The sequence below is a fragment of the Sphingomonas sp. BL-S-28 genome, assembly GCF_055521515.1.
The window spans coordinates 1,804,502-2,030,349 of record NZ_CM145484.1 but is presented as its reverse complement, the minus strand read 5'-3'; the positions used below and the strand labels follow the sequence as shown (position 1 = coordinate 2,030,349).

Sequence of the window (225,848 nt, the reverse complement as noted above, 5' to 3'; positions counted from 1 at the left end):
TTCGGCAGGGCAAAGCGCGCGTCGAAATTCCGCTTCAGGAATTCGGGCGCAACTTCCATCGGCACCGGCTTGGCATCGGCAACGGGGTTCACGCCTTCCGGCATCGGATAGCCGGCGATATCCGCCGCGCTGTCAATCTGGCGCATGAACACGAAGCTGGCGCTGAAACCGACGCCCTTCTCATTCGACAGTTCCGCTGCAACCCAAGTGGCATTCCGCCCCTTGCGCACGATCCGCGCCCGCGCTTCGACACGCCCTGCGAGCGGCGCGATCATCGCGAACTGGCCCGAACGCAGCGGCGGCAATTCGGGATCGACGCGCTGCGCCGCTGCCAGCGCCAGAGCCGAAGTCAGCCCGCCGTAAGCGGTGCGGCCCTGAAGCCAATCCTCGGTAATGTCGAAGGCGAAACCGCCCTCGATCTCTTCCGCTGCGGCCAGAAGCGCGGCAAAACCCGTCATCAGAACAACCTTGAACCGTTGGGAACGCGGCTGTCCGGCGCGAAGAGGACCACACGGCCCTCCTCGTCCGCGAAGCCGAGCGTCAATGCCTCGGACAGCGCCTTGCCGATCTGCCGCGCGGGAAAGTTCACGACCGCCGCCACTTGCCGGCCGATCAGTTCCTCCGGCGAATAGAGCGCGGCGACTTGCCCCACGCTCTTTCGCTCGCCGATGCCGGGGCCGAAATCGATCCGCAGCTTCAGGCTTGGCTTGCGCGCTCCCTCGTAGACTTCCGCGGCGACGATGGTGCCGACACGGATGTCCACTTTCAGGAAGTCGTCGAAGGAAATCTGCTCGGCCGCAGGTGCGGCGGGGTCGTGGTCTAAGTGCATTTATTCCATTTCAAGGATCACGGCGTCCACCGCAAGGCTTTCGCCCGCCTTGGCATTGACCGCCTTCACCACGCCCGACTTCTCGGCGCGCAGGATGTTCTCCATCTTCATGGCCTCGACAACGGCAAGCGGCTGACCTGCTTCCACCTTGTCGCCCTCACCCACATGGAGCGCGACGAGCAGGCCCGGCATCGGGCAGATCAGGTACTTCGAAAGATCCGGCGGGATCTTTTCGATCATGTGCTTGTTCAGCGAGGCGATGTGGCTGGGCAGGATCAGCACATCGTGGATCGCGCCGCGCGTGGTCATCTTCAGGCCCGTGCGCGTGGGCGCAACGCGGATGCCGATGGCTTCGCCGTCGATCTCCGCTGCGATCAGGCGGTCGCCCGGCGTGTATTCCATCGCCAGTTCGACCGAGACGCCGTTCACGGTGACGTCCTCATCGTCGATGACGACCTCATACGGCGCCTTGTCGATGGTGACGGTCCATTCGGAAGGCGGAGCCAGACGGCGCGGCGCCAGTTGCCCGTCGACGCGGCGCGCACGGTCGGCCCGCGCGGTGGCGACGAAGGCAGCGACGGCGGCCAGCTTGCCCTTCAGTTCTTCGGACGCAGGCGCGCCGGTGAAGCCTTCGGGATATTCCTCGGCAATGAAGCCCGTGGTCAGCTCGCCCGAGCGGAAGCGCGGGTGCTGCATGATGGCCGAGACGAAATCGATGTTGTGGCCAAGGCCCTCGATCTCGAACAGGTCAAGCGCGGCAACCTGCTTGTCTGCCGCCTCGTCGCGGGTTTCGCCCCAGGTGATCAGCTTGGCGATCATCGGGTCATAGAACATCGAGACTTCGCCGCCTTCGTAGACGCCGTCATCGACGCGAATGCCGTCCACACCGCGGCGGCCATTCTCCGAACCGTCATCGGTCCAGCCATCCACCGGCGGCTGATAGCGCACGAGGCGGCCGGTCGAGGGCAGGAAGCCACGATAGGGGTCTTCGGCATAGACGCGGTTTTCGATGGCCCAGCCGTCGATCTTCACATCGGCCTGCGTCATCTCCAGCTTTTCGCCGGCGGCGACGCGGATCATCTGCTCGACCAGATCGACGCCGGTGATCGCTTCGGTAACCGGGTGCTCCACCTGAAGACGGGTGTTCATTTCGAGGAAGTAGAAGCTCTCTCCCGTCGGATCGGCGCCCGAGACGATCAGCTCCACCGTGCCCGCCGAGTAGTAGCCCACTGCGCGCGACAGGGCGACGCACTGCTCGCCCATGGCCTTGCGCATCTTTTCGGTGACGAAAGGCGACGGCGCTTCCTCCACCACCTTCTGGTGGCGACGCTGGATCGAGCATTCGCGCTCGTTCAGGTAGAGGATGTTGCCGTGCTTATCGCCCAGGATCTGGATCTCGATGTGGCGCGGATTGAGGATGAACTTCTCGATGAAGACGCGGTCGTCGCCGAAGGAGTTCAGGCCTTCGCGCTTCACGCTCTCGAAGCCCTCGCGCACGTCCTTTTCGTCGTAGGCAAGGCGCATGCCCTTGCCGCCGCCGCCAGCCGAGGCCTTCATCATCACCGGATAGCCGATCTCGTTCGAGATGCGCACGGCGTGCTCGGTATCCTCGATCTCGCCGACGAAGCCGGGCACGACATTGACGCCGGCCTGTTTGGCAAGCTTCTTGGATTCGATCTTGTCGCCCATCGCGGCGATGGCGCCGACGGGAGGACCGATGAACTCGATGCCCTCTGCGGCCAGCGCCTCTGCGAAGGAGGTACGTTCGGACAGGAAGCCATAGCCCGGATGGACGGCTTCGGCGCCGGTCTGCTTGCAGGCCTGGATGATCTTGTCGGCAATCAGGTACGACTGCGCGGCGGGCGCGGGGCCGATGTGCACGGCCTCATCGGCCATCTGCACGAAAGGCGCGCGGGCATCGGCGTCCGAATAGACGGCCACCGTCTGGATGCCCATGCGGCGTGCAGTCTTGATCACGCGGCAGGCAATCTCGCCACGGTTTGCAATCAGGATCTTTTTGAACATGTCACCTCGAAGCCCCATTCGGGGTCATGCTTGTTGTCGGTCGGAAACAGGAATTGCAGCGCCTGCGGCGAAAGGACGTGATAGGCAGTCGCGTGCGTCAAATCGGTGCGCGGGGACAGGCAAACGAGCGAGCCCCCCACACCGGCAACGCGCTCTGCTGCCTCGGCGGTCTCGGGCCCCTCATTGGAATAGGTGAGGAACAGGGAACCGCGCTTTGGCTTGGCCGCAAGAAGCCCCGCCGCAGATTTCGAAAGCGCGCCGTCTTCCCACCACAGGCTCGCATCGATGGCGGCGTAGCGGTGGAACAGGCCGGGCTCACGCAACCACGTTTCAACGATGAACAGCCCGGCGAGCGACTCGCCGATCACACCGTCATCGCCATTGGTGCGATAGTCCGCTTCGATAAGGGGCTTGACCCGATCGCGCAGGAAAGCGCGGAACTGAGCCGAATGCCCGGCGGTGGGATACTGTTTGTGCTGCGCGGCGCTACCCGGCGTGCCGATCAGTTCGGCGCGCCGGTCCTTGCTCTCGATTCCCACGACGATGACCGGCAGCGAGCGGCCCCACACGGCGTTGAGCGCGGTGGATCCGGCGACATGCAGGAAATCCTGAGAGAGCCCCCCATCGATCAGATAGAGGACGGGGTAACGCGCGTTTCCTTTCGCATAGCCTTCGGGAAGGTAGACGTTGATCTGTCTCTGATCGCCATCTGCAAAGGTGACGAGATGCGTCTCACCGATCGTGATCGGAGACGCAGCAGGCGTTGCGGCAGCCGCAACGCCCGGCGTAAAAGCAAGGCAGGACAGCGCCAGCAGCATTGATCCTGCCCGGTGTCTCACTCGGCAGCTTCCAGCTTCGCACAGCCCTTGGGCATGCGCTGGGCTTCGACCTGAGCCGGGGTCAGCTCGATGGCCATCGGCTTGATGCCGAGGCGAGCGAACATCGCCGCGTCATTGTCGTCGCCGGAGTTCGGCGCGGTCAGCAGCTTGTCGCCGGTGAAGATCGAATTCGCGCCGGCCATGAAGCACATCGCCTGCGTCATTTCGGACATCGATTCGCGGCCCGCCGAAAGGCGCACCATCGACAGCGGCATGGTGATGCGCGCGACCGCGACGGTGCGCACGAATTCCACATCGTCGATCTTGGCGAGCGGGGTATCGGCCAGCATGTCGCCCAGCACGGTGCCCTTCACGGGAACCAGCGCGTTGACCGGCACCGACTGCGGGTGATCGGGCAGCGTCGCCAGCGTGTGGACGAAGCCCACGCGGTCGGCGCGCGTCTCGCCCATGCCGACGATGCCGCCGGAGCAGACGTTGATGCCCGCCATACGCACGTTCGACAGCGTATCGAGGCGGTCGTCCATCGTGCGCGTGGTGATCACCTGATCGTAACGCTCGGGCGAGGTGTCGATGTTGTGGTTGTAATAATCGAGGCCCGCTTCGGAGAGCATGTCCGCCTGATCGGGCGTCAGCATGCCCAGCGTCATGCAGGTTTCCATGCCCATGGCGCGCACACCCTTCACCATCTCGATGATGGCGGGCATGTCGCGGTCCTTGGGGTTGCGCCATGCGGCGCCCATGCAGAAGCGGGTAGAGCCCTGATCCGCCGCCTGCGCCGCACGCTGGAGAACCTGCTGCACTTCCATCAGCTTGGTCGCCTTGACGCCGCTGTTCGCCGAAACCGACTGCGAGCAATAGCCGCAGTCTTCCACGCACCCGCCGGTCTTGATCGAAAGCAGCGTGGAAAGCTGCACTTCGTTGTGCGGATGGCTGGCGCGATGGACTTCGGCTGCGCGGAACACCAGTTCGGTGAACGGCAGGTCGAACAGCGCCGCGATTTCCTCACGGGTCCAGTCGTTTCGTGCAGTGACGGCGGGGGTTTCGGTCATAGTCATTCCTCAGGCGGTGCGCGCGGGATGACGCGCGGCCAAACCCCGGTCATAGGGGCAAGCGCGGCGTCGATCCAGCATCGCCGTCCTTATTCCGCCGCTTCCAGCGCCGAACCGAGCGGCGGCATGTTGTGGCCGAGCAGGCGCAGCACGTCGGCGGCGCATTCCACCACGTTGGAGCCGGGGCCGTAGATGCCCTGAACGCCCGCGTTACGCAGGTATTCGTAATCCTGCGGCGGGATGACACCGCCGGCGATCACCTTGATGTCGCTGCGGCCGGCTTCGCGCAGTTTCTGGATCAGTTCGGGGATCAGCGTCTTGTGACCGGCCGCAAGGCTGGACGCGCCGACCACGTCGACCGCGCTTTCCAGCGCCAACACCACGGTTTCTTCCGGAGTCTGGAACAGCGGGCCGGAAACGACGTCGAAGCCCATGTCCCCGAAGGCGGAGGCGATCACGTTGGCGCCGCGATCGTGGCCGTCCTGCCCCATCTTGGCGACCAGCACCTTGGGCTTGCGGCCGAGACGGCGCTCCACCGCCTGCACGCCGTCCAGCACCTGCTGCCAGCGGCTGTCACCCTCGTAAGGCGCGGCATAGACGCCCTTCACCGGGGTCGGCTGGGTGCCATAGCGCTGGAAGCTGTCTTCCATGGCCGAGCTGATCTCGCCCAGCGTGGCGCGGGCGCGGGCGCACTCCACGGCGAGCGCGAGCAGGTTGTTCTCGATGCTGGCAGGCGTGGCGGCGCCGTCGCGCAGGGCCTTGAGTGCTGCCTGGCAAGCAGCCTCGTCACGTTCCGCCTTCATCTTGTTGATGCGGGCGATCTGGCCTTCACGGACCTTGGCGTTGTCCACTTCCAGCGTTTCCAGCAGGTCTTCGCTGGCAAGGCGGTACTTGTTGACGCCGACGATCACGTCGTCGCCCCGGTCCACGCGGGCCTGACGGGCAGCGGCGGCGGTCTCGATCATCGCCTTGGGCCAGCCGGCAGCGACGGCCTTGGCCATGCCGCCCTCGGCCTGAACGCGCTCGATGATCTCCCACGCCTGGTCGACCAGTTGCTGCGTCAGCGCCTCGATGTAGTAGGACCCACCCAGCGGATCGACGACATTGCACATGCCGGTCTCTTCCTGGATGATGATCTGCGTGTTGCGGGCGATGCGGGCCGAGAAGTCGGTCGGCAGCGCGATCGCTTCGTCCAGTGCGTTGGTGTGCAGCGACTGAGTGCCGCCCAGCATCGAGGCCATCGCCTCGATCGTGGTGCGGATGACGTTGTTGTAGGGGTCCTGCTCCTGCAGCGAAACACCCGAAGTCTGGCAGTGCGTGCGCAGCATCTTCGAGCGTTCGTCCTTGGCGCCAAGCTCCGTCATCACCCGGTGCCACAGCACGCGCGCGGCGCGCAGCTTGGCCACTTCCATGAAAAAGTTCATGCCGATGGCGAAGAAGAACGACAGGCGGCCTGCGAACTTGTCGATATCGAGGCCCGATGCCACCCCGTACTTCACGTATTCCGCGCCGTCGGCGATGGTGAAGGCCAGTTCCTGCACCTGCGTCGCGCCGGCTTCCTGCATGTGGTAGCCGGAAATCGAGATCGAGTTGAACTTCGGCATCTCGCGGCTGGTGTAGCCGAAGATGTCCGAGATGATCCGCATCGAGGGCTCTGGCGGGTAGATGTAGGTGTTGCGGACCATGAACTCCTTGAGGATGTCGTTCTGGATGGTCCCGTCGAGCAGCTTGCGATCGACGCCCTGCTCTTCGCCGGCCACGATGAAGAAGGCCAGGATCGGGATCACCGCGCCGTTCATCGTCATCGAGACCGACATCTTATCGAGCGGAATGCCGTCGAACAGGATCTTCATGTCCTCGACGGAATCGATGGCGACGCCGGCCTTGCCCACGTCACCCACGACGCGCGGATGGTCGCTGTCGTAACCGCGATGGGTGGCAAGGTCGAAGGCGACCGAAAGGCCCTTCTGGCCCGCCGCAAGGTTGCGGCGATAGAAGGCGTTCGATTCCTCGGCGGTGGAGAAGCCCGCGTACTGGCGGATGGTCCAGGGACGGCCGGCATACATCGAGGCGCGCACGCCGCGCGTGAACGGCGCGAAGCCGGGAAGGCCGGGATCGACGGTCACGTCCTCGGCAGTGTAGAGCGGCTTCACCGCAATACCCTCGGGCGTGTTCCAGGTCAGGTCCTTACCCTTGACCTCCTTGTCGGCGGCTGCCTTCCAGTCGTTGATGTCTGCCATGTTCCGCATCCCTTCCGGCCCACTCTCACTGCCGCGGACCGTAATTTTTCTCAGTGAGCGCCCTTGGGCGTTTCCATGATCTCGGTGAGCTGACCGCCCATGTCCTTGGGGTGGACGAAGAAGATCAGCGTCCCGTGCGCGCCCACGCGCGGCTCACCCAGCACGCGCTTGCCAAGGCCTTCGAACCACGCCTTGGCCGCGTGAATGTCCGGCACTTCGTAGCAGATGTGGTGCTGGCCCCCGAGCGGGTTCTTCTCCAGCCACTTGCCCACGGCCGAGTCCGCCGCAGTGGGCTGGAGCAGTTCGATCTGCGTGCCCGCCGTGCCGTCCTCGCCGGGTGTGTTCACGAAACAAACGCGCACTTGCTGGCTTTCGAGCACGAACGGCTCGGTAATATCGGTGGCGCCCATCACGTCGCGATAGAATGCGATCGAGGCGTCGAGATCGGGCGTAGCGACGCCGATGTGGTTCAGACGACCCAGCTTCACGCCACATTCTCCAGCACGAGGGCGATGCCCTGCCCGCCGCCGATGCACATGGTGACAAGGCCGTACTTCCCGCCGGTGCGCTTCAATTCGTACATGCACTTGATGGCGAGCATCGTGCCGGTCGCGCCGACCGGGTGGCCGATGGAAACGCCCGAACCGTTGGGGTTCACCTTCTCCGGATCGAAGCCCAGCACCTTGGAAACGGCGGCAGCCTGCGCGGCGAAAGCCTCGTTGCTTTCGATCACGTCGATCTGGTCGAGCGAAAGTCCGGCGCGCTTCAGTGCCACCGGCACCGCCTTGATCGGGCCTTCACCCATGTAAGCAGGCTCGACGCCGGCATGGCCCCAGGCGACGATCTTCGCCATCGGCTTCAGGCCCCGCTTCTCGACTTCCGAAGCGGTCGCCAGCACAACGGCGGCAGCGCCGTCGTTGATGCCCGAGGCATTGCCAGCCGTGACCGCGCCGTCCTTTTTGAAGGCCGGCTTCATGCTGCCCAGCGTTTCGACAGTGGTGTCGGCGCGGACATGTTCGTCGGTATCGAAAACGGTGACGCCCTTGCGGGTCTTCACTTCGATGGGAAGGATCTGGTCCTTGAAGCGGCCTTCCGCAATCGCGCGCGAGGCGCGCTGGTGGCTGGTCGCGGCAAGCGTGTCCATGTCCTCACGGGTGACGCAGTGGCGTTCGGCCACGTTCTCTGCCGTGATGCCCATGTGGTAGCCGCCGATGGCGTCCGACAGGCCGACGGTCAGCGCGTCTTCCTGCGTGTTGGCGCCCATCTTCTTGCCCCAGCGCACGCCGTGGTCGTGATAGGGCACGTTCGACATCGATTCCGCGCCGCCCGCGACGGTGATCCCCGCCTCGCCCAGCTTCATCATCTGCGCGGCCGAAACGATCGCCTGCACGCCCGACCCGCAGAGGCGGTTGAGCGTCAGCGAAGGCACTTCGAACGGCACGCCGGCATTGATGCCGATCACGCGGCTGAGCATCTCGTCCTTGGCGCTGGTCGGCATGACCTGGCCGATGACGATATGGCCGACGTCCTCAGGCGAAACGCCCGCGCGGGAGAGCGCCTCGGTCACAACCTTGCCGCCGAGATCGGACGGCATGAACGCCTTCAGCGAGCCGCCGAAATCGCCGACTGCCGTGCGCACGCCGCTGACGATGTAGATGTCTTCCATGATTACAGCCTACCTCTACCCCTGACCGACGTTAATGCGGCCTAATTACAAAAGTGAAGACCCCTTGCCCGGCTAGAAGAACGGCCCAGAGAGACAAAAATCGAAACGCGAATACGTAGAATTTGAATCTCTTGGGCTGTTCCTCTTGCGAGATCACCGCACCCCGCATTGCAAACCGTCCGGATTTCGCGGCCAAGCCAGCCCGGCGCCACATATCGACCGCCATCAAAACGAACCCGACCGCTACGATCAAAGGGATCAACATCGCACTCACAGCGGAATGTTGTCGTGCTTCTTCCAGGGGTTTTCGAGGCTCTTGGTCCGCAGCTTGCGCAGGCCCAGCGCAATGCGCTTGCGTGTGGAGTGCGGGTAGATAACCTCGTCGATATAACCCCGGCTCGCCGCCACGAAGGGGTTGGCGAAGCGGTCTTCGTATTCCTTAGTCTTCTCGGCAATGCCCTCGGGCGAGAGGCCGCGGAAGATGATCTCCACCGCGCCCTTGGCGCCCATCACCGCGATTTCGGCGGTCGGCCAGGCATAGTTGAGATCGCCGCGCAGGTGCTTGGACGCCATAACGTCGTAAGCACCGCCATAGGCCTTGCGGGTGATCACGGTGATCTTCGGCACGGTCGCCTCGGCATAGGCGAACAGCAGCTTTGCGCCGTGCTTGATGATGCCGTTGTGCTCCTGATCGGTGCCCGGCAAGAAGCCCGGCACGTCCACGAAAGTGATGATCGGGATGTTGAAGGCATCGCAGAAGCGCACGAAACGCGCGGCCTTCTTGGACGAGTTGATGTCCAGCACGCCCGCCAGCACCATCGGCTGGTTGGCGACGACGCCCACGGTCTTGCCCTCGATACGGCCGAAACCGACGATGATATTACCGGCGTGCATCGGCTGAACCTCGAAGAAGTCGCCCTCGTCGAGCGTCTTCTTGATGACCTCATGCATGTCGTAAGGCTGATTGGCCGAAGGCGGGATCACGGTGTCGAGGCTTTCCTCGGCACGGTCCCACGGATCGGCGCAGGGACGCTCGGGCACTTCCTCGCGGTTGTTGAGCGGCAGGAAGTCGAAGAAATCGCGCGCCGCCAGCAGCGCCTCGATATCGTTCTCCAGCGCAAGGTCGGACACCGAGGTCTTGCTGGAGTGCGTGACCGCACCCCCCAGCTCTTCCTGCGTGACGACTTCGTTGGTGACGGTCTTCACCACGTCCGGCCCGGTGACAAACATGTAGGAACTGTCCTTCACCATGAAGATGAAGTCCGTCATCGCCGGCGAATAGACCGCGCCGCCCGCGCAGGGGCCCATGATCAGCGAAAGCTGCGGCACCACGCCCGATGCGAGCACGTTGCGCTGGAACACTTCGGCATAACCGCCGAGCGAGGCCACGCCTTCCTGAATGCGCGCGCCGCCGGAATCGTTGAGGCCGATCACCGGCGCGCCGACCTTCATCGCGTTGTCCATCAGCTTGCAGATTTTCTGCGCGTGACGGTGCGACAGAGAGCCACCGAACACGGTGAAATCCTGGCTGAACACATACACAAGGCGGCCATTGATGGTGCCCGACCCCGTGACGACGCCGTCGCCGGGGATGCGCTGGCTTTCCATGCCGAAGTCGGTGCAGTCATGCTCGACGTAGAGGTCGAATTCCTCGAAGCTGCCTTCGTCCAGCAGAATGTCGAGACGCTCCCGCGCGGTCAGCTTGCCCTTGGCGTGCTGCGCGGCAATGCGCTTCTCACCACCACCCAGCTTTGCTGCGGCGCGGCGCTTCTCCATTTCAGCGATATTGGCTGACATCCGTTATCCCTTGCAATGACCCCGGCCTTCGACTGGCCGCTCGGCGCGAATTTGCTGTGACTGCTAAGGCAGGTCGAACGCCTCAGGTCAATAGTTTTAATCGCTCGGTTAAATGGTCGGAGTAATGTTCTGACGGTAAATTCGCCCCAGTGATGGATGAGCAACGCCCTGCCGATGGAATGGCGCAATTTCGCGATATCGACCGCCCAGGACGGCCCGAAAACGAAAAGCCCGGCAGGCCGCCTGGCAAAGGCGGCATCCGGGCTTTCTTCACTCCCGCGCCGAAGCGGTTGCGACATTTGCATTCGGAACGGGGCCTGAGCCCCCGTCTGCACTCACTTCATCAGCACAAGCTCTTCCGACATCGTCGGGTGGACGGCGACGGTGGCGTCGAAATCGGCCTTGGTCAGCCCGGCCTTCACCGCGATGGCGGCGGCCTGGATGATCTCCGGCGAATCCGGCCCGATCATGTGCAGGCCCAGCAGGCGGCCGGTGTGCGCCTCGCAGATCATCTTGTAGAGCGAGCGTTCGTTGCGGTGGGCGACGACGTTCTTCATCGGGCGGAAGTCGCTGGTGTAGACGGCGATGTCGCCATACTTCTGCCGCGCCTGCGCCTCGGTAAGCCCAACCGCGCCGATCGGCGGGTGGCTGAACACGGCCGAGGGGATGCACGCATAGTCCACCGTGGTCGGCTTGCCGCCGAACACGGTATCGGCAAAGGCATGGCCCTCGCGGATCGCCACCGGGGTAAGCTGCACGCGGTTGGTCACGTCGCCGACTGCGTAGATGTGATCGACGCTCGTCTTCGAATATTCGTCGACCTTGATCGCGTTGTGGTCGTCCAGTTCCACGCCGACGTCCTTCAGCCCCAGCCCTTCGACATTGGGCACGCGGCCGGTGGCGAACATCACGCAATCTACCACCAGCGGCTCGTGGTTGGTCATGGTGACGGTCAGCGAGCCGCCGTCGTTCTTCTCGATGCCGCGGAAGTCCGCGTTGAAGCGGAAGTCGATGCCCTTGGCGAGCGAGATCTGCAGCAAACGGTCGCGAAGCTGCTCGTCATAGCCGCGCAGAAGCTGGTCGGACCGGTTGATCAGCGTCACCTTGGCGCCGAATTCGTTGAAGATGCCGGCGAATTCGTTGGCGATATAGCCGGCGCCGGCGATCAGGATGCGGCGTGGAATGGCGTCGAGGTGGAATGCCTCGTTGGACGTGATGCCCAGTTCGTGGCCAGGGCAGCTGGGCACGTGCGGACGCGCGCCGGTGGCGATCAGGATCACCTTGGCGGTCTTCTTCTCGCCGCTGGACAGGGTGATCTCATGCGGGCCGGTGATCACGGCACGCTCGTGGAAGATCTCCACCTTGTTGTTCGAAAGCGTCTGCGTGTAGAGCCCGTTCAGCCGGTCCACATCGCCCAGCACGTTGTCGCGCAGCTTCAGCCAGTCGAACTTCGCTTCCGGAATGTCCCAGCCGAAATGCTTGGCGTCTTCCAGATCCTCGGCGAAATGCGCGCCGTAGACCAGCATCTTCTTGGGCACGCAGCCGCGGATCACGCATGTGCCGCCGACCCGGAACTCCTCCGCCACCGCTACGCGCGCACCGTGCGATGCGGCAATGCGGCTGGCGCGTACGCCGCCCGATCCGGCGCCGATGGTGAAGAGATCATAGTCGAATTCGGACATGCGGCTTGCTCCTGTGCACCCGTCGCCTGAAAGGATGATGGGGGCGTTATCTTTTGCGGGGCGCATATGGGGCATGGGCACGCGGATTGCCAACGGGTCATTTGCGACTGACCTGCTTCCCCCTCGAAACCACTTCAAATCGGATCGTCGAAATCCGCTCTCTGCTGGGCGCAGAGTCATTGTCAACTTTTTTGGTTGAGTTATAGAAAGCCATGTCGCCCGCCGCTTCCCCCGATCCCCTTGCCGGCGGGCGCCCCTTTTGGGAGAAGATTGATGGCACAGACGCAAACCCCTGCAGCGCCTGCCGAAAAGCCTCTCATCCTGCTCATCCCCGGCCTTGACGGGAGCGGCGCCGGCCACTGGCAACGCCGCTGGGCGGACGAGATGGAGGATGCCCAGATGGTCGACCTTGGCCTATGGGAAAAGCCGCATCGCAACACCTGGATCAACCGCCTGAACCTGTCCGTACAGCGCGCCGGACGGCCGGTGGTGCTGGTGGCGCACAGCCTGGGCTGCCTGCTGACGGCATGGTGGGCGAAGTTCGAACAACCCGGCTGGTCCAGCCCGGTGATCGGCGCGCTGCTGGTCGCCCCGCCGGAAGTGGACTTCTTCCCGCGCGACGATCGGCTCAACGGCTTCGCACCGACGCCGGCCGACGCCCTGCCCTTCCCCTCCATTCTGGTCGCTAGCCGCAACGATCCGTGGATCGGCTTTCCCACCGCCAAGCTGCTGGCGCGGCAATGGGGCAGCCAGTTCGAGGATGCGGGCGATGCCGGCCACATCAATGCCGATTCGAAGATCGGCAGCTGGGAAGACGGCAAGCGCCTGCTGCATCGCCTGATGAACACGCGGCCGTCGGAAACCGCGCCGCACGTCCCCACGCATGGAGACTGGTCGGAAGGGCTCGAATACCGCTCCTGATACCTATTCTCGCCGCCGGGGATCACTGCATTCCCGGCGGCTTTGCCTTCAGCGCAGCGTCAGGCGCCAGGTGCCCATCAGGCGCACATCCCCACCATCGGCGCGCGCGGCAGCGGCAAGCCGCAATTGCGACGCCTCCCCACCCTTCTCGAACCCGAAGGTCAGCAGCGGATCGATGCCGCCCGAAAAATCCACCTTGCGCGCGCCGAAGACCAGCGAACGGCTCAGCAGGTCGTAGCCGGTAGCCAGCGTATAAGTCCCCTGCCCGGCGATCACCGTCAAAGGCTGCGCCAGACCGAACCGCAGCACGCCGCCGCCGCGCAAGCGATGGCTGGCAGTGAGGCCAAAGCGCGTGGTCGCCAGGGTACCGGCGTGGGTCAGCAGCATGTCTTGCGCCAGCTTTAGCTGCGTTCCGCCAAGGCTGGCATAGCCGGACAGGCCCCATCCTCCGGCCAGTTCCATTTCGTGCGCCGCCTCTATGAAGGCTGTCGTCGCACCGTCGCCCAAACGCAGCGCGCCATCGCCGGTGGGCGTGCCGAAGACGGCGCCCTGCTCGTCGATCACGCCGGCCTTGAAGCTGGTGCGATGCTTTCGCCAGCTCACCACGGTTCCAGCGGCACGCAGGGAGGCGCGGCCGGAGGTCAGGTTTACCTGCTCGGATCCGCCCACAACGGAGATTCCCAGCCTGCCGCCGGCCAGCGGATGCTCGGCGCCGAAGGCCATGTCCGCCAGCGGCGAATAGGCAAAGGCAGCGTCCGAACTGGGGGCCAGCCCCACGAATTCGGGCGAGACGGCATCGATGGAATGGAGGGACGCGGTCAGCCATGTCGATCCGGTGCGGACGGCCAGTTCACCGCTGGTCAGCAACCCGCGCACCTCCCCCGCGCCCGGCCCTTCGCGCAGCGCCGAAAAGCCCATGCTGGCCTGAAGCCCGTCACTCTCGAAATGGCTGCTGCCAGCGCGGGCCTGCACATCAACCTGCCGCTCCATGCTGCGCGGTGCTTCGCTCAGCTTGCCGACAAGGCCGGAAAGGTCGCCGGTGAAATCGCGTCCGAAAGCGTCCAGCACGGTTACGGACGACAAGGCCTTGGTCTTGATCCCGGTCGTGCCGATCGCGCCGGGCGCCAGCAGCGTCGCAGTGCTCGCGGCCGTCGTCACCGTGCCGTTGGACAGGGTGGGATTGACCGGCGACAGGGCGGCCTGAACATCGACCAGACCGTGCCCGTAGATCGGATCGACACCGGGAGCGCCAATATCACGCGCCGTTGAAAGGATCACCTGCCCGGCCTGCACGCCGGTCAATTGCGGCCACTTCGAAAGGATCAGCGCGGCCAGCCCGGAAACCTGCGGCGCCGCCGCGCTGGTGCCGGAAAACCAGACATAACTGCCGTCCACTGCCTGCGATGCATTGGTGCCCATAGCGGAGACGCAGTGATCCATCACCGTCGCGCCGCACTGGTTCGAATAATCGGTCAGTTCGTAACTGGTCTGCGTGCCTTCCAGCGCCACCACGAAGAGCCAGCCATCCCGGTTGGCACTGTTGACGTCCAGATAATTCGCGGCATTGGCTTCGCTGTCATTGCCGGCCGCATTGACGAACAGCCCGCCCGTGGCGACGTACCGCGCCACCGCCTGTGACCAATAGGCACTGGGCAACGAGGAATCGGCCTTCGCGATCGAGGCATTGACTACTTTGACCCCGTTCTGGCCCGCATAGTCGAGCGCTTCGGCCATGTGGATGCCCAGCGTCTCGGCCTTGTCGACATCGGTTTCGTCAAGGTCCACGGCGCTGATGCGCAAGGCCACGATTTTCGCGTCGGGCGCGATGCCCTGCACGCCGGAACCATCGTTACGCGCGGCGATCACGCTGGCGACCATGGTGCCATGATCGGACCAGTCATCACCCACCACATTGCGGGTGGTAGTGACCCCGTTCTGTGTGACCGTGCCGAAATCCCGGCTGAGCGAGGATATCTGCCCGGACAGTTCGGAGACGGTCTTCACCCCATCGTCCAGCACGCCGACCAGCACGTTCTGGCCGGTATAGCCAGCATCCAGCGCATAGAGCGCGTTCACATACTCGAACGAGACGTAGTTGCGCCGGTACTCCATGTCGTCGTTGGCCGATCGCTTGGATTGCTGCGAGGCCGGCGTGATGACGTAACCCGCCGGCGGCGTGCTGCCGGATGAAGGCGTCGGAGTGGGCGTGGGCGTGGGCGTCGGAGTTGGGGTAGGCGTCGGAGTTGGAGTGGGTGTCGGGGTGGGCGTTGGCGTTGGCGTAGGTGTCGGCGTCGAACTGACCCCACCGCCGCCTCCGCAGCCCGTCACGGCAAGCGCCAGCAGGCTCGCCGCCGCCACGCGGTGCCACGCCCGCATGCTTGGGCGCGCCGGCCTGTCTTGCGTTCCTGCACCCGCGTTTCCGCCCGCCATTGCCCGCCATTCCCCGTGATACATCCGGGGTGGCCATGCCTTGCCGGCACGCCAGCCCGGCGTTGTCCCTATGGGGGCATTATAGCGCAGGAAGCCCTAATCCGGGCTACCGCGCCCCCGCCGTATTCCTGCGGAGGCGCGGTTCGGTTCGAGCCCTCACTTTGGGGCCTTATTTCAGGATTTTACTTGATGCCGGCAAGTTCCAGAAGCGCCTCGGTCGACGGATCGAACGCGGTGTTGCCCTGTTCGATCTGCTTGGCGATTTCCTTGCCCAGTTCGACGCCGAACTGGTCGAAGGGATTGATCCCCAGCAGCACGGCATTGGCGAACGTGCGATGCTCATGGAAAGCGACCAGCGCACCGAAGGTGGCCGGGCTCACTTCGTCCAGCAGGATCGTCGCCGAAGGACGGTCGCCCGGGTAGGCGCGGGCGGGATCCTCGCTAGGCTTGCCCGCCATCAGCGCGGCGCCCTGTGCGAAGCAGTTGGACAGCAGGATGCGGTGGTGCGCGGGGTTCAGGTCGTCGCCCGGCCCGATCGCGGCAATGAAGTCGACGGGTACAAGGTTGGTGCCCTGATGCAGCAGCTGGAACACCGCGTGCTGCGCATCGGTCCCCACGCCGCCCCAGGTGATCGGCGCGGTCGGCCCGTCGACCGGCGAACCGTCCACCTTCACGCTCTTGCCGTTCGATTCCATTTCCAGCTGCTGGAGATAGTCCGGCAGCAGCTTCAGCCGCTCGTCATAGGCGAAGACGGCGCGCGTCTGGCAGCCGCGCAGACGGGTGTAGTACTGGTCGGCAAAAGCGGCGCGCAGCGGCAGGTTCGCAAGCCCATCGGTATCGCGGAAATGCGCGTCCATCGCGGCGGCACCGTCCAGAAACTCGGCGAAGTCCGGCCAGCCCAGAGCCATGGCCACCGGGAACCCGATAGAGGACCACAGCGAATAGCGGCCGCCCACGCTTTCCGAGAACGGCAGGATGCGGGTTTCGTCCACGCCCCATTCGATCGCCTTGTCCGGCGCGGCGGTCAGCGCGACGACGCGGCCGTAAGGATCCTCCACGCCGTTCTCGCGCAGCCAGGCGATGGCGCTTTCGGCGTTGGTCATCGTCTCGATCGTGGTGAAGGTCTTGGAGGCGACCGCCAGCATCGTCGTCGCCGGATCGCACTTGGCAAAGGCCGCTTCCAACGCGCAGCCGTCGATGTTGGAGACGACCTGCACGTTCACCATGGCACCATCGCGCGCCAGCGCATCGATCGCTAGCGCCGGGCCCAGCGCCGAACCGCCGATGCCGATGTGGATCAGGTGCTTCACCTCACCCATGGCGCCGCGATGGATGGCCTCCACGATAGCGGCCATGCGGTGGTGGTATTCGGCGGCGAGAGCGACGCTTTCCTCATTGCCAACGCCGCGCTGGGCGGTGTGCTCTGCGGCGCGGCCTTCGGTGGTGTTCACGATATCGCCGTTGAACAGCGCGGCGCGGCGGCCGTCGAAGTCCATCGCGGCGGCCAGTTCCTCGAACGCGGCAACGTGCTCAGCGTCAAGGTGCGTCTTCGACCAGTCGAAACGCATGCCGCAGTCGGCTTCGATATCGCTAGCCTCGAAATGGGTGGCGAATGTGGCAAGGCGGTCGGGATCGGCGGCAAAAAGCTGCGCCAGCGTGGGCTTGGGAAGGCCTTCCAGCTTGGTCCACAACGCTTTGCTCATGCCTTTGATTCCTTCATTTTGTACCGGCCCGATGTGCGGCCGAAATCGCGCGGCGCGTTATGCATCGCGGGCACGGCTTGGCCAAGGCCCATTGTTGCAGACCAATCCTGCGCGAAAGATGACGATTTTGGTCGATCCGGATGGCATATCCAGCGGGATTGCGCTTGACGGAAGCGTGCGCGCACAACAAGGGTTCGCCTCATGAGCGAAACCGACACTGCGGCTCCGGCCCCGTCATCCGCAACCCCGGCAAACAGCACCGGCCAGTCTCCACCGACCGCGCGCGACAAACACTCCGGCAAGCCCGCCAAGAAGGACGAAAGCTTCATCGCTTTCCTGTTCTGGCTGGTGCTGGGCGTGGTGGTGCTGCGCAGCTTCATCATTTCGCCGTTCAACATTCCCAGCGAATCGATGCTGCCGCGCCTGCTGAACGGGGACTATCTGTTCGCGTCGAAGTGGTCCTACGGCTATTCGAAGTACTCGCTGCCCTTCAGCGTGCCGCTGATCCCGGGCCGCATCTTCGCAAGCCAGCCCGAGCGCGGCGACGTGGCGATCTTCAAGGCGCCGCCGGGCAACGACGTGGACTACATCAAGCGCGTGATCGGCCTGCCGGGTGACGAGATCCAGGTGAAGGGCGGACAGGTCTGGCTGAACGGCAAGCCGGTGCCGCGCGTGAAGCAGCCCGATTTCGTGCTGCCGGTAACGCCCAACACCCATTGCTACGCCCCCGAATTCGAAGGCACCGACGCCAAGGGCGCTCCGGTCTGCAACTATCCGCAGTACCGCGAGACGCTGCCGAACGGTAAGAGCTACAACGTGCTCGACCTGGGCCGCACGCCGCAGGACGATACCGGCGTCTACGTCGTGCCCGAAGGCCACATGTTCATGATGGGCGACAACCGCGACAACTCGCTGGACAGCCGCTTCCCCGCCGTCGAAGGCGCGGGCATCGGCATCGTCCCGCAAGACAACCTCGTCGGCAAGGCGGCGGTGATGATGTTCTCCACCGACGGTTCGGCGAACTGGTTCCTGCCGTGGACGTGGTTCACCGCCGCGCGCTGGAGCCGTATCGGGAGCGTTATCTGAGTGATTGACGCGCAGGATCGCGCCTTCATCGCCGCAGTATCGGGGGCAGAGCCCGCCGATGAAGCCCTGTGGGCCGCCGCACTTACCCACGGCAGCACCGGCGAGAAGCGCAATTACGAACGACTGGAATTCCTCGGCGACCGGGTGCTTGGGCTCTCGGTCGCCGAATGGCTCTATCAGAACAGCGAAGAGGCCGAAGGCCGCCTTTCGCAGCGCCTGAACGCGCTGGTCGCCCGCACCACCTGCGCGCAAGTGGCGCGCGGGATCGACCTTGGCCCGCGCATGCGCCTGGGCAAGCAGGCGCGCGACGATGGCGGGCAGGACAGCGACAATATTCTGGGTGACGTGATGGAAGCGCTGATCGGCGCCTGCTTCATCGAACACGGCTTCGAAGCGGCACGCGCCATGGTGCGCACGCTCTGGGCCGAGGCGATGCAGGGCAAGGCCGGCAAGCGCAAGCATCCCAAGTCCGCCCTTCAGGAATGGGCCGCCGGCAACCGCCGCCGGATGCCCGAATACAAGCTGGTCGAGCGCTCCGGCCCCGACCATGCCTCTCAGTTCACTGTAGAGGTTACCATTCACAACGTCGGCTCGGCGCGGGCAATCGCGAATTCCAAGCAGGATGCCGAAACACGCGCCGCCGAGGAATTCATGAGGAAATTCGGATGACCGAGTCATGCGGTCTCGTCGCCGTGATCGGTGCGCCCAACGCGGGCAAGTCGACACTGGTCAACGCACTGGTCGGCCAGAAGGTCGCCATCACTTCGGCCAAGGCCCAGACCACCCGCGCGCGCCTGCTGGGCATCGCGCTGGAAGGGACCACGCAGATCATCCTGGCGGACACACCGGGCATCTTCGCGCCCCGGCGCCGGCTTGACCGCGCGATGGTCTCCGCCGCCTGGGAAGGCGCGCAGGAGGCCGATGCGGTGCTGCTGGTGGTGGACCCGATCAAGAAGCGCCGGCACGAGCTGGAACCGCTGCTGGAAACGCTGGCCACCCGCCCCGAACGCAAGATCCTGGTGATCAACAAGGTCGATGCCGGCGCCAAGGAACCGCTGCTGGTGCTGGCGCAGGAACTGACCGGCAAAGTCCAGTTCGACGAGGTGTTCTTCGTCTCCGCCCTTTCCGGTGACGGCGTGCCCGAACTGAAGGCGCATCTGGCCAAGCTGATGCCCGAAGGCCCCTGGCATTATCCCGAGGATCAGGTTTCCGACGCCAGCGAGCGTCTGCTGGCCTGCGAAATCACGCGCGAGCAACTCTACCGCCAGCTGCACGAGGAACTGCCCTACGACGCCGCCGTGCGGCCGGAGGCTTACGAGCAGCGCAAGGACGGTTCGGTGGAGATCCGCCAGCAGATCGTCGTCACCCGCGACAACCAGCGCGCCATCGTGCTGGGCAAGGGCGGCGCCAAGATCAAGGCGATCGGCGAGGCTGCACGCAAGGAACTGACCGAAGTGCTGGGCCAGAAGGTGCACTTGTTCCTGCACGTGAAGGTTGAGGAAAACTGGGCCGACGCGCGCGATCTCTACGAAGAAATCGGGCTGGACTGGGTGAAGTAATGCCCAGCATCCGGTTTTCCACGCTCGCCGCGACGGCGATCGCACTCTGCTGCGCGGCGCCTGTCACGCAGGCACGCGCGGATGCGGATGTCGTCTCGTCCGTAGACGATACGCTGGCCGGCCAGCGCTACGTCGCCATCGGTTCGTCGTTCGCGGCGGGGCCGATGCTGCCGCCCGCCAAGCCTGGCGGCCCGGCCCGCTGCGGCCAGAGCATGAGCAACTATCCCACGCTGCTGTCCGAATACTTCGGCATGGTGTTGACGGACCGCTCCTGCTCGGGCGCGACGACGGACAATGTGCTGGGGCCGTGGGGCGACATTCCGCCACAGATCAACGCAGTAACGTCGCAGACGCGCCTCGTCACGCTCACCATCGGCGGCAACGACCTCAACTACGTCGGCAACCTGTTCAACGCCACTTGCGCCTACCGCGCGAAGCAGTCGCTGGCGGCCGGCGGCAAACCGCGCCCCTGCGCGGCGGTGAAGGTGCCGACCGAATACGACTACGCGCGCGACGAGATGCAGCTGATGGAGATCGCGCGGCGCATCCGCACGCAGGCACCGCGCGCCCGCATCGTCTTCGTCCAATACCTGACGCCGCTGCCGGCGCCGGGCAAGCTCTGCGCGGATACCCCGATCAGCGAGGAACACGCCGCGATCATCCGCCAGATCGGCGTGCGCCTTGCCGACATCACCACCCGCGTCGCCTCCGCGAACGGGGCCTTGGTGGTGAGCATGAACCAAAGCTCCGCCACGCATACGCCCTGCGATACCGTGCCGTGGCTGATCGGCTCTCCGGAGGGGTATGACGGCAGGCTGGGCCTGCAGTGGCACCTCAATTTCGCGGGCATGGAAGCGACCGCCAACGACATCGCCTGGTGGCTGACGCGCACCGGGGTCAAACCGGTGAAGCCCAATCTGCCGCAAGTCGTGGCTCCGCCCCCTGCCCCGCTGGTCACGCCGCCGCCGGTTCCGGCGCCGACCGCCAAGCCGGTTGCCAAGCCCGTTCCCACACCGACCGGCACCGGAACGCGTAACCGCCGTTAAGGTGCCTTCGGCGCCTGCTCCGCCAGCCTCCACCGTGCGAGGCTGGCGAGAGCGGCCACGCCGGCCAGCACTGCGCAGGCCAGCATCGGCACCGGCCCCTCTCCCAGCCCCAGCGACAGGGTAACCCCCACCAACGCCGCGCCCAGCGTCTGCCCGAACAGCCGCCCCGTCGCCAGCAGTCCGCCCGCTGCCGCCGCGCGTTCTCGCGGCGAATTGCCCACGATCATGCGCGCGTTGGGGGAGAAGAACAGCGAAAAGCCCAGCGCGGCGACCACCAGCCGCCATGCCACGTCGAATGCACCCGCATGGCTTGGCAGAAAGGCCATGAAACACAGGCCGGCAACCGCGATCGCCATGCCCACCAGCCCCATGATCGAGGGCGATGCATGGTCGGACAGCCAACCGGCGATGGGCGCCACCACCAGCATCGTCAGCGGGAACGGCAGCACCATCAGCCCCACTTCCTGCGGCGTGTAACCCATGCCCTGCTCCAGCCGGAACGGCAGCGCCACGATCAGCGCGGCCGACCCGACAAACGCCGCCACCGCCGCGACCGTGGACAGGCCGATGGCCGGCATCGCCAGCAGGTCCACCGGAAACACCGGGCTGGCCTGTCGCCGCTCCCGCCACGCCAAGGCCAGCGCAGAGCCCAGCCCGGCGAGTGCGATTGCAATGCCCACGGCCACCCTGCCGCCATGTGCGGCCATCTCGATCCCGCCGATGAGCATGGCAAAGCTGGCCGCGCTCCACAGGCCGGAACGCCAGTCGAACGGGGTCTTGCCCGGCTGGGGATCGGGCAGGAAGCGCCCGATCAGCAGCGAGATCGCCGCCAGCGGCACTGCCGCCACGAAGACCCAGCGCCAGTCGGCATCGGCCACGATCAGCCCGCCCAGCACCGGCGCCACGGCGTTGGAACTGGCCACGATCACCGAATTGATGCCCAGCCCGCTGCCCAGACTGGCCTTCGAATAGATCTGGCGGATCAGCGCCGCCGAAACGCTCATCGCCATGCCGGCACCAAACGCCTGCCCGGCGCGGACAATCAGCAGCACGGGTAGCGAATGCGCGAGAAAGGCCAATGCGGACGCGGCCATGAAGATCAGCTGGCCGAACTGGTAGACGCGCCGCAGCCCCAGCCGCTCGCCCAGATTGGCGAAAGGCAGCAGCGCCATGACCATGACCAGTTGGTAGACGGTGACGACATTGACCACCATGCCCTGCTCCACGCCCAAATCGCGGGCGATGGTAGGCAGCGCGACATTGGCGATCGTGCCGTCCAGCACGAACAGCGCGGTGCCGAATGAGATCGCAACGATCGCCCAGAGGCGCCGCGGCATCGGCAGGCCGGGATCGATCTCTGCCGCATGGCCGGTTCCGGCTGAGGTATTGGCCACGGGGGCCGGCTCGTCATCTCGCGCTTGCAACATCAATCGACCAACACCCCTCAGCCGGATTCGTCGCAAGTCCGGCATGGTAAGAAATTGTCGCAGGGCATCGCGTGAAAGCAAGCCGATGATGTGGCGGCCCGGCATGCCGCTGGATACCTGCCTCATGCGCAATCAACGATGAGCAAGGCGGACGCTCGGCCGGGTCGGGCAGACTGGCCGCGAAGGAAGCGGCTGGCCGAGAAGTTATTGCCACGGTGCATGGCGTAACTCTCGGCACTCGCAAATACGGTCTATCGCCTCACGAACTGAGTTCCGTGAGGCGATAGACCGGCGTTTTCAGCGTGCTTTGGCGATGGAGAAGCCGTGCTGGCGCGCGGCATCCTTCGTCGATTCCTCGGTGCGGTTCAGAGCCTTGGCGATCTCCTTCAGACCCTTGCCCTTTCCGGCAAGGGTCTGAAGCTTCTGCAGCTCTTCGGGCTTCCAGGGCTGCTTGTGCTTGGCGATCTTGTCGCTCATTCGGCCGCCTCCTTCTTCGCCGCCTTCTTGGCCGGAGCCTTCTTGGCGGCGGGCTTCTTCTCCACCGTCTTGGCAGCGCCGTCCTTCTTCGCAGCAGCCTTCTTCGGCGCCGCCTTCTTGGCGGGGGCCTTCTTCTTGCCCTTCGCCGGGCCCTTGGCGGCCTTGGCGTCAATCAGGGCAATTGCCTGCTCGGCCGTCAGGTCCTCGGGCTTCTGGTCTCGCGGCAGGGTGGCGTTGGTGGTGCCGTCGGTCACATAGGGGCCATAGCGGCCCGCCATGACCTTAATCTCCCCGGCCGAAGTCGGGTGAGCGCCCAGCACCTTGATCGGTTCCGCCTTGGCCCGCGCGCCGGCACCGCCACGGTTGGCGGCATCGGCCAGCATCGATACGGCGGCATTCATGCCCGTCTCGAACACTTCGGCAGTGTTGCGCAGGCGCGCGTACTTGCCGTCATGCGCCAGATAGGGGCCATAGCGGCCGATGCTGGCGGTAATGTCGTTGCCCGTCTCCGGGTGCGGGCCGATGGTGCGCGGCAAGCTCAGCAGCTTGATGCCCCATTCCAGCGTCAGTTCGTCGATGTCCTTCGGGATGGACGCGCGCTTGGCCTCCTTGCCTTCGCCCAGCTGGATATAGGGACCGAAGCGGCCGGTGCGGCGGACGATCTCCAGCCCGGTTTCCGGATCCTTGCCCAGCGCCTCATCCTCGCCGCCGCCATCGGCGCTGCCGCCGGGCTGCGCGAACTTGCGCGTGTACTTGCACTCCGGATAGTTCGAGCAGGCGACGAAGGCGCCATAACGACCACCGCGCAGCGAGAGACGACCCTCACCGCACTTCGGGCACAGGCGCGGATCGCTGCCGTCGGCCTTGGGCGGGAACAGGTAGTCAGACAGGAACTCGTCCAGCGCCTCGGTCACTTCCGAGGGCTTCTTCTCCATCACTTCGTCCGACTTCGGCTTGAAGTCGCGCCAGAAGGCTTCGAGCAGCGCCTTCCATTCCTGACGGCCACCCGAAACGTCGTCGAGTTCGTCTTCCATGCCCGCCGTGAATTCGTAGGCGACGTAGCGCTGGAAGAAGCGTTCGAGGAACGAGGTCAGCAGACGGCCCGATTCCTCGGCGAAGAAGCGGTTCTTCTCAGTGCGGACGTAGTTGCGGTCCTTGATGACCTGGATCGTCGCGGCGTAAGTCGACGGGCGACCGATGCCGAGTTCTTCCAGACGCTTCACCAGGCTCGCTTCCGAATAGCGCGGCGGCGGCTGGGTGAAGTGCTGTTCGGCGTTCACGTCCTTCTTCGCGGGCATATCGCCCGACTTCATGAAGGGCAGCAGACCCGAATCGTCGTCATCCGATTTGTTGTCCTGACCTTCCTCGTACACCGCGAGGAAGCCCGGGAACTTCACGACCTGGCCAGTCGCGCGCAGTTCGTGCTGGCCGGTGCCGTCGCGCAGGGTGACGGTGGTGCGCTCCAGCGCGGCGGAGGCCATCTGGCTGGCCATCGCGCGCTTGAAGATCAGGTCGTAGAGGCGTGCCTCGTCACCCGAACCGTAACGGTCCTTAGTGAAGTCGGTCGGGCGAATCGCTTCGTGCGCTTCCTGCGCGTTCTTCGCCTTGGTTTCGTAGTGGCGCGACTTTTCGGGCAGATAGTGGCCAGAGAAGCGATCGGTGATCGCCGCGCGTGCCGCCGAGATGGCGCTGGGATCCATCTGCACGCCGTCGGTACGCATGTAAGTGATCGCGCCCGCTTCGTAGAGCGTCTGCGCCACACGCATCGTCTGGCTGGCCGAGAAGCCCAGCTTGCGCGAGGCTTCCTGCTGCAGGGTCGAGGTGGTGAACGGCGGCTGCGGGTTGCGGCGGTGCGGCTTGGTTTCCACCGTCTCGACGCGGAAGGCGCCGTTCTCGACAGCGGCCTTGGCACGCAGGGCCGTGCCTTCGTCGCCGATGCTCAGGCGGTCCAGCTTCTGGCCGTCGAACGTCACCAGACGGGTGGTGAAATCGGTGCCGTCATGCGCCATCTGCGCGGTGACGGACCAGTATTCCTGCGGCGTGAATGCCTCGATCTCGCGCTCGCGGTCGACGATCAGGCGCAGCGCCACCGACTGTACGCGGCCGGCCGACTTGGCGCCCGGCAACTTGCGCCAGAGCACCGGCGAGAGCGTGAAGCCGAACAGATAGTCCAGCGCGCGGCGGGCAAGGTAGGCGTCGATCAGGTCCTGATCCAGCTCACGCGGCTGGGTCATCGCCTTGGTGACGGTTTCCTTGGTGATGGCGTTGAAGGTAACGCGCTGCACGTCCTTCGGCAGCGCCCGGCGCTTGGCCAGCAGTTCCTTCACGTGCCACGAAATCGCCTCACCCTCGCGATCAGGGTCAGTCGCTAGGATCAGGCGGTCGGCTTCCTTGGCCGCGTCGGTGATGGCCTTCACCTGGCGCTGCTTGTCGCCGTAAAGTTCCCAATCCATCTCGAAACCCTCGTCCGGACGGACCGAGCCGTCTTTCGGCGGCAGGTCGCGGACGTGGCCATAGCTGGCGAGGACCTTGTAGTCCTTGCCCAGGTACTTCTCGATGGTCTTCGCCTTGGCCGGCGATTCTACGATGACTAGCTGCATTCGTTACTCTTATAGCCCCTACGCGCGCGCTCCCACGCGGGCGCATGTGTGTACACGCATAGGGTGGGAAGCTTTGGGGGGCTTCGTCAAGCACCCCAATGCGACAAAGGCATGTCAGGGAGGATCGGCCAGCGCAAGGCCGCAACCCGGCACGTAGACAGCCTTCCACATCGGTGGTCAGGCAAAGACGTCCTCTTCAGCCCCGGAATGTTCGAGCACCAGTGCGAAAAGCGCCGCGCTAGTGCAGATTCCCAGGCTCGACGCCAGATACTGGATTGTCGCCTGAAGCAGGAGGATACCGGCGCCCAACAGGCTGAAGTTCCCTGCCACGTCCATCCTGCCGTTGAGACCCAGATTCAGGCTGACAGCCAACATACCCGCCGAAATGGGGATCATGATGGCTGCCAACACAAGGATCCACAGGCAATAGAACCCCACGATAGTCCACTGGCGCGATTTGGTCAGCGCCCAGCTTTCCCGCATCGCATCCACAACGCCGACGCCGCGACCGATGATGAGCTGCGGAGCGACGGACCATCGCGCCATAAGCAGCAGACCCGGCACGATCAGCAGCATCAGGCCGATGACGCCGCACAGCACCATGACAATGCTGCCGAAAATGCTGGCAAAAAGGAGTGCCACCGAGCGAGACACGGTCGCAAGGCCGAGATTTTCGAGCACTTTCCAAAGCATGATATAGTTGGCGACGGTGGCCATCCCACCCGAGATCAGGTTCACCGCCAAGCCCCCGCCGAGCAGCTTGGCAGGATCACCAGCGGTAAGTCCGGCAGCCAGATGCACTCCGTTTGTCGCAAGCGCGAGAACCACGGCGTAAACCGCCAAAATTCGCCAATTTGCCCTGAATATCGAAAAGGTCTCAGCGAAGATGTCGCCTACCGTGAAGGCGCGTCGATAAGTGCTCAAGATTACCCCCTGCTTATTCGATCCTGATGCCTGCTGAACAATGGCCCCTACAGCAAGCCTGCTACTATTTTGTAATCGCCCTCGCCCCGAACCTCAGGCCAGGCTCACCCTGCCGCCCGCATGGCGCAAAAGTCGACCCGCGATCTCCAGTTCGAGTAGTTCCATTTGCACCGCAGACGGACTCGCCCCCGACTGGCGGATCAGTTCATCGACCGCGATGGGCGCAGTGGAGAGCATTTCCGCGATGCCGGAGGATGCCCCCGCTTCTTCCATCAGCGGTGCCCAGCCGGGCGGCTCTTCCCGAAAGGTGGAGCGCGGCACGCCATCGAAATGGGTGATCAGCTCGATCACGTCCTCCACCGACTGCACCAACACCGCCCCGTCGCGGATCAACTGGTTGCAGCCGCGCGAACGCGGATCGAGCGGCGAACCGGGCACGGCCATGACCTCTCGCCCCATCTCCCCCGCAAGCCGCGCGGTGATCAGCGAGCCGGACTTGGGCGCTGCCTCCACCACCACGGTGCCGGCCGAAAGCCCGGCGATGATGCGGTTGCGGGTGGGAAAGTGGCGCGCCAGCGGCTCGGTACCGGGCGGCTGTTCGGCCAGCAGCAGGCCCTCGGCGGCGATGCGTTCCTGCAATTCGCCATGTTCGGGCGGGTATGTCACGTCGATCCCGCTGGCGATCACGCCGATGGTCGCACCTCCGGCCAGCGCGCCCTGATGTGCGGCTCCGTCGATCCCACGGGCAAGGCCCGAGACGACGATGTAGCCAGCCTCGGCCAACTCTTGCGACAGCGTGCGCGCCAGCCGCACCGCCCCTGCAGAGGCATTGCGCGCGCCCACCATGGCGACGCAGGGCTTGGCTAGCAGCGCCGTATCGCCGCGCAGCGTCAGGATGGGTGGAGCGCCCTCGCTCTGCGCGAGCAGGCGCGGATAGTCGGGTGAATCGTGGAACAGATAACTGGCGCCGGCCTTGCGGATGCGGGCCACTTCGGCCTCCACCACCCGCTCCGCCGCGGGCTGGTAACGGCGCCCGGCGCGTCCGGCCAGTTCGGGCAAGGCCTCGATCGCGGCCACCGCGTTGCCGCAGCGGGCCAGCAACTGGCGGTAGGTGACAGGCCCGACATTGGGCGAGCGCAGCAGGCGAATGCGCGCGAAAGCCTCGTCCTGCGAGATTTTGGCTTGGCTGTCCCCCTCCGCCAGACTCACGGTTTCTTGCCGCTCCCGATCCGGGGCTCGGTGCCGGCGCGAAGGCGGCCGATGTTCTCGCGATGCAGGAAGATCACAATCACGGCGATCACGGCCAGTACTGCTGCCGCCTGCGTCTCACCCAACAGGAATGCGGCGATCGGCGCGATCACGGCCGCGGTCATGCCGGCGACCGAGCTGATCCGCACGATCAGCAGCAGCCCGATCCACGTCAGCGCGTAAGCCAGCCCCACCGGCCAGGCGAGGCCGAACGCCACGCCGGCCATCGTGGCAACGCCCTTGCCGCCCTTGAAGCGCAGCCAGATCGGGAAGCAATGGCCAAGGAAAGCGCCCAGCGCGCCGAGCCAGGCGAAACCCGGCCAGAAATGCGCGGCGATCAGCACGGCGGCCAGGCCCTTCAGCAGATCCAGCAGCAGCGTGGCCGCGGCAAGGCCCTTGCGGCCGGTGCGCAGGACGTTGGTGGCGCCGATATTGCCGGAGCCGATCGAGCGCAAATCGCCGCCCCCCGCGATTCGCGTGAGGAGCAGGCCAAAGGGGATGGAACCGAGCGCGTAGCCGATAACGAGGGGAAGAATCCAATTCATGCGCGGTCTCTTAGCCGCTCCGGCGGGCAAGGCGAAGCCACTTGCAGCATTCGACATTGCCCTTCCCGCCCAGACACGGTTAACAGTGTGCAAGGTACAGGGAAAAACGATGCCTTCCGAAAATTCCGCCGTGTTGACCGCCCATCAGGTCGACCCCGCCGCACCGATCCTGGTCTTCGATTCGGGTGTTGGCGGGCTTACCGTGCTTTCCGCCCTGCGCGACGTGCTGCCGCAGGCGCCCGTGATCTATGCGGCGGATACGGCGGGCCTCCCCTATGGCACCAAGACCGAGGCGCAGATCGCCGCACGTGTGGCCGGGTTGCTGGGCCGGATGACCGAACGCTTCGCCCCGCGCCTTGTCTGCATTGCCTGCAACACCGCCTCCACCATCGCGCTGGGCATGGTGCGTGAAGTGCTGGAGGTGCCCATCGTCGGCACGGTTCCCGCGATCAAGCCTGCCGCGGCGATGACGCGCACCGGCACGATCGGCCTCCTGGGCACGGAGGCCACCATCCGGCAGGCCTATGTGGACCGGCTGGAACAGGAATTCGCCGCCGACAAGCGCCTGCTGCGCCACGGCGCACCCGAACTGGTGGAAGCCGCCGAAGCCAAGCTGCGCGGCGAGCGTGTCGATCCCGCCGCCATCCGCCGCGCCGCAGAGACGCTGCGATCGATGCCCGGCGGCGCGGATATCGACACGGTGGTTCTTGCCTGCACCCACTTCCCATTGCTGGAGGAAGAACTGGCCGAGGCATTCGGGCCCGGCGTCTCCTTCGTCCACGGGGCGCAGGGCATCGCCCGTCAGGTCGCTCGGTTGACTGAGGGGCAGCCCTATGCCCGCCTCGTTCCCGACCGCGCGCTGTTCACCGGCCCGGCGGGTCAGGCGGCGGCCTATGAGGCCGCCCTCGCCGATTATGGGCTGGAGCAAGGCGGCCGGTTTTGACGCCGCGCCTCAACGTTTTCCTGCTTTTCCTTCTCGTGCTGTTCGGGCTGCCGCTCTACTGGTTCCAGTTCGATGCCAGCGCGCCCGACGCCCGGCCCAAGCCGCTGGATATCGAGCAACTCCGCACGCTGGCCCATGCGGAAAAGGGGCAGCGCCCGAGCGAAATCCGCCACGAACTGATCGGCACGCGCATTTCGCTGCACAACCGATTGGCCGCAGGCACTGGATTGCGGCCGATGCGCATCGGCGTGCGGGCCTATCAACTGCTTGTTCCGGGTGCGCCGCCCATCCTTATCGACGCCGGCACGACACGCGAACTGGCGGCGGAAGCCGGCGTCCGCGATTTCGACGAGGCCGCGCAAGCCCGTGTCGATCATGAGGTCGCGCAAGCCGCCGTGCGACTGCACTTGCTAAACGGCCCAATCCACAGCGGCAATCCTGCGATCCGGTCGCTTCACGCCATGCCCTTGCCGGACTTTTCCGACGGTCTCCCACACGCAGTCGCGCCTGGCGTCGTTGCGATACCTCAGTCCGGGCTGCCCGACGCACCGATGATGGTCTTCGTGCAACTGGCCGATGGCCGCGAATTCCTGTTCACCGGCGACACTGCGCAAGTACCGGAAAGCTGGCAGTTAATCCGCCCCCCCGCACGCCGTCTTGCCGATATCGGCCATCCGGAGAAACGCACGGAAATCGCGTCGTGGTTGATGACGATCAAGGCGCTGCATGCCGCGACGCCGCATATGGTGATCGTCAGCGGGTACGATCCGGCGGCGCCCCAGGGCATCCCTCGGGGTTTCGTCCGCTCCTGACGATCGGGCCGGCAGGCAGGATGCGAAAAATTCGGCTGGGCGACCGTTTATTTCAAGCTGGTCCCGGGGCGATATCGATCACAGTAACTGATACAAGCGGCTGGTCAGGCTTCCAGCGATGCGGTATTGGCGCGCAACAACAGGTAGAAGCCTCTTACGGCCAGTGCAGGATAGAGCCCAGGTGAACTACGAGCATATTTTCGAACAGGCGATCGAACGCCTGCATTCCGAAGGTCGCTACCGCGTCTTCATCGATATCCTGCGCAACAAGGGCGCCTATCCCAACGCACGCTGCTTTGCCGGCCACAATGGGCCCAAGCCGATCACCGTCTGGTGCTCCAACGATTACCTTTCGATGGGCCAGCACCCCAAGGTGATCGAGGCGATGGAAGAGGCGTTGCACGACGTTGGCGCCGGCTCCGGCGGCACCCGCAACATCGGTGGCAACACGCACTATCACATCGAACTCGAGCAGGAACTGGCGGACCTTCACGGCAAGGAAGGCGCGCTGCTGTTCACGTCGGGCTATGTCTCGAACGACGCCACGCTCTCCACCCTCGCCAAGCTGCTGCCGGGCTGCGTGATCTTCTCGGACGAGCTGAACCACGCATCGATGATCGCCGGCATCCGCAATTCGGGCTGCGAGAAGAAGGTCTGGCGCCACAACGACCTCGAACATCTTGAGGAACTGCTGGCTGCCACCGATCCGAACCTGCCCAAGCTGGTGGCCTTCGAGTCGGTCTATTCGATGGACGGCGATATCGCGCCGATCCACGCGATCTGCGATCTGGCAGAGAAGTACAACGCCCTCACCTACATCGACGAAGTTCACGCCGTTGGCATGTACGGCCCGCGCGGCGGCGGCATTACCGACCGGGACGAGGCGGCGCATCGCATCAACATCATCGAAGGCACGCTGGGCAAGGCGTTCGGCGTGATGGGCGGCTATATCGCGGCCGACCAGAAGGTGATCGACTGCATCCGCAGCTATGCCCCCGGCTTCATCTTCACCACCTCGCTCTCGCCAGTACTGGTGGCGGGCGTGCTGGCCTCGGTAAAGCACCTCAAGAGCTCCAGCGCGGAGCGTGAGGCGCAGCAGCACTCGGCCTCCACGCTAAAGCAGATGTTCCGCGATGCGGGCCTGCCGGTGATGAACTCCACCACGCACATCGTGCCGCTGATGGTGGGCGATCCGGTCAAGGCCAAGAAGATCAGCGACATTCTGCTGGCCGAATATGGCGCCTATGTGCAGCCGATCAATTTCCCCACCGTGCCGCGCGGCACCGAACGCCTGCGCTTCACCCCCGGGCCGACGCATACCGAAGCGATGATGCGCGACCTGACCGACGCGCTCGTCGAGATCTGGGAACGGTTGGAAATGCGACTGGCGGCCTGACGCTTTCGCGCCTGCAATATATTCTTTGCATCGAAGGGCTCCACCGCAAGGTCGGAGCCCTTTTCATTTGGCCAAGGCACCCCAAGTTGCCTGCCGTCGCAGGTGCCGCTCGGCGCGCTCTCTCCCCCCCAACTGCGACGACATGACCGGAAGGACCCGCATGGCCAAGCTTTTCGAACCGACTTCCCTCGGCAAGCTCCCCCTCGCAAACCGCATCGTCATCGCGCCGATGTGCCAATATTCCGCGCAAGACGGCAAGATGACCGACTGGCACGTCCAGCATCTGGGCAACCTGTCCCAGTCGGGCGCGGCCATTCTCACCATCGAGGCGACCGCTGTCAGCCCCGAAGGCCGCATCTCCTACGCCGACGTCGGCCTGTGGGATGACGAGACCGAGGCGGCCATGGCCAAGGTCCTCGAATCCGTGCGCCGCTGGTCGGACATGCCCATCGCCATCCAGCTTGCGCATGCGGGTCGCAAGGCCAGCACCGCCAAGCCCTGGGACGGAGGCGGCCAGATCGCCCCTCAGGACGCGAACGGCTGGCAAACGGTCTCCGCATCGGACATCCCCTTCCTTCCGCATGAGAACGCGCCTGAGGCGCTCGACAAGGCCGGTCTCGCCCGCATCCGCGATGCCTTCGCCGATGCCGCCCGCCGCGCGGCCCGTCTGGGCATCGAGGCCGTGCAGCTTCACGGCGCCCACGGCTACCTGCTGCACCAGTTCCTCTCGCCGCTGTCCAACAAGCGCACGGACGAATACGGCGGCAGCCTTGAAAACCGCATGCGCTTCCCGCTGGAAGTCTACGACGCCGTGCGCGCCGCCTTCCCGGCCGACAAGCCGGTTACCATGCGCGTTTCGGGCACCGACTGGGTAGAGGGCGGCTGGGACGCCGAGCAGACGGTCGCGTTCGCCAAGGCGCTTGAGGCGCGCGGCTGCGACGGCTTCCACGTTTCCAGCGGCGGCCTTCATGCCGACCAGAAGATCCCGGTCGGACCGAACTATCAGGTTCCGCTCGCCCAGAAGGTGAAGCAAGCGGTGGAGACCATGCCGGTGATCGCCGTGGGCCTGATTACCGAGCCGGAGCAGGCCGAAGCGATCCTCGCCAATGGCGAGGCAGACATGATCGCGATTGCCCGCGCCGTGCTCTACGATCCGCGCTGGCCCTGGCACGCTGCCGCCGCTCTGGGCGCGCAGGTCAAAGTATCGCCGCAGTTCCTGCGCTGCCAGCCGCATGGGCTGAAGGATCTGTTCACCGCGAACTAAACAGGCTCGGCACCCAAAGAAAAAGGCCCCCGGTCATCGCGACCGGGGGCCTTTTCTCTTGTCGTCGTTTCGGCGGCTTAGCGCAGCGAGACGACGTTGTCCGAAACGCGCGGATCCTTGCGCTCGCCGGTGTAGAGGCTCGCCATCGGTTCGTCCGAGACGGTCATCACATCGCCGGTGCCGAAGCCGTTGAACGCCGTGCGCATGGCGGCGCCATAGGCACCCAGCATGCCCACTTCGATCCAGTCGCCCGCCTTGATGTCGGCGGGGAGCATGAACGGGCCTTCCATGTAGTCGGCATCGTCGCAGGTCGGGCCGTAGAACGAGAACTCCTGAAGGTCCTCCGAACGCTCACCGTCACGCGCGATGCACTTCACCGGGAAGCGCCATGCCACATGCGCCGCATCGTAGAGCGCGCCATAGGCGCCCTCGTTGATGTAAAGCTCGTCACCGCGACGCTTCTCGACCTTGACGATCATCGAGCTGTATTCGGCGGAGAGCGCACGGCCCGGCTCGCACCACAGTTCGGCGTTGTACGCGATCGGCATCGCTTCGAAGTGGCGGTGGATGACCTGGAAGAAGTCTTCCAGCGGCGGCGGTTCCATGCCCGGATAGACCGAGGGGAAGCCACCACCGACGTCGATCATGTCGATGACAACGCCTGCGTCGGCAATCGCCGCACGCGCACGCTCCAGCGCCTGCACATAGGCAAACGGCGTCATCGCCTGCGAACCGACGTGGAAGCATACGCCCAGCCAGTCGGCCACCTGACGGGTCGCCTGCAGCAGCGGACCGGCGTCGGCCAGATCGATACCGAACTTCGAGGCGAGGCTCAGTTCCGAATATTCCGAGGAAACGCGCAGACGCACGCAGAGGCGCAGGTCGGTCGCTCCGTTGCCATCGGCATCGGTGGTCGCGTCGAGGATCTTTTCGACTTCCTCGATGGTGTCGAGGCTGAAGGTGCGGACGCCATGCTCGAAATAGGCTTCGCGGATCGCGCTCGCGGTCTTGACCGGGTGCATGAAGCACAGGGTCGCGGCCGGCAGGGTCTTGCGAACCATGCGGACTTCACCGATCGAGGCAACGTCGAAATGCGTGATCCCATTGTCCCACAGGATCTGGATGAGATCCGGCGAGGGATTCGCCTTCACGGCATAGAGCGACTTGCCCGGAAACTTCGTGGCGAAGAAACGGGCAGCGCGCGCAGCAGCATGCGGGCGATTGAGAATAACGGGTTCGTCAGGCGCGATGGTGCGCGCTACGACCGATGCATCAAGATGTTCGAGCAACTCAAGGGACCCCCAAACGGAATTGTTAGCGAAAAGCTGCCTTGCGGTTTGGAAGTCCCCATGGGGCAGCGAGGGGCCGGATATAGGGCTGAGCGGATGAATCGCAAGTGAAAAAACACCCCCTTCACGAAAACGTCACATAACAAACATGACGTGCCGGAAGTGGCACCCTGGACCCGAATTTAGGCGTTCAAATACAAGTGGTTAAACGACCTATCGCAGCAACCGGAGCATCACTCCGGCAGGCTGCAATAGGCGTCGCGATTCACGGTTAAAACGCGCCCGGGGATCAAGGGTTCACACGACTCGCCCTTGCAGGGGATCAATCGGTGCCTCGATCGTGGCAGGGACAAGACGGACAGAGCCGCCCTGCCCCATTTCCATTCGGATGCCGTCAGCTGAGACGGCTGCGGAAATCCTCGTAATCGAACCGGCGGATGCATTCGAGCGAGTCCGTTTCCGAATCCCAGAGCCAGATCGACGGCAGCGGCACGCCGTTGAAGGTCGTGGTCTTGACCATCGAATAGTGCGCCTGATCGAGGAACGCGAAGCGCATCCCCGGCTCGGGACGTTCGGGCAGCACATAGTCGCCGATCACGTCACCCGCGAGGCAGGACGGGCCGCCAAGGCGCACGGGCTGGCCATCGCCATCCTCGCGCTCACCCAGCATGGCGGGGCGATAAGGCGCCTCGATCACGTCGGGCATGTGGCAGGTGGCGGAGATGTCGACCACCGCCACCGGCATGCCGTTGTGGCCGATATCGAGCACCGAGCCGACCAGAATGCCGGCATCGAGCGCGACGGCCTCGCCCGGCTCCAGATAGACTTCGGCGCCAGTGTCTTCCTGAAGGTCGATCAGGAATTCCACCAGCTCGTCGCGCTGGTAATCGGCGCGGGTGATGTGGTGGCCGCCGCCGAGGTTGATCCACTTGAACTGGCCGAAGAAGGGTTCGAGATAGTCGAACGCCTTGTCCCACGTGCGGCGCAGTGGCTCGAAGTCCTGCTCGCACAGGGTGTGCATGTGGATGCCGTCGATCATCTCGACATGCTCTTCGGTGAGCTGGTCGATCGGGAAGCCAAGGCGCGAATGCGGCGCGCAAGGATCGTACTTCGGCACTTCGCCTTCGGGGTGCATCGGATTGACGCGCAGGCCGATGTCGAAGTCCTCACCGCGCGCGCGCGCAGCTTCGATCTGCGACCAGAAGCGCTCGATCTGCATCGGCGAATTGAAGATCACATGGTCCGACAGGCGCAGGATCTCATCGAGATCCTCGGCCTTGTAGGCTGCGCAGTAAGTCGCGATCTCGCCATCGTAGAACTCGCTGGCAAGGCGCGCTTCCCACAGGCCAGACGTGCAGACGCCGTCCAGATACTCGCCGACGATCGGCGCGGTGGACCACATCGAGAAGGCCTTGAGCGCGGAGAGCACCTTGACGCCTGCACGCTCGCCGATGTCGCTCAGCACACGCAGGTTATCCCGCAATTTCGCGGCATCGACCACGAAACTGGGGCTGTCGACGCGCGACAGGTCGAAGTGAACGAAGGCTCCCGGATCGCCGGCGCGGGTTTCCATGACGGGTTCAGTCCTTTTCGGTCAAAGGCAGGACATCGCGCAACAAAACGGCGAAGACCTTGCCCGGCTCCTCGATCATTCCGAGGTGGGCCGAATTTTCCAGCCAGATGGTCTTCTTCGACGGCGCCTGCAAGTGGTCCATCCACTCGCTGGCCAATGCAGCGTCGGTGGTATGGTCGTGGCGACCGATCATCATGACCACCGGCACGTTCATGCGGGTGAGCGCGGTATAGCTGACATCGGCCAGTTTCGGCCAGAGCCGGGTAATCGTGTATTCGGAGCCCTGCCCCCAGGCCTTCACGTCTTCCGGCGTGTAGAGCGGGGAAAGGCGCGGTGCCTTCAGATAGAAATCGGCATTCTCACGGCCCCAGGCGAGCGAGCCGTAAGGGATGGCGAACTGGCGCCAGCCATCGGCCTTGTCGATGGTGAAGCCTTGATCGGGATAGGGGCGCAGCGCTTCCACGGCAGCAGCGGCCTTGGCATCGCCGCGCTTCTTCGCCTCGGCAATGGTCCAGGCCATGCCGCGCCGTTCGCTTTCCTTGAAATCGATGATCTGGCCAAGGCCGACATAGGCGTGAAGCAGATCGGGCCGCTTCGCCGCCACTGCCATGCCCACAGCCGATCCCCAGCTATGGCCCAGCACCACGACCTTGCGCTTGCCATAGCGCTTTTGCAGCCACTCGATCAGTTCGATGGCATCGTCGCGATAGCGTTCAAGCGTGAGGGTCGGCGCGAGCGCCTTTGGATCGTTGAGCGGATAGGAACGCCCGGCCCCGCGCTGGTCCCACTGTACCACGGTGAAGTAGTCTTCCCAGGGCCGCTGGAAGGCCCAGGCAATCGGCATTTCCACCGCGCCGGGGCCACCGTGAATGAACAGCAGGATCGGATTGTCGCGATCAGCGCCGCGAATGTTCACGACCTGCTTCGCACAGCCGAGCGTGACGACTTGCGTCTCGTCCACGCCCTTGGCGGTAACGATGCGATCGATATCCGCGATCACCGCGCGGCCGGGTGCATAAACGTCGGCCTGCTGTGCATGAACCGGCGATGTCAGCGCGCAGCAGGCCAGCATGGCCGCCAGTGCGCGCTTCATCCGAACGGCCCCTTGAAGATGAACCAAGCCCCTGCCCCCACCAGTGAAAATCCGATGACTTCGTTAAGCCCCGGTTTCTGGCCGAACAAGGCCCAAGCCACCAGCACGAAAGCGGTGAGGGAGAACGCCTCCTGAAGCACTTTCAGCTGCCCCAGCGAATAGACCTGACTACCGATGCGGTTGGCTGGGACAGCGAGGCAATATTCGAAGAAGGCGATGCCCCAGCTCATCGCGATCGCCACCCACAGCGCCTTGCCCGGCATCTTGAGATGCAGGTACCACGCCGTGTTCATGAACAGGTTGGAGCCCGCCAGCAGAGCAACCGGCGCCACGAAATTCCAGTTCATCAGCGAGTTCTCAGTCTACGCAGATCGCGGCGGGCGCCTTGCCGTCGCGGAGTTCAGCGTAACAGCCATAAAGCTTGTCCTCGGCCTGACATTGTCCGACCGCTGGCTTGTCGGGCGAGACGTCACCGGCGCTGGCCACGCACTTGCCTTCGCATTGCGACTTGTCCGTGCAGGTCTTGCCCGCATCGGCGAAGCGGTGGACGCACTGCTCCATGCCCATCCGGCCGCGCCGCTGCACGGTGCCGCCGGATTGCTCGCACGCCGCGCGGTCGGCCGCGCTCATCTCGCGCGTCAAACTGCCGGGCTGCGAAGTTTCGCCTGTCGGGGTGACAGGCGGTTTGACAGGCGGCTGGGGACCGTCCTGCGGCGCGCAGGCGGCAAGCGCCAATGCGCCCGCAAGAACGGTCCACAGCCCGCGCATCAGAACGCCAGCGGTCCGTCGAGTTCCTCGACCGTCCAGGGCAGGCCGTGCTTGTTCAGCATGTCCATGTAGGGATCGGGATCGAACTGCTCCATGTTGAACACGCCCTCACCCGACCATGCGCCGGTCAGGATCATGGCTGCGCCGATCATCGCCGGAACGCCGGTGGTATAGCTGACGGCCTGGTTGCCGGTTTCGGCATAGGCATCTTCGTGGTCGCAGATGTTCTTGATGTAGAACGTCTTCTCGCCCGAACCATCGAGCGCTTCGCCGGTCGCGATGTCACCGATGTTGGTCTTGCCCTTGGTGGTCGAACCAAGCGAGCTGGGCTCGGGCAGCACGGCCTTCAGGAACTGGAGCGGAATGATTTCCACACCGTTGTAGATCACCGGATCGATGCGGGTCATGCCCACGTTCTGCAGCACGGTGAGGTGCTTGATGTACTCGTCACCGAAGGTCATCCAGAAGCGCGCGCGCTCCATTTCCGGGATGAACTTGGCGAGGCTTTCCAGTTCCTCGTGGTACATCATGTACATGTTCTTGGGGCCGACGGCTTCAAAGTCGAAGCTCTGCTTCACGCCCATCGCCGGGGTTTCGACGAACTCGCCGTTTTCCCAGTGGCGGGCCGGCGCGGTGACTTCGCGGATGTTGATTTCCGGGTTGAAGTTCGTCGCGAAGGCCTGGCCGTGGTCGCCGCCGTTGCAGTCCAGAATGTCCAGCGTGCGGATGGTCTTCAGCTTGTGCTTCTTCAGCCACATCGCGAAAACGGAGGTGACGCCCGGATCGAAGCCCGAACCCAGCAGCGCCATCAGGCCGGCCTGCTTGAAGCGCTCCTGATAGGCCCACTGCCAGTGGTATTCGAACTTGGCCACGTCCTTGGGCTCGTAGTTCGCGGTGTCCATGTAGTGCGTGCCAGTCGCCAGGCACGCGTCCATGATCGCGAGGTCCTGATAGGGCAGCGCCAGATTGACGACCAGCTTCGGACCGATCGAGCGGATCAGCGCCGAGGTCGCCTCAACATCGTCGGCGTCGATCGCATACGTGCTGATCGTCACACCGGTGCGCTGCTTCACCGATTCGGCGATCGCTTCGCACTTGGAAACCGTGCGGCTGGCGAGATGAATGTCGGAAAAGATATCCGGATTCATCGCCATCTTGTGGACCGCGACCGAACCGACGCCGCCTGCGCCGATCACCAGAACCTTGCTCACCAATCTATCTCCTTGAACGCGCAAGCCGCGAAAGGGCCGCATATAGTGCCCCTGTGTGACAACTCAACTCTTGTGCGGGCCAAGCCCCGCACAAGAGGTTTTTGTTGGTGCGCCTTCGACATCCGTCGAAGGCTTGCGGCACCAGCCCACTCCCCCACCCGACCTCCCACAACAGTGTATCCTGGATGGGAGGTCGGGTGGGGGAGTGGGCTGGTGCCGCAGGTGCGGGCGTATGCCCGCACCGCACCGGGCGTGAGCCCGGATAAGGACTGTCATAAACCGCCATCGTCCCGTCATCACGCGGTCACCCTGTGGAGGCATTGCCGCCACGACACGCCGACCTGGCACCGGGGGACCACTACCATGCCGCACGCACGCCCTGCTTCCGATCTGATCGAGGGAGCGGTCGTCCGCTCGGAATCCTCGCGCACCGCGCGCCTGCTGGACAAGGCTTTCGCGCTGGCTTTCAAGGGTCTGGTCTATGCGCAGATCTGGGAAGACCCGGTGGCGGACATGGCGGCGCTGCAGATCGGGCCGGACAGCCGCGTGCTGACGATCGCCAGCGGCAGCTGCAACGCCCTCTCCTACCTCACCGCGAATCCGGCCGCGATCACTTGCGTCGATCTCAACACCGCGCATATCGCGCTGGGCCGCCTGAAGATCGCGGCGATCCGGAGCCTCGATTACGCCGATCTGCGCAGCTTCATCGCCGAAGCCGACAAGCCGGAAAACGCCGCGATCTATCGTGAGAAGCTGGCCCCGCACCTGGACGAAGCGACGCGCCGCTATTGGGAAGGCCGCGATCTCGTCGGCCGCCAGCGCATCCGGGGCTTCACGCGCGGCATCTACAAGCGCGGCCTGCTGGGCCACTTCATCGGCGCGGCGCATGTGCTGGCCAAGCTCTACAAGATCGACCCCAGCGAAATCCTCGGCGCCGAGACGCTGGAAGAACAGCGCCGCGTGTTCGACGAGCGTTTCGCCCCGATCTTCGAACGCAAGCTGGTGCGCTGGCTGACCGACCAGCCCGCATCGCTGTTCGGCCTTGGCATTCCGCCTGCCCAGTACGACGCGCTTGCCGGCGGCCAGCGGATGGCCGATGTGCTGCGCGCGCGCCTCGAAAAGCTGGCCTGTCACTTCCCGCTGAACGACAACTACTTCGCATGGCAGGCCTTCGGGCGCGGCTATGGCCGTCAGGACAAGGCCCCGCTGCCGCCCTACCTGCAGGAAGCCAACGTGGCGAACGTGCGCGAACGGCTCGGCCGCCTGACGCTGCGCCATGCCAGCTTCACGCAAGTCCTTCAGGAAAGCGCGGACGCCTCGCTCGACCGCTACATCCTGCTCGACGCGCAGGACTGGATGAGCGACGCCCAGCTTACGCAGCTGTGGAGCGAGATCACCCGCACCGCCCGCCCCGGATCGCGGGTGCTGTTCCGCACCGCTGCCGAACCCACCCTGCTTCCGGGCCGCGTGCCGGACGAAATCCTGTCCCGCTGGGATTACCGCGAGGAAGAATCGCGCACGGCTACCGAGGCGGATCGCTCCTCGATCTACGGCGGCGTCCACCTCTACGTGCTGAAGGACTGACGGTGAGCGACACCGCCCTTCCCGCCGATCACGCCGCGCTGATGGACCGCGTCTATCGCGGCCAGCGCCATATCTACGACCTGACGCGCAAGTACTACCTGTTCGGCCGAGACCGGCTGATCCGCGAACTCGACGCAGCGCCGGGCATGTACGTGCTGGAAGTGGGATGCGGCACCGGGCGCAATCTGGAATTGGCGGGCAAGGCGTGGCCCGGCGTGGCGCTTCACGGCTTCGACATTTCCAGCGAGATGCTGAAGAACGCCCGCAAGCGGCTAGGCGCGGACGCTCAGCTCATGACCGGCGATGCCACGCGCTTCGATCCCAAGGCGCTGTTCGGGCGCGAGGGATTCGACCGGATTTTCCTCTCTTACACGCTCTCCATGATCCCCGGCTGGCAGGATGCCCTGTCGCGCGCGGTGGCGGCGCTTTCCCCCGGCGGCGTAGTTCACGTCGTCGATTTCGGCGACCTCGCGGGCCTGCCTTCCCCCTTGCGGGCGGGCCTGCGGGGCTGGCTGGCGAAGTTTCATGTCACGCCTCGGCTCGATCTGCCGATCATGGCGGCGCGCATTGCCGGAGATCGCGGGATGTCGGTTGAATTCACGCGCGGCCCATTGGGCTATTACCAGATGGTACGCCTCGTCCGCTAAGGCTATGCCGATAGACATAGTTGCGGCTATGCCGCGGGGCATGAGTACGAATCTTCAGCGCCGCCCGACCCATGAAGGGGTCATCGAAGCCGCCGCCAAAGTCGCCGCGATCCTGCCGCGCACGCCGCTGCTGCCGCTGGAAGTCGATGGCCGCACGATCTGGTGCAAGGCGGAAAGCCTTCAGCCGGTCGGCGCCTTCAAGATTCGCGGCGCGTGGCACCGCCTTACCGCGCTTTCCGAAGACGAACGCCAGCGCGGCGTCGTCGGCGTGTCCAGCGGCAACCATGCGCAGGGCGTCGCCTGGGCCGCGCAGAGGCTGGGCATCACCGCCGCCATCGTCATGCCCACCGATGCGCCGGCAGTGAAGCTGGCCAATACCCGCGCCTTGGGCGCCGAAGTCGTGCTTTATGACCGCCCCGGCGGCGAGGACCGCGACGAGGTTTCGCAGCGCCTCTGCGCAGAGCGCGGCGCAACGCTGGTCCATGCCTTCGGCGATCCGTGGATCATCGAGGGCCAAGGCAGCGTCGCCATCGAAATCGCCGCGCAGATGGCAGAGCTTGGCCTTGGCAGTCCCGACCTGATCATCACGCCCTGCGGTGGTGGCGGACTGACGGCGGGCCTTGCGCTCGCCCTGCCCGATGCCGCCGTAATTCCGGTGGAGCCCGAGGGGTGGGACGATGTCTGCCGCAGCCTTGCCAGCGGAGAGATCCAGCGCGTCGCCGCCGATGCGCCGCCCACCGCCTGCGACGCATTGCAGACACCGGCGACATGGCCGGTCAATTTCGACGTGCTAAAGGCGCGCTGCCCCTTCGGCCTGATCGCCACACCCGCCGAAGTGCGCGCGGCGCAGCGGCTGGCTTTCGCCAAGCTGCGCCTCGTCCTGGAACCCGGCGGCGCGGCAGCACTGGCGGCGGTGCTGGCCGGCAAGGTGGAACTGACCGACCGCACCGCCGTTGTGCTTTCGGGCGGCAATACCGATGCCGAAGCCTTCGCCAAGGTATTGGCCGGAAACGCCTAAGTACTGGATTGACAAGAGGGCCAGCGCGGCGGACGCTCCCTTGGCAAGCAAGGGAGCGTCCAATGACTGGAATGGCAATCCTGCAACCGGTGGTCGCGCTGGCGGCTTGGACCATGGTCATGTGGTTCTGGCTTTACGGCTCGCGCATTTCCTCGTTCGGCAAGGTCGATCCAGAGGAACTGATCGACGATCCCCATGTCTCGCTCGATCATGTCCTGCCCCCGCAGGTGGAGTGGAAAGCCCACAATTACCGCCATCTGCTGCAGGATCCGGTGATATTCTACGCGGTCTCGCTCACTCTGGCGCTGCTTCGACTGGGGGACGGACTGAATACGCAGGTGGCCTGGGCCTACGTCGTATTCCGGGTGCTCCATTCGCTCGTGCAGACCACCTTCAACCAGATGGTTCCGCGCTTCACGCTTTACGCGCTTTCCAGCTTCTGCCTGATGTTCCTGGTGGCCCGCGCAGCCATTGTGATGTTCTAGACGAAGCTCTCCGGCGGGAGTACTCTCCACGTCGGGAGTGCGTAGTTCGGGAGGTGCTGCGTGAAAACAGTGCGTCGGCAATTGGCCAGTCCGCCGGTGTGTTGGGCCGTTCTTGTGATGGAGGTCGGCTTTCTTGTGCTGACGCTGGCCGTGGTGGTCACCAAGGCGCTGGGAACCAGCTGGAACCTCAGTTGGTCGCTGTTCTTCGTTGGCGTGATCGGCAGTGCCTGGGGCGCAGTGATCTACCAACTGCTCTCGTGCAACGCCGAGGATACCGAGAGTGACGGGAACGCGTGACGTTTCGCCCTGATCGCTGCTAAGGCGCCGCCATGGACTTCGACGATCAGCTGCGCCGCTACTTCGGCACCGACGACCTTGCGACCATCGCGCCGACCACGCTGGAAACCGGGCTGGACCGGATGCGCGTGGACCTTGGCATGGAGAAGGACCGCGCGCGGCGTTTCGCGCTGTGGTCCCTGCTCTACATGTTCGGCGCCTCGCCCGATCTGGACGTTGCGTTCGACAACGAGGATGACCGCAACGCCGCGCGGGACTTCATGGACATGATGGCGAAGGCGCAGGAATCCGACTGAGCCTGAGCGACTGAGGCGAAAACCTCAGCCGCGTTCGAAATAGCTCGCCAGTTCCACATGGGTAGACCAGCGGAACTGGCCCACCGGTCGCAGTTCCACCAGCCGGAAGCCCGCCTCCACCAGCCGCGCCGCATCGCGCGACCAGCTGGACGGGTTGCACGAGATATAGACCACCCGGCCCACGCTGGAATCGGCGATGCAGTCCACCTGTTCGCGTGCCCCCGCGCGCGGCGGATCGAGCACGACGGCCTCGAACTTGCTCAGTTCATCGGGCTGCAGCGGATTGCGGAACAGATCGCGGTGGGCGCTGAAAACCGGCAGCTGCGCGCGGTCGGCGGCGGACTTACAGGCCAGATGCGCATCGCGTGCCGCTTCGGCGGCCAGCACGCGGGTCTGCGGCCCGGCAAGCGCCAGCGCAAAGGTGCCAAGGCCGGAGAACAGGTCCGCCACGGTCGCCGCGCCTTCCAGCCACGTCTTCGTCGCATCGACCAGCGCCTCCTCGCCATCGACGGTTGCCTGCAGGAACGAACCCGGCGGCAGCGGTACCTGAACGCCACCCAGCGTGACCGTAACCGGCACCGGCTCCCACACAGTCTCGAAACCGTAGCCGCCGTCCATCGTCAGGCGGGCAAGTTTATGCTCGCGCGAAAAATCGAGCATCGCCTCGGTCGCGGAGAGCCCCTCCGCGGTGAGACCCTTGACGCCCAGATCGACACCCTGATCGGTCAGCGTCATTTCGATATCGGCGGCCATGCGGGTCTGCTGGTGCTTGCCCGGCTTGCCGTGGCGACCTTTCTTCGCAGGCGCCGCCTTGCCCATGGTGATGAGCAGCTTGCGCAGCGGGCCCAGTACCGCGAACAGTTCCGGCGCCATGACCGGGCATTCTTCCAGTTCGACCAGCCGGTGCGACTTCGCCTCGCGGAAACCGATCGCCACGCGCCCGCCCGAGCTTTCGGCGCGCAAGGATACGCGGCGGCGGGCGTGCGGCGGCGAGAGATAGGGCGGCGCGATCGTTTCGGCGCCCAGTTCCTGCGACGCCGAGGCATTGGCCACGCGCCCTTCCACGAAGGCCGCCAAGGTTTCCTCGTCCAGCTGCTGAAGCTGACAACCACCGCAGCGGCCGAAGTGGGTGCAGACCGGCTGGATATGATGCGGGCCCCATTCCAGGGTGCCGTCTTCATGCAGCCGGTCGCCGGGCGCCGCGCCCCAAGCGAAGCGGCCGGATGCGGTTACGCCATCGCCCTTGGCGGCGATGCGGAGAATTTCTTCGATTTCGTCAGTCACAGGCAGGCCGCTAGCGCAGCCGGCACCATTTGTCCAAGCTGACCGGCGGTAAAGGCGGGCGGAGCGAGCCGCGCCGCCTCTCCATGAAGCCAGACGCCTTCGCAAGCGGCCGCGAATCCTTCGGCGCCAGCGGCAAGGCGGCTGGCGATGCAGCCCGCCAGTACATCGCCCGTTCCCGCCGTCGACAGCCAAGAAGTCGCGCGCGGCGCGCAGGCGATCCGTCCGTCCGGCGCGGCGATCACGGTGTCCGGTCCCTTGGCCACGACGATCATGCCGCCCGCCTTCGCCAGCGCGAGCGTACGTTCCGCCTTGCTGCCAGTGCCTTCGCAATCGAAGGCGCGTTCCAGCGTCATCAACTCGCCCTCATGCGGCGTCACCACCGTCGCGCCGCCGCGCTCAGTGAGATGGCGCGGCCCCAGCAGCACCAGCCCATCGGCATCGACCACCGCCGGAACCCGATCCGCCAATGCGATCGTCAGCCGCTCCCGCGCGGTGGTATCGCGGCCGAGGCCGGGCCCGACCAGTACCGCCGTATTGCGGTCATCGGTCAGCACATCGATCAGCGCGCTCTGGTCCACCACCAGATCCGCAGGCACATTGCGGCTGCTGTCGGCAAAGAGCTTCACATAGCCCGCCCCTGCCCCCTGCGCGGCGAGGCTGGCCAACACCGCCGCCCCGGGCATCGCGCCGCCGACCACCGCCAGCAGCCCGCGCCGATACTTGTGCGCGTCCGCCAAAGGCGCGGTGATCCGGGGCTTGGCGAGCGCAACCGCCGCCCCCTCCACTGCCGCGACGCCGATGGGGACCTGCCGCAGCGCGCCCATTGTGGTCGTGGCCGGCATCAGGAAATGGGCAAATTTCCAGGCGCCCAGCGCCAGGGTGGCATCATAGCGCGGCAGCCCCGGATTGAGCAGCATTCCGCTATCCGACTGCACACCGCTCGGCAGGTCCAGCGCGATGCGATGGTGATGCGCCTTTGCCAGCCGCACAAGCAAAGCTAGGTCCTGTTCGGAAAGCGGCCGCGTCAGCCCGCTGCCGTAAAGGCAATCGACGAAGACATCGCCATGCACTTCCGCGTCCGCGCCCAGCACCGCGCCGTGATAGCGCGCGCGGGCATCGCGCGCCGCATCGGTCCGGGGCTCCGCTGAAGCCACCACCGTTACTGGCCCGCCCCGCTCGCGAATGGCCTCGGCAATCACATAGCCGTCGCCGCCGTTGTTGCCGGGGCCGCAGAGCACCGTGACCGGCCGCCCCGCCGAAACCCGCCAAACCCATTCCGCCGCGCCCAGCCCGGCGATCCGCATCAGCGCCTCTACCGAGGAACCCGACGCGATCAGCGCGTCCTCAGCCGCGCGCATCTGCGCAACGGTCAGGATCTGGTCATTGGGGGGGAGCAGCCTGTGGGGCATGGGACTTCCTCGTTGCCGGGAACAGGTAGCGGTCCGGCCCGACCGAAACGTCGAGCTGCCCGCCTTCCAACCTTGTTACCGCCACTTGCGCCCCATCGGCAACCACCAGCCCGCGTCCATCGCTCACCACCGCGAACCGGCGGAAGCCGCCGTCCGGATGACGGACCAGCAAGGTTAGGCCGTCGTCGCCCTGGTGCCGCTCCACCGCGCAGATGGGCTTGAGATCGCCGGAGCCGGAAACCGCGCAGGGAATATGCTCGTCCCCCTCGGCCACCTTGGGCGCCTCCTGATGCGAGGAGCAGGCGCCAAGCGCGAGAGCAGGGATGATGCCGATCAGAAAGCGAGCCATACCCCTTGGCTACAAGGACTTTCCCGCCGCCGACAAGCGCTCGCCTCGCCCAGCCCGAGAATGGGACACACTGGCAAAGGGGATTAACGCCCGGCGGAAAGCTCCAAAAACAATCGCATCCGTTGGCAGAGAGAGCGAACGGGACTAAGCGTGCGCAATGGCTGACAGCGATCATAATTGGCGTGTCTGGGGCGAGCGCGACCCCTACTACGCCGTGCTCACCCAAGCGCAGTTTCGCAGCGAGAGCATCGATGCCAATCGACAGACATTTTTCGAAAGCGGCGAGGCTTTCGTTTCGCACTGGCTCGGGCAAGTCGAGCGGCATTTCGGCGGCCTGCCGCGCGGCCGCGCGCTGGATTTCGGATGCGGCGTGGGGCGGTTGACCATTCCGCTGGTCGATCATTTCCAGAGCGCAGTCGGGCTCGATATCGCGCCCGCCATGCTGGAAGAGGCCCGGCGCAATAGTGAAGGGAGGCAGATCGACTACCTGCTTTCCGATGACACGCTTTCGCGGGTTGAGGGATCGTTCGATTTCGTGATCAGTTGCATCGTGCTGCAACACATCCCGGTGGCGCGCGGAATGGCTATCCTGAAGCAATTGCTGGATCGAGTGCGGCCGGGCGGCGGCACAATCATCCAGCTTTCGACGAAGCGCAACCACAGCCGCTGGAGCAAGCTGGGGTACCATGTTCGCCATGCCCTTCCCGGCGGGCAAGCGGTGATGAACCTGCTGGGCGGCCGCGCGGCCGATACGCCGGTCATGCAAATGAACGAGTATCCGCTCGATCAGGTGCTACGCCTGTTCGACGAAAGCGGCTTTCCCGAAATGCTGGTGCGTTATGAAAACCATGGCGGCACCGATGCCGCCATGATCCTTGCCCGGCGTTCGCACGCCTAATCCGGTGGCAGGGGGCGAGACACCCCCTGCCCCTTCGATCACTTGCGCTTGAGCTGCGTCACGTCGCGCACCGCGCCCTTGGCGGCGCTGGTGGTCATCGCCGCATAGGCCTGCAGTGCGGCCGAAACCTTGCGCGGGCGCGGGTGAACCGGCGACCATGCATCGGCACCGCGCGCCTCCTGCTGGGCGCGGCGATGGGCCAGCACTTCGTCCGAAACCATCAGGTTGATGGTGCGGCCGGGGATGTCGATCTCGATGGTGTCGCCATTCTCGACGAGACCGATGGCGCCGCCCTCGGCCGCCTCCGGCGAGGCGTGGCCGATCGAAAGGCCCGAGGTGCCGCCCGAGAAACGGCCGTCGGTCAGCAGCGCGCACGCTTTGCCCAGGCCCTTCGACTTCAGGTAGCTGGTCGGGTAGAGCATTTCCTGCATGCCCGGCCCGCCACGCGGTCCTTCGTAGCGGATGACCACGACGTCACCGGCGCCGACCTGCCCGCCGAGAATGCCGGCAACGGCAGCGTCCTGCGATTCGTAAACGCGCGCGGTGCCGGTGAACTTCAGGATGGAATCGTCCACGCCCGCCGTCTTCACGATGCAGCCGTCCTGCGCGATATTGCCGTAGAGCACGGCAAGGCCGCCGTCCTGGCTGAACGCATGTTCCTTGCTGCGGATCACGCCGTTCTCACGGTCGAGATCGAGTTCCTCCCAGCGGCGCGACTGGCTGAAGGCGGTCTGCGTCGGCACGCCGCCCGGTGCGGCCTTGAAGAATTCCTGCACGGAGGGCGCGTTGGTGCGCGAGATGTCCCAGTGGTTCAGGGCATCGCCCAGCGTCTTGGCATGGACGGTCGGCAGATCGGTGTGCAGCAGACCGGCACGGTCAAGCTGGCCGAGGATCGCCATGATGCCGCCGGCGCGGTGAACGTCTTCCATGTGGACGTCGTTCTTCGCGGGCGCGACCTTGGAGAGGCACGGCACCTTGCGGCTGAGGCGGTCAATATCCTCCATCGTGAAGTCCACGCTGGCTTCGACGGCGGCGGCCAGCAGGTGGAGCACGGTGTTGGTGGAGCCGCCCATGGCGATGTCCAGGCTCATGGCGTTCTCGAACGCCTTGAAGCTGGCGATATTGCGCGGCAGCGCGGTCTCGTCTTCCTGCTCGTAATAGCGGCGGCAGAGATCGACCGCGAGGCGGCCGGCTTCGAGGAACAGGCGCTGGCGGTCGGAGTGCGTCGCCAAAGTCGAACCGTTGCCCGGCAGCGAGAGGCCCAGCGCTTCGGTCAGGCAGTTCATCGAGTTGGCGGTGAACATGCCAGAGCACGACCCGCAAGTCGGGCAGGCCGAACGCTCGATCGCCTTCACTTCCTCATCGGTGTAGCTCTCATCGGCGGCGGCGACCATGGCGTCGACCAGATCGAGCGCCTGCTCCTTGCCGCGCAGCACGACCTTGCCCGCTTCCATCGGTCCGCCCGAAACGAAGACCACCGGGATATTGATGCGCAGCGCGGCCATCAGCATGCCCGGCGTGATCTTGTCGCAGTTGGAGATGCAGACCATGGCGTCCGCGCAGTGGGCGTTGACCATGTATTCCACGCTATCCGCGATCAGGTCGCGGCTGGGCAGCGAATAGAGCATGCCGTCGTGGCCCATGGCGATACCGTCATCGACCGCGATGGTATTGAATTCCTTGGCAACGCCGCCCGCCGCCTCGATCTCGCGCGCGACCATCTGGCCCAGGTCCTTGAGGTGGACGTGGCCGGGCACGAACTGCGTGAACGAGTTCACCACCGCGATGATCGGCTTGCCGAAGTCCGCATCCTTCATGCCCGTCGCGCGCCAAAGGCCACGCGCGCCCGCCATGTTGCGGCCGTGGGTGGAAGTGCGTGAACGATAGGCGGGCATTGTGCGAACTCCGGGATTGGTCATGGGGGCGGTGCGCGATGGCGACCGTCTTGCCGCGCCCCTACGCGATGTGCCGGGCTTTTGCGAGGCATAAAATTTCCGGAAATGCGCTTTTTGCTTTTCGGATCGTGCGAGATCAATCTTCCGGTGAGGCTCCGTAGCGGTTCTCACCCTTGCTTCCCGAACGGGCGAGCAACAGCACGAGCACGCCAAGAGCGCCGAGATAACAAAGGTTGTTGAGGAACAGCAGGCCGAACAGCCGCATGTCCGGATCAGGCGCCCCCAGGATGCGGGGCATCTTCGCGAACCCGATCAGCAGAAACGGCAGCGGCAGCAATCCCCATGCGCCGGTGCGACCGGTATCGTGAAGTCTGCGGGCGACGGCGGCGGCAAGCAGCACGATGGTTACGGTCATCAGGCCCTCCATCGTCGCGGCGACCCCGTCCATGGCGGGCATGAACTCCGGATGGCTGCCCTGGATGGCGATTTCGTAGTGACCGGGCCCTGACGTGACTGTGGCCTGATCCGGGTGAGCGCGGGCGAATTCCTGCATCCTGACCATCGCGTCGAAGATTTTCGGAAGCATGACGGCGAACGTCGCGAAAAAGTTCAAACCGATCACGATCCCGGCCCACGGCCAGAACTTCGCACGCGCCTCCCGGCCAGAGAATTTCGCCAGTCGTACAAGGTGATAGCCGATCATGATGCCCCCGGATTTAAGGCCGGGAGACTATCCTTGCGGCAATTGCTTCACAAGTCAGGCGAATGCGGCCGCAACCTCGCGGCAGATACGCGCCATGCGTTCGGCCCAGAGCGCCTGCCCTGCGGCGTCGCCGATCTGGTCCTGCCGGATCTCGATGCCGAGGTAGGGGCGGCCATGCGCTTCGGCGTGGCGGTTCATCGTCGCGTTGAGCACTTTGCCCGAATAGGGAAGCTGGTCGCCGACAACGAGACCCTCCGCCTCCAGCAGCGGGATCGCGATGCGCGCGGCACGGTCGTCCTCGTTATAGAGCACGCCGACGTGCCAGGGGCGCGGCTTGTCGCAGGTCGCCAGCGCGGGCGTGAAGCTGTGGAGCGAGAGGATCAGCGCCGGCTCGGTAGCGGTAAGCTGGGCTTCCAGATCGTCGTGATAGGCGTGGAAGTACTGGGCAAGGCGCGTCGAACGCCCTTGCGCGCAGAGCACATTGCCGGGGATTTCGTGGCCGTCCGACACTTCGGGCAGCAGGCCGGGCGCGTCGAGGTCTCGGTTGAAGTCGCAGACGAGGCGGCTGACGTTGGCGAGCCATGCGGCGATGTCCGTATCTACCATGCGCTCCGCAACGCCGGCAACGCCGATGTCGATGGCGATATGGCGGTTCAGCAGTTCGCCGTCGATGCCAAGGTCAACGCCTTCAGGCACGCGGTTGGAGGCGTGGTCGGCGACGATCAGGATGCCGCCGGCTTGCGGTGTGCCAAGCAGTTGATAGGATTCGGTAATCAACGCAGTTTCCCGGACAATTGCCACCAGTCGGGGCGGGTTGCAGCGATCCTTGCCGCCGCTTCGCTTAAGGCTTGCTGACTGTCGTAAAGCGCAAAGCACGTCGCGCCGGAGCCGGACATGCGGGCGAGGAACGGTCCAGTCTCACGCAGTGCCGCCAGAACATCGGCCACGGCCGGGCAGATTTCGATGGCAGGCGCTTCAAGGTCGTTGCGGCCGGTCAGCGCGATTTCGCGCAAGCTTCCGGTGGGCATCGGGCCACGGTCGATGCGGTCCCAAGCCTTGAACACCGGACCGGTCGGTACCGGCAGGCGCGGGTTGACCAGCAGGACCGGACAATCGGCGAGGTCGTTCTCGGCCACTTCGGCAAGATCGGTGCCCGTGCCGGTGCCGATGCAGGGGCGCGACAGCACGCAAGCCGGTACGTCAGCGCCGAGCTTCGCCGCGCGGGCGTGCCAGTCTTCCGGCAGACCGTGCGCGCGCTCTACCATGCGGAACACTGCGCCTGCGTCGGCAGAGCCTCCGCCCAGCCCCGCCGCGACCGGCAGGCGCTTTTCGAGATCGACCGCCCACCCCGCATCCGGGCCTTTGCCATGCGGCAATGCAGTGAGCGCCTTGGCGACGATGTTGCCGAAGGGATCGTCGATCTTCGCGGCGAACGCGCCGTGAGTCGTCAGGCGATCCGCGTGGGCGGGTGTCGCCGTCAGTTCATCCCCCGCGTCGACGAAGGCGAACAGCGTTTCCAGCTCGTGATAGCCATCCTCGCGCCGTTTGCGGACATGGAGCGCGAGATTGATCTTGGCGTAGGCGGTTTCCGAAATCATCGCACCGTCCATGCGATGCCAGAGCGCTTGGCGCAAGTGCCCTCCCCGGCGCGGGGAGGGGGACCATGCGAAGCATGGTGGAGGGGATTCTCGCCACGGCGCTGGCGTCGGTGTTTGCGGAGAATCCCCTCCGTCAGTCCTGCGGACTGCCACCTCCCCGAGTCGGGGAGGACTGGCACATTACATATTCGGGTAGTTCGGGCCGCCGCCGCCTTCCGGCGTAACCCATTCGATGTTCTGCGTCGGATCCTTGATGTCGCAAGTCTTGCAATGGACGCAGTTCTGCGCGTTGATCTGCAGCTTCATGCCCGAACCGTCCGGATCGACGAATTCGTAGACGCCCGCCGGGCAGTAGCGCGCCTCAGGCCCGGCATAGACCGGCAGGTTGACCCGCGTGGGAACCGTCGGATCCTTGAGCCGCAGATGGCAGGGCTGATCTTCCTCGTGATTGGTGAACGAGTAGGACACGCTGGTCAGACGGTCGAAGCTGATCACGCCGTCCGGCTTGGGATAGGCGATCGGCTGGTAGAGATCGGCGCGCTGCGTGCACGAGGCATCGGTGTGATGCTTCATCGGCTTGGCGAGACCGAAGCCGAACAGCGTGCGCAGCCACATGTCCGCGCCGGCCAGGATCGTGCCCAGCTCGCCGCCCCACTTCGCCACCATCGGCTCGGCATTCTGGACGAGCTTCAGTTCCTTGGCGATCCAGCTTTCGCGCACCGCCGTATCGTATTCGGTCAGCGCATCCTGCTCGCGCCCGGCCTTGATCGCGGCGGCAATCGCCTCGGCCGCCAGCATGCCGCTCTTCATCGCGGTATGCGTGCCCTTGATGCGCGGCACGTTGACGAAACCGGCCGAGCAGCCCGCCAGCACGCCGCCCGGGAAGGCCAGCTGCGGCACCGACTGCCAGCCACCCTCGTTGATCGCACGCGCACCGTAAGCGACGCGCTTGCCGCCTTCCAGGATCGCGCGGATTTCCGGGTGCTGCTTCCAGCGCTGGAATTCCTCGAACGGATAGACGTAGGGATTCTTGTAATCGAGCGCGGTGACGAAGCCGAGCGCGACCTGATTGTTCGCCTGATGGTAAAGGAAACCACCACCCCAGGCGTTGTTTTCGCTCAGCGGCCAGCCCTGCGTGTGGATCACGCGGCCGGGAACGTGCTTGGCGGGATCGATGTCCCACAGTTCCTTGATGCCCAGACCGTAGATCTGCGGCTGGCAATTCGCCTCAAGGTCATACTTGTCCTTGAGCCGCTTGGTCAGGTGGCCACGCGCGCCTTCGCAGAACACGGTGTACTTGCCCAGCAGGTTCATGCCCGGCTGGAAGTCACCCTTCGGATTGCCTTCACGGTCGACGCCCATATCGCCGGTCTGCACACCGATCACGGCGCCATTGTCGTCGTAAAGGATTTCGGCAGCCGGGAAGCCGGGGAAGATCTCGATCTCCAGCGCCTCGGCCTGTTCGGCCAGCCAGCGGCAAAGGTTGCCCAGAGACCCGGTGTAGTTGCCGTCGTTCGACATGAAAGGCGGCTGGATGAAGTGCGGCAGCGCGAACTTCTTCTTCTTGGTCAGGTGCCAGTGCAGGTTGTCCGTCACCGGCGTTTCCGCCAGCGGGCAACCGTCTTCGCGCCAGGTGGGCAGCAGTTCGTCAAGCGCCTTGGGATCGATGGTCGCACCCGAAAGGATGTGCGCGCCCACTTCCGAGCCCTTTTCCAGCACGCAGACAGCCAGTTCGGGATCGACCTGCTTGAGCCGGATCGCCGTGGACAGACCCGCAGGTCCACCGCCGACGATCACCACGTCGTAAGGCATCTCTTCACGTTCAATCATGGCAGTCCCGACTCCTGGCCCCTGTCATCGACCCTAATGTGGGCCTTTTTGCCCCAAAAATTGCGATTCACACACTTAAGCGCGCGATTAATTCGTGTTGTGCCTTGATTGGTGGAATGCGACAGGTCAAGACCCACGCGATGGATCAGGCCCCAAATCGGCAATTTCTGGACGATATCAAATCCGATATCACCGCCGCGCTCGACTGGTGGCGCGATGCAGGCGTCGATTGCGACTTCCAGGACGAACCGCGCCAATGGATCGTGCCGGAAGACGAGCAGGACGAAAACGGCGATCGCCTGCCCCCGCGCCGCGTGCCGGTGGTGGTGGAAGCGCCGGTGGTGCCCACGCGCATCGATCCCGCCCTGCTGCCCGCCGATCTCGACGCATTCCGCGCCTGGTGGCTGACCGAGACCTTGCTCGATGATGGCGGCCCGGTCGGCCGCCTCTCGCCCGAAGGCCAAGCCGGCGCGAAGCTGATGGTGGTGGTTGAAACGCCGGAGGCGGGAGATCGCGACCGGCTGCTGAGCGGACCGCAGGGCAAACTGCTGGACGCGATGCTTAAAGCATTCGGCACCACGCGGGAGGATATCTATCTCGCCAGCGCCCTGCCCCGCCCCGATCCGGTGCCCGATTGGCGCGCCGCGGGGGAACGCGGCGTGGGCGATGCCCTCGCCCGGCACGTGAAATTGGTGGCTCCAGAGCGGCTGATTGTGCTCGGCGGCAACGTTCTGTCGCTGATCGGCCACGACGTGCCGCAACGCACTGCCGTTTTAAGACAATTTGATCATGAAGGAGTGAGTATACCTCTGTTGGCCGGATGGGGGCTTGCCGCGCTGCTGCAGAATCCGCGCGCGAAGGCAGGCATCTGGAGGGCTTGGCTGGACTGGACGAACCCCTGACGGGCGCATCCGGACGGCCACCAAAATGCGGGGTTAGGTCGCACGATGCGGGGAATTTTGACGTGAAAAACTTTGCCATGGCAGCGCGCGCCGCGGGGGTGGCAGCGCTTGCTGTAGCCACGCTGGCCACGACGCCGGCATTCGCCAACAGCGCGGCGGTGGAATATTTCCGCACTCGCGCGGACAGCACGGCGGTCCCTTCGCTGCTCAGCCAGGACGACCGATCGTACTACAAGCAGGCCTTCGCCGCGATCGATGCAAAAGACTGGGCCACGGTCCAGAAGATGCTGTCGGACCGGCCAGACGGCCCCCTGCACCAGCAGCTTCGCGCCGAATACTATCTGGCGTCCGGATCGCCGAAGATCGAACTTACCGACCTGCAGACCTGGCTTTCGCAGGGGACGGAGCTTCCCGGCGCGGACCAGATCAGCCGTCTGGCGCTGAAGCGCGGCGCGCTTTCGGTGCCCTCGGTTCCCAGTGAACAGGCCTTTGCCCGGCTGCCGACGATGGCCAAGCGCGTGCGCCCCGCCTCGATCGACGATGGCACGATGCCCGCCGCGATCGCCTCCGGCATCAACGATCGCATCAAGAACGACGATCCGATGGGCGCGCGCCTGCTGCTGGACGGTATCGATTCCGGCCTCAGCGCCTCTTCGCAGGCCGAATGGCGCCAGAAGGTCGCCTGGGCATTCTATATCGAAAACCAGGACGCATCCGCCTACCAGATGGCCCAGTTGGGCGCGATGGGCGGCGGCCCGTGGGTGGGCGAATCGTGGTGGACTGCCGGGCTTGCCGCATGGCGCCTGGGCGACTGCGACGGCGCCGCCGACGCTTTCGACAAGACCGCGAAGAATTCCGAGAACAGCGAACTAACCAGCGCCGCGCATTACTGGCGCAGCCGCGCACTGGTGCGTTGCCGCAAGCCGGAAGCCGCCGCCACCGAACTGCGCCTTGCCGCCGCGCGGGACGAGACGCTTTACGGCATGTTGGCCGCCGAACAGCTGGGCATGCGGCTGCCGGAGCAGCATTCGGGCGCGGACTTCACCTCGTCCGACTGGCAGACGCTGCGCGACACGCCGAACATCCGTGCCGCCGTGGAGCTTTCCGAAATCGGTGAGGACGGGCTGGCCGACGAAGTGCTGCGCCATCAGGCGCGCATCGGCAGCGCATCTCAATATGCCTCCATCAGCCGCCTGGCGCGCGATCTTGGCCTGCCCTCGACCCAGTTGTGGATGGCCTACAACGCGCCTGCGGGCGGGCGGCCGGAACCGGCCAGCCGCTTCCCGACGCCCAAGTGGACCCCGGCCGGCGGCTGGAAGGTCGATCCGGCACTGGTCTATGCGCACACGCTGCAGGAATCGATCTTCCAGACCAGCGTCGTCAGCCCTGCCGGCGCGCGCGGGCTGATGCAGATCATGCCCGCCGCCGCGCGCGACCATGCCTCGCTGCTGGGCGTTTCCGGCACGGCCACCGATCTCAACAAGCCCGAAGTGAACCTGGCATTCGGCCAGCAGCACTTGCAGACGCTGCGCGATTCGTCGGGCACCCAAGGCCTGCTGCTGAAGGTCATGGCCGCTTACAACGCCGGGCTGGTGCCGATCACGCGCTGGAACACCGAAGTGAACTGCGGCGGCGATCCCCTGCTGTGGATGGAATCGCTGCCCTACTGGGAAACGCGCGGCTACGTGAACATAGTGCTGCGCAACTACTGGATGTACGAGCGTCAGGCCGGCGGCCCTTCGGAAAGCCGCATGGCGCTCGCACAGGACATGTGGCCGACCTTCCCGGGCCTCACCGGCTCGCAGGGCGTGCGCATGGCAGCGAATGGAGCAATAGTGCGTGGCCATTGATCGAGAGCGTCAATTCAAGCCCATCAACATTGCCCTGCTGACAGTTTCCGACACCCGCACGGCCGAGAACGATACCTCGGGCGACATTCTCGAAGGCCGCATCCGCAAGGCGGGCCACAACCTTGTCGTCCGCGCGATCGAGAAGGACGATGCGGCGCGCCTCGCCAGCCGCTTCAACAACTGGATCGATGACCGCGAGATCGACGCCATCATCGTCACCGGCGGCACCGGCCTGACCGGCCGCGACGTGACGCCGGAGGCAATCGACCGGGTGAAGGACAAGGACATTCCCGGCTTCGGCGAACTGTTCCGCTGGATCTCCTACAAGACGATCGGCACTTCCACAGTCCAGTCGCGCGCCTGCGCGGCAGTGGCGCGGGGCACTTACATCTTCGCCCTGCCCGGCTCCAACGGCGCGGTGCAGGATGGCTGGGACGGCATCCTTGCCGAACAGCTCGACAGCCGGAATCGGCCCTGCAATTTCGTGGAACTGATGCCGAGGCTGCGCGAGGTCTGAAGCGCCTGCGCGGCGTCAGTCCCCGCGTGCAGCGTTGCCGATAAATCCCAAGTGCAGGCCGCGCGCTTCCAGATCTTCGTCTTGTGCCATCCACGCCGCAAGCAGGCAGATCGCTCTTTCGTCCTGCGGCTCAATGTTGCGGAGAGCCTCCGGTGCTATCGTCCAGTCGCCCGGCGAAAGTTCCTGGAGAGCTGCGCCGGCACGCCAGCCGCAATGTATCTAAACGGCGCGGAAAAACGCGGTGGTATCGTTGAAACTACCCAACTGCGGCAACCCTTCCAGCTTGCCGATATCGGCAAGACTTTTGCGGACGGATGCAATCATCTGCGGGCGTAACGCGGCCTGGCTGTAGGCAGCGTAGCCCTCCTGCAAGCCTAAATCTTCGAACGAAACCTCCTCGTCGGACGTCGCAGCAAAGATGCAGGCAAACTGACTATCGCTGGCGCGCGCTCACCTTTATCCGTACGACATCGGCTTCAAGATCATTGTCATAGGAAACGATGATCCCGCCGCGATCCAGTCCGCAATCCGCCAGAGCGGTGGCGACCTGTTCCTGAGCAGGCTGGGGCGGCGGCAAATCCGGCACTAATGCGTCTCGTCAGCCGAACAACGGCAGACGAGCGGCTTCCGCATCGGACAGCGCAATGCCCATGACGTCACGCAAGGTGCGGGCGTAGTCGGCTGCGTCGGCAATCTCACGCGTTTCGCTGGCGCCGTTGCGGTAGATCGTCAGTTGGCGGCCGGTCATCGCCGCGAAACCGCCATCGAGGGCCACGCTGGCGACGCAAAGCGTGGTGAACCGCGTGTCGGGACGGGTGGACGTCCAATGGTTGCCCATCTCCAGATCGTCCTGCGCCACTTCGGCCAGATCGAAGCAATATTGCGGCTGCCAGTCGCCATGCGGTGCGCTGCGCCCGTCGGTGGCGCTGGCCGGGCCTGCGCGTTCGATGCGCCATTCACCGCCCAGCGATCCGCGTTCGCCGCTGCGCAACAGCCGGTGCCACGCGCCATCCGTCGTCTGCACTTGCGCGCCGTCTTCCAACGGCAGCGGCGGGACGTAACTGCCGCCGAAACCGGCGTCCGCGATCCACGCCGCGCCGGCCATGTTCACCAGCAGCAGTGTATGCGTGCGCGGCGGGGCAGCGTGTTCGGGCAGCCCCAGGAGCACGCGCGCCAGCAGGGGGCGATTGACCAGGCCGAGGGCGCTCAGGGCATCGGAAAACAGGCGGTTCTGCTCGAAGCAGTAGCCCCCGCGCCCGCGCCCGACGAGTTTGTCGAATACGCTGGCGCTGTCGATGCGGATGCCCTCGCCCAGCGGGATCGCAAGATTCTCAAAGCCGATCGCGCGGCGATGCGCCTGCTGCATCGCGGCGAGCCCTTCTGGATCGAGAGCGGGCGCGGCCGTCAGGCCGATGCGGGCGAAGTAGCGCGAGAGGTCCATGTCCGCTCTAGAGCACTCCCGCCCACCCGCGGGCAAGCCTGTTGATAAGATTGTGTGTAATGATGGGATAGGATGTTCGGAAGCTGTCGAAATGGAGTGGGTATTGCTGGATAACTGGCTGCATCCCTGTTGATAAATGGTGTACAGCCGGTGGACCAACTGTGTACTTCCCGTGGGTATCCTGTGGAACCACAGCAGCAGGCAAGGCCGCTTGCCGCTGTGAGTGGCGCAAGAAATCGGGATCCCCGCCTTCGCGGGGATGACGGGAACGGCAATACCCAATCCTCGCCTCACGGCTTATGGCGTATGCTACAAGGTCTCGCCGCTCAGGCTGGCCTTACTGTGCCGCGAGGTCGAGGATATGCGGCACCAGCATTGGCCATGAGCGGAAAAGCGTGTGCCCACTCTGGCCCGAATGAGTCTCGATCGAGCGATCGTTCCACTCGTCGTTGCCCCATGGCGGGTCGATGAAGCGCGATTGCGGGATCAGGCGATGCACCCATTCGGAGGTTGCGCGGGTATGCGAAAGATCGCTGGTGCCCGACCGGAACACTAGCGTTGGCATCGTCAGCCGCGCAAAATCGCGCTGGGCCATACCCGGTACCGGGCTCACCGGCGAGGGAACATAAGCCGCCGCCCATTTCTGCATGACGGCGATGAACCGATCCGGATCCTGCGCCAATATGTAGTCGCGCGCTTGGGGGCTCTTGGCGAGGTTCTCGGCCCAACTGGTCGCCTGCAGCACCGCCTCCATGCCGCCCCGGCTGGCCAAGGTGCCCGCTTCCCCGCAGTAATAGGTGGCAAGTTGCATCAGGCCGATCGGATCGCCCGAAATCCACCACAATGCGAGGTGTGAGCAAATCTCCGGATCGCGCGCTGCCGCCAGCATCGATACGCGACTGCCGCCCGATCCGCCGGCGATCACCGTTGGCCCAAGGTCCAGCTTGCGGATCAGGCCGGCCAGCGCCTCCGCCTGCATTTCGGATTCGCTCTCGCCCAGCAGGCATGCATCGGATGCGCCGCAGTTGGGCCGATCATAGATGAGCACGCGGCGGCCGGCTTTCACAAAGCCTTCCGCCATTTCGCGCAGCCCCGGCACGTCCATCGTGAAACGTCCACCCGGCGTCAGGGCCACCGCCGGATCGCCCTCCTTGCCCAGCAACTCAAAGGCAATGCCGATTCCACCCACGTCGATCCGAGGCATCCGCGTTCTCCCCAAAGCGCCCTTCGGGGCGTCGTGGCGGAGATGCTCGACCGCAAGCGACATTCGCGCAAGGCGGCGGGCAGCGCCGCGAGGGCGATACCGCCCCCGCGTTACGCCGGCACGCCCTGGTGACTACCCTGTGGATATTCTGTGCGAATAGTGCGCAAAACCTGTGAACTGCCGTGGAAAGCCGCGCAAAGAATGACGTTCAGGTAATCACGTCAGGCGAGGTCCGGCCTGTATGGCGGGCGATACCGGCGATGGCATCGACGGCATCGATCTGCGATTGCAGCATCGCTTCCGTATTGGCGAGAATATGCCCGGAAGGCAGCTCGTAACGCTCCAAATAGACCCGCAGCGTCGCCCCTTGCGTGCCCGTGCCGGAAAGGCGGAAGACCACCCGGCTGCCATCCTCGAACAGCACGCGCACACCCTGGTTCTCGCTCACCGAATGGTCGACCGGGTCGGTGTAGGCGAAGTTGTCGGCATGGGCGACAGTCAGCGGGCCGAACGCCTTGCCCGCCAGACCGGGCAGCGATGCCTTGAGTTCGGCCATCAGCGCATCGGCAGCGGACTTGTCGATGGCCTCGTAATCGTGCCGGGCGTAATAGTTGCGGCCGAAACGCGCCCAGTGCGCCTTGGCAAGATCGTCCACGCTGATCCCGCGCACGGCCAGGATGTTCAGCCAGAGCAGCACGGCCCACAGGCCATCCTTTTCCCGCACATGGTCGGATCCGGTGCCCGCGCTTTCCTCTCCGCAGATCGTCACCTGGCCGCTATCCAGCAAGTTGCCGAAGAACTTCCAGCCTGTGGGCGTCTCATAGCAGGGAATGCCGAAAGCCTCGGCCACGCGATCGGCCGCGCCGCTGGTCGGCATCGAACGGGCAATTCCCGTCAGCCGTCCGCGATAGGCGGGCGCGATCTCGATATTGGCCGCCAGCATCGCCAGCGAATCCGACGGTGTGATATAGCGGCCGCGGCCGATGATCAGGTTCCGGTCCCCATCCCCGTCCGACGCGGCGCCGAGATCGGGCGCGTCCGGCCCCATCATCACGTCATAGAGCGCGCGGGCGTGGATCAGGTTGGGATCGGGATGGTGGCCGCCGAAATCCTCCAGCGGCACCCCGTTGATCACCGTGCCGGGCGCGAAGCCAAGCCGGCGCTCCAGAATCTCATGCGCATAAGGGCCCGTTACCGCGCTCATGGCATCGAAACGCATCGTGAAGCCGGAGGAGACGATGCGGCGGATCTCGTCGAAATCGAACAGCGTTTCCATCAGGTCGGCATAGTCTGCCACCGGATCGATCACCTGGACCGCCATATCCCCGACCATGACCTCGCCCAGCGCGTCCAGGTCGATGTCGGGGGTCTCCACCGTAAGCAGACGGTCGATCTCGGTAGTGCGATGGTGGATCGCGGCTGTCACCGTTTCGGGTGCCGGCCCGCCGTTGGCGATGTTGTACTTGATGCCGAAATCCTCGTCCGGCCCGCCGGGATTGTGGCTGGCCGAAAGGATCAGCCCGCCGCTGGCGCCGTACTTGCGGATCACATTGCTGGCCGCTGGAGTCGACAGGATACCGCCCTGCCCCACCAGCACGCGCGCATAGCCATTGGCCGCGGCCATGCGGATCGCCAGCTGGATCACCTCGCGGTTATGGAACCGCCCATCCCCGCCGATCACCAGCACTGCACCCGGCGCGGGCTTCACGGCATCGAACACGGCCTGGATAAAGTTCGCGGCATAGTTCGGCTGCTGGAAAACCCGGACTTTCTTGCGCAGGCCCGAAGTACCGGGCGCCTGGCCTTCATAGGGTGTTGTGGGAACGGTCACGATCCGGATCAAAGCGCGGGTCTCCATAAGCGGTGGGGAAAGAAGGTGTGCAATCGACGAAGTGCCAAGCTGTTCCAGTGATTATGGAATCTCCGGAACGGCTCCCCGTCGCACGAGATATGTGGAAGCGACTGGAAACAGTCTGGTGACACGGCACCCAATGTCAAATGCGCGAACGGGTCAATTCGGTGCAGCTGTGCCCCCTTTAGGACCAGTTACACGATTTTTCGCGTCAAATCAGCCCTCTGTCCCGCATGCTTACCACTGTGCTGGCACCAACGACGACGTGATCGTCCACCGAAAAGTCGAGTGCCGAGGTCACATCGATGAAATGGCGCGTGGCACGAATGTCGAATGCGCTGGGCTCCGGATTGCCGGAGGGGTGGTTGTGCGCGATCACCAACCGCCGCGCATTCAGATCGAACGCGCGGCGCACCGTGCTGCGTAGCGGCAGCGTGACCACGCTGCACTGTGTCCCCGCGTAGAAATCCTCGGCAATGAACAGCCCTTCGGCGGTGAGGAACAGCACCAGCACGCACTCTTCCCGCAAGGCGCTTAGCCGGCGCACAAGGTATCGGCGCAGGCGTGGATTGCCGGGTTCGGTAGGCTCGCCGTAAAGCGCTTCGCGGGCTGCCAGCATGGCGATGTCGCGCGCGACGGCGATTGCGGCGGCCAGGAGGTTCTGGCTGCAGGGTTCTCCACTGATGACTTCGGCCAGGGCATCAGAGGACGCGGTGTAGATGCCGCGCAAGGATCCGAAGGCGCGGATCAGGCGGAGCGCAACCTCTCTGGATTGTTCGCCGGCGTAGGGATGAAGGACGCGCGCCAGGACCGATAGTTGCCCGGCGTCTTCTGCCGCCGCATGTGAGCGATCAGGCCAAGCCCCATCGCGGTGGCCTGTACGTAAGAAGGCATTATGCTCATCGCCAGATAGGCCGGGCCGCGCAGATCCTGCGCCAGCATCGGATAGATATGGCTTGAAAAAGCGATCAACTGTGCCGCCCCTATCCACAGCGGATAGCTCCGGTTCGCGCAGAGCGCCACGGTGAGGAATACACCAAGAGCGATAGTGTCGATCGCAAAGTGGCCAACGTTCACTCCCATGACGATCACGCCCTGCTGGCTGGTGATCAAATGATAGATCCGATCGACGACCAGCATGGCCAGAAGTGTAGTGGTCAGGATGCGTTCGGGCGCCGCACCGCGGCGCAGCGCCTGAACGAACAGCACAATGAGCACGACGTGAAGCAGATAGGCCCGCGCTGCCAGGATGATCAGCATGACAGGCCCCGATCGGCCGGGATCGGCATGGTCACCCCCCGGTACCATGCCGTCCCTTGCGCGGGCGCCGCAGCGCCCGCCGTTCGGTTCAGGCGGAGAGCGCCATCCCCGTTTCCTCGATCAGTGCCGCGGAGGGCGGGCAGGCTTCGGGCTCGTCGATGATCGCGTTCACGTCGCGCCCGGCATCCAGCAGTGCGCGATGCACGCGGATCATGTCGTTCTGGCATTCCAGCAGCGACCGCTGCGATTTGGCAAGGCGCAGCAGCGCGCTCTGGCCAGTGAAGTTGGCAATGCCTTCCACCTGGCGTGCCAGAAGCATCGATTCCATGAGCCGGGCGGAAGCAAGAAGCGCCGAATCCAGCGAGCCTTCGGCCTCGGGAAGCTGGCGGGTGATGCGGGCGGTTGCTGCGGAAATCGTCATCGACATGTAGACCCTCCTTCGACGTCCCCGGCACGAACGGGGAGCCCAAGCATGACCAGGATCGAGGCTGGCTCACGAAAGCCGACCCAACGCCGTGGCAAGATCCAGGCCGAACACCGCCACGAGCAGCAACCCGCCGGCGATCAGGACCATGGCTGCCATGCGGTTTAGACCGGCATCGTTGCCATCGAGCACCTCGGGGACGAGCCGGTCTGCCGGTTCTGCCTGCCAGGGTGCTTCAATCCTGAAGGTCACCCCATCCGACAGTCGCAGCCGATCGCCCGGCTCGTCCTGCTCCCACTCTTCGGTCGCATCGGTGGCTGGAGGAACCTGAGGATTCTTGTCTGGTAGAGGATTATAGGCTGTATCTGCGGGGCGCAGGTAATGCCTGTAAGCGCGTGCAAGTTCGGCACGCGGCGGGGCGCCGGTGCGGTTGCGAACACCTTCGATGCGCTGGTTCACCGCGCTTTCGGAAATGCCCAGTTCCCAGGCGATTTCCTTGCTCGTCCGATTCTCGGCGACGAGGCGAAGCACTTCGTGCTGCTTTTCCGTCAACGATGGCAGAACCTCCAGAACCCGCCGGAACTGCGCCGGTGTCTGTTCATGTGCCCAACAATCGATTTCCATCGGACCCGTTTATCCCCGTTCCGACAGGGTACCCTCCACCCTGCCAGTCGTTATTGCTACATATATGTCGGTAACCAATTCGTGATCAACCCGCGCTCCAGTCATATACTATCGACAGAGCGCTTTCCTCACGCACGAATCGTTCATTTCGGATGGTTGCTCTGCCGATCACCGGCATTTCCTGCAATGGCTTTAACTATCCTTGAAAACCCAATACCTTAGCGGAGCTGGCCTGCTGGGTTGAGGCCGAATTGGGAGCGTCCGCGACAACTCTGCCCGGCTCATTACAATTTCTTACTATTCGAGGATTTCCGCCGGGCGCCCTGCGATCTAGCCGGGAATCATGAGGATGCCCGAACCTGTCGCCCCCCTTTCCGCCTCTCGGCCCAGCCCCCGTTCCGCTGGGGGCCGCCACGGCGTACTGTGCCTGATACTCGCCTCAACGGCGATTACCGCACCGATAGAGGCCCGCGCGCAGCAGGCTTCGCCCGCCGCCACAACCAGCGCAAAGGGCACGGCGGCCAAAACCACCAGCCAGCCCGACACCGCCGAAGACAGCGGCAGTACGGACGAGATCGTCGTCCGTGGGCAAGCCGTGCCGGGTGCGGTGATCGGCGACATCCCGCCCGAGAACCAGATCAATCAGGGCGAAATCGCCTCCTACGGCGTCGATTCGATCAGCGACCTGCTCAGCGAGATCGCCGACCAGACCGCCAGCATCTCGGGCCGCGATTCGTCCAGCGGGCCGGTCGTTCTGGTGAACGGCAAGCGCGTTTCCGGCGTCAACGAAGTGGGCGATCTGCCCGTGGAGTCGGTACTGCGCGTCGATATCCTGCCCGAGGAAGTGGCCATCAAGTACGGCTACGATGCACAGCAGAAGGTGGTGAACATCATCCTGAAGCGTCGCTTCCAGTCGCGCGTGGCCAATCTGGAGGGCGGCATGTCCACCAAGGGCGGCGGCGGCCAAGGCAACGGCGCCTTCGCCTACACCAGGATCCATGACAACGACCGCCTGAACCTGACCGGCAAAGTTTCGGGTCAAGCCTCCATCCTGGAGAGCGACCGCGACATCGTGCCCGATCCGGACAGCGGCATCACGCCGGCAGACGGCATCGCCGACGATCGCGCCTACCGCACGCTGCAGGCATCGACGCGCAATTACGCGCTGGGCGCCAGCCTTGCGCACGATCTGGGCGGATCGGCAAACCTCTCGTTCAACCTCAAAGGCACCTACAAGACCAGCCGCTCGCTGGATGGTCTGGCCACCGGCGACCTGACGGTTCCGGCCGACAATCCCTATTCGGACGGAAGCGAGGCGGCCTTCACCCGCTACCTGTCCACCGATCCGCTCAACAAGTCGGTGAATTCGGCCGACGTTTCGGCGGGATCCACCTTCAACATGGACCTGTCCAGCCGCTGGAAGCTGTCGGTGGTCGGCAGTTACGAGCACAGCGAATCGGACACCCGCACGGAGACCGGCTACGATACCGACGCGCTTCAGGCCGCGCTGGATGCCAACACCCCCTCCGTCGATCCCTACGGCCCGTTTTCGTCGGATCTGCTGGGCCAGATGCTGACCAACCGGGCGAAGTCCAACACCGATACCGGCAGCGCCAGCGCGCTGATCTTCGGCAAGCTTTTGAAGCTGCCGGCGGGCGACATGGGCGTCAGCCTGAAACTGGGCGGCGACTTCACTGCGCAATCGTCCAGCACCACTCGCAATGGATTGGTGACGGACAGCGACGCCAACCGCACCAACGGCAACGCCAAACTCTCCGTCGACATTCCGCTGACCAGCCGCAGCAAGCATTTCCTGGGCGCCATCGGATCGCTGAGCCTGAACCTCAACGGCGGGATCACCCAGGTTTCCGACTACGGCACGCTGGGCACTTTCGGCTATGGCCTGACCTGGACGCCGGTGGACGGGGTGACTGTGATCGCCGCGGTGAACGAGGATCGCAACGCGCCCACCGTATCGCAGCTGAGCGGCCCGGTGATCACCACCACCAACCAGCGCGTCTACGACTATGTGACCGGCCAGTCGGTGCTGGTGACGACGGTGACGGGCGGCAATCCGGACCTGAAGGCGGACGACCGCCACAGTTTCAAGCTGGGTCTGACCGCCAAGATTCTGGACGAGCCGAAGCTGAATTTCAGCGCCAACTACGTCAACAGCCGCAATCGCAACGCGGTGATGAGCATCGGCGGCGTGACCGAGGAAATGGAAGACGCCTTCCCCGATCGCTTCACCCGCGACGCCACGGGCACGCTGGTCGGCGTCGATGCCCGCCCGGTAAACGTCTATATGCAGCGTACCGAGCAAGTGCGCTGGGGCTTCAATTTCTCCGCCCTGCTGCGCAAGCCCAAGCGTCCCGAGCGGCCGCCATGGGCGCGCCCCGGTGAGAATGGGCAGTGGCGCGGTCGCCGTGCAGGAGAGCAAGGCGGCCAACCGGGCGGCCAGCCGTCCGGCGAAGCTGCCGGCCAGATGCCCGGCGCGCAGACGCCGCCCGGCCAGCCCGGCGCGGATGGCGAGATCACCGTCAACGGCCAGCGCGAGCAGGAAGGCCCCGGCGGCTTCGGCCCGCCTCCCGGCGGTTTCCCGCCCGACGGCCCTCCGCCGGAAGGTTTCCGCGACGGCCCGCCGCCCGATGGCTTCGGCCCGCCTCCCAGTGGTGGCCCCGGCGGACCGGGTGGCCCCGGCGGCGGACCTGGTGGCCCGGGCGGCGGCTTCGGCGGCGGACGCGGCGGACGCGGGTTCTCCGGCGGCAGCGACAATGGCGCGCGTCTGCTGGCATCGGTCTATCACACCTGGGTGCTGCGTTCGGACGTGCAGCTTACCGAGGATGGCGATACCATCGACCTGCTTCACGGCGGCACCGTCACCGGCAGCACGACGCCGCAGCACAAGATCACCGCCAGCCTTGGCGTCGTGGACAATGGCGTCGGCATGCGGCTTGAAGGCAACTGGCAGAGCGCGACCAAGGTCACTGGCGATACCATGTCGAGTTCGACCGGAGACCTCCACTTCTCCTCTCTGGCGACGCTGGACTTTCGGCTGTTTGCGAACCTGCAGAACCGGTTCCGCGGCAAGGCATGGGCGCGTGGTACGCGCGTCAGTCTGTCGATCGAGAACCTGTTCGACACGCGTCAGACGGTGACGGATGCCACCGGGGCGACGCCCTATGCCTATCAGAAGGACTATCTGGACCCGATGGGGCGCACAGTGCTGCTTTCGGTGCGGCGGATTTTCTGACGATGCGATTGCCGGGGGAGTGGTTTGCGCTCTTCGGCCGTCGCGCTTGGCTTAAGAACAAGCGGGATCCCCGCCTTCGCGGGGATGACGATGGGGGCGGGGGTGCTCAACACCCGCTAGCAACCTCAATTTTCGTCATCCCCGCGAAGGCGGGGATCCCGCTTCCTGCTTCTCCTTCCTTCTCCCGACGCTTCAGGCAAAGAAAAAGGGCAGGAGAGCCACGGCTCCCCTGCCCTTTTCTCAATCTGCCAGAAAGCAGCGAGGCGAAAACCTCACTCCTCGCCCATGCGGAGCGCGGCGATGAAGGCTTCCTGCGGGATCTGCACGTTGCCGTACTCGCGCATGCGCTTCTTGCCTTCCTTCTGTTTTTCCAGAAGCTTCTTCTTACGCGTGATGTCGCCGCCATAGCACTTGGCGGTAACGTCCTTGCGCATGGCAGAGATCGTCTCGCGCGCGATCACCTTGGCGCCGATTGCCGCCTGGATCGGGATCTTGAACATGTGCCGCGGGATCAAGTCCTTCAAACGCTCCACCAGCGCACGGCCGCGCGGTTCGGCCTGACTGCGGTGGACCACCATCGACAGCGCATCGACCGGCTCGTTGTTCACGAGGATGTTCATCATCACGAGGTCACCCTCCTGAAGCCCGATCTGCTCATAGTCGAAGCTGGCATAGCCGCGGCTGATCGACTTGAGGCGGTCGTAGAAGTCGAACACCACTTCGTTGAGCGGCAGTTCGTACGTCACCTGCGCACGGCCGCCGACGTAAGTAAGGTCCTTCTGGATACCGCGACGATCCTGACAGAGCTTCAGGATCGAACCGAGGTATTCGTCCGGCGTGTAGATCACCGCCTTGATCCACGGCTCTTCCATGAAGTCGATCTTCACCGGATCGGGCATGTCAGCCGGGTTGTGCAGTTCCTTCACGGTGCCGTCGGTCATCGTCAGGCGATAGACCACCGAAGGCGCGGTGGTGATGAGGTCGAGGTCATACTCGCGGCTCAGACGCTCCTGGATGATTTCCAGATGTAGCAGGCCCAGGAAGCCGCAGCGGAAGCCGAAGCCCAGCGCCGCGCTCGATTCCATTTCGAAGCTGAAAGAGGCGTCGTTCAGGCGCAGCTTGCCGATCGATTCGCGCAGCTTCTCGAAGTCGTTGGCGTCGACCGGGAAGAGGCCGCAGAACACCACGGACTGCACTTCCTTGTAGCCCGGCAGCGCCTGCGTGGCGCCCTGCTTCACGGTAGTGATCGTGTCGCCGACCTTGGCCTGCTCCACTTCCTTGATCTGTGCGGTGATGAAGCCGATTTCGCCCGGACCGAGTTCGGGCAGGTCGATGCGCTTGGGGGTGAAGCAGCCGACGCGGTCGACCAGATGGTCGGTGCCGCCCTGCATGAACTTGACGTTCAGGCCCTTCTTGATGACGCCGTCGATCACGCGCACCAGAATGACGACGCCCAGGTACGGATCGTACCAGGAATCGACCAGCATCGCCTTCAGCGGCGCGGTGCGGTCGCCCTTTGGGGCGGGGATCTTGGCGACGACGGCTTCGAGAATCTCGTCGATGCCAATGCCGGACTTGGCGGAGGCCAGCACGGCTTCGGACGCATCGATGCCGATCACTTCCTCGATCTCGTTGCGCACCTTTTCCGGTTCGGCGGCGGGCAAGTCGATCTTGTTGATCACGGGCACGATCTCGTGGTCGTGCTCGATCGACTGATAGACGTTGGCCAGCGTCTGCGCTTCCACGCCCTGCGCGGCGTCGACGACCAGCAGCGCGCCTTCGCATGCGGCAAGGCTGCGGCTGACTTCGTAGGCGAAGTCGACGTGGCCCGGCGTGTCCATCAGGTTCAGCTCGTAGGTGAGCCCGTCGGACGCCGTGTAGTTCAGGCGCACGGTCTGCGCCTTGATGGTGATCCCGCGTTCCTTCTCGATATCCATGTTATCGAGCACCTGCGCGCTCATCTCGCGGTCGGAGAGGCCCCCGGTGCGCTGGATAAGACGGTCGGCAAGCGTCGACTTGCCATGGTCGATGTGGGCAATGATCGAGAAATTACGGATCTGGGCGAGTTCGGTCATGGATGCGCCGTTAGCAGCGCTTGGGCCATTTGAAAATGCGGTGTGCGCGCATTTTCAGGCCCGCCATTCCGGGCGCCCGTCACACGGCTATCAGCCGACCTTGCGCAGCGGCCCGTCCTCGCTCGCCTCGAACAGGGTCCGCGACGGTGTGAACAGCACCGCGCCGTGGGCATCGAGTTCCAGCGGCGTGCCGAATTCCACGCCCATGTGATCGTCCCGGCACCAGCGTGCGGTGGCGAGAACCACGTTATCCTCGGCCAGATGGAGCGCAAAGCAGGTCTCCACCGGCACGTTCCACAGCCCTTCCACCAGCGCCCCGGTCTGCGAAACGTTGCGGATGGTGGCGTGGTAGATGTGGCCATCGTGTTCCAGCACAACCTTGCGCAGCATCGTCTGGCGCGGAGCGCGGGCCGAACGCGGCCCTTGCGCCACGGCGCTCAATCCCTGCGCCAGCCTTGCCGCCGCGCCGACGGCGGTGAGCGGCTTTTCATAGATATAGCCCTGAATGTGGCTGCAGCCCAGCAGGCGCACCAGATCCAGCTCGTCCAGCGTCTCCACGCCTTCAGCCGTGGTTTCCATGTTCAGCGCTTCGGCCAGGCTCACGATCGAAGAGATGATCGCCCCGTTGCGGCTGCCTTCGATCGTAGCGCCGCGCACGAAGCTCTGGTCGATCTTGATCTTGTCGAACGGCGCGCGCTTCAGATAGCCGAGCGAGGAATAGCCGGTGCCGAAATCGTCCAGCGCCAGACGCACACCCACCGACTTCAGTGCCGCGAACATGCCTTCGGTGGACTTGTCTTCGCCCAGGAACACGCTTTCCGTAATTTCCAGCTCCAGACGGCCGGCGGCAATTCCCGCATCGGCGATGGCCCGCGTGACGATCTCCGGCAGCGCCGGGTTGGAGAACTGCAACGGCGAGACATTGACTGCCACGCGCACGTCTTCCGGCCAATCGGCCAGATCGCGGCAGGCGGTGCGCAGTGCCCATTCACCGATCTGGGCAACCAGTCCGGTCTCCTCCGCCACCGGCACGAACTTGGCGGGCGACAGGTAACCGTGGCGCGGATGGTTCCAGCGCAGCAGCGCCTCGAACCCGGTGATACGCTCGGTCGTCGTGTGGATTTGCGGCTGGTAGTGCAGTTCCAGCGTGCCCAGCACGATGGCGTCGCGCAGGTCCTGCTCCAGCTGCTGGCGCTCCTTGGCGTCCGAGTGCAGGTCGTCGTCGTAGAAGTAATGCCGCCCGCGCCCGCTGCCCTTGGCGGCATAGAGCGCAAGGTCGGCGTTGCGGATGATCTCTTCGGCCGTGCTGCCGTTTTCCGGGCAGAGCGATATGCCGATGGAGGCACCGATGGTCACCCGCACGCCGTCGATTTCGTAAGGCTGCGACAGGTTTTCGATAATCCGGCGCGCGATATGGGCAAGGCCCTCGTGCTGGTGATGGCCGGGTAGCAGCACTTTGAACTCGTCCCCGCCCAGGCGCCCCACGCGGCCCATCGCGCCCACCGTGGTGGTCAGGCGTTCGGCCACTTGCTTCAGCAGGGCGTCACCGGCCGGGTGGCCCATCGTGTCATTGACCTGCTTGAAACGGTCGAGATCGAGCAGGAACACCGCGCAGGCCCGGCTTTCCAGCCGCGGAGAGGTCAGGATCTTCTCCAGCCATTCCGCCATCTGGAATCGGTTGGCGAGCGAGGTCAGCGAATCGAACCGCGCCAGCAAGGTAACATGCTGCTGCGACTTGCGGGTTTCGGTCAGATCCGTGCCTGACCCACGAAAACCCAGGAAATTGTGGAACTGGTCCAGCACCGGCCGGCCGGAGATCGACCACCAGCGCTCATCCGCCTCACCCGTGGCCGCCCGCACCGTCAGGTCCTGAAACGAAGACCGTGTGGCGAGATGGAAGGCCAGCGTGCGTTCGCTTTCGGGCTGCCCGTCCGCCTCGACATGGAACAGGCTGGTAAAAGGCCGGCCCGCCACTTCGTCCTGCGTGCAGCCCAGCAGCTGGGCAATGCGCGGGGAGACATACGTGACCATGCCGCGCCGGTCGCTTTCCCAGAACCAGCCCTGCCCGGTATCCTCGTACTCGCCCAGAAGTTCCTCGGCGCGGTGCTGGCGCATGTCCTGCTCGGCCCGGTGTGCCGATTCGGCGGCGGCCTCGCGCACTTGCCGCATGGCCACCACCAGCCCCAAGCCGCAGCCCGCCGCCAGCAGGCCGAACGAATAGACCGAGGCCGAAGGCAGCGACGCCCCGAACCACAGCGCCACCGTGGCCGCCACGATGGAGGTCATCCGGCCGTTCAGCAGCACCGTCGCCAGCAAGACCAGCAGGACGTGCGCCTTGACCGTGTAGCCCGCATCGACCGCCGACGCCCACAGCGAGGTGGCAAGGCCGAACAGTGCCATCGGCACGCCGATCGCCAGCAGCATCAACGGATAGCGCATCGGGCTGTCGTGTCGGCGTCGCTCCTCGATTCGCGCCAGCAAGGGCGCGGCAAGGCAGCCGGCCATCGCCAACAGCGCCAGCAGAATAGTCGCCCGCCCCGGCCGAGTGCCGGAAAGCACCGCGGTCATCGCCAGCACGCATACCATCGCCGGGGCCATCAGCTCCCACCGACGCGCGACGAAGTAAAACAGCGGATCGCTGCTGGGCCCCTTGGGCCGCAACTGCGCAAAATTCCCGGCCATGCCGCGCGATTCGGCGGTGACGGGCAAATCGGCAACGGGATTGTCCGTAACGGGCGAATCCGTATCGGCTGCCGTACGCACCCGAGCACGCACCTGCAAAAGCCCGGATTCGCGCCCGCCCGGCACGCCCTTGCGCACGGTGTGCCGTTTCCTGCGGGAACCTGTCATCGCCATGCCCCGCTCTTGCGGCCCGGCCCATTTCAAAAGGGTTAAATCCGCAGCGGCTCAAAAGGGCAAAAATCCGATTTTGCGGCGCGTTACAGGGGCTAACGCGTAGATTAACGGCTGGTCGCAAGTGGGCGTTTTCGCTTGCCCCGCCCCCTGCCCCATGCTTGCTTGTTTTTTGACGGGGCGCACGCCCGGTGCGCTCTTTCACGGGAGAGCAAGTCCATGCGACATATCGCGATCGTGGGTTCGGGGCCGGCCGGCTACTACACGGCCGAAGCAGCGCTCAGACAATGGGGGGACGGGGTTCGGGTCGACATTTTCGACGCCTTGCCGGTGCCCTTCGGACTCATCCGCAGCGGCGTCGCCCCCGATCACCAGTCGATCAAGGGCGTCTCGCGCCGATACGAGGCAACCGCGCAGACTGACAATGTGCGCTTCATCGGCAATGTCTGGATCGGCCGCGACGTCACCGTGGGCGAACTGCGCGAACTCTATGATGCGGTGGTACTGGCCACCGGCGCGCCGAACGATCGCAAGCTTGGCCTGCCCGGTGAGGATCTGGCCAATGTCTTCGGCTCCGCCGCCTTCGTCGGCTGGTACAACGGCCACCCGCACTTCTCCGGCCTTAACCCGCAGCTTGCGCACGATACGGCGGTGGTGATCGGCAACGGCAATGTCGCTCTGGACGTTGCGCGCATCCTGGCGAAGTCGCAGAAGGAGTTCGAAGGCTCCGACATCGTCACCCATGCGCTGAAGGCGCTGACCGGATCGCGAGTGCGCCGCATCGTCATCCTTGGCCGGCGCGGGCCGTTCCAGATCGCCATGACGCCCAAGGAACTGGGCGAATTGACCCTGCTCAGCCGCGCCCGCCCGCATGTGGACGCGGCAGACCTTCCGGCCGAAACCGGCGATGCCGCGCTCGATCCCGGCCAGCGCAAGGCCGTGGGCCACTTGCGCAGCTTCGCCAAGGCCGCGCCTGCCGAGCCGCAAGTGGACGAAGTCTCCATCGAATTCGACTTCTACGCCGCCCCCCGCGCGATTCTGGGTGACGGCCGCGTCGAAGCGGTGGAAGTGGAGCGCACCCGGCTGGAGGATGGCAAGGCGGTCGGCACCGGGGAGACCTATCGCATTCCCGCCGGGCTGGTCGTCGCCTGCATCGGCTACCAGACCTCCCCGATTCCGGACGTGCCCTATGACGATCAGCACGGCCGCTTCGCCAACGAAGACGGGCGGATCGCACCGGGGCTCTACTGCGTCGGTTGGGCCCGGCGCGGGCCTACCGGCACCATCGGCACCAATCGGCCGGACGGCTTCGCCATCGTCGAACGCATTGCCGAGGATCTGGGCGGCTTCCGCGCCGACGGCGCCGGCAAGCCCGGCCGCCCCGGATTCGACGCGCTCGCGGCCGAACGCGGGATCGACTACGTGAAGTTCACCGATTGGCAGAAGATCGACGAGGCGGAAGTCGCCAATGCCCGCAACGGCGCGCCCCGCGAAAAGTTCGTGGCGGTGGAACAGATGATCGAGGCGGCCGGCAAGCGGTAAGCTTGCCGTCGGGGCCATCCTTTCGGCCCTCATCATTGCGAGCGAAGCGAAGCAATCCAGGGCAGTTTACGCCGCTCTGGATTGCTTCGTCGGCTTCGCCGCCCCAGCCCCACAACCTTACGGCGATTTCATTGGTTCGCCCCCAACCCGCTGCTATGCGCAATGGATTGGCGAACAGGGGGTTACGCGACATGAAGATAATGCACGTTGGCGCTGCTTTGGCGGCGGCGCTGATGCTGGCCGCGCCGTCGGGCATGGTCGATTCCAGGGCCGAGGCCAAGGCCGGCTCCACGCCGATAGTCGGACAACCCGCGCCCGATTTCGAAATCACCCTGATGGACGGCAGCAAAGTAACGCTTGCGCAGCTTCGCGGGCAGGTCGTCGTGCTCAATTTCTGGGCGACCTGGTGTGTGCCCTGCCGGACCGAACTCCCCACGCTGGACAGGTACTATGCGATACAGTCCAAGCACGGGCTGAAGGCCTTCGCCATCACCACGCAGGATTCGCTGCCGCTGTACCAGTTGAAGGCCCTGTTCAAGGCCATGGCGATCCCGGCAGGCCGCAGGATCAAGGGCCCTTATGGACCGCTGACCGGCGTACCGACGAACTTCGTGATCGATAGGGCCGGGGTGGTGCGCTACGCCAAGGCAGGCGCTTTCGATCTGGACGATCTCAACGCGGTATTGATCCCGCTGCTGGCTGAAAAGCCGCCGGCCTGATTGGCTTTAGGCAAGCCAACTTCCAAGAACTGTTTCAAATCCCTTTTTCTTGTTACGGTTTGATGACAGTTCATCGAAATAAATTATTGTTATTCTTATGATTTTTTAGACTTTCCGGTCTAGTTCACCATCCGCAAATCAAGTCCTGGACCGGAGATCGTTCGACTATCTCCGGTCAGACAAAGAATTTCGGGTGCGCTGATGTCATCATGGAAACCGGCCGTCGGCCGACTATTCTCTTCGCTGGAAACGCGCCTTGTCGGCGCCCTGATCCTGATCGTCGTGGCGACCGGCCTGCTGCAAATCGTCACCCAGCGTGAGGCATTCGGGCTGCGCCGCGACGGCGAGGCACTGGTTCATGCATCGGCCATTGCCGAAAATGCGGACCAGTTCGCCGAAGCGGTGGGCAAGCTGCGCATGGCCACCAATCGCGGCCTTGCCGCCAGTGACGAAGACGGCACCGGTAACGAGCTTACCGATGCCGCCATTGCCATCGGCGACAAGCTGGGCCGGCTGCGCAATAGCGGCATGGCGCTCTATGACCTTCCCGAAGCGTCCGATCCCTTTGCCGATCTGGATCGCCACGTTGCCGCGATCCTGGCAGTCCAGTCCGGCGATATCGCCCGGCGCGGGCTGATCAACCGGATCGAAACGCGCAACAATGCCATGGCGGTGCTGGCCACGCGCATCGTCGAGCGCGCCCATGCAGAACGCGAAGCCGCCCAGCGCCGCCTCGTCGCCTCCATCGCGCGCTGGCAGCTGCTGGTGCTGAGCGCCGGGCTGGTCACCATCCTGATCGTTTCGCTGGTGCTGTTCGATATCCTGAAGAACATCCTGCCCGCCGTGCGCCGGATGCACCGATCGCTGCAGAGCCTTGCCAACGGCGATCTCGATATCGAGATCGGCTCTTTCCGCCTCAAGGAACTTCAAGACCTGTCCGGCCCGCTGGAAACCTTCCGCCGCAATGCGAAGGCCGTGAAGAATCTGGCCTTCAGCGATGCCGCCACCGGCCTGCCCAACCGCCGCGCGTTTCAGGAAGACGTCAGCTGGCTGCTCAGCGCCGCGCCGGAGCACCACTTCGCCTGCATGCTGATCGATATCGACCGGTTCAAGCACATCAACGATGATTACGGCCACGCCGCGGGTGACGAACTCGTCCGCCTGATCGGCGGGCGGCTGAAGACCAACCTTGGCGATTCCAGCATCGTCGCGCGCGTGGGCGGTGACGAATTCGCCGTCTGCATCGAGCTTTCGGCCGGCGAATCCGTAACCGGGCTGGCCTCGCGCCTTACCGATTCGATGCGCACGCCGTTCAGTCTGGGCGAATATTCGGTGGCGATCACCGTCTCGATCGGCGTCACCGAAGTGGCGGCATCGCCCGATGCGGATATCGATGAGATCCTGCGCAACGCCGACATGGCGCTCTATGCCTCCAAGAAGACCGGCCGCAACTGCGCGACCGGCTTCGCGCCGCAGATGGCGGAAGAACGCGCCGTGGACCGCGCGCTGGAAAAGGACCTGGAAGCCGCATTCGAAAAGGGCGAACTGCGAATGGTCTACCAGCCGATCCACCCGGTTTCCGACAAGGCACGCGAAGTGGAAGCGCTGGTCCGCTGGAAGCATCCCGCGCTGGGCGAAGTGCCGCCCTCCACCTTCATCCCCGCGGCCGAGCGCAGCGGGCTGATGGTGCGGCTGGGCGAATGGATCATCCGCCGCGCGCTGCAGGACTTTGCTCAGTGGCCGCAGGACATGCTGATGAGCATCAACCTCTCGCCCCTGCAGCTGCAGCACGACGGATTCAGCGCCTTCCTGCTGGATGCCTGCGGCCGCCACGGCATCGCCCCGCACCGGCTGTTTCTGGAAGTGACGGAATCGCTCTCCATCGAACGCAACACCCGCGCGCTGCTGACGCTGAACCTGCTCCGCAACCTGGGCTTCCGCATCGCGCTGGACGATTTCGGCACCGGCTATTCGTCACTGTCGATGGTCAAGAGCTTCAAGTTCGATCGCATGAAGCTGGATCGTAGCCTGGTCATGGACCTTGGGCAGGATCCCGCCTCCGTCGCGGTGCTGGAAGCGGCGGTGACGATGGCGCGCCACGTCGGTGCCGAAGTCGTGGCCGAAGGGATCAGCGAGGAGCATCTGATCGACGCGACCAAAGGCGCCGGCTGCACGCACCTACAAGGCTATTTCTACAGCCGGCCGATCGAGGCGAACGAGGTGCCGAACTATTTCACCGCGTCGATGATACCGCAGAGCGAAGTCGCCTGACGTCACACTGGGCGCATAAGAAAAAGGGCCGGGGTTCGCACCCCGGCCCTTTTCCGTTTCAGCGATAAGGCCTGCGATCAGACGCGCATCGGCATCAGCACGTAGAGCGCCGGGCTCTTTTCGTCCTGACGGATCAGCGTCGGCGCGCCGGCGTCGGCAAGGTGCAGTTCCACCGTGTCGCCGTCGATCTGGCCAAGGATGTCCTTGAGATAGTTGGCATTGAAGCCGATCTCGAAACCATCCGAGGAATAGTCCGCCGGCACTTCTTCGGCCGCCGTGCCGTTGTCCGGCGAGGTGACCGAAAGCGTCACGCGGTCCTGCTCCAGCGCCATCTTCACGGCACGGGTCTTTTCGGTAGCGATGGTCGCAACGCGGTCCACGCCTTCGAAGAAGCTCTTGGGATCGACCTTCAGCAGCTTGTCGTTCCCGGTCGGGATGACGCGCGTGTAGTCCGGGAACGTGCCGTCGATCAGCTTGCTGGTCAGCACCACGCCGTGCTCACCGCCCAGCGTGAAGCGGATCTTGCTGGCAGAAAGGTCAACCAGCACGTTGGTGTCCAGCGCTTCTTCCAGCAGCTTGCGCAATTCGGCCACGCACTTGCGCGGCACGATCACGTCCGGCATCCCCTGCGCGCCTTCGGGGCGGGCCAGGGTGAAGCGAGCGAGGCGGTGGCCGTCGGTGGCGGCGGCCTTCAGCTCGTCATCGGTGACGTGCAGGAAGATGCCGTTGAGGTAATAGCGCGTTTCCTCGGTCGAAATCGCGAAGCGCGTGCGATCGATCAGCTGGCCCAGCGTTGCCGCCGAGATTTCGAAGCTGGTCGGCAGTTCGCCCTCGGCAATCACCGGGAAATCGTCACGCGGCAGCGTCGGCAGCTGGAAGCGGCTGCGCCCGGCCTTGACGACCATGCGGTTGTCCGAAGCGTCGAGGCTGACCTGGCTGCCATCGGGCAGCTTGCGCGCGATGTCGAACAGCAGGTGCGCAGACACGGTGATCGCGCCGGCCTGCTCTACCGAGACCGCACCGAGGGTCTCGACCACTTGCAGGTCAAGGTCGGTCGCCATGATACGCAGGGAGCCGGTGCCCGAAGCCTCGATCAGCACGTTCGAGAGAATGGGAATGGTGTTGCGCCGCTCAACAACGGACTGCACGTGGCTGAGGCAGCGCAGGAGCGTGGAACGTTCGATGGTGGCCTTCATGTCAGCCTCAGGTCCCCCTTGGTCGGGCTTGGGACGCCCGGTTGACACGGACAATCCCGAATTTCAGGACGAATATCTCTAGCGAACGTAAGGCTTGCGGCAAGCGAGTAATGGCCCACTCAAGGCGAAACTGGGGATAAATCGGGGGGTTCTGCCGTGTTTTGAACGGTTCCGGCACATTCCGCCGCACGATCCGGGCCGGACGGCACCTTCCCCTTGCCCTAAACGTTAGCGCAGAGCATGCTGCACTGCACCCCCAATAACCCCGAAATCGTGGGAGCCTAACGACTTGTCTCTAGGTTTGCGCATCGAACGCAAGGACGAAAGCGGCGAAATCAAGCCCATCACCTTGCCCGAATGGAAGGATGCCGTTGGCGGTATCGAAGGGGTTCGCCTTGCCGAAGGCGATGCCAACGCGCTCAATCCCGTTACCCGCGAATGGGTGGTGATGCCGAACCGCGGTGGCGATGTCGAAGTATGGCGCGATGGCTACGACGGCTGGCTGCGCGCACTCTGGTGGTCGCCCAACGGCACCGTAAGCTTCAGCGCGCCCGATCCGGAACCGGACGGGCACTCGATCCTGGCCGTAGCGCGCGATCTGGCAGGCAAGCTGGGTGCCAATATCGTCAACGCAGACGGCGCCATTCACGACTGAGACTTCAGCGCCTTCCCCAGACAGATCGACTGCGGCCGATCCGCATAGCGCCCGTATGGCGGGATCTCTCCGTATCCATGGCGTTCGTAGAACGAGACTGCGCGAGCGTTCACGCGCCGGGTGGAGAGCCACGCCGCGCCGTATCCATCGGCAAGTGCAGCCGCTTCGAGATGGACGAGAATCAGCCCGCCGCAGCCCTGCTCGGCATACATGCGCTTGATTTCAGCCACGTCGGCCTCAAGCGGCCGGTAAGCGCCGCAGCCGATCGCGTTGCCCTGCCCGTCCCGCGCGATCACGAACAGCGCGCGCGGCACGAGTACATCGTCATGATCGAACGATGAGGTGCCTCCGTCGCCGGTAATGGCGGCGAGCGCCCCGGAAAGGCGCGCCATCACCGCAGCAGCATCGGGATCGCGCGGATCGCAGGGCTCCACCCTCACCATCCGCGCCAAACCCGACATCACCTCAGATCATCACCATGCCGCCGTTGACGTGGATCGTCTGGCCGGTGACGTAGCCTGCTTCCTTGGAGGCGAGGAACACGGCGGCAGAGGCGATATCCTCGCCCTCACCCATGCGGCCCATCGGGATGCGGCCGTTCAGCGCGTCCTTCTGCGCGTCGGGCAGAACGTCGGTCATCGCGGTACGGATGAAGCCCGGCGCGATGCAGTTCACGGTGACGTTGCGGCTGGCGAGTTCCTGCGCGAGGCTCTTCGACATGGCGGTGATGCCGCCCTTCGCCGCGCAGTAGTTCATCTGGCCGGGGTTGCCGGTGGTGCCGACGACCGAGGTGACGTTGATGATGCGGCCGAAGCGCGCCTTCATCATCGGCTTGGTCACGGCGCGCATCAGGCGGAAAGTCGATTCGAGGTTGATCTTGATGACCTGATCCCACTCCTCGTCCTTCATGCGCATGGCGAGGTTGTCGCGGGTGATGCCGGCGTTGTTGATCAGGATGTCGATCTTGCCCAGCGATTCGAGCGCGGCGGGAACCAGCTTCTCGACCTGCTCGGGATCACCCAGATTGCAGGCGATGGCGACATGATCGACGTCCTGCACATGCTGCGGGGTGTGCTCGTCCAGCTCATCGCGGAAGGCGCGCAGCTTGTCCGCGTTCGAGCCCGAGATGGCGAGGCGCGCACCCTGCGCGGCCAGCGCGCGGGCAACGGCGGAACCGATGCCGCCCGAGGCGCCGGTGACGAGGGCGGTCATTCCGTTGAGGTTGAACATCTGGGTCACTCCGTGATGGCTTTAGTTGTAACGGGTTCGCGCAAAGGCGCAAAGGCGCGAAGGCCTCAGCGATCGGATCGATGGTTGTTCACCAACCGCCGAATTCCTTCCTTCATCGTTTCACCCGAGAAATTGAGCAGCAGCCCTAGGGGCTGATCGAGCAAACGCAAGTAGGTGAGAACCTGCTTGGCATGGGCGCGGCTGAGATTTTCCACCGACTTGATTTCGATGACGAGACTGTTCTCGATCAGTAGATCCACCCTGAAAGCCGCTGGAAAATGCATATCGTCGAAACGGATATCGACCGGCTTCTGCCGGTCAACCTTGTATCCCCGGCGCTCCAGTTCAGCCCCGAGGACAGTTTCGTACACGCTTTCCAGCAAGCCTGGACCAAGGCCGCGATGTATTCGAACGGCAGCATCAACGACATCTGCGCTGATCGCATCGACATCAACCAAGGCCGCCCCCTTTGCGCCTTCGCGCCTTTGCGCGAACTCTTAAAGGCCCTTCGCCAGTTCCTCGATCTCAGCCATGGTCACGGCGGAGATCACTTCCACCTCACCGGCCGAACGCTTGATCATCGGGCCGAGCACCTTGCCGCCGAGTTCGGCGAACGTCTCGACGCCCGCCTCGCGCATGGCGATCGCGCTTTCACGCCAACGGACGCGGCCGGTGACCTGCTCGACCAGCAGGCGCTGGACTTCGGCGGGATCGGTGACGACCGAGGCGGTGACATTGGCGAACAGCGGCACATGCAGGCTGCCCGGAGGGGTCGTGGCCAGCGCCTCCGCCATGGCATCGGCAGCGGGCTGCATCAGCGGGCAATGGAACGGCGCCGACACCGGCAACAGCACGCCGCGCTTGATGCCGTGGTCCTTCACCAGCGCGATGGCGCGCTCGATGGCTTCCTTGTGGCCGGAGATCACGACCTGCGTGGGGTCGTTGTCGTTGGCGACGGTGCAGACCTGGCCTTCGGCAGCGGCTTCAGCCAGCGCGGTGGCCTTTTCGATATCGGCGCCGAGCAGCGCAGCCATGGCGCCAAGACCGACCGGAACGGCGGCCTGCATCGACTGGCCGCGCAGCTTCAGCAGGCGCGCGGTGTCGGCAAGGCTGAAGGCACCAGCGGCGCAAAGCGCGGTATATTCGCCCAGCGAGTGACCGGCGACGAAGTCCGCCTTGTCGGCGAGCGTGATGCCGCCTTCCTTTTCCAGCACGCGCAGAACGGCGATGGCATTGGCCATGATCGCCGGCTGGGCGTTTTCGGTGAGGGTCAGCTCCTCTTCGGGGCCCTGCGTCATCACGCGGAAGAGGTTCTGGCCGAGCGCCTCGTCCACTTCCTGGAAGACTTCGCGCGCGACGGCGCTGGCTTCGGCGAGTTCGGCGCCCATGCCGACCTTCTGGCTGCCCTGTCCCGGAAAAACGAATGCACGCATCTTGGCGGCTCCTTCTGTCCGGCGGGCCCCACGATTGCGCCCTGCCGGTTTGTGAATCTCTACATGTGGCGCGGCGCGTTATTGACCTTAGGGCCGCTCCGCAAGTCCGAACGGGACTATCCGGTTCATCGCGTCATGCCCGATATCGGCACTGCCGAGGTAGGCGATCGAGTGATGCGCACACCAATGGCGGGCGATTTCCTCCGCCTCGACACCGAACGGACGGTCGTTTTCCGGCACGTCGCTGACCCTGCCGAGGCGCAGGCCTGCCACACCGCCAAGGTGCGCGGTGAGGTGGAAAAACAGCCGATCCACCGCGTAGAGATACTCCGATACCTCCTCCACCAGCACGACATGCTTCGCCAGCCCCGGCATCAGAGGCGTACCGCAGAGCATCGCCAGCGTCATCAGGTTGAAGGCGACGCGCGGATGATCGTCGCCGGTGGGCTCCACGCCCGAGGCATCGCCGGTCAGCCACCGCAATGCGCGGCGCACCGCCTCCGCCCCACCTGCCCGGCGAATATCGGCCAGCATCGGTCCGTGAACCGGCTTGCCAATGCGCGCGCGATAGAGCCCACCCAGCAGATAGCCGGCATCGGAATAGCCGAGGAAGGTCTTCGCCTGCGCATCGTGCGTAAACTTCGCAATGGCCGCTTCCGCCACACGGCATGCACCATAGCCACCGCGCGCGAACCACACCGCATCCACCGAAGGATCGTTCGCGCACTCCACCAGCGCCGCGATCCGCCGCGCGTCGCTGCCCGCGAAATGGCCCTCCACTTCGAAGCACTGATCGTGGATGACAAGCTCCACATCGGGGAACTCGGCAGCCGCCAGAGCGACGACGGCCTCCGCATCCTCGCGGGTGATCGGGGTGGACGGTGCACAAACTGCGATACGGGTCATGGCTCCTTCCTATCGAGGTTGTCAGGACGAACAAGGCCGCATACCGAAGCGTCATGACTTCCGATCACGATCTCACTTCACACCCCTGGTTCTTCTGCGGCATCGGCGGATCGGGCATGTTGCCGCTTGCACTGATCCTTCGGGGCCACGGCGCGCAGATCGCGGGATCGGACCGTAGCCGCGATCAGGGCCGCACCCCGGAAAAGTTCGCCTGGCTGGAAAGCCTTGGTTTCGACCTGCACCCGCAAGATGGCAGCGGCATTACCGGCGCCAAGCAAACGCTAGTCGCCTCGGCGGCGGTTGAAGATACGGTGCCCGAAGTAGTCCGCGCGAAAGAGTTCGGCTGCCCGCGCATGAGCCGTGCGCAGCTTCTGGCCACGCTCTTCAATGCGGCGCCCTTCGGCGTGGCCATCGGCGGCACTTCGGGCAAGTCGACCGTCACCGGAATGACCGGCTGGATCACGACCCATGCCCGCCGCGATCCCACGATCATGAACGGCGCGGTGATGAAGAATTTCGTCAGCCCCGACGCCCCTTTCGCCAGCGCCCGCGTGGGTCAGGGCGAGGTCTTCGTGTCGGAAGTGGACGAGAGCGACGGGTCCATCGCGCTTTATCGCCCGAAAGTCGCGGTGCTGGGCAACGTCAGCCTCGACCACAAGAGCCTTGAGGAACTGCGCCAGCTTTTCGGCGATTTCCTTGCCCGCGCGGACACCTCCGCGATCAATCTGGACGATGCGGAAACCGCCGCCCTCGCCCCGCATGCCAAGGCGCTGGTTACCTTCGGCATTGCATCGCCGGACGCGCAGATCGGCGCGAGCGATGTGGTCGAAGGGCCGACTTCGCTGACCGCCACTGTGCTGGATCGCCGCGACGGAACTTCGCATCCACTGGCACTGAAAGTGCCGGGTCGACACAACCTCTACAATGCGCTCGCCGCCATCGCCGCGGCCAATGCCGCCGGGGTTTCGGTGGCCGAGGCGGTCGAGGCGCTGGGCAGCTTCGTGGGGCTTGCGCGCCGGTTCGATATCGTCGGCACCTCGCCCTCCGGCGTGACGGTGATCGACGATTTCGGCCACAACCCGGACAAGGTTTCGGCCACGCTGGCCACGCTCAAGGCCCATCCGGGCCGCGTGATCGCGTTCTTCCAGCCGCACGGCTATGGCCCGCTGAAGCAGATGGGCCACGAACTGGCCGAAGTGCTGGCCTCCAAGCTGGGGCCGGACGATGTGACGATCCTGTGCGACCCGGTCTACTTCGGCGGCACCGTAGACCGTTCCGAAGGCAGCGAGCGCATCGTGCGACTGATCGAAGCGGACGGCGGAAAGGCTGAATACGTCCCCTCTCGCGAGGACTGCGCCAGCCGCATCGTGGAAATCGCCAAGCCCGGAGACCGCGTGGTCGTGATGGGTGCGCGCGACGATACGCTGACGGTTTTCGCGAAGGACCTGCTCGCGCGCCTGCCCTGATTGGAAAGTCCGGGGCGCGATCAGTGCGCCCCGGCTTCGTCCTTCCCGCCGCGCATGTGGGCGATCACGTGCACGGCAACGGCAATCACCGCGCCCAGCACCAGGCCGACCACCGCAGAAGCCAGCGCATAGCCCAACCAGCCCAGCACGCCCCCGACGGGGCCGCCCAGCACCGCCAGCCAATGTTCGATGCCGTGCGCCAGATGCGCCGGAGCGGGAACGCCCAATTGCTCAAGTCCGTGCAGGATGATCCCGCCGCCGACCCAGAGCATCGCCAGCGTGCCTACCGAGGCCAGCACCGTCAGCACCTTGGGCATGCCGTTGACGAGCATGCGGCCGAAAGCCTGCGTGCCCTTTCCTTCCTTCTTGGCGAGATGCAGGCCGATATCGTCCATCTTCACGATCAGCGCGACGGCGCCGTAAACGCCGGCCGTGATCAGGATGCCCACCAGCGCCAGCGCCACCGCGCGCGTGATCAGCGAACTGTCGGCCACTTCCGAAAGCGCGATAGCCATGATCTCGGCGGAAAGAATGAGGTCGGTACGGATCGCGCCGGAAACGCGAACCTGTTCGAACGTCACCGCGTCCTGCACCGGCTGCTCAAGCGTTTCGCCGTGCTTGGCGCCGCCGAACTTTTCGATAACCTTCTCCGCCCCCTCGAACGCCAGATAGGCGCCGCCGATCATCAGGATCGGCGTGATCAGCCAGGGCAGAAAGGCGCTGAGCAGCAGTGCGATGGGCAGCAGGATGAACAGCTTGTTGCGCAGCGATCCCTTGGTGATCTTCCAGATGATCGGCAGTTCGCGCTCGGGCGTGAAGTCGGTGACATAGCCCGGCGTCACCGCCGCATCGTCGATAACCACGCCGGCCGCCTTGCTGCCGGCCTTGGCGACCCCCAGCCCCACATCGTCCAGCGAAGCGGCAGCGGCGCGGGCGATCACCGCCACGTCATCGAGAAGAGCAACGAGGCCGGAAGCCATCGGAAGAAAAATCCCTCATCATTGAAACACAGACCGCTGCCATGCGGGCGAATTTTTCGCCGATCAAGCAAATCCCGCAAAATCCTTGATTGCAAAGGGACTTGAGCAAGGTCTTGCAACCGGCTCTCCGCGACTTTTCCGCTTTCCTCGCACCCCTGCCCTTAACGCCTTCCCGCCGCGACCGTTCTCTGGACTGTCCGGAGGGAGCCTCCCACGGCACCTTCCAACTTCTTGATACTGGGGAAAAATCATGTCGGTTATCAACACGAACATCAGCGCCATCCGCGCATCCAACGCCTCCATCGCCGCCAACAAGACGCTGAGCACCGCGATGGAACGCCTCTCCACCGGCAAGCGCATCAATTCCGCCAAGGACGATGCCGCCGGCCTTGCCATCTCCACCTCGATGAGCTCGCAAATCCGCGGCATGAGCCAGGGCATCCGCAATGCCAACGACGGCATCTCGCTGGCGCAAACCGCCGATGGCGCGCTGGACGAAGTGGCCAACATGCTGCAGCGGGTCCGCGAACTGGCGATCCAGTCGGCGTCGGGCACCTATCAGGACACCGACCGCGATGCGATGCAGCAGGAAGTGACCGCGCTGACCGACCAGATCGGTGACATCCTGACCACCACCACGTTCAACGGCAACGCACTGTTCTCCACCACCTCGGGCTCCGACGTCACGTTCGATATCCAGACCGGGTCGAACTCGGGAGAAAAGGTCACGCTCACCTCGGTCGCCATCGACGGCACCCACCTGGGCACGGCACTGGACGTTTCGGACAGCACCGCCGCCTCGGCCACGCTGGACCATGTGGACGCCGCGCTGAAGTCCGTGAACGCCAACCGCGCCTCGCTCGGCGCCGGGCAGAACCGGCTGGAATCGGCGATCAACAACCTGACCAGCAATGTGACCAACCTGTCCGACGCCCGCTCGCGGATCGAGGATGCGGACTATTCGGTGGAAACCACGTCCCTCGCCAAGTCGCAGATCCTGAGCCAGGCCTCCACCGCGATGATCGCGCAGGCCAATCAGGCCCAGCAGGACGTGCTTTCGCTCCTGCGCTGATCGGTTCCCCAGCGAAACCTTCGGTTTCATCAAGACCCGGCGGGCAGCGATGTCCGCCGGGTTCGTTTTTTGGTCAGGTGTGACCATTCCCCACACCTCGTCATTGCGAGCGCAGCGAAGCAATCCAGAGCGGTGCTGAACTGCCCTGGATTGCTTCGCTACGCTCGCAATGACGAAGGAGGCAAGGAAAGTGCCCGGTCGGCTGGCCTCAGAACTCGACGTCGAGTTCCTCGATATCCTCCGGCTCCGCCTTGGCGGCCGCCAGCCATTCGGCCATCGGTGCCCACGCCGCGACAGCATCGCAATAGGCGCGCAGGCGATCATCCATCGGCACCGCATAGCTCAGGAAGCGGCGGGTAACCGGGGCATACATCGCATCTGCCACCGTCGGCTTCTTGCCGAACAGGAACGGGCCGCGATAGGTGTCGAGGCACTCGTTCCAGATTGCCTCCACCCGCTCGATATCCGGCCGCGCTCCGGAGAAGATCGGGAAGCTCTCGTGCTCCACCTTCAGGTTCATCGGCAGGGCCGAACGCAAGTTGGTGAAGCCCGAATGGATCTCGCCCGAAACCGACCGGCAGTGCGCCCGCGCGATCGGATCGGCCGGCAACATCCCGGCATCGGGGAACTTCTCGTTGAGATATTCGGCAATCGCCAGCGTATCCCACACACTCGCCCCTTCATGGTCGAGGCGGGGCACCAGCACCGATGGAGTGAGCAGCAAGAGTTCGGCCCGGTTGGCCGCATCGTTGACGACAGTCTTCTCCTCAACCTCCAGCCCGGCCAGACGGCACAGCAGCCAGCCGCGCAGCGACCAGGCCGAATACGTCTTGCTGGAAATCGTCAGCCTCGCCCCGGCGGAACCCTTAACGCCCGACTCGCTCACTGCTGTCTCCGCCTAAGTGTGCTTTTGCTTGCATCAGCTTATGATGCAGCGCAGCATGAATCCAGCGCCGATTGCACGCCAGAGCGAATCGCGCACGTACTGCCCACAGGGAACAGACCGCGCATGCTCTATCAGGCGTATCAGACGTATTCGGACTTGCTCGAACTGCCGCGCTGGGCCGCCCGAAATGCCGTTTCCCTGCGTGACGATTACCTCGGCGGCGCCCATGAAATGCCCTGGATGCGGCGGTTTTTCGCGCTCGCGGAGACGTTCGAGAAGGCGACGATCACCCACCAGCGCCCGTCCTACGGCATTACCTCCGTCATGAGCGGCAATCGTGAGGTTGCGGTGCGTGAGGAAGTCGTGGTGGACCTACCTTTCGGCAACCTGCTGCACTTCGCCAAGCATGATGTTGCAGTGCCGCAGCCCAAGATGCTGGTCGTCGCCCCGCTCTCCGGACACTACTCCACGCTGCTACGCGATACCGTGTTCACACTGCTGCGCGATCACGACGTCTACATCACCGATTGGAAGAACGCCCGCGACATCCCCGTGAGCAAGGGGCAGTTCGGGTTCGACGACTTCGTCGATTACGTGATCCACTTCCTGCAGGAACTGGGCGATCCGGTCGAACGCCGGGGCGCGCATGTGCTCGCCGTCTGCCAGCCCTGCGTTCCGGTGCTGGCTGCCGTGGCACTGATGGCGCAGGACGACGATCCCTGCCAGCCGCGCTCCATGACGCTGATGGGCGGCCCGATCGACACGCGCGAAAGCCCCACCAGCGTCAACGAACTCGCGACCGAGCATCCTTTCAGCTGGTTCGAGGATACGATGATCCAGGAAGTGCCCTGGCGCCACAAGGGCGCGGGGCGCAAGGTCTACCCCGGCTTCATCCAGCTTACCGCCTTCATGTCGATGAACATGGGCCGCCACTTCGGCCAATTCCGCAAACTCTATCAGGCTCTGGCAGACGACCGGCAGGCCGATGTCGAAAAGATCGAGACGTTCTACGAAGAATACCTCGCCGTGCTGGACCTGACGGCCGAGTTCTATCTGGAAACCATCGACAAGGTGTTCCAGCGCGCGCTGCTGGCCAAGGGCGAGCTGGAACACCGTGGCCGCAAGGTGGACTGCGGCGCCATCCGCAAGACCGCGCTGCTCACCGTAGAGGGCGAGCGCGACGATATCTGCGCAGTGGGGCAGACGGCGGCGGCGCACTTCCTGTGCTCCAGCCTGCGCCCGCACCTGAAGCGGCATCACTTGCAGCCCGGCGTCGGCCACTATGGCCTATTCGCCGGTTCGCGCTGGGAAACGCAGGTCTATCCGCAAGTGCGCAATCTGGTGCTGGCGGTAAGCTGAGGCGCCCTACCCTTCGGGAAATTCCTCGTGCCCCAGGTTGGGCCAGAGGAAGTTCGTGCAAGTCATCATTACGCTGAAATCCAGCGAGCGCACCTGATGCCACCAGCCGATCGGGATGTAGAGCATGTCCCCCGGCTCCAGCGTCACGTCATAGCTTGCCACCTGCTTCGCCAGCGGATGCGCGTCCAGACGCGCGGGATCGTCGAGGTCGTGAACCGCGCTGAAGACATGCCGGTGATTATAGAGCAGCCGCGTCTGCGAAGGCGGCACCAGACGCACATGCTTGCGGCCGGTGACCTGGATCAGCAGGTTGTTGGTCAGGTCGAAATGCAGCGGCGTGAAAGTACCTTCCGGCCCCACCCAGAGCATTCCCGGCGCCGCAGTCAGATAGTCCGAAATCGGCGTTACGTCCGCCATCAACGGCGCGAAGGCAGCCGCGTTGGTGCCGCTGTTGTAGGCGGTTATATAGGCGTCGTTGCCCTGCCCGCTGGTGATCATCGCGATGAAGGCGTCGAACGCCATGCGGCGCTTGTGGCGTTCCTTGGCGAGTTCGAAATCGGCGGCGCCGTTGCGGCCGCCCTGATACTCGATCTCGGCAGATCCCACCGCTTTCGCCAGATAGTGGGGCGTCCACTTCGCCAGCGCGGGCCACTGGTCGATGGCGCCCTCGATCACCACCGGGCGACCGGGCGCGTAGAAATGATCGAGGAAGGCGTGCCCCGGCAAGTCGCGGCATCGCATCAGCGCACTGGCGTTCACGGAAAGTCTCCTCTGCCGTTCCTGTACCTGCATGATCCAGTCCCGCCGCGCGGCCGCGATGGAATCGGATACCTCGGCCGCAGCGTTCGCCGCCCCGGCGCGCGCGCCACCCGTATAGGGCCGTGCCGCGTCGAGGCCGCCCAGACCGATGGCCTTCAGCGCCGCATCGAGCCTGTCGTTTCCGCCTGTCATCCGAAGTCTCCTGCCGGCCCATACCGGCCCGATTAAAAGCGCTGTCAACTTGCAGGCCACTATTGCGCGCGAATGGCAATGGCCTACACATTCGCGCCGTCAGAATTGGGGGAAATTCAAGTGTATCTGGGGAAAGTCTCGCGGGCCGTGCTGGCCTGCGCCATCGTCTCTGCCGTTTCGGCGCCGGCTTTCGCGGGGGAGGCGATTCTCTACCAGCCCGCCCCGGCATGGGTGAAGATCGCGGCTCTGCCCGCCACCACTGCCGATGCGCCGCCTTTCACCGTGTTCGATGCGCAGGAAAAAGTCGAAGGCGGCCAGCTTTGGCGTTATTCGGATACCGCCGTGCGCATCGGCTCGGCGGAGATGCTGGCGCAGTTCTCCACCGTAGGCGCGCAGTGGTCGCCGGATCAGGGCGATCTTATCATCCACGAAATCTCCATCATCCGCGATGGCGAGACGATCGACCTGATCAAGAACGGCATGAAGCTGGACGTGCTGCGGCGCGAGGAACTGCTGGAACAGCGCCAGCTCAACGGCGTGCTCAGCGCCACCGCCGCGATCCAGGGCCTGCGCGTGGGCGACATGTTCCGCCTGCGCTATTCGATCACCCAGCGTGACAAAGTGCTCGGCGACCGCGTGCAGAGCACGATCGGCCTGCCCACCCGCCCGCTTCGCATGGGCACGGGCCGCCTGCGCGCGATCTGGCCAGTGGCGGAGAACGCCAAGTGGCAGATCCTTGCGAAAGACTTCGCCGCCACCCCCGTGCGCCATGGCGATACGATGGAACTGGAAGTCGCGCTGCCACTCGCCAAGCAGCCCGAGATGCCGAACGATGCGCCTGCCCGTTTTCGCCCACTGCCGATGTTCGAACTCACCACATTCCGCGACTGGGCTGACGTCTCGCGCACGTTCGCGCCGCTCTATGCCGCCAAGGGCTTGATCGCGGACGGCAGCCCGCTTGCCGCCGAGGCGGACAAGATCGCCGCCACCTCCACCGATCCGCTCACCCGCACGCAGGCCGCGCTGCAACTGGTTCAGGACAAGGTGCGCTATCTGGCCGTGCAGATGAACGGCGGCAACTATACGCCGCAGAAGCCGGACGAGACCTGGCCGCTGCGCTATGGCGACTGCAAGGCCAAGACCCTGCTGCTGCTCGCCCTGCTGGACCGTCTGGGCATCGAGGCGGAGGCCGTGACCGCCAGCGCCACCGGCGGCGCCTATGACCTGCCGCGCCGCCTGCCCAGCGCCGCCGTGTTCGACCACGTGTTGGTCCGCGCCAAAGTGGGCGGGCAAAGCCTCTGGCTGGACGGCACCGGGATCGGATCACGGATTGATGACATCCATGACACGCCGGACTTCGGCTATGTCCTGCCCTTGCGCAGTGCCGGGGCCGAGCCCGAACTGATCGAGACCCATGCCAACGCCCGCCCGACCATGGAGCTGGATGTCGATTATGATGAGAGCACCAGCCTGGACCTGCCCACCGTGGTCACCGCCAAGGTCACGCTGCGCGGGCCGCAGGCGCTGAGCCTTGGCCTCGCCGTGAACTCGCTCGATGCCGAACAGCGCGACGAAATGGTGCGCGGCCAACTCGGCAGCATTTTGGGCGAAGGCCAGTTCACCGATCTTTCGCTGGAAGCTTCCCCCGAAACCGCCACTACCGTGCTGAAGGGGCGCGGTATCATGACCACCGAGTGGAAGCGGCGCGACCGGCAGATGAAGCGCGGCGTGGAAGGTATGCTCAGCAGCTTTACGTTTGCGCCCGACCGCGCCCGCGCCGAATGGCGTGAAATTCCGGTGGCGACTCCCCAGCCGGTGAGCATGGTTTATCACTTGCGGGTCAAGCTGCCCGATGGCGGCACCGGTTATACGATGGAGGGCGCCGGCGATATCGATGCGACGGCGGGCGGATCGCACTTTACCAGCCATGCCGCCATTGCCGACGGCGTCTTCACCTATACCGAACGCAAGGAAGGCACCGGCCGCGAGGTTCCGGCCGATCGTATCGCGGCGGACCGGGCCCAGCTTGCCAAGGCACAGACGCAAGTGCCGCAGCTCGTCGCGCCGGCCAATGCGACGCGGCGCTGGGAACTCGGATCGGCCGCGAAGGGATCGACCCAGCTTGCCGCCATCGAAAGCGTGTTCGGCAAATCGATGGCCGCGAAGGAGCCGGAAGCCCTTCCCTGGGTCGCCCGCGCCAGCCTGCGGCAGGGCACCGGAGACTACAAGGGTGCGCGAGAGGATCTGACCCGCGCCATCGCCCTTTCCGCCGATGCCGCTTCCTACCTCGATCGCGCTTCTGTCAATCGCGCGCTGGGCGACCTGCCTGCCGCCATGGCCGATGCGCGCAAGGCGCAGGAACTCGATCCATCGGACAATGCCGCGGCCGAACTGGTGGCAACGCTGCTAGCACAAGACGGCAAGGCGGCCGAGGCGCGTGAACTGCTGGACGAGAAGATCGCCCTGGGCGGCGAGCAGAAGCGTGGCTGGGAAATGTCGAAGGTGGAAAAGCTGGGCCTCTACGCCGATGCCACCGAAGCGCTGACGATGCTGGACACGATGATGACCCAGCGCCCGCAAAGCCCCGAGTTGCTCAACCTGGCCTGCTGGATCAAGGGTATGCGCGGGATCGACGTGGAAGGCGCGGTGCGGCAGTGTTCCAGCGCCGTGGAACTCGCCGCCAGCCCGGTAGGCCCGCTGGACAGCCGCGCCGTCGTATGGTTCCGGCTTGGCCGGTACGACGATGCGCTCAAGGACCTCGACGCGGTGATCCTTGAGGCACCCACACAGGCGGAAAGCCGCTACATGCGCGGCATCGTCCTGGCCCACCTTGGCCGCGCGGCGGAAAGCAAGACGGAAATTGCGGTCGCTCGCAGGCTGGATCCCGGCGTGGACGCGCTTTACACGAAGCTGGGGATCAAGCCCTGAGCGGGAGCGGCGTCTGATGGCGCCGCGCCCGAAGCTCTTCACCCCGAATCCGCTTGCATTCCCCCGCCGATCCGCATAAGGGCGCGCCTTCCGTCTCCACCCTTGTGAGGCGGAAAGGACGAAAGCCGGAGGGGCCCCGCAATCCCGCGGACAAGCCAGCGATCGGTTAGATTAGAGAAAAGGAAGCTGCCGTGGCTCTTTATGAGCACGTATTCCTGGCGCGCCAGGACCTCAGCCAGGCGCAAGTCGATGCGCTTGCCGCCACCGCTACCGAGATCGTCGAGTCGAACCAGGGCAAGGTCACCAAGACCGAGACCTGGGGCCTCAAGAACCTCGCGTACAAGATCAAGCGCAACCGCAAGGCGCACTTCGTGATGCTGAACATCGAAGCTTCGGGCGACGTCGTCGCCGAGCTCGAGCGTCAGACCCAGATCAACGAAGACATCATCCGTTACGTGACCATCCGCGTCGACGAGCACGAAGCTGGTCCGTCGGTCATGATGCGCAAGACCGACCGCGAGCGTACTCGCCGTCGCGAACGTGAAGGGAACTAATTTCCATGGCACGCGCATTCTTCCGCCGCCGCAAGTCCTGCCCGTTCTCGGGCAAGAACGCTCCGGCCATCGACTATAAGGACGTTCGTCTGCTCCAGGGCTTCATGTCCGAGCGTGGCAAGATCGTTCCCAGCCGCATCACCGCGGTTTCCGCAAAGAAGCAGCGTGAGCTGAGCCAGGCGATCAAGCGCGCCCGGCACATCGGCCTCCTGCCCTTCATCGTCAAGTAAGGGGGACGAACCTCATGGATATCATCCTCCTCGAGCGCATCGAAAAGCTGGGCGCCATTGGTGACGTCGTTTCCGTCAAGGACGGTTACGCACGCAACTACCTGCTGCCCAACAAGAAGGCGCTGCGCGCCAACGAAAAGAACAAGAAGGTCTTCGAAGCCAACCGCGCGAAGATCGAATCGGACAACGCTGAGCGTCGTTCGGCTGCCGAAGCCCACTCGGGCAACGTCGAAGGCAAGCAGGTCGTCCTGATCCGCGCTTCGTCGAACTCGGGCCAGCTGTACGGTTCGGTTTCGGTGCGCGACATCGTCGACGCCCTGAACGCCGAAGGCGCCGAAGTGACCAAGCAGATGATCGTTCTCGAACGCCCGATCAAGACGATCGGCGTGTTCGACGTTCGCGTCAGCCTGCACCCCGAAGTCGCCGTCACCGTCAAGGTGAACGTCGCTCGCTCGCCCGACGAAGCCGATCTGCAGTCGCAGGGCGTCGACGTCATGGCCGCGATGTTCGAACAGGACGTCTCGGGCTTCACCGAAGCTTACGACCCGAACGCCGAACCCGGCGAAATCGCGGTTGAAGAAGCTGCCGTGGAGAGCGAAGAGGAAGCCTGAGCTTCCCCTTCCGCTTGACCACTGTTTCGAAAGGCCCTCGCTCCCTCGCGGAGCGGGGGCTTTTCTCTTATCTGCGAACGAGATGATGACCGAAACTCCCACCGACCTGCGCGCCGATTATGCCGCCGACGCGGAACTGCGCGAAGCACTGCTGGCACTGAACAATGCCCACGCGGTCGAACTCTCGCTGGCCGACGAAGCACGGATGGCAATGCTGGTGGAGCGGGCCTTCGTGGCGGCCCGGATCGGCACGCTCGACGCCGCGCTGATCGCCTTCGATCAGGATGCCGATTACGACAGCGCCAACTTCCAGTGGTTCCGCGAACGCTATCCGCGTTTCGTCTACGTCGACCGCGTTGTCACTGCGCCAGCAGCACGCGGCCGCGGCCATGCCCGCACGCTCTACGCCCATCTGTTCGAACAGGCCCGCGCCGCTGGCCACGAACGTGTCGTCTGCGAGGTCAATTCCGATCCGCCGAACCCGGCCAGCGAGGCATTCCACCTGGCCCTGGGCTTCGAGCCCGTCGGCGAAGCACTGTTGGAGAACGGGAAGACCGTGACCTACCTCGCCCACACACTTCGCCGGTGACTATTGCACTGCAACACGAATCGCGTAAGTGTGGGAGATGGAAACGATAGAAAGCACGATCGCGGAACTGGTCCGCGTCTATGAAACCGCCGTCACCACCCTGAAGGCCGACATTGCCGCCTTCGTAGAGAACGGCACCCTCCCCCCTTCCGATCGTCGCGAGACGCGCGCCTGGTGCTATCCGGAACTGCGCATCACCTATCACGGTGTCGAGCGCGGCTCGTTCTACAGCCGTTCGTTCGGGCGCCTGAACGATGCGGGCACCTACGTCACCACGATCACTCGCCCGCGCCTGTTCGCGGATTACCTCAACGAACAGCTCGGCCTTCTCCACGAAGACTACGAGATCGCGATCGAGGTCGACCGCTCCACGCAGGAAATCCCCTTCCCCTACGTGCTGGACGGCATCGGCATGGGCAGCGTCACCCCGCAGGAACTGGCCGCGCACTTCCCGACCACCGAACTCGCCATGATCGGGGACGAGATTGCCGACGGCATCTTCACCCAGCCGCAGGACGAACCCGTCCCGCTGGCCCTGTTCGATGGCCTACGCACCGATTTCAGCCTGGCGCGCCTGCAGCACTATACCGGCACCAGCGTGGAGCACTGCCAGCGCTTCATCCTCTTCACCAACTACCACCGCTATGTGGACGAGTTCGTGGACTGGGCCGGCCAGCAGATCGGCACCGATGGCTACACCGCGCTTTCGGGCGCCGGCGGCCTTTACCTCGATGCGCCGGTCGACAATGCGCGCGAGCGTTTGTCGGACACCGCATGGCGCCGTCACCAGATGCCGGCCTATCACCTGATCCGGCCGGACAAGTCGGGCATCACGCTGGTCAACATCGGCGTCGGCCCCTCCAACGCCAAGACCATCACCGACCATCTCGCGGTGATCCGCCCCGAAGTCTGGCTGATGATCGGCCACTGCGGCGGCCTGCGCGAAGGGCAGCGCATCGGCGACTACGTGCTCGCCCATGCTTATCTGCGTGACGATCACGTGCTTGACCACGTGCTGCCGCCAGAAATCCCACTGCCCGCCATTGCCGAAGTGCAGCAGGCGCTGGCCAGCGCAGCCGAGACGGTCAGCGGCGAAGGCGGCGCCAATCTCAAAAAGCGCATGCGCACCGGCACCATCGTCACCACCGACGATCGCAATTGGGAACTGCGCTACACCGAATCCGCGCACCGCTTCAGCCTCAGCCGCGCGATCGGCATCGACATGGAGAGCGCGACCATCAGCGCCCAGGGCTATCGCTTCCGCGTACCCTACGGCACCCTGCTCTGCGTTTCGGACAAGCCGATCCACGGTGAGTTGAAGCTGCCCGGTCAGGCGAACCGCTTCTATGAGGAAGCGATCGCCAGCCACCTGAAGATCGGCCTCCAGGCCTGCGACCTGCTGCGCGCCGAAGGTGAGCGCCTGCACAGCCGCAAGCTGCGCGCGTTCAACGAACCGCCGTTCCGCTGATCGACGGCGGCAGCAAGCCGCCCTCCTCGATGAACGCCAGAAGCCGCCGCCTTCCACAATGAAGGCGGCGGCTTTTCGTTGCGCATTCCGCAAGCGTCATTCGCGCATCGACAGGGTAGCCGCGCCCGTTTTGAACTACCCACCGGCATCAGCACGCCCTCCACGCAATGAATACCGCGATGCAGCGCATGCAGGCGGCATCAAATTATAAAGCGAACGTCATTAGGGACATTTTCGAGCTTGATTACGCCACACGCAACAGCTATTTCCTAGAATTGAAGCCGCTGAAAAATAGCTGAAATGATGTTTCAATTGAATTTCTTGTTGTAGCTTTAAATTTTCATATACTTTTCGTATCATGAAATAGTTGTGGCGATTCTACAACTCCGCCAAATTCAATCGAACATTACTATTAATCCTGCATGACAACTGCAGAACTCCCCCGCACACCGGCGGCCTGATTTCGACGCGCACACCCTCTCCCGCGTCGGGATCCGCAATAGGGAGTAATCAATGACATCCGAGATGAAGCGCCTTCTGCTGGCGTCCACGCTCCTCATGGGTCTGCCGGTCGCAGCACAGGCCCAGGACAACACCGCCACCGCATCCGGCGCGGAAGCCGAACCCGACAGCGGCGCAATCGTCGTCACCGGTTCGCGCCTGTCCAACCCCAATCTCGAACAGGCCGCGCCGATCATGGCCGTCTCCGCGCAGGAGATGAAGCTGACCGGCCAGGTGAACGTCGAGAACATCCTGAAGGACCTGCCGCAGATCCTGCCGGGCACGACCGCAGCATCGAACAACCCCGGCGGCGGCGTCGCCACGGCCGACCTGCGCGGCCTGGGCGCGGCGCGCACCCTGGTGCTGGTGAACGGCCACCGCTACGTTTCGTATGACACCAACCAGATCGTCGACCTCAACACGATCCCGACCGCGCTGATCGAGCGCGTGGACGTGATGACCGGCGGCAAGTCCGCCGTTTACGGTTCGGACGCGGTTACCGGCGTCGTCAACTTCGTCACCAAGCAGAACTTCGACGGCGTGCAGGCCAATGCCAACTATCGCCTGACCGGCGAAGGCGACGGCGCGACGTACAATGGCGGCCTTCTGGTCGGCAAGAACTTCGCCGACGGCCGCGGCAACATCACCGTTTACGGCGATTACACGCAGCGCAAATCGATCCTGCAGTCGGGCCGCAGCTATACCTCGGTAGCGCAGACGGACGACGGCGCAGGCGGCCTGACTGCCGGCGGCTCCAGCTCGATCCCGGCCGGCCGCATCGCGCTGGGCGGCAACAACTACAAGTTCGGCGAAGACGGCAGCTATTCGCCCTACACCTCGGCAGACGCTTACAACTACGCTTCCGAAAACTACCTGCAGGTTCCGCAGAAGCGCGTCCTGTTCTCCGGCCAGGGCCATTTCGACTTCAGCGATCACCTGACGCTCTACGGCGAAGGCCAGTTCATCCATAACAAGGTGAAGAACCAGCTGGCCCCGACGCCGCTCACCGGCACCTACTCGCTCGACACGGATTCCTCGTTCCTGTCGCCCGATACCCAGGCGCTGCTCTCCAGCTACGACACCGATGGCGACGGCTACACCTCCGCCTCGGTCTATCGTCGCCTGTCGGAAGTGGGCAACCGCGTCTCGAACATGGACAGCAAGGCCTATCGCGGCCTGATCGGTGCCCGCGGCCAGATCATCGGCAGCTGGAACTACGACGCGTACTTCAGCTATTCCCGCACCAAGCAGGTAGAGCGCCAGTACGGCAACGTCTCGGCCAGCCGCGTGCAGCAGGCCCTGCTGACAAGCTACGATTCGAGCGGCAACCTGGTCTGTTCGGACACCAGCAACGGCTGCGTCCCGCTGAACATCTTCGGTGCCGGCAACATCAGCCAGGAAGCGGCCGACTTCATCTCGATCGACACGGTGAACCGCTCGACCATCACCGAGAAGGTTGCCAGCGGCGCGATCACCAACGACAACCTGTTCGATCTGGGCGCCGGCGCCGCCAGCATCGCCTTCGGCGCGGAATACCGTAACGAACACGGCAGCTTCAACCCGGACGAGGCACTCGCTTCGGGTGACGTGATCGGCTTCAACGCCTCCGAGCCGACCTCGGGCGGGTACAACGTGAAGGAACTCTTCGCGGAAACCTTCGTGCCGCTGCTGGCCGACAAGCCTTTCGTCGATCGCCTTGAATTCAACGGTTCGTATCGTTTCTCGGACTATTCGACGGCGGCCGATCAGGTCAGCACGTTCTCGCTCGGCCTCGTCTGGGCGCCGATCAAGGACATCAGCTTCCGCGGCCAGTTCTCGCGCGCGGTGCGTGCGCCGACGGTGAACGACCTCTACAGCGGCAGCGCGCAGAACTTCGAGACGGCATCCGACCCCTGCACGACCTCGACCGCGCTGACCAACGCCAACCTCAACGCCAGCTGCCTGTCCTCCGGCATCCCGTCGAACCTGATCGGCACCGCATACAATGGTGGTGACGCGCAGATCGACAGCTACAACGGCGGCAATCGCAACTTGCGCGAAGAAACAGCCTACACCTGGACCGTCGGCACCATGATCCAGCCGCGCGCGATCCCGGGCCTGTCGCTCACTGTCGACTACTACCACATCAAGATCGACAACTTCATCACCGCCGCCGGCACGTCGAACATCATCTCGGCCTGCTACGGCACCGCATCGAATGGTTGGACGCCTTACGACACCAGCTACTGTTCGCTGCTGCCGCGTGACAGCAACAGCTACACGATCACCGGCGCGGTCGATAACCTGTCGAACTCGGGCGGCGTGAAGACCGACGGCATCGACTTCGACATGCAGTACGCGATCCCGCTGGCCTTCGGCGTGCACGATTCCAGCAAGTTGACGCTGCGCATGAGCGGCACCCGCCTGCTGAACTGGACGTTCAAGCCGATCGCCGCCCTGTCCGACCTGACAGTGGACTGCGCCGGCAAGTTCGGCCTGCTCTGCGGCAACGTCTATGCCAAGTGGCGCCTCAATGGCCGCATGACCTGGGCGACCGACGGCAAGACCCTGTCGCTCGCCTGGCGCCACCTCTCGCCGGTCAAGGACGACGATTCCTCCACGGAATACAGCGTGGAGAAGATTAAGGCCTACGACTACTTCGACCTCACCGCGAGCATCGACGTGGCCAAGCGCTTCACCTGGAATATCGGCATGAACAACATGTTCAACAAGAAGCCGCCGATCCTGGGCGACAACCAGGAGCAGTCGAACACCTACCCGACGACCTACGACGTCTACGGCCGGACGTTCTTCACCGGCATCACTGTCGATTTCTAAATCGGCGATTATTCGATTTCGTCACGGGAAGGGAGCCGGGTCAAACCGGCTCCCTTTTCTTATGCCCGATCCGAAACTGTGTTTTGGACGGTTCAGACTACCCGGTTGCCAGACGGCAAAAGGCAAGTCATCCTCTCCGAAAAAGACGGCGACAAAAGTCGGCCGTAAGTTGGGAAGAGGACAAGACTGCTTATGAAAGCTGCCCGTGCCGGCGTTTCTCTTGCGAGCCTGCTTCTGCTGACGGCCACCGGCTGTTCGGAACTGAAGCCCGCCGCCGATCTTGGTTCCTGCTGGAACGTCAACTCCTCCACATCCGGCCCCGTGCAGGGTCAGGCCGTGCTGGTTTCCAGCGTGGACGGCTTCTCGCTTCAGGCGCCCGGCTGCGACGATCATACCGGCCGCAACCGCTTCGAACTTTCGCGCGATGCCACCCAGGCGCTTTCCGGCGTGCTGGCCGGGCATCCGCGCTTCGTGACGTTCCGGTTCTCCGGCCACATCCTGCCGCGTTCGGGCCACAAGTCGCTGTGGATCGGCAACCTCACCAATGCCGCCGCCAGCGACAATGGCCCGGCCTGGATGCCGAAGCTGCAGTAGATACGAAAAGGGGCCCTCCACCAATCGGCGGAGAGCCCCCTTCCCTTTAGCGATCAGCCGCCGTTACCAGCCGGCCTTCTCGCCCTTGTTCTGCTCGTCCAACCACTTCTGCAGCGGCGCGAAGTAGGCCAGCATCGGCTTGGCGCTCAGCTTGTCGCTGCCGGTGAAAGCCTTCAGCGCTTCCGGCCAGGGCTTGGACATGCCCATCTTCAGCATGCGGTCGAGGTTCTCGCCCACCTTCTTGTTGCCGTAGAAGCTGCAACGGTGGAGCGGGCCCTTCCAGCCGGCCTGCTTGCACGCGGCTTCATAGAACTGGAACTGGAAGATGCGCGCCAGGAAGTAGCGCGTGTAGGGCGTGTTACCCGGCACGTGGAACTTGGCGCCGGCGTCGAAGCCGTCATCCGGGCGAGCCGACGGCGGCACGATGCCCTGATAGTCCTGGCGCATCTTCGTCCAGGCCTTGTTGTAGTCGGCGGGCTGGATCGAACCGTCGAAGATGCCCCAGCGATAACGGTCGATCAGCAGGCCGAACGGCAGGAACGCCACCTTGTCCATCGCCTGACGCAGCAGCAGGCCGATGTCCTTGTCGGCGCTGGGCACCTTGTCGAGCAGGCCGATCTGGACGAGGTACTGCGGCGTGATCGACAGCGCGATGAAGTCACCGATCGCCTCATGGAAACCGTCGTTGGCGCCGTTGAGGTAGAGGTAGGGCTGCTGGTTGTAGGCGCGCTGGTAGTAGTTGTGGCCCAGCTCGTGGTGAATGGTGACGAAGTCTTCCGAATTCACCTTGGTGCACATCTTGATGCGCACGTCGTCCTTGTTGTCGATATCCCAGGCCGATGCGTGGCAGATCACCTCGCGGTCGGCGGGTTTCACGAACATCGAGCGCTTCCAGAACGTTTCCGGCAGCGGCGCGAAGCCGAGCGAGGAGTAGAAGCCCTCACCATACTTCACCATGTCCAGCGGGGTCTTGCCCTTGGCCTTCAGCAGCGCGCCGATGTCATAGCCAAGATCGCCCGCGCCGGCCGGAGCCACCAGCGGGTAGATGTTGCCCCATTCCTGCGACCACATGTTGCCCAGCAGGTCGGCGCGGATCGGGCCAGTCCTGGGCTGCACGGCATCGCCATACTTCTCGTTCAGCTTGTGGCGCACGTAAGTATGCAGCGCGAGGTAGAGCGGCTTCACTTCTTCCCACAGGCGCTGCGTTTCAGCCGAGAACTGCTCCGGCGTCATGTCGTAGCCCGAACGCCACATGGCACCGACGTCGGCATAGCCGAGTTCCTTGGCGCCCTGGTTGGCGATGCCGACCATCTTGACGTAATCGCCCTTCATCGGCGCGCCGACGTTGTTGTGCCAGCTGGTCCACATCTCGGCGAATTCGGCCGGCGTGTGCGAGAGGTTGCCCATCTCCGCTTCGATGTCCGAACCGTTGATTTCCTTGCCGTCCAGCGTGCCGCGGCCCTTGCCGTAGGCGGAGGCAAGGCGGGTGGAGATCGTGCTCAGCTCATCGGCCGCGCCCGGCTTGGTCGGCGCCGGCAGGACGATGCCCTGACGCAGGATGGAAAGCTTGCGGGCGACATCGGGATTGAGGCCCGGAACGTTCGCGTACTTCGCTGCGGCGACGGCATAGGCCACCTGCTTCTCGGTAATCGCCGCGTTCGACTGCGCCGCCAGCGCGTCGGTATCGTCGGTGATATTGGTATAGTTCACCCAGTTGATGCGCGCATTGTCGACCGAGGCGGGGAAAAGGTCCTTTTCGGCATCGGCGATGAACTGCGCGGCCCCGGCGGCGGTGACGGGATAGTCCGCCTTGGCCTCTTCGGCGAAGGCGGGAACGGCAAGGCCGAAGCAAAGCCCGGCGGCAAGCGCCGCGCGTGCGGTGGATGCGAATTTCATGGGGGTGCCCTCTTGGTATGTTCTGATGGCGCCGGAGACTAGCCGGGCTTCCCGCGAGATCAACCGTGTAGGGTTACGGATGCCGGATAATTCTCAATTCAAGCCGGCCGATGGCAGAAGAAGTGGTTCGCGCAAAGGCGCAAAGACGCGAAGAGCTTATTCCTTCTTTGCGCCTTTGCGCCTTTGCGCGAACTGAAAGGAGTGCAGGCGCATATCCTCGCTCCAACCTTTTCGCCGTCTCCGCCTGCGCGGGGACGACGAGGTTCAGTGGTGATGGAAGTGAGCTTGTCCCTGCTCAATCGAGCAGGAACGCCGCCATGGCCCGGCCCATGTCCTTGAATGTCACCGAGGACATGTGATTGCCCGGCGTCTCCACATAGTGCCCATCGGGCAGCGCCGCCGCCAGTTCGGGCGCGGAACCGTTGTCGTGATCGTCCTTGCCGCAGACGCAGAGCGTGGGCATCGAAACCTGCGCGATGGCATCGGCGGGCGTATCGTCCACCGACTGCAGCAGCAGTCGCGCCGCCACGCGGTCGATCTTCATGGACTTCATGAACGCCTGCGCCACGAAGGCCTTGTCGCCGCGTTCGATGGTGCCGAAACGGTCGATGGCATCCACGAAATGCGCCGAACGCCGCGCCCAGCCGGACAGGCCGGTCAGGCCCATGCCGCCCAGGATCAGTTTGCGCGGCGCCAGCCCCGCCAGCACGCCGCGCACCGATGTCCGCGCACCCAGCGAGAAGCCGCCAAGGTCGAAGTCGCCGAGGCCAAGCTGATCGACCGTCGCCTTCAGATCGCGCACCAGCACGTCGCCCGGATAGGCATCGGCGTCGTGCGGCGCGCCGCTCTGCCCGTGGGCGCGCAAGTCCGGCATGAACACCTCGAACCCGGCATCGGCCAGGATCTTGGCATTGCCGTACTTGATCCAGTTCACGTCCGCGCTGGAGAACAGCCCGTGCAGCAGCAGCAACGGCCGCGCGCCGTGATCGCCCATGACATGCACCGCCAGCCGCGTACCGGCATAACCTTCGAGATATTCGGTCTTCGCTTCGCTCACTGCAAATTCGCCTGCTTTACGGGATGGTCGATCATTCGGGCGATCACTCGGGCGGCTCCATGCCGGCCGCCTTCCAGCGATCGATCACATTGGGATTCTCCGCGCTCGTGTAGCCGGGCAGATGCCTTACGTCAGCCCATGCCGGCAGCATGGATTCGGTGGCATAGTTGTGCTCCGGCCGAAACGGCGTGGGATCGTCGAAACTGCCGACGGTCAGGTCGATGTTCTTCGCACCCTGAAGGAATTCGAACCCCAGCGGCGTGCCGCAGTGCGAACAGAACGGCCGCCGCGCGATGGGGGAGGATTGATACCAGTCCGGCTCGCTGTGCCACGTCACGTTCTCACGCGGCGGGTTGATGAAGGCGATGGAGACGCCCCCGGTCGCCTTGCGGCACATCTTGCAATGGCAGAGGTAGGCCTTTTCCGGCTCGACCTCCGCCGTGTAGCGAATGCGGCCGCACTGGCAGCCGCCACTCATGGAGACGGTCATACCGCCCCCTCAGACGGGAGTCGGCTGGATCGGCCGGATATCGCCGATGACGTGCGCCATGAAGTCCGCCTTGCCGAACTCCAGCCCCTGCATCCTCAGGATCGCGTAAGTGGTGATGAGGTGGAAATAGAGGTTGGGCAGGATCCAGTCGTCGAGATAGCGCTGGCCGGAAAGATCGAGGCACATGCCGATGGCCTCCAGCCGGATATGCCGCTTTTCCGGCATGACCAGCCCCTCGGCCACGCCCGCCTCCACATCGGCCGATGCCGTGGCGAGCATCGCCTTGGCCTCTGCCCAGCCGCTCGGCGCCGTCACCGCGTTCGAGCGATCCTCGCCCCGGCACCAGCCGAGGAACAGTTCCGCCTGCGTCACCGTGGCGGCCACCTGCCAGCTGAGCGGATGCATGTCCGGTGCGACCCGCGCGGCGGCAAGCGCGTCGAGATCCCGGCCCACCCAGAGCCCCTCGGCCTTGTCGAGCATGGCGGACAGCGTCTTCAGGCGGCTGACAATCAGCGTCAGCGCTTGCGTGGCGTCGGTATCGGGCATGAAATCCTCCGTTGATCGGGTGCGCCCTAGATGGAACCCATAGGCGGCCGCGACAAGCGCTCAGAGTCCGTTTGAAAATCCGCCGCGGGCGGATTTTGCGGCACCGGCCCTCTCCCCCACCCGACCACCCACGAGTGTACCCTGATGGGTGGTCGGGTGGGGGAGAGGGCCGGTGCCGCAGCAAAAATGCCCTCATGGGCATTTTTCAAACAAGCGCTCAGGCACCCTTACGCCGCTTGTGCAGGAAATGGCCGACAATCCCGATCAACACTGCCCCCGCGACCACCCCGCCGATCACCGGCTCCAGCGCGTGAATGCGCCCGAACAAAGCCTCCACCGCCTGCCCGCAGAAGTAACCGAGCGAAACGAAGACCAGCCCCCACACCGCCGCCGCCACCGCATTGATGGCAAGGAAAGTCGTCGTCCGCAGCCGCGTAGTGCCGATGGCCATAGGGCTGACGGTGCGCAGTCCGTAAAGGAAGCGGAACGCGAACGTGAAGATCACCGGATGCCGCTCAAACGCCGCCAACGCCTTGGCGAAGGCGGGCTTGGCCTGCGCCTTGCGCACCAGCCCGTGCCCGCGAAAGCGCCGCCCGATCAGGAAGAACAACTGGTCCGCCACGAACGACCCCGCCGACGCGGCCACCACGGCGGGCCAATAGGCCAGCAGCCCGCGATGCGCCATCAGGCCGCCGAGCACGGTGACCGTCTCCCCCTCGAACCCGGCGCCGAGGAACAGGCCGGCAAGGCCGAAGCGAGCGATCAGATGCTCGACCATCAACGCGCGCCGCTCCCGCACTCACTCCAATGGACGATGGGCAACATCACTTGGGCCGTAAACTCATAAACGGCACCATCGAGGCGTCCAAATGGCGAACAGCTCGGGCCAAAGCGACTGCCGGGCGGGCTGGTTGCCCGTCCAAGGTCGCTTTGGTTCGAGATGGAAGCCATTTGGACGTCCCTCCGGGATTTGACCAAAATGGTCCATCGCTGCGTCAGGAAGCCTTGAAATATGGACATATTCCTACGTCTTCCTTCCTTGCGCTGAACCATTTTGCTTCAAACCTCGATGGTGCCGTTTATGAATTTACGGCCCGATGGCCTTCCGCTGGGGGCCGCCCCGTATTGAGGCGGAGCATACGCCTTGGTAGAACCCCAAAACGAACCGCAATCCAGAGAGTTTCGCCATGAAACGACCTCTAAGGACAGCGGCCGTGACGGGGATGGGACTTTCGCTCGCGAGCTTTGCGCCGGATAGCGCGATCTCGCCTGCCTTGCTGGCCATGCTCGATCCCGGCCGGATTGCCGAAAATACCTGCAACGGGCAACGTGATGGCGCGCCGCTGATGCAGCGCCTGCTGATCTCCACCGCCGTCGCCGCTCCCGCCAGCGCAGGTCGGACGATCCCGCTCTATGACGACCTCACCCGATCCGGCTTCACGATTTCCACCCGCGATCCTCAGGCGCAGCGCTATTTCAGTCAGGGGCTGACGCTGGCCTATGGCTTCAACCATGCCGGCGCGGTGCGCTCATTCCGGGAGGCACAGCGGCTCGATCCGGGCTGTGCGATGTGCTGGTGGGGAGAAGCCCTCGCGCTCGGCCCTAACATCAACGCGCCGATGGACGACCGCGACCGAGGCGCGGCGCTGGCGGCGATGGACCGGGCGATGGCGCTGCGCGGAAATGCCACGCCGGTCGAACGCGCGCTGATCGAGGCTGTCGCCCAGCGTTATTCGCGAGATCCGGCCGCCGACCGCGCCGCGCTGGACGGGAATTATGCCGATGCCATGATCGCCGTCGCCAAGCGCTTCCCTGCGCAGGACGACGTGGCCGTGCTGGCCGCCGAAGCCGCGATGGACACGACGCCGTGGAACTATTGGCAGGCAGACAGGAAAACCCCCATCGGCCGCAGCGGAGAAGCCGTGCGGCTGGTAGAGACCGTCATTACCCGCAACCCGCAGCACGCGCAGGCGGCGCACCTCTACATCCACCTGCTCGAAGCCTCCGACCCCAAGCGCGCCGAAGCGGCGGCGGACAGGCTGAACGCACCGCTGGTGCCCAGTGCCGGCCATCTCGTCCACATGCCCGGACACATCTATCAGGTCTTGGGCCGGCAGGCGAACTCGATCCGCGCCAATGTCGCCGCCGCGCGCGCGGATGAGGCGTTCATCCGCGATGCGGGCGACAACGGCCTCGTCCGCTATGGCTACTATCCGCACAACGTCCATTTCATCGTCACTTCAACGCAGATGGCGGGCGACATGGGCACCGCGATCCGTGAGGCAAAGCGGCTGCGCACGCTGCTCGATACCGAGACTTCGGCGCGGATCGCGTGGCTTCAGGCCGTCGATGCCGCGCCTTACTTCGCCATGGCACAATTCGCCGCGCCTGCCGACATCCTCGCCCTGCCCGCGCCCGATGCGCGGCTGGCCTATGCCACGGGGATGCACCACTACGCCCGCGCCGTCGCGCAGGCTGAGCGCAAGGACCGCGCCGGTTTCGAGCGCGAACTGGCGGCCATGGCCGCGCTCAAGGCGTCCCCCGCGATGGCGGACATGGTGGCGCAGGGAATGCCCGCGCCGGACCTGCTGACCTTGGCCGATCACGTCGCGCGCGGCCGTTTTGCCGCCGCATCCGGGCGCTATAATGAGGCAGCGCAGCACTATCGGCAGGCCATCGCGATCGAGCAGCGCATTCCCTATCAGGAGCCGCCTTACTGGTACTTCCCGGTGAACCAGTCGCTGGGCGCTGCGCTCTACATGGACCGCCGCTATGCCGAAGCCGGCGCCGCCTTCCGGGCCGCGCTGGTGCAGACGCCGAACAATGCCTGGGCGCTCTACGGCCTGTCCCAAGCCGAGGAGGCGCAAGGTCATGCGGCCGAGGCGGCAGCGGCAAGGCAGGCCTTCGGCCGCGCATGGTTGGGCGATCCGAGCTGGCTGCGGATGGAGCGGCTTTAGAGCAGTTCTCGACCCAGCTGCACCGGATAAACTGGTCTAAGATTTTGGTTTGGCGCATTTTCCGAGTCATCAGGTGATTCCACCTGATTAGAAAATGCTCTGGCGCCCCCTCCCCAAATCCCGAACTTTACCGCGCGTGGTTGGGCCTGGTTGGCCGCCCCGTCCGTTCAGCCCATTCGACGATCAGATCGTCATAGAGGTTCTGGTCGATCAGATCGTACTTTTCCGGGAAATTGGCGAAGGCGTTCATGGCGCTCTTCACCGATCCGGTTTCCATCAGTTCGCGCGCCATGGCGAGATGCCCCACCGCCGCCGAAACCCAGCCCCATCCGGTGGAAAGCGTGAAGGCCGTGTTCGGCAGGTTGAAGCCCAGCGTGCAGACGGGAATCTTCATCTGCGGAATCACTTCGGCCTGCTGCTCGGGCGGGGCGCTGGCGAAGACGATGGCATCGGCCCCCGCCTCCGCATAGGCATGGCCGCGCCGTACCGCTTCCTCGATCGACCCGGTGCCGCCACCGCCATTGGCGCTGGTGTACAGTTCATCGCAGCGGGCGATGATGACAAGCCCGGAATCGCCCCGCGCCTTCACGCCCGCCTCGATGCGAAGCTGCATGTCCTCGATCGAGCAGAGGCCGTTCACATGCTTGGAATGCTTGGGATTCACCTCGTCCTCTACGTGGTAGCCGGCGATCCCGGCGGCGGCGTAGCGGCGGGTAAAATGGTAGGCATCGGCCACCGTCTCGCCCAAAGTATCGGCATCGACGATCAGCGGAATGTCGATGGCCTGCGCGATCCGCGCGGACTGGTCGATCATCTCCACTTGCGAAAATACGCCATTATCCGGCACGCCGTAGTGAAAGGCAGAGCAGGCATGGCCGCCCATATAGGCCGCCTTGAAGCCGACATGCTGGACAGCGCGGCCGGTCAGTGCCGAATAGGCTTCCGCCGCCACGAAATGATCACCGCTTTCGATCAGCGCACGCAGCTTTTCACCCGGTGTCGGCATCGCATTGATCTCCCGTCATCGCGGCCCTTTGGCCGTCCTCGGGAAGCATGGCTGGCATGATCCGGACATACCGGCAAGCACATCGCGCCGCAGTCGCGGCGTTCATCGCCCCCGCATAAAAGAACACGCGGCGAGGCCGAAGCCGCGCCGCGTGCAGGAATGCAGGCAGGACCTGCTGGCAGGCTCCGAGGGAGAGCCTGCCCGGGTTGGTAAGCGATCAGAAGTTGACGGTGCCTTCCACGCCGAACGTGCGCGGCGGGTTGAAGTTGGCATAGTCCCCCAGCACGCCGGCATAGCTCTTCGCGCCGGTCTGCGGGTTGACCGTGTAGACCGAGTTGGCGGCCGAACGGCGGTAGATGTGGGTTTCGTTGAACAAGTTGCGGCTCCAGAGCGAAACCGTCAGCTTGGTGCCGGCCTCGGTCAGCGGAATATCGGCAAGCGCGATACGGCCGTTGACGATGAAGCTGCTCTGCGTCTTCGTGCTTTCATCCTCGAAGCTGTACTGCGGATCCGCGTAGGCCGCATCGAGGTGGAACTGCACGCTTTCGTCGCCCGCACCCACCGGGATGCTGTAGTCGATGAAGCCCGAAGCCGCGTTCTTCGGCGTGTAGACGATGAAGACGTTCTGATAGACCGGGTTGGTATCGGTGCTGAGGAACGGATTCAGCGTCTTGGGCACCTTGGTGTAGGTGTAGGCGTAGGATGCGCCCAGCGACAGGTGATCAATCGGGTTGATGTTCAGTTCAGCCTCGACACCGCGGATCTTGGTGGTGCCCGGTGCGTTCAGCGTCTCCTGCGTGTGCAGGCCGTTGTAGGGGCTGGTGGGATCGTTGTTCACGTTGTCGAAGTCGACCTGCGTGCCCTTGCGATCCATGATGTAGCCGGCCAGGTTCAGGCGAACCTTGCGATCCAGGAACATCATCTTGGCGCCGGCTTCGTAAGAGTTCACCGTTTCGGGACCGAAGGCAGTGAAGGTCTGCGAACGATCGTTCGCACCGCCGGCGCGGTAGCCGGTCGAATACTTGGCGTAGAGGTTGATGTCCTGCGTCGCATCATAGGCCAGCGTGACCATCGGGTCGAAGCGGTCCTTGCGATAGCGGAAGGTGTAATCGACGACGGCGCCGTTCACCATGTCCAGCGTACCGTCGCGCTTGTCGTGCGTGTAGCGGCCGCCGGCGGTCAGGTGCAGCTGGTCGAGTCCGGCCGGGGTGTAGGTGGCCTGTGCGAAGGCAGCCAGGCTCTGCGCCTTGGCGTGGCTGTCACGCTGCAGGAACAGCGAGCTATCGTCCCAGCCCTGGTTGCCGGAAGTGACCGGGCCGGTCACGATCGGGCTGAGCACGGTGTAGCCGGTTCCGTCCGCGTTCCACAGGTTGGAGCTGGGCGTCGCCGCGTTCTCATTGGCGTGTTCGTTGTAGTAGTAGGCGCCGGCCACGAAATCGACCTGCGGCAGGCTGCCGACAAGCTGCAGTTCCTGGCTGAACTGGTGCTGATCGAGGAACGAGAGCGAATAGCGGCTGAACTTCGTGTTCGGCAGGAACACGGTGCGGGCCGGGCCGCCCGAGTTGTCGTACTGATCGGTATCGACCTGACGCCACGCGGTGATCGAGCGCAGGGTCAGCTGCGAATTCAGGTCATAGCTAAGGTTGCCCATCACGCCCTGCGTGCGGTCGGTGCTGACCTGCTGGGGCACGCCGACATCGGCCGTCTTCACGCGCTTGTCACCGGTAACGTCGACCAGCGGCGAAAGCGGCGAGATCGTGTTGGGTAGCAGCTTGCCGCCGTTGGCCGCGATCTGCGCCAGCGAGGAAACCGCGTAGCCGTTCGGGTTGTAGTTGACCAGTTGGCTGTACATCGGCGTGTTGTCGTCACGCGACTTGTCGAACGAGATGTTCGCAGTGAAGCCGTCGACCGGCTTCCACTGGGCCTGGATGCGGCCGCCCACGCGGTCGTAGTAGTTCCAGCCCTTCTCGCTATCGAGCGGGTTCTTAACCGTGGCATCCTGATGCTGGTAGACGCCGTCCACCTTGATCGAGATGTGGTTGAATTCGGGGAAGTCGATATGCGCTTCGCCGGTGCGCTGGCCGTAGTTGCCGATGCCGGCTTCCACGCGGCCACCGAATTCGCCGGTGGGTGCCTTGGTCACGATCGACAGCGCGCCGCCTTCGGTGTTGCGGCCGAACAGCGTGCCCTGCGGGCCGCGCAGCACTTCGATGCGCTGCACATCGAACAGCGCGGCGTTCAGGCCCTGCTGGCGGCCGAGGTAGACGCCGTCGAGGTAGACGCCCACGCCCTGATCGCGCGCGGTCTGGTTGGCGTCGAACGGAACGATGCCGCGAATGCCGACCGTGAGGGCCGACTGGCGCGCTTCGAACGTAGCGACGCGGAGCGAGGGCACGGTGCCGCTGGCAAGGTCGATCAGGCTCTGGACATGCTGCTTTTCGATGTCAGCGCTGGAAACGACGGCGATGGCGATCGGCGTCTTCTGCAGATCGGTCTCACGCTTGGTGGCGGTAACGATGATGGGCGCGCCTTCACCGGTATCGGCGGCACCGCCAGCATTAGGGGCGGCATCGGGGGCAGCAGCGGCGTCTGCTGCGAACGCGGCAACCGGCATCTGGGCCAGCGCGACGATGCTGCAAGTGGCCGCCAGACGGATGGCGTGGCGAATCATTGTAAACTCCCTGAGACCCTTGGGTTTTCCTCGTGCAATCGCAGCACGGGGTCGCCCGTCGGAGCGACAGGGAGGCTGACTAGGCAGCGGTCAGGTCAGAACTGTGTTGCTTTCTTGGAAAATTCTTGACCGGATTGTGACAGGCCAAACATGAAAAATTTGACACGTGTGTGGCGAGCCTAGTGCCACTATGTGGCCAGATCATTTCTATCGAATTGCAGGATGTAATGATCAAATCCGGCGACATCGTGCTGACTTCGGGCGATTTGACCCATGTTAGCGCCATCCGCGACAACTTCCTGACCTTTGAGGCGGAAGTGACCGACGCAACCGAACTCTGCGCCCGCGCGCTGCGGGGACCCACGTGGGCCTTCGTCGACTGGCTGCTGCCCGAAATGTCGGGGCTGCAGCTGTGCGGGTTGCTGCGTGATCGCATCAACGATCACCCGCTCCACATCACCATGGTGCTGCCGGAACCCGATCCGCGCGCGCAGGCCCGCGCGCTGGAGGCCGGCGCGGACGATTACCTGATCGGCCCGCTGACGCCGAAGGCACTGGTGCAGCGCCTGCGAATCTACCAGCCGGTCTCCGCCGCGCGGAAGGAAGCCCCGGCGATCCAGATCGGCGAACTGGTGATCCAGCCCGATTCGCACCTGACGCGGTACAAGGGCCTCGTGGTGCCACTGCAATCGAACGAGCAGCGCCTGCTGAACCACTTCGCGCGCAATCCCAACCGCGTGTTCACGCGCGGTGAACTGATCGGCGTATTGGGCAAGAGCGTGGAAGTCTGCGACGAGCGCACGGTCGATTCGTGGGTCAGTCGCCTGCGCCGCAAACTGCGCACCATGCAGGTGCCGCACCTGCCGCGCACGGTGCGTTCGTTCGGCTACGTGTTCGACAACATGGAAGCGTGAGATAGGCCCAGACGCTCCAGCGTCGGGATCAGGTCGTCGAAATGATCGATCACCGCCGTGGCGCCCAGCTCATGCGCGGGCCTGTCGTTGAATCCGAAGCTGACCGCGACGCAGGGAATGCCTGCCGCCGCGGCGGCGCCGGTGTCGTAAGTCGTATCGCCCACGAAAGCGGCGCGGATTGGCCTGTCCCTGCCGCCGGCCCGTTCCAGCATCAGTTCGATCAGATCGGGCTTGGGTTTGGCGCGACCGGGGCCGAGCGTATCGCCGCCGATCACAGTGAAGAAGCGGTCCGCAATGCCCAGTTCGGCGAAGATCTCCACCGCCAGCCGCTCCAGCTTGTTGGTGACGATCGCCACTTTCACCCCGCGCGCGGCAAGGCCGTCCAGCATCGCCTCACCGCCGGGGTAGAAACGCGTGGTGTTGGCGATGTTGTCCGCATAGAATTCAAGCAGCGCGGCGTGGAGTTCGTTCAGCCGTTCGTTCGAAACGCCGCCGCCCGTGACTTCCAGCCCCTTGGCGAGCATCTTCTTGGCACCGCCGCCGACGAGGTCGCGCACCGTGTCCACGGGAATGGCGGGCCGCCCCTCGATCGCCAGCGCATGGTTGAGCGCCACGGCGAGATCGCCCAGCGTATCGAGCAGGGTGCCGTCAAGATCGAAGCCGACTACGTCGAAAGGGAACTGCGTCATCCGCCCTTCAGTGGCCTGACCCAATGAAAACCTCAACGTAGAAACCGCAACAATTTGCTGGCAAGTGATGAACATGGTCGAAAATTCCAATCCGCTCGCAATCGTCGTCCTCGCCGCTGGCAAGGGCACCCGCATGAAGAGCGACCTGCACAAGGTCCTTCATCCCATCGCCGGCCGGCCGATGCTGGAACACCTGTTGCAAAGCGCGGCCGCGCTTGCCCCGGCACGGCAGGTCGTGGTGGCCGGGCATGGCCGCGAACAGCTTGAAAAGGCGCTGGGCAGCCGCGCCACCATCGCGGTGCAGGACCCGCAACTGGGCACCGGCCACGCGGTGCAGCAGGCGGAGGCCGCGCTCACCGGATTCTCCGGCGACGTGCTGATTCTCTATGGCGACGTGCCTTTCGTCAGCACCGAAACGATGCGCGCGATGATCGATCGGCTTCACGCTGCCGACGCGCCGGCCGTGGTCGTGCTCGGCTTCAAGCCGGAAGACCCGCTGCAATATGGCCGCGTGCTGGCCCATGATGACGGCCGGATCGTCATGATGGTCGAATACAAGGACGCGAACGAGGAACAGCGCGCCTGCCGCCTGTGCAATTCGGGCCTTATGGCGGTGAAATCGGCCGACCTGTTCGATCTGCTTTCGCGCGTCGGCAACGACAATGCGCAGGGTGAGTACTATCTGGTCGACATCGTCAACGTGGCCACGCTGGATGGCCGCACTTGCGCCGTGATCGTCACTGAGGATCCGCACGAAGTGGGCGGCATCAACAGCCGCGGCGAATTGGCAGAGGCGGAAGCCCGTTGGCAGGCCCGCCGCCGCGTGCAGGCCATGGCCGACGGCGTATCGCTGATCGCGCCTGAAACCGTGTTCTTCGCCTGGGACACGCAGCTTGGCCGCGATGTCACCGTGGAACCCAACGTGGTCTTCGGCCCGGGCGTTTCGGTGGCCGACGGCGTGACCATCCACGCCTTCTCGCACATCGAAGGGGCGACCATCGAAACCGGCGCCACCGTTGGCCCTTATGCCCGCCTGCGCCCCGGCGCGCTGCTGCGCAAGGGTTCCAAGGTCGGCAACTTCGTCGAGATCAAGAACGCCGAACTGGGCGAAGGCGCCAAGGCCAACCACCTTACTTACGTGGGCGATGCCACGGTGGGCGCCAAGGCCAACCTCGGCGCGGGCACGATCACCTGCAATTATGACGGCTACTTCAAGTACCGCACGGTGATCGGCGAGCGGGCCTTCATCGGCTCGAACAGCGCGCTTGTCGCCCCGGTGAAGATCGGTGCCGACGCCATCGTCGCGGCGGGCAGCACGGTGACGCGCGACGTTGCCGATGGCGAGCTTCGCCTTGTGCGCGGCGAACAGCTGGTCAAGCCCGGCTGGGCCGACCGCTTCCACGATGCGATGAAGAAGAAAAAGGCCGAAAAGGCCGCCGAAGGAAAGTAAGGGATGGGAGGGCGGCTTCTGCCGCCCTCACCCTTCAGGTCACGAGCCGATGGCCTGACGCTGGGCGATGAAATCCAGTTCGGTCTTCGCCGCCGAGTTTCCGGAATCGTAAGAGAGTGACTGGGTGAACATTGTCTTGGCCTCGTCCAGACGGCCAAGCTCGATCAGGTTGAAGCCCATGCCCCGCAGCGAGCGCGCTGCGATGCCGGCGTCCGGCCCCTTGGTGTCCTTGTCCACCACCGACCAGGCGCGCGCGAACAGGTCGTAGCTTTCCTGGAACTGCCGGCGGGACTTGAAAAGCTCGGCATATTCATTCGCATAATGCGCATTGTCCGGCGCCAATTCGGTGGCGCGGCGCAGTTCCGCCTCGGCCAGATCGCCGCGGCCCAGATCGACCAGTGCATAACCCTTGCCGAAGTGCGCATCGCAGACGGCGCTGCTGACCATCACCGCATCGCCCGGAACGGCATGGGTGGAGGTCTTTTCCGACATGCAGAGACGCGGACGGGCATCGCCCGCCAGACCCTGCTCATTGGCGGAAATCACCGAATCGAACAGCTTCACCGCCTTGCCCGGCTTGCCCGCGCGGATCATGTCGAAGCCCCGGCTGACCGTGCCGACATATTCGGCATGGGCCGCGCTGCTGATCAGCGCGATCGGCGTGGCTTCTCCGGCCATTGCAAGCCCCGGCATCGCCAAAGCGGCGACGGAAACAAGCAACGAAACCGACTTCATCGTGAAGTTCATCGGCATTGTCCTCTCCCGATCGGACCTTCGCGCGCCAGTCTTCGCCGGGCTGTTTCATCGAACGGTCTTCGTCGAAGCAGGTAGAGTATCGGACGACCGCGGTTTGACAAGATGTTTCGCCGCACCCAGATCACGGCAAACCTTATTTCAACAATCGGAGTTTTTCATGCCCGCCAGCCCCTGGAGCCACAGCCGCGACGCGTCCGTGGCCGATGACGTCGACTTCGAAATCAAGGGGCAGGAACTCCAGTTCGTTGAAATTGAACTCGATCCGGGCGAGAGCGCCGTCGCCGAAGCGGGCGCGATGGTGTGGAAGGACGCACCGATCACCATGTCCACCGTGTTCGGCGACGGGTCCGAACAGCAGGGCGGCGGCTTCATGGGCAAGCTGCTCGGCGCCGGCAAGCGGCTGGTCACGGGCGAAAGCCTGTTCACCACCGTCTTCTCCCATGAAGGACGCGGGAAAGCCCGAGTCGCTTTTGCCGCACCGATTCCCGGGTCCATCGTGCCAATCAAGCTGGACCAGATCGGAGGACGCCTGATCTGCCAGAAAGACGCCTTCCTCTGCGCCGCGCGCGGCGTTTCCATCGGCGTTCATTTCCAGCAGAAGATCATGACCGGAATGTTCGGCGGCGAAGGCTTCATCATGCAGCGGCTGGACGGGGACGGCTGGGTCTTCGTGCAGATGGGCGGCACCGTGATCGAACGCACGCTGGAACCGGGCGAGGAACTCCACATCGATACCGGCTGCGTCGCCGCCTTCACCTCCGGCGTCGATTTCGATGTGGTGCGGGCAGGTTCTGTCAAATCCATGATCTTCGGCGGTGAAGGCGTGTTCTTCGCCCGCCTGCGCGGGCCCGGCAAAGTCTGGATCCAGTCCCTGCCCTTCTCCCGCCTTGCCGGACGGATGATGGCAGCGGCGATACCTTATGGCGGACAGAACCGCGGCGAGAGCACCCTGCTCGGCCTAGGCGCGCTGGGCGGGCTTGCGGGCATGATCGACGGGGACGACTAGAAGGCGATCAAGCCCTCGATCTCCGTTGAAATTCCCTCCGCTTTGCACACATTACCAAGCCTTCATGGTGGCGCCACAAAACGCCAACGATTATCGGCGTAGTGGCAAGGCAAATTCCGTCTCGAACAAGGTACTTCAAGCGCATGTGTGGAATCATCGGCATCGTCGGCAAGGAACAGGTCGCGGATCGGCTCGTCGACGGTCTGCGCCGCATGGAATATCGCGGCTATGACAGCGCGGGCGTCTGCACGGTCGAAAACGGCCAGCTCATCCGCCGCCGCGCGCAGGGCAAGCTGATCAATCTGGTCAACGAACTGGCCCGCGATCCCGCGCCGGGCCTGATCGGCATCGCCCACACCCGCTGGGCCACCCACGGCGCGCCCACCGCCGCCAACGCGCATCCGCACGCGACAGAGCACCTCGCCCTCGTCCACAACGGCATCATCGAGAACTTCAAGCCACTGCGCGAAGCCCTAGAATCGCGCGGCCGCACCTTCGAGAGCCAGACCGATACCGAAGTGGTCGCCCACCTCGTTTCCGAACAGGTCGAGGCCGGGCTTTCGCCGGAAGAGGCGGTGAAGGTCGTCCTTCCGCAGCTGCGCGGCGCCTTTGCGCTGGCCATCGCCTTCCGCCAACACCCGGACCTGCTGATCGGCGCGCGCCTCGGCTCGCCGCTGGTCGTCGGTTATGGCGACGGCGAGACCTACCTCGGCTCGGACGCGCTTGCCCTTGCCCCGCTGACGCAGCGCATTTCCTACCTTGAGGAAGGCGACTGGGTGGTGATCACCCGTGACGGCGCGCGGATCTTCGATGCGGACAACAACCCGGTGGAGCGCGAAATCGTCTCCTCCGGCGCCTCGGCCGTCGCCATCGAGAAGGGCAATTACCGCCACTTCATGCAGAAGGAGATCTTCGAGCAACCGACGGTGGTGGCGCAGACCCTGCGCAGCTATATCCATCAGGTGGATCAGTCGGTCGCCCTGCCGCAGATCGATTTCGACCTTTCGGCGATCAAGCGCATCACCATCGTCGCTTGCGGCACCAGCTTCTACGCGGGCATGGTGGCGAAGTACTGGATCGAGACCTTCGCCCGCCTGCCCGTCGACATCGATGTGGCATCAGAATTCCGCTACCGCGACCCCGTTCTGGAGCCGGGCGGCCTTGCCCTGTTCATCTCGCAATCGGGCGAGACGGCAGACACCCTTGCCGCGCTGAAGCACTGCAAGGCGGCCGGCCAGACCATCGCCGTTGTCGTCAACGTGCCCACCAGCACGATGGCGCGCGAGGCGGACCTGCTGTTGCCCACCCACGCCGGGCCGGAAATCGGCGTCGCCTCCACCAAGGCCTTCACCTGCCAGCTCGCCGTGCTCGCCGCGCTCGCCGCGCACCTTGCCGTCAAACGTGGTCGCATGGACCGCGCGGAAGAGAACGAGGTCGTCCAGCACCTGCTGCAGACCCCGGCCAGCCTCAACGCCGCGCTCGCCTTCGACGAAGAGATCGCCGCCATGGCGCACCTGATCGCACCGGCCCGCGACGTGCTCTACCTTGGGCGCGGTCCGGACTATCCGCTAGCCCTCGAAGGCGCACTGAAGCTGAAGGAAATCAGCTACATCCACGCCGAAGGCTATGCCTCGGGCGAGATGAAGCATGGCCCAATCGCGCTGATCGACGAGGCGGTGCCGGTGATCGTGCTCGCCCCTTCCGGCCCGCTGTTCGAAAAGACCGTCAGCAACATGCAGGAAGTGCGCGCACGCGGCGGCAAGGTCGTGCTGATCTCCGACGCGGAAGGCATTGCCGAGGCGGGCGAAGGCTGCATCGCCACGATCGAGATGCCGCGCGTCCACCCGCTGATCGCGCCGCTGGTCTATGCCGTGCCGGTGCAGCTGCTCGCCTATCATGTCGCCTGCGTGAAAGGCACGGACGTCGACCAGCCCCGCAACCTGGCCAAGAGCGTAACCGTCGAATAATCGCCCGCGGATGCGCGGAATGCGACGGACCGAAAGAGGGTTTACCTGGTAATAACCCTTCCAAGGGTATGCCCCGGTCCGTGGAAAAACGGTCGCAAACCCCTCAAGCGCTCCCGAAAGAGCTGCCCGTCCTCGCCGTGCTCGGCTTTTCCGAGCCGGCCGAGGGCGATTGGGCACGCCTTCGCGGTCTCCAGTACTCCTGCCTCGGTCGCGGAAAGGCGGCACGAATCGCAACGCAAGTGGCGGCCATGGTCGCCACGGTCGCAGTGCTGTTCGGGCACATGCACCCCGCCGCGATCGGCGCCTGGGCTGTGGCCGTCTGCGCCGTGCTGTGGTGGGGCTCCAGCGTGGAAGGCGGCCTTGCCGATGCCGACCGCCGCCGCCTGACCAGCGCCGAGATTCGCCGCCATGGCATGACGGTGGCCGCACGCGCGTTGGTCTGGGCCATTCCGGTCTGCGCCTTCGGCCCCTTCATCGACGTTCAGGCGCAAGTGAAGCTGTGGGCCGTGATGGCCATGCTGATGACCGGCTGCGCGGTGCTGGTGCCGGGTGTGCCGCTGGGCACCCTGATCTTCACCGGCATCGTCGGCGGATCGACGATCGCCTACTTCGTCGTCTTCGGCAGCTACGACATGGCGCTCGTGGGTCTGGCCTTCGTCGGCGTGATCATTGCCGGCGCGGTCGAAAGCGCGCGCCAGTATCTCTCCACCAAAGTCGCCGAAGCCGGCATGCATGAACGCGACGAAGTCGTCTCCATGCTTCTGCGCGAATTCGAGGAGGGCGAGGCAGACTGGCTCTGGCAGATCGATACCGCCCGCCGCGTGCGCGCCGTATCGCCGCGTTTCGCCTATGCGCTGGGCCGCGACGCCGTTGAGATCGAGGGCGTGCCCTTCATCCAGCTGATCGCCGGTTCCGCATGGGACAGCGGCCAGTTCCCGCCCAGCCTTCACGACCTTGCCGAGCGCCTGAAGCGCCGCGAAAGCTTCTCCAATCTGCTGGTGCGTGTCACCATCGACGGCCGCCCGCGCTGGTGGGAGCTTTCCGGCACCCCGAAAATTTCCGACAGCGGCCAGTTCGACGGCTTCCGCGGCGTCGGTTCCGACGTAACCGAAGCGCGTGAGAACAGCGACAAGATCGCCTGGCTCGCCCGCTACGACACGCTGACCGGCCTGCCGAACCGCCTGATGCTGACAGAGGCGCTGGGCGAAGCGCTGGCCTATGCCGAAAAGTGGCGCACCCGCTGCGCCTTCCTGATGATCGACCTCGACCGTTTCAAGGCCGTCAACGATACGCTTGGCCATCTGGTCGGCGACCAGTTGCTGGCGCGCGTGTCCGAACGGTTGAAGGGCCAGATGACCGACAAGGAACTCTGCGGCCGCCTTGGCGGGGACGAGTTCGCCGTCGTCATTCGCGACGCCACCGATCTGGAACACGTCAACCGTGTGGCCCAGCGCGTGATCCAGTCGCTTTCTCAGCCCTATCACGTCGACCATCACACGCTCTACGTCGGCGCTTCGGTCGGCTCGGCCATCGGCCCGCGCGATGGGCAGACGGTCGAAACGCTGATGCGCAACGCCGACCTCGCGCTCTACCGCTCCAAGGACGGCGGCGGCAACGCGCACTTCACGTACGAACCGGCACTCCATGCCCATGCAGAAGAGCGCCGCCAGCTGGAATTCTCGCTGCGCAACGCACTGCAGCGGCAGGAATTCACCCTCAATTACCAGCCGGTGGTCGATGCCGACAGCGAAGCCGTCGTCTCGTTCGAGGCATTGCTGCGCTGGACCAGCAAGGAACACGGTTTCGTCAGCCCGGCGAAGTTCATCCCGCTGGCAGAGGACACGCGCCTGATCGTCCCCATCGGCGAATGGGTGCTGAAGGAAGCATGCCGCGAAGCGATCAATTGGCCCGAACATGTCCGCGTGGCGGTCAACGTCTCGGGCGAGCAGTTGCTGGACCACAACTTCGCGGCCAGCGTCGTCGCCGCCCTCACCCAGAGCGGCCTCACCGCCTCGCGTCTCGAACTGGAAGTCACCGAAAGCATCTTCCTTCGTGACGCCACCCTCGCCCGCTCCGCGCTGGAGCAGGTCATGGCGCTGGGCTGCAAAGTGGCGCTGGACGATTTCGGCACCGGCTATTCCTCGCTCGGCTACCTGCGCAAGCTGCGCTTCTCCACCATCAAGGTGGACCGCTCCTTCGTGCAGGGCGCGGCGACCGGCAATGCCGAAAGCCTCGCCATCATCCGCGCCGTCGTCGCCATGGCGGACAGCCTGGACATGTCCACCACGGCCGAAGGTGCGGAGACCGAGAAGGAAGTGGAAATGATCCGCCAACTCGGCTGCCGGAAGATCCAGGGCTATTACTTCGGCCGCCCGATGGCGGCGAAGGACGCGCTCGGCCTGTTCCACAACCGCAGCTTCGCCCACGACCAGACCGCCGCCTGAGGGCGTGGGTCCGGTCGTTCGGGCCGCGCACGAATAAATTGTGGTTGCCAGTTTCCGCCGGTTTCGCTGACATGATCCCATGTCCGACGAGACCATCGACCTGTCGAAGCTGAGCGAAGCCGAACTCCATATCCTTCGACTTTTCGCGCAAGGTCACACTGCCAAGAGCGTGGCGACGGCGACCGAGCGCAGCGTAGGTGCCGTCAACGAGCGACTGCGCGAGGCGCGGCGCAAAACCGGCATTGCCAGCAGCCGCGAACTCGCCCGCATTCTTGCAGTCCAAGAAAATCGGTACGAAAAAATCGATCTCGATCCGCTAGATGAAGAAGGCAACGACCTCCAGGCCGGCCACGCATCTACGCGATGGCCATGGATGACCGGAGGGCCCTTCATCATGATCGCCATCGCGCTTGTCGGCAGCGTACTCGCCGCAATAATGCTTACACCGTCTGCCCCCGTACCGGGCATCGTACCGGGCGTCGAACCGGCGACGCAGCCTTTGCCGATAGACCCCGCAATCGGGTCCATGGCGTCCAGCATGTCACCGGGAGAACAGTATCGGCAGATCCGGGCGGAGAAGCGTGACGATGCCTGGGCCGCACCGGCAGAACGCGCCATCGCTGCGGAATACGACAAGATTTTGGGCCATCGCGGCGTCAAGGAGAAGGCGCGCGTCTACTGCGCAGCCACCATCTGCGAAGTGACCCTGCGCGCAGCCATCAATAACGCCCAGAGCGCTGCGCTCGCGGAAGACTTCCAGAAACGGTCCTTCTACGACAGACTTGCCGCGCAGAGCTATGTGGGGAAAAGCGCCGGCTTCGGCGGAGATAAAACAGCCGACGGCCCTGTTTTCATCCACTTTTCCTATTGGGCCAAATCCGCATCGGACAACGAAAAACGCCCCCGGTGACGGGGGCGTTCGTTCGATCCGTAATGCCGGAAGGTGGCGTCAGGCGCCGACCATGCCACGGATGGCGCTTTCGAACAGCGCACGGCCGTCAGTGCCGCCGTGCGTTTCCTCGATAGCGCGCTCCGGGTGCGGCATCATGCCCAGCACGTTGCCGGCAGCGTTGAGCACGCCGGCGATCTGGCGGGCCGAGCCGTTGACGTTGTCCACATAGCGGAACGCCACGCGGCCTTCGCCTTCCAGACGGTTCAGCGTTTCCTCGTCGGCGTGGTAGTTGCCGTCGTGGTGGGCCACGGGGATCGAGATCTCCTGCCCGGCCTCATAGCCCGAGGTGAACAGCGACTGCGCGTTTTCCACCTTCAGCGTCACGTCGCGGCAGACGAAGCGGATGCCGGAGTTGCGCAGCAGCGCGCCCGGCAGCAGGCCGCTTTCGGTCAGCACCTGGAAGCCGTTGCACACGCCGAACACCGGCACGCCGCGATTGGCGGCATCGATCACGGCGCGCATCACCGGCGAGCGCGAGGCGATCGCACCGCAGCGCAAGTAGTCGCCGTAGGAGAAGCCGCCGGGCAGGCCGATGAAGTCCAGATTGTCCGGCAGATCGGCATCGCCGTGCCAGACGCGGATGCATTCGTTGCCCGAAATCTTCTCCAGCGCCACCGCCAGATCGCGGTCGCAGTTGGAACCCGGGAACGTGACGACAGCGGAGCGGAACGACATCAGGCGACCTTCTCGATGCGGTAGTTCTCGATCACCATGTTGGCGAGCAGCTTGCGGCACATGTCGTCAAGCGCTTCGTCGGTGACGGTTTCGGCAACGTCCAGCTCGAAAAGGCGGCCCGCACGCACGTCGTTGACGCCGGCAAAGCCGAGGCCTTCGAGCGAGTGATGGATCGCACGGCCCTGCGGGTCGAGAACACCGGGCTTGAGGCTGACGTGGACGCGGACTTTCATCTGGGGACCTTTCGCTTCGCGGAGCGCAGATTCGTTTCACAGCGCCTATGGCCCCGAGAACGCTTCGGGGCAAGGTGTGAGCGGCCGTTGGATGCCACCTTTGCAATTGAAGGCGGTTCGCCAACCTGCCATTTCGGCGCGATGCAAGATCCCATCTCCTTCGCCGGACAAGTCGCCATCGTTACCGGAGCGGGCCACGGCCTGGGCCGGGCCTATGCGCTGGAACTGGCGCGACGCGGCGCAAAAGTGGTGGTGAACGATCTTGGCGCCGCGCGCGACGGATCGGGCCATTCCGATGCCGCGCTTGCCGTTGTCGAGGAAATCCAGTCGCTTGGCGGCGAGGCGATGGCGGACTGCGGGGACGTTTCCGATTTCGCGCAGATGCAGGCGATGGTCGCCCGCGCAAAGGAAGCCTGGGGCGGCATCCATGTACTGATCAACAATGCCGGCATCCTGCGTGACCGCACTTTCGCCAAGATGGACATGGCCGATTTCGAACTGGTGGTGCGCGTCCACCTGCTGGGCAGCGCCTGCGCCACCAAGGCGGTGTGGGACACCATGCGAGAGCAAAACTATGGCCGCGTGCTGATGACCACCAGCTCCAGCGGCCTTGGCGGCAATTTCGGGCAGGCAAATTACGGCGCCGCCAAGGCGGGCGTGCTGGGGCTGGCCCGTACCTTGCGCATGGAAGGCGCCAAGTACGGCATCCGCGTCAATTCGCTGGCGCCCACCGCCGGCACGCGGATGACGGCGGACATCTTCCCCGACGAAGCCTATGCCGCCTTCGAGCCGGAGGCCGTGGTGCCCGCCGCACTCTATCTCGTTTCTAACGATGCCCCTACCGACGCCATCGTCGCCGCCGGTGGCGGAGTCTGCCAGGGCGTGTTCATCACCATGAACGAAGGCGTGTTGCTGGAAGGCGATGCGCTCACCGTCGAAGGCTTTGCCGCCGCGTGGAACCGCGTGCGCGACCGCTCAGGGGACCGGGTACTCGAAACAGGCATGGAACAAGCGCATCACGCCTTGTCGTTGCTGCTGAAATCCAACGATTAAAATTCGTACTGCCGCGTTGACGCCCCTCTCCCCGCACTACAATTCAAAGAACGCGATATTACCGGGGAATACAGGGCAATGCAGGGGCAGATTGCGCCGCGCGACAAGGCGCGACTGAAGACTTATTCCATCGTCACGCAAGTGGCCGCGGCGGGCAGTGCACTGTGCTGCGTGGTGATCGTTCCCGCCATCGCGGTCATGCAGTACTTGCTGCGCCATGGCGCCTACCGCACCGACTCGCAATTCACGATTTGGGCGGGTGTCGCCGGACTTGCGATCATGGCTGCCGCGGCCTTTTACCTAATCGCCGTGGTCGCGTTCCTGCTGTGGTTCCACAAGGCCATCGCCAACTTGCGCAATGTCGGCCTGTCGGGGTTGGTAGCACGCCCGATATGGGCCGTCGCCAGCATGTTCGTGCCGATAGCGCAACTGTCCGTCCCCTACGCAACGATGCGCGAATTGTGGAATCGCAGCCATGGGGAGGACGAATATCAGGCACGCGCCAGCGTCGGCGCGGTGACGACATGGTGGACCTGCCTGCTGGCCGGAACGCTGCTGATGACCATGCAGTTCATCACCGCATTCATCAACGTGTTGACCCCCTTCAAGATCTTGACGCCCACTGCGCTGGCTTTGGGGCTCAGCCTGGCTGGCCTCGTCTTCTGGTGCCTCGCCGCGGGCTATCTGGCGGTGATCGTGCGCCGGATCACCACTGCGCAAGACTCGCTGATGGACGGGAAATCGATCTTCGCCTGAGCGTCAGTCCTCAACCACTTTGAGCAGTTTGCGCTCCAGCGGGCTGAGTACATTCACCAGTTCGTGCCCACGCTTGAGGATTTGCCCGGCCTCGCCAAACAGCGTCCACATGCCCTGCTTGGCGCGCAGGGCCGGACGCTTTTCGATACGGGCCTGGGGGCGTTCCGCCGCACGACGGAAAGCGCTAAACTGCGCCGCATCCTTGTCGAAATCCATCGCGTAGTCGCGCCACATTCCAGCGGCGACCATGCGGCCGTAAAGATCGAGGATGCGCTGGAGTTCCAGCCGGTCGAAACCGATCTGAAGCGGCACGCGCCCCGGAAAGGCGACTACGCCTGCCGGAAGCGGATTTGCGCTGCCCGGATTCCCGCTGCCGTGTGGGCCTGCCGCCATTCCCGCGTCAGGCGCCCTTCACGACCGGTTCGGCGTGTTTCTCTACTTCACGCGCTTTCAGCAACTGATCGACCTGCGCGCGCAGCGCGGCAACCTGCTCTTCCAGCTCGTCCACGCGCTGGCTGCCCACCGGCTCGCACGGTTCCTTGCAGGGCGTGCCGTAGGGCATGAATTCCTTGGCGTAAGTCTCCGCCTTCACCAGCGTGGAGCGGGCCTTGACGCCGATCATCGTCGCGCCTTCGGGCACGTCTTCGGTCACCACCGCGCTGGCACCCACGCGGGCACGCTTGCCCACAGTGACGGGGCCGATGATCTGCGCACCGGAGCCAACGATCACGTTGTCCAGCAGTGTCGGGTGGCGCTTGCCGCCTTTGCCGTTGGTGGGGTTGGAGCCACCCAGCGTCACGCACTGGTAGATCGTCACGTTATCACCGATCTCGGCCGTTTCGCCGATCACCGTGAAGCCATGGTCGATGAAGAAGTTCTTCCCGATCGTCGCGCCCGGATGGATGTCGATCGCGGTCAGGAAGCGGGAAAGGTGATTCACCACGCGCGCCATGAAGAACAGGTCCGCGCGGAACAGGCGATGCGCGATCTTGTGAAAGAACAGCGCCCAGACGCCCGGATAGAGCAGCACTTCCCACCGCGAACGCGGTGCAGGGTCGCGCGCGACGACCGAGTCCAGATAGCGGACGAGATTACCCAGCATCGCGCGAATCTCCCATCAAACGGTCCGCATGGCAATGCCTGCCGAACCGATGGTCAAATACCCTTGGTGTCGCCGCCCTTAACCTCTTCCAGCGCATCGCGCCAGATCGCCAGTGTCGGCGGCTGCTTGCGCTCCAGACTGAGACGGTCGATGGCGGCGACCAGCCGTTCGACGCCCAGATGGCTACGTTCCGCGCGCGGTACAAGGTAGTCGATCGCCGTCGGATCAAGCGCCAGCCCGCGCATTTGCGCGTGAACGTCGATCAGGTCGGCCATCATCGCCTCATCCGGCGCGTCGATTTCCAGTTCCAGCGCAGCACCCAGGCGCGAACGCAGGTCCGGCAGCACCACTTGCCAGCGCCCCTCCCCTTCGCCGCGGCGATGGCTGGCAACGATCAGCAGTGGCCGGTGGCTTTCCTGCGCGCGATTCCAGGCGTGAAACACCGCGTCCTCTTCCATGCGGTCCGCATCGTCCAGCGCGTCGCCCTGCCCGGTCTCCACGAACCAGCGCGCCAGCAGGGACTTGCCCGCCCGGGCCGGCCCGGAAAGAATCGCGGCGTGAAACGGCCACTGGCCCGGTTCCAGCAATGCATCCACCGCATGCGCATTGGCGTTGCCCACGACAATGCGCGGCGGGCTGTCGCTCGCGGTCGACAGCGGAAGTGGTATCTGCCTCATCCCCCGAAACCTTCTAGCGGCTGATTCTCAGCGCGCCGCCCCCTGCCGAAACCTTCCAGCCCTGCGCGCGCAAGGCCGCAGCCAGCCGGTCGGCGCCGCCTTCGGCGCTCACCCGCAACACGGAAATGCCGCCGATCGCCAGACTGACGGTGGCCGCGCCCTTCACGCCGGGCGCACCGCGCACGGCGGCGAGCGCGGCATCGACCGATGCAGCATCGGGGCTGGCGAACTGGACCGAAACCGTCTCCACCGCGGCGGGGGCAGGCGCGCCCGCTGTCGGAGCCGGCGGCACCGGAAGGTTCGGCACGATCGGCGCCACATCCACATCGGGCGGCGGCGCGCCCTGCGGCATCAGCTTCTGGCGCAGTTCGGCGAATGCCCGGTCCAGCGCGGCCTGGCTCATCGTCAGCGTGGGATCGGGCCGCAACTGCCCGCTGGCCAGCGCCGTGCGATAGATGCCGTCGACCCGGTCCACCGCTTTCGCCATCATGGCGGGCAGTTCCTGATCGCTTGCCGCGTCCAGTTCGAAACTGTCGAGGAAAGTATTGTCCGGGCCATAGCGCGCGGTGAACGTGCCGTGGATCGGCCCGCCGGGCCACTGACGCTCAAGCCGGGCGACCGGGATCAGCACGTCGGTCGCGCCGAACTGATCGAGCACGCCGCGCCACCACAGGCGGCTGCGGCGAGTCGCCTGCCCGGCGGTCAGCAGCAGCGAATCGCCGCCTGCGCCCACGGGACGAACGTAATCGACCGGGCTTTGCGAGGCCTGGAACTCGGCCCATGCCTTCTGCCAGGGGCCGCGCACTTCGAAGACTTGCTGCACGCCGCCCGAATAGAGCACCGGCACCAGCAGCAACGGCGCGGACCGCGCGACGGCACCACCGCCGCCCACGAACTGTCCTGCCTTGCCCTTGTCGAAGATCACGCCCAGCGTGGCGATATAACGGCGCGGGCCGACTTGTTCCTGCCCGATCACCACTGATGAGACCATGGCATCGATCGATTCGACCGGCATGTCCGGCCCGCCCAGTTTCTTCCAGGCTTCCTTCTCGGCCTGCTTCCAGCCTTCGAGTCGCGCTTCCGCGCCGGTCTTCGCCGTCACGTCGACCTGGATGCCGTTGACCTGGATGTCTTCGGAATTGGCGAGCGGAGGAATCCCGCGATCACCTTCGACCTGCGCGGCGATTCGCCATGCGCCGAATCCGACCATTCCAAGCGCCGCGCAGCCGCCAAGCAGCACTGCTGCACGTGCCGCAGTCCAGCGCCGACCCTTGTCGCGGCCGGCCAATCGCCGGAAATTCTGGGAGAACGTGATCGCCATCGTCGAAACCGATGCGCCTTTTGCCCAAACGGGAATGGAAATCCAAGCCGGAAAGCGATAGGGGCGCGCAATGTCCGACGATAACTCCCCGAAGAGCTACTCTTACGAGCAGGCCGGCGTCTCGATCGCCGCAGGAAACGCACTGGTGAAGGCCATCGGCCCGCTGGCGAAATCCACCGCACGCCCCGGCGCCGACGCCGAACTGGGTGGCTTCGGTGGATTCTTCGATCCGCGCGCTGCCGGCTATAAAGACCCGCTGCTGGTCGCCGCGAACGACGGCGTGGGCACCAAGGTCAAGCTGGCGATCGATCACGACCGCCACGACCATATCGGCATCGACCTTGTCGCCATGTGCGTGAACGACCTTATCGTCCAGGGCGCTGAACCCCTGTTCTTCCTTGATTATTTCGCCACCGGAAAGCTTGAGAACGGCGTGGCCGAGCGCGTGGTCGCCGGTATCGCCGAAGGCTGCAAGATGTCGGGCTGCGCCCTCATCGGCGGCGAAACTGCCGAAATGCCGGGCATGTATGCCGCCGGCGATTACGATCTTGCCGGCTTCTGCGTCGGCGCCGTGGAACGCGGCGAACAGCTGACCGGCGACAAGGTGGCCGATGGCGACGTGCTGCTGGGCCTCGCGTCCTCCGGCGTGCATTCCAACGGCTATTCGCTGGTTCGCCGTCTGGCCGAAGACAAGGGCTGGAAGCTGGACCGCCCCGCCCTGTTCGATTCGGACGTGCTGCTGATCGACGCGCTGATCGCGCCCACGCGCATCTATGTGAAGAGCCTGCTGCCCTTCATCCGCGCCGGTCGTATCAATGCGCTTGCCCACATCACCGGCGGCGGCCTGCTTGAAAACATCCCGCGCGTTCTCCCCAAGGGCCTGCATGCCCGCATCGACGTTGGCGCCTGGCCGCAACCGCGCCTAATGGCGTTCCTGCAGGCGCAGGGCAATATCGAGCCGGGCGAGATGGCCCGCACCTTCAACTGCGGCATCGGCATGGTTCTGGCAGTCTCGCCGGACGAAGTCGCTTCGCTGAAGGCCGAACTGGAAGCCGCCGGCGAAACCGTCTTCGTGATCGGCGTGATCGAAGAAGGCGACAAGGGCTGCACCGTTCAGGGCAAGGCCGAGGAATGGTCCGCCCGCGAAGACTGGGAAGCCATCCACCTTGCCTGACAAGGCAAAGATCGCGGTCCTCATTTCGGGCAGCGGCACCAACATGGCCGCGCTGCTCTATGCCAGCCGGCTGGACGGCTGCCCGTATGAGATCGTCCTCGTCGCCAGCAACAAGCCGGACGCGTCGGGCCTGGCGCTCGCCGCGACCGAGGGCGTGGCGACCTTCGCGCTCAGCCACAAGGGGCTGAGCCGCGAGGAACACGACGCGGCGATGGATGTGGCGATTCGCGAATCGGGGGCGCAATGGGTGGCGCTGGCCGGCTATATGCGCATCCTCACCGACACCTTCGTTGAGAAGTGGAACGGGCGGATGGTCAACATCCACCCTTCCCTGCTGCCCAAGTACACCGGCCTGCAGACCCACCAGCGGGCCATCGACGCGGGCGACAGCCATGGCGGCGTGACCGTCCACCTCGTCATCCCCGAACTCGACGAAGGCCCGATCCTCGGCCAGCTTCCGGTCGCCATCGTACCCGGCGACACTGCCGAGACGCTGGCCGCGCGCGTGCTGATCGCCGAGCACCAGCTCTATTCGCGCTGCCTGGCCGATCTCGTCTCGCGTGAGGCTTCGCCCGAGTGGCTGCTGGAGCGCGTGCGCGAACGCGCCATGGCGCTGCCGGAAGCGGATGAGATTTCCAGCCACGGCATGCCTTGTTTCGGCATCGTGAAGGGCAAGAAGTTCGCCTACTTCACGTCCGACCATCACGGCGACGGTCGCACCGCGCTGCTGGTGAAGATCAGCGGCCCGGACGAGCAGGCCATGCTGATCGAGCAGGACGAAGACCGCTATTTCCGCCCCGCCTACTTCGGCGACGGCTGGATCGGCATTCGTCTGGACCTTGGCGAGAACGACTGGGACGCGATTGCGGACTGGCTCTCACGCTCATGGCGCGCAGTGGCGCCGAAGAAGCTGACTGCGCTGCTGGATGTGGCGGATCAGTTTTGAGAGAGCGCCGATAACCCGGCGCCAAATTCCCCACCCTCACCCATCAACATAACTCCCGTCCTCCCCGCGAAGGCGGGGATCCCGCTTTTCGTCGCGCGCGTGGAGAAAAGGAAGCGGGGCCCCCGCCTTCGCGGGGGCGACGAAATGTAATGGGTTCGGCGGGCGTGTGCCGGCCACCCAACCTGGCAGCCCCAACACCCCAAACTGCCGCTTGAATCAGGCCCCGACCGCCCTCGCGTCACGGATCATCCGGCCGATCTGGTCGAGCAGGGTCAGACGCTCCTTCTTGAGGTCCTCCAGCCGCGCGTCGGAGGCGACTTCCAGTTGCTCCTCGATCCGGTTTATCTTCCCGTTCACCTCGCCGTAGCGATCGACAAGCGCCGCAAAATGGCCGCGCGTGGCCTTGAGGTGGTGCAGGACTTCGATGTCCTCGGGAAATTCCTCGGCGAGTTCGTGGGGCTTGTAGGTCATCGGCTCTCCTCTGTGCTCGATCGAGCTTCGATTTTAGCCCCTCACCCTCCTCGCGCCTTGCGCGAGATCAAGCGCAAGGCGGGAAATTTCAGATCTGCGAGTAATCCACTTGCGGCCGGCTTTCACGGGTGCCGAGATAGCGCTTGTCTGGCTCACGCGGGTCGCCCGCGATCAGGACGTGATCGTCGTGGACCTCCACCAGAGTGCCGACAAAGGGAAAGCCCTCAAGGCTGCCGTTGACGCGGTAGCTGACGGTATCGCCCACCTTGAAGCTGGCCGCGTCGAAATTGAATTCGAAGGGGCAGGCTTCGCCCGTTTCACCCATGCCTTGCATTTTTCTCTCCTCTTGGCGGGGAAAGTAACCCAGATGCCGGTTGCCCCAAACCGAAAACAGCGCCGCTCAGCCGATTTCCTCGATCTTGCAGGTCTTCTGCGTGCCGCCGGGCAGCGTCAGCATAGCGTCCTCCCCCTTGGTGAAGAGGCTGGCCTTGCCGGCGTAGTTCTGCCCTTCGTAAAGCGCGCCCGATGCACTGACGACATGGGCAAGCCCCACCCCCTGATCCTTCCACGCCAGCCAGACCGCGCCGGGATCGGTGTTCACGAAAGTGACGGAGACGCCGAAGTCCTGACCGTTGCAGGCCAGCGCCAGCGGGCCTTTCGACACCCCCTTGGCATCGTCCGCACGGGCATCGGCATAGCCTTCACGCAGTTCGTGAATGCGCATGGCATATTGATTGCGCACGCAGGCGGGCTTGTCGTCGGCCTTCCAGCAATCGTCGCGCCCCTTGATCCAGCCGCGCTGGGTCGCCTGAAGCTGCGACTTGTTCCTGGCATTGATGTGCGGGCCGGTGAGGGCAAGATCGTAGAGCCGCATCAGTTCGCGGTCCATCGCCGCCAGTTCGGGCGTGGTGCAGATCAGCTTCTGCGTATCGCCATCCGCCTTCGCACAATCGAAGCTGGGCGTTGCCACCGCGACGGGCGCCGCGTCAGTGGCCGCGACAGTTTCGGTGACGAACTCGGTGGCCGTATCCTCTACCTCAGGACTCGCGGACGGACTGGGTTCTGCACCGCCCCCGCCCGAACAGGCTGCGAGGAACAGGAGTATGCTCGGTCCGGCCAATTGCTTCATCGCCTGCCTCCAGTCGCATGAGACGGAAGAACAATTACCAGCGAAACCGAACAGATAAAAACAAAAAGGCCGCCCAAACGGACGGCCCTTTCATTAGGCTTGTTTGATCCGACTTACGTCGGATCGCGGCACCGGCCCTCTCCCCCACCCGACCACCCGACGATAGTACCTTATGGGTGGTCGGGTGGGGGAGAGGGCCGGTGCCGCTTAACGAATGCGCTTTCGCGCATTCGTCAAACAATTGCTTCAGCCGACGATTTCTTCGGGCTTGAAGAAGTAGGCGATTTCGATCGCCGCGTTCTCGTCCGAGTCCGAACCGTGGACCGAGTTGGCTTCGATCGATTCGGCGAAGGTCTTGCGGATGGTGCCTTCAGCGGCGTCGGCCGGGTTGGTGGCGCCCATCACGTCGCGGTTGGTCTTCACGGCGTCTTCGCCTTCGAGAACCTGCACGACCACCGGGCCCGAGATCATGAACGACACCAGATCGTTGAAGAAGGGGCGTTCCTTGTGGACGGCGTAGAAGCCTTCAGCCTGCTCCTGCGAGAGCTGGATGCGCTTCGAAGCGACGACGCGCAGGCCGGCTTCTTCAAGCAGCTTGGTCACGCCGCCGGTCAGGTTGCGGCGGGTCGCGTCGGGCTTGATGATCGAGAAGGTGCGGGTAAACGCCATGGTAGGTTCCTTGCGAGAGGGGTTTTGAATTGTTGCGCGGGCCCGTAGCCGGGAACGCGCCGCTCCGCAAGAATTAGGCGCTGTAATGATGAACCCTCAGAGGGGGAAAATCATCCGGCCTGAACCCATCTCCCGCCATCCTGCTTCCAGTAATAGTGCTCCACGCCCTCACGTTCGCGCAGCGCACGCCACGTATCGCGCGCGTGCTGGAGGGTGGACTGGTCGAACAGGAAGAAGGTGCGCGCGAAAGGCTCCGCGCCCTCGCGCCACTGGCCATCGGCAATGGCCATGAACTTCGCACCGTTGGCAGGTTCCGGCGCGTCGGAAATGAGGATCGGCTGGCGATCCTCTCCGTTCTCGCCCGCGAAACCGTTGGCGAGGAAACTTTCGGGGCCTGTGGACCAGAGCGCCTGACAGATGCGCTGCCGCTGGCCAAGGTCGGCGGAGACGACGAGCAGACGCTCGCCATTCCCCGCCACCTTTCCGGCGATCAGCGCCAAAGCGCTTTCGGCAGGGTCGCGACTGAGCTGATAGAAATCGACGCGCATGTCGCGGCCCTGCCCGTTTTACTTATGCTTCAAGGTTGTCGCGCACGAAGCGGTCGAGCAGGCGCACGCCGAAGCCCGAAGCCCCCTTATCCCAGGTCGCGCCCGGCTTGTCGGTCCACACGGTGCCGGCAATGTCGAGGTGTGCCCAGGGAGTGTCGTTCTCGATGAAGCGCAGCAGGAATTGCGCCGCGGTGATCGATCCGCCGAAACGCGGGCCGACGTTCTTGATGTCCGCGATCGGGCTGTCGATCATCTTGTCGTAGTTCGGGCCCATCGGCATGCGCCACAGGCGATCGCCCGAGGTGTCGCCGGCGGCGGTGAGCTGCGCGGCAAGGTCGTCGTTGTTCGAGAACAGACCCGCATATTCGTGCGCCAGCGACAGGATGATCGCGCCGGTCAGCGTGGCAAGGTCCACCACCTTGGCGGGCTTGTACTCACGCTGCACCCAGGTCAGCGCGTCGCACAGCACCAGACGGCCTTCGGCGTCGGTGTTGATGACTTCGATGGTCTGGCCCGAGAGCGAGGTGACGACGTCACCGGGGCGCTGGGCATTGCCGTCGGGCATGTTTTCCACAAGGCCGCAGACGCCGACCACGTTGGCCTTCGCCTTGCGCAGTGCGAGGGCGAGCATGGTGCCGGCCACCGCGCCGGCGCCGCCCATGTCCCACTTCATGTCTTCCATGCCGGCCGCCGGCTTGATCGAGATGCCGCCGGTGTCGAACGTCACGCCCTTGCCCACGAAGGCAACCGGGGCTTCGCCGGCATTGCCGCCCAGCCATTCCAGCACCAGCAGGCGCGCCGGACGCGCAGAGCCCTGCGCCACGCCCAGCAGCGAGCCCATGCCGAGATCGGCCATTTCCTTCTCGTCCAGCACGCGAACCTTCAGGCCGCTGCCGGCCATCTTAGCCTCGCAGCGCGCGACGAACGATTCCGGATAGATCGCGTTGGCCGGCTCGGTCACCAGTTCACGGGTGAAGGACACGCCCTCGACGATGGCCTGTTCCACAGCCCAGGCCGCCTCGGTGCCTTCCGGCGCGCCGATCACGGCGATGTCGACCAGGCTGGGCTTCGCGTCATCGGCCAGCTTGGTGCGATAGGTGTCGAGACGCCATGCGCGCAGCACTGCGCCGAGGAGAGCGCCAGCCGCTTCGTCGGCCGAAAGGCCGGCGCCGGTCAGGTCCAGCGTCACGGCGGTTTCGCCCGAGGTCAGGTACTTGGCGACAATGCCCGCGCCCGCACGCTCGACAGCGCCCTTGCGGTCCTTACCATCGGCAGCACCGATCCCGGCCAGCGCCACGCGCACGATCTTGCCGTCACGCTCTACGAAGCCCTCGAACACCTGTCCGGCCTTGCCGGTAAAGCGCGAGGCTTTCGCGCCTTCCGCCAGCACCGCTTCCAGATCGGCGGGAATCGCGTCCTGATTCACGAAGCGGGCGACCAGACGCGCCGAGGGGGCGGCAGCGGCGTCAAGGAACTGGATATTCATGGGATCTCCTGAATTCTCGTGGGCGAGCGACGGACTTGTGCGCTTCGCCGCAACAGCGGATTGCAGTTAGGCACAGGCGGTGCGATAGGCAAGCCATGCTCCCGGCCGCTCAGACCCTGCTGCATGTCCGCAAATTGCGCTTGCTTTCCCTCCCGCTGCCCCTGCTGGCCGTGGGAATTGCTTCCATTTCATTGCCTTGCGCTGCATCGGCACAGGACCTGACCCGTCCGGTTGACCCCACACCGATCCAGGGCGCGCCGCCGGCACCTCCTGCAGAAACTGCGGAAGAAGTGCCCGTCGCGTTCGAGGCCGACACTGTCGAGTACGATCAGAACGGCGAAACGGTTACCGCCAAGGGCAATGTCGTGCTGCGCAAGGACAAGCAATCCGTGCGCGCCGATACCGTCACCTGGAATCGCAACACCGGCCAGATCGTCGGCACCGGCAATGTCCGTCTGGTCGATCAGAACGGCAACCAGCTCTATACCGAACAGGTCGAACTGACGGACGAGCTGAAGACCGGCGCGATGGAAAACCTTCTGCTGGTGCTGCGCGAAGGCGCGCGACTGGCGGCGAACAAGGGTGAGCGGCTGGCCAACGGCGATGTCGTGCTGCACCACGCCGCCTACACCGGCTGCGCGGTGTCCGACGACAGCGGATGCCCCAAGAGCCCGACCTGGAGCGTGCTGGCCAAGACGGTGGTCTACAGCGAGGAAAAGAGCCTCGTCCGCTTTTCCGACGCACGGCTGGAACTCTTCGGCAAAGTGCAGATCCCGCTGCTGGGTCTGACGGTGAGCACCAATGGCGGCGCGGTATCGGGCTTCCTGGTGCCGGATATCAAATCGAGCCCGTCCAACGGCATCGAAGTCGCCCAGTCGTACTATTGGAAGATCGCCCCCAACCGCGACCTTACCGGCACACTGCACGTCTTCACCAAGTCGGCGCCGATGGCGTCTTTCGAGTATCGCGCGCTTACCGACAAGGGCGCATATCAGATCACCGGCTATGCCACCTCGTCCAACCGCATCTCGCTGGACGATACCAATCCCGATCCCAACCGCGAACGCGCGTTTCGCGGCTATATCTTCGCCAACGGCAAGTTCCAGCTCGACCCGAACTGGAGCATCACCGCCTCCATCCGCCGCGCGACGGATCGCACGTTCCTGCGCCGCTATGACATCAGCCGCGACGATCGCCTGCGCTCCAGCGTGGAGATCGAGCGGATCGATCAGGACAGCTATTTCTCCTTCGCCGGATATACCACGCAGACCATGCGGTCCGGGCAGGATCAGGGCCTGATGCCCGTCGCGATCCCGGTGATCGACTATCGCCGCCGCATCGACGATCCGCTGCTGGGCGGCAAGTTCGAGATTCAGGCGAACACCATGGGCATCACCCGCAAGGAAGGGCAGGATACGCAGCGCGCCTTCGCCAGCGCCCAGTGGTCGCTGCGCAAGATCACCAGCATGGGCCAGGAACTGGTGCTGACCGGCCTGCTGCGCGGCGACGTCTATCATTCCGACGAGAACGACACGACCACCACCCTGCTCTACCGCGGCGAATCGGGCTGGCAGGGCCGCGCAATCGCGCTGGCCGCAGCCGATGTGAAATGGCCGCTGGTCGGCCAGGTCTTCGGCGGTACGCAGGTCCTCACCCCGCGCGTCCAGCTGGTCGCCACGCCGCATATCCGCAACCTTGAAATCCCGAACGAGGATTCGCGCGCGATCGAACTGGAGGATACCAACCTCTTCTCGCTCAACCGCTTCCCCGGCTATGACCGGTTCGAGGATGGCGTGCGCTTCACGTACGGGTTCGACTGGACGTTCGAACGCCCGCGCTGGCGCGTGAAGAGCACGCTGGGCCAGTCGATCCGGCTCAGCAACGAAGAACAGATCCTACCCGACGGCACCGGCCTTGCCGACAAGACTTCTGACTATGTCGGCCGGACCGAAGTGCGCTACCGCAACTTCGTCAGCGTGATCCACCGCTTCCGGCTGGACAAGGACAGCCTGGCCTTCCGCCGCAACGAATTCGACCTTTCGCTGGGCGGCAACCAGACCTATTTCGAAATGGGTTACGCCAAGCTGGACCGCAACATCTCGAACATGATCGAGGATCTTCAGGATCGCGAGGAAGTGCGCGCCGCCGGCCGCGTGGCCTTTGCGAACTACTGGTCGATGTTCGGTTCGGCGGTGGTCAACCTGACCGACAAGAGCGAGGATCCCACCAACGGGTCGGACGGTTTCCAGCCGCTGCGCACGCGCCTTGGCTTTGCTTACGAGGACGATTGCCTCGAAATCTCGCTGACCTGGCGCCGCGACTACGTATCCAACGGCGACGCGCGCAAGGGCAATTCCTTCCAGCTTCACTTCGCCCTCAAGAACATCGGGGTTCACTGAGGCAAGCCTTCTTGACATCGACAGGCACATCAATTGGTTGACCGGCACGCGTCCGGGGCGTTGGCAGGCCTTGCCAAAGCCGCTATCGGACGCACTCAGTTTCGGTTAAGCCGCAGGCCGACATAGGCCGGAAAACGTGCGCGAGGTGTTTTGCACCCGCGTCCGGGGACCGGGAATGACCGGTCGCAGACGGGATAGAGAACACGGTGACAGCAATCCAAGGTAGCAGGTTCAAGCGCGCGGCACGCAATTGCGCGATCGCCGGTGGCGCAATCGCGTCCGCCCTCTCCCCGCTCGCGACGTCTACGGTCGCGCTTGCACAGGCCGGCGCGCCGGCCGATGCCCCGGTGGCGTCTTCCACGTCCGAACAGGGCGACATCGTCATCCCGGACGACGTCAAGATCTTCGGCAACGACAACCCGAACCTGCGCCGCGCGACGGCCGTGGTTAACGGCGACATCATCACCGGTACCGACGTCGACCAGCGCCTGGCGCTGATCCTGGCCGCCAACCAGGGCAAGATCGACGAGGAAGAGAAGAAGCGTCTGCGTCTGCAGGTGCTACGCAACCTGATCGACGAAACCCTGCAGATCCAGGGCGCCAAGGCTGCCGACGTGACGGTGGACGACGCGGAAGTCGACCAGACTTATGCGCGCGTTGCCTCGCAGAACTTCGGCCAGGATACCAAGGCCATGGACGGCTACCTGAAGCGCGTCGGGTCTTCGCCCGAATCGCTGAAGCGCCAGATCCGCGGTGAGCTTTCGTGGCAGCGCCTGCTGCAGCGTAACGTCCAGCCGTTCATCAACGTCTCCGACGACGAAGTGAACGAAATGCTGGAACGCATGAAGGCCGCCAAGGGTACCGACGAATACCGGCTGGGCGAGATCTATCTGTCCTCGACCCCGGAATCGTCGCAGCAGGTCTACCAGAACGCGATGCAGATCGTGCAGCAGCTCAAGCAGGGCGGCAGCTTCGTCGCCTATGCCCGCCAGTACTCGCAGGCGTCCACCGCCGCGGTCGGCGGCGACCTTGGCTGGATTCGCCTTGGCCAGCTGCCCGCCGAACTGGCCACTGCCGCGCGCGACATGCAGCCCGGCCAGCTGGTCGGCCCGGTGGAAGTGCCCGGCGGCTACGACATCATCTACCTGATCGACAAGCGCCAGGTGCTGACCGCCGATCCGCGCGACGCGGTGCTTTCGCTGAAGCAGATCTCGATGAACTTCCCCAAGGGCATCAGCGAGGCCGACGCCAACAGCCGCGCCGAAGCCTTCGCCAAGAGCATCGCCACCGCCAAGGGCTGTGGTGATGTGGACAAGGTTGCGACCGGCATCGGCGCGCAGGTCGTCACCAACGATCAGGTGAAGGCGCGCGATTTGCCCGGCCCCATCCAGACCTCGATCCTCAACCTCTCGCCCGGCGAGACGCTGCCGCCGTTCGGTTCGCTGACCGAGGGCGTGCGCATCCTGATGCTCTGCGGCCGCGACGATCCGCAGGTCGATTCGGGGCCCAGCTTCGAACAGCTGCAGGCCCAGATCGAGGACGACCGCGTCAACAAGCGTGCGCAGATGTACCTGCGCGATCTGCGGCGTGACGCGATCATCGAATACAACTGATCGCTGCGTGGGCGGCACCGAAGTCACGCCTGCGGCGCCGCTTGCCGTTTCGCTGGGCGATCCCGCCGGGATCGCCCCCGAACTGATCGCGGAAAGCTGGGCCCGCCGGGACGAGGCGGCGCTCACGCCGTTCTTCGTGGTGGGCGGCAGCCGGGTACTGGCCGCCGCCGCCCGCACGCGGGGTATCGACCTGCCGGTGATCCGCATTGCCGATCCGGCCGAAGCCCACGAAGCTTTTGCGCGCGGACTGCCGGTATTGGGCGATGCGGACGCACCCGCCGATTTCGGCCGACCTTCGCGCGAAGGCGCCGAACTGGCACTCCATTCGCTCTCTCAGGCCGCCGCGCTGGCGGTTTCGGGTGCGGCGGGCGCCATCGTCACCGGCCCCATCGCCAAGTCCAGGTTGGCCGAAGTGGGCTTCACCCAGCCCGGCCAGACCGAATTCTGCGCCGATGCCTGCGGTGTGGCACATGACGATGCGGTGATGATGCTGGCCGGGCCGAACCTGCGCACGGTGCCACTAACCGTCCACGTGGCGCTGACTCAGGTGCCAAGGCTGCTTACCCGCGACCTGATCGAACGCAAGGCGCGGATCGTTGCCCGCGCGCTGGCGCGGGACTTCGGCCTTTCGCCCGCCCGCATCGCGATCACCGGCCTCAACCCCCACGCCGGCGAAGACGGCCGCATGGGGCGCGAGGAAATCGACACGATCATCCCCGCCATCGCCGCGCTTGCCGCAGAGGGCCTTGCCGTCACCGGCCCTCATCCCGCCGACGCACTGTTCGCCGCGCATGAGCGCAGCCGCTTCGACGTGGCGCTCTGCATGTATCACGATCAGGCGCTGATCCCGATCAAGACGCTGGATTTCGACGCCGGCGTCAACGTCACGCTCGGCCTGCCGATCGTACGCACATCGCCCGATCACGGCACGGCGTTCGCCATCGCCAGCAAGAACGTGGCCAGCGCGGGCGCGATGATCGCGGCGCTGCGCATGGCCGGCGAATGCGCCGCGCGGCGGCTCTCCACGGAATTGACTGCATGACCACCCTTCCCCCCTTGCGCGAAGTGATCGCGAAGCACGGGCTTTCGGCCAGCAAGGCGCTGGGCCAGAACTTCCTGTTCGACGAACAACTGCTGGACCGCATCGCCGCGATCCCCGGCAGCCTCGACGGCGCGAACGTGCTGGAAGTGGGCCCCGGCCCCGGCGGCCTGACCCGCGCATTGCTGCGCGCCGGCGCGAACGTTACCGCGATCGAGATGGACCGCCGCTGCCTGCCCGCGCTGGCCGAACTGGAAGCCGCCTTCCCCGGCAAGCTGAAGGTGATCGAGGGCGACGCCATGAAGATCGACCCGGCGACACTGTTCGACGGGCCATACCACATCGCCTCCAACCTGCCCTATAACGTCGGCACCGCGCTGTTCACCGGCTGGCTCTCGGGCGCGGCCTGGCCCCCGCAATGGCTATCGCTGACGCTGATGTTCCAGGAGGAAGTGGCTCGCCGCATCGTGGCCGATCCCGATACCTCCGCCTATGGCCGTCTGGCCGTGCTGGCGCAGTGGCGTTCGAAAGCGAAGCTGGCGCTGAAAGTGCACCGCAGCGCCTTCACCCCGCCGCCCAAGGTCATGTCCGCCATCATTCATGTGGTGCCGGGCGACGCGCCCGAAGGCGTGTCCATGCGCGTGCTGGAACGGGTGACGGAAGCCGCCTTCGGCCAGCGCCGCAAGATGCTGCGTCAGAGCCTGAAGGGCGTGCCCGGCGCGCTGGATGCGCTGGAACGGTTGGGCATCGATGCCCAGCGCCGCGCGGAGACGCTGTCGGTTTCCGAATTCGTCAGCGTGGCGCGCGAACTGTCCTGACGCGCATATTGTTTAAATTCAGGGCCTTAGGTCAGCCGGCCATGCCGGCGAGGTGGAGAACCCATGCCGTGCCGCATGTCAGGATCGCCAAAATAACCGCTGCCTGAAACAGGCGCGCCTGTATCGGACCGTCCGAGGCAAGTGCCACCGCCAATGTGCGGCGACGTTCGAAAGCGATCTCCGTCGCAGGCGGCAGAACAAGCGGGACCACGTCGCCCGCCAGCAGGGCGATGACGTTGATCGGCTCGGCCAACCCGATGCCGCAGCGCCGGCCGATCCGCCAACGCACCCAGCCGACCAGCGACTGACGGCCCACCATGATCTCCACGATTTCGCCCCGTGCCGGCGGTGCGCTCATCGATACGCGCAGCGCACGTGTACTGGCCGCCAGCACCTGCGCATCGCCGCCACTCGCAGACCCCCGCACACGCAGCCGCACAGACATGCGCGCGTGCTCCCCCGCGAGAATCTTCTGCTCCTTCATGGAATACGGCCCCCGGCACTCGTCACCCGGGGACCATATCCGCCAAGCTTCAAAAGGAAGTTAATACTGATAAGCAGTGTAAATCAGGCATCAACCATAGTCGGCGCTTCCGCCTTCTTGCGCAGACGCCACGCATGGAGCAGCGGCTCGGTATAGCCGTTGGGCTGTTCCACGCCCCTGAACACCAGATCGCAGGCCGCGCGGAACGCGAAGGACCTGTCCCAATTGCCCGCCATCGGCTCATAGAGCGGATCGCCGGCATTCTGGGCATCAACCTTGGCCGCCATGCGGTGCAGCGCATCCATCACCTGCGCTTCGCTGCAAACGCCGTGCAGCAGCCAGTTGGCCATGTGCTGGCTGGAAATGCGCAAGGTCGCGCGGTCTTCCATCAGGCCGACATCGTTAATGTCCGGCACCTTGGAGCAGCCGACGCCCTGATCGATCCAGCGCACGACATAGCCGAGCAGGCCCTGTGCGTTGTTCTCCAGCTCCTCGCGAATCTCCTCCTCGGACCAGTTCGCGCCATCGGCCAGCGGAACCTGCAGCAGCAGATCGAGCCCCGGAACTTCGCCCTGCCCAATCTCGCCGCGCAAGCCGAACACGTCGACCTGATGGTAATGCATCGCATGGAGCGTCGCCGCCGTGGGTGAAGGCACCCATGCGGTGTTGGCGCCGGTCTTCGGATGGCCGATCTTCTGCTCCAGCATGTCGCGCATCATGTCCGGCGCGGCCCACATGCCCTTGCCGATCTGCGCCACGCCCGAAAGCCCGTGCGCCAGGCCGATGGCGACATTGCGCTTCTCGTAGGCGGCGATCCAGGTCGAGGCCTTGATCGCATTCTTGCGGATCATCGGTCCCGCGCGCATCGAGGTGTGGATCTCATCCCCCGTGCGGTCGAGGAAGCCGGTGTTGATGAAAACGATACGGTCCTTCACCGCATGGATGCAGGCGGCAAGATTGGCCGAAGTCCGCCGTTCCTCGTCCATGACGCCGACCTTGATCGTGTGGCGGGACAGCCCCAGCAGGTCTTCGACGGCATCGAACAGGTCATTGGTGAAGGCGCACTCTTCCGGCCCGTGCATCTTCGGCTTGACGATGTAGATGGACCCTTCGCGGCTATTGCCGAAACGGGTGAGGCCCATGACATCCTGCTTGCCGATGGCGCTGGTGAGCACGGCATCCATCACGCCTTCGGGAATCTCGCTGCCATCGGGCAGCAGGATCGCCGGATTGGTCATCAGATGGCCGACATTGCGGATGAACAGCAGCGAACGCCCCGGCAGATCGACCGACTTGCCGCCGGGCAGGGTGACGGTCTTGTCGCCCTCCAGTTCGCGGGTCAGCGTCTTGCCGCCCTTCTCGAACGTCTCGGTCAGGTCTCCGCGGATCAGGCCCAGCCAGTTGGCATAGGCGGCCAGCTTGTCCTCGGCATCGACCGCGGCGACCGAATCTTCCAGATCGACGATCGTGGTCAGCGCGGATTCGAGGACGATGTCGGCAATGCCCGCCTTGTCGGTCAAGCCAACCGGGCTCGACGGATCGACGACGATCTCGATGCCAAGGCCGTTAGAGCGATAGAGACGGCCTTTCGCGGTCTCCCCGACGTACTGCGACGGATCGGCCAGCGCTGCCTCGGCCGTTTCGGCATCGGCCCAGGACCCGGCCGCCAGCGGCAGCGCCTTGTCCAGAAACGCACGCCCGGCCGCGATCACCGCCGCACCGCGCACCGGGTCATAGCCCTTGCCCTGCGCAGGCGCCGCATCCAGCGCGTCGGTGCCGTAGAACGCGTCATAGAGGCTGCCCCACCGGGCATTGGCGGCATTCAGCAGGAAACGCGCATTGAGCACGGGAACGACCAGTTGCGGCCCGGCCATCGTCGCGATTTCGGGATCGACGCCCTTGGTGCCGATGGTAAAATCGCCCGGCTCGGGGGCCAGATAGCCGATCTGGCGCAGCAAGGCCTGATATTCGCCCTGATCGAAGGGTTTGCCGGCACGGGCCAGATGCCATGCATCGATCTGCGCCTGAAGATCGTCCCGCTTCGCCAGCAAAGCGCGATTGCGCGGGGCGAATTCGCCCAACAGCGCCGCAAAGCCGCTCCAGAAAGCCGCCGCGTCGAGGCCAACGGGGGGCAGGACCTGCTCCTCGACAAAGCGCGCAAGTCCCGCGTCGACCCGCAGGCCCGCTCTTTCCAAATTGTTCGTCATCATTCCTCGCAGTCCATACGCGCGGCTCAAGAGAGCACGGCGCGTCCGTGATAGTAGCCAAGACTGTCCCGGGGAGGAATCGCTGCACCTATGCCCGATCGATCCGCAAATGGCAACAGGGCCTTCGCCGGTGTGCCGCAAAGGGAGTACCTCGTCGGTCCCTCTTACAACGGCGTCGGAAAGGCTTACATTGTAAGGACTCGTCAACCATCAAGTCCGCCTGGAACCCGTGACTGGCATGGACGTTGCTCAGTGGAATGAGAGCAAGGTGGGGGCGAGGCCGAGAAGGAACGTCATGTTTCGCAAGATCGCCCGGCTTTTCGTCATCAAGACGAATTGGGAAGCTTACATGATCATCTATGCCCTAGCGCTGGGCGCGGTGGAGCGCGGCAGCGTCTACCTGACGCGCTTTCCGGGTTTCGGCGGCAAGCTGCTGTTTCTGGCCTGCACCGGCGCGGTGTTCATGGCCGGCGGCAAGATCCTGGACGCGCTGAAGTACGAGAAGGCGCAGCGACTGGCCGCAACTGAAGCGACCCACGGCGCACCGTCGCTTCGGGACCGCGAAGCCGCCTGACCACTCCCGATTCTTCCGCACTCGATTTGCCGTCCGCAGTCCTGATTCTTGCGGGTTCCGCGCGCTTGCTGACACTGTGCCGTCATGTCGGAGCCACGCGTCAATTACACTGTGATCCAGGCATTGCGCGGAGTGGCCTGCCTTTGGGTGCTGCTTTTTCACGCTGCCGAAGGCGGGCAACTCAAGAGCGTGGCCCCGCTTTCACCGTTTCTTTTCGCCGATGGGCATCTGGGTGTGGCGATCTTCTTCACGCTCAGCGGATTCGTGATCGCGCATAGCCTTTTCGGCAAAGCACCTGCCGAAACCCCGATCGCGAATGGCGCTGACTTTGGCCGGTTTCTGTTGCGCCGCTCCATCCGCCTGGCCCCGGCTTATTGGCTATCCATCGCTTTCGTCGTAGCGCTTGCCGGGCTTTCCGCGATGATCCGGCATGAGCCCCATCTGGTGCCCACCGGCGGCCAGATCGCCGCACATGCGCTCTATCTTCAGGACGTTCTGAAGATCGCACCGATCAATCCCGTCTACTGGACGCTGGCGTGCGAGATTCAGTTCTACGTCTTCCTCGCCATGATGCTGCTGATCCGCGCGAAATGGTCGCGTCACGGTTGGCCGCTGGCGCCATGGCCCAGTCTGGCGATGTGGGTACTCGCACTGGCATCCGCCCAGGGATGGTTCGGGCAGAACTGGTCCGGCTGGTTCGTCCAGTTCTGGGGGGTCTTCTATCTGGGCGTGCTGGCACGCAGGGCGCTGGATTCGGAAGTGGCCAAGCTGGCCGCGCTGGTTCTGGGCGCGGCGCTGCTGGCAACGCCCGGCTTCGATCGCACAGCCGCGCTGACGGCGATCTTCCTCTATCTTGCCATGCGCAGCGGCTGGGCGCGGACGGGCCTCAACTGGCGCTGGTTACAGTTCCTGGGTGCGGTTTCCTACAGCCTCTACCTCGTCCACAACCCGCTGACGGGCGCGGCAGGGTTCGTAGGCCACCGGCTCTTCGGCGATGGACCTGCCGCCGATCTGATCTGCCTGGTGCTGATCCTGGCCGCCTGCATCGCCGGTGCCACGCTGTTGTGGCTGGGAGTAGAGCGCCCATCGCACTGGCTGGCGCGCCGCATCCGGCCCGCGCGCGGCGATGCGCCGCTCACGCAGGCGGCCTTGTGATCGCAAAGGAAAGGAAGGTAGGGCGATTCTGTTGCAAGGCTCGCCCCCAGCCCCTGGAATCCGCTTCTGTTACCCGGTGGGTCCAACCGTGTTCTAACTTTGTAACTTCAGGCCGCTAGGCCCTAGAATTACGCCGCGAGAGCAAGTGCTTCGTTGTCGTTGGCACTTATGAGTTTTGAGCCTTGAACGGGTTACTCAGCCCGGAAGAAAACACCGCTTTTCAACACACGTCGATCCTAGTTCGGCCCCATCAACACCCCTGCGACAACAGGGTTGCCCAGCCTGGCTGGACGGGTGATGGTGGAGCCGCCGGGTACCGCCCCCGGGTCCGCTGTGCCTATTGAACGGCGCAGTTTATCCTCATAGCCGGCAAGCCGGCAAAGACGCATATAGGGTGTCCGCCGCAAAAGAAAAGGGGGAGAGCTTGCGCCCTCCCCTCCCTTCGCACCGGGGCTTGCCGGACCGCTTGCCTCGGCTATTTACTTCTTCAGCGCGTCGCGGATTTCGGCCAGCAGTTCCACTTCCGTCGGGCCGGCAGGCGCGGCTTCCTTTGCCGGCATCAGACGATTGGCCTGGCGCACGATCAGGAAGATGACGAAGGCCAGGATCAGGAAGTTGATCACCGCGTTCAGGAACGCGCCATAGCCGAACATGGCCACGCCCGCCGCCTTCAGCCCGGCATAAGTCATCGGCCCGGTATAGCCGGCCGGAACCGAACCCAGCACCACGTACTTGTTGCTGAAATCGATGCCGCCGGTGATCAGGCCAATAAACGGCATGATCACGTCATCGGTTAGCGAGGACACGATCTTGCCGAAAGCGGCGCCGATGATCACGCCGACCGCCAGATCCAGCACGTTGCCGCGGGCGATGAAAGTCTTGAATTCCTGTAGCATAATTAGCTGATCCCCTGAGTTTCTCGGGCAAGTCTGCATGGCCGCACCGCGCAAAATTGCCACAATGGCCCTTTGGTAACAATCGGTTGCGGCCATAAGTTGCAATGGCGCCGGTCCTTGAACCGGCATATACGCCTGCTATCTATGCCAAGAGGACGAGACGCGGCCCTACCGGCCCGTCATGAGCATAGTCCATCAGGAGGATCACCCCCCATGCGCCTTTCCCCTGCATCGCGAATCGGCCGCACTGCCCTTATCGTGGGCGTAACGGCATCGCTGGCCGGCTGCGGCTTCAACTCGGTGCCTACCAAGCAGGAAGCCGCCAAGGCCAAGTGGGCCGATGTGCAGGCCGCGTTCCAGGAACGCGCCAACCTCGTGCCCAACCTTGCCGCCGTGGCAAAGGGCGCGGCCACGCAGGAGAAGGAAATCCTGACCGGCGTGGTGGAAGCGCGCGCAAAGGCCACCTCTATCCAGCTTTCGGCCGACGATCTGAACGATCCGGCCAAGATGCAGCAGTTCCAGGCCGCACAGGGCCAGCTCGGCCAGAGCCTCTCGCGCCTGCTGGTCAGCGTTGAGCAGTATCCCGATCTCAAGTCGATCGTGAACTACCAGATGCTGCAGACCCAGCTTGAAGGGCAGGAAAACCGCATCCGCATCTCCGTGCGCGATTACAATGCGGCGGTTCAGGACTTCAATACGGAGGTCCGCACCTTCCCCACGATGATCGGCGCGAAGCTGCGCGGCGCCAGCCCGATGGTGCCCTATCAGGCGACAACGCCGGGCGCGGAAGTGGCGCCCAGCCTCGAAGGCAAGATGTAACACGGTGACCCGCGTTCGGGCCGTCCTTGCGGTCATTCTACTGGCCTTCGGCGTGTTGCTTGCCCAGCAAGCGGGCGCCGAGCCGACATTTCCGAAGCTGACCGGCCAGGTCGTCGACGATGCCGGCCTGCTGAGCCCTGAACAGGAAGCCCAGCTGACGCAGAAGCTGGAAGCGCTGGAGAAGAACTCCGGCCGCCAGTTGGTGGTCGTCACCCTGCCCAGCCTGCAGGGCTACGAAATCTCCGACTACGGCTACCAACTCGGCCGCGCCTGGGGCATCGGAGAGAAGGACAAGAACACCGGCGCGCTACTGATCGTCGCGCCGAACGAGCGCAAGGTGCGGATCGAGGTAGGCTACGGCCTGGAACCGATCATCACCGACGGCCTCTCGTTCCTGATCATCAACAACGACATTCTCCCCCGTTTCAAGGCGAACGATTATCCCGGCGGCATCAACGCCGGCGCCGATGCGCTGATCAAGCAACTGACCCTGCCGCCCGATCAGGCGCGTCAGGTGGCCGCAAACGCCGATGCCGCGCGCAAGCCGCAGGAAGGCGGCTTCCCGCTTGGCACCGTGATCTTCATCGGCTTCATCGTGCTGTTCGTGGTGCTGCCGATGATCAACGAGGCGCGCGGCGGCGGGCGGCGACGCAGCGGCCTTGGCGGCCCGATCATCTGGATGCCCGGCCCGTTCGGCCGCGACGACGATGACGACCACTGGGGCGGTGGCGGCGGCTGGGGCGGCGGAGGCGGCTTCGGTGGAGGCGGCGGTTTCTCGGGCGGCGGCGGCAGCTTCGGCGGCGGCGGCGCGAGCGGTAGCTGGTAGAGGAGAGACCGGACATGCCCTCACCCATCTACCTCTCGGCCGAGGATCACGCCCGCATCAGCGCCGCCGTGGGCGAGGCGGAGATGCACAGCTCCGGCGAAATCGTCACCGTGCTGGCGGACCGTTCGGACGGCTATACCGACGTGGCGCTGGCGTGGAGCGTCGTCGTGGCGTTCCTCGCCCTCGCCGCGCTGGTGATCGCGCCGCATTTCTACATGGGCCTCTATGACCGGCTGCTGGCCGACTGGGGGCACGAATGGACGCCGCGCATGATCATCGGCCTTGCCGCCGGGGTCGCCGCGATCAAGTTCGCCGCCATGCTGGCGCTGCAACTTTGGCAACCGCTGAAGTTCTGGCTGGTGCCCGGCCCGGTGAAGACCATGCGCGTCCACGCCCACGCCCTGCGCGCCTTCCGCATCGGCGCGGAACAACGCACCACGGGCCGCACCGGCGTGCTGATCTACCTTTCGATGCGTGAGCACCGCGCGGAAATCGTGGCGGACAAGGCCATCGCCGCCAAAGTCGATCCCGAGATCTGGGGCCATGTGATGACCGCGATGCTCGCCCATGTGCGCGAGGACCGCGTGGCGGACGGCATGGTGGTCGCGGTGGGCAAAGTGGGCGAAATCCTCTCCCAGCACTTCCCCCGCGCCGATGACGATATCAACGAACTACCCGACAGGCTGATCGAAGTATGACCGAAGTGACCCAACTGCCCCCCGATGCCGACGCTCCCGATGAGGTGATGTGGCAGGGCCGGTTCATCACCACCCGCAAGCGTGGCCGCTGGGAATACGTCAGCCGCGCGCGCGGCATCCGTGCCGCCGTGATCCTGCCGATCGATGCCGAAGACCACGTGATCCTCGTCGACCAGTACCGCGTGCCGCTGGGCAAGCGCTGCATCGAACTGCCCGCCGGCCTTGTCGGCGACCATGACGATGTGGCGGGCGAAGACGCCAGCGTCGCCGCCGCGCGCGAGTTGGAGGAAGAGACCGGCTACCACGCCGGCCGCATGGAGAACCTGGGCGAATTCTATTCCTCACCCGGCATGGTCAGCGAAAGCTTCACCCTGTTCCGCGCGCACGATCTTGTGAAGGTCGGCGAAGGTGGCGGCGTGGACAGCGAAGACATCGTGGTCCACCGCGTGCCCATGGCCGGAATCGAACGCCAGATCGCCGGATGGCGCGACGCGGGCTACGCGATGGACGTGAAGCTGCTAATGCTGCTGGGCGCTCGGCTGCTGGGCTAAGCGCTGTGCGCACTCGGCTCGGCATCTGTCAGCGCAAGCGGCGCTTCGAAACCGAAGAGGAAGCATTGGCAGTCGCGGCGCAGGCGGACGTCACACTGCGCCCCTATCGCTGCCCGCTGTGCCGGCGCTGGCACCTGACCAGTCGCACCAAAGGCATGCGCCTGCCCCGATTCGAGCGTGAGCGGCGCGAACGGCACTCCGACGCTCCGTAACCTGCGTCACGCACGTCGCATGGCCAAGACGGCGCGGGTCCGCGCTCAACTCGTCGATTTCCCGGCCACTGCACGGCAAAAAGTTGGATCGATGCAACCGATTGAGGTTGCAAGAATCCTACGATTGACCGAGGGCTGAACCTCAGCCCCCTACGGAGTTTCCCTTGGTCGGATCGTTATCCCGGCGCATCGTCGTCCTCTGCGCAATTCTTAGCGTAGTGCTGGCCGTCTTGGCCGGCCTGCTGCTCGATGCGTCGGCACAGATGCGCACGAGTCTTGGCTGGGTAGCGCATTCGTCCGAAGTGCTGGAGACCGGCAGCCGGTCGCTGCGCCACCTGCAGGCCGCAGAGTCCGGCCAGCGCGGCTTCGTGCTGACGCAGAACGCGGAATTCGCCGCCAGCGTCGCTGATGAGATCGCCGCCGCCCGCCGCGATGCCGCCACGCTGGTTGCGCTGACGTCCGACAACCCGCTGCAAAGCACCCGCGCCCGGCAGGTGCAGTCGCTGATCGCCCAGCGCGCGCAGGCGCTTGACGAAACCGGCCGGCTAGCCCGTGACGGCGACTTTGCCGGCGCCCGCAGCCGTGTCGCCACAGGCAAGGGCCGCGACTTGATGATGCTGGTCAACGCCCGCCTGAACGACCTGCTGGATGCGGAACGCGCACTGGCCGCTGAGCGCATGGCGGCCGTCCAGTTCCGCCTCGACAACATTCGCTGGCTGGTCATCTTCGGCACGCCGATTACCGTGATCACCATCACTTTCTTGGCCACCGCGCTGATCAGCCGCGTTCGTCGCCCGGTCGAACAGATGATGGCGGTGATGGGCCAGCTCGGCTCCGGCGACCGCAGCGCCCGCATTACCGCACGTATGGAATCGAGCGAGTTCCAGCGGCTTGCGCGTGGCTACAATGCAATGGCCGACGAGTTGCAGGCCGCCGTTTCCGATCAGGTGGCAAGCTCCGAACAGCTTCACCACGCCAACAGCGAACTCAACCGCAATGCCGAAGTTCTGCGCGAGCGCGGCGAAGTGATCGAACTGCTGGGCGGTATGGCCCACCGGATGCAGGCCGCCCGCACGGACGAGGAACTGGCCTCCATCATCCGCGTCTTCGTGCCGCGCGTGCTGCCGGAAATTCCCGGCGCGCTCTACGCCCACAACAATTCGCGCAATCTGCTGGTGCCGATCGCGGCATGGGGCGGGCTGGAAGTGGAAGCTGCCGGCTTCGCGCCGGACCAGTGCTGGGCCCTGCGCCGCGGCCAGAGCCATTTTGTGATCGAGCCCGGCTCGGACATCGTCTGCGCCCACATCGGCCACGATACCGACCATTACCACTGCGAACCGCTGCTGGCCGGCGGCGAAGTGATCGGCGTGCTCTACCTGAAGGGCGTGGTCGGGGCGGAAAACCGCTTCCGCCTGACGGTGCTGACCGAGAACATCGCCTCCGCCCTCGTCAACCACCGCCTCCAGCGCGGCCTGCGCGAACAGACGATCCGCGATCCACTGACCGGCCTGTTCAACCGCCGCTACATGGAAGAGACGCTGGCGCTGGAAATCGCCCGCGCCACGCGCACGGGCAGCCCGCTCAGCCTGGTCATGTGCGACGTCGACCACTTCAAGCGCTTCAACGACGAGTTCGGGCACGAAGCGGGCGACGCCGTGCTGCACGCGGTGGCGGCGGAAATGCGTTCACGCTTCCGCGACGGTGACGTGGTCTGCCGCTTCGGCGGAGAGGAATTCACCATCATCGCCCCGGGCACCTCCGCCACCGTTCTGGCCGAACGCGTGGAAATCGTCCGTCAGGCGATCAGCGAGCTTTCGGTGCATCAGGGCGGACGGATGCTGGGCCTGACGACCATGTCGTTCGGCATCGCCACCTGGGAAGAGAACATGGAGCGCGATGGCTCCACGCTGATCAAAGCTGCCGACGCCGCGCTCTACCGCGCCAAGCGCGACGGCCGCAACCGCGTGGTGCTGGATGGCCGAGCGGAGATGATGGCGGCGTAAGCGGGGACTAGATCCGCCCCAACAACTCAATTCTCCGTTTTCAAACTCTCTGTTCTCAACATAACACCCCGTCGCCCCCGCGCAGGCGGGGGCCCCGCTTTTCTTCTCCGGCGCCGCGTCTAAACGCGGCCATCGCCAAGGAAGCGGGATCCCCGCCTGCGCGGGGATGACGAGTTAAGTTTGATAAGGCAGCACGCCGATCACAGCGTCGTGAAGATCGCGCCGAAGTCCTTGCCGCCGTTGCCGGCCTCGACGAAAGCCTCGTAGATCTTCGTCGCATGCTCACCCATCGGCACGGTGGCACCGGACGTTTCCGCACCGGCCATCGCCAGACGCAGATCCTTCAGCATCAATGCCGAGGCGAAGCCGCCCGCATAGCCATTGTCCGCCGGGCTGGTCGCCCCCACGCCGGGCATCGGCGTATAGTCGTTGAGTGACCAGCAATAGCCGGTAGCCTTCGAACTGATCTCATAGAAAGTCTGCGGATCGAGGCCCGCCTTCTCCGCCAGCGCCAGCGCCTCGCAGGTGCCGATCATGTGGATCGCCAGCAGCATGTTGTTGCACATCTTGGCGACCTGCCCTGCCCCGGTGTCGCCGGCATGGATCACCGCCTTGGCCATCGGTTCGAGAATCGGCTTGGCCCGATCGAACACCGCATCGCTGCCGCCAACCATGAAGGTCAGCGTACCGCCATTGGCAGCCGCGATTCCGCCCGAGACGGGGGCGTCGGCCATCTCGTAACCCGCCGCCTGCGCCAGTTCGACCACTTCGCGCGCCGTGGCAAGGTCGATGGTTGAGCAGTCGAGGAACAGTGCGCCCTTGGGCGCCTTGCCGAACACTTCCTGGGTATAGACCGCGCGGACGATGCCGCCATTGGGCAGCATGGTGACGACGGCATCGACACCCTCGACCGCATCGGGAACCGTCTCGTAGACCGCGCAGCCCTGTTCGGCCGCGCGGGCCAGAGCATCGCCGGAAAGGTCGAAGGCGTTCACGGAATGCCCGGCCTTCACAAGATTCGCGGCCATGCCGCCGCCCATGTTGCCAAGGCCGATGAAGGCGATTTTCATGATATTCTCTCCCAATCTCTCGGGCGCGCGCCCGTCATCCCAGCGAAAGCTGGGACCGCTATCGATTTACGCGAACCCGCGTGCATGGCCGGGCTGCAACGCGCACGTCGCCGCCCGCCACACAGCGATCCCAGCTTACGCTGGGATGACGCGAGACCTTACTTACCCTTCCAGACCCCGGGCCGCTTCTCGACGAAGGCGGCCATGCCTTCGACCTTGTCCTCGGTGGCGGTCAGCACCTGGAACATGCGGCGCTCCATGATGAGGCCGGTGTCGAGTGTGGTCTCGAACGCGAGGTTGACCATTTCCTTGTTCATCGTCGCGGCCAGCGGCGGCATGCCGGCGATGGTGGCGGCGGTCTTCAGCGCTTCGTCCAGCAGCTGGTCGAGCGGCACCACGCGACTGACAAGGCCCGAACGCTCTGCCTCGGCCGCGTCCATCATGCGGCCGGTCAGGCACATGTCCATCGCCTTCGACTTGCCCACCGCGCGGGCCAGACGCTGCGATCCACCCATGCCGGGGGCAACGCCCAGCTTGATTTCCGGCTGGCCGAACTTGGCGTTTTCGGATGCGATGATGAAGTCCGCCATCATCGCCACTTCGCAGCCGCCCCCGAGCGCGAAACCGTTCACCGCCGCGATCCACGGCTTGCGGGTGGCCTTGACCACGTGGCTGGTCCAGCCAGCGAAGAAGTCCTGCGAATAGAATTCGGCACTCGGCTTGTCCGACATCTCCTTGATGTCGGCGCCGGCGGCAAAGGCCTTCTCGCCCGATCCGGTCAGCACCGCGCAGCCCTGCGAGGCATCGGCTTCGAACGCAGCGAAAGCGTCGATCAGTTCGGCCAGAACCTTCGAGTTCAGCGCGTTCAGCGCCTGCGGCCGGTTCAGCGTGATGAGAGTGACGTTGTCCTTCTTCTCGACCAGAATCGTCTCGTAGCTCATCGCAATTCCTTCAGGTGTTCGCTTCGATGTTGGCGATCAGCGCGGCCAGATGGGCCGGGCTGGCATGTTCGTGCGCCTCTTCGGCAGAGGTCTGCGTATTGTCGTAGGGGATCGGCTCGTCGAACTGATCGGTCGCCAGATCCCAGAACCGGCCGTCGATCCGGTTGTAGAAATGCGTGCCGCCCTTCGTGGCCGTCTTGAAGATGTCGCCACCGAAATAGTGCCGCACCGCCAGCGCCGTCACCGCGCACTGGTTGCGGCACGGATTTGCCGGATCGAACGGATCGGGAATGCTGTCGGGGCCCCAGGATTTCTTGACGACGTGGTAGAGATCGATCGGCGTCGCAAACGTCAAATCGGCCTCCATTCTTCCTCAGGCGGCAGCGGCGCGAAGATCGCGTCGAGCATCTCTTCGGTCACGCCTTCCGGCTCAGCCGGCTTCCAGTGCGGGGCATGGTCCTTGTCGACGATCACCGCGCGCACGCCCTCGGCAAAGTCCGGCAGGACCAGCACGCGGCTGCCGATGCGGTACTCCATCGCCATGTTCTGCGCGAAAGTGTCCAAGGTCAGCGAGGTGGCCAGCTGCCGCAGAGAGACCTTGCAGGCCTGCGGGCTCTTGGTGCGCAAGGTCGCCAGTTCGCGCGCGGCCCATTCGCTGTCGTCGCCTTCCAGCGAGACCAGCACCTGTTCCAGCGTGTCGAACGCGAAGTGCTTGCGGATCTGCGCGTCGTGCGCGGCGATCTTCGGTTCCGGCGGCGTCACGGCAAGCGCGGTGAGCACGGCGCCGATGTCATGCCCGGCGGCGATACGGCGCTTGGCTTCGGGCAGGTCCTCGCTCTGCAGGTAATGCGTGGCGAGCCCGGCCCAGAGGCATTCCGCCCCGTCCAGCCGCGCGCCGGTGAGCGCCAGGAACTGGCCCAGCCGCCCTTCCAGGCGCGAAAGATACCAGCCGCCGCCCACGTCCGGGAACAGGCCGATGCCGGTTTCGGGCATGGCGAAGCGGGTATTCTCGGTCGCCACGCGGTAATGCGCAGGCTGCGAGATGCCGACGCCGCCGCCCATGGTGATGCCGTCCATGAAGGCGACCACGGGCTTGGGATATTCGAACAGCTGATGGTTCAGCCGGTATTCGGCGAAAAAGAAGCGGCGGCCCGAATGGCCGTCATCCTCCAGCGCGGAACGGCGCAGCAGATTGATGTCCCCGCCGGAGCAGAACCCGCGTCCTTCGCTGTGCTCGATCCACACGGCTTTCACCTCGGGATCGTCCGCCCACTGGGTCAGCGAATCGCTCATCGACTCGCACATGCCCAAAGTGAGCGCGTGGATCGCCTTCGGACGGTTCAGCGCAATCACGCCGGCAATGCCTTCGCGGGACGTAAGCAGTTCTTCAGTCAGCAAATCGGTGGTCATGGTCGTCCCCGTTCCGGCTTACTTGAGGAGGTCACGCCCAATGATCATGCGCATGACCTCGTTGGTGCCTTCGAGGATACGATGGACGCGCAGGTCGCGCCAGAACCGCTCGATGGGATAATCCTTCAGATAGCCGTATCCACCGAACATCTGGAGCGCCCGGTCGACAACCGAGGAGCCGGTATCACTGGCCATCATCTTGGCCATGGCGGCAAATCGCGTCTTGTCCGGCGCGCCGGCAGTCACCTTGGCGGCGGCCAGATAAAGCAGCGCGCGGGCCGCTTCCAGTTCGGCAGCCATGTCGGCCAGACGGAACTGGGTGTTCTGGAATTCGGCGATCGGCTGGTCGAACTGCTTGCGGTCCTTCACATAGGCGACCGCTTCGTCGAGGCAGCGCTGCGCGCCGCCCAGCGAGCAGGCACCGATGTTGAGGCGGCCGCCGTCAAGGCCGGCCATCGCGAACTTGAAGCCGTCACCCTCTGCACCCACGCGGTTCTCGGCGGGGATGCGCGCATCCTCGAAGATCACCTGCGCGGTGGGGGAGGCGTTCCAGCCCAGCTTCTTCTCCGGCGCGCCGAAGGAAACGCCGGGCGTATCCTTGTCCACCACGAAGCAGGAAACGCCGCGCGACTTGTGCTCGCCCGTGCGCGCCATCACCACGTAGATGTCGTTGACGCCGCCGCCGGAGATGAACTGCTTGGTGCCGTTGAGGACATAATGATCGCCATCAAGACGCGCGGTGGTCTTCAGCGCCGCCGCGTCGGAGCCGGAGCCGGGCTCGGTCAGGCAATAGGAGCCGATCTTGTCCATCGTCACCAGATCGGGAAGGTAACGGTCTTTCAGCTGCTGATCGCCGAACTTGTCGATCATCCAGGCGACCATGTTGTGGATCGAGATATAGGCGCTGGTGGCCGGGCAGCCGTAGGACATGGCCTCCATGATCAGCGCCGCGTCCAGACGGCCAAGACCGATGCCGCCGTTCTCTTCCGAAACGTAGATCGCGCCGAAGCCCAGTTCGCCCGCGGCCTTCCACACGTCCACCGGATAGTGGTGCTTCTCGTCCCACTCGGCGGCGTATGGCGTGATGCGATCGGCGGTGAACTTGCGCGCCGTTTCCTGGATCGCGAGCTGGTCTTCGGTGAGGCCAAACTGTTCGGTCATCTGAGTCCTGCTGTCTGGTGGGTGCCCTAGGGGCACTTCTTGTATGTAAGCGTTCCGGGCGCGGCGTCCGGCCCGGTGTCCTTGCGGACCAGCGTCTTGCCGCCGTCGGGGCTGGAGAGCGCAACGTCAAGGTTCCAGCTCTGCCCTTCGCCCGAAAAGGCGAAATCGGCCTCGATCGCATTGTCGGCGGCCGACTTGATGGTGCCCAGCGAGGCGACAGCTTCGTAGAACGTCAGCCGCTTGGCATCGACGGTCAGCAGGCCCTTGGCATCGCCGGCGGTGCTGGTGCAGTCCGCATCGACCATGCCCCAGCGCCCACGCAGGCCCTCCGGAATTTCGGTGGGCAGTGGGGCCGGCACGACTTCCGTCGTAGCCTCCCCCACCGGTGTCTCGCTCGTCGCGGTCGCTTCGGGCTGCGGCTGCTTCTGGCAGGCCGACAGACCCAGAACGAGCGCGATGGAGAGGGAAAGTGGGGCGGCTACGGTCCTGATATTCATCACGAAACGTCCTTCTGCACTTCGGGCATTCAACCAAGAACGCCCTCGATGGCCCCGCTGTTCCTTCCCGTCTATCTCACCCCATGGTCGGAATGATGAAAGCGCTGTCACCCGCGCCGCCATCCGGCCAGCGCTGGGTCACCGTCTTCACCTTGGTCCAGAAGCGCACGCCTTCCATGCCGTACTGGTTGTGATCGCCAAAGGCCGAACGCTTCCAGCCGCCGAAGCTGTGGTAGGCGACCGGCACCGGGATCGGCACGTTGACGCCGACCATGCCCACCTGCACGCGGTTCACGAACTCCCGCGCGGCGTGGCCGTTGCGCGTGAAGATGGCGACGCCGTTGCCGTACTGGTGCTTGGTGGGAAGCTCCACCGCTTCCTCGAACGTCTTGGCGCGGACGATCTGCAGCACCGGGCCGAAGATCTCTTCCTTGTAGGCGCTCATCTCGGGCGTCACATGATCGAACAGCGACGGGCCGACGAAGAAGCCTTCCTCGTAACCCTGCAGCGAGAAGCCGCGACCATCGACGACCAGTTCCGCGCCTTCATCGACGCCGGTCTGGATCCAGTTCTCGATCTTCTGCTTGTGCACCGCGGTGACGACCGGGCCATACTGCGCCTCGGGATCGTTGGAGACGCCCACCTTCAGCTTGTCGATCGCGGCGATCAGCTTTTCGCGCAGGATGTCGGCGGTTTCGTCACCCACGGGAACGGCAACCGGCAGCGCCATGCAGCGCTCGCCCGCCGAGCCATAGGCCGCGCCCATGATGTCGTTGACGGCCTGATCCATGTCCGCATCGGGCATGACGATCGCGTGGTTCTTCGCGCCGCCCATCGCCTGCACGCGCTTGCCGGCGGCAACGCCGCGCGAATAGACGTAGTGCGCGATGTCGGACGAGCCGACGAAGCTGACGGCAGCAATGCCCGGATGGTCGAGGATCGCGTCCACCATCACCTTGTCACCATGCACCACCTGCAGCACGCCTTCGGGCGCGCCGGCTTCGATGAACAGTTCGGCAAGGCGGTTCGGCACCGAGGGATCGCGCTCCGACGGCTTGAGGATGAAGGTGTTGCCCACCGCGACGGCCGGGGCGAACATCCACATCGGGATCATCGCCGGGAAGTTGAACGGGGTGATGCCCGCGCCCACGCCCAGCGGCGCGCGCAGCGAATAGACGTCGATGCCCGGACCAGCGCCCTGGGTATATTCGCCCTTCAGCATGTGCGGGATGCCGCAGCAGAATTCCACGACCTCAAGCCCGCGCTGGATGTCGCCCTTGGCGTCGTCCACCACCTTGCCATGCTCGCTCGCCAGCAGTTCGGCGAGGCTCTGCATGTTCTGTTCGATCAGTTCCTTGAACTTGAACAGCACGCGGGCGCGGCGCTGCGGGTTCATGGCCGCCCATTTGGGCTGCACGGCCTGCGCCGTGGCCACCGCGCGGTCGAGCAGAGCGGCGTCGCCCAGCGGCACTTGCGCCTGCACCGCGCCGGTGCTGGGGTTGAAGACATCGCCGAGACGCGCGGACGGACTGCCGGGTCCGCCGACTACGAAGTGGTCAATCAGGCGCATTCCTCATCCTTTCGAAATTCTGTCTTCGGGCACAGGCGCGCCCTTTCAAGGCTAGGTGGTCCCGGCTCGATTTGCAGGCAAGCTGAAAATACGCCATCGATAACTGCACATTTGCAGCCCAGAGAGTGATTTCCCGCAGTGACGATGCCTTACTGATGCCATCGATAGACTGGAGCGACTATCAGGCCTTCCTCGCCATCGCCCGGGCGGGGCAATTGGCCGCCGCCGCGCGCGCACTGGGCGTGGACCCGACCACCATGGGCCGCCGCCTGCGCCGGCTGGAGGCAGCGCTCGGCACCCGCCTGTTCGAGCAGACCCGCAGCGGGCAAGACCTGACCGAAGCGGGCGAGGCGCTGCTCGCCTCGGTGGAATCCATGGCCAGCGCAGCCGGGCGGATCAGCGAGCGGGCGGACCAGAGCGATGGGCTCTCCGGCACCTTGCGCATCAGCACCTCGGAAGGGTTCGGATGCTGGTTCCTCGCCCGCCACCTGCCACAGTTCCAGTCCGCCCACCCTCGCCTAGCCATCGACCTTGTCGCATCCAGCGGCTTCCTCAGCCCCGGCCGGCGCGAGGCGGACGTGGCCGTGATGCTCTCCCGCCCGCGCACCGGGCCTCTGGTGGCGCACAAGCTGGCCGACTATGCGCTGGCGCTCTACGGCAGCCGCGACTACCTGAGCACCCACGGCACCCCTTCCCGCCCGGCAGACCTGCTCGAAGGCCACGCTCTCGTCGGCTATATCCCAGACCTGATCTACGCCCCCGAACTGCGCTATCTGGACGAGATCCACGCCGGGCTGCGCGCCACGGTCCGCTCCCCCAGCATCACCGCGCAGCAGAGCCTGATCGCCAGCGGCACCGGGCTTGGCGTGCTGCCCTGCTTCATGGCCGATGACGACCCCCGGCTGGTGCCGGTGCTGCCCGAAAAGCGCATCCTGCGCAGCTTCTGGTTCGTCACGCACCAAGACATCCGCAAGCTCCCCCGCGTAGTGGCGTTCCGGCAGTGGCTTGACGAAACCGTCAGGCGCATGGAGGGAGTTCTCACGCCATGACTGGCAATATTCAGGGACAGCACGCACAGTGACCACGACGACCATCGATCCGGCCGAATTCCGCAAGGTTCTGGGCAGCTATCCCACCGGAGTCTGCGTGATCACCGCGCTGGACGAAGACCGCCCGGCGGGCATGGTGGTGGGATCGTTCACCTCGGTCTCGCTCGATCCGCCGCTGGTGGGCTTCTTCCCGGACCGCCGCTCCACCTCGTGGCCGCTGATCGAGAAGGCGGGGCACTTCTGCGTGAACGTGCTGGCCAGCGATCAGGCCGCCGTCGCCCGCGCGGTCACCGCCAAGGGTGCGGAAAAGTTCGTGGGCGTTGAATACACCGTATCGGAGCACAACCTGCCGATCATCGCCAACTCGATCGCCGCGATCGAATGCCGCCTCTATTCGGTGACCGAGGCGGGCGACCACTGGTTCGTGCTGGGCGAAGTGCTGCGCATGGAAACGGTGCGTGAGGACGATCCGATGCTGTTCCACAAGGGCCGCTACGGCGGCTTTGCCGAGCGGATGTGATTGCCGGAATGCAGGACTTTCGCGTCGACCTGCCGGGCGGAACGCTCGTCGGCGTGCGGCGTGAAGGTTCTGGCCAAGGTTCAGATGCGCCGCTGGTGCTCGCCCACGGCTTCGGCGGATCGCTTCAGGACTGGGACGCGGTGATCGCCGCGCTTCCTGCCGAACTGCCGCTGATCGCCTACGACGCGCGCGGCTTCGGCAGCTCTCCCGCCGAGCCGGGCGTGCCCTTCTCCCATGCCGACGACCTCCACGCCCTCCTCGATGCGCTGGAGATTGAGCGCGCAGACCTTTGCGGTCTTTCGATGGGCGGCGGCAATGTGCTGCACTTTGCGCTCGACCATCCCCAGCGCGTTCGGCGGCTCATTCTGGTCAGCCCGCTCATGCTCGGCTGGTCATGGACGGAGGGCTGGATCGACCGCTGGAAAGCCATGGGCCGCGCTGCCCGGACCGGGGACATGGCCTCCGCACGCGACCTCTGGTGGAACCATCTGCTGTTCGGCAGCACGCGCGAAATTCCTGAGGCTGCTGCACATCTCAAGGCATCGATAGAGGCGTTCCCCGGCACCCAATGGGTGCAAGACGACCAACGCCCCGAACTGCCTGACGTGGATCGGCTGACCGTCCTTTCCGTGCCGACACTGCTGCTCACCGGAGAACGCGACACCGAGGACTTCCGCCTGATCGCGGAGCTTGTCGCCAGCGCCGGGCAGGACGTCACACGCATCGACCATGCCGGGGCCGGTCATCTGCTCAATCTCGAAATTCCCGAAGTGTTGGCGGGAGAAATTGCGGCGTTTCTGGGCTAATCCCGTGCCCCTTTCCTTGACGCGCCAAAACATCGTGGAACTTATCGATCCCACTATCGTCATCCCCGCGAAGGCGGGGATCCCGCTTTTCTTGGGGCACACGAGAGGTTCCAGAAGAAAAGCGGGGCCCCCGCCTTCGCGGGGGCGACGATGGGGAGGAAGAGATGGCGACTTCCGGCATGGACATTCCATCCCCTTGCGGCCAGGGTCAGCCCCTCGACGTACGGCCCGACTGGTTGGAGATTTCGCGTTGAACGCCTTTGCACATGGCACCGTCCACGAAGCAGGCGAAGACCTGCAAACCGCCCTGCGCGCGGACCCGGACATCCTGCAGCTATGGGAAAACCTGACGCCGCTTGGCCGGAACGAGTTCATCTGCTGGGTGGATGATGCGAAGCAGGCGAAAACCCGTCAGCGCCGGATCGAGCGGACTTGCGAGGAACTGGTCGAGGGCAAGAAGCGCCCCTGCTGTTGGCCCGGCTGCATTCACCGCACCGACAAGGCGCCGAGCAAGTGGCAGCAGGCCGTGTTGATCGAGAAGCAGAAGAAGGCGCGGTGAACTGGCGGTAGCGTGGCGCTAGGCTTCCATCCTTCGACAAGCTCAGGATGAGCGGTGTGTTTGGGGAGGAAGCGATCAAACGATATTCGTCATTGCGAGCGTAGCGAAGCAATCCAGAGCGGCGCAGAACCACCGCTGGATTGCTTCGCTACGCTCGCAATGACGACAGGGGCCGGAGACATCCCCGGCCCCTGCCCTCAAATCAGAACTTGCCCGAAATCGAGGCGCCGATCACGCGCGGTTCGTTGAACACGGCGGCCATGTAGTTCTCGATCACGCCCTTGAGGTTCTTCTCATTGGTGATGTTGCGGGCGAAGGCAGCGATCTCGTACTGGCCGCCGGGGGCCGAGTAGCCGATCTTCAGACCGCCCTCGAAGTCACCCTTCGAGTAGAACTCCTTGGTCTTGTAGAGCACGAAGTTGGTGTAGCCCTGGAACATCCAGTCGGTGGCCGCGAAGATCGAGCCGCCATTGCCCAGCGGCACGTCGTAACGCGCGGTGACGTTGGCGGTGTACTTCGGCGCGTTGGGCAGCGGGTTGCCGTCGATCTGCGCGAAAACGCCCTTTCCGGCGACGGTGATCGTCGGATCTTCCACCGTACAGACCACCACGCCGTTCAGCGCGCAGACCTGTGCGTAGACGTTCTTGTCCTTGATCTCGGTATGCAGCAGGCTGAGGCCGGCGGTCAGCGTCAGGTTCGGAACCGGGCGCGCTTCCAGTTCGGCTTCCATGCCGTAGGCCTGCGCCTTGTCGGCATTGAACAGCACGCCGTTGCCGTCGGCATCGTTGCCGTTCAGCTGGATGTCCTTCACCCGATAGGCGAAGCCCGAGAGGTTGAAGCGTACCTTGTTGTCGAACAGCTGCGTCTTGATGCCGGCTTCGCCCGAAAGGATCGTTTCCGAATCCGCCGTGGTGAAGTCGGTATTGAACACCGCCGAACGGCCCTGAATGGTGGGTCCACGGAAGCCGGTGGCGACGCGGGCATAGACGCTGACGTCCGGGTTCACCTTGTAGTTCAGGCTGACGTCCCAGCTGGGCTTCTCGTCCGACAGGCGCACGTTGTAGCGGCCCTTGTAGGTCACCACGCCGGCGGCGGTATCGGCGGTCTTGATCAGGCGGGTCTTCTTGGTGTCGTTGGTATAGCGCGCACCGGCGGTCAGCGTCAGGCCGTCCACCAGTTCATAGCTGGCCTGGCCGAAGAAGGCCCAGCTGGTGTTGACGTTGCGCAGGCGCACCCAGTTGTTGGGGTTGTTGGCCGGCGGCGTCAGGAAATAGGCGCGCTGGTAGAAATCGGTGATGTCACGCGAATCGAACCACATCGCGCCCACCTGCCACTTGAAGCGGGTGTCGCCATTGCTGGCCAGACGCAGTTCCTCGCTCAGCTGGTCCAGATCGCGCACGTTGCCCTGCGACTGGCCATAGCCGTTGGGCACGCCGTTCACCGGGAAGTCCGCCGCCGCACCGCCATCGGTATCGCCGCGGCTGTAGCCGGAAGTCGTTTCCCATGCGGTGATCGAGGTCAGCGTGACCGGACCGAAGTCCATCGCGATGCGGTTGGACGCGCCGTAAGTGTCATAGGCCTGCGGGTTGTTGTGCGCCTCGTCCAGCGCGATCTTGCTGCGCGGCTCATCCGAAACGTCGTTCGAACCCTTGGTGAAGGCGCCGCGATGGAAGATCGTGGAGGTGCCCTCATACTTGCGGGCGTGGAAGCTGGTCAGCATCGAGAAACCGCTGCCGGTCGGCGCCAGCAAGAGTTGCACGCGGGCGTCGCGCTCCTCGAAACCGCCCATCGCATCCTTCTTGGGCGAGACGGTGCCGTCGGCGCTGGGGCCGTCATAGGTGTTGTCCACCCAGTCGTCACGGCGCTGGTAGAGTGCGGAAACGCGGATCGCCAGCAGGTCCTGAATGATCGGGCCGCCCACGCCGCCGTCGAACGTGGCGGTGTTGTACGAACCGTAGCTGGCGCTGGCGCGGCCGGTCCAGCGGTCGGTCGTCGGCTTGATCGTGTCGAACTTGATGATGCCGGCCGTGGTGTTGCGGCCGAACAGCGAACCCTGCGGGCCGCGCAGCACTTCCACCTGGTCCATGTCGTAGACCGGGTTGGACTTCAGCACCACGTGCTCCAGCACCACGTCGTCCTGGATGATCGACACCGGCTGCGAGGCGCCGAGGTAGAAGTCGATATTGCCAAGGCCGCGAATGTAAAAGCGCGGGAAGATGCGGCCCGTGGTGGTTTCGGCGTAGAGGCCCGGAACGCGGCCCGCCAGCGCCAGCGTGTCGTCACCGGCGGCCTGGAAATTGCGCAGCTGATCGCCGGAGACGACGCCAACCGAAACCGGCACGTCCTGAAGGTTTTCGCGGCGACGCTCGGCCGTGACGACGATCTCGCCCAGACCTTCGCTGGCGGCGGGGGCGGCATCGGCCGCGTCCTGCGCCATGGCGGCATCGGCGAAGCCGAGCGAGGCGAGCGCTGAGCCAAGAAGAAGGGCTGGTCGAAGGCAGGAAATGTGTCGCACGGGGGGATGTCCCTTATGGGTTGAGCCGAACGGGCAGCTAGAAACGGGCTGTTACATTTCCGTTACAAGAACTTCACACGCCAGTCCGGGCAACATTCAGGGCGATGATTTCCAATTCAGCGATGCAATTAAGCAACGCTTTTCACCTCCACCATGGATTGAATGGGCAATTGGCGGGCTTGCGACACGTTCGTCGCAAACCCGCCGGTAATTCAGAACTTGTAGCTGATCTCCAGCCCGTATGTGCGCGGCTCACCCACGGCGGCGGCGTTGTGACCCAGCGCGGCGGCCAAGGTCATGCCGCCGACGAAATAGGCCTTGTCCGTCAGGTTCTTGGCAAACAGCGCCGCCGAGAAATCCGATCCCATGATGCCGTTCCAGTTCAGCCGGCCGTTCACCAGCACATAGCCGGGCAGCTTGGTCCCCGGCGCGATCGAATCCGCTGCGTTGGAGAAATACTGCGCCGTCTGCCCGTAAAGATCGCCGCGCAGGGAAACTTCGCCCGCATCCTCAGCCACCGGCAGGAACACTTGCGCATAGGCGGTGCCGGAGAACTTCGGCGTATCGCCCACCGGGCCGTAGGAATAGGGCGTGCCGAACAGTTCGATCTCGCCGTCCGTGAACGTCGCGTTCGTGTAGGCCGCCGAACCGCCCAGTTCGAGCCATGCGGCGGGTCGGATATTGCCCTGCGCCTCGAAGCCCCAGATGCGTTCCGAAGGCACGTTTGCGGTCACCGCGATCGAGGCGAGGCCGCCGGGGCCGTCCGGATCGGGGAACTCCACGCGCTGCACGTCCTGCACCCATTGGATGAACACGGCGCTGGCGAAATTGGCGGGACGGCCCATGACATCGCCGGCGAACTTCACGCCGCCCTCGATATCCTGCGTATGCTCCGAATTGAACAAGTTGCCGCCATCGGTCGCCGTCGCATTGACCGGCGGGGCCGCGCCGTTGAAGCCGCCCGAACGGAAGCTTCCGCGCGTCTTGAGATAGGCGAACCAGTCCGGCGTGACCTTGTATTCCAGCCCCACTTCCCAGGACGGATGATGGAAGGTCTTCCTCTGGTCCGGCGCGCCGTAAGTGTAGGTTGCGCCGGGCAGCTGGGCGATCGAGACGCGCTCCCAGGTATAACGCAGGCCCCCGGTCAGCTTCAGGTCCGGCACCACTTCATAGGAAACCTGGCCGTAGACCGCATTCGTCCGGTTACGGATGCGGAAGTTGTTGGTGACGTAGCTGGGCGGAATGATCGGCGAGACATCGAAATAGGTCTGCGGCCAGAGCGTGTCGCTGCGCTGGTTCTGGAAGTAGTAGCCGAAGATATAGTCCAGCTTGCCGTCCATCGCATCGCCGACCAGCTGCAATTCCTCGGATACGGAGCGGACCTTAAGCTGGTTGCCATACTCGTTCGCAGCGGCATTGGCGGTCAGGATCGTCACGAAGGGCGCGCCCAGCTGCGGCTGTTCGGAACGGGTCTTGGAATCCGACCAGCCGAAGATGTTGCGCAGCGTCATGCTGTCGCTCAGCTCCGCCTCGGTGGTGTTGGTGACGAACCAGTCCTTGCCGTGGTGGCTGGCTCCGCCGGGATGGCGCGTCTTGTAGGGTCCGATGCGGCGCTGTTCGTTCACGTAGTCGATAAGGCCCGGCGCATAGGCATCGGGGTGTGCGGCCAGATAGGCGTCCCACGATCCGGGCCCGGTGATCGCGTCCAGCCCCGGTCCGAACAGACTTCCCGCCCCGCAGGTCAGCGCGAAGCCGTTGTTGGTCTGGCCGCAGGAATAGACGCTGTAGGTGTAGGACGCACCGGTATTAGTGCCGCGCGTGTTGGTATATTGCAGCATCGTGGTGTTGCTGAGCGTATCGGTGGGCTTCACCGTCAGCGTCACGCGGCCACTATCACGGCGGATGTCGCCCAGCCGCTCGTCGTTCAGCAGGTTGCGAATGTAGCCATCCTTGCGGATCACGTCGAAGGCACCGCGCAGCAGGATCCTGTCCGCCAGCAGGGGCACGTTCAGCATCCCCTCGCCTTCCCACATGTCGTAATTGCCGACCCGGCCGGTCAGCGCCGCCTCCAGCTTGTCGCTGGGCTTGGCCGAATTGTAGAGCACCGCGCCGCCAGTGGCATTGCGGCCGAACAGCGTGCCCTGCGGGCCTTTCAGCACCTGCACGTTCTCCAGATCGTAGAACGAGGAGGCGCTGTTGATCGTCAGCGGCACTTCGTTGAGGTAGGCGATGACGGCCGAGGGCGAGCCCGAGAACGTATCGGCCGATTGCCCGCGGATCGAGTACGTCAGCGAGTTGTTGCCCTGCGTCTGGCGGATGGTCAGGCCCGGCGCGATGCGCTGCAGGTCGGAATCGGTCTTCACGCCGCGCTCGACCAGATCGGTGGCACTCAGCGCAGTGATCGCCGCAGGCACGGTGGACAGGCTCTCGTCACGCCGCCGCGCGGTAACGACGATATCGCCTTCATGGACCGTGACATTGCCTGCTGGGGCTTGCTGCGTTTGTGCATAGGCGCCGTCGACACCCGACAGCACGGTTCCGGCCGCAAGCGCGACCTTCAGCCAGTTCCTCATGTTCCCTCTCCTCCCCAGAAAGCGGCACACCACCGCTTCCAATGCCTTGCCCCGTTTTCGGGATCTCTCAGACTCAGTTTGAAAATCCGGCGCAGCCGGATTTTGCGGCACCGGCCCTCTCCCCCACCCGACCACCCATGAGCATACCCTGTCGGGTGGTCGGGTGGGGGAGAGGGCCGGTGCCGCGCCGAAAATGCCTCAAGGCATTTTCAAACCAACTCTAGCCTTCCACGCGCTCCATCGCTGCGAATGCCGCTGCGCGAGCGTCGAATATCTGCTCCAGATGGTTGACCGGGTCGCCCACGGTCACGCCGCCTTCCACCGGAATCACTGCGCCGGTCATGTGGCGCGAACGGTCGCTGGCAAGGAACAGCGCCACTTGCGCGACGTCGTCCGGCTCGCCCCGCCGCTTGATCAGCTGGTTGGAGAGGTAGACCGCGTTCACCCCCTCCTCGATCCGCGCGGCAAGGCCGCTCTCGGCCCCCTTCTCTCCGAACGAGGACAGTTCAGTGCGCACATGTCCCGGCACGATGCAGTTCACCCGGATGCCGTGCCGCGCCAGATCGATCGCGGAGGACTTGGAAAACTGGATCAGCGCCGCCTTGGACGCGCGATAGGTCATCATCGCATGGCCCGCGAGCGTGCCGGCGATGGAGGCATTGTTGAGGATCACGCCTCCTCTGCCCTGCTTCGCCATGATCCGCGCGGCATTGCGGGTGCCCAACATGGGCCCCAGCACGTTGACGCGCATCACCCGGTCGAAATCCTCCAGCGTATCGTCCAGAAAGCTGGGAAACGCGCCGCAGGACATGCCCGCATTGTTGAACAGCACGTCGATCCCGCCGAAGCGGGTGACGGCAGCCTCGATCATCGCCTCCACTGCCGCCGGGTCGGACACATCGGTGCGCTGATAGATCGCCGAAGCGCCCAGCCTTTCCGCCAGCGCCTCTCCCGCTTCGTCCGCGATATCGGCGATCAGGACTTTCGCCCCCTCCGCCGCGAAGAGTTCCACGGTGGCGCGGCCGATGCCGCTGGCGCCTCCGGTGACAACCGCTACTTTGCCCGCAAGTTCCATCAGCGCGCCTCGAAAGTGATCGGCAGCGACTCGATGGTGCGCGTGGCGACGGTGGGCGTGTAGCGGATCGCGCTTTCGGGAATGGCCAGCTTCAGGTTCTTCATCTGCCGGGCGATCTCCCGCGCAGCCACCTTCACTTCCATGCGTGCCAGCGCCAGCCCGATGCAGCGGTGCGGGCCGCCGCCGAAGGCCACGTGGCGGCCGAGATTGGGGCGGGTCAGGTCAAATTTGCGCGGCTCCGGGAACACCGTTTCGTCATCGTTGCCCGATCCGTAGACCAGCAGCATATGCGCATGGGCGGGGATCGTCGTGCCGTTCACGGTGACTTCGCGCGTGGTCATGCGGCTGAGCGCACGCACCGGCGGTTCGGCCCGCAGATGCTCCTCCACGAAACGGTTGAGTTGGCGATCGTCGTCCGCCACGCTGTCCAGCAATTCGGCCATGCCGGGGCGCGTGGTGAGGACGTAGAACAAGTTACCGATGGCGGTCGCCGTGGTGTCGTTGCCCGCGATCAGCGTGGCGCGCACCAGCGAGACGGCCTCTGCAAAAGTCAGCTTCTCCTTGCCGCCATCCTCATTGGTGACTTCGGCATGGACCAGATCGGAAAGCATGTCTTCCGACGGGTTCGCCTCACGCTGCTTCATCTTGGCGATCAGGTATTGTTGAAGCTCCGCGATCTGCGCGGCATTGGCCAGCATCGTCTCACGGCTCTGCATCGCGCCGATCTGCGCGGTGACCGCGACCGACCAGCGCGAAATCTGCTCCTCCATGCCCTGATCGAGGCCCAGCTGCTCCACGATCACGCGAATGGTCAGCGGGATCGCGATGTCCTTCACGGCATCGCACTGGCCATCCCCGCGCGCCACCACATCGGCGATCACGCCGCGCACCACTTCGGTAATGCGCGGTTCCAGTTCCTTCACGCGGTGCGCGGTGAAGGCCTGCTCCATCAGCTTGCGAATGCGCGTGTGATAGGGCGGGTCGGACATGATCGCATCCGGGAAATAGCCGCCGCCATGTTCCTGGAGGTAGGCCTGAAACTCCTCCCGCATCCCGCGCGCCTGCTGTTCGGAATACCCGTGCTTGACCGAGAAGGTCACCGGGTCCGACTGGATCTGCGCAATATCCTCGTGCCGCGTCACCAGCCAGGAACCGAGCCGCTCGTCATAGTGAATCGGATCGCCATGGCGCATGGCGCGGTAGAACGCGTTGGGCTGCGCCTGGATCGCGGTATCGGCGAGCGAACCGCTGTCGAGCAGCGCCTGTTCCTCGGCGGTCAGTTCCCGCCGCTCGCTGATCCGATCTTCGCTTGCCCCAAGTTGCGTTGACGTCGCCATTAGCCTGTCCCGTATTCTGTGTCTTTGCGATCTTCTATGGACCGGGCAGCGACGGCCAGCCATGCCCGCCCTCGAACCAAGGCTTGCCCCGAGGGGAAGGATCAGTACCCCGACGCAGGCGCCACGGTGACTTCCAAGCCATCCAGATCATCGCTCATCTTGATCTGGCAGCCCAAGCGGCTGGTGTCCTTCATGACGTCCGCCACCATGTCGAGCATGGCGAATTCCACATCGTCCGGCTCGCCCACCTCATTCCACCAGTCTGCCGCGACATAGACGTGACAGGTCGCGCAGGCGCAGCCGCCGCCGCAATCGCCCATGATTCCGGCAACACCGCGCGAACGGCCCAGTTCCATCAGGCTCACGCCTTCATCCACATCGGAAAATTCGTGCTTCACGCCGTCGATGTCGGTCATGGTGACATGAAGGTTGCCCATAAATCCGGCCCGGTCCTCTTCGTTTGATTTTCACACGTGATGCCGCAGCCGGGGGGCCGCGCAAAGCGCTCCCCATGCCTTGCGACTTGCCCCAGCGGGAAAACCGCCACCACGTAGCCGGCGCGCCTTCCCGTACAGGACAAGCCCTCTGCCCGGCCCGTCATTTGCCGCGCCCCTCCCCGCTCCTAACCTGCGCCATACGAGCCACGCACACATCGATGGCCGAAAGGAGAAAAACCGTGGGACGGACACTGATCCAGAACGCCACGATATTCGACGGGACAGGCAAGGCTACTATCAAAGGCGATCTGGTGGTCGAGGGCAACCGCGTGACCTCGGTCGGCACCACGACCGTCGCACAGCCGGACGACATCACGATCGACGCCAGTGGCATGTTCCTGATGCCCGGCATGGTCGAAGGCCACGCGCACCTCTCGTTCGAGAATGTCTGCGCGACCGAGGACCTGATCACCCCCAGCCCCGAAACGCAGGTCTTCACCGCCGCGCGCGGGGCCAAGGCATTGATAGAGGCCGGCTTCACCTCAGCCTACGGCGCGTCCGAAGCGAAGCTGAAACTGGCCGTCGCCGTGCGTGACGAGGTCAATGCCGGCCGCCTTCCCGGCCCGCGCATCCGTGCAGGCGGCCTCGAAATCTCCGTTACCGGCGCGATGGGGGATGAGAGCAAGCTGCACAATCCGCGCATCGGCCCCTCCGCCATCGTCGACGGCGTGGAAGAGATGCGCAAGACCGTGCGCCTCCACTGCCGCGAGGGCATCGACAACGTGAAGCTCGATGTCTCGGGCGACCCGTTCTACCCCGGCACCCCCGGCAACACGACGCCGATGACTTTCGAGGAAGTGCGCGTCGCCGCCGAAACGGCCCATGCCTATGGCCGCAAGATCAACGCGCACACCCGTTCCATTGAAGGTTCCAAGCACTGCGTCCGTGCGGGCGTCGACGGCCTGTTCCACTGCGAATACGTGGACGAGGAACTGCTGGACATGATGGAGGAGGCGCGGGACCGCATCTTCGTCGTCCCCACCGTCGGCCTCTTCGCGCAGATCATGGCGGGTGAGGCTTCGGCGCACGGCCTCTCGCCCGAAGTCGGCGGCTACATGAACATTCCGGACCTGCTGGAAAACTCGCTGAAGACGCATACCGAACTGCGGAGGCGCGGCATCCGTCACCTGATCGGCGGCGACTACGGCTTCGGCTGGAGCCCGCAGGGCACGCAGGGGCGAGACCTCAAATCCTTCGTCGATTTCTACGGCTACACCCCGGCCGAGGCGCTGGTCTGCGCCACCCGCAATGGCGGCCTCGCCATGGGATACGGCGGCGAACTCGGCACGCTGGCGCCGGGCAAGCTGGCCGACCTGATCCTGGTCGACGGCGATCCGCTTGCAGACATTTCCATCCTCGCCGGGCCGGAAAAGGTCGCCTTCGTGATGAAGGACGGCGTTGTCCAGAAAATCAGCCCCGCCCTCGCGGTACGTGCGAGCACGCCGACGCTCGAAGCGGCGGAATAAGGAGCCTCAGAATGAACGTCGCCACCGGAACGCTGCAGCCCGGCGAGGCCCGCTGCCCCGCCGAATCCACGCAGGACATCATCGCCGCGGACCGCAACGCTGCGCCTGCCTGGGCGGCCAGCGAAAGCTACCACTACCTCGGCAGCGAGGACGTTTCCAAGGAACGCTACACCGATCCCGCCTTCGCCAAAGCGGAGTTCGAGCGGATGTGGACGCGCACCTGGCAGATGGCCTGCCGAGAGGATCACATCCCCGAAGTGGGCGACTATTACGTCTACGACATCGGATCGTACTCGTTCGTCGTCACGCGCTGTGATGATGACGAGATCCGCGCCTACTTCAACGCCTGCCTCCATCGCGGCACCAAGCTGAAGCCTTCCGGCACGGCGGGCTTCGCGACGAACCTGAAGTGCCCGTTCCACGGCTGGACCTGGAACCTCGACGGATCGCTGAAGGAAATCCCCGAAAAGTGGGACTTCGCGCATGTCGCCACGCAGAAGATGTGCCTGCCCGAGGCACGGGTGGAGCGGCTGGGCGGCTTCGTCTGGGTCAACATGGACCCCGCCGCGCCCAGCCTTGAAGAGTACCTCGGTGCCGAGGCCCTCGCCCATCTCAAGGCGTGGAAGCTGGAGGATCGCTACATCTACCTCCACGTTCAGAAGAGCTATCCGGCCAACTGGAAGCTGACGATGGAAGCCTTCATGGAGGCCTATCACGTCGGCGACACCCACCCGCAAGTCGCGCCCGCCAATGGCGACGTGAACTCGCAGTACGACGTCTACGGCGATCATGTGGACCGCTTCATCTCCACGCTCGGTGTGGTCAGCCCCAAGCTGCGCGACAAGTACAGCGAGGCGGACATCATCGCCAACTTCACGCTGGGCGACAGTTCCTCGCTGGGCGGCAGCAAGCCCGAACTGAAGGCGGGCGAACGCGCGCGGCAGGTGATGGCAGACATGTTCCGCGACATGTTCGAGACGGCGACGAACACCGATCTCAGCCACGTTTCGGATACCGAACTGCTCGATACCTACAGCTACACGTTCTTCCCGAACCTGTTCCTGTTCCCCGGCATCTCGCTGCCGATGATCTACCGCTTCCGCCCCGACGCGCGCGACCATCGCCGCACGATCTACGAAGTGATGTTCATGCGGCCCAAGCCGAAGGACGGCAGCGAGGTGGAAACGGCCGAGGTGGAGATTCTGCAGGATCACCAGTCCTTTGCAGAGGCGCAGGGCATGGACCCCGGTTTCGGCCATATCCTCGATCAGGATACCGACAATCTCTACGCCCAGCAGGAGGGGCTGGAAGCGAGCGCCAAGCCCGGCATCACCCTGGGCGACTATCAGGAAGTGCGCGTGCGCCACTTCGAACAGACCATCGACAAGTACATGGCACTACCGCCCTATCATCCCGACTTCCGGGCTTTACAGCGCCCGTGAGTTTCTCGCTTTCAGGTCGCACCATTTTCGTGGCCGGCGCCTCCTCCGGGATCGGCGCAGGCTTCGCGCGCGCCATTTCGGCTGCGGGCGGACGCGTCGTATTGGGCGCGCGGCGGGTGGACCGCTGCGCCGAGCTGGCGGCGGAACTGGGCGAAGCGCTAGCCGTCGAACTGGACGTGACGGACGAAGCTTCGGTGCGCGCCGCCTTCGATGCGGCAGAGGCCCGGTTCGGCGTGATCGACGGCGTGATCTGCAATGCCGGCGTGGGCACCGGGGGGCGCTCCACCGATGTGCCGGAAGACGGGCTGCGCCGCGTGCTCGATACCAACCTGCTCGGCGCGATGCTGGTCGCGCGCGAGGCCGGACGGCGGTTGATCGCGGGCGGCAGTCGCGAGCATCAACGCGGGCGCGTAGTGCTGATCGGATCGATCACCGCCCAGCAGAACGGCACCGGCGATGCGATGTATGCCGCCACCAAGGCCGGCCTTGCCCACCTCGGCCGACAACTGGCGCGCGAATGGGTGCGGCAGGGGATCAACGTCAACACCCTGCAACCCGGCTGGATCGCCACCGAGATTAACACGGACTGGTTCGCCAGCGAGCGCGGACAGGCCGATATCGCCGCCCTCCACCGCCGCCGCCTGCTCGATGCCGAGGCGCTGACGCCTATGCTGCTCTACTTGCTTTCCGACGCCTCCGCGCAAGTGACGGGCGCGACATTCACGATCGACGACGGGCAATCGTTATGACCAGCAGAGGTGCCCTGGAAGGGCTGACCGTGATCGAGGTCGCCGAGCGCGTGAGCGGGGAATATACCGGCAAGCTGCTGGCCGATCTCGGCGCCGAAGTCATTAAGGTGGAACGTCCCGGCGGCGCTCCGACGCGCGCGATGGGGCCTTTCGCGGCGGGGGAATCGACGCTGTTCGCCTACCTCAATACCAACAAGAAATCGGTCGTGCTGAACCTTGCCGATGCAGCGGATCGCAAGGTGCTGGACCGCCTGCTGGCGCGCGCGCATGGCATGATCGACGATCACGACGCGGGCTGGTGCCGCGCCATGGGCCTGACGCCCGAAGCCGTCGCCGCTGCGCATCCCGCGCTGGTGCACACGCTGGTCACGCCGTTCGGACAGGACGCGCCGGAAGGCTGGCAATCCGCTCGCCCGATCAACGTCATCGCCGCCGGCGGCTGGGCCTATCACAGCCCCAGCGAAACGCCTGCCGACAAGCCGCCGCTGAAAGGCGCGGGCCGGTTCCTTTCTGACTACGAAGCCGGGATCGACGCCGCGCTGGCCACCATGGTCTCGCTGCTGCGCCTGCGCCGCAAAGGTCAGGGCCAGTTTGTCGATATTTCCGAAGTGGAAGTGCAGATCAACCGCATCGACTGCGTGCTGGACCGCATGCTGGCGGGCGAGGCGGAGCCCAGCGACGCACGCACCGCCTACGACATGGGCGGCCCCGGCACCTCTTTCGCCTGCCGCGACGGGCATGTCTTCCTGCTGATGACCAGCCGCGCGCACTGGAAGGGCCTCTGCGCGCTGATGGGCGATCCGGCCTGGACGCAGGAACTGCGGGAGGACTGGCTGGAGTTCGACTGCACGCCGCCCAATGTCGCCAAATTCCGCGAACACTTCACCGGCTGGATCGCCCGGCAGGACAAGCATCCGATTACCGAGGCCGCGCAAAAGGCGGGCGTCGCCATGGTGCCGGTCCAGACCGCCGATGACCTGCCGCGCCACGAACAGTTCGTCCATCGCGGCTTTTTCCAGCAGGCCCAGCATCCGGCGTTTGGAGAAGTCTCCTATCCCACCGCCGCCTACCGCATGAGCGCCACGCCGGTGCGAATTCGCTCTGCCGCGCCGGAACTGGGCGCCAGCCGACAGGAGGCGGAAGCATGATTGGTTTCACGCGGAGGCGCGGAGACGCGGAGAAGAAAAGAGAAGTAGGAAGGTTGGCTTCACGCAAAGGCGCAAAGGCGCAAAGGAGTCGCGCTGCGCCGCAGGCTTCCTCATCTTCCAAACGCTGCGGCACGCGCCATCGTCGCAACGTAAAGGGCTTCGCCGAAAACACGACATCTTTGCGCCTTTGCGCCTTTGCGCGCATCCCCTTCTCTTCCCTCTTCTTCTCCGCGTCTCCGCGCCTCCGCGTGAACCCAATCCCGGAGCGCCACCATGCCACTCCCTGACCGACAAGGCCCCCTCGCCGGCATCCGCGTCGTCGAACTCGCCAAAGTCTGGGCCGGCCCTTACGCGGGCAAGCTGCTCGCCCACCTCGGCGCGGAAGTCATCAAGATCGAATCCCGCTCCAACCTCGACGAGATGCGCGCCTATGGCGGCGTGGACATCGACGCCGCACCCTATTTCCTGTCGATCAATCAGGAGATCCTCTCGGTTCAGGTCAACATGAAGACCGCCGAGGGGCTGGACCTCGTGAAGCGCATGATCGCCCAGGCCGACATTCTGATCGACAACATCCGCCCCGGCGCGATGGAGCGGTCCGGGCTCGATTACGAAAGCCTGAAGGCGATCAAGCCGGACCTGATCCAGTGCGCGATCAAGATGTGGGGCAGCGATGGACCGCTGGGCTATCAGACCGGCTACGCCCCCTGCTTCGCCGCGCTCTCCGGCCTTACCGCGCTGGTGGGGCATGAGGGCGAGACGCCCAAGGGCATGAACATCCGCTACGGCGATTCCACCGCCGGCGCGCTTGCCGCACTCGCCTGCGTCGCCGCGCTCCACCACCGCGAGAGCACCGGCGAAGGCCAGTTCATCGACCTGTCGGCGGTGGAAGCTATGACCAGCCTCGTCGGCGACAGCCTCTTCGCCGCCAGCGTCACCGGAGACGTGCCCAAGGCCGATGGCAACTGCCACCCGGAGATGGCCCCGCACGGCTTCTACCCCTGCGGCGAGAGCGGCTGGACAAGTATCGCGGTGGCGAACGAGAGGGAATGGCAGGCACTCTGCGACACGCTAAGCGCCCCTGCCCTCGCCTCAGATCCGCGCTTTGCGACGCTGGCGGACCGACTGACCAATCGCGCCGAACTCGATGCCGAACTCTCCACGCTCACCCGCCCGCGCGACGCCGCAGACCTTGCCGAAAAGCTCAGAAATGCAGGCGTTCCGGCGTTCAAGGCGATGAGTTCAATGGACTTGTGCTCGGACGGTTTCCTTTGGGGCCGCGACGCCTTTCGCATGGTCAGCGACCATCGCAACGGCACGCGCCCGATCATCGGCCCGTCATGGCGGGTCAGCCCCGAAGGCCCCTTGGTCGAACGCGGTGCGCCCCTGCTGGGAGAGCACAACGGCTACGTCTACCGCGAGCTTCTGGGCTTGTCGGAAAGCGAAATGGACGATCTGATAGCCCGCAAAGTGATCGACTGAAGGTTGGACCGTGAAAATGCCCATCCGGGCATTTTCATGCGGCACCGGCCCACGCCCCCACCCGACCTCCCACGAGTGTATCCTGATGGGAGGTCGGGTGGGGGCGTGGGCCGGTGCCGCATTCCGACCGTCAGGTCGGACGAGGGAGAAATCAGATGAAACTCGCATTCGCGATGCCGCACATGCTGGAACTCAAGGCGACGATGCAGCCATGGGAACTGGCCGTCACCGGCGCGGACCAGACCGCCCTTGCCAAATGGGCGGAAAAGCTGGGGTTCGAGATGATCGCGGTGCCCGAGCACCACGTCATTCCGAAGCGCCACGTCGACCTCTCCGGCCCGTTCTACTTCAACGCCTATACCGCGATGAGCCACTTCGCCGGCGCCACGGAGCGGGTGCGGGTCAATTCCTGCATCGCCATCCTGCCCGCCCAGCACCCGATAGTCACCGCCAAGGCGCTGGCGACGATGGACTGGCTCTCCTCCGGCCGCGTGACGATCACATTCGCGGTCGGCTGGCTGGAGGACGAATTCGCCCTGCTCGGCATTCCCTTCCACGAACGCGGCGCCATGGCGGAGGAATACATTCAGGCGATCCTTGCGCTCTGGACTCAGGAAAACCCGGAATTCGAGGGCAAATACGTCTCCTTCCGCGATGTCGCTTTCGAGCCGAAACCGGTGCAGAAGCCGCATATCCCGGTGTGGTTCGGCGGCGATGCCGATGCCGTGCTGAAGCGCACCGCGCGCTATGCGCAGGGCTGGTGGCCGTTCCTGACCAAGCCCGAGATGATCCCCGACAGGATCGACTTCATCCGCGCCCAGCCGGACTACAACGGGCAATTGCAGGACGTGTTCTACGGCATCTCCACTGCCCGCGTCGGCGAAGGGCACAAGGTACAACACGATCCCTCCGCCCGGCCCGGCCAGAGCAAGGAAGAACTGATCGACCGCCTCGGCGCACTCGCGCGGATGGGCGTTACCTGGAGTTCGGTGCCGATCCCGCCGCTTTCCGGCGTCGATGCCTACCGCGACTACACCCAGTGGATCGCCGAGGAGATCATGCCGGCCATCGCCTGACCGCCGCATTGAAGCGCTGGCACGATCAATCCCCCGCCCGCCTTGACGCAGGGGCCCCCACACCGGACTTCTCATCCCAACGAATGGGAGAGAGGCGATGAATCCACCGCGGCCACGGCCCAAGCTGGACCAGGAGAATACCGCGTTCTGGACAGGCGGCAGCGAAGGCAAGCTGAACATCGTGAAGTGCGGCGATTGCGGTGAGTTCACCCATCCCCCGCGCCTGCTCTGCCGCCACTGCCAGTCCGAGAATGTGGCAGCCCACGCGGTAGCCGGCACCGGCGTGATCGACAGCTTCACGGTGAACCACCAGCCCTGGGCCAAGGATCTGGAAGTCCCCTATGTGATCGCCCGCGTAAAGCTGGACGGCGCGCCGGGGGTCTACCTGACCACCAACATCGTGAATTGCCCCGTCGATGCGGTCGATTTCGAGGACAAGGTCCGCGTCGTGTTCGAGGAGCAGGACGGCATTTTCTACCCCCTCTTCGAGAGGACCGTCTGATGGCCAGTACGGAAGCCTATATCACCGGCCTCGGCCAGTCCGAAGTCGGCGTGCGCCTGCCGCGCCATCCGCTGCTGCTGACCGTCGATGCCGTGCGTGAGGCGCTGGACGACGCGGGGCTGACGCTCTCGCAGATCGACGGTGTGTTCACCTACCCCGGCAAGATGAATGGCTACACCGCCTTCTCCCCCGTCAGCAGCGACGATCTGATCGAAGTGCTGGGCATCAAGTCCAAGTGGCACCTTGGTGCTGCGGAACAACCCGCCCAGCTTGCCGCCATCGGCGCGGCGGTGATGGCGGTGAAGCAGGGCCTCGTCCGCCACGCGATCTGCTTCCGCACCGTTTACGAGGCGGGCGGCATGGCCGATCCGGGCACCTATATGTCGGGCGCGCGGCAGGATACCGTCACCGGTTCCTCGCAGTGGACCAGCCCGTTCTGGGCCACGTCCGCCGCCTGCTGGACCGCGCAATACGCCGCACGCCACATGCATCGCTATGGCCTTACGCGCGAACAGCTTGGCCAGATCGCCATCAACGGTTCGAAGAACGCCATGCGCAACCCGCGCGCAAGGGCGATCACCAAGGAAGAACTGACGCTGGACAAGTACATGGCCGCGCGGATGATCACCACGCCGCTGTGCCTCTACGATTGCGACCGTTTCTCCGATGCCTCCACCGTAGTGATCGTCTCGGCCGGAGATGCGCTGGGCGACGTTAAATCCACGCCTGTGCGCGTGGCCGCGATGTCCGGATCGGTCGATCGCTACTCGTGGGATCAGGTCGAATGGCCCGCCGCCTATGAAACCGGCGCCGACCTCTGGACGCGCACCGACTATACCGTGAAGGACGTGGACACCGCCCAGTTCTACGACGGTTTCGCGTTCCTGCCGATCACCTGGCTGGAAGGCCTGGGCTTCTGCGAAAAGGGCGAAGGCGGCAAGTTCATCGAAGGCGGCACGCGCATTGCGCTGGACGGCGAACTGCCGATGAACACCTTCGGCGGCCAGCTTGGCGCCGGCCGTCTCCACGGCTTCGGCTTTGCGCATGAGGCAGTGAACCAGCTTCGCGGCACGGCCTCCGGGCGGCAGATCGCAGGCGATCCGAAAGTGGCCGTGGCGACTTCGGGCGGCGGCCCGATGGCGGCGGCGCTGCTGCTGGCACGGGATTGAGAGCTCTGGCCTCGCGGGCTCTCCTCCTGCGAGGCCGGGGATGGAATATTCCGAGTTCAGAGGGTTTCGAGCCCCCTACCCGCGCTCACCCATCCAACTCCGTCATCCCCGCGAAGGCGGGGATCCCGCTTTTCTTTTAGACCACGCGGAGACGCAGAGAGGTCGTGGGTAACCGCGTCTCTGCGTGATCCCAAAAAAAGCGGGGCCCCGGCCTTCGCGGGGGCGACGAGTTCTTGATTGGAATTGTCAGCCTGCGCGAAAGCTACCGTAGCAGAAACGAACGCAGTTTGCCGGCCAAACAGGCCCTCAGGCCACCGCCACCTGCGGCACCTTACGCGGCGCTCGATGCCGCTTCAGCCCGATCAGTGGACGCAGCGGGCCGATCTCGCGGCCGATCAGGTAGAAGATCCAGGATCCCCCCGCCACGGTCACGCAAAGCGTCAGGAATTCCGGCAGGGCGGTCAGCCCCATGTCGCGGATGGCGTAGCTGACGAAGACCATCACCGTCTGGTGCGCGATGTAGATCGGGAACACCGCTTCCACCAGCATCGGCCGCCACTTGCTATCGAAGTTCCAGTAGCGGTCGGCAATGCCGAACAGCGCGACGACCGTGCCCCAGCACTGCACCGACTTGGCGAAGGACAGCGGCTGTTCCCACGCGGCAGGCGTCGGCGTGTTGCCGGGCCAGAGCAGCGTATCGCCGATCACCCAGACATAGCCGAGCACGCCCAGCACCAGCGCGGTCTTCCACTGCTTCGCAATTGCCTGCCGCATCGGTTCGGACCCGCGCAGCAGGAAGCCGTAGAGGAACATGCCGAAGTAATGGAGATGCGCGGCGCGGTCCACGAACAGGCTGTGGATGTCCGTCCAGCCATCGTAGAACATGCGGATGCCGAAAATCAGCACGATGCCCAGCGGCAGCATCAGCGGCCCGGAAAGCAGCATTTCCGCCTTTTCGCGCATCCATGCCCGCCACGAATCCGGCAGGAACATCAGCCCGGCGCAAAGCACAAGCGTGTAGACGAGGAGGTAGATGACGAACCACAGATGCATGGTCGCCGGCAGGTCTTCGTAGCCCACCTTGCGGAAGCTGAAGGCGTCATGGAACAGGAAGTAGCCGTAGCCGTGCTCGTAACCGCTGTTGATCAGGCCCATGTAGGGCTGCGGCGGGACGACGACGGTGAGGCCGAACAGCAGCGGAATGCCAAGGCGCAGCAGCCGGCTTTTCAGGAAGACACGGTTGTTGCCGTCCTTTTTCAGCAGCGCCGCGCTGGCATATCCGGAAATGGCGAAAAGCAGCGCCAGACGCCAGGCGCTGAGGCCAAGCAGCGGGATTTCCGCCCAGCTCACCACACCGCGCGTGGGGGTCTGAAAACCCCACGGCGTGAACGAAAAGCCGACATGATAGAAGATCAGCAGGACGAAGGCGCCAACGCGCAGCCAATCCATTCCATAGTGGCGTTGCGACGGGGCGGGCTTCATCGTTCTCCAACGGGGATGGCGGTTCCACACGGGGGAACGCGGCTCACAACACTCACGCGCCGGCTTATAGCACAGCTTATGACATTGCGGCCCACTTAGGGATTTCTGCGCTTTTCCGCAATGACGGGGTTGTATCATTCCGTCGCGTTTGGCGCGCGGGCCCGCGCGGATTGCGCATCCGGGGGGCGATTCCGCGGTTCATCCGGAATGGATCAAACTGGGCTTGGGGCGGCAACCGGCCCCCGCCATCATGGCGATATGACGCCGACGAACCCACGCCCCACGATGGACGATGTCGCCCGGATCGCCGGCGTATCGAAGAAGACGATCAGCCGCTTCATCAACAATTCGCCCGACGTCAGCGCCGCCATGCGCGCGCGGGTGGAGGCGGCGATTGCCACGCTTGGCTTCGTACCCAACGCGCAGGCTCGGGCTCTGGCGCTGCGGCGCAGTTTCCTGATCGCGCTGGTCCATAACGGATCGGATCGCGGCATCCGGGAAGCGGTGGAAGCCGGCATGGTGCGGGCGATGGAAGGCAGCGAACTGGCGCTGGTGCTCTGCCCCCTACAGCGGGACGAGGCGGCCGGGCTGCGCGCCTTTCTCGATCGCCATTCGCCGGCCGGCGTGGTGCTGCTGCCGCCGCTGGCCGAGCGGGACGATCTTGCCGACGTCTGCCGGGCCGCCGGAACCCGCTGCATCCGGTTGGGGCAGGAGGACGGGGAGACCGGCCCCGCTGTCAACGAGCGCGCCATGGACGAGCGAGCAGCCATGGCCGATCTGGTCCGCTGGCTGCTCGACAACGGCCACCGCCGCATCGGCCTGATCGCCGGTCCGGACGACTCGCGCGCCGCCCGGCTGCGGGCGGCGGGCTATCACGATGCCTTGTCCGCGCGGGGGCTGGATCGCGGGCCCTGGCTGGTCGCGCCCGGAGACAATTCCTTCGCCTCCGGCATGGAAGCGGCGTGCCTGCTGCTGGAACTGAGCCCCCGCCCCACCGCCATCGTCGCCTGCAATGACGAGATGGCTGCCGGCGCCCTCGCCGCGGCGGCGGGAATGCGGATCGCGGTGCCGGGGGAGCTTTCCGTGGCCGGCTTCGACGATACGCCGCTGGCCGCGATGACCGTGCCGCCGCTCGCCTCGGTCCATGTGCCGTGGGATCGCATGGGCCATGCCGCCGTGCTGCGCCTGTCCGGCGGAACGCTGCCGCCTCCCGCCGATCTGGGATTCGACGCGAATTTCGAAGCCCGGCCGGTCCTGCGCGCCTCCGTCGCCCCCATCGGCGAAGTGCCGTTGGCGCAAGCGGCCGCTATGCCGCGCTGACGCTCCCCTTGGCGGCATTCGCCGCGCGCAGTTCCTCCAGCGTGAAGCCGTTGGCCGGCATGCACTGCTGCACTTCGATCACATTGCCCTCGGGGTCATAGCCGTAGAGCGTGCGCACGTGGCCCACGTCCACGAAATCGCGGTCGTTGAAGGTCATGCCGCAAGCCTTGAGGTGGGCGATATCGGTTTCGATATCGGTCACGTCGATGCACATGTGCGTGTAACCGCGATCGTTGGGCCGCAGCGGCCGGGCGATATCCGAAGCCGGCGCGGAATATTCGAAAAGTTCGAGGTAGCACTGCCCCGCGCGCAGCATCACACCCTTCGCGGCGGATCCCGGCACATCCACGATCAGGTCCATCACCGGCTCGTCCGCCCAGCCGAATCCCTCGCCCACCGGCTCGAACCCGAAAGCCTCGCAATAGAAGCGCTTCATCCGGCCGATATCGCGGCAATTCACGCCGACATGGTGGATACCCCGGATCATGGCCTGTTCTCCCTTATGGTTTTGCCGCAAGTATCGGTGGACCGACGCCAAGGGGCAATCGCGGCGGCTTGCCTCCCTCGGCGGCGCGCTTGCCCCTCAGGGACGGTTATTGGACATTTACCATTTCCCTTTATTAACTTGAGTGCTTTCCCGGAGACGTTAGCGTCGCCCCCATCCGAGGACATTCGCTTGCTCCATTCGCCCGTCGGCTCGCCCATCGCAGCCGTACCGCAAACCGGACCTACCGCCAGCGCCGACCCGGCGCTGTTCGCCAATGCAGCCCGCCTGATCGGTCTGGGCGCATGGTCTTGCGATCTGGCGACGCAGAACCTGTCATGGACGGAATGCGTGTTCGATCTGTTCGGCCTGCCCGCCGACCGCAGGATCGACCGGCGCGAGGCCATTTCGCTCTACGCTGAGGAATCGCGCGAAACGATGGAGCGGCTGCGCGCTCATACCATCGCCACCGGGGCGGGTTTCACGATGGATGCGCAGATCCGCCGCACCGATGGCGAAACGCGCTGGATGCGCCTTACCGCCGCCGCGCGCATGGAACATGGTCGCACGGTCGAACTGTTCGGCACCAAGCAGGACGTGACCGAGGAACACGCCCGCTGGCAGCGCCTGCGCCACATGGCGGAGAACGATCCGGTCACCGGCCTGGCCAATCGCGCGCTGTTCGAAATGCACTTCCTTGACCGGCCGATGGGCGACCAGATGCTGGCGGATCTGGGCACGCTGGTGCTGTTCGACCTCGATTCGTTCAAGAAGATCAACGACTGCTGGGGCCATGTCGCGGGGGACACCTGCCTTGCCGCCTTCGCCCGCCGCCTGTCCGAATCCTTCCCCGATGCCCGCATGATCGCGCGGATCGGCGGGGACGAATTCGCCATGCTGCTGAACCGCACGGGCGAGATCGAGATGACGGACTGCATGTTGCGCCGCCGCCTGCCGCACTTGCTGACGCCGGTGCCCTGGGGCCGCGAGCTGCTGCCGCTCAGCGCCTCGGCCGGGATAGCGCAAGTGCCCGCCCGGGTGGACGTCGATCCGGAAATCCTGTTCGTCCGCGCCGATACCGCCCTCTACAGCGCCAAGAACAAGGGCGGCGGCGCGATCATGGTGGCGGCGTAGTATCTGTCTGGAAATTCGCTTTCAGCGAATTTCGCGGCACCAGCCCACTCCCCCACCCGGCCACCCACGAGCGTACCCTGATGGATGGCCGGGTGGGGAAGTGGGCCGGTGCCGCAAGAAAATGCCGGGATGGCCGTTTTCCAAACGGACTTACGCCTCGCCCGGCTCCACCCAGGTCGTGCGCGTCACGCGCGGGCTAAGGTACTTGGTGGCCGTCCAGCCGCCATCGACCACGATCGATTGGCCGTTGATCATCTCGCTGCCCGGCAGACAGAGGAAGGCGATGACGCTGGCGATATCTTCCGGCAGCGCAAGGCGCGGATAGGGCGTGGTTTCCACGTTGGCGCGCTTGAAGCCCTCATCCTCGAACCGGTGGCGCACCATGTCGGTCATCGTCACGCCGGGCGCAACGCAGTTGGAGCGAATGCCGCGCGGGCCGTATTCGCAGGCCATGTGCTCGGTCAGCGACTTGAGGCCGCCCTTCGCCGCTGAGTAAGCACCGCCGCGGCGACCGCCGATATGCGCAAAAGTGCTGGTGACGTTGACCACGCTGGCCCGTTGCGAAAGGTGCGGGATCACGTCGCGGCAGAGGCGGAACGGCGCGACCAGCATGATGTCGAGGAAGTCGTCCAGCGTGTCGTCATCGGTCTCGTCCAGCGGCTTGGGGCTGCCGACACCGGCATTGTTCACCAGCGCGTCGATCCGGCCGAAACGCTCCAGCGTCGCCTTCACGATCGCGCCGGGTGCAGCAGGGTCGGTCAGGTCGGCGCTGATCGCCAGCACATGGTCGGGATTGCCGATTGCGGCCTCCAACGTGGCCAGCTTGTCCTTGCTGCGACCGACGCCGACGATGGCGAAGCCTTCGGCATGAAGGATTTTCGCAGTCTCCAGCCCGATGCCGCTGCCCGCGCCGGTGATGATCGCCGTCTTCATCGCATACCTCTCGTGATCGTCTTTCACCTTCGGCTAGGCGCTTTCGGCGCGGCGGATAAGCCTGACCACGGCGGCAACGATGCTTGATCGCTTCTGCGATAAGCGGGGCCGCGCACCTTGGCCGCCCCCGTGGGCAGGTCTAGCCTTGGCCCATCATGAGCACGAACCAGAACGATAAAGCCGCCCCCAATGCCGCTTTGGCCGGCATCCGCGTCATCGACATGAGCCGCGTCTTCGCCGCCCCCGTAGGCGCGCAGATCCTTGGCGACCTTGGCGCGGACGTCATCAAGATCGAGCGCCCCGGCGTGGGCGACGACGGGCGCGGCTACGGCTTCTCGTGGGTGCCCGGCAAGGACGGGATCGAGACCCGCCATTCCAGCTTCTTCACCGTTTCCAACCGCAACAAGCGCTCCATCACGCTCAACCATTCCAAGCCGGAGGGTCAGGCGATCCTCAAGGAACTGGTGAAGACGGCGGACGTGCTGATCGAGAACTACAAAGTGGGCGATCTCGCCCGCTTCGGCCTCGATTACGAGAGCCTGAAAGCCATCAACCCGCGCCTGATCTATTGCTCGGTCACCGGTTTCGGACAGACCGGCCCGATGGCCGCACGCCCCGGTTATGACGGGCTGTTTCAGGCCACCGGCGGCATGATGGCGGTGACCGGCATTCCCGAAGGCCAGCCCGGCAATGGCCCGCTGAAGACCGGCCCCAGCCTCGTCGACTTCGTGACCGGCCACAACACCGCCCTCGCCATCCTGGGCGCGCTGCAATACCGCAATCGTACTGGAGAGGGCCAGTTCATCGACATCGCCCTGCTCGACAGTTCGGTGGCGATGGTCAGCCACATCATGCAGGATTACCTGATCAGCGGTCAGGCCCCTCCCCGCCTTGGCAACGGCGGCAACGGCGGCGGCCCGGCGGACCTGATGCGCTGCGCGGACGGCATCATCTACCTCACCGCCGGCACCGATGAGCACTATCGCCGCCTGACCGTGCTGATGGAACAGCCCGAATTGTTCACCGACCCGCGCTTCGACAGCAACCTGAAGCGCGGCAAGACCAACCGCGCCGAATTGATGGACTTGATCAACACCTGGAGCAGCGGGTTCACCGTCACCCAGATGCAGGACATGCTGGACGGCGTCGGCATTCCCGCCGCGCGCTACAACGAACTGGCGGACGTGTGGGAGGACGAGCAGGTCAAGCACCGGAACTTGCGGGCCACCACGCCGCACGCCTTTGCCGAAAGCGGTTCGGTGGACCTGATCGCCAGCCCGCTCGCCCAGATGTCCGCCAGCCCGGCGACCATCCGCATGGCCCCGCCGATGCTGGGCGAACACACCGCCGAAGTGCTGGCGGAGATCGGCATAGACGAAGCGCGACTGACGGAACTGCGCGCAACCGGGGCGGTGTAAGCACCTCTCGGCTGATCAACCCACGTACCATTACCAATCCATCGTCGTCCCCGCGAAGGCGGGGGCCCCGCTTCTTTTGCTACCTCTCGTCCTGCCGCAAGGTAAGCGGGATCCCCGCCTTCGCGGGGATGACGAAACTGGCGTCAGGTCGATCGGCGCGGGCCATCAAACCAGCAGGTTCTTCAGCGTCTCCAACACCACATCGAACGGCATCGTCAGGAACAGCGCGGCCACGAAAGGCAGCAGCGTCGCCAGCGCGAGCACGATCACGCTTCGCGTATCCACCGGGATGAAGCGCATGGTCTGGACGCTGCCCGCCACGGCAAACAAGTCCGCCGCGGCCGAGAAATCCGGCGCTTCCAGTATCGGCGGACGCCCGTCTCCGGCATCGTCATCAGACTTGTCGGCACTTGGCGGCCCGCCACGCTCCGCCCTTCTGCTCTGCTCGCCTTCCGCCAGCAGCCGATCATGCCGGTCCAGCCATGCCGCCTCCAGCCGGGTGCCCAGTTCGGTCGCCAGCGCGCCGTAGGCCATCGAACCCCAGCGCCATGTCTGCATCATCCGCCCGGAAAACGCGCAGAGCGGGCCGATGCACAGCAAGGCGACCACCGCCACCGTTCCCACGGCAAGCAAGCCGTCGGTGAAGGAAGTCGAGGTTCCGGCGAGATGATTGTGCCCCAGCCGCCCCGCCGAAATCGCGCCGAGCGCCATGCCGAACGCCGCAAAGGCCCGCAGCGACTGGCCTAGAAAGCCAAGCCCGCCGCACTGGTCCGGATGCGATGCGATCAGGTTGAGATCGAGGCGCGACAGGCGGACCAGCAGCCGCGCCCAGACGGCGATGCGCCAGAGCCAGCCGAACCACAGCGTCAGCAGCAGCGGCAAACTGATCGCGAATTGCCAGAGCCCCGCCATCGACAAGTCACTCGCCCCGGCATTGCGCGTCCATGCCGACATCTCCTCGGAAATCGAAAGGCCGCTCAGCGTCGCTGCCGCCGACGCGACGGCAAGCACAACCGCCACCACTTCGACCGTGCGCGATTGCAGCAGCCGGCGGCTGCCCGCGATCTGTTCGAACAATATCTGCCGCCCCGCCGCATCCAGCAGGCCCGCCCGTGCAAAGTTGCCGGCAATCAGGCCCAATCGCCGGCCGCAGGAGGAGTAAGCCACCACCAGCAGCGGCGTCGCCACGGCATAGCGCGCATGAACGGCGATATCGCGAACAAGGTCGCGCATCTGGTCCGGCGCGCCCAAGGCCGTCAGCAAGAAGAGCGGCAGCCAGCCCACCACAAGAACCAGCAGCACGCGCGGCATCGGCTTGACGAAAGGCGGACGACTGGCCCGAACGAACCGCGCCAGATGTCGCGGCGGACCGAGCCGGAACAGCTCTTCGAGATCGTGCATGGCGAAGACCTTGCCGCTGGCGCATCGAATGCGAGGAGCATTCGACTATCCAGACCCGACCATCCGCCCGAAATCGGGAGAAACCCGCAGGTTCCGCGGGTGGGCACCCTAGCCGGGCGGATGGCAAGGAACGCGCAGGAATTGCTGCCCCGGAATTGGCGCGCGATCAGGGAATGCGGCGCAGGCGATCGATCAGGTCTGGGGTGGATACCTCATGTCCATCCGGCTCACCCAACATGACACCAGCGGCTTCCCTCAGAAAGAAGCCATCTGGGACGTCCCCCAGCATCGCAATCAGCGGCGCAACCGCCCGTCCGTCTCGCCGGAGACCGAGCCCGCAGGTCGCCTCGTAGCGAACCATATCGTCGGGATCGTCCAACTGCGCTGCAAGCGCGTTTCTGATCTCTGGGGTGTTGGTCGTCGACAGGCCGCCCATCCCGAAGGTCGCCCAGTCGCGAACGCGATTGTCCGGGTCAGTCATCAGCCGCATCAGGGCTTCCAGTGCCATCGGAGCCTCGGCGCCACCCAGCGCCATTGCCACGGCCAGACGGATATCGCCGTCCTCATGGGCATGAAAAGGGGCTATAAAGTCGGCAGAACGATCACGATCGAGATGGCCCAATGCTGTGATCGCAGAATCCAGAACCCCAAGATCGCCATCTGCGAGCAGAGGAACGATCGACTGGAAGCATTCTTCCGGGAAGGTCCGAACCGGGATGCCCAACTGACCGAGAATATCCGCGCCGCGCATGCGCATGAACGCATCGTCGCTGCGAGTTAGGCCGATCGCCCGATCGAGTACCTCTAGCGATCCCCGCCGCTGGAGCACAGGAATGGCTGCCCACGCGACATCATCATCGGATCGAAGCGCGGCCGCGAACAAGTCCGGCGTCGAGCGGGTATCATCCGCAAGGTCTTCCATAGTTCCCGCCCTACGAGCTGATGCGGCCTTCTCCGCTATCTCGCGAATGCCGGCAAGTGGTCGAAGCGATGCGGATACCGCAGTTGCCTCCACCCGCCCGGGTGTGGCGTGGTCGGCCATTTTCCTACACCCTGTCACTCGCGTTATTCTGCGGGTGATGCCGCCTCACCTTTCACCTCAAACCCAATGCGCCGCTCGGCAAAGGCCCCGCGGCACAAGGTTACGCTTTGCTCTACAAGGTGACAGTTCCGGCCCCAAGGTGACACTTTTCCCTCTGGACCGTGTCAACTGTGTCAACCGGACTGTCACCTTGTGCTTAGCGGCCCTTGAAAACCGGGCTGCGCTTTTCGGCAAAGGCGGTGACGCCCTCAACGAAATCCTCGGTGCGGGAGGCGTCGCGCTGGCCGAGGCGTTCGTTGGTCAGGGCCTGTTCCAGCGTGCAGTCGGTCGCCGCCCAGGCCACCTGCTTGATCCGGCGCAGCGACCACGGGCCTTGCGCCAGTTCGCCCGCCAGCGTGAGAGCGGCGGCATCGAGGTCTTCGTCCGGCACCACGCGGTTGATCAGGCCCCATTCCAGCGCCTTGGCGGCGGGGAGACGCTCACCCAGCAGCATCATTTCCATGGCGCGCACGCGGCCCACCGCGCGGGTCAGCAACCACGAGGAACCGCCATCCGGCACAAGGCCGACATGGCGGAAAGCCTGCAGGAAGAAGCCGCTTTCGGCGCAGAGGATCAGGTCGCCCGCCATGGCGAGCCCAGCGCCAACGCCTGCCGCCGCGCCGCGCACGGCGGTGACGACCGGCTGCTCCATGTTGCGCATGGCGACGATGACGGGATTGAAGTGCCGATCGAGCAGCGTGCCCACGTCGCGGCGCGGATCGGCCAGCATGTCCGAGGCATCGCCAAGGTTTGCGCCCGAGCAGAACGCCTTGCCCTCACCCGTCAGCACCACCGCGCGTGCCTCGAACGAAGCGCGGGTCATCGCGTCGAACAGTTCCTCGCCCATCTGCGCGGAGCCTGCGTTGCGCGTGGCCGGATCGTTCATCGCGATCCGCGCAACACCGTTCTCAAGGCTGTAGAGGACTTTTTCGTAGTTCATTTCAGGCATCGCTCCGTCCCGTTTCGTGCCGGCTCAGGCCAGCATGCCGCCCAACCGGCCTTTCACGATCTCTTCCGCATCGGCAACGATCCTTTCGATCAGCTGCTTGCAGGTGGGCAGGTCGTGAATAAGGCCCTGCACCATGCCGGCCCAGAAGATGCCCTTGGTCAGGTCGCCGCTCTGCAGCAGTTCGCGGCCCACGGCGCCGGCGACGAGGTGCTTGATGTCGTCGAAGGTCGATTCGGGGCGGGCGGAGATCTCCACCACTTCGTCCGACACGCCGTTCTTGCCGACGCGGGCGGTGTTCTTGAACTTGCGGAAGATCAGGTTGGTGCCGCGCTCATCATTCTCGATGTACTTGGCCTTCACATTGTCGTGGATCGGCGCTTCCTGCGTGGCGCAGAAGCGGGTGCCCATGTTGATGCCCTCCGCACCCAGCGCCAGCGCGGCGGCAAGGCCGCGACCGTCGCCGAAGCCGCCGCTGGCGAGCATCGGAATCTTCACCTTGTCCGCCGCCGTGGGGATCAGGATCAGGCCGGGAATATCATCCTCGCCCGGATGGCCCGCGCATTCGAAACCGTCGATGGAGATGATGTCGCAGCCGTGCTTCTCGGCCGAAAGCGCGTGGCGGACGGCGGTGCACTTGTGGAGCACGGTGATGCCGTGGGGCTTCACCATCTCCCAGATCTCACGCACTTGCTGGGTGCCGGCGGTCTCGATGATCTTGACGCCGCCGTCGATGGCCGCCTGCGCATAGGCCTTGTAGTCGGGCGGCAGCAGCGTGGGGAACACGGTGATGTTCACGGCGAATGGCTTGTCGGTCATCGACCGGCAGCGCTCGATCTCCTCGCGCAGCGCCTGCGGGCTGGGCTGGGTGAGCGCGGTCAGCGTGCCCAGGCCACCGGCGTTGGACACCGCGCTGGCCAGTTCGGCAAGGCCCACGCCCTGCATGCCGCCCTGCACGATCGGATGTTCGATGCCGAGCATCTCGGTGACGCGGGTCTTGAACGCCATTGTCTGCAACTCCCCAAAAGCCTCTTTCCGGCGGTCCTAGGGGGGATTGGCGCGCTTGGGGACACCGAAGGCGCGCCCGGCGAAGCAATTCGCGCAGGCGATGTGGTTGTTGGCAATCCGACCGACGGCCGGATTGGCGGCACCAGCCCACTCCCCCACCTGACCGCCCACGAGTGTATCCTGATGGGTGGTCGGGTGGGGGAGTGGGCTGGTGCCGCAACGACAATGTGCCCCGGCACATTGTCAGACAACCCGTTCCGGATATTGAAAGCAGCGATGTGATACCCAGATTCGACATTCAACCAATTCAAGGAGTTTAAGGAAGTGAACGGGATGAAAACGGCCATGCTGCTGGCGGCGCTGACGGCGCTGTTCATGGGGCTGGGCTATGTGTTCGGCGGCAGCGGCGGCGCGGTGATCGCGTTGATCGTGGCGGCGGGCATGAACCTGTTCACCTTCTGGAACGCCGACAGCATCGTGCTGAAAATGCACAACGCGCGCGAGGTGGACGCCCGCTCCGCACCGGAGTTCTACGGCCTGGTCGAAGGGCTGGCCCGCCGGGCCCAGCTGCCGATGCCGCGCGTCTACCTGATCGACAGCGCCAACCCCAACGCCTTCGCCACCGGCCGCAATCCGGAGCATGCCGCCGTCGCCGCGACCACCGGCCTGATCGACCGGCTGACCCGCGACGAAGTGGCCGCCGTGATGGCGCACGAACTGGGCCACGTGAAGAACCGCGACACGCTGACCATGACCATGGTGGCGACGATTGCCGGCGCGATCTCGATGATCGCCAATTTCGGCATGTTCTTCGGCGGCCACGGAGAAGACAGGCCGAACCCGGTCGTGGCGATCGCGGCGATGGTGATGGCGCCTTTCGCGGCGATGATCGTCCAGATGGCGATCAGCCGCACGCGTGAGTTCAGTGCAGACCGTGCGGGCGCCGAAATCAGCGGCAATCCGCGCGCACTCGCCTCCGCACTCGCCAAGATCGCGGGGCCGGCGCAGGCGATCCCCAGCGTCGCTTCGGAACGCAATCCGGCCGCCGCGCAGCTCTATATCGTGCCGACTGGTGTGTCAGACCTGTTCTCCACCCACCCGGCGACCGAGAAGCGCATTGCCGCGCTGATGGCGATGGACGGTGCCGAGCGTTCGGCCCCCGCAGCACCTGCGCGCCGGGCTTCGGCGCTCGATCCGCTGCGGAAGTGACCATTCGGGCGCGCTGAGCCTCCCCCACTTAGCGCGCCTGCGATGCGCCTCGCGCGTCCGGCCATTGCCTGCCCAGCGCAGGGTTGTACATTCGTTCAATACGAATTGAAGAACAACCCGAGAGGTGTCGGAGTGCTGAAATCCCATGACGGCGGACTGCGGTCCGTCCCTTATCCGATCGACGATCCGGAACGGATCCCGGTCAAGCGCTACTACGATGCCGAGTTCTATCAGGCAGAGTTGGACCACCTGTGGCCGCACGTCTGGCAGATGGCCTGCCGTGAAGAGCAGATCCCCGAAGTGGGCGACTGGATCGAGTACGAGAACGTCGGCAAGTCCGTCATCATCGTGCGCACCACCAGCGGGGTGAAGGCCTTCCACAATGCCTGCCGCCACCGCGGCGTGCCCTTCGCGGGCGGCACCGGCCATGCACACGGCAATTGCACCAAGTCCGGCTTCGTCTGCCCGTTCCATGGCTGGCGCTGGAACATGGACGGCGAATCCACCCAGGTCTACGGCAAGCACCTGTTCTCCGACCGCCAGCTGAATCCGGACGATATCAACCTGATCCCCTGCCGCGCCGAAACCTTCATCGGCTGCGTCTGGATCAACCACGACAACGATGCCCCCTCCGTGCGGGATTCGCTGGGCCCGGTGGCGGGCAATCTCGAAGCCCGCAATCTGGACAAGATGCGCGCGGAATGGTGCTACGGCGCGGAACTGCCGGCCAACTGGAAAGTCGCGATGGAGGCCTTCATGGAAGGCTACCACGTGATGCAAACGCACCCGCAGCTGCAGCACGCCGCGCCGATGATGTACGATTCGATGTACCGCAGCCCGCGCGGCCCGGTGCCGATCATGGCCGAAGCGCACCTTTCCTATCGCGAGAACCAGGAGCTGCAGGTCAAGTCCATGGCCCTTCTGAGCGAGGGCATGGCCGGCATGGTCCACGAGAAGGAAGTGGAGATCGCGCGCGGGTTGATCGGTATCGAGGAAGGCCTGCCCGAAGACCAGAACATGGCGATGTTCCACTGGCTGGGCATCGTCATGCACCAGATCTCCGCCCAATTGAGCGCACGCGGCGAGCCGGTGCCGGACCTCTGCGCCGTATCGCAGACGCATCCGGTGAAGGCAGTGGAATTCCTGTTCCCCCACTACTTCCTGCTGCCCTACTTCACCTCGATGTCGGCCTACCGCATCCGCCCGACCGGACCGGAAAGCTGCTACTTCGAGATCTGGTCGCTGACTTACGTGCCAGAGGGCGAGGACTTCGAAACGGTGATGGAGCCGGTGGTGCTGCCCTATAACAGCCCGGAATTCCCGCCGATTCCGCGTCAGGACTATTCGAACATCCCGATCCAGCAGAAGGGCCTGCACGCGACCGGCTTCGAATTCATGCGCCTGTCCAAGGACGTGGAGGGGCTGATCAGCAATTACGAACGGATCATCGACGGCTACCTGAAAGGCGTGCCGCAGGATCAGCTCGCCAAGGCCATCCACAAGCTGGGCGGCAACTTCGACGGGCCAATCGAGGATCTCGGCTTCTGAAAATGCGCGGCGGGGGCGGTTCAAGCCGTCCCCAACCCGCTTACTTGCCCACCCGCATGGCCGGCGGGATCGGCAGCATTTCCACTTTGCCCGTCGCGACATCGTAGACCGCCGGAACGACCTTGAGTTCGCCGGCCTTCACTTTCGCTTCCACCACGGGGGACGAATTGATCAGCGTCGCCGCCTGAATCACGGCGTTCTGGCGGGTGACGACCATCGGATCGCTGCTGTTGCTCATGTAGACGGCCGGCAGGATCGCCGGGAACAGTGCGCTGATCTGGCCCGGCACTTCCGGGTTCTCGATAGCCGCCTTCACTGCACCGCAGTTCGAATGGCCCATCACCACCACCGCCTTGATGCCCAGCACGGCGATCCCGTATTCAAGACTGGCGATGATCTCCGGCGTGGTGATGTTGCCGGCGACGCGGGTGACGAACAGGCGGCCGATCGGCTCGTCGAACACCATCTCCACCGGCACCCGCGAATCCGCGCAGGAGAGCACGCCGACGATCGGCCACTGCCCCTCCGCCACGCGGGCCTTGATGATGGCCAGGTCCTTGGTGTGCGCCGTGGGCGCTCCCGCAACGAAGCGGGCATTGCCGTCCATGGTCTCCTTCAGCGCCTGATCGGGCGTCAGCGTTTCGGGAGATGCGGCTGCCGCCAAGGCTGGCTCGGCAACCAGCCCCAATGCAGGCGCGGCCGCCAGCGCGGCCATCGCGCCGATCATCTCTCTTCGAGTACGGCAGCACGTTTCGGGATGTTCCGGGGGGATATCGCTCAAGGACATGGCAGTCTCCCGCTTGATGCAGCCGGAACCTACCACGCCATTCAAGTCGCTCGCTATCAGGGTTTTCAGTCGCCTTGGATCAGCGCGGCGACCAGTTCCTTCACCTTCTTCTGGCGCCACTGCGGCAGCGGTGCCACCAGCCAGTAGGCACGGCGGCAAGGCGAACTGGCGCCGACCTTGATCTGCTTTCCGGCGGCAAGCCCCTCGGCCAGCAGCGCCGGAACGCGCACGCGGCCAAGGCCGGATGCGGCGGCGGCAACAGCCTGACCGGCATCGGCGAGCTGGATTGCAGGCTTGGCGTCCTCGCTCTCGGCACCATCGTTGCTGTCCGGCGCGGGATCGCCCGGCCAGCCGATCCAGTCGCCCTCACCCATTTCGACCCATTCGGCCGCACCAAGGCGCACGCCTTCCAGATCGTCCGGCCCTTCGGACCAGCGCACGGCCAGATCGAGGTTGGCCTCGGTGAAATCGGTTAGTTCACCGTCGACAAGGACGTAGCGCACTTGCGGGTTCGCGGCGCGGAACGCGGCAAGACGCGGCGCCAGCCAGGCCGCGAAGAATTCACGCGGGGCGGCAATGGTGTAGACGTGGCTGGACTGGCCCGCCTGCATGGCCTGCACCGCATCCTCGAAATGCAGAAATCCGGTGCGCAGCGCCGAAAGGCCGGCGCCGGCTTCCTCGGTCAGTTCCAGGCCCTTGCTGGTGCGGCGGAACAGCACCACGCCCAGCAGGTCTTCCAACGCCCGAATCTGCTGGCCGACCGCGGCCGGCGTCACCGCCAGTTCGTCCGCCGCGCGGGTAAACGAGAGATGCCGCGCCGCCGCATCGAAAACGCGCAGGGCATTGAGAGGCAAGTGCGTCCGCTTCATGGCGCTTCCCTAAGCGCTCACAGACAATCGAGCAAGGCGGTGGCTCGGCACGAAATCTTCATCGCAGATTTGGATGCAATAGCGGCTGCGGCGATTACGGAAGCACGCTCACCCGACGCGGGCGGGAGCGGCAAGCGGAAAGAAAGGAATCTGCGCCTCGACCTCTTCACCGTCGCTGCGGACGAAAGTGTAATGCCCTTCCATCGAGCCCTGCGGCGTCGAGAGCGGGCAGCCCGATACGTAATCGTGACTGCGGCCGGGCCGGATCACCGGCTGTTCGCCCACAACGCCTTCACCTTCGACAAGGTTCACTTCACCGTTGCCGTCCGTGATGCGCCAGTGGCGCGTCATCAGCTGCAGCGTGTCATCCGAATCGTTCTCGATCCGGATGTGATAGACCCAGAACCATTTGCCCGCCTCGATACGAGACTGCTCGGGCAGAAAGTTCACCGCGACGCGGACGGTCACCCCTTCGGTGATGGCGCTATGTTGGAACAATTCCTTCATGATACGGCCAACCTTACCGGTTAACGACTTATACGCAACTCTTAGACCTATTGCCCTGCTCCCGCAAATCGCAGGAAAATTATCGGTGGATCACGATAATGCCGAAACGGGACATTGGAGTTGCCAGGCGAAACCGGCAGCGTCGTAAGTTGTCTCGACATGCGCGTTCAGTTTCATGCGCGGCACGTCGACGATGATGCGGGTGCCGAAGCCGGGGCGTTCGGGGGCCGAGACGGGCGGGCCGCCCTGCTCACGCCATGAGATGCGGAACAGTTCGTTGTCGTCACCGGCCTGCGCCGCCTCATTGGGGCGGACCGACCATTCGATTGCAACGCGCCCGGTCATGCTGGAAAGGGCGCCGTACTTCAGCGCATTGGTGCCCATCTCGTGAAGGGCCATCGCCAGCGCCTCTGCCGCGCCGGGTGACAGCATCACTTCCGGCCCGTGGCAATCCACCTGGCCGCGCGCATCGCCCAGCGTCTGCAACTGCGCGTCCACCATCTCGCAAACCGGAATGTGCGCCCAGGCGCGCCGCACCAGCAGGTCCTGATTGGCGGCAAGGCTGCGGATGCGCTGTTCCAGCCTTTCCAGGAAGTCCGGCCGCGCGATATCGGTGCGCCGCGCCAGCGACTGGATGATCGCCAGCATGTTCTTGCTGCGGTGGTTCACTTCCTGAAGCAGCAGTTCGATGCGCTGTTCGGCATCGCGCATCTCGGTCACGTCGGTATTGGTGCCGAACCAGAACAGCACCGCCCCATCGATATCGCGAATCGGCGTCGCGCGGGAAAGGAACCAGCGCCATTCGCCGTTGGCGCCGCGCAGCGGGAACGTATCTTCCCAATCCTCGCCCGAGGCGAGATGTTCATGGAAGCGCGCGTTCACCGACTCGATATAGTCGGGGTGCTGCACCGTCCGGCGCCCTTCACCCCGCATCTCTTCGGGCGTGGTGCCGGTGTAGTCGAACCAGCGCTTGTTGCGCCAGATCACCTTGCCGTCGCTTTCGGCAATCCACGCCAACTGCGACATGTTATCCGCCAGCAGGCTGAGCCGCGCCTCGCTTTCCTCAAGCCGGCGCAGTGTCTGCTTCTTGGGACCGATGTCGCGGGCGATCTTGCTGGCGGCGACCACCCGGCCACTGGCATCGCGCACGGGGGAAACTGTGACCGCCACGTCGATCGGGCTGCCATCCTTCCGACGGCGCACCGTTTCGAACATGGGCACGCGCTCGCCCCGCGTGATGCTGGCGATGATCGCGTCCTCCTCCGCCAGCCGATCCTCCGGGATCAGCGTGCGGACGTTCATGCCGACGATTTCGGCGGCCGGCCATCCGAAGATGCGTTCGGCCGCCTGGTTCCAGCTGAGGATCGTGCCGTCGAGCGACTTGCCGACAATGGCATCGTCGCTCGATTCGACGATCGCCGCGAGGAAGGCCGCGGCGTCGGTCCCAAGCTGGGGGCCAGGTTCGGAGCGATTCAGAGACCCGCCTTGGCCAGCGCCTGATCGAGATCCGCGATCAGATCGTCGGGATCTTCCAGACCGATGTTGATGCGCAGCATGCCTTCACCGATCCCCATCGCCTCTCGTGCCTCCGGCCCCATGTTGTGGTGCGTCGTGGAGGCAGGATGGCACATCAGCGAACGCGAGTCGCCGATGTTGTTGGAGATGTCGATCAGTTCCAGCGCATCCAGCAGCGCATGGGCCTGGACGCGGCCACCGTCGAGGACAAAGGAGAAGATCGGGCCGCAAGCGTCCATCTGCTTCATCGCCAGTGCCTGCGCCGGGTGGCTGTCCAGCCAGGGGTGCAGGATCTTCGGCACGCGGCCGGCGACGAACTGGCCGACCTTCAGGGCGTTCTCGCTCTGCTTCTTGGCGCGCAGGTCCAGCGTCTCAAGACCCTTCAGCACCACCCAGGCGTTGAACGGCGACAGGTTCGGCCCGGTGTTGCGCTGGAACGGCAGTAGCTTGTCGTTGATGAATTCCTCGCTGCCGCAGACGGCGCCGGCCAGCACGCGGCCCTGCCCGTCCATCAGCTTGGTGGCCGAATAGGCAACCACGTCGATGCCGAATTCCAGCGGACGCTGGAGCGCGGGGCTGCAGAAGGCGTTGTCCACCACGGTGGTGATGCCGTGGGCCTTGGCGATTTCGGCAATGGCGGCAAGATCGGCGACGTCCATCGTCGGGTTCGCCGGGGTTTCGAAGAAGAACACCTTGGTGTTGGGGCGGATCGCCGCTTCCCACGCGGAAAGGTCGGTGGCGTCCACCACCGTCACGTCCACGCCGAAGCGCGGCAGCAGGCTGTCGCCCAGCCAGCGGCACGAACCGAAGGCGGCGCGCGCGGAAACCATGTGGTCGCCCGCCGAAAGCTGGCAGAGCAGCGCGGCGGTCATCGCCGCCATGCCCGATGCCTGCGTGCGGCACGCCTCGGCCCCTTCCAGCAGAGCGATGCGTTCTTCCAGCATCTGCACGGTCGGGTTCTGGAGGCGCGAATAGGTCATGCCGTCGTCCTCGCCCATGAAGCGGGCGGCAACGGTGGCGGCATCGTCATAGGAATAGCCCGAGGTGAGGAACAGCGCTTCGCTGGTCTCCCCCATTTCCGAACGCCAAGTGCCGCCGCGAATTGCGCGGGTGGCCGGGCGCCAGTTGCGGGTCTTGGTACGGTCCTGTCCGGTGGTACGTTTCATGGGCACGGCTCTAGGATCGCGAAGGCAAGGATGCAAGCGCCGGTGACACGCTTCTTGGCACCCTTGCAGTCGCCCCGCATCCCCCTTATTCCGCGCCTTCAATGCTGCCGAACGCTTCCCGCTACGACCGTGACCCGCTCGGCTGGTGCCTTGCCGTTACCGCACTTTTCTTCGCACTGGCGCTGTGGCGGCTGGCGACACCCAGCGTCTATTATTTCGACGAGGTTCACTACGTTCCCGCCGCGCTGAAGATGCTCCAGCTGATTCCGACGAATCGAGAGCATCCGCTGTTCGGCAAGGAAGTGATCGCCACGTTCATCCACTTCCTGGGCGACAAGCCGATGGGCTGGCGACTGGGGCCACTGCTGTTCGGCACGGCGGGCCTGTTCGCGTTCGGGCGGCTGGTCTGGCACGCCTCCCACCGCCGCCGAGCGACGATCACCGCGATCGTGCTGCTGGCAACCAACTTCATGTGGTTCATCCAGAGCCGCATCGCCATGCTGGACATGGTGGAGGCGGCCATGTGCATGGTCGGACTGTGGCAGTTCGCCGCTGCGCTCAATGCCAGGACCACGGGCGCGGCGCGCGTGCGCCTGGCTCTGGCCGGCGTCGCCATGGGCCTTTCGCTCGGTGCCAAGTGGAGCAGTGCGCCGGCGCTGATCATGCCGGGCCTGTGCTTCTTCGTGCTGCGCGTGCGGGAGACGGGCTGGAAGTTCATTGGCAAGCGCCGTGCGGGACCGATCCCCGGCATCTCGCTGGTAGAGGCGGTTTTCTGGCTCGGCCTGCTGCCCCTCGCCGTCTACTGGGCCACTTACGCACCGGCGATGTTCTACGCACGCCTCACGCTTTCTCCCTACGACTTCATCGGCCAGCACGAGCTGATGGTGCGCCTGCAGGATAGCGTGAAGAAGCCGCACCCCTATCGCAGCTTCTGGTATCAGTGGGCGGTCGACTGGCGGGTGATCTGGTACCTGTTCAAGAACGTCGACGGCGCGCATCGCGGCATCGTGATGCTGGGCAATCCGTTCTCGATGCTGGCGGGCCTGGTGGCATTCTTCTGGGGCCTGTGGGCGGCGCTGTTCCGCCGCCGGGGCGACATCGCCGCGTTCTGCGTGCTCTACGCCGCCACGCTGATGATCTGGGCGGTGAACGGCAAGCCCGTGCAGTTCTACTACCACTACCTGCTGCCGGGCGCCTTCCTGATGGCGCTGCTGGCCTTCGCGCTGGACGCGCTGTGGCGGCGCAAGGACCGCTGGCGCAAGCTGGCCACGCTATCGATGGCGGTGACGCTCGGCATGTTCGTGCTGTTCTTCCCGATCATCTCGGGCCTGCCGCTGCCGACCGAAGAGACCTACAACTTCTGGATGTGGCTGCCGAGTTGGCGGTGACCGAACCGTTCTCGCAGTAGCTTTACAATAGCACTTCGTCGCCCCCGCGAAGGCGGGGGCCCCGCTTGTTCTTCGCTACGCCGCGGGCAGGAAGCGGGATCCCCGCCTTCGCGGGGATGACGAATGAGTGTTGGTTCCAGACCGCAACCCACTCACGCCATCACGCGATGCTTCTCATCCCCGTGGGCCAGCATCGCCTTCCAGTTCGGCAAGGTCACCGTAGCCAGGTATTCCGCCTGCATCTCGGGCGTCAGCACCTCAACCACGCGATTGCCTTCCATCCATAGCTCGATCACGCCAAAGGCGCCGCCACGCTTGCAGTACTTGGCAGGCCAACCCTCGCGCGCGGCGATCAGGAAGATCTGCGCGGGCCCAAGCTGCGTCGCCATCGCGAAGTGCGTGGAGGTCAAGCCGCCCTCCCCCGGCACGCCAAGGAAATCGGCCTTGCCCGGCGCTTCCACCAGCTGCGTGCCGCGCGGATAGACCTCCACCATCGTGTTGCGATCGTCACCCGCATGGGCGAGCCAGCTGCCCTCGGCCACCGGCGGAAACGGCGTCGCTTCGCCGCCCATGAGTTCGGCCAGCACTTCGGCTACGCGCTGCGGATCGCGTGCATCGATGGAAACGTGAAAGATCATCGCCTTCTCCCCGGCCCCATGAGGGCCAATTCACGGGAAGGGAGAAACAGGATTACGGCGATCTATTCAAAACAACTTCGGCAAACGTTCAAGTAACGCCGACAGACGACACCCGCGTTACTTCCGGCGCGCGTTCAACCGCAGGACGATCGCGGCGCTGACCGCACCGAGCCCCGCCATCGCCATATCCTTCTGCGGATCCCACGGATCACCCTGCTGGCCATTGTAGGCAAGCGCATCGGGCCCGGCCATGAACACCGTCAGCAACCATTCGAAGATTTCGTAAAGCGCGCTGCCCGCAAGCACGAACTCGACGGCGATGTAAGTCGCAAGCGCCGGAGACAGCCCCTTGTGCCGCGCCAGCCAGGCCGAGATCGGATGCACCCAGAGCGCCCCGAAGGCGAAGTGGACCAGCCTGTCCCACGAATTGCGCTCCAGCCCGAGCGAGGCGGCAGGAGACGGCAGGCCCAGCGCGCGGGCCCAGTGCTCATAGGGGACGTAGGAATAGATGTAGCGCCCGCCGATCGTGTGCAGGATCAGGAACAGGCAAAGGCAGGCAATCGCGCTTGTCGGCATCGGCCAGCGCCGCAGCGACCAGCCTATAGCGGCAAGAACCGCCAGCGTCGGCAGGTTCTGCAAGGGCGCAAGGCGCGGGAACGGGGTATCGACAAGGCTGAAAACGGCCGCTGCCGCCGTAAGCAGCAGCAGGCCGATCTGTACGCGCGGCACGCCGTGCCGCGCGGTGGTTCCGGAGGTCAGTACTTGCCCCAGACGAACTTGTTCGACAACGCGAAGTTCCAAACCGAAGCCAGCACGATGCCGATGATCGCCGCCGCATAGTCATGGAAACCGATGCGTACGAGCGCCGTCGATGCACCGATATTGGCGATCATGCCGAAGGCGCAAGTCAGCGCGAACTGCGCCCAGCCACGCACCAGCGGGCCGAAGCCGCGCAGTCGCTTGTCGGCGTAGGTCAGTTCGTTGTTCAGCACGAAGTTGAACGTCATCGCGACGATGGCCGCGATCGTCTGGCCCGTGATGAAGGCCGCTTCCTTGGGATAGTGGCTCATCGCGAATTCCGCGCCGAACAGGTGCAGAACCAGCGCCAGCACCGTCATGTGCAGCACCGCGCCCAGGCCGCCGACGGTGCCAAACAGGGCGAAGCGGGTGGGAATGAAGCGGCCGAGCCACTTGTCGTAAAGACCGATGAGGAATTCGAACACGACCGTCCTGTCCAGCTTGCTCTCGCCTTCCGCGCGCGCGGCGAAGTTCAGGGGAAACTCCTTGACCCGCAGCGGCGTATCCACCGTTGCCAGGATGTCGAGCAGGATCTTGAAACCCACGCCCGAGAGCCGATGCGCGTCGGCCCGCAGAGTCTTGGTCTGCAGCATGAAGAAGCCGCTCATCGGGTCGGAAAGATCGACGCCGGTGACCTTGTTGGCGATCTTGTTGGCAAGGCCCGAAGCCTTCACACGGTCGGGCCGGCCCCATGCCTCAGTGCTGGCGCCTTCGGCGAAGCGCGAGGCATAGGCTAGATCGTACTCGCCCGAGCTAATCGCCTTCAGCATCTGCGGCAGCAGTTCGGGATCGTGCTGATGATCCGCGTCCATCACCGCCACGACGGGCGCGGCGGTGGAGCACATGCCCTCGATCGCGGCACTGGCAAGGCCCCGGCGCCCGATGCGCTGGATGCAGCGCACGCGCGGATCGCGCAGCGACAGGTTGCGCGCCTCGTCCGAGGTGCCGTCCGGGCTGTTGTCGTCGACGAAGATCGCCTCCCACGAAACGCCCTTCAGCGCCTTGTCGAGGCGATCGATCATCGTCGCAAGGTTCTTGCGCTCGTTGTAGGTCGGCAGAACGACGGCCAGCTCAAGCGGCTTCGCGGCCTGAGCTGCGGCAACGTCTACGGCCTCTGCAAGATCGGAAGAGGTAATGTTCATGCGCCCTGTTTTACGTGGTAAATCTGAAGAAACCTTAGTCGCGGTCAAAGACGCGCTACGACTGCATCCCCGATCTCACGGGTGCCTGCCGAGCCGCCAAGGTCGCCGCCCTTGATCCCATCGGCCAGCGTCTTCGCCACCGCAGCCTCGATCCGCACTGCCTCGGCCTCAAGGCCCAGCGAGTGGCGCAGCAGCATGGCTGCCGAAAGGATCGTCGCCATCGGATTGGCAAGCCCCTTGCCGGCGATGTCAGGCGCCGAACCGTGGATGGGCTCATAAAGGCCGTAGGAGCCTTCGGCAAGGCTGGCCGAAGCAAGCAGGCCGATGGAGCCCACGCACATCGAGGCCTGATCGGAAAGAATGTCACCGAACAGGTTGCCGGTGACGATCACGTCGAACTGGCCGGGATTCTTCACGAGCTGCATCGCGGCATTGTCGACGTACATGTGGCTGAGTTCGACCTCGGGGTATTCCTTGGCAACCTCGATCACCACGTCGCGCCAGAGCTGCGAGGTTTCGAGGACGTTGGCCTTGTCCACCGAGCACAGCTTCTTGGAACGGGTCATCGCCGCCTGGAAACCGGCATGGGCGATGCGGCGCACTTCGTCTTCGGCGTAGGACATCATATCCCAGCCCTGACGGCGGCCGTCTTCCAGCGTGCGAATGCCCTTCTCGCCGAAGTACACATCGCCGTTCAGCTCGCGCACGATCAGCAGGTCGATCTTCGCCGCCACTTCCTCGCGCAGCGTGGTCAGGTCTTCCAGACCGGGGAACACGCGCGCCGGGCGCAGGTTTGCGAAAAGGCCCAGTTCCTTGCGCAGGCCAAGGATGGCCTGTTCGGGACGCAGGTGACGCTCAAGATGGTCGCACGAGAAATCGCCCACCGCGCCGAACAGGATCGCATCGGCAGAGCGCGCGATCTGCAGCGTTTCGGCGGGCAGCGGATGGCCATGCTTGCGATAGGCAACGCCGCCGACATCGCCCTCGACGAGTTCGAGGCCGGGAAGTTCAAGCGCCTTGAGAACACGCACTGCCTGCTCGGTGACTTCGGGACCGATCCCGTCTCCTGCAAATACTGCAATGCGCATGTACGTTCTCCGTTGGGCGTTTAGCCGTGAATCCGCCTGAGCCGCTCGCGCAGCAGGACGCGCGCCCCCATAGCGTCTCCGCGCCGTTCGGCAAGCGGATAGCGCGCAAGCTCGGGGCCGAGCCGGTCGAAAACGTCAAGGATCGCCCCCCAGTCGTCATCCGCCGGACGGTCCACCGGAACCCCGTATCCCAGTTCGCGGAGGAGCAGGACTTCGAAGGAAAGCAAGGGCATGACCCAGCCCCGTGCGGAGGGCGCGACGCAGATCGCATCGAGTACGGCGGCGAGTGCCTGATAGAGCGCGGGGAAAGCCTGTCGCTCGGGCAGCGCGGCGGCCGCCAGCGCGGTAACCCACGAAATCGCCGCGGCGGGCAATGGCTCGCTGAGCCAGGGCCCGCGAGATTCGATCAGTTCGATGCGCGCAAAAGGAAGCTGCTCGTCGGTTTTCGAGCGCAAGTCCGCTTCGACAAGGTTGCCGGGGATCAGCACCGGGCGAAGCTGCCGCCCGCGCCCTCCGGCGACATAGGCGGCAACGATCCCCGCCTCTTCGGTCAGCAACCGGGCGATAACGGCGGTTTCGCCGTGGGGCCGGGTGGCACAGACGATGGCAGGGGCGCGCAACTGCATGGCTGCGGCGATTAGGGCTTCAAGAAACGCGGAGCGAGGGGGAGCGGGGCAGGCTCATGAAAGACTGCCCCCGCAGGCGATCACTCGCCCGACTTGCCTTCAAGCTTGGCGATGCGGGCCTTCAGGTCCTCGATCTCACCACGCGCGGTGGCGGCCATTTCCTTCACAGCCTCGAACTCCTCGCGGCTGACGAAGTCCATGTCGCCCATGAATTCGCGGAAGCGCTCACGCGCATTGTCACGCGCCTCGCGGCCGACGCCGGCCAGCGTGCCGGCGGCGCTGTTCATCATCTTGACGAAATCGGCGACGAAGGGGTTTTCGCTTTGCATGGGGGCTATTTGGTCGTTCGCGGCCCCGCACGCAAGAGGGACCGTGGTTAGATGTTGAAACGCTCCACTGCGCGGGGGCCTTCAACGCCGTCCATGTCCGGATTGAGCTGGAGGAACGCGAAGTTCAGGTAACTCGCGAAGCAGATCCAGGCTAGATACGGCACCAACAGCAGCGCGGCGACGGGCCGTACGCGGGCGAACAGCATTATGGTTACGATCACCGCCGCCACCAGCAGCCCCAGCACCACCAGCCCGCCGGTCATCTTGTGCAGCGCGAAAAACACCGGGCTCCACGCCAGGTTGAGCACGAACTGCACGACGAAGGCCATCGCCGCCACGCCCCGGCCGCGAGCGCCCCGCGCCGCGCAGATCATCGCCAGCGCCAGCCCCATGATCACGTAAAGCAATGTCCAGACGATCGCGAACGTGATCGGCGGTGGATAGATGCCAGGCTTGGCAAGCGCGTCGAACCACGCGTTGCCCGGCCCGCTTCCGGCAACCTTGCCCGAAAGAAAGCCCAGCAGCACGATCAACGGCACGAGCACCAGTGCCCAGCGCAAAAGGCTGGCACGCAACTGGGCCGGTGAGGCAATCGGGTTCATTCCCTGGCAACCCCCGAATCAGGAAAAACCATCAAGTCTGGCGGTTTGTGGTACGACAAATGCCAACACGCAATGCATGCGCGGCGCAAAAGTCGCCCGGCCCGCCCGGAAACCGTCATCCCCGCGATGCGGAGATGAGGAATTCCACGTTTCCTTCCGGCCCCTTGATCGGGCTTTCGACGATTCCCTGAATCGTCCAGCCCTCTCCTTCCAGCCAATCCCGCACTTCGCCGCAGACGCGTTCGTGCAGCACCGGATCGCGCACGACGCCGCCCTTGCCCACTTCGTTGCGGCCCACTTCGAACTGCGGCTTGATCAGCGCCACTACCCGGCATTGCGGCGCGGCAAGGCGCAGCGGCACCTCCAGAACCTTGGACAGCGCAATGAAGCTGGCATCGCAGACCACCCATGTGCACGGCCGGTCGATCTCGTTCGGCGTCAGGATGCGCGCGCTGGTCTGCTCCAGCACGGTGACGCGCGGGTCCTGCCGCAGCTTCCACGCCAGCTGGTTGGTGCCCGAATCGACGGCGAAGACATGCTCCGCCCCATTCGTCAGCAGCACATCGGTGAAACCGCCGGTCGAACTGCCGATGTCCATCGCGGTGACGCCGGTGGGGTCCAGCTGGAAATGCTCGATCGCATGCGCCAACTTGATTCCGCCGCGCGAAACCCAGGGATGATCGCGGCCGCGCACTTCCAGCGGGGCATCGGCCTTGATGCTCTGGCCGGGCTTGGCGATCTTCGTCTCGCCCGAAAACACCAGCCCGGCCAGCACCAGCGCCTGCGCACGCGTGCGGCTTTCCACAAGGCCGCGATCGACCAGCATCTGGTCGACTCGGCCCTTAGAAGGCGTTTTCTTTTCGGTGGATCGGGGCTCGGACGGGTCGGTCATGGCTTTGCGTACTTGAGAAGGAGCGCGCCTCATTCCATACCGGGGCCATGAAGGCAAATCCGCGCCGGCTCGCAGCCGACCCGTCGTTCCCCCGCAAACTTGTCGCAAGCGCCCCGCTGACCGTGCTGGCGCTGCTTGCCGCCTGCGTGCCCGCGCCGCAGGCGCCGCCACCCACGCCGCGCCCTGTGCCGACTCAGGCGCCGCCCCCTCCGCCTCCGCCGCCCGTTAGCTGGCAGGATGCGCCGCAGACGCCCGGCGACTGGCGCATGACCGCCCCGGGCGCCGCCAGCTTTGCGGACGGCCTCGTCACGCTTACCTGCAATCGGCAGGCCTCCACCGTCACCCTGACCCGCGCCGGTACCGCAAGCACCCCCAGGCTGGTCGTGCGCACTTCCGAAACCGCGCGCACGCTGGCCGCAACGGCAGGCACGACCGGGCTATCCGTCGCCCTGCCCGCACGCGACACCCTGCTCGATTCGATAGCGTTCAGCAAAGGCCGTTTCGCCATCGAGGCGCCGGGCGCGGCCACGCTTTACGTGCCCAGTTGGACCGAAGTCTCTCGCGTGGTCGAGGACTGCCGATAAGCCGCCGCCAAAGTGCACTTGTGAACGGGAATCACCGGACGCCCGAAAAGGCGTTTCGGCACCCGTTCAGCGGTCGATTTCTGCAGCAAAAAAGGCGCTTTCAGGCCGCACTCGGCTGCCCCGGCAATCGAGCTTCAATACGGCTCAAAGGCTGGGGATAACTCGCCCGAAGCATCAATAATGACCGCAAAAAAAACGAATACAAGACTTGTTGTGCGCTGCGGAATCGGAGACACATTTGAACAGGGCAGAGGGACCCTGGGAAACGCGCCCGGAAGCACCCCGAAGCCCAGCCGCTTTAACCAGCGGCGCCCTATGGCTCAAACAGCGCGAAAGGAGGTGATCCGATGTCTCATGGTTCAGCAGAGAGGTCGGCTTTTTCCGTCGCGAGGCATTATCGCTGAATTGAATTCGCGATAAAGGCTTTCGCTGGCGGCACTCCCGGCCGCTGACCATGCGAAGGGCCGCACCGGGCAACCGGGGCGGCCCTTCTCATTTTGGGCTTTCCTCTAGTCTTCCAGCAGCGCGCCTCCACAGGCACCGGCCCGCCATTGCGCAAGCGCGAAGGCGAATTTCGCACTGGCCCTTACCGCAAAGCGGGGGCAAGAGCATGCTGCCGCAGCCTGGGCCAAAGTTGCCGGTTCATCCGGCTTTGTCGCCGTGCTAAAGCTATAAGACAGAGTATCAAAATTACTTTTTGATTGCGCCGCGCGTAATTTTCGTTCAGAGGCGCCAGCAATCTCAGTTTAGAGGATTTCGTTCGATGGCGACGCTCGCCGATGCCGGCCTGACTTTCAGCACTCTGCCCCACCCCGCGCCGACCAGCGCCGAAACGCGCGAGACCATTCTCGCCAATCCCGGCTTCGGCACCAATTTCTCCGACCACATGGTCGTGGTCGAATGGACCGAAGGGAAGGGTTGGCACGATGCCGTGGTAGGCCCGCGTCAGCCGATCGCGCTCGATCCGGCAGCCGCCGTGCTGCACTATGCGCAGGAAATCTTCGAAGGCCTGAAGGCCTACAAGCAGGCCGACGGCTCGATCGCGCTGTTCCGCCCCGAAGCCAATGCCGCGCGCTTCAACAAGTCGGCCGAACGCCTTGCCATGCCCGAACTGCCCGAAGCGCTGTTCATCGAGGCGATCGAGCGCCTGGTGCAGGCCGACCGTGACTGGATCCCGGCCGCCGAGGGCGCCTCGCTCTACCTGCGCCCGTTCATGATCGCCACCGAGGCGTTTCTGGGCGTGCGCCCGGCCAAGCAGTACAAGTTCATCGTCATCGCCAGCCCGGCGGGCAACTACTTCAAGTCAGGCGCACCGGCCGTCTCGATCTGGGTTTCGGACTATACCCGCGCCGCCCCCGGCGGCACCGGTGCGGCCAAGTGCGGCGGCAACTATGCCGCCAGCCTCGTCCCGCAGGCCGAAGCGATCTCACGCGGGCACGATCAGGTCGTCTTCCTCGACGCTGCAGAGCACAAGTGGATCGAGGAACTGGGCGGCATGAACCTCTACTTCGTGTTCGAGGACGGCACCCTGCTGACCCCTGCCCTTACCGGCACGATCCTGCCCGGCATCACCCGCGACAGCCTGCTGCAGCTGGCGCGTGAGGAAGGCCTGAAGGTGGTGGAAGGCAAGTACAGCCTGGATCAGTGGCGCGCCGATGCCACTTCGGGCAAGCTGATCGAGACGTTCGCCTGCGGCACTGCCGCCGTCGTCACCCCGGTCGGTAAGGTTTCGGGCCGCGATGGTGAATTCACCATCGGTTCGGGCGGCCCCGGCCAGCTCACCGCCAAGCTGAAGAACCGTCTGGTTTCGATCCAGCGCGGCGAAGCGGCGGACACGCACAACTGGATCCACAAGATCGCCTGAGGCCCACGGCCCAAGGCAAACGAAAAGGCCCAGCGTGCAACCTGCACGCTGGGCCTTTTCATTGCCGCACGATTCGATTTTGCCTTAGCGTTCGGCCAATCCGCACTGGCGCAACATCGCCATGTGGGTGTGGGTCAGCCGGTCCACCGTCTCGTCGATGGAAAGGTCGGGCCGCACGCTGTTGCGATAGACGCGCGGCGCCACCATCGACCATGTCAGCATAAACGTCGCAAAGACCTCCGGCTCCATTCCCGCAGCGCGCGGCTCGTCCGAGAAGCGAATACCCAGATCCTCGGTCAACCGGGCGAAGGTAACGTAACGGTCGTGGATTCGGCCCGGCGCCAGGAACTCTTCGGTCCACAAGGCGACCACTTCCGGGTTTTCCAGCACATAGCGGATCACCATGCGCGTGCGGTTTTCCGGCGGATCGGTAGGCGTCAGTACGGCGCTGAGCTGCCTTTTCGACCAATCACGGATGGCATCGATCAAGGCATCGCGATCGGTGAAGTGGTAATAGACGGTCGTGCGATTGACCCCCGCCTCGCGCGCAACTTCCGAAAGCGAAAGCGCCTCCATCCCCTTCATCGAAACCAGTTTGACGGCGGTCTCGATCAGCACCAGGTGGGTTTCTTCAAACCCCTTGTTACGGCGACGCGACTGACGGCTGGTTTCCCCCGCATCTTCGGCGGGTTGTTTTTCAATCGATTGAATCATGCATGCCCTGCTTGGCCACCCCCGCCACTGCAGTCAATGATTTAAGAGGGGTTAGGTTCCTCATACTTTCGGCCCATAAGATTGATTTATTTCCTTTATTTAATACGCTTCAGGTGTCTTTCCCAAGCACTCCAAAGGGTTGTCGGACGGGGTAGGCGCACCTACCTCTCCGCCAACGACACTGACGGAGTGCCCGCATGCTCAAGAGTACCTACAACCCGCCGAAAGTCTGGACCTGGGACAAGGACAACGGGGGTGAATGGGCCAAGACCAACCGCCCGGTTTCCGGCGCGACGCATCAGCAGGAACTGCCGCGCGGCACCCATCCCTTCCAGCTTTACTCGCTGGGTACGCCAAACGGCCAGAAGGTCACCATCATGCTGGAAGAACTTCTGGCGGCCGGAGTGGCGGGCGCAGAGTACGACGCATGGTTGATCGACATCGGCAACGGCGACCAGTTCGGTTCGGATTTCGTATCGATCAATCCCAACTCGAAAATCCCTGCTCTGCTGGATCTGTCCGGCGATGAGCCGGTTCGCGTGTTCGAGTCGGGCTCGATTCTGTTCCATCTGGCCGAAAAGTTCGGAATGTTCCTGCCCACCACGCAGCCGGGCCGGGCGGAGTGCATGTCCTGGCTGATGTGGCAGATGGGGACGGCGCCGATGATCGGCGGCGGGTTCGGCCACTTCTATGCCTACGCGCCGGAAAAATTCGAATACCCGATCAACCGCTATGCGATGGAAACCAAGCGCATTCTGGACGTTGCCGACAAGCGGCTGGCCCAGACCCGCTATCTGGCGGGTGACGAATACACCATCGCGGACATCGCCGCCTACGGCTGGTTCGGCGCCTTCCTGCGCGGCGATGCCTATGGCGACGCGGCCACGTTCCTGGATGTGCCCAGCTATACCAACCTCGTCCGCTGGGGTGAGGAACTGGCCGCGCGCAAGGGCATTCAGCGCGGCCGTATCGTCAATCGCAATGGCGACGGCTTCGTGCGCGAGCGCCACTCGGCGGCCGATATCGACGTCGTGCTGGCGGGATAACCGCACGGAAGATGCGGCGGCAGGCTAGCCGCCGCATCGGGCCGCGGGACGTAGTGGAGCCATTCTCCATACGTTCCCGCGCGTCGCCGGCCTCCATGGGCCGAACGTCGATCCCTAGGCGCTGGAAACGGGAACGCTTCCCACGGCGGCATCGACCATGACCTGCCATGCATCGTGCGCGTCACTGGTTCCGGCGGAATGCCCCTCCTCCAGCAGCAGCTTGTGCCCGGCGGCGCACATGCCCGGAGTCGGAACGCGAAGAGCCTTGATCACGGCGATTACGGTGCTCTTCAATTCCTCCTGCGTCCTTGCGTCCAGATGATCCCAATCGTCGCTTCCGTTTCTGGACTTCGCCAGTACCCGTGCGGCCCGTTCGATCAGCGGCATCATGCTCTCCTTCGCAGGTTGTCGGGGCAGGCTATCACCTTGTTGGGCGTCGCGCACCCGAAACGGCACTAGATCGCAGGGCCCAGCGACTGCAGGCGCCATGCGCGGTTGAACGACAGTAGCGTATGGGAAAGCGGGGCAAGATCGATGGCAAGCGCGGCCGAAAACGGCATGCCGAGCGCATGGGCCAGCGCAGCCCGCACCATCATGGGATGGGTAACGGCACAGACCGGCGCGTCCTGTCTGGCAACCTCGTCCATCCATTCTCCTATCCGCCGGGACGCCGCCGCCATCGATTCTCCGCCCGGTGCGCCGCGGGACGGATCGGCAAGCCATGCCCCCAGTTCGGCGGGCGCGATTTCGGCAAAAGGCAGACCCATCCATGCCCCATGATCGATATCTGCCAGCGCCGGATCCGGCGTCGAGGCCAGACCCATTGCCGCGGCAGTCTCCGCAGCGGCCAGTGCCGGGCTGCGATGCACACGGGCATGGAAACGGGAAGCGGGCACCGCCACCGCCGCGTCACGCCGACCGGCATCGTCCAACGGCTCTGCCGGATCGGGGAAACCGCCCAAGCGACTGGACGACGTAGAGGCGATACAGAGGAGCAGAAGCGTAGTTGCCAAGGGAGGAAGCCCTGAAATCGTTGACGGAAAGAGGCGCAGCGCCCAAAGGGACTTGTGTTCAGGAACGAAGAAGCCGGTGCAATCCCGGCGCGGTCGCGCCACTGTAATCGTGCGGTAACCACCCCGTCGAGAGCCAGACCTTCTTTCCCGGCAACAGGTTTTCCAAGGGACGCGCAATCCCGAAAAGGAGCATGACAATGGCAGCCAGTGCCGCAGTTTTCGACGATACCTTCATCCCCGTGCAAGGCGGCAACGCCATTCCGCTTGAGGATATCGCTCCCTGGGCCGTGCTGGGCACGCTGCTGGCGCTGATCTTCCTCTATTTCGTCAGCACCGAACAAGGTGCCTTCGCGCTGTTTCAGGGCATGTACGTGCACGAATTCGTGCATGATGGACGCCATCTCCTCGGCTTCCCCTGCCACTAAGGCGCCCGACATGACCAGAGACCTGCTCTGGCGCGGAATGCTTGCCGGCATTCTGGGCGCGCTTTTGGCCACGCTTTTCGCACGTGGCTTTGCCGAGCCGCAGATCGACCTCGCCATCGGCTATGAGGAAAGCCATGCGATGCATCACCCCGGCATGCCGGAGGAAGAGGAACTCGTCAGCCGCGCCACCCAGAAAGGCGCGGGCCTTCTCACCGCACTGGCACTCTACGGCGCGGCGGTAGGCGGCGTATTCTCGCTGGTTTTCGCCTATGGCTATGGCCGTATGGGCCACCTGGGCCCGCGCAGTTTTGCGCTGGTGCTGGCGGCGCTGACTTTCCTGCTGGTCGTAATCGTGCCGGCAATGAAATATCCGCAAACTCCGCCTGCGGTGGGCAAACATGAGACAGTGGCGCTGCGCACGGCCGCCTACTTCGGCATGATCGCCCTTTCGCTGGGCGCCGCCGTGGTCGCAGCGCGGGTGCGCAGGGCGATGGCGCGCCCGGGTCGCGGCTTCGATGCCACCCTTCTTGCTGTCGTGGTCTATCTGGGCGCGGTTGCCCTCGGACAGTTTCTGCTGCCGACGATCAACGAAGTGCCCGCCGATTTCCCCGCCGTCCTCCTCTGGAAGTTCCGAGTGGCATCGATGGGAACGCAACTGGTTCTTTGGGCCACCATCGGACTAGCCTTCGGGCTTTGGGCGGAACGCGTGCTGAAGCGACAGAGCCCAATCTGAATAAGCTTCCGGCGCCCGCTTACCGGGCGCCTTGCTGCCCCGCCATTCCCTGATCCCAACGAAATCACCCCGCCCGCGCGTGCGCAGGCGGTGTGATTTTCGTCGTTCCAATAGGCCCCACACGGCGTTCGCAAGGCGCCACCGCCGGGATTTGCGTTGACATTGGATCCAAAATATCACTTATTGGATCCAATAATTGATCACAGGAGTGGATCCATGGATAGCGCAACCCCGGCTTCGACTGCCGCGATCTGGCCCAAAAACGCATGGTACGTCGCCTGCACGCCGGACGAGATCACGGATGGACCGCTAGGCCGAACCATCTGCGGCGAACGCATGGTGTTCTTTCGTGGCCCGGACGGCCAGCCGACCGCGCTGGAGGACTTCTGCCCCCATCGTGGCGCACCGCTGTCGCTGGGCTTCGTGCGCGAAGGCCGGCTGGTCTGCGGCTATCACGGGCTGGTGATGGATTGTCTGGGCAAGGCGGCGGAAATGCCTGGGCAGAAAGTCGGCGGCTTTCCCGCCGGACGCCGCTTCGCAACGATCGAACGCCATGGCTTCATCTGGGTTTGGCCCGGCGATCCGGATGAGGCCGATGCAACCCGCCTCCACCCGCTGGAATGGGCGGATAGCGCGGAATGGGCATATGGCGGCGGCTATTACCACATCGCCTGCGACTATCGGCTGATGATCGACAACCTGATGGACCTGACGCACGAAACCTACGTCCATTCGAGCAGCATCGGCCAGAAGGAAATCGACGAGGCCCCCGTCCGCACCCGCGCGGATGCGAACGAGGTCGTCACCAGCCGCTTCATGGATGCGATCAAGGCCCCGCCGTTCTGGCGCATGGCGCTGCGCGGCGCCGGCCTGGACGAAGACGCCACGGTCGACCGCTGGCAGCTCTGCCGCTTCACGCTGCCCAGCCACGTGATGATCGAGGTGGGCGTCGCGTTGGAGGGACAGGGCGGCTACGACGCGCCGGAAGCCGTCAAGGCATCCAGCATCGTCGTCGATTTCATCACGCCGGAAACCGAAACCAGCCACCACTACTTCTGGGGCATGGCGCGCCGCTTCGCGGTGGACGATGGGGAACTGACGGACACGATCCGCGAAGGCCAGCGCAAGATTTTCGGAGAAGATCTGGAGATGCTGGAACGGCAGCAGGCCAACCTGCTGCGCTGGCCCGAACGGCGGCTGCTGAAGCTGAACATTGATGCCGGCGGCGCGCGATCGCGCCTGATGATCGATCGTGCCATTGCTGCCGAGTGCGCGGAGCAGGTTTGACAGGCCGCACCCGCGCGCCGAAAGCAAACCATGGACGTTGAAGGGGATTCCCAACCGCAGGGCGGACGCCGGCTGAAGCCGGGCCAGCACGTGATCATCTCGCTGCGGCGGATGATCGCGGAAGGTGCATTCCGCCCCGGCGAGCGGATTGCGGAGATCGCCACGGCCGATGCGCTGGGCGTTTCGCGCATGCCCGTGCGCACCGCCCTGCGTGCATTGGAAGCAGAGGGCCTGGTCGAAAAGCTGGGCGCGCGGGGCTATACCGCGCGGGCAATCACCTCTGCAGACATCAACGGCGCCATCGAAGTGCGCGGCGTTCTGGAAGGCCTGGCCGCACGGCGGCTAGCCCTGCGCGGAATGACCGCGGCGGAGGAAATGCGGTTCGCCGATTGCCTTGCCGAAGGGGAAGCCATCTTCGCGAAAGGCACGCTGGCGCAGGGCGACGTGGACCGGTTCCACGACTACAATCTGGCGTTTCACACCCTTCTCGTGGATGCCAGCGGCAACCCCTCGATCGGGCAGGCACTGGCGCGCAACGACCACTTGCCCTTCGCCTCCGCCGTTGCGCTGACGCTGGAGAACGAACCCGCGGACGAGTTCGCCCACCTTTGCGCCGCGCATCGCGAACATGTGGCCGTGATCGCGGCGATCCGGCGCATGGACGCGGACACGGCCGAGCGCGCGATGCGCGATCATGCGCGCGCCGCTCTGGGCAGCGAACGTCTGTTCCGGCGGTTCCACGGCGAAAGCACCGCCGACGCCTGAGCGTGCTGGTTCGATTGCCTTAATTCGGGCATTCTCCACCGATGGTCGCGCCGATTCCCAAGCCTGCGGACGCCCTTCGCAACCTGCTGGTGCGGCAAGTCCGCGCGGTCTTCAACGACCGCTCGAAGGGCGAGGCGCCGGTCCTCCCTTCCGCCGACGCCCTGTTCCCGCCGGACAGCCCCATCCGCATGGTCCACGCCGATGTGGTGGCAATGATGGTGGGCGGGATGCGCGCGCTCCTGCTGCAGATGCTGCATCCCGTGGCGCTTCAGGGCGTGCTGGACCATTCGGATTTCCGGCACGACGTCGAAGGCCGCCTGCGCCGCACCGCAAGGTTCATTGCCACCACCACTTACGCCCACCGGGACGAGGCGCTGAAAGCCATCGCCACCGTCAACGCCATTCATACCCGAATCAGCGGAACGATGCCCGACGGCCGGCCCTATTCCGCAACCGATCCGCGCGTTCTGGCCTGGGTCCACGTTGCCGAGGCGACCAGCTTTCTGGAAGCCTATCTGGCCTATGCCGATCCCGACATGCCGGCGGCCGATCAGGATCGCTATTTCGAGCAGAGCGCCACGGTCGCCGAATTGCTTGGCTGTGCGCCGGTGCCGCGCAGCCGGGCCGAGGCGGTGGCGCTCATCGCCGACATGCGCGAGGAACTGGCCGGAAGCCCTGCCGCGCGCGAAGTCGCCGCATTCCTGCTGGAAGGAGAGCCGGGCCGACGTCCCGGCACGGTGCTGCAGACCCTGGGCACCGCAGCCGTCGATCTGCTGCCGCCCTTTGCGCGGACGATGCTGGGCATCGGCCGCCCCGGCCTTGTCGCCCTGCCCGTGCGCGCCGGCACCCGCGCCATGGCCGCCACGATACGCTGGGCCTTTGCCGGAAAGCGCTGACGCGCGATGATCAGCCCGGCAGGCAGGACGTCTGCCGCAATGCCTCACCCAGCGCGAGTGCCGCCGAAGTGGCAAGGTTCATCGAACGCACTTGCGGCCGCATCGGAATGCGCACCCGCTCCGCGCAGGCGTCGGACACGAAAGCCGGCACGCCCATGCTTTCCTTGCCGAACAGCAGGACGTCATCGGCCCTGTACTGGAAATCGTAGGCCGACCGGTCGGTCTTGGTGGTGAACAGCACCAGCCTTTGCGTTCCGATGGATGCTCTGAACGCATCGAAATCGGGGTGACGCACGATCGTGACGTGGTCGATATAGTCCATCGCGGTTCGGCGCACGCGGCGATCGTCCCATTCGAACCCCATCGGTTCGATCAGGTCTACGATGGCGCCCATGCAGGCGGCGAGGCGAAGGACGGCGCCGACGTTTCCAGCGATTTCCGGTTCGAAGAGAGCGATACGCATTCGCGCCAATTGGCGGCCCCAGACGAACCACGCAAGCCTGCCATGCCGCTTCGCCGCTTGCGCAGGGATCGCAGTTGCCGATCGCCGCAACGGAACAATCGTTACATTATCCTCGCCAATTCACCCGAAATCGCGTTCCGGAACGGTAGTGAAATGAGCACGATAAATGCTTTTTATCCATCATATCGGCGATCATTGCGGCGGCCCATTTGACGCCAGGTTTGTCACAAGAGATACATACATCCGTTCTAGACGCGCCACCACCCACCACTCAGCTTGAGGTTTCGATTGATGCGCAAGGCCGCCCCCGCTCTTATCGCCCTGACCATTGCCTTGGCTGCCACACCCGCCATCGCGGCGGAGCCTGCCACGCTGGTTCGGCTCGATGACCAGACCGTGGAACTTTCGCGGACGGATACCGGCCCGGCCGCCGTGTGGATCAGCGCCGATACCGTGCTGGACAAGGGCGACCAGCGCTTCGCCACCGCCAGTACGGACGCCAGGCTCAAGCTGCCGATCCCGGTCAGCGAACGCCGCTACGTCATCCTTCAGGGCAAGAACGGGAAGACCACCGTCGTCGCAGAGCGCGTGCTGCCGCTTCAGCAGGGCAGCAACTTCCGCGATATCGGCGGCTATGCCACCAAGGACGGCCATACCGTGAAGTGGGACAAGGCCTTCCGGTCCGGCGCGATGCCGCTGTTGACCGAGGCCGACTATGCCCTGCTGGGCCAGCTCCATCTCGGCGCGGTGGTCGATCTGCGCTCCATCGAGGAACGCGAAGTCGCGCCCGACCAGTTGGACGACCGCACCGGCGCGCTGTTCCTTGCCAACGACTATTCGCTGAAGCCGCTGTTCGCCAAGATGGCCAAGAGCGGCGGCAAGAACATGTACCAAGGCATGGAAGTGATGCTGGTTCCGCAGTTCCGCGCACTGTTCAACCGCCTTCTCGCGAACGAGGGTGCGGTGGTCTACCACTGTTCGGCCGGGCAGGATCGCACCGGCATCGCCACGGCCTTGATCTACGACGTGCTGGGCGTCGACCGCGAGACCATCATCAAGGACTATCACCGGTCCACCGAACTGCGCCGCCCGCAGTGGGAAATGCCCAAGGTCGACCCGGCCGACTTTCCGAACAACCCGATCCTGAAATACTACGCCGCCCGCGCCGACGGCCAGCCGCCCAAGGCCGAGCCGCTCTACACGCCCAGTGGTGCATCGAACCTCGCGCAGTTCCTCACTTATCTCGATCAGCAGTACGGCGGATCGGAAGGCTACCTGAAGCAGAAGGTGGGCCTGACCGACGCGGACTTCGCCAAGCTGCGCAAGATCATGCTGGACTGATCGCCCCGCCTGCACAGACATCGCAAAGACCGGCGGGCGGGCGCTTCCCTGCCCGCCGGCGCGCCGTGCCCTTCCGTATCAACGCAAGTTCTCGACCAGAAAGTCCACGAACACGCGCACGCGGCGCGGGACGTTCGCACCGCCCACGAACACCGCGTGGATGGGCTCGACATCGCCCGGGTTGTATTCCTCCAGCAATGGAACGAGCCCGCCGGCGGCCAGTTCGGATGCCACGCTGAACGCGCCGACGCGGGTGACGCCCACGCCATTGGCGGCAAGCTGGCCCAGCGTTTCGCCGTTGTTCGCCTCGATATTGCCCTTCACGCAAAGCGCGAAGTCCTGACCGTCACGGCGGAACGGCCATGTCGGTTCGGCGCGGCGAAAATTGAAGTTCAGGCAATTGTGCCCGTGCAGGTCCTCCGGCGCGCGCGGCGTGCCGTGGCGGGCGAGATAATCGGGCGAGGCGACGATCACCCTGCCCGTCTCCCCGATCTTCCGCGCGGTCAGCGCGCTATCCGCCAAGGGGCCGAAGCGAACCGCGACATCGGCCTGACCACCCGCCACGTCCACCAGCGCATCGGTCAGCGCGATGTCGACAAGGATATGCGGATAGCGCCGGGCGAACGCGCCCAGCAGCGGGACGACGCAGAGCCGGCCGTGTGAGAGTGCCGCACTCACCCGCAACCGGCCGCGCGGTGCGCCCTGATCCGCGATCTCCTGTTCCGCGTCGTCCAGATCGGAGAGAATGCGCCGCGCCGCCTGCAGGTAGGCCTGCCCTTCCGCCGTCAGCGTCAGCGTGCGGGTGGAGCGCAGCAGCAGCCGGACGCCCAGCCGCGCCTCGATCCGGTCGATCGTGCGGCTGACGCCCGAAGGAGTCAGGTCCAACAGCCGCCCGGCCGCCGAAAAGCTGCCCGTATCGGCAACCGTCGCGAATATCTCCAGCGCCCGCGCCCGGTCTGCCCCCAGCGTCACTTTTGCATCCATGTCAAAAATCCTTCGCCACCAAGGGCGCTTCTGCCGCCGACATCCGTAATCCATTTATGCGCCTGAATATGAATTCGCGAATGGAAATTGGCGAACGCAAATCTGAAGGATCGTGCAATGGAATATCGGCAGCTTGGCGCATCCGGCCTGCGGGTACCCGCCCTCAGTTTCGGCACCGGCACTTTCGGTGGCAGAGGCCCGCTGTTCAGCGCCTGGGGGCAAAGCGACGCGCGCGACGCGCGGCGGCTGATCGACATCTGCCTTGAGGCCGGCGTCACCCTGTTCGACACGGCGGACGTCTATTCGAACGGCGCTTCGGAAGAAATCCTGGGCGATGCGATCAAGGGCCGGCGCGACGCGGTGCTGATCTCCACCAAGACCGGGTTGCCGATGGGCGATGGTCCGGCCGACTGGGGCGCATCCCGCGCGCGGCTGGTCCGCGCCGTGGAGGACGCTCTGCGCCGCCTTGCCACCGATCATATCGACCTGCTGCAGCTCCACGCCTTCGATGCCTCCACGCCGGTGGACGAACTGATGGAGGCGCTGGCTGGCCTGATCGACGCGGGCAAGCTGCGCTATGCCGGCGTGTCCAACTATCCCGGCTGGCAGCTGATGAAGGCACAGGCCCATGCCAGCCAGCACGGACTGCCGCGCTTCGTGGCGCATCAGGTCTACTATTCGCTGATCGGCCGCGCCTATGAGCAGGATCTGATGCCGCTGGGCGCGGACCAGGGCATCGGCGCGCTGGTCTGGAGCCCGCTCGGCTGGGGCCGTCTGACCGGCAAGATCGGCCGCGACCGGCCCATCCCGGACGGCAGCCGCCTGCACGAAACCGAACAGTTCGCGCCCCCGGTCGAACAGGAGCACCTCTACCGCGTGATCGACGCGATCGAGACGATCGCCGCCGAAACCGGCAAGACCGTGCCGCAGATCGCGATCAACTGGCTGTTGCAGCGCCCCACCGTCTCCTCCGTCATCATCGGCGCGCGTAACGAGGAGCAATTGCGCCAGAATCTGGGCGCGGTCGGCTGGTCGCTCTCGGCCGAACAGATCGCCGCGCTGGATGCGGCAAGCGACGTGCTGCCGCCCTACCCCCACACCCCCTACCGGCAGCAGGAGGGCTTTGCCCGCCTGAACCCGCCGCTGGTTTGAACGGACATCTTGCCATGAAGCTCAACCCCGGCCTGCTGGCCCTCGCGCTTGGCGCGTTCGGCATCGGCGTTACCGAATTCGCCCCGATGGGCCTGCTGCCCGTCATCGCCGAAGGCACCGGCGTCTCCATCCCCGTCGCCGGGCTGCTGATCAGCGCCTATGCACTGGGCGTGATGATCGGCGCTCCGTTGATGACGCTGACCACCGGCCGCGTGCCGCGCCGCACCTTGCTGGTGGCGCTGACCGGCATCTTCACGCTCGGCAACCTGATGGCGGCGATCTCCACCAGCTATTCGATGCTGCTGGTGGCGCGCATCGTCACCTCGCTCAACCACGGTGCTTTCTTCGGCGTCGGCTCGGTCGTCGCGGCCAGTCTGGTGCCGCCGCAGAAGCGCGCGGGCGCCGTCGCGGCGATGTTCATGGGGCTTACCATCGCCAATGTCGTCGGCGTGCCGCTGGCGACCTGGGCGGGCGAGCACATGGGCTGGCGCGCGGCCTTCTGGGGAACCGCCGGGCTTGGCGTTATCACGATGGCGGCGCTGTGGCTGACGCTTCCAAAGCTTCCCGCGCCGGCCGGTGGCGACGCGATTGCCGAACTGCGCGTGCTGACGCGCGGCCGCGTGCTGGGCGCGCTGGGCCTGACCGTCATCGGATCGAGCGCGATGTTCACCGTGTTCACCTATATCACGCCGATCCTGCGCGAAGTGACCCATGCCTCGCTGGGATATGTTACCGCGATGCTGGTCACCTATGGCCTCGGCCTTACCGTGGGCAACTGGCTGGGCGGGCGCTTTGCGGACCGGTCGGTAGACCGCACGCTGATCGCCGCGCTGGGGTCGCTCGCCGTGATCCTTGTCGCCTTCGCGCTGCTGATGCCGCTGGCCGCGCCGGCGGCGATCCTGATCTTCCTGTGGGGCGTGGCGAGTTTCGCGCTGGTGCCGCCGCTTCAGGTTCGGGTGATGACCGCCGCCGCCGATGCCCCCAACCTCGCCTCGTCCGTGAACATCGGTGCCTTCAATCTCGGCAACGCCATCGGCGCGGCACTGGGCGGCGGCGTGATCGCAGCCGGCCTTGGCTATCCGACAGTGGCGCTGGCGGGCGCGGCAACCTCCACGATCGGGCTGGTCATCGTCCTCCTCGTCGCGCGCGGCGGCGCGACGGCGCGCGTCGCCCCGGCCTAAGGCCCTCTACCTCCAGCGATGTTTCTTGCCCCGCTTTCGGATTGCAGCCGGCAGCGGGGCAAGGCAGCATGGCGGGCGGAGCAGAGGAGACCGGAATGGCGCGCGTAAGAGTCGCAGGATTTTCGATATCGCTGGACGGTTTCGGCGCAGGCCCGGAACAGAGCCTGCAGGATCCGCTGGGCAAGCGCGGGACCGAATTGCACGGCTGGATCTACGGAACCCGGACCTTCAAGGCCATGATCGGTGAAAGCGGCGGGTCCGACGGCGTGGACGAAAGCTTTGCCCGCCGTTCGATGGAAGGCTTCGGCGCCTTCATCCTGGGCCGCAACATGTTCGGCCCGTCACGCGGCGAATGGCCGGACGATGGCTGGAAAGGCTGGTGGGGAGACAATCCCCCCTATCACGCGCCGACCTTCATCCTGACGCACCACCCCCGTGACCCGATCGTGATGGAAGGCGGCACCACGTTCCACTTCGTCACCGACGGCATCCATGCCGCGCTGGAGCGTGCCCGCGAAGCCGCCGGCACGCTGGACGTAAAGATCGGCGGCGGCGTCTCGACCGTTCGCCAGTATCTGCAGGCCGGCCTGATCGACGACCTGCACCTTGCGCTCTCGCCCGTCCTCCTGGGACAGGGCGAGGCGCTATTCGAAGGGCTGGACCTTCCCGCGCTGGGCTACCGCGTGACGCAATCCACCGCCACCGACCTCGCGACCCATATCGTGCTCGGCCGCGAGGACAGGGCGTAGCGACGTCAGCCCTCTGCGGCGACGACTTCCATGCCCAGCGGCGCGCCGCCGGCAGCAATCGCCAGCAACAGGTCGACGTTAGGATGCGCGCCGGGGCGGTTGCGTGCGTCCTCGGTGTGTTCGCAGAATATCTCCAGACCGTGTTCGGCAGCCTTCGCGTCCAGCACTCCGAAGCACTGCTTCAGGTACTGGTAGACCGCCAGCGATCCCTGCTTGCCCGGCTTGTTTTCGATCCCGGCCACCACCGTGCCCGCTTCATCGACAAGGTCGAGGCGCTGCACGCCGTCGATCGACGGCAGCTTCTGAAGAGTGTCCTTGAAAGTCGTGCCCGGTTGGATCGTTGCCAGCATTTTTCGAATAGTCCCGTATCAATTGCGCGCGGCCCCTAACACCTTCCACCGCCGTCCGCCATGCGGTGCGGGACGGAGATGAACCGTCACGACGAAACGCCGATGCCAAGGCGCGCCAGCACCCAGTCGGCGCGGGCCGGCACCGGCATCCGGGGCACCGGTTCGACGCAATATCCCAGTCGCTCGCAAGCCCGGACGAGCCTTTCATACTCGGCAACAGCCTCGTCGAAGCCATGGAGACGGTCTCCGTCATTGCGGAAGATTTCCGGCCAGGGCGGCGTCATGAAAACGCGGCGGTGATAGCGTTCGGCTCCGCAGGTGTGTGCGGCAGGGATGCCGGCGGCATGTTCCAGCGCCACCGCCGCATCGATCAGCCCGCGATCGAAGAACACCGTGCCCGGCAGACCCGCCGCCTGCCTGCGGTCCTCCAACGCCATCGCGACCGCGCGCCGGGCGAATGCGGTGGGATCGATCCACGGCAAGGCCGCGCCGCCGGTCAACCGCTCCTGCGCAACGATCCGGCGCCCAGGCTCCGCCACCACTGCGAAGCCGCGCCGTTCCAGTTCGCCAAGCAGGGTCGACTTGCCGCCGCCGGAGCAGCCGGAAAGCACTACAAAACGGTCCATTACACCTCTTTGTGATCATAGCGGCAGCACTCGGACGGGATTTTCCCTTCATTCCGACGCAAAACGGTTCGGCTTCCTACCCAAGCGGATAATTGACGACCGGGCGCGAAAACGCGAGATCGAACCGCCCATGGAGGATGGACATGAAGGTCTACACGCTCAAGTTTCTGGAAGACGGCATCGGCCTTGCCAAGCGCCTCGAGTTTTCGGCTCCCGACATCGCCGGCGCCCTGATCATCGCCCATCAGCAGGCGGCTCGTCGCAGCGCGGAGCTTTGGGAAGGCGCAAGGAAGCTCTGCACCATCCGGCGCGTGGCCCAGAATCTGGAAATTACCGGACTGGCCTGATCGCGGACAGACAAGACCCATGAGCCCGCGGGGCGGTGATCTTGCCGCCTTGGCGTTTCCAGCCTTGGCATCATGGGTTAGTCTCGGGCGTCCACACCGCGCCGCGGAGGCCCCATGAGCACGATCGAGACGCGCGAATACCAGATGTTTCCGGTCCTGTCGGCAAGCGAGCTGTCTCTCGCCCGGCACTTCGCCAGCGGGCCGGAGCGCCGCTTCGCCGCCGGAGAGACCGTCTACGCCATCGGCGATACGCAGGCGCCGACCTGGCTGGTGCTGGAAGGCGCGATCGAAGTGCAGCGGCGCGACGGGCTCAACCGGGCTGCACGGATCACCACCCACGGCCCCGGCCAGTTCAGCGGGGAAATCAATCAGTTGTCCGGCCGCCCGACGATCGCCGGCGGAACCGCCGGACCGGACGGCTGCACCGCCGTGCCGATCGACGACGTTCATTTGCGCGCGCTCATGATCGGTTCGGCGGAACTCGGCGAAAAGGTCATGCGCGCGCTGATCCTGCGCCGGGTCGGCCTGATCGAGGAAGGCGGCGCCGGCCCGATCATCATCGGCATTCCGCAAAGCGCGGAAGTGCTGCGCCTGCAGGAATTCCTCCGCCGCAGCGGCTACCCCTCGCTGGTTCTGGATGCGACCCGGGACGAGGAAGGCAAGGCCATGGTCGAACGCCTCGGCGTGGGGCCATCGGAATATCCGCTGGTGGTCTGCCCCAGCGGATCGATCCTGCGCGCACCGCACGAGGAGGATCTGGCCGCCTGCCTTGGCCTGACCTCGCACATCGATTCGGACGTGCTGCACGACGTTGCGATCGTCGGCGCGGGGCCGGCGGGGCTGGCCGCAGCGGTCTATGCCGCGTCGGAAGGGCTTTCCGTGGTCGTGCTCGATTCGCGCAGCATGGGCGGACAGGCCGGTGCTTCTGCGCGGATCGAGAACTATCTGGGCTTCCCCACCGGCATCTCAGGCCACGCACTCGCCGGCCGCGCGTTCAACCAGGCGCTGAAGTTCGGCGCCCGGATCGCCATTCCCGTCTCTGTCGAAGCGCTGATGCCGGAAGAGGAGAACTTGCGCATCACCATGTCCGCAGGGCGCTGCGTGAAGGCGCGAACCGTGGTGGTCGCATCCGGCGCGCGTTATCGCCGGCTTCCCATCCAGGGCCTCGAACGCTTCGAAGGCACGGGCATCTCCTACTGGGTCTCTCCCATAGAGGCCCGGATTTGCGCGGGTGAGGAAGTGGCGCTGGTCGGCGGCGGCAACTCCGCCGGGCAGGCCGTGGTCTATCTGGCGCCGCAAGTGAAGCGCCTGCATCTGATCGTGCGGCGGCCACTGGAACAGACGATGTCGCGTTACCTGATAGAGCGGATTGCCGAACTGCCGAACGTGGAAATCCACGTGGGCGCGGAAGTCATCGCGGTGGACGGGCAGGAGGACGGCACGCTGGCCACCATCGACATCCGCTGCGGCGACGGCGTGGTCCGCCAGCGCGACTTGCGCCACATGTTCCTGTTCATCGGCGCCGATCCCAATTCGGACTGGCTTCCGGCCGAGGTCGAGAAGGATGGGAACGGCTTCGTCGTCACCGGCGCCGCGCAGCCGCTGGAAACCGCCATGCCCGGCGTCTTCGCGATCGGCGACGTGCGCGCCGGATCCACCAAGCGCGTTGCCGCCGCCGTCGGCGAAGGCGCGGCGGTCGTCTCGCAGATCCATGCCCTCCTTGCCCGAAAGGCCGTGCCATGAGCTCCTGCCCGCACAGTTCGACGATCAACACGGTCACGCCCAGCGCGCGCGGCTGTGAGGAGTGCCTGAAGACGGGCAGCTTCTGGGTCCATCTGCGCCTGTGCCGCAGCTGCGGCCATGTCGGCTGTTGCGACGATTCCCCGAACCGCCACGCCAGCGCCCATTTCCATGCGACGCACCACCCCATCATCGAGGGCTATGATCCGCCCGAAGGCTGGGGCTGGTGCTATGTGGATCGGGTGGAGGTAGACCTGCCGGACCAGACGCCGCAGCTTGGACCGATTCCCCGGTTCTTCTAGGCCCTCTTCCCTCCGCGCGAATCCATCACCATCTTCGCGCCAAGGAGAACAGTTCATGCCCACCTACCAGAAGTCCGCCGAAGCGATCGCGCGCCTGACGCCGGAACAGTTCCACGTCACCCAGCACAGCGGCACCGAACGGCCCGGCAGCGGAGAATATCTCTACAACAAGAAGCCGGGCATCTACGTCGACATCGTTTCGGGCGAACCCCTTTTCGCCTCTTCCGACAAGTACGAATCCGGTTGCGGCTGGCCCAGCTTTACTCGGCCGATCGAGCCGGCCAACGTGAACAACCTGGTGGACCACACCCACGGCATGACCCGCACCGAAGTGCGTTCCGCCCACGGCGACAGCCACCTTGGCCACGTGTTCGAGGATGGCCCGCTCGATCGTGGCGGCCTGCGCTATTGCATCAATTCGGCCTCGCTCCGCTTCGTCCCGCGCGAAGAGATGGAGGACCAGGGCTACGGCGCCTATCTCGATCAGGTCGAAGACATCGGCTGATCGGAACACCGAATGCGACCGCCGTTCGCCGCGGCGGTCGCGGCAGGCGTGCAAAGGTCATGGATATCCTGTGCCGACCTTGGGATTCTTCCCGATTCCCTCACGTGAAGAATTCTGGAAAGCCATCCAGGCAGAACCTTTTCTGCATGATCGCATCGGCGAAAATCCGGGCGTTCCCCCTCGCCGCGACGTGAACGGCGTGCCGATGCGACAAGCTCGGATGCATGATGATGGCAGATCGGCCCTATCTGGAACGCCGCGCCCGTAATCGGGTGATCAGCATCGTGTTCGCCTGCGCGTCCTTGACGGGGCTGCTGGCCAGCGGATGCTCCGGGCCGAAAGACCAGACGAAAACGCCCGAGCACAAGGAAACCGCGACAGCCGCAGCCAGCGATGCAGCGCCGACATACGAACTGGGCCTGCCGCCCGACATGCGCAAACTGGTGGACATCAAGTTCACCGGCGACTTCGATGCGCTGATCGCCCGGCGCCTCATTCGCGTGGGCGTGCCGTTCAACCGCACCTTCTACTTCATCGACAAGGGCGTGCAGCGCGGCCTGTCTTACGAATATCTCACCATGCTGGAGCAAGAGCTCAACAAGCGGCAACCTCCCGGATCGCTGAAAATCCACGTCGTGCCGATCCCAATGCCACGCGACGCCCTGCTGCCTGCCCTGCGCGACGGCCGCGTGGACATGGTGATCGCGCAATTGACGATCACGCCCGAACGCCAGAGCCTGATCGATTTCACCAACCCCACGCGCACCGGCATTTCGGAAGTCCTCATTACCGGACCGGGCGCTGCGCCGGTTCACTCCACCGATGACCTCGCCGGGAAGACCATCTTCGTTCGCAAGAGTTCCAGTTATTATGCCAGCCTGCAGACACTCAACGCCGCGCTGAAGGGCGCGGGCAAGAAGCCTGTCGATATCCGCGCAGCGCCGGAATCGCTTGAAGACGACGACCTGCTGGAAATGGTGAACGCCGGGCTGATCCCGGCGACGGTCGTGGACGACTACCTTGCGCGGTTCTGGAAGTCGGTCTTCCCCAATATCCAGATCCATGATGACATCGCCGTGCGCCGCAATGGATCGCTGGCGGTGGCGATCCGCAAGAATTCGCCGCAGATGATGGCGAACCTCAATCAGTTCATCGAAACAAAGGGCCTCAATTCCGCGATCGGCCGGGTTCTCCAGAAGAAGTACCTGCAGAACACGAACTATGTGAAAGACGCCTCTTCAGATGCGGAGCGTCAGAAGTTCCTGAACCTTGCGGCACTGTTCCGCCGTTACGGCGGGGAGTACGATTTCGACTATCTGCTGATGGCCGCGCAAGGCTATCAGGAATCCCGGCTGGACAACAATGCGCACAGTCCGGTCGGCGCAGTCGGCATCATGCAGCTCATGCCGAAAACCGGCGAAACGCAAAAAGTCGGCGACATTCGCCAAGTGGAACCGAACATCCATGCCGGCGTGAAATACATGCGCTTCCTGCGTGACCGCTATTTCGAAAAGGAGCCGATGGATCCGCTGAACAAGGCGCTATTCACCTTCGCCGCCTACAACGCCGGCGCCGCCCGGATCGCACAGCTGCGCGCGATCGCCAAGGAACGCGGCCTGAATCCGAACATCTGGTTCGGCAATGTCGAACGTATCGCCATGGAAAAGATCGGATCGGAAACGACCACGTACGTCAGCAATATCTACAAGTATTACGTCGCCTACAGCCTGATCCAGGAAGCGCGGGAGCAAAAGGCAGCGGGCAAGGCCAGCATCACGGGTCACGCCACCGGAACATAGAGCGCGCGCGCCCGTAAAGGCAGGGAACGTTGTCTGCAGTGGATGGTTGTTTCCGGGCATGAGGTCCGTCATTCTTTCGAGCAGCCCTTTCCCGATGTCGTCGCCGCGGATGGCACGTAGGCCGTCGCATCCGTTGCAGGGCTGAGCAGGAGCCTTCGGATGTTGCGATCGTTTCCCGAAGGCTCGGCGGAAGGCAGCGCGGTTTGGCTGGATCTTCTATCGCCCGACGACGACGAGAAACGGGCGATCGAACAGCGCTTCGGCATCCGCATTCCCGATCTGGCCGCGCTGCGCGAGATTGAATCCTCCAGCCGCCTGCGCGTCGACGGCCAGATTCTCTACATGAGCGCGCCGTTGATCGGCGGCATCAACACCGGACACTGGCAACTGGCACCGGCGGGCTTCATCCTTACCCCCGATGTCCTGGTGACCGTGCACTATGCGGAGCTCTTGCCGTTCGACTCCGTTGCGAACGCCGTCCGCAATGCGCCCGATCTCACGCCGGGCTCTGCACTTGCGTCCTTGCTGGAAGACATCGTGGACCGCGACGCAGACCACCTGGAACACGCTTCGGAAATGGTCTCCCAGGCATCGCAGGCGCTGTTCTTCGAAGAGACGTTCCGATCCCGCCTAGGCAAGGAGACCCGCAAGATTCGCGAGATCATGCGCAACATGGGCCAGGCCAGCGATCGCGCCTCCCGCGTGCGCTACACGTTCCTGAGCATCGGCCGCATGGTGAGTTTCGTCCTCGATCGCTGCACGCCGGAACTCGATCAGGCTCTGCGGGATCGGCTAGAGGCCGTCCAGCACGACATAGCCTCGCTCGACGAGTTCGAGACGAGCCTGGGCGGCCGGATCCAACTGCTACAGGACGCGGCGACCGCCTTCATCAGCATCGAGCAGAACGACGTGGTCAAAGTGCTGACGGTCGCCTCGGTTGTGGGAATACCGCCGGTTTTGGTGGTCGGCGTCTACGGCATGAACTTTCATGTCATGCCCGAACTGGCCTGGCCGCTGGGCTATCCCTTCGCGCTCATTCTCTGCCTGCTCTCCGCCCTTGTCCCCTACTTGTGGTTCAAATGGCGGGACTGGATCTGAGCGGGCCCGATTGCGGCACCTGAGCCGATGCCTATCATGTTTCGGGAAACCGACGTGATTTTTGGGAAACTGGCTGGGGCGGCAGGATTCGTAATTTCGCAACAACTATTTGAAATGTTATTTGCACCAGAAAATATAGTGAAAACCTTACCAACATTAAATCCAATATAATTGTGACCGTTGGTGGGATTCACTGAGAAACTATGAAACTTGTCTTAGGTTAAGTCAAGCTGTTCAGATGTGGTGCCGGTTTTTTGATTTTTTGGGTCTCTGAGCGGCGATTTTTACGCATGGCGTGGAGATTCTCCAGGGTTGCCGCCTTGAAGGCACCGTCCAGCCGCCCCGTGCCTGGGCACGGCCGCGCTCTATTTCGCTGACGCTCAACCGAGCCGCCTGCGGCGTCTCGTCGGCATAGCCGTTTCGATCGCTGGCGGGGCGGGACGCTGTCCGCGTCCCGTCAGCGGTCTCCGCGCCTGTGGCGCGTCGGCGTGTGCCTCGGCTCCAGGGTGACGGGGGGCGTCACGGCCCCTTAGCCCCGCCATGGCGAGCCGCAACCTGGGCGGAGCCCAGGTCCTCCACCCTGTTCCGGCCTTTCGGTGCACCCCGCCATCTGAGGCGAGGCTTTTGGTCCGCTCCTGCCGCCCCCCGCCACCCCGGCGCCGGTCAATGGCGGTTGAGGAAAGGAACAGGAGAAATGGAAAGGACCAATCGCCAGAGCCTCTATGGAGAGGTCACGTCGCGCATCATTGCCGAGCTCGAAGAGGGGCGGCTCCCTTGGGTGCAACCCTGGGACAGTGCGCGGTGCCCCTGCCTGATGCCGCATAATGCGGTTTCCGGAAGGGTCTATTCCGGGATTAATATTCTGATCCTGTGGTGTGAGGCAGTGGAACGCCGGTTCGCTTCGCAGCGCTGGCTTACCTTTAAACAGGCCCTGGCGGCAGGCGGTCATGTGCGGCGCGGCGAGAAGGGTACGGTCATCTGCTATGCGGATCGCTTCACCCCGAAGGGTGAGACCGAGCAGGCACAGTGCGAGGATCGCGAGGCGCGCACGATTGCGTTCCTGAAGCGCTTTGTCGTGTTCAACCTCGATCAGATCGAGGGGCTGCCGGAGCAGTATGCGGAGGAACCGGTGGTTCCCGATCCGGTGATGGCAATTGCCGAGGTGGATCGGATCATCGCAGCCACCGGCGCGGATTTCCGGATCGGCGGGGACGAGGCTTTCTATGCCCCCAAGCTGGACTACGTGCAGGTGCCCCCACAGGCGGCTTTCCATGAGCCGGTGAACTGGTTCCGGACGGCACTTCATGAACTTGGTCATTGGAGTGGCGGAAAGGGCCGATTGGATCGCGATCACACCGGCAAGTACGGTACGGCATCGTATGCAAAGGAAGAGCTGATTGCCGAGATGACCTCGGCCTTTGCCTGTGCATCGCTGGGTATCCAGCCCACGGTGCGGCACAGCGATTACATTGGCTCATGGCTTGAAGTGCTCCGCGCCGACGAGAAGGCGATCTTCCGGGCGGCCAGTGCAGCCAGCAAGGCAGCCGATTACCTCCTCGCCTTCGGGGAGGAAGCAGCATGAGGTGGTATCTCTATCTGCTGCAGCAGCGCTTCCACGAGGCATTCCTGCGTAATGCCTTCCCCGAGTACGAGCAGCCGGAACTGCGGCGTCTGGCCCGCGCGATCTACTCGCTTCCGTACCTGCCCAATCGGGCCTTCTGCCTCTGGCGCTTCGAAGGTCTCCGCTTTGAGCAGATCGCCGAGCGTATGGGCATCAGTGTTCGCCGGGTGGAGAAAGAGCTTGGCTGCGCGATGGGCATGATCGTGCGCTCGCGGGATCGGCAGGAGCGCAAGGGCTGGTAAGGAACCGGGGCGCGTCCGCTGCGGCGGACGCGCCTCGGCCTTGTTTCAGGCGTGACGATTTTTCAGGCTTGCGGCGGGAAGTCGTCGACCAGGTACGAGATCGGACTATTCATCCATTCGGTAATGGCGCTTTCGCGCCAACCGCAGCAGCGCTCGGCAATGCGAACCTGTCTCGGGAAAGTGCCCGACTGGATCTTGCGGTAGAGAGTTGCGCGGGACAGGCCCGTGCGTTCGAGAACGATATTCAGGCGCAGGAAACGGTCGTGGGGCGTCATGTTCATTGGCGTTGTCCTTTCCTGTTCGTGAGGTGGACTGGCCGGCCATGAGCAAGATTGGGCCAATTCGAGCAGGGCGCAAGTACCCGAAACGCCCGTAAAGCGGGGGAATTCCTTCAATCGGACGCCCTGGGACGACTGAGGTCGACTGGGGACGACAAAATAATTTTGTCGCAGGATGCACACATCCTCCGGCTGTGTCCCAAGCCGTCTCAGCCCGCGTCTCGCACGCGAGCCTCAACCATCTCATGAGCCCGAATCGCGTCAGACCTCGACGACGATCACGCCGCGCCTCCGTCTGGAATGTCAGCGCCGCAATGGTGCTATCAGGATCGCACTGCCCGCTGCCGCGACCGCGCGTGGCCGGTGACCTGGCACACATGACCGAGCAGCGCGGCAACCAGCGCCCGAACCTCATCGGGCGTGAAGCCGCCATCGTCGGGATGCTTGCCGTCCATCAGATTGCGGCGATTCCATTTCCAGTAAGGCGCCAGCACCTGCATCAGCCGCGCCGTCTCCGGGCAATCGTACCCGAATGCGGTCATGTTGGCGTAGGCTAGCGACCTGTCGACATGCAGGCTGATGTACCGGGCACACCAGCTGTCCGGAAAGCCGACATCGAGCAGATGCGAGGACAGTGCGAGCTGCACGACGATCCCGGTCGAATAGAGAAAGTCCGGCCAGTCGAATGGCGCGTCCGGTGACAGCATGGCCGCGAACTGTTCGGCTCGCTTGTAGCGGTCACGACTGAGGCTGCGGCCTTGCTTGGTGCGCAGCAATCGCACTGGTTCGGCGTCGTAGATTTTCCAGAGCGCGGCGAGCGCGGAATTATCGTGGGGCAAGGAGTTGAGCGCCGCAGAGACAGCGGCGATTTCATCGGGTGAAGCAGCAGGAACAAGAACGTCCATTGGCACCTCCGGGTCCGCATCAGGGCGGGTTGGCGGAAGCCTTCGGGACAACCTGCGGACCAGTCCCGAACTCCCGCACGCTAACGCGCGGGAGCCGCCGGAGCTGGTAACATGCAAGTGACATGCGCCGCCGCCTTTAACCCGAAGGTTTGGACATACGCGTCGGCACCCCGGAAAACTGTGTTTTCCGAGCTTGATTCACTTGCGGGATTACCAGTCCCGGCGCTGCCCTTTGCACAGCGCCTTGGCAGGATAACAGACGGGAATCCTTAGGCCAAGTTCTGACTGGATCGGGCCGGTCCAGTGGCGCTCGGACGGTAGTTACAGCGATCTTCCGATGCTGCGCTCCGCCTAGAGGTGAAAACGCAGTCTGCGCCTGTGCGAATGCGAACCGCGATAAGGCTCGCAGGCAATTCCATCGCCATCGGCATCAAGCTGCGGACGATAGCCGGGCTCGTCCACGTAGAGCGGCGCTGCGCCGGCTGCTCTCGCCTCATCGCAGTTAGCATAGTAGGCCCACGACTTCGGCGAGGAGGCTGAGCCGGAAGAGGGCAGCAATTGCTGGACCGCTTGCAGCGGTTCATCACCCTGGGTGCTGAGGTAGCCCACGCCGCCGCCCACAATCGCTGC

At 64.7% G+C, this 225,848-nt stretch carries 213 protein-coding genes and 1 other RNA gene (2 of these 214 running past the window's edge); 96 read left to right on the top strand and 118 right to left on the bottom strand.

The genetic code is table 11. From position 1 onward, the window contains the following. The 10 genes from ACZ1JC_RS18320 to gor form a co-directional block, all read right to left on the bottom strand. Positions 1-458, bottom strand: partial view of a thioesterase family protein gene (locus ACZ1JC_RS18320; protein WP_465135517.1) — the 5' portion only. It extends 325 nt beyond the left edge of the window; the window shows 458 of its 783 coding nt (coding positions 1-458); the start codon lies at positions 456-458; its stop codon lies off the left edge, out of view. After that, the gene (locus tag ACZ1JC_RS18315) at positions 458-829 is read right to left on the bottom strand and encodes a tRNA-binding protein (protein ID WP_465135518.1); all 372 of its coding nucleotides are present in this window, start codon (positions 827-829) and stop codon (positions 458-460) included. The genes ACZ1JC_RS18320 and ACZ1JC_RS18315 overlap by 1 nt, the downstream gene beginning before the upstream one ends. Beyond that, positions 830-2,854, bottom strand: a complete 2,025-nt coding sequence (locus tag ACZ1JC_RS18310) for an ATP-binding protein (RefSeq protein ID WP_465135519.1) — start codon at positions 2,852-2,854, stop codon at positions 830-832. Next, the gene (locus ACZ1JC_RS18305) at positions 2,836-3,693 is read right to left on the bottom strand and encodes an alpha/beta hydrolase (RefSeq protein ID WP_465135520.1); all 858 of its coding nucleotides are present in this window, start codon (positions 3,691-3,693) and stop codon (positions 2,836-2,838) included. Before ACZ1JC_RS18305 ends, ACZ1JC_RS18310 begins: the two co-directional genes overlap by 19 nt. Next, entirely contained in the window at positions 3,690-4,742 is a 1,053-nt protein-coding gene (gene bioB / locus ACZ1JC_RS18300; protein WP_132385593.1) for a biotin synthase BioB, read from the bottom strand. Before bioB ends, ACZ1JC_RS18305 begins: the two co-directional genes overlap by 4 nt. 89 nt (positions 4,743-4,831) lie before the next feature. After that, complete coding sequence (gene scpA / locus ACZ1JC_RS18295; protein WP_465135521.1) at positions 4,832-6,982, bottom strand: methylmalonyl-CoA mutase; 2,151 nt, start codon at positions 6,980-6,982, stop codon at positions 4,832-4,834. A 50-nt stretch (positions 6,983-7,032) separates the two neighbouring features. After that, on the bottom strand, positions 7,033-7,470 hold the full coding sequence (mce, locus tag ACZ1JC_RS18290) for a methylmalonyl-CoA epimerase (protein WP_465135522.1): 438 nt from the start codon (positions 7,468-7,470) through the stop codon (positions 7,033-7,035). Beyond that, on the bottom strand, positions 7,467-8,648 hold the full coding sequence (bktB, locus tag ACZ1JC_RS18285) for a beta-ketothiolase BktB (protein ID WP_465135523.1): 1,182 nt from the start codon (positions 8,646-8,648) through the stop codon (positions 7,467-7,469). The genes mce and bktB overlap by 4 nt, the downstream gene beginning before the upstream one ends. A gap of 270 nt (positions 8,649-8,918) precedes the next feature. After that, positions 8,919-10,445 (bottom strand): acyl-CoA carboxylase subunit beta, encoded by a 1,527-nt coding sequence (locus ACZ1JC_RS18280; RefSeq protein WP_465135524.1) that lies wholly within the window; start codon positions 10,443-10,445, stop codon positions 8,919-8,921. Positions 10,446-10,780: 335 nt separating this feature from the next. Next, positions 10,781-12,127, bottom strand: a complete 1,347-nt coding sequence (gene gor, locus ACZ1JC_RS18275; RefSeq protein ID WP_465135525.1) for a glutathione-disulfide reductase — start codon at positions 12,125-12,127, stop codon at positions 10,781-10,783. 273 nt (positions 12,128-12,400) lie between these two features. On the opposite strand from gor, the gene ACZ1JC_RS18270 reads away from it, so the two are divergent. After that, positions 12,401-13,048 (top strand): RBBP9/YdeN family alpha/beta hydrolase, encoded by a 648-nt coding sequence (locus ACZ1JC_RS18270; protein ID WP_465135526.1) that lies wholly within the window; start codon positions 12,401-12,403, stop codon positions 13,046-13,048. Between the two features lie 48 nt (positions 13,049-13,096). Here the strand turns inward: ACZ1JC_RS18270 and ACZ1JC_RS18265 are convergent, their stop codons facing one another. Together ACZ1JC_RS18265 and pgi are read right to left on the bottom strand one after the other, a co-directional pair. Continuing rightward, positions 13,097-15,424, bottom strand: a complete 2,328-nt coding sequence (locus ACZ1JC_RS18265; RefSeq protein ID WP_465135527.1) for a S8 family peptidase — start codon at positions 15,422-15,424, stop codon at positions 13,097-13,099. Between the two features lie 236 nt (positions 15,425-15,660). Beyond that, the gene (gene pgi, locus ACZ1JC_RS18260; RefSeq protein WP_465135528.1) at positions 15,661-17,181 is read right to left on the bottom strand and encodes a glucose-6-phosphate isomerase; all 1,521 of its coding nucleotides are present in this window, start codon (positions 17,179-17,181) and stop codon (positions 15,661-15,663) included. Between the two features lie 201 nt (positions 17,182-17,382). On the opposite strand from pgi, the gene lepB reads away from it, so the two are divergent. Genes lepB through ACZ1JC_RS18240 form a run of 4 tightly spaced genes read left to right on the top strand, consistent with a single transcriptional unit; the run spans position 17,383 to position 20,872 of the window. Beyond that, on the top strand, positions 17,383-18,267 hold the full coding sequence (gene lepB, locus ACZ1JC_RS18255; RefSeq protein WP_465135529.1) for a signal peptidase I: 885 nt from the start codon (positions 17,383-17,385) through the stop codon (positions 18,265-18,267). Next, on the top strand, positions 18,268-18,936 hold the full coding sequence (gene rnc, locus ACZ1JC_RS18250; RefSeq protein WP_465135530.1) for a ribonuclease III: 669 nt from the start codon (positions 18,268-18,270) through the stop codon (positions 18,934-18,936). After that, the gene (era, locus tag ACZ1JC_RS18245) at positions 18,933-19,826 is read left to right on the top strand and encodes a GTPase Era (RefSeq protein ID WP_465135531.1); all 894 of its coding nucleotides are present in this window, start codon (positions 18,933-18,935) and stop codon (positions 19,824-19,826) included. The genes rnc and era overlap by 4 nt, the downstream gene beginning before the upstream one ends. Further along, entirely contained in the window at positions 19,826-20,872 is a 1,047-nt protein-coding gene (locus tag ACZ1JC_RS18240; RefSeq protein ID WP_465135532.1) for an SGNH/GDSL hydrolase family protein, read from the top strand. Before era ends, ACZ1JC_RS18240 begins: the two co-directional genes overlap by 1 nt. Here the strand turns inward: ACZ1JC_RS18240 and ACZ1JC_RS18235 are convergent. The 6 genes from ACZ1JC_RS18235 to plsY all read right to left on the bottom strand — a co-directional run bounded on the left by ACZ1JC_RS18235 (position 20,869) and on the right by plsY (position 28,093). Then, positions 20,869-22,209, bottom strand: a complete 1,341-nt coding sequence (locus tag ACZ1JC_RS18235) for an MFS transporter (RefSeq protein ID WP_465138550.1) — start codon at positions 22,207-22,209, stop codon at positions 20,869-20,871. The genes ACZ1JC_RS18240 and ACZ1JC_RS18235 overlap by 4 nt on opposite strands. Before the next feature lie 387 nt (positions 22,210-22,596). Next, a complete protein-coding gene (locus tag ACZ1JC_RS18230; RefSeq protein ID WP_313440627.1) occupies positions 22,597-22,776 on the bottom strand; it encodes a hypothetical protein in 180 nt (59 codons plus the stop codon). After that, positions 22,773-25,376, bottom strand: coding sequence for a type I DNA topoisomerase (topA, locus tag ACZ1JC_RS18225; protein ID WP_465135533.1), 2,604 nt, complete (start codon positions 25,374-25,376; stop codon positions 22,773-22,775). Before topA ends, ACZ1JC_RS18230 begins: the two co-directional genes overlap by 4 nt. 177 nt (positions 25,377-25,553) lie before the next feature. Further along, positions 25,554-26,300, bottom strand: coding sequence for a glycerophosphoryl diester phosphodiesterase membrane domain-containing protein (locus tag ACZ1JC_RS18220; RefSeq protein ID WP_465135534.1), 747 nt, complete (start codon positions 26,298-26,300; stop codon positions 25,554-25,556). Positions 26,301-26,393: 93 nt separating this feature from the next. After that, positions 26,394-27,509, bottom strand: coding sequence for a DNA-processing protein DprA (gene dprA, locus ACZ1JC_RS18215; protein WP_465135535.1), 1,116 nt, complete (start codon positions 27,507-27,509; stop codon positions 26,394-26,396). Further along, complete coding sequence (gene plsY, locus ACZ1JC_RS18210) at positions 27,506-28,093, bottom strand: glycerol-3-phosphate 1-O-acyltransferase PlsY (protein WP_465135536.1); 588 nt, start codon at positions 28,091-28,093, stop codon at positions 27,506-27,508. Before plsY ends, dprA begins: the two co-directional genes overlap by 4 nt. A gap of 109 nt (positions 28,094-28,202) precedes the next feature. On the opposite strand from plsY, the gene murI reads away from it, so the two are divergent. From murI to ACZ1JC_RS18190, 4 genes are all read left to right on the top strand, one after another. Then, a complete protein-coding gene (gene murI / locus ACZ1JC_RS18205; protein WP_465135537.1) occupies positions 28,203-29,036 on the top strand; it encodes a glutamate racemase in 834 nt (277 codons plus the stop codon). After that, complete coding sequence (locus tag ACZ1JC_RS18200; protein ID WP_465135538.1) at positions 29,033-29,848, top strand: hypothetical protein; 816 nt, start codon at positions 29,033-29,035, stop codon at positions 29,846-29,848. The genes murI and ACZ1JC_RS18200 overlap by 4 nt, the downstream gene beginning before the upstream one ends. 181 nt (positions 29,849-30,029) lie before the next feature. Further along, positions 30,030-31,244 (top strand): 5-aminolevulinate synthase, encoded by a 1,215-nt coding sequence (gene hemA, locus ACZ1JC_RS18195; protein WP_465135539.1) that lies wholly within the window; start codon positions 30,030-30,032, stop codon positions 31,242-31,244. 160 nt (positions 31,245-31,404) lie between these two features. After that, positions 31,405-32,508, top strand: coding sequence for an NADH:flavin oxidoreductase/NADH oxidase (locus ACZ1JC_RS18190; RefSeq protein ID WP_465135540.1), 1,104 nt, complete (start codon positions 31,405-31,407; stop codon positions 32,506-32,508). Between the two features lie 77 nt (positions 32,509-32,585). Here the strand turns inward: ACZ1JC_RS18190 and ACZ1JC_RS18185 are convergent, their stop codons facing one another. The 6 genes from ACZ1JC_RS18185 to ACZ1JC_RS18160 form a co-directional block, all read right to left on the bottom strand. Further along, positions 32,586-33,797, bottom strand: a complete 1,212-nt coding sequence (locus ACZ1JC_RS18185) for a type III PLP-dependent enzyme (RefSeq protein WP_465135541.1) — start codon at positions 33,795-33,797, stop codon at positions 32,586-32,588. Between the two features lie 394 nt (positions 33,798-34,191). Continuing rightward, positions 34,192-35,370: a carboxynorspermidine decarboxylase gene (locus ACZ1JC_RS18180; RefSeq protein ID WP_465135542.1), complete on the bottom strand. Its 1,179-nt coding sequence runs from the start codon at positions 35,368-35,370 to the stop codon at positions 34,192-34,194. 7 nt (positions 35,371-35,377) lie between these two features. Next, positions 35,378-36,463: an alpha/beta fold hydrolase gene (locus ACZ1JC_RS18175; protein ID WP_465135543.1), complete on the bottom strand. Its 1,086-nt coding sequence runs from the start codon at positions 36,461-36,463 to the stop codon at positions 35,378-35,380. Next, positions 36,460-36,810, bottom strand: a complete 351-nt coding sequence (locus ACZ1JC_RS18170; RefSeq protein WP_465135544.1) for a DMT family protein — start codon at positions 36,808-36,810, stop codon at positions 36,460-36,462. The genes ACZ1JC_RS18175 and ACZ1JC_RS18170 overlap by 4 nt, the downstream gene beginning before the upstream one ends. Positions 36,811-36,820: 10 nt before the next feature. Then, positions 36,821-37,231: a hypothetical protein gene (locus ACZ1JC_RS18165; protein WP_465135545.1), complete on the bottom strand. Its 411-nt coding sequence runs from the start codon at positions 37,229-37,231 to the stop codon at positions 36,821-36,823. Beyond that, a complete protein-coding gene (locus tag ACZ1JC_RS18160) occupies positions 37,231-38,442 on the bottom strand; it encodes a saccharopine dehydrogenase family protein (RefSeq protein ID WP_465135546.1) in 1,212 nt (403 codons plus the stop codon). Before ACZ1JC_RS18160 ends, ACZ1JC_RS18165 begins: the two co-directional genes overlap by 1 nt. Positions 38,443-38,805: 363 nt before the next feature. On the opposite strand from ACZ1JC_RS18160, the gene ACZ1JC_RS18155 reads away from it, so the two are divergent. The 6 genes from ACZ1JC_RS18155 (at position 38,806) to ACZ1JC_RS18130 (ending at position 42,769) form a co-directional block, all read left to right on the top strand. After that, entirely contained in the window at positions 38,806-40,026 is a 1,221-nt protein-coding gene (locus ACZ1JC_RS18155; RefSeq protein WP_465135547.1) for a BtaA family protein, read from the top strand. Between the two features lie 41 nt (positions 40,027-40,067). Further along, entirely contained in the window at positions 40,068-40,673 is a 606-nt protein-coding gene (locus tag ACZ1JC_RS18150; RefSeq protein ID WP_465138551.1) for a class I SAM-dependent methyltransferase, read from the top strand. Positions 40,674-40,713: 40 nt separating this feature from the next. Then, positions 40,714-41,691: a threonine ammonia-lyase gene (locus tag ACZ1JC_RS18145; protein ID WP_465135548.1), complete on the top strand. Its 978-nt coding sequence runs from the start codon at positions 40,714-40,716 to the stop codon at positions 41,689-41,691. 62 nt (positions 41,692-41,753) lie between these two features. Further along, complete coding sequence (locus tag ACZ1JC_RS18140) at positions 41,754-42,176, top strand: MAPEG family protein (protein ID WP_465135549.1); 423 nt, start codon at positions 41,754-41,756, stop codon at positions 42,174-42,176. Positions 42,177-42,236: 60 nt separating this feature from the next. Next, positions 42,237-42,473 carry a hypothetical protein gene (locus ACZ1JC_RS18135; protein ID WP_465135550.1) on the top strand — a complete coding sequence of 79 codons (237 nt, stop codon included), beginning with the start codon at positions 42,237-42,239 and terminating at the stop codon, positions 42,471-42,473. A 32-nt stretch (positions 42,474-42,505) separates the two neighbouring features. Beyond that, entirely contained in the window at positions 42,506-42,769 is a 264-nt protein-coding gene (locus ACZ1JC_RS18130; protein ID WP_395333873.1) for a hypothetical protein, read from the top strand. A 24-nt stretch (positions 42,770-42,793) separates the two neighbouring features. Here ACZ1JC_RS18130 and ACZ1JC_RS18125 read toward each other — a convergent pair whose 3' ends face one another. From ACZ1JC_RS18125 to ACZ1JC_RS18115, 3 genes are read right to left on the bottom strand one after another with little or no spacing between them, the layout of a single operon-like run. Next, positions 42,794-44,053, bottom strand: coding sequence for a class I SAM-dependent RNA methyltransferase (locus tag ACZ1JC_RS18125; RefSeq protein ID WP_465135551.1), 1,260 nt, complete (start codon positions 44,051-44,053; stop codon positions 42,794-42,796). Next, entirely contained in the window at positions 44,050-45,462 is a 1,413-nt protein-coding gene (locus tag ACZ1JC_RS18120; protein ID WP_465135552.1) for an NAD(P)H-hydrate epimerase, read from the bottom strand. The genes ACZ1JC_RS18125 and ACZ1JC_RS18120 overlap by 4 nt, the downstream gene beginning before the upstream one ends. Then, on the bottom strand, positions 45,434-45,811 hold the full coding sequence (locus ACZ1JC_RS18115) for a hypothetical protein (protein WP_465135553.1): 378 nt from the start codon (positions 45,809-45,811) through the stop codon (positions 45,434-45,436). The genes ACZ1JC_RS18120 and ACZ1JC_RS18115 overlap by 29 nt, the downstream gene beginning before the upstream one ends. A gap of 157 nt (positions 45,812-45,968) precedes the next feature. Between ACZ1JC_RS18115 and ACZ1JC_RS18110 the strand changes: the two genes are divergently transcribed. After that, positions 45,969-46,709: a class I SAM-dependent methyltransferase gene (locus ACZ1JC_RS18110; protein WP_465135554.1), complete on the top strand. Its 741-nt coding sequence runs from the start codon at positions 45,969-45,971 to the stop codon at positions 46,707-46,709. Between the two features lie 38 nt (positions 46,710-46,747). Here the strand turns inward: ACZ1JC_RS18110 and ilvD are convergent, their stop codons facing one another. From ilvD to ACZ1JC_RS18085, 5 genes are all read right to left on the bottom strand, one after another. Beyond that, a complete protein-coding gene (ilvD, locus tag ACZ1JC_RS18105; RefSeq protein ID WP_465135555.1) occupies positions 46,748-48,604 on the bottom strand; it encodes a dihydroxy-acid dehydratase in 1,857 nt (618 codons plus the stop codon). 136 nt (positions 48,605-48,740) lie between these two features. After that, positions 48,741-49,307, bottom strand: coding sequence for a DUF805 domain-containing protein (locus ACZ1JC_RS18100; protein ID WP_465135556.1), 567 nt, complete (start codon positions 49,305-49,307; stop codon positions 48,741-48,743). A gap of 54 nt (positions 49,308-49,361) precedes the next feature. Then, complete coding sequence (locus ACZ1JC_RS18095; protein WP_465135557.1) at positions 49,362-50,084, bottom strand: N-formylglutamate amidohydrolase; 723 nt, start codon at positions 50,082-50,084, stop codon at positions 49,362-49,364. Further along, positions 50,081-50,917: a 4-(cytidine 5'-diphospho)-2-C-methyl-D-erythritol kinase gene (locus ACZ1JC_RS18090; RefSeq protein ID WP_465138552.1), complete on the bottom strand. Its 837-nt coding sequence runs from the start codon at positions 50,915-50,917 to the stop codon at positions 50,081-50,083. The genes ACZ1JC_RS18095 and ACZ1JC_RS18090 overlap by 4 nt, the downstream gene beginning before the upstream one ends. A gap of 168 nt (positions 50,918-51,085) precedes the next feature. Next, entirely contained in the window at positions 51,086-52,735 is a 1,650-nt protein-coding gene (locus tag ACZ1JC_RS18085) for an electron transfer flavoprotein-ubiquinone oxidoreductase (protein WP_465135558.1), read from the bottom strand. A gap of 116 nt (positions 52,736-52,851) precedes the next feature. Here ACZ1JC_RS18085 and ACZ1JC_RS18080 point away from each other — a divergent pair, with 116 nt between their 5' ends. The 3 genes from ACZ1JC_RS18080 to moaB all read left to right on the top strand — a co-directional run bounded on the left by ACZ1JC_RS18080 (position 52,852) and on the right by moaB (position 56,004). Further along, positions 52,852-53,637 carry a uracil-DNA glycosylase family protein gene (locus tag ACZ1JC_RS18080; protein ID WP_465135559.1) on the top strand — a complete coding sequence of 262 codons (786 nt, stop codon included), beginning with the start codon at positions 52,852-52,854 and terminating at the stop codon, positions 53,635-53,637. A 77-nt stretch (positions 53,638-53,714) separates the two neighbouring features. Further along, a complete protein-coding gene (locus ACZ1JC_RS18075) occupies positions 53,715-55,487 on the top strand; it encodes a lytic transglycosylase domain-containing protein (RefSeq protein ID WP_465138553.1) in 1,773 nt (590 codons plus the stop codon). Next, complete coding sequence (gene moaB / locus ACZ1JC_RS18070; protein WP_465135560.1) at positions 55,477-56,004, top strand: molybdenum cofactor biosynthesis protein B; 528 nt, start codon at positions 55,477-55,479, stop codon at positions 56,002-56,004. The genes ACZ1JC_RS18075 and moaB overlap by 11 nt, the downstream gene beginning before the upstream one ends. A 219-nt stretch (positions 56,005-56,223) precedes the next feature. Here the strand turns inward: moaB and ACZ1JC_RS18065 are convergent, their stop codons facing one another. From ACZ1JC_RS18065 to ACZ1JC_RS18030, 8 genes are all read right to left on the bottom strand, one after another. Next, positions 56,224-56,376 (bottom strand): hypothetical protein, encoded by a 153-nt coding sequence (locus ACZ1JC_RS18065; RefSeq protein ID WP_465135561.1) that lies wholly within the window; start codon positions 56,374-56,376, stop codon positions 56,224-56,226. Between the two features lie 226 nt (positions 56,377-56,602). Continuing rightward, a complete protein-coding gene (locus tag ACZ1JC_RS18060; protein ID WP_465135562.1) occupies positions 56,603-57,445 on the bottom strand; it encodes an arylamine N-acetyltransferase family protein in 843 nt (280 codons plus the stop codon). 337 nt (positions 57,446-57,782) lie between these two features. After that, positions 57,783-58,649: an alpha/beta fold hydrolase gene (locus ACZ1JC_RS18055; RefSeq protein ID WP_465135563.1), complete on the bottom strand. Its 867-nt coding sequence runs from the start codon at positions 58,647-58,649 to the stop codon at positions 57,783-57,785. Positions 58,650-58,857: 208 nt separating this feature from the next. Next, complete coding sequence (locus ACZ1JC_RS18050; protein ID WP_465148392.1) at positions 58,858-60,507, bottom strand: alpha-D-glucose phosphate-specific phosphoglucomutase; 1,650 nt, start codon at positions 60,505-60,507, stop codon at positions 58,858-58,860. Between the two features lie 205 nt (positions 60,508-60,712). Further along, positions 60,713-61,231 (bottom strand): JAB domain-containing protein, encoded by a 519-nt coding sequence (locus ACZ1JC_RS18045; RefSeq protein WP_465135565.1) that lies wholly within the window; start codon positions 61,229-61,231, stop codon positions 60,713-60,715. A gap of 17 nt (positions 61,232-61,248) precedes the next feature. Continuing rightward, positions 61,249-61,761: a hypothetical protein gene (locus ACZ1JC_RS18040; protein ID WP_465135566.1), complete on the bottom strand. Its 513-nt coding sequence runs from the start codon at positions 61,759-61,761 to the stop codon at positions 61,249-61,251. Between the two features lie 88 nt (positions 61,762-61,849). Then, the gene (locus ACZ1JC_RS18035) at positions 61,850-62,188 is read right to left on the bottom strand and encodes a hypothetical protein (protein WP_465135567.1); all 339 of its coding nucleotides are present in this window, start codon (positions 62,186-62,188) and stop codon (positions 61,850-61,852) included. Positions 62,189-62,254: 66 nt separating this feature from the next. Beyond that, on the bottom strand, positions 62,255-62,809 hold the full coding sequence (locus tag ACZ1JC_RS18030) for a helix-turn-helix domain-containing protein (RefSeq protein ID WP_465135568.1): 555 nt from the start codon (positions 62,807-62,809) through the stop codon (positions 62,255-62,257). A 349-nt stretch (positions 62,810-63,158) separates the two neighbouring features. Between ACZ1JC_RS18030 and ACZ1JC_RS18025 the strand changes: the two genes are divergently transcribed. Further along, positions 63,159-66,062 (top strand): TonB-dependent receptor, encoded by a 2,904-nt coding sequence (locus ACZ1JC_RS18025; RefSeq protein WP_465135569.1) that lies wholly within the window; start codon positions 63,159-63,161, stop codon positions 66,060-66,062. A gap of 272 nt (positions 66,063-66,334) precedes the next feature. On the opposite strand, the gene lepA is transcribed toward ACZ1JC_RS18025, so the two are convergent. After that, positions 66,335-68,137 carry a translation elongation factor 4 gene (gene lepA / locus ACZ1JC_RS18020; protein ID WP_465135570.1) on the bottom strand — a complete coding sequence of 601 codons (1,803 nt, stop codon included), beginning with the start codon at positions 68,135-68,137 and terminating at the stop codon, positions 66,335-66,337. Between the two features lie 90 nt (positions 68,138-68,227). After that, a complete protein-coding gene (locus tag ACZ1JC_RS18015; RefSeq protein ID WP_465138554.1) occupies positions 68,228-70,987 on the bottom strand; it encodes an EAL domain-containing protein in 2,760 nt (919 codons plus the stop codon). A 222-nt stretch (positions 70,988-71,209) separates the two neighbouring features. On the opposite strand from ACZ1JC_RS18015, the gene ACZ1JC_RS18010 reads away from it, so the two are divergent. The 3 genes from ACZ1JC_RS18010 to ACZ1JC_RS18000 all read left to right on the top strand — a co-directional run bounded on the left by ACZ1JC_RS18010 (position 71,210) and on the right by ACZ1JC_RS18000 (position 75,522). Then, complete coding sequence (locus tag ACZ1JC_RS18010) at positions 71,210-72,532, top strand: FAD-dependent oxidoreductase (RefSeq protein WP_465135571.1); 1,323 nt, start codon at positions 71,210-71,212, stop codon at positions 72,530-72,532. 191 nt (positions 72,533-72,723) lie between these two features. Beyond that, the gene (locus ACZ1JC_RS18005) at positions 72,724-73,251 is read left to right on the top strand and encodes a TlpA family protein disulfide reductase (protein WP_465135572.1); all 528 of its coding nucleotides are present in this window, start codon (positions 72,724-72,726) and stop codon (positions 73,249-73,251) included. Between the two features lie 201 nt (positions 73,252-73,452). After that, positions 73,453-75,522, top strand: a complete 2,070-nt coding sequence (locus ACZ1JC_RS18000; protein WP_465135573.1) for a putative bifunctional diguanylate cyclase/phosphodiesterase — start codon at positions 73,453-73,455, stop codon at positions 75,520-75,522. Positions 75,523-75,599: 77 nt separating this feature from the next. Here ACZ1JC_RS18000 and dnaN read toward each other — a convergent pair whose 3' ends face one another. Continuing rightward, the gene (dnaN, locus tag ACZ1JC_RS17995) at positions 75,600-76,718 is read right to left on the bottom strand and encodes a DNA polymerase III subunit beta (RefSeq protein WP_465135574.1); all 1,119 of its coding nucleotides are present in this window, start codon (positions 76,716-76,718) and stop codon (positions 75,600-75,602) included. A 289-nt stretch (positions 76,719-77,007) separates the two neighbouring features. Here dnaN and ACZ1JC_RS17990 point away from each other — a divergent pair, with 289 nt between their 5' ends. After that, positions 77,008-77,373 (top strand): hypothetical protein, encoded by a 366-nt coding sequence (locus ACZ1JC_RS17990; protein ID WP_465135575.1) that lies wholly within the window; start codon positions 77,008-77,010, stop codon positions 77,371-77,373. On the opposite strand, the gene ACZ1JC_RS17985 is transcribed toward ACZ1JC_RS17990, so the two are convergent. The 5 genes from ACZ1JC_RS17985 to ACZ1JC_RS17965 form a co-directional block, all read right to left on the bottom strand. Next, a complete protein-coding gene (locus ACZ1JC_RS17985) occupies positions 77,364-77,834 on the bottom strand; it encodes a GNAT family N-acetyltransferase (RefSeq protein WP_465135576.1) in 471 nt (156 codons plus the stop codon). The two genes, ACZ1JC_RS17990 and ACZ1JC_RS17985, sit on opposite strands and share 10 nt — an antisense overlap. A 4-nt stretch (positions 77,835-77,838) precedes the next feature. After that, positions 77,839-78,603: a 3-oxoacyl-[acyl-carrier-protein] reductase gene (fabG, locus tag ACZ1JC_RS17980; protein WP_465135577.1), complete on the bottom strand. Its 765-nt coding sequence runs from the start codon at positions 78,601-78,603 to the stop codon at positions 77,839-77,841. 65 nt (positions 78,604-78,668) lie between these two features. Beyond that, positions 78,669-79,061 (bottom strand): GxxExxY protein, encoded by a 393-nt coding sequence (locus ACZ1JC_RS17975; protein ID WP_465135578.1) that lies wholly within the window; start codon positions 79,059-79,061, stop codon positions 78,669-78,671. Positions 79,062-79,100: 39 nt separating this feature from the next. Beyond that, positions 79,101-80,036, bottom strand: a complete 936-nt coding sequence (gene fabD, locus ACZ1JC_RS17970) for an ACP S-malonyltransferase (protein ID WP_465135579.1) — start codon at positions 80,034-80,036, stop codon at positions 79,101-79,103. Between the two features lie 87 nt (positions 80,037-80,123). After that, complete coding sequence (locus tag ACZ1JC_RS17965; RefSeq protein WP_465135580.1) at positions 80,124-80,942, bottom strand: LD-carboxypeptidase; 819 nt, start codon at positions 80,940-80,942, stop codon at positions 80,124-80,126. A 53-nt stretch (positions 80,943-80,995) separates the two neighbouring features. Here ACZ1JC_RS17965 and ACZ1JC_RS17960 point away from each other — a divergent pair, with 53 nt between their 5' ends. Continuing rightward, positions 80,996-82,408 (top strand): glutamate ligase domain-containing protein, encoded by a 1,413-nt coding sequence (locus ACZ1JC_RS17960; RefSeq protein WP_465135581.1) that lies wholly within the window; start codon positions 80,996-80,998, stop codon positions 82,406-82,408. 20 nt (positions 82,409-82,428) lie between these two features. Here ACZ1JC_RS17960 and ACZ1JC_RS17955 read toward each other — a convergent pair whose 3' ends face one another. Beyond that, on the bottom strand, positions 82,429-83,388 hold the full coding sequence (locus ACZ1JC_RS17955; RefSeq protein ID WP_465135582.1) for a DUF808 domain-containing protein: 960 nt from the start codon (positions 83,386-83,388) through the stop codon (positions 82,429-82,431). Positions 83,389-83,638: 250 nt separating this feature from the next. Between ACZ1JC_RS17955 and ACZ1JC_RS17950 the strand changes: the two genes are divergently transcribed. Continuing rightward, positions 83,639-84,460 carry a flagellin N-terminal helical domain-containing protein gene (locus ACZ1JC_RS17950; protein WP_465135583.1) on the top strand — a complete coding sequence of 274 codons (822 nt, stop codon included), beginning with the start codon at positions 83,639-83,641 and terminating at the stop codon, positions 84,458-84,460. Positions 84,461-84,668: 208 nt separating this feature from the next. On the opposite strand, the gene ACZ1JC_RS17945 is transcribed toward ACZ1JC_RS17950, so the two are convergent. Further along, positions 84,669-85,346, bottom strand: a complete 678-nt coding sequence (locus ACZ1JC_RS17945) for a glutathione S-transferase (protein ID WP_465135584.1) — start codon at positions 85,344-85,346, stop codon at positions 84,669-84,671. Positions 85,347-85,469: 123 nt separating this feature from the next. On the opposite strand from ACZ1JC_RS17945, the gene ACZ1JC_RS17940 reads away from it, so the two are divergent. Beyond that, entirely contained in the window at positions 85,470-86,705 is a 1,236-nt protein-coding gene (locus tag ACZ1JC_RS17940; protein WP_465135585.1) for a polyhydroxyalkanoate depolymerase, read from the top strand. A gap of 6 nt (positions 86,706-86,711) precedes the next feature. On the opposite strand, the gene ACZ1JC_RS17935 is transcribed toward ACZ1JC_RS17940, so the two are convergent. Further along, positions 86,712-87,656 carry a cupin-like domain-containing protein gene (locus ACZ1JC_RS17935; RefSeq protein ID WP_465135586.1) on the bottom strand — a complete coding sequence of 315 codons (945 nt, stop codon included), beginning with the start codon at positions 87,654-87,656 and terminating at the stop codon, positions 86,712-86,714. 120 nt (positions 87,657-87,776) lie between these two features. Here ACZ1JC_RS17935 and ACZ1JC_RS17930 point away from each other — a divergent pair, with 120 nt between their 5' ends. The 8 genes from ACZ1JC_RS17930 (at position 87,777) to ACZ1JC_RS17895 (ending at position 97,948) form a co-directional block, all read left to right on the top strand. Further along, positions 87,777-90,584, top strand: a complete 2,808-nt coding sequence (locus ACZ1JC_RS17930) for a DUF3857 domain-containing protein (protein ID WP_465135587.1) — start codon at positions 87,777-87,779, stop codon at positions 90,582-90,584. Between the two features lie 191 nt (positions 90,585-90,775). Then, complete coding sequence (rpsF, locus tag ACZ1JC_RS17925; RefSeq protein ID WP_465135588.1) at positions 90,776-91,138, top strand: 30S ribosomal protein S6; 363 nt, start codon at positions 90,776-90,778, stop codon at positions 91,136-91,138. Positions 91,139-91,143: 5 nt separating this feature from the next. Beyond that, positions 91,144-91,368 carry a 30S ribosomal protein S18 gene (gene rpsR, locus ACZ1JC_RS17920; protein ID WP_086490477.1) on the top strand — a complete coding sequence of 75 codons (225 nt, stop codon included), beginning with the start codon at positions 91,144-91,146 and terminating at the stop codon, positions 91,366-91,368. 14 nt (positions 91,369-91,382) lie between these two features. Further along, positions 91,383-91,979, top strand: coding sequence for a 50S ribosomal protein L9 (gene rplI, locus ACZ1JC_RS17915; protein ID WP_465135589.1), 597 nt, complete (start codon positions 91,383-91,385; stop codon positions 91,977-91,979). Between the two features lie 82 nt (positions 91,980-92,061). Beyond that, positions 92,062-92,568, top strand: coding sequence for a GNAT family N-acetyltransferase (locus ACZ1JC_RS17910; RefSeq protein ID WP_465135590.1), 507 nt, complete (start codon positions 92,062-92,064; stop codon positions 92,566-92,568). Between the two features lie 37 nt (positions 92,569-92,605). Continuing rightward, positions 92,606-94,036 (top strand): AMP nucleosidase, encoded by a 1,431-nt coding sequence (locus ACZ1JC_RS17905; RefSeq protein ID WP_465135591.1) that lies wholly within the window; start codon positions 92,606-92,608, stop codon positions 94,034-94,036. Positions 94,037-94,549: 513 nt separating this feature from the next. After that, positions 94,550-97,354, top strand: a complete 2,805-nt coding sequence (locus ACZ1JC_RS17900) for a TonB-dependent receptor (protein WP_465135592.1) — start codon at positions 94,550-94,552, stop codon at positions 97,352-97,354. Between the two features lie 192 nt (positions 97,355-97,546). Continuing rightward, a complete protein-coding gene (locus ACZ1JC_RS17895) occupies positions 97,547-97,948 on the top strand; it encodes a hypothetical protein (RefSeq protein ID WP_465135593.1) in 402 nt (133 codons plus the stop codon). Between the two features lie 63 nt (positions 97,949-98,011). Here the strand turns inward: ACZ1JC_RS17895 and ACZ1JC_RS17890 are convergent, their stop codons facing one another. The 5 genes from ACZ1JC_RS17890 to ACZ1JC_RS17870 all read right to left on the bottom strand — a co-directional run bounded on the left by ACZ1JC_RS17890 (position 98,012) and on the right by ACZ1JC_RS17870 (position 102,715). Next, positions 98,012-99,844, bottom strand: a complete 1,833-nt coding sequence (locus ACZ1JC_RS17890; protein WP_465135594.1) for a M2 family metallopeptidase — start codon at positions 99,842-99,844, stop codon at positions 98,012-98,014. 295 nt (positions 99,845-100,139) lie between these two features. After that, positions 100,140-100,838 (bottom strand): alpha/beta fold hydrolase, encoded by a 699-nt coding sequence (locus ACZ1JC_RS17885; protein WP_465138555.1) that lies wholly within the window; start codon positions 100,836-100,838, stop codon positions 100,140-100,142. A 106-nt stretch (positions 100,839-100,944) separates the two neighbouring features. Continuing rightward, a complete protein-coding gene (locus tag ACZ1JC_RS17880) occupies positions 100,945-101,391 on the bottom strand; it encodes a GFA family protein (RefSeq protein ID WP_465135595.1) in 447 nt (148 codons plus the stop codon). A gap of 9 nt (positions 101,392-101,400) precedes the next feature. Continuing rightward, complete coding sequence (locus ACZ1JC_RS17875) at positions 101,401-101,937, bottom strand: DUF1993 family protein (protein WP_465135596.1); 537 nt, start codon at positions 101,935-101,937, stop codon at positions 101,401-101,403. Positions 101,938-102,154: 217 nt separating this feature from the next. After that, positions 102,155-102,715: a DedA family protein gene (locus tag ACZ1JC_RS17870; RefSeq protein WP_465135597.1), complete on the bottom strand. Its 561-nt coding sequence runs from the start codon at positions 102,713-102,715 to the stop codon at positions 102,155-102,157. 445 nt (positions 102,716-103,160) lie between these two features. Here ACZ1JC_RS17870 and ACZ1JC_RS17865 point away from each other — a divergent pair, with 445 nt between their 5' ends. Beyond that, positions 103,161-104,894 (top strand): hypothetical protein, encoded by a 1,734-nt coding sequence (locus ACZ1JC_RS17865; protein ID WP_465138556.1) that lies wholly within the window; start codon positions 103,161-103,163, stop codon positions 104,892-104,894. Positions 104,895-105,021: 127 nt separating this feature from the next. On the opposite strand, the gene ACZ1JC_RS17860 is transcribed toward ACZ1JC_RS17865, so the two are convergent. Both ACZ1JC_RS17860 and ACZ1JC_RS17855 read right to left on the bottom strand, forming a co-directional pair. Then, positions 105,022-105,900: an isocitrate lyase/PEP mutase family protein gene (locus ACZ1JC_RS17860; protein WP_465135598.1), complete on the bottom strand. Its 879-nt coding sequence runs from the start codon at positions 105,898-105,900 to the stop codon at positions 105,022-105,024. 217 nt (positions 105,901-106,117) lie between these two features. Then, on the bottom strand, positions 106,118-108,571 hold the full coding sequence (locus ACZ1JC_RS17855) for a TonB-dependent receptor (protein WP_465135599.1): 2,454 nt from the start codon (positions 108,569-108,571) through the stop codon (positions 106,118-106,120). A 227-nt stretch (positions 108,572-108,798) separates the two neighbouring features. On the opposite strand from ACZ1JC_RS17855, the gene ACZ1JC_RS17850 reads away from it, so the two are divergent. After that, entirely contained in the window at positions 108,799-109,485 is a 687-nt protein-coding gene (locus ACZ1JC_RS17850) for a response regulator transcription factor (RefSeq protein WP_465135600.1), read from the top strand. On the opposite strand, the gene ACZ1JC_RS17845 is transcribed toward ACZ1JC_RS17850, so the two are convergent. Further along, positions 109,458-110,174, bottom strand: a complete 717-nt coding sequence (locus ACZ1JC_RS17845; protein WP_465135601.1) for an HAD-IA family hydrolase — start codon at positions 110,172-110,174, stop codon at positions 109,458-109,460. The genes ACZ1JC_RS17850 and ACZ1JC_RS17845 overlap by 28 nt on opposite strands. Before the next feature lie 73 nt (positions 110,175-110,247). On the opposite strand from ACZ1JC_RS17845, the gene glmU reads away from it, so the two are divergent. Further along, positions 110,248-111,624 (top strand): bifunctional UDP-N-acetylglucosamine diphosphorylase/glucosamine-1-phosphate N-acetyltransferase GlmU, encoded by a 1,377-nt coding sequence (glmU, locus tag ACZ1JC_RS17840; RefSeq protein ID WP_465135602.1) that lies wholly within the window; start codon positions 110,248-110,250, stop codon positions 111,622-111,624. A gap of 39 nt (positions 111,625-111,663) precedes the next feature. On the opposite strand, the gene ACZ1JC_RS17835 is transcribed toward glmU, so the two are convergent. Further along, positions 111,664-112,371, bottom strand: coding sequence for a tetratricopeptide repeat protein (locus tag ACZ1JC_RS17835; protein ID WP_465135603.1), 708 nt, complete (start codon positions 112,369-112,371; stop codon positions 111,664-111,666). Positions 112,372-112,537: 166 nt separating this feature from the next. On the opposite strand from ACZ1JC_RS17835, the gene ACZ1JC_RS17830 reads away from it, so the two are divergent. The 4 genes from ACZ1JC_RS17830 (at position 112,538) to ACZ1JC_RS17815 (ending at position 118,707) form a co-directional block, all read left to right on the top strand. After that, positions 112,538-113,386, top strand: a complete 849-nt coding sequence (locus tag ACZ1JC_RS17830) for a TIGR00266 family protein (protein ID WP_465138557.1) — start codon at positions 112,538-112,540, stop codon at positions 113,384-113,386. A 143-nt stretch (positions 113,387-113,529) separates the two neighbouring features. Further along, entirely contained in the window at positions 113,530-115,353 is a 1,824-nt protein-coding gene (glmS, locus tag ACZ1JC_RS17825) for a glutamine--fructose-6-phosphate transaminase (isomerizing) (protein ID WP_465135604.1), read from the top strand. A 68-nt stretch (positions 115,354-115,421) separates the two neighbouring features. Continuing rightward, entirely contained in the window at positions 115,422-117,797 is a 2,376-nt protein-coding gene (locus ACZ1JC_RS17820) for a putative bifunctional diguanylate cyclase/phosphodiesterase (protein WP_465135605.1), read from the top strand. A 79-nt stretch (positions 117,798-117,876) separates the two neighbouring features. Next, complete coding sequence (locus ACZ1JC_RS17815) at positions 117,877-118,707, top strand: helix-turn-helix transcriptional regulator (RefSeq protein ID WP_465135606.1); 831 nt, start codon at positions 117,877-117,879, stop codon at positions 118,705-118,707. Between the two features lie 39 nt (positions 118,708-118,746). Here ACZ1JC_RS17815 and purQ read toward each other — a convergent pair whose 3' ends face one another. After that, the gene (gene purQ / locus ACZ1JC_RS17810) at positions 118,747-119,424 is read right to left on the bottom strand and encodes a phosphoribosylformylglycinamidine synthase subunit PurQ (protein WP_465135607.1); all 678 of its coding nucleotides are present in this window, start codon (positions 119,422-119,424) and stop codon (positions 118,747-118,749) included. Next, positions 119,424-119,657 (bottom strand): phosphoribosylformylglycinamidine synthase subunit PurS, encoded by a 234-nt coding sequence (gene purS, locus ACZ1JC_RS17805; RefSeq protein ID WP_465135608.1) that lies wholly within the window; start codon positions 119,655-119,657, stop codon positions 119,424-119,426. The genes purQ and purS overlap by 1 nt, the downstream gene beginning before the upstream one ends. A 141-nt stretch (positions 119,658-119,798) precedes the next feature. Between purS and ACZ1JC_RS17800 the strand changes: the two genes are divergently transcribed. Together ACZ1JC_RS17800 and ACZ1JC_RS17795 are read left to right on the top strand one after the other, a co-directional pair. Further along, complete coding sequence (locus tag ACZ1JC_RS17800) at positions 119,799-120,710, top strand: SDR family NAD(P)-dependent oxidoreductase (protein ID WP_465135609.1); 912 nt, start codon at positions 119,799-119,801, stop codon at positions 120,708-120,710. 78 nt (positions 120,711-120,788) lie between these two features. Then, positions 120,789-121,466 (top strand): DUF4328 domain-containing protein, encoded by a 678-nt coding sequence (locus tag ACZ1JC_RS17795; RefSeq protein ID WP_465135610.1) that lies wholly within the window; start codon positions 120,789-120,791, stop codon positions 121,464-121,466. Positions 121,467-121,469: 3 nt separating this feature from the next. Here the strand turns inward: ACZ1JC_RS17795 and ACZ1JC_RS17790 are convergent, their stop codons facing one another. Genes ACZ1JC_RS17790 through ACZ1JC_RS17775 form a run of 4 tightly spaced genes read right to left on the bottom strand, consistent with a single transcriptional unit; the run spans position 121,470 to position 124,566 of the window. Further along, positions 121,470-121,859: a DUF2794 domain-containing protein gene (locus ACZ1JC_RS17790; protein WP_465135611.1), complete on the bottom strand. Its 390-nt coding sequence runs from the start codon at positions 121,857-121,859 to the stop codon at positions 121,470-121,472. Between the two features lie 7 nt (positions 121,860-121,866). Next, complete coding sequence (gene epsC / locus ACZ1JC_RS17785; protein ID WP_465135612.1) at positions 121,867-122,568, bottom strand: serine O-acetyltransferase EpsC; 702 nt, start codon at positions 122,566-122,568, stop codon at positions 121,867-121,869. 53 nt (positions 122,569-122,621) lie between these two features. After that, complete coding sequence (locus tag ACZ1JC_RS17780) at positions 122,622-123,245, bottom strand: P-loop NTPase family protein (RefSeq protein ID WP_465135613.1); 624 nt, start codon at positions 123,243-123,245, stop codon at positions 122,622-122,624. A 13-nt stretch (positions 123,246-123,258) separates the two neighbouring features. Beyond that, a complete protein-coding gene (locus tag ACZ1JC_RS17775) occupies positions 123,259-124,566 on the bottom strand; it encodes a heavy-metal-associated domain-containing protein (protein ID WP_465135614.1) in 1,308 nt (435 codons plus the stop codon). 70 nt (positions 124,567-124,636) lie between these two features. Here ACZ1JC_RS17775 and purM point away from each other — a divergent pair, with 70 nt between their 5' ends. After that, the gene (gene purM, locus ACZ1JC_RS17770; protein ID WP_465135615.1) at positions 124,637-125,740 is read left to right on the top strand and encodes a phosphoribosylformylglycinamidine cyclo-ligase; all 1,104 of its coding nucleotides are present in this window, start codon (positions 124,637-124,639) and stop codon (positions 125,738-125,740) included. Continuing rightward, positions 125,733-126,686 carry a phosphoribosylglycinamide formyltransferase gene (gene purN / locus ACZ1JC_RS17765; RefSeq protein WP_465148393.1) on the top strand — a complete coding sequence of 318 codons (954 nt, stop codon included), beginning with the start codon at positions 125,733-125,735 and terminating at the stop codon, positions 126,684-126,686. The genes purM and purN overlap by 8 nt, the downstream gene beginning before the upstream one ends. A 216-nt stretch (positions 126,687-126,902) precedes the next feature. On the opposite strand, the gene ACZ1JC_RS17760 is transcribed toward purN, so the two are convergent. The 6 genes from ACZ1JC_RS17760 to ACZ1JC_RS17735 form a co-directional block, all read right to left on the bottom strand. After that, positions 126,903-127,157, bottom strand: coding sequence for a YdcH family protein (locus tag ACZ1JC_RS17760; protein ID WP_465135616.1), 255 nt, complete (start codon positions 127,155-127,157; stop codon positions 126,903-126,905). A gap of 88 nt (positions 127,158-127,245) precedes the next feature. Next, the gene (locus ACZ1JC_RS17755; RefSeq protein ID WP_465135617.1) at positions 127,246-127,491 is read right to left on the bottom strand and encodes a hypothetical protein; all 246 of its coding nucleotides are present in this window, start codon (positions 127,489-127,491) and stop codon (positions 127,246-127,248) included. A 66-nt stretch (positions 127,492-127,557) separates the two neighbouring features. Continuing rightward, positions 127,558-128,286 carry an MliC family protein gene (locus tag ACZ1JC_RS17750; RefSeq protein WP_465135618.1) on the bottom strand — a complete coding sequence of 243 codons (729 nt, stop codon included), beginning with the start codon at positions 128,284-128,286 and terminating at the stop codon, positions 127,558-127,560. 246 nt (positions 128,287-128,532) lie between these two features. Then, complete coding sequence (gene ndk / locus ACZ1JC_RS17745; protein ID WP_465135619.1) at positions 128,533-128,955, bottom strand: nucleoside-diphosphate kinase; 423 nt, start codon at positions 128,953-128,955, stop codon at positions 128,533-128,535. A 110-nt stretch (positions 128,956-129,065) separates the two neighbouring features. Next, complete coding sequence (locus ACZ1JC_RS17740) at positions 129,066-129,503, bottom strand: DNA polymerase III subunit chi (RefSeq protein WP_465135620.1); 438 nt, start codon at positions 129,501-129,503, stop codon at positions 129,066-129,068. 22 nt (positions 129,504-129,525) lie between these two features. Continuing rightward, a complete protein-coding gene (locus tag ACZ1JC_RS17735; RefSeq protein ID WP_465135621.1) occupies positions 129,526-130,989 on the bottom strand; it encodes a leucyl aminopeptidase in 1,464 nt (487 codons plus the stop codon). Between the two features lie 95 nt (positions 130,990-131,084). On the opposite strand from ACZ1JC_RS17735, the gene ACZ1JC_RS17730 reads away from it, so the two are divergent. The 4 genes from ACZ1JC_RS17730 (at position 131,085) to rsmA (ending at position 136,858) form a co-directional block, all read left to right on the top strand. Further along, positions 131,085-133,388 carry an LPS-assembly protein LptD gene (locus tag ACZ1JC_RS17730; protein ID WP_465135622.1) on the top strand — a complete coding sequence of 768 codons (2,304 nt, stop codon included), beginning with the start codon at positions 131,085-131,087 and terminating at the stop codon, positions 133,386-133,388. A 215-nt stretch (positions 133,389-133,603) separates the two neighbouring features. Further along, positions 133,604-135,001: a peptidylprolyl isomerase gene (locus ACZ1JC_RS17725; RefSeq protein ID WP_465138559.1), complete on the top strand. Its 1,398-nt coding sequence runs from the start codon at positions 133,604-133,606 to the stop codon at positions 134,999-135,001. Further along, positions 134,976-136,043 carry a 4-hydroxythreonine-4-phosphate dehydrogenase PdxA gene (gene pdxA, locus ACZ1JC_RS17720; protein ID WP_465169085.1) on the top strand — a complete coding sequence of 356 codons (1,068 nt, stop codon included), beginning with the start codon at positions 134,976-134,978 and terminating at the stop codon, positions 136,041-136,043. Before ACZ1JC_RS17725 ends, pdxA begins: the two co-directional genes overlap by 26 nt. Next, positions 136,040-136,858 (top strand): 16S rRNA (adenine(1518)-N(6)/adenine(1519)-N(6))-dimethyltransferase RsmA, encoded by an 819-nt coding sequence (rsmA, locus tag ACZ1JC_RS17715; protein ID WP_465135624.1) that lies wholly within the window; start codon positions 136,040-136,042, stop codon positions 136,856-136,858. Before pdxA ends, rsmA begins: the two co-directional genes overlap by 4 nt. A 31-nt stretch (positions 136,859-136,889) precedes the next feature. Here the strand turns inward: rsmA and ACZ1JC_RS17710 are convergent, their stop codons facing one another. Together ACZ1JC_RS17710 and ACZ1JC_RS17705 are read right to left on the bottom strand one after the other, a co-directional pair. Beyond that, complete coding sequence (locus ACZ1JC_RS17710) at positions 136,890-137,303, bottom strand: hypothetical protein (protein ID WP_465135625.1); 414 nt, start codon at positions 137,301-137,303, stop codon at positions 136,890-136,892. Between the two features lie 122 nt (positions 137,304-137,425). Next, entirely contained in the window at positions 137,426-139,549 is a 2,124-nt protein-coding gene (locus tag ACZ1JC_RS17705) for a malate synthase G (protein ID WP_465138560.1), read from the bottom strand. Between the two features lie 295 nt (positions 139,550-139,844). On the opposite strand from ACZ1JC_RS17705, the gene ACZ1JC_RS17700 reads away from it, so the two are divergent. Both ACZ1JC_RS17700 and ACZ1JC_RS17695 read left to right on the top strand, forming a co-directional pair. After that, positions 139,845-140,123 (top strand): hypothetical protein, encoded by a 279-nt coding sequence (locus tag ACZ1JC_RS17700; RefSeq protein WP_465135626.1) that lies wholly within the window; start codon positions 139,845-139,847, stop codon positions 140,121-140,123. Positions 140,124-140,207: 84 nt separating this feature from the next. Further along, on the top strand, positions 140,208-141,278 hold the full coding sequence (locus tag ACZ1JC_RS17695; protein WP_465135627.1) for an acyltransferase family protein: 1,071 nt from the start codon (positions 140,208-140,210) through the stop codon (positions 141,276-141,278). Positions 141,279-141,333: 55 nt separating this feature from the next. Here ACZ1JC_RS17695 and ssrA read toward each other — a convergent pair. Both ssrA and mscL read right to left on the bottom strand, forming a co-directional pair. Further along, positions 141,334-141,696, bottom strand: a transfer-messenger RNA (tmRNA) gene (gene ssrA / locus ACZ1JC_RS17690). Between the two features lie 61 nt (positions 141,697-141,757). Then, entirely contained in the window at positions 141,758-142,174 is a 417-nt protein-coding gene (mscL, locus tag ACZ1JC_RS17685; RefSeq protein ID WP_465135628.1) for a large conductance mechanosensitive channel protein MscL, read from the bottom strand. A gap of 213 nt (positions 142,175-142,387) precedes the next feature. Between mscL and ACZ1JC_RS17680 the strand changes: the two genes are divergently transcribed. The 6 genes from ACZ1JC_RS17680 (at position 142,388) to ACZ1JC_RS17655 (ending at position 147,283) form a co-directional block, all read left to right on the top strand. Further along, positions 142,388-142,993 carry a LemA family protein gene (locus tag ACZ1JC_RS17680; RefSeq protein ID WP_465135629.1) on the top strand — a complete coding sequence of 202 codons (606 nt, stop codon included), beginning with the start codon at positions 142,388-142,390 and terminating at the stop codon, positions 142,991-142,993. Positions 142,994-142,997: 4 nt separating this feature from the next. Next, entirely contained in the window at positions 142,998-143,819 is an 822-nt protein-coding gene (locus ACZ1JC_RS17675; protein ID WP_465135630.1) for a TPM domain-containing protein, read from the top strand. A 14-nt stretch (positions 143,820-143,833) separates the two neighbouring features. Beyond that, a complete protein-coding gene (locus ACZ1JC_RS17670) occupies positions 143,834-144,517 on the top strand; it encodes a TPM domain-containing protein (RefSeq protein WP_465135631.1) in 684 nt (227 codons plus the stop codon). Then, positions 144,514-145,068, top strand: coding sequence for an NUDIX hydrolase (locus ACZ1JC_RS17665; protein WP_465135632.1), 555 nt, complete (start codon positions 144,514-144,516; stop codon positions 145,066-145,068). Before ACZ1JC_RS17670 ends, ACZ1JC_RS17665 begins: the two co-directional genes overlap by 4 nt. A 5-nt stretch (positions 145,069-145,073) precedes the next feature. Further along, the gene (locus tag ACZ1JC_RS17660; protein WP_465135633.1) at positions 145,074-145,280 is read left to right on the top strand and encodes a hypothetical protein; all 207 of its coding nucleotides are present in this window, start codon (positions 145,074-145,076) and stop codon (positions 145,278-145,280) included. A gap of 164 nt (positions 145,281-145,444) precedes the next feature. Beyond that, on the top strand, positions 145,445-147,283 hold the full coding sequence (locus ACZ1JC_RS17655; RefSeq protein WP_465135634.1) for a diguanylate cyclase: 1,839 nt from the start codon (positions 145,445-145,447) through the stop codon (positions 147,281-147,283). Between the two features lie 200 nt (positions 147,284-147,483). On the opposite strand, the gene mmsB is transcribed toward ACZ1JC_RS17655, so the two are convergent. The 7 genes from mmsB to ACZ1JC_RS17620 form a co-directional block, all read right to left on the bottom strand. Beyond that, positions 147,484-148,353 carry a 3-hydroxyisobutyrate dehydrogenase gene (mmsB, locus tag ACZ1JC_RS17650; protein ID WP_465135635.1) on the bottom strand — a complete coding sequence of 290 codons (870 nt, stop codon included), beginning with the start codon at positions 148,351-148,353 and terminating at the stop codon, positions 147,484-147,486. 158 nt (positions 148,354-148,511) lie between these two features. Next, positions 148,512-149,294 carry an enoyl-CoA hydratase-related protein gene (locus ACZ1JC_RS17645; protein WP_465135636.1) on the bottom strand — a complete coding sequence of 261 codons (783 nt, stop codon included), beginning with the start codon at positions 149,292-149,294 and terminating at the stop codon, positions 148,512-148,514. A gap of 10 nt (positions 149,295-149,304) precedes the next feature. Beyond that, positions 149,305-149,649 (bottom strand): YunG family protein, encoded by a 345-nt coding sequence (locus ACZ1JC_RS17640; RefSeq protein ID WP_465135637.1) that lies wholly within the window; start codon positions 149,647-149,649, stop codon positions 149,305-149,307. Continuing rightward, positions 149,646-150,704 (bottom strand): enoyl-CoA hydratase/isomerase family protein, encoded by a 1,059-nt coding sequence (locus ACZ1JC_RS17635; RefSeq protein WP_465135638.1) that lies wholly within the window; start codon positions 150,702-150,704, stop codon positions 149,646-149,648. Before ACZ1JC_RS17635 ends, ACZ1JC_RS17640 begins: the two co-directional genes overlap by 4 nt. Before the next feature lie 18 nt (positions 150,705-150,722). Further along, on the bottom strand, positions 150,723-151,865 hold the full coding sequence (locus tag ACZ1JC_RS17630) for an acyl-CoA dehydrogenase family protein (RefSeq protein ID WP_465135639.1): 1,143 nt from the start codon (positions 151,863-151,865) through the stop codon (positions 150,723-150,725). A 26-nt stretch (positions 151,866-151,891) separates the two neighbouring features. Beyond that, on the bottom strand, positions 151,892-152,362 hold the full coding sequence (locus tag ACZ1JC_RS17625) for a hypothetical protein (RefSeq protein ID WP_465135640.1): 471 nt from the start codon (positions 152,360-152,362) through the stop codon (positions 151,892-151,894). A 76-nt stretch (positions 152,363-152,438) separates the two neighbouring features. Continuing rightward, positions 152,439-153,932 carry a CoA-acylating methylmalonate-semialdehyde dehydrogenase gene (locus ACZ1JC_RS17620; RefSeq protein WP_395395470.1) on the bottom strand — a complete coding sequence of 498 codons (1,494 nt, stop codon included), beginning with the start codon at positions 153,930-153,932 and terminating at the stop codon, positions 152,439-152,441. A gap of 155 nt (positions 153,933-154,087) precedes the next feature. On the opposite strand from ACZ1JC_RS17620, the gene ACZ1JC_RS17615 reads away from it, so the two are divergent. From ACZ1JC_RS17615 to ACZ1JC_RS17600, 4 genes are all read left to right on the top strand, one after another. Further along, the gene (locus ACZ1JC_RS17615) at positions 154,088-154,981 is read left to right on the top strand and encodes a LysR family transcriptional regulator (protein WP_465135641.1); all 894 of its coding nucleotides are present in this window, start codon (positions 154,088-154,090) and stop codon (positions 154,979-154,981) included. 28 nt (positions 154,982-155,009) lie between these two features. Further along, positions 155,010-155,501, top strand: a complete 492-nt coding sequence (locus ACZ1JC_RS17610; RefSeq protein ID WP_465135642.1) for a flavin reductase family protein — start codon at positions 155,010-155,012, stop codon at positions 155,499-155,501. 8 nt (positions 155,502-155,509) lie between these two features. Continuing rightward, positions 155,510-156,307 carry an alpha/beta fold hydrolase gene (locus tag ACZ1JC_RS17605; protein ID WP_465135643.1) on the top strand — a complete coding sequence of 266 codons (798 nt, stop codon included), beginning with the start codon at positions 155,510-155,512 and terminating at the stop codon, positions 156,305-156,307. 250 nt (positions 156,308-156,557) lie between these two features. Beyond that, the gene (locus ACZ1JC_RS17600) at positions 156,558-156,866 is read left to right on the top strand and encodes a YdeI/OmpD-associated family protein (protein WP_465135644.1); all 309 of its coding nucleotides are present in this window, start codon (positions 156,558-156,560) and stop codon (positions 156,864-156,866) included. 202 nt (positions 156,867-157,068) lie between these two features. Here ACZ1JC_RS17600 and ACZ1JC_RS17595 read toward each other — a convergent pair whose 3' ends face one another. From ACZ1JC_RS17595 to ACZ1JC_RS17575, 5 genes are all read right to left on the bottom strand, one after another. Further along, positions 157,069-159,303 carry a TonB-dependent receptor gene (locus ACZ1JC_RS17595; RefSeq protein WP_465138561.1) on the bottom strand — a complete coding sequence of 745 codons (2,235 nt, stop codon included), beginning with the start codon at positions 159,301-159,303 and terminating at the stop codon, positions 157,069-157,071. 290 nt (positions 159,304-159,593) lie between these two features. After that, positions 159,594-161,954: a TonB-dependent receptor gene (locus ACZ1JC_RS17590; RefSeq protein WP_465135645.1), complete on the bottom strand. Its 2,361-nt coding sequence runs from the start codon at positions 161,952-161,954 to the stop codon at positions 159,594-159,596. A 220-nt stretch (positions 161,955-162,174) separates the two neighbouring features. Continuing rightward, a complete protein-coding gene (locus ACZ1JC_RS17585) occupies positions 162,175-163,029 on the bottom strand; it encodes an SDR family NAD(P)-dependent oxidoreductase (RefSeq protein WP_465135646.1) in 855 nt (284 codons plus the stop codon). After that, on the bottom strand, positions 163,029-164,366 hold the full coding sequence (locus tag ACZ1JC_RS17580; protein WP_465135647.1) for a cytochrome P450: 1,338 nt from the start codon (positions 164,364-164,366) through the stop codon (positions 163,029-163,031). Before ACZ1JC_RS17580 ends, ACZ1JC_RS17585 begins: the two co-directional genes overlap by 1 nt. Positions 164,367-164,467: 101 nt before the next feature. Further along, positions 164,468-164,803, bottom strand: coding sequence for a 2Fe-2S iron-sulfur cluster-binding protein (locus ACZ1JC_RS17575; protein WP_465135648.1), 336 nt, complete (start codon positions 164,801-164,803; stop codon positions 164,468-164,470). Between the two features lie 239 nt (positions 164,804-165,042). Here ACZ1JC_RS17575 and ACZ1JC_RS17570 point away from each other — a divergent pair, with 239 nt between their 5' ends. From ACZ1JC_RS17570 to ACZ1JC_RS17535, 8 genes are all read left to right on the top strand, one after another. After that, positions 165,043-166,329 (top strand): metal-dependent hydrolase family protein, encoded by a 1,287-nt coding sequence (locus tag ACZ1JC_RS17570; RefSeq protein ID WP_465135649.1) that lies wholly within the window; start codon positions 165,043-165,045, stop codon positions 166,327-166,329. 11 nt (positions 166,330-166,340) lie between these two features. Continuing rightward, positions 166,341-167,771 carry an aromatic ring-hydroxylating oxygenase subunit alpha gene (locus tag ACZ1JC_RS17565; protein ID WP_465135650.1) on the top strand — a complete coding sequence of 477 codons (1,431 nt, stop codon included), beginning with the start codon at positions 166,341-166,343 and terminating at the stop codon, positions 167,769-167,771. After that, positions 167,768-168,520 carry an SDR family NAD(P)-dependent oxidoreductase gene (locus tag ACZ1JC_RS17560; protein WP_465135651.1) on the top strand — a complete coding sequence of 251 codons (753 nt, stop codon included), beginning with the start codon at positions 167,768-167,770 and terminating at the stop codon, positions 168,518-168,520. The genes ACZ1JC_RS17565 and ACZ1JC_RS17560 overlap by 4 nt, the downstream gene beginning before the upstream one ends. Further along, positions 168,517-169,668 (top strand): CaiB/BaiF CoA transferase family protein, encoded by a 1,152-nt coding sequence (locus ACZ1JC_RS17555; protein WP_465135652.1) that lies wholly within the window; start codon positions 168,517-168,519, stop codon positions 169,666-169,668. The genes ACZ1JC_RS17560 and ACZ1JC_RS17555 overlap by 4 nt, the downstream gene beginning before the upstream one ends. A 273-nt stretch (positions 169,669-169,941) precedes the next feature. Beyond that, the gene (locus ACZ1JC_RS17550; protein WP_465135653.1) at positions 169,942-171,150 is read left to right on the top strand and encodes a CaiB/BaiF CoA transferase family protein; all 1,209 of its coding nucleotides are present in this window, start codon (positions 169,942-169,944) and stop codon (positions 171,148-171,150) included. Between the two features lie 155 nt (positions 171,151-171,305). Next, a complete protein-coding gene (locus ACZ1JC_RS17545; RefSeq protein WP_465135654.1) occupies positions 171,306-172,226 on the top strand; it encodes a TIGR03619 family F420-dependent LLM class oxidoreductase in 921 nt (306 codons plus the stop codon). Positions 172,227-172,323: 97 nt separating this feature from the next. Beyond that, positions 172,324-172,728: a Zn-ribbon domain-containing OB-fold protein gene (locus ACZ1JC_RS17540; protein ID WP_465135655.1), complete on the top strand. Its 405-nt coding sequence runs from the start codon at positions 172,324-172,326 to the stop codon at positions 172,726-172,728. Continuing rightward, entirely contained in the window at positions 172,728-173,897 is a 1,170-nt protein-coding gene (locus ACZ1JC_RS17535) for a thiolase family protein (RefSeq protein WP_465135656.1), read from the top strand. The genes ACZ1JC_RS17540 and ACZ1JC_RS17535 overlap by 1 nt, the downstream gene beginning before the upstream one ends. A 306-nt stretch (positions 173,898-174,203) precedes the next feature. Here the strand turns inward: ACZ1JC_RS17535 and ACZ1JC_RS17530 are convergent, their stop codons facing one another. Beyond that, positions 174,204-175,379 carry an acyltransferase family protein gene (locus tag ACZ1JC_RS17530; RefSeq protein ID WP_465135657.1) on the bottom strand — a complete coding sequence of 392 codons (1,176 nt, stop codon included), beginning with the start codon at positions 175,377-175,379 and terminating at the stop codon, positions 174,204-174,206. 258 nt (positions 175,380-175,637) lie between these two features. Between ACZ1JC_RS17530 and ACZ1JC_RS17525 the strand changes: the two genes are divergently transcribed. Next, positions 175,638-176,699, top strand: coding sequence for a LacI family DNA-binding transcriptional regulator (locus tag ACZ1JC_RS17525; RefSeq protein ID WP_465135658.1), 1,062 nt, complete (start codon positions 175,638-175,640; stop codon positions 176,697-176,699). Here the strand turns inward: ACZ1JC_RS17525 and ACZ1JC_RS17520 are convergent. Further along, on the bottom strand, positions 176,686-177,186 hold the full coding sequence (locus tag ACZ1JC_RS17520; RefSeq protein WP_465135659.1) for a VOC family protein: 501 nt from the start codon (positions 177,184-177,186) through the stop codon (positions 176,686-176,688). The two genes, ACZ1JC_RS17525 and ACZ1JC_RS17520, sit on opposite strands and share 14 nt — an antisense overlap. A gap of 189 nt (positions 177,187-177,375) precedes the next feature. On the opposite strand from ACZ1JC_RS17520, the gene ACZ1JC_RS17515 reads away from it, so the two are divergent. Then, a complete protein-coding gene (locus tag ACZ1JC_RS17515; RefSeq protein ID WP_465135660.1) occupies positions 177,376-178,317 on the top strand; it encodes a GGDEF domain-containing protein in 942 nt (313 codons plus the stop codon). A gap of 150 nt (positions 178,318-178,467) precedes the next feature. Here ACZ1JC_RS17515 and ACZ1JC_RS17510 read toward each other — a convergent pair whose 3' ends face one another. Beyond that, positions 178,468-179,250, bottom strand: coding sequence for an SDR family NAD(P)-dependent oxidoreductase (locus tag ACZ1JC_RS17510; RefSeq protein ID WP_465135661.1), 783 nt, complete (start codon positions 179,248-179,250; stop codon positions 178,468-178,470). A 155-nt stretch (positions 179,251-179,405) separates the two neighbouring features. Here ACZ1JC_RS17510 and ACZ1JC_RS17505 point away from each other — a divergent pair, with 155 nt between their 5' ends. Beyond that, entirely contained in the window at positions 179,406-180,668 is a 1,263-nt protein-coding gene (locus tag ACZ1JC_RS17505) for a CaiB/BaiF CoA transferase family protein (protein ID WP_465135662.1), read from the top strand. A gap of 165 nt (positions 180,669-180,833) precedes the next feature. On the opposite strand, the gene ACZ1JC_RS17500 is transcribed toward ACZ1JC_RS17505, so the two are convergent. From ACZ1JC_RS17500 to ACZ1JC_RS17485, 4 genes are all read right to left on the bottom strand, one after another. Then, complete coding sequence (locus ACZ1JC_RS17500; protein ID WP_465135663.1) at positions 180,834-182,069, bottom strand: hypothetical protein; 1,236 nt, start codon at positions 182,067-182,069, stop codon at positions 180,834-180,836. 166 nt (positions 182,070-182,235) lie between these two features. Then, the gene (locus ACZ1JC_RS17495) at positions 182,236-182,991 is read right to left on the bottom strand and encodes a HEAT repeat domain-containing protein (protein ID WP_465135664.1); all 756 of its coding nucleotides are present in this window, start codon (positions 182,989-182,991) and stop codon (positions 182,236-182,238) included. A gap of 316 nt (positions 182,992-183,307) precedes the next feature. Continuing rightward, positions 183,308-184,090 carry an enoyl-CoA hydratase-related protein gene (locus ACZ1JC_RS17490; protein ID WP_465135665.1) on the bottom strand — a complete coding sequence of 261 codons (783 nt, stop codon included), beginning with the start codon at positions 184,088-184,090 and terminating at the stop codon, positions 183,308-183,310. Positions 184,091-184,123: 33 nt separating this feature from the next. Then, positions 184,124-185,104, bottom strand: a complete 981-nt coding sequence (locus ACZ1JC_RS17485; RefSeq protein ID WP_465135666.1) for an NAD(P)H-dependent flavin oxidoreductase — start codon at positions 185,102-185,104, stop codon at positions 184,124-184,126. A 324-nt stretch (positions 185,105-185,428) separates the two neighbouring features. On the opposite strand from ACZ1JC_RS17485, the gene htpX reads away from it, so the two are divergent. After that, positions 185,429-186,313 carry a zinc metalloprotease HtpX gene (gene htpX / locus ACZ1JC_RS17480; RefSeq protein WP_465135667.1) on the top strand — a complete coding sequence of 295 codons (885 nt, stop codon included), beginning with the start codon at positions 185,429-185,431 and terminating at the stop codon, positions 186,311-186,313. 132 nt (positions 186,314-186,445) lie between these two features. Beyond that, positions 186,446-187,861 carry an aromatic ring-hydroxylating oxygenase subunit alpha gene (locus tag ACZ1JC_RS17475; RefSeq protein ID WP_465135668.1) on the top strand — a complete coding sequence of 472 codons (1,416 nt, stop codon included), beginning with the start codon at positions 186,446-186,448 and terminating at the stop codon, positions 187,859-187,861. Between the two features lie 40 nt (positions 187,862-187,901). Here ACZ1JC_RS17475 and ACZ1JC_RS17470 read toward each other — a convergent pair whose 3' ends face one another. The 5 genes from ACZ1JC_RS17470 to ACZ1JC_RS17450 form a co-directional block, all read right to left on the bottom strand. Next, entirely contained in the window at positions 187,902-188,642 is a 741-nt protein-coding gene (locus tag ACZ1JC_RS17470) for a carbonic anhydrase (RefSeq protein WP_465135669.1), read from the bottom strand. A 71-nt stretch (positions 188,643-188,713) separates the two neighbouring features. Next, complete coding sequence (locus ACZ1JC_RS17465; protein WP_465135670.1) at positions 188,714-189,517, bottom strand: LysR family transcriptional regulator; 804 nt, start codon at positions 189,515-189,517, stop codon at positions 188,714-188,716. Between the two features lie 108 nt (positions 189,518-189,625). Further along, entirely contained in the window at positions 189,626-190,024 is a 399-nt protein-coding gene (gene apaG / locus ACZ1JC_RS17460; RefSeq protein ID WP_465135671.1) for a Co2+/Mg2+ efflux protein ApaG, read from the bottom strand. A 90-nt stretch (positions 190,025-190,114) separates the two neighbouring features. Beyond that, entirely contained in the window at positions 190,115-191,500 is a 1,386-nt protein-coding gene (locus tag ACZ1JC_RS17455; RefSeq protein WP_465138562.1) for a PAS domain S-box protein, read from the bottom strand. After that, positions 191,497-192,705, bottom strand: coding sequence for a trans-sulfuration enzyme family protein (locus ACZ1JC_RS17450; RefSeq protein WP_465135672.1), 1,209 nt, complete (start codon positions 192,703-192,705; stop codon positions 191,497-191,499). The genes ACZ1JC_RS17455 and ACZ1JC_RS17450 overlap by 4 nt, the downstream gene beginning before the upstream one ends. A 101-nt stretch (positions 192,706-192,806) precedes the next feature. Between ACZ1JC_RS17450 and ACZ1JC_RS17445 the strand changes: the two genes are divergently transcribed. Further along, positions 192,807-194,093, top strand: coding sequence for a phospholipid carrier-dependent glycosyltransferase (locus ACZ1JC_RS17445; RefSeq protein ID WP_465135673.1), 1,287 nt, complete (start codon positions 192,807-192,809; stop codon positions 194,091-194,093). A gap of 152 nt (positions 194,094-194,245) precedes the next feature. Here the strand turns inward: ACZ1JC_RS17445 and ACZ1JC_RS17440 are convergent, their stop codons facing one another. The 8 genes from ACZ1JC_RS17440 to ACZ1JC_RS17405 all read right to left on the bottom strand — a co-directional run bounded on the left by ACZ1JC_RS17440 (position 194,246) and on the right by ACZ1JC_RS17405 (position 200,142). After that, positions 194,246-194,731: a hypothetical protein gene (locus ACZ1JC_RS17440; RefSeq protein WP_465135674.1), complete on the bottom strand. Its 486-nt coding sequence runs from the start codon at positions 194,729-194,731 to the stop codon at positions 194,246-194,248. A gap of 117 nt (positions 194,732-194,848) precedes the next feature. After that, positions 194,849-195,532, bottom strand: a complete 684-nt coding sequence (locus tag ACZ1JC_RS17435; protein ID WP_465135675.1) for a DUF2238 domain-containing protein — start codon at positions 195,530-195,532, stop codon at positions 194,849-194,851. Beyond that, the gene (locus ACZ1JC_RS17430) at positions 195,487-196,671 is read right to left on the bottom strand and encodes a glycosyltransferase (protein ID WP_465135676.1); all 1,185 of its coding nucleotides are present in this window, start codon (positions 196,669-196,671) and stop codon (positions 195,487-195,489) included. Before ACZ1JC_RS17430 ends, ACZ1JC_RS17435 begins: the two co-directional genes overlap by 46 nt. A 44-nt stretch (positions 196,672-196,715) precedes the next feature. After that, complete coding sequence (gene leuB / locus ACZ1JC_RS17425) at positions 196,716-197,759, bottom strand: 3-isopropylmalate dehydrogenase (protein WP_465135677.1); 1,044 nt, start codon at positions 197,757-197,759, stop codon at positions 196,716-196,718. 20 nt (positions 197,760-197,779) lie between these two features. Further along, positions 197,780-198,385, bottom strand: a complete 606-nt coding sequence (gene recO, locus ACZ1JC_RS17420; protein ID WP_465135678.1) for a DNA repair protein RecO — start codon at positions 198,383-198,385, stop codon at positions 197,780-197,782. Between the two features lie 80 nt (positions 198,386-198,465). Beyond that, positions 198,466-198,714 (bottom strand): accessory factor UbiK family protein, encoded by a 249-nt coding sequence (locus ACZ1JC_RS17415; RefSeq protein ID WP_395332228.1) that lies wholly within the window; start codon positions 198,712-198,714, stop codon positions 198,466-198,468. A 47-nt stretch (positions 198,715-198,761) separates the two neighbouring features. Beyond that, positions 198,762-199,316: a TspO/MBR family protein gene (locus tag ACZ1JC_RS17410; RefSeq protein ID WP_465135679.1), complete on the bottom strand. Its 555-nt coding sequence runs from the start codon at positions 199,314-199,316 to the stop codon at positions 198,762-198,764. Positions 199,317-199,431: 115 nt separating this feature from the next. Continuing rightward, positions 199,432-200,142 (bottom strand): TlyA family RNA methyltransferase, encoded by a 711-nt coding sequence (locus ACZ1JC_RS17405; protein ID WP_465135680.1) that lies wholly within the window; start codon positions 200,140-200,142, stop codon positions 199,432-199,434. 113 nt (positions 200,143-200,255) lie between these two features. On the opposite strand from ACZ1JC_RS17405, the gene ACZ1JC_RS17400 reads away from it, so the two are divergent. Continuing rightward, positions 200,256-200,792, top strand: coding sequence for a hypothetical protein (locus ACZ1JC_RS17400; protein ID WP_465135681.1), 537 nt, complete (start codon positions 200,256-200,258; stop codon positions 200,790-200,792). Positions 200,793-201,555: 763 nt separating this feature from the next. Continuing rightward, positions 201,556-202,656 carry a branched-chain amino acid aminotransferase gene (locus ACZ1JC_RS17395; RefSeq protein ID WP_465135682.1) on the top strand — a complete coding sequence of 367 codons (1,101 nt, stop codon included), beginning with the start codon at positions 201,556-201,558 and terminating at the stop codon, positions 202,654-202,656. Positions 202,657-202,740: 84 nt separating this feature from the next. Here the strand turns inward: ACZ1JC_RS17395 and ACZ1JC_RS17390 are convergent, their stop codons facing one another. After that, a complete protein-coding gene (locus ACZ1JC_RS17390; RefSeq protein ID WP_465135683.1) occupies positions 202,741-203,370 on the bottom strand; it encodes a TetR/AcrR family transcriptional regulator in 630 nt (209 codons plus the stop codon). Between the two features lie 197 nt (positions 203,371-203,567). Here ACZ1JC_RS17390 and yghU point away from each other — a divergent pair, with 197 nt between their 5' ends. Next, positions 203,568-204,416 (top strand): glutathione-dependent disulfide-bond oxidoreductase, encoded by an 849-nt coding sequence (yghU, locus tag ACZ1JC_RS17385; protein WP_465135684.1) that lies wholly within the window; start codon positions 203,568-203,570, stop codon positions 204,414-204,416. 114 nt (positions 204,417-204,530) lie between these two features. Here the strand turns inward: yghU and ACZ1JC_RS17380 are convergent, their stop codons facing one another. After that, the gene (locus tag ACZ1JC_RS17380) at positions 204,531-204,806 is read right to left on the bottom strand and encodes a hypothetical protein (protein ID WP_465135685.1); all 276 of its coding nucleotides are present in this window, start codon (positions 204,804-204,806) and stop codon (positions 204,531-204,533) included. 65 nt (positions 204,807-204,871) lie between these two features. Then, entirely contained in the window at positions 204,872-205,429 is a 558-nt protein-coding gene (locus ACZ1JC_RS17375) for a histidine phosphatase family protein (RefSeq protein WP_465135686.1), read from the bottom strand. Positions 205,430-205,626: 197 nt separating this feature from the next. Here ACZ1JC_RS17375 and ACZ1JC_RS17370 point away from each other — a divergent pair, with 197 nt between their 5' ends. The 5 genes from ACZ1JC_RS17370 to ACZ1JC_RS17350 all read left to right on the top strand — a co-directional run bounded on the left by ACZ1JC_RS17370 (position 205,627) and on the right by ACZ1JC_RS17350 (position 209,535). Next, positions 205,627-205,854, top strand: a complete 228-nt coding sequence (locus ACZ1JC_RS17370; RefSeq protein WP_465135687.1) for a CbtB domain-containing protein — start codon at positions 205,627-205,629, stop codon at positions 205,852-205,854. A gap of 10 nt (positions 205,855-205,864) precedes the next feature. Continuing rightward, the gene (locus ACZ1JC_RS17365; RefSeq protein ID WP_465135688.1) at positions 205,865-206,587 is read left to right on the top strand and encodes a CbtA family protein; all 723 of its coding nucleotides are present in this window, start codon (positions 205,865-205,867) and stop codon (positions 206,585-206,587) included. Positions 206,588-206,803: 216 nt separating this feature from the next. After that, the gene (locus tag ACZ1JC_RS17360) at positions 206,804-207,874 is read left to right on the top strand and encodes a Rieske 2Fe-2S domain-containing protein (RefSeq protein ID WP_465135689.1); all 1,071 of its coding nucleotides are present in this window, start codon (positions 206,804-206,806) and stop codon (positions 207,872-207,874) included. Between the two features lie 30 nt (positions 207,875-207,904). Further along, positions 207,905-208,639, top strand: a complete 735-nt coding sequence (locus tag ACZ1JC_RS17355; protein WP_465135690.1) for a GntR family transcriptional regulator — start codon at positions 207,905-207,907, stop codon at positions 208,637-208,639. A 41-nt stretch (positions 208,640-208,680) separates the two neighbouring features. Continuing rightward, positions 208,681-209,535, top strand: a complete 855-nt coding sequence (locus ACZ1JC_RS17350) for an oxygenase MpaB family protein (protein ID WP_465135691.1) — start codon at positions 208,681-208,683, stop codon at positions 209,533-209,535. 10 nt (positions 209,536-209,545) lie between these two features. On the opposite strand, the gene ACZ1JC_RS17345 is transcribed toward ACZ1JC_RS17350, so the two are convergent. Next, complete coding sequence (locus tag ACZ1JC_RS17345) at positions 209,546-209,998, bottom strand: tRNA (cytidine(34)-2'-O)-methyltransferase (protein ID WP_465135692.1); 453 nt, start codon at positions 209,996-209,998, stop codon at positions 209,546-209,548. 291 nt (positions 209,999-210,289) lie between these two features. Here ACZ1JC_RS17345 and ACZ1JC_RS17340 point away from each other — a divergent pair, with 291 nt between their 5' ends. After that, positions 210,290-211,339 (top strand): tyrosine-protein phosphatase, encoded by a 1,050-nt coding sequence (locus ACZ1JC_RS17340; protein ID WP_465135693.1) that lies wholly within the window; start codon positions 210,290-210,292, stop codon positions 211,337-211,339. 78 nt (positions 211,340-211,417) lie between these two features. Here ACZ1JC_RS17340 and ACZ1JC_RS17335 read toward each other — a convergent pair whose 3' ends face one another. Beyond that, positions 211,418-212,323 (bottom strand): LysR substrate-binding domain-containing protein, encoded by a 906-nt coding sequence (locus tag ACZ1JC_RS17335; protein WP_465135694.1) that lies wholly within the window; start codon positions 212,321-212,323, stop codon positions 211,418-211,420. A gap of 117 nt (positions 212,324-212,440) precedes the next feature. Here ACZ1JC_RS17335 and ACZ1JC_RS17330 point away from each other — a divergent pair, with 117 nt between their 5' ends. From ACZ1JC_RS17330 to ACZ1JC_RS17320, 3 genes are all read left to right on the top strand, one after another. Beyond that, positions 212,441-213,475, top strand: coding sequence for an aldo/keto reductase (locus tag ACZ1JC_RS17330; protein ID WP_465135695.1), 1,035 nt, complete (start codon positions 212,441-212,443; stop codon positions 213,473-213,475). A 14-nt stretch (positions 213,476-213,489) separates the two neighbouring features. Continuing rightward, positions 213,490-214,656 (top strand): MFS transporter, encoded by a 1,167-nt coding sequence (locus ACZ1JC_RS17325; protein ID WP_465135696.1) that lies wholly within the window; start codon positions 213,490-213,492, stop codon positions 214,654-214,656. A 95-nt stretch (positions 214,657-214,751) separates the two neighbouring features. Further along, a complete protein-coding gene (locus ACZ1JC_RS17320; protein ID WP_465135697.1) occupies positions 214,752-215,405 on the top strand; it encodes a dihydrofolate reductase family protein in 654 nt (217 codons plus the stop codon). Between the two features lie 5 nt (positions 215,406-215,410). Here ACZ1JC_RS17320 and ACZ1JC_RS17315 read toward each other — a convergent pair whose 3' ends face one another. Then, complete coding sequence (locus ACZ1JC_RS17315; protein WP_465135698.1) at positions 215,411-215,755, bottom strand: DUF2322 family protein; 345 nt, start codon at positions 215,753-215,755, stop codon at positions 215,411-215,413. 86 nt (positions 215,756-215,841) lie between these two features. Next, a complete protein-coding gene (locus tag ACZ1JC_RS17310; protein ID WP_465135699.1) occupies positions 215,842-216,381 on the bottom strand; it encodes an AAA family ATPase in 540 nt (179 codons plus the stop codon). Positions 216,382-216,524: 143 nt separating this feature from the next. Here ACZ1JC_RS17310 and ACZ1JC_RS17305 point away from each other — a divergent pair, with 143 nt between their 5' ends. From ACZ1JC_RS17305 to ACZ1JC_RS17270, 8 genes are all read left to right on the top strand, one after another. Beyond that, positions 216,525-216,728: a hypothetical protein gene (locus ACZ1JC_RS17305; protein ID WP_395332183.1), complete on the top strand. Its 204-nt coding sequence runs from the start codon at positions 216,525-216,527 to the stop codon at positions 216,726-216,728. A gap of 114 nt (positions 216,729-216,842) precedes the next feature. Beyond that, positions 216,843-218,471, top strand: a complete 1,629-nt coding sequence (locus ACZ1JC_RS17300; protein ID WP_465135700.1) for an FAD-dependent oxidoreductase — start codon at positions 216,843-216,845, stop codon at positions 218,469-218,471. Continuing rightward, a complete protein-coding gene (locus tag ACZ1JC_RS17295; protein ID WP_465135701.1) occupies positions 218,468-218,770 on the top strand; it encodes a UBP-type zinc finger domain-containing protein in 303 nt (100 codons plus the stop codon). The genes ACZ1JC_RS17300 and ACZ1JC_RS17295 overlap by 4 nt, the downstream gene beginning before the upstream one ends. A 55-nt stretch (positions 218,771-218,825) precedes the next feature. Then, entirely contained in the window at positions 218,826-219,275 is a 450-nt protein-coding gene (gene msrB / locus ACZ1JC_RS17290; protein WP_465135702.1) for a peptide-methionine (R)-S-oxide reductase MsrB, read from the top strand. A gap of 224 nt (positions 219,276-219,499) precedes the next feature. Next, the gene (locus ACZ1JC_RS17285) at positions 219,500-221,074 is read left to right on the top strand and encodes an MltF family protein (RefSeq protein ID WP_465135703.1); all 1,575 of its coding nucleotides are present in this window, start codon (positions 219,500-219,502) and stop codon (positions 221,072-221,074) included. Positions 221,075-221,233: 159 nt separating this feature from the next. Continuing rightward, on the top strand, positions 221,234-222,172 hold the full coding sequence (locus ACZ1JC_RS17280; RefSeq protein WP_465135704.1) for a magnesium transporter CorA family protein: 939 nt from the start codon (positions 221,234-221,236) through the stop codon (positions 222,170-222,172). A 694-nt stretch (positions 222,173-222,866) separates the two neighbouring features. Then, a complete protein-coding gene (locus ACZ1JC_RS17275) occupies positions 222,867-223,754 on the top strand; it encodes an ArdC family protein (RefSeq protein WP_465135705.1) in 888 nt (295 codons plus the stop codon). Continuing rightward, positions 223,751-224,035 carry a sigma factor-like helix-turn-helix DNA-binding protein gene (locus ACZ1JC_RS17270; RefSeq protein WP_465135706.1) on the top strand — a complete coding sequence of 95 codons (285 nt, stop codon included), beginning with the start codon at positions 223,751-223,753 and terminating at the stop codon, positions 224,033-224,035. Before ACZ1JC_RS17275 ends, ACZ1JC_RS17270 begins: the two co-directional genes overlap by 4 nt. A 62-nt stretch (positions 224,036-224,097) precedes the next feature. On the opposite strand, the gene ACZ1JC_RS17265 is transcribed toward ACZ1JC_RS17270, so the two are convergent. The 3 genes from ACZ1JC_RS17265 to ACZ1JC_RS17255 form a co-directional block, all read right to left on the bottom strand. Continuing rightward, the gene (locus ACZ1JC_RS17265) at positions 224,098-224,316 is read right to left on the bottom strand and encodes a helix-turn-helix transcriptional regulator (protein WP_465135707.1); all 219 of its coding nucleotides are present in this window, start codon (positions 224,314-224,316) and stop codon (positions 224,098-224,100) included. Between the two features lie 320 nt (positions 224,317-224,636). Then, complete coding sequence (locus ACZ1JC_RS17260; RefSeq protein WP_465135708.1) at positions 224,637-225,218, bottom strand: hypothetical protein; 582 nt, start codon at positions 225,216-225,218, stop codon at positions 224,637-224,639. Between the two features lie 351 nt (positions 225,219-225,569). Next, positions 225,570-225,848: the 3' portion of an excalibur calcium-binding domain-containing protein gene (locus ACZ1JC_RS17255; protein ID WP_465135709.1), read on the bottom strand. 120 nt of this gene lie beyond the right edge of the window; 279 of the gene's 399 nt are visible here — the last part of the coding sequence; its start codon lies off the right edge, out of view — the gene reads right to left on this strand; its stop codon occupies positions 225,570-225,572.

What these genes read in the sequence shown, in the direction of transcription:
- ACZ1JC_RS18315 (WP_465135518.1), bottom strand. Translation starts at nt 829, where the DNA reads ATGCACTTAGACCACGACCCCGCCGCACCTGCGGCCGAGCAGATTTCC.
- ACZ1JC_RS18310 (WP_465135519.1), bottom strand. Translation starts at nt 2,854, where the DNA reads ATGTTCAAAAAGATCCTGATTGCAAACCGTGGCGAGATTGCCTGCCGC.
- bioB (WP_132385593.1), bottom strand. Translation starts at nt 4,742, where the DNA reads ATGACCGAAACCCCCGCCGTCACTGCACGAAACGACTGGACCCGTGAG.
- scpA (WP_465135521.1), bottom strand. Translation starts at nt 6,982, where the DNA reads ATGGCAGACATCAACGACTGGAAGGCAGCCGCCGACAAGGAGGTCAAG.
- bktB (WP_465135523.1), bottom strand. Translation starts at nt 8,648, where the DNA reads ATGGAAGACATCTACATCGTCAGCGGCGTGCGCACGGCAGTCGGCGAT.
- ACZ1JC_RS18280 (WP_465135524.1), bottom strand. Translation starts at nt 10,445, where the DNA reads ATGTCAGCCAATATCGCTGAAATGGAGAAGCGCCGCGCCGCAGCAAAG.
- gor (WP_465135525.1), bottom strand. Translation starts at nt 12,127, where the DNA reads ATGTCCGAATTCGACTATGATCTCTTCACCATCGGCGCCGGATCGGGC.
- ACZ1JC_RS18270 (WP_465135526.1), top strand. Translation starts at nt 12,401, where the DNA reads ATGGCACAGACGCAAACCCCTGCAGCGCCTGCCGAAAAGCCTCTCATC.
- ACZ1JC_RS18265 (WP_465135527.1), bottom strand. Translation starts at nt 15,424, where the DNA reads ATGCGGGCGTGGCACCGCGTGGCGGCGGCGAGCCTGCTGGCGCTTGCC.
- pgi (WP_465135528.1), bottom strand. Translation starts at nt 17,181, where the DNA reads ATGAGCAAAGCGTTGTGGACCAAGCTGGAAGGCCTTCCCAAGCCCACG.
- lepB (WP_465135529.1), top strand. Translation starts at nt 17,383, where the DNA reads ATGAGCGAAACCGACACTGCGGCTCCGGCCCCGTCATCCGCAACCCCG.
- era (WP_465135531.1), top strand. Translation starts at nt 18,933, where the DNA reads ATGACCGAGTCATGCGGTCTCGTCGCCGTGATCGGTGCGCCCAACGCG.
- ACZ1JC_RS18240 (WP_465135532.1), top strand. Translation starts at nt 19,826, where the DNA reads ATGCCCAGCATCCGGTTTTCCACGCTCGCCGCGACGGCGATCGCACTC.
- ACZ1JC_RS18235 (WP_465138550.1), bottom strand. Translation starts at nt 22,209, where the DNA reads ATGCCGCGGCGCCTCTGGGCGATCGTTGCGATCTCATTCGGCACCGCG.
- ACZ1JC_RS18230 (WP_313440627.1), bottom strand. Translation starts at nt 22,776, where the DNA reads ATGAGCGACAAGATCGCCAAGCACAAGCAGCCCTGGAAGCCCGAAGAG.
- topA (WP_465135533.1), bottom strand. Translation starts at nt 25,376, where the DNA reads ATGCAGCTAGTCATCGTAGAATCGCCGGCCAAGGCGAAGACCATCGAG.
- plsY (WP_465135536.1), bottom strand. Translation starts at nt 28,093, where the DNA reads ATGAATTGGATTCTTCCCCTCGTTATCGGCTACGCGCTCGGTTCCATC.
- murI (WP_465135537.1), top strand. Translation starts at nt 28,203, where the DNA reads ATGCCTTCCGAAAATTCCGCCGTGTTGACCGCCCATCAGGTCGACCCC.
- ACZ1JC_RS18190 (WP_465135540.1), top strand. Translation starts at nt 31,405, where the DNA reads ATGGCCAAGCTTTTCGAACCGACTTCCCTCGGCAAGCTCCCCCTCGCA.
- ACZ1JC_RS18180 (WP_465135542.1), bottom strand. Translation starts at nt 35,370, where the DNA reads ATGGAAACCCGCGCCGGCGATCCGGGAGCCTTCGTTCACTTCGACCTG.
- ACZ1JC_RS18175 (WP_465135543.1), bottom strand. Translation starts at nt 36,463, where the DNA reads ATGAAGCGCGCACTGGCGGCCATGCTGGCCTGCTGCGCGCTGACATCG.
- ACZ1JC_RS18170 (WP_465135544.1), bottom strand. Translation starts at nt 36,810, where the DNA reads ATGAACTGGAATTTCGTGGCGCCGGTTGCTCTGCTGGCGGGCTCCAAC.
- ACZ1JC_RS18165 (WP_465135545.1), bottom strand. Translation starts at nt 37,231, where the DNA reads ATGCGCGGGCTGTGGACCGTTCTTGCGGGCGCATTGGCGCTTGCCGCC.
- ACZ1JC_RS18155 (WP_465135547.1), top strand. Translation starts at nt 38,806, where the DNA reads ATGCCGCACGCACGCCCTGCTTCCGATCTGATCGAGGGAGCGGTCGTC.
- ACZ1JC_RS18150 (WP_465138551.1), top strand. Translation starts at nt 40,068, where the DNA reads ATGGACCGCGTCTATCGCGGCCAGCGCCATATCTACGACCTGACGCGC.
- ACZ1JC_RS18145 (WP_465135548.1), top strand. Translation starts at nt 40,714, where the DNA reads ATGAGTACGAATCTTCAGCGCCGCCCGACCCATGAAGGGGTCATCGAA.
- ACZ1JC_RS18140 (WP_465135549.1), top strand. Translation starts at nt 41,754, where the DNA reads ATGACTGGAATGGCAATCCTGCAACCGGTGGTCGCGCTGGCGGCTTGG.
- ACZ1JC_RS18130 (WP_395333873.1), top strand. Translation starts at nt 42,506, where the DNA reads ATGGACTTCGACGATCAGCTGCGCCGCTACTTCGGCACCGACGACCTT.
- ACZ1JC_RS18120 (WP_465135552.1), bottom strand. Translation starts at nt 45,462, where the DNA reads ATGCCCCACAGGCTGCTCCCCCCCAATGACCAGATCCTGACCGTTGCG.
- ACZ1JC_RS18115 (WP_465135553.1), bottom strand. Translation starts at nt 45,811, where the DNA reads ATGGCTCGCTTTCTGATCGGCATCATCCCTGCTCTCGCGCTTGGCGCC.
- ACZ1JC_RS18110 (WP_465135554.1), top strand. Translation starts at nt 45,969, where the DNA reads ATGGCTGACAGCGATCATAATTGGCGTGTCTGGGGCGAGCGCGACCCC.
- ilvD (WP_465135555.1), bottom strand. Translation starts at nt 48,604, where the DNA reads ATGCCCGCCTATCGTTCACGCACTTCCACCCACGGCCGCAACATGGCG.
- ACZ1JC_RS18100 (WP_465135556.1), bottom strand. Translation starts at nt 49,307, where the DNA reads ATGATCGGCTATCACCTTGTACGACTGGCGAAATTCTCTGGCCGGGAG.
- ACZ1JC_RS18090 (WP_465138552.1), bottom strand. Translation starts at nt 50,917, where the DNA reads ATGGACGGTGCGATGATTTCGGAAACCGCCTACGCCAAGATCAATCTC.
- ACZ1JC_RS18085 (WP_465135558.1), bottom strand. Translation starts at nt 52,735, where the DNA reads ATGATTGAACGTGAAGAGATGCCTTACGACGTGGTGATCGTCGGCGGT.
- ACZ1JC_RS18080 (WP_465135559.1), top strand. Translation starts at nt 52,852, where the DNA reads ATGCGACAGGTCAAGACCCACGCGATGGATCAGGCCCCAAATCGGCAA.
- ACZ1JC_RS18075 (WP_465138553.1), top strand. Translation starts at nt 53,715, where the DNA reads ATGGCAGCGCGCGCCGCGGGGGTGGCAGCGCTTGCTGTAGCCACGCTG.
- ACZ1JC_RS18060 (WP_465135562.1), bottom strand. Translation starts at nt 57,445, where the DNA reads ATGGACCTCTCGCGCTACTTCGCCCGCATCGGCCTGACGGCCGCGCCC.
- ACZ1JC_RS18055 (WP_465135563.1), bottom strand. Translation starts at nt 58,649, where the DNA reads ATGCCTCGGATCGACGTGGGTGGAATCGGCATTGCCTTTGAGTTGCTG.
- ACZ1JC_RS18050 (WP_465148392.1), bottom strand. Translation starts at nt 60,507, where the DNA reads ATGGAGACCCGCGCTTTGATCCGGATCGTGACCGTTCCCACAACACCC.
- ACZ1JC_RS18040 (WP_465135566.1), bottom strand. Translation starts at nt 61,761, where the DNA reads ATGCTGATCATCCTGGCAGCGCGGGCCTATCTGCTTCACGTCGTGCTC.
- ACZ1JC_RS18035 (WP_465135567.1), bottom strand. Translation starts at nt 62,188, where the DNA reads ATGTCGATGACGATTTCCGCAGCAACCGCCCGCATCACCCGCCAGCTT.
- ACZ1JC_RS18030 (WP_465135568.1), bottom strand. Translation starts at nt 62,809, where the DNA reads ATGGAAATCGATTGTTGGGCACATGAACAGACACCGGCGCAGTTCCGG.
- ACZ1JC_RS18025 (WP_465135569.1), top strand. Translation starts at nt 63,159, where the DNA reads ATGCCCGAACCTGTCGCCCCCCTTTCCGCCTCTCGGCCCAGCCCCCGT.
- lepA (WP_465135570.1), bottom strand. Translation starts at nt 68,137, where the DNA reads ATGACCGAACTCGCCCAGATCCGTAATTTCTCGATCATTGCCCACATC.
- ACZ1JC_RS18015 (WP_465138554.1), bottom strand. Translation starts at nt 70,987, where the DNA reads ATGACAGGTTCCCGCAGGAAACGGCACACCGTGCGCAAGGGCGTGCCG.
- ACZ1JC_RS18010 (WP_465135571.1), top strand. Translation starts at nt 71,210, where the DNA reads ATGCGACATATCGCGATCGTGGGTTCGGGGCCGGCCGGCTACTACACG.
- ACZ1JC_RS18005 (WP_465135572.1), top strand. Translation starts at nt 72,724, where the DNA reads ATGAAGATAATGCACGTTGGCGCTGCTTTGGCGGCGGCGCTGATGCTG.
- ACZ1JC_RS18000 (WP_465135573.1), top strand. Translation starts at nt 73,453, where the DNA reads ATGTCATCATGGAAACCGGCCGTCGGCCGACTATTCTCTTCGCTGGAA.
- dnaN (WP_465135574.1), bottom strand. Translation starts at nt 76,718, where the DNA reads ATGAAGGCCACCATCGAACGTTCCACGCTCCTGCGCTGCCTCAGCCAC.
- ACZ1JC_RS17985 (WP_465135576.1), bottom strand. Translation starts at nt 77,834, where the DNA reads ATGTCGGGTTTGGCGCGGATGGTGAGGGTGGAGCCCTGCGATCCGCGC.
- fabG (WP_465135577.1), bottom strand. Translation starts at nt 78,603, where the DNA reads ATGTTCAACCTCAACGGAATGACCGCCCTCGTCACCGGCGCCTCGGGC.
- fabD (WP_465135579.1), bottom strand. Translation starts at nt 80,036, where the DNA reads ATGCGTGCATTCGTTTTTCCGGGACAGGGCAGCCAGAAGGTCGGCATG.
- ACZ1JC_RS17965 (WP_465135580.1), bottom strand. Translation starts at nt 80,942, where the DNA reads ATGACCCGTATCGCAGTTTGTGCACCGTCCACCCCGATCACCCGCGAG.
- ACZ1JC_RS17960 (WP_465135581.1), top strand. Translation starts at nt 80,996, where the DNA reads ATGACTTCCGATCACGATCTCACTTCACACCCCTGGTTCTTCTGCGGC.
- ACZ1JC_RS17955 (WP_465135582.1), bottom strand. Translation starts at nt 83,388, where the DNA reads ATGGCTTCCGGCCTCGTTGCTCTTCTCGATGACGTGGCGGTGATCGCC.
- ACZ1JC_RS17950 (WP_465135583.1), top strand. Translation starts at nt 83,639, where the DNA reads ATGTCGGTTATCAACACGAACATCAGCGCCATCCGCGCATCCAACGCC.
- ACZ1JC_RS17940 (WP_465135585.1), top strand. Translation starts at nt 85,470, where the DNA reads ATGCTCTATCAGGCGTATCAGACGTATTCGGACTTGCTCGAACTGCCG.
- ACZ1JC_RS17935 (WP_465135586.1), bottom strand. Translation starts at nt 87,656, where the DNA reads ATGACAGGCGGAAACGACAGGCTCGATGCGGCGCTGAAGGCCATCGGT.
- rpsR (WP_086490477.1), top strand. Translation starts at nt 91,144, where the DNA reads ATGGCACGCGCATTCTTCCGCCGCCGCAAGTCCTGCCCGTTCTCGGGC.
- rplI (WP_465135589.1), top strand. Translation starts at nt 91,383, where the DNA reads ATGGATATCATCCTCCTCGAGCGCATCGAAAAGCTGGGCGCCATTGGT.
- ACZ1JC_RS17910 (WP_465135590.1), top strand. Translation starts at nt 92,062, where the DNA reads ATGATGACCGAAACTCCCACCGACCTGCGCGCCGATTATGCCGCCGAC.
- ACZ1JC_RS17905 (WP_465135591.1), top strand. Translation starts at nt 92,606, where the DNA reads ATGGAAACGATAGAAAGCACGATCGCGGAACTGGTCCGCGTCTATGAA.
- ACZ1JC_RS17900 (WP_465135592.1), top strand. Translation starts at nt 94,550, where the DNA reads ATGACATCCGAGATGAAGCGCCTTCTGCTGGCGTCCACGCTCCTCATG.
- ACZ1JC_RS17895 (WP_465135593.1), top strand. Translation starts at nt 97,547, where the DNA reads ATGAAAGCTGCCCGTGCCGGCGTTTCTCTTGCGAGCCTGCTTCTGCTG.
- ACZ1JC_RS17890 (WP_465135594.1), bottom strand. Translation starts at nt 99,844, where the DNA reads ATGAAATTCGCATCCACCGCACGCGCGGCGCTTGCCGCCGGGCTTTGC.
- ACZ1JC_RS17885 (WP_465138555.1), bottom strand. Translation starts at nt 100,838, where the DNA reads ATGGGCGATCACGGCGCGCGGCCGTTGCTGCTGCTGCACGGGCTGTTC.
- ACZ1JC_RS17880 (WP_465135595.1), bottom strand. Translation starts at nt 101,391, where the DNA reads ATGACCGTCTCCATGAGTGGCGGCTGCCAGTGCGGCCGCATTCGCTAC.
- ACZ1JC_RS17875 (WP_465135596.1), bottom strand. Translation starts at nt 101,937, where the DNA reads ATGCCCGATACCGACGCCACGCAAGCGCTGACGCTGATTGTCAGCCGC.
- ACZ1JC_RS17870 (WP_465135597.1), bottom strand. Translation starts at nt 102,715, where the DNA reads ATGGTCGAGCATCTGATCGCTCGCTTCGGCCTTGCCGGCCTGTTCCTC.
- ACZ1JC_RS17865 (WP_465138556.1), top strand. Translation starts at nt 103,161, where the DNA reads ATGGGACTTTCGCTCGCGAGCTTTGCGCCGGATAGCGCGATCTCGCCT.
- ACZ1JC_RS17860 (WP_465135598.1), bottom strand. Translation starts at nt 105,900, where the DNA reads ATGCCGACACCGGGTGAAAAGCTGCGTGCGCTGATCGAAAGCGGTGAT.
- ACZ1JC_RS17855 (WP_465135599.1), bottom strand. Translation starts at nt 108,571, where the DNA reads ATGATTCGCCACGCCATCCGTCTGGCGGCCACTTGCAGCATCGTCGCG.
- ACZ1JC_RS17850 (WP_465135600.1), top strand. Translation starts at nt 108,799, where the DNA reads ATGATCAAATCCGGCGACATCGTGCTGACTTCGGGCGATTTGACCCAT.
- ACZ1JC_RS17845 (WP_465135601.1), bottom strand. Translation starts at nt 110,174, where the DNA reads ATGACGCAGTTCCCTTTCGACGTAGTCGGCTTCGATCTTGACGGCACC.
- glmU (WP_465135602.1), top strand. Translation starts at nt 110,248, where the DNA reads ATGGTCGAAAATTCCAATCCGCTCGCAATCGTCGTCCTCGCCGCTGGC.
- ACZ1JC_RS17835 (WP_465135603.1), bottom strand. Translation starts at nt 112,371, where the DNA reads ATGAACTTCACGATGAAGTCGGTTTCGTTGCTTGTTTCCGTCGCCGCT.
- ACZ1JC_RS17830 (WP_465138557.1), top strand. Translation starts at nt 112,538, where the DNA reads ATGCCCGCCAGCCCCTGGAGCCACAGCCGCGACGCGTCCGTGGCCGAT.
- glmS (WP_465135604.1), top strand. Translation starts at nt 113,530, where the DNA reads ATGTGTGGAATCATCGGCATCGTCGGCAAGGAACAGGTCGCGGATCGG.
- ACZ1JC_RS17820 (WP_465135605.1), top strand. Translation starts at nt 115,422, where the DNA reads ATGCCCCGGTCCGTGGAAAAACGGTCGCAAACCCCTCAAGCGCTCCCG.
- ACZ1JC_RS17815 (WP_465135606.1), top strand. Translation starts at nt 117,877, where the DNA reads ATGTCCGACGAGACCATCGACCTGTCGAAGCTGAGCGAAGCCGAACTC.
- purQ (WP_465135607.1), bottom strand. Translation starts at nt 119,424, where the DNA reads ATGTCGTTCCGCTCCGCTGTCGTCACGTTCCCGGGTTCCAACTGCGAC.
- purS (WP_465135608.1), bottom strand. Translation starts at nt 119,657, where the DNA reads ATGAAAGTCCGCGTCCACGTCAGCCTCAAGCCCGGTGTTCTCGACCCG.
- ACZ1JC_RS17800 (WP_465135609.1), top strand. Translation starts at nt 119,799, where the DNA reads ATGCAAGATCCCATCTCCTTCGCCGGACAAGTCGCCATCGTTACCGGA.
- ACZ1JC_RS17795 (WP_465135610.1), top strand. Translation starts at nt 120,789, where the DNA reads ATGCAGGGGCAGATTGCGCCGCGCGACAAGGCGCGACTGAAGACTTAT.
- ACZ1JC_RS17790 (WP_465135611.1), bottom strand. Translation starts at nt 121,859, where the DNA reads ATGGCGGCAGGCCCACACGGCAGCGGGAATCCGGGCAGCGCAAATCCG.
- epsC (WP_465135612.1), bottom strand. Translation starts at nt 122,568, where the DNA reads ATGCTGGGTAATCTCGTCCGCTATCTGGACTCGGTCGTCGCGCGCGAC.
- ACZ1JC_RS17780 (WP_465135613.1), bottom strand. Translation starts at nt 123,245, where the DNA reads ATGAGGCAGATACCACTTCCGCTGTCGACCGCGAGCGACAGCCCGCCG.
- ACZ1JC_RS17775 (WP_465135614.1), bottom strand. Translation starts at nt 124,566, where the DNA reads ATGGCGATCACGTTCTCCCAGAATTTCCGGCGATTGGCCGGCCGCGAC.
- purM (WP_465135615.1), top strand. Translation starts at nt 124,637, where the DNA reads ATGTCCGACGATAACTCCCCGAAGAGCTACTCTTACGAGCAGGCCGGC.
- ACZ1JC_RS17760 (WP_465135616.1), bottom strand. Translation starts at nt 127,157, where the DNA reads ATGACCTACAAGCCCCACGAACTCGCCGAGGAATTTCCCGAGGACATC.
- ACZ1JC_RS17755 (WP_465135617.1), bottom strand. Translation starts at nt 127,491, where the DNA reads ATGCAAGGCATGGGTGAAACGGGCGAAGCCTGCCCCTTCGAATTCAAT.
- ACZ1JC_RS17750 (WP_465135618.1), bottom strand. Translation starts at nt 128,286, where the DNA reads ATGAAGCAATTGGCCGGACCGAGCATACTCCTGTTCCTCGCAGCCTGT.
- ndk (WP_465135619.1), bottom strand. Translation starts at nt 128,955, where the DNA reads ATGGCGTTTACCCGCACCTTCTCGATCATCAAGCCCGACGCGACCCGC.
- ACZ1JC_RS17740 (WP_465135620.1), bottom strand. Translation starts at nt 129,503, where the DNA reads ATGCGCGTCGATTTCTATCAGCTCAGTCGCGACCCTGCCGAAAGCGCT.
- ACZ1JC_RS17735 (WP_465135621.1), bottom strand. Translation starts at nt 130,989, where the DNA reads ATGAATATCCAGTTCCTTGACGCCGCTGCCGCCCCCTCGGCGCGTCTG.
- ACZ1JC_RS17730 (WP_465135622.1), top strand. Translation starts at nt 131,085, where the DNA reads ATGCTCCCGGCCGCTCAGACCCTGCTGCATGTCCGCAAATTGCGCTTG.
- rsmA (WP_465135624.1), top strand. Translation starts at nt 136,040, where the DNA reads ATGACCACCCTTCCCCCCTTGCGCGAAGTGATCGCGAAGCACGGGCTT.
- ACZ1JC_RS17710 (WP_465135625.1), bottom strand. Translation starts at nt 137,303, where the DNA reads ATGTCTGTGCGGCTGCGTGTGCGGGGGTCTGCGAGTGGCGGCGATGCG.
- ACZ1JC_RS17705 (WP_465138560.1), bottom strand. Translation starts at nt 139,549, where the DNA reads ATGACGAACAATTTGGAAAGAGCGGGCCTGCGGGTCGACGCGGGACTT.
- ACZ1JC_RS17700 (WP_465135626.1), top strand. Translation starts at nt 139,845, where the DNA reads ATGTTTCGCAAGATCGCCCGGCTTTTCGTCATCAAGACGAATTGGGAA.
- ACZ1JC_RS17695 (WP_465135627.1), top strand. Translation starts at nt 140,208, where the DNA reads ATGTCGGAGCCACGCGTCAATTACACTGTGATCCAGGCATTGCGCGGA.
- mscL (WP_465135628.1), bottom strand. Translation starts at nt 142,174, where the DNA reads ATGCTACAGGAATTCAAGACTTTCATCGCCCGCGGCAACGTGCTGGAT.
- ACZ1JC_RS17680 (WP_465135629.1), top strand. Translation starts at nt 142,388, where the DNA reads ATGCGCCTTTCCCCTGCATCGCGAATCGGCCGCACTGCCCTTATCGTG.
- ACZ1JC_RS17670 (WP_465135631.1), top strand. Translation starts at nt 143,834, where the DNA reads ATGCCCTCACCCATCTACCTCTCGGCCGAGGATCACGCCCGCATCAGC.
- ACZ1JC_RS17665 (WP_465135632.1), top strand. Translation starts at nt 144,514, where the DNA reads ATGACCGAAGTGACCCAACTGCCCCCCGATGCCGACGCTCCCGATGAG.
- mmsB (WP_465135635.1), bottom strand. Translation starts at nt 148,353, where the DNA reads ATGAAAATCGCCTTCATCGGCCTTGGCAACATGGGCGGCGGCATGGCC.
- ACZ1JC_RS17645 (WP_465135636.1), bottom strand. Translation starts at nt 149,294, where the DNA reads ATGAGCTACGAGACGATTCTGGTCGAGAAGAAGGACAACGTCACTCTC.
- ACZ1JC_RS17635 (WP_465135638.1), bottom strand. Translation starts at nt 150,704, where the DNA reads ATGACCACCGATTTGCTGACTGAAGAACTGCTTACGTCCCGCGAAGGC.
- ACZ1JC_RS17630 (WP_465135639.1), bottom strand. Translation starts at nt 151,865, where the DNA reads ATGACCGAACAGTTTGGCCTCACCGAAGACCAGCTCGCGATCCAGGAA.
- ACZ1JC_RS17625 (WP_465135640.1), bottom strand. Translation starts at nt 152,362, where the DNA reads ATGAATATCAGGACCGTAGCCGCCCCACTTTCCCTCTCCATCGCGCTC.
- ACZ1JC_RS17620 (WP_395395470.1), bottom strand. Translation starts at nt 153,932, where the DNA reads ATGCGCCTGATTGACCACTTCGTAGTCGGCGGACCCGGCAGTCCGTCC.
- ACZ1JC_RS17615 (WP_465135641.1), top strand. Translation starts at nt 154,088, where the DNA reads ATGCCATCGATAGACTGGAGCGACTATCAGGCCTTCCTCGCCATCGCC.
- ACZ1JC_RS17605 (WP_465135643.1), top strand. Translation starts at nt 155,510, where the DNA reads ATGCAGGACTTTCGCGTCGACCTGCCGGGCGGAACGCTCGTCGGCGTG.
- ACZ1JC_RS17595 (WP_465138561.1), bottom strand. Translation starts at nt 159,303, where the DNA reads ATGGCGCAGGACGCGGCCGATGCCGCCCCCGCCGCCAGCGAAGGTCTG.
- ACZ1JC_RS17590 (WP_465135645.1), bottom strand. Translation starts at nt 161,954, where the DNA reads ATGAGGAACTGGCTGAAGGTCGCGCTTGCGGCCGGAACCGTGCTGTCG.
- ACZ1JC_RS17585 (WP_465135646.1), bottom strand. Translation starts at nt 163,029, where the DNA reads ATGGAACTTGCGGGCAAAGTAGCGGTTGTCACCGGAGGCGCCAGCGGC.
- ACZ1JC_RS17580 (WP_465135647.1), bottom strand. Translation starts at nt 164,366, where the DNA reads ATGGCGACGTCAACGCAACTTGGGGCAAGCGAAGATCGGATCAGCGAG.
- ACZ1JC_RS17575 (WP_465135648.1), bottom strand. Translation starts at nt 164,803, where the DNA reads ATGGGCAACCTTCATGTCACCATGACCGACATCGACGGCGTGAAGCAC.
- ACZ1JC_RS17565 (WP_465135650.1), top strand. Translation starts at nt 166,341, where the DNA reads ATGAACGTCGCCACCGGAACGCTGCAGCCCGGCGAGGCCCGCTGCCCC.
- ACZ1JC_RS17555 (WP_465135652.1), top strand. Translation starts at nt 168,517, where the DNA reads ATGACCAGCAGAGGTGCCCTGGAAGGGCTGACCGTGATCGAGGTCGCC.
- ACZ1JC_RS17550 (WP_465135653.1), top strand. Translation starts at nt 169,942, where the DNA reads ATGCCACTCCCTGACCGACAAGGCCCCCTCGCCGGCATCCGCGTCGTC.
- ACZ1JC_RS17545 (WP_465135654.1), top strand. Translation starts at nt 171,306, where the DNA reads ATGAAACTCGCATTCGCGATGCCGCACATGCTGGAACTCAAGGCGACG.
- ACZ1JC_RS17540 (WP_465135655.1), top strand. Translation starts at nt 172,324, where the DNA reads ATGAATCCACCGCGGCCACGGCCCAAGCTGGACCAGGAGAATACCGCG.
- ACZ1JC_RS17535 (WP_465135656.1), top strand. Translation starts at nt 172,728, where the DNA reads ATGGCCAGTACGGAAGCCTATATCACCGGCCTCGGCCAGTCCGAAGTC.
- ACZ1JC_RS17530 (WP_465135657.1), bottom strand. Translation starts at nt 175,379, where the DNA reads ATGAAGCCCGCCCCGTCGCAACGCCACTATGGAATGGATTGGCTGCGC.
- ACZ1JC_RS17525 (WP_465135658.1), top strand. Translation starts at nt 175,638, where the DNA reads ATGACGCCGACGAACCCACGCCCCACGATGGACGATGTCGCCCGGATC.
- ACZ1JC_RS17520 (WP_465135659.1), bottom strand. Translation starts at nt 177,186, where the DNA reads ATGATCCGGGGTATCCACCATGTCGGCGTGAATTGCCGCGATATCGGC.
- ACZ1JC_RS17510 (WP_465135661.1), bottom strand. Translation starts at nt 179,250, where the DNA reads ATGAAGACGGCGATCATCACCGGCGCGGGCAGCGGCATCGGGCTGGAG.
- ACZ1JC_RS17505 (WP_465135662.1), top strand. Translation starts at nt 179,406, where the DNA reads ATGAGCACGAACCAGAACGATAAAGCCGCCCCCAATGCCGCTTTGGCC.
- ACZ1JC_RS17500 (WP_465135663.1), bottom strand. Translation starts at nt 182,069, where the DNA reads ATGCACGATCTCGAAGAGCTGTTCCGGCTCGGTCCGCCGCGACATCTG.
- ACZ1JC_RS17495 (WP_465135664.1), bottom strand. Translation starts at nt 182,991, where the DNA reads ATGGAAGACCTTGCGGATGATACCCGCTCGACGCCGGACTTGTTCGCG.
- ACZ1JC_RS17490 (WP_465135665.1), bottom strand. Translation starts at nt 184,090, where the DNA reads ATGAACTACGAAAAAGTCCTCTACAGCCTTGAGAACGGTGTTGCGCGG.
- ACZ1JC_RS17485 (WP_465135666.1), bottom strand. Translation starts at nt 185,104, where the DNA reads ATGGCGTTCAAGACCCGCGTCACCGAGATGCTCGGCATCGAACATCCG.
- ACZ1JC_RS17465 (WP_465135670.1), bottom strand. Translation starts at nt 189,517, where the DNA reads ATGAAGCGGACGCACTTGCCTCTCAATGCCCTGCGCGTTTTCGATGCG.
- apaG (WP_465135671.1), bottom strand. Translation starts at nt 190,024, where the DNA reads ATGAAGGAATTGTTCCAACATAGCGCCATCACCGAAGGGGTGACCGTC.
- ACZ1JC_RS17450 (WP_465135672.1), bottom strand. Translation starts at nt 192,705, where the DNA reads ATGAAACGTACCACCGGACAGGACCGTACCAAGACCCGCAACTGGCGC.
- ACZ1JC_RS17445 (WP_465135673.1), top strand. Translation starts at nt 192,807, where the DNA reads ATGCTGCCGAACGCTTCCCGCTACGACCGTGACCCGCTCGGCTGGTGC.
- ACZ1JC_RS17440 (WP_465135674.1), bottom strand. Translation starts at nt 194,731, where the DNA reads ATGATCTTTCACGTTTCCATCGATGCACGCGATCCGCAGCGCGTAGCC.
- ACZ1JC_RS17430 (WP_465135676.1), bottom strand. Translation starts at nt 196,671, where the DNA reads ATGAACATTACCTCTTCCGATCTTGCAGAGGCCGTAGACGTTGCCGCA.
- leuB (WP_465135677.1), bottom strand. Translation starts at nt 197,759, where the DNA reads ATGCGCATTGCAGTATTTGCAGGAGACGGGATCGGTCCCGAAGTCACC.
- recO (WP_465135678.1), bottom strand. Translation starts at nt 198,385, where the DNA reads ATGCAGTTGCGCGCCCCTGCCATCGTCTGTGCCACCCGGCCCCACGGC.
- ACZ1JC_RS17415 (WP_395332228.1), bottom strand. Translation starts at nt 198,714, where the DNA reads ATGCAAAGCGAAAACCCCTTCGTCGCCGATTTCGTCAAGATGATGAAC.
- ACZ1JC_RS17410 (WP_465135679.1), bottom strand. Translation starts at nt 199,316, where the DNA reads ATGAACCCGATTGCCTCACCGGCCCAGTTGCGTGCCAGCCTTTTGCGC.
- ACZ1JC_RS17405 (WP_465135680.1), bottom strand. Translation starts at nt 200,142, where the DNA reads ATGCTGGTCGATCGCGGCCTTGTGGAAAGCCGCACGCGTGCGCAGGCG.
- ACZ1JC_RS17400 (WP_465135681.1), top strand. Translation starts at nt 200,256, where the DNA reads ATGAAGGCAAATCCGCGCCGGCTCGCAGCCGACCCGTCGTTCCCCCGC.
- ACZ1JC_RS17395 (WP_465135682.1), top strand. Translation starts at nt 201,556, where the DNA reads ATGGCGACGCTCGCCGATGCCGGCCTGACTTTCAGCACTCTGCCCCAC.
- ACZ1JC_RS17390 (WP_465135683.1), bottom strand. Translation starts at nt 203,370, where the DNA reads ATGATTCAATCGATTGAAAAACAACCCGCCGAAGATGCGGGGGAAACC.
- yghU (WP_465135684.1), top strand. Translation starts at nt 203,568, where the DNA reads ATGCTCAAGAGTACCTACAACCCGCCGAAAGTCTGGACCTGGGACAAG.
- ACZ1JC_RS17380 (WP_465135685.1), bottom strand. Translation starts at nt 204,806, where the DNA reads ATGATGCCGCTGATCGAACGGGCCGCACGGGTACTGGCGAAGTCCAGA.
- ACZ1JC_RS17370 (WP_465135687.1), top strand. Translation starts at nt 205,627, where the DNA reads ATGGCAGCCAGTGCCGCAGTTTTCGACGATACCTTCATCCCCGTGCAA.
- ACZ1JC_RS17365 (WP_465135688.1), top strand. Translation starts at nt 205,865, where the DNA reads ATGACCAGAGACCTGCTCTGGCGCGGAATGCTTGCCGGCATTCTGGGC.
- ACZ1JC_RS17360 (WP_465135689.1), top strand. Translation starts at nt 206,804, where the DNA reads ATGGATAGCGCAACCCCGGCTTCGACTGCCGCGATCTGGCCCAAAAAC.
- ACZ1JC_RS17355 (WP_465135690.1), top strand. Translation starts at nt 207,905, where the DNA reads ATGGACGTTGAAGGGGATTCCCAACCGCAGGGCGGACGCCGGCTGAAG.
- ACZ1JC_RS17350 (WP_465135691.1), top strand. Translation starts at nt 208,681, where the DNA reads ATGGTCGCGCCGATTCCCAAGCCTGCGGACGCCCTTCGCAACCTGCTG.
- ACZ1JC_RS17345 (WP_465135692.1), bottom strand. Translation starts at nt 209,998, where the DNA reads ATGCGTATCGCTCTCTTCGAACCGGAAATCGCTGGAAACGTCGGCGCC.
- ACZ1JC_RS17340 (WP_465135693.1), top strand. Translation starts at nt 210,290, where the DNA reads ATGCGCAAGGCCGCCCCCGCTCTTATCGCCCTGACCATTGCCTTGGCT.
- ACZ1JC_RS17335 (WP_465135694.1), bottom strand. Translation starts at nt 212,323, where the DNA reads ATGGATGCAAAAGTGACGCTGGGGGCAGACCGGGCGCGGGCGCTGGAG.
- ACZ1JC_RS17330 (WP_465135695.1), top strand. Translation starts at nt 212,441, where the DNA reads ATGGAATATCGGCAGCTTGGCGCATCCGGCCTGCGGGTACCCGCCCTC.
- ACZ1JC_RS17325 (WP_465135696.1), top strand. Translation starts at nt 213,490, where the DNA reads ATGAAGCTCAACCCCGGCCTGCTGGCCCTCGCGCTTGGCGCGTTCGGC.
- ACZ1JC_RS17320 (WP_465135697.1), top strand. Translation starts at nt 214,752, where the DNA reads ATGGCGCGCGTAAGAGTCGCAGGATTTTCGATATCGCTGGACGGTTTC.
- ACZ1JC_RS17315 (WP_465135698.1), bottom strand. Translation starts at nt 215,755, where the DNA reads ATGCTGGCAACGATCCAACCGGGCACGACTTTCAAGGACACTCTTCAG.
- ACZ1JC_RS17310 (WP_465135699.1), bottom strand. Translation starts at nt 216,381, where the DNA reads ATGGACCGTTTTGTAGTGCTTTCCGGCTGCTCCGGCGGCGGCAAGTCG.
- ACZ1JC_RS17305 (WP_395332183.1), top strand. Translation starts at nt 216,525, where the DNA reads ATGAAGGTCTACACGCTCAAGTTTCTGGAAGACGGCATCGGCCTTGCC.
- ACZ1JC_RS17300 (WP_465135700.1), top strand. Translation starts at nt 216,843, where the DNA reads ATGAGCACGATCGAGACGCGCGAATACCAGATGTTTCCGGTCCTGTCG.
- ACZ1JC_RS17295 (WP_465135701.1), top strand. Translation starts at nt 218,468, where the DNA reads ATGAGCTCCTGCCCGCACAGTTCGACGATCAACACGGTCACGCCCAGC.
- msrB (WP_465135702.1), top strand. Translation starts at nt 218,826, where the DNA reads ATGCCCACCTACCAGAAGTCCGCCGAAGCGATCGCGCGCCTGACGCCG.
- ACZ1JC_RS17285 (WP_465135703.1), top strand. Translation starts at nt 219,500, where the DNA reads ATGATGATGGCAGATCGGCCCTATCTGGAACGCCGCGCCCGTAATCGG.
- ACZ1JC_RS17280 (WP_465135704.1), top strand. Translation starts at nt 221,234, where the DNA reads ATGTTGCGATCGTTTCCCGAAGGCTCGGCGGAAGGCAGCGCGGTTTGG.
- ACZ1JC_RS17275 (WP_465135705.1), top strand. Translation starts at nt 222,867, where the DNA reads ATGGAAAGGACCAATCGCCAGAGCCTCTATGGAGAGGTCACGTCGCGC.
- ACZ1JC_RS17270 (WP_465135706.1), top strand. Translation starts at nt 223,751, where the DNA reads ATGAGGTGGTATCTCTATCTGCTGCAGCAGCGCTTCCACGAGGCATTC.
- ACZ1JC_RS17265 (WP_465135707.1), bottom strand. Translation starts at nt 224,316, where the DNA reads ATGAACATGACGCCCCACGACCGTTTCCTGCGCCTGAATATCGTTCTC.
- ACZ1JC_RS17260 (WP_465135708.1), bottom strand. Translation starts at nt 225,218, where the DNA reads ATGGACGTTCTTGTTCCTGCTGCTTCACCCGATGAAATCGCCGCTGTC.